This window comes from Microcystis aeruginosa NIES-2549 (assembly GCF_000981785.2).
Classification (GTDB): Bacteria; Cyanobacteriota; Cyanobacteriia; order Cyanobacteriales; family Microcystaceae; genus Microcystis; species Microcystis aeruginosa_C.
The window spans coordinates 117,844-348,529 of the sequence record NZ_CP011304.1; the positions used below are offsets into that span (position 1 = coordinate 117,844).

Annotated in this window: 223 protein-coding genes, 2 tRNA genes and 10 pseudogenes (2 of these 235 running past the window's edge); 116 read left to right on the plus strand and 119 right to left on the minus strand. The window is 43.5% G+C overall.

Translation table 11 applies throughout. The features are described from left to right. The 5 genes from hcp to myaer_RS00555 all read left to right on the plus strand — a co-directional run. Positions 1–866, plus strand: the 3' portion of a protein-coding gene (gene hcp, locus myaer_RS00535) for a hydroxylamine reductase (RefSeq protein ID WP_046660526.1). 763 nt of this gene lie to the left of the window's left edge; only the last 866 of its 1,629 coding nucleotides appear in the window; its start codon lies beyond the left edge, outside the window; it ends in the stop codon at positions 864–866. Positions 867–951: 85 nt separating this feature from the next. Then, positions 952–1,668, plus strand: a complete 717-nt coding sequence (hoxU, locus tag myaer_RS00540; protein ID WP_002794250.1) for a bidirectional hydrogenase complex protein HoxU — start codon at positions 952–954, stop codon at positions 1,666–1,668. Between the two features lie 6 nt (positions 1,669–1,674). Next, positions 1,675–2,073 (plus strand): hypothetical protein, encoded by a 399-nt coding sequence (locus myaer_RS00545; protein WP_046660527.1) that lies wholly within the window; start codon positions 1,675–1,677, stop codon positions 2,071–2,073. A gap of 4 nt (positions 2,074–2,077) precedes the next feature. Next, positions 2,078–2,542: a hypothetical protein gene (locus myaer_RS00550; RefSeq protein ID WP_235614786.1), complete on the plus strand. Its 465-nt coding sequence runs from the start codon at positions 2,078–2,080 to the stop codon at positions 2,540–2,542. Positions 2,543–2,728: 186 nt separating this feature from the next. After that, entirely contained in the window at positions 2,729–3,277 is a 549-nt protein-coding gene (locus tag myaer_RS00555) for an oxidoreductase (protein ID WP_002740992.1), read from the plus strand. 405 nt (positions 3,278–3,682) lie between these two features. On the opposite strand, the gene recG is transcribed toward myaer_RS00555, so the two are convergent. Next, a complete protein-coding gene (gene recG / locus myaer_RS00560) occupies positions 3,683–6,151 on the minus strand; it encodes an ATP-dependent DNA helicase RecG (RefSeq protein ID WP_046660529.1) in 2,469 nt (822 codons plus the stop codon). Positions 6,152–6,218: 67 nt separating this feature from the next. Then, complete coding sequence (locus tag myaer_RS00565; protein WP_046660531.1) at positions 6,219–7,106, minus strand: hypothetical protein; 888 nt, start codon at positions 7,104–7,106, stop codon at positions 6,219–6,221. Between the two features lie 323 nt (positions 7,107–7,429). Here myaer_RS00565 and hypE point away from each other — a divergent pair, with 323 nt between their 5' ends. The 5 genes and pseudogenes from hypE to myaer_RS21815 all read left to right on the plus strand — a co-directional run bounded on the left by hypE (position 7,430) and on the right by myaer_RS21815 (position 10,376). After that, a complete protein-coding gene (gene hypE / locus myaer_RS00570; protein WP_046660533.1) occupies positions 7,430–8,500 on the plus strand; it encodes a hydrogenase expression/formation protein HypE in 1,071 nt (356 codons plus the stop codon). 145 nt (positions 8,501–8,645) lie between these two features. Continuing rightward, positions 8,646–8,990 (plus strand): hydrogenase maturation nickel metallochaperone HypA, encoded by a 345-nt coding sequence (gene hypA / locus myaer_RS00575; RefSeq protein ID WP_046660534.1) that lies wholly within the window; start codon positions 8,646–8,648, stop codon positions 8,988–8,990. Then, a complete protein-coding gene (hypB, locus tag myaer_RS00580) occupies positions 8,981–9,793 on the plus strand; it encodes a hydrogenase nickel incorporation protein HypB (RefSeq protein WP_046660536.1) in 813 nt (270 codons plus the stop codon). The genes hypA and hypB overlap by 10 nt, the downstream gene beginning before the upstream one ends. A gap of 17 nt (positions 9,794–9,810) precedes the next feature. Continuing rightward, a pseudogene (locus tag myaer_RS00585) lies at positions 9,811–10,116 on the plus strand (helix-turn-helix domain-containing protein); the annotation flags it as partial. Positions 10,117–10,133: 17 nt separating this feature from the next. After that, positions 10,134–10,376: a hypothetical protein gene (locus tag myaer_RS21815; protein ID WP_046660537.1), complete on the plus strand. Its 243-nt coding sequence runs from the start codon at positions 10,134–10,136 to the stop codon at positions 10,374–10,376. A gap of 100 nt (positions 10,377–10,476) precedes the next feature. On the opposite strand, the gene myaer_RS00595 is transcribed toward myaer_RS21815, so the two are convergent. Further along, positions 10,477–11,481: a sulfate/molybdate ABC transporter ATP-binding protein gene (locus myaer_RS00595; protein WP_046660538.1), complete on the minus strand. Its 1,005-nt coding sequence runs from the start codon at positions 11,479–11,481 to the stop codon at positions 10,477–10,479. Between the two features lie 285 nt (positions 11,482–11,766). Between myaer_RS00595 and myaer_RS00600 the strand changes: the two genes are divergently transcribed. Next, positions 11,767–12,564 carry a sulfite exporter TauE/SafE family protein gene (locus myaer_RS00600; protein ID WP_046660539.1) on the plus strand — a complete coding sequence of 266 codons (798 nt, stop codon included), beginning with the start codon at positions 11,767–11,769 and terminating at the stop codon, positions 12,562–12,564. Between the two features lie 10 nt (positions 12,565–12,574). Here the strand turns inward: myaer_RS00600 and myaer_RS00605 are convergent, their stop codons facing one another. Both myaer_RS00605 and myaer_RS00610 read right to left on the minus strand, forming a co-directional pair. Then, positions 12,575–13,009 (minus strand): YidH family protein, encoded by a 435-nt coding sequence (locus tag myaer_RS00605; protein ID WP_046660540.1) that lies wholly within the window; start codon positions 13,007–13,009, stop codon positions 12,575–12,577. A gap of 132 nt (positions 13,010–13,141) precedes the next feature. Continuing rightward, on the minus strand, positions 13,142–13,825 hold the full coding sequence (locus myaer_RS00610) for a cadmium resistance transporter (protein WP_046663555.1): 684 nt from the start codon (positions 13,823–13,825) through the stop codon (positions 13,142–13,144). Positions 13,826–13,972: 147 nt separating this feature from the next. Here myaer_RS00610 and myaer_RS00615 point away from each other — a divergent pair, with 147 nt between their 5' ends. After that, complete coding sequence (locus tag myaer_RS00615; RefSeq protein WP_046660541.1) at positions 13,973–14,893, plus strand: LysR substrate-binding domain-containing protein; 921 nt, start codon at positions 13,973–13,975, stop codon at positions 14,891–14,893. 137 nt (positions 14,894–15,030) lie between these two features. On the opposite strand, the gene myaer_RS00620 is transcribed toward myaer_RS00615, so the two are convergent. Together myaer_RS00620 and myaer_RS00630 are read right to left on the minus strand one after the other, a co-directional pair. Beyond that, the gene (locus myaer_RS00620) at positions 15,031–15,372 is read right to left on the minus strand and encodes a type II toxin-antitoxin system HicB family antitoxin (RefSeq protein ID WP_002767352.1); all 342 of its coding nucleotides are present in this window, start codon (positions 15,370–15,372) and stop codon (positions 15,031–15,033) included. 253 nt (positions 15,373–15,625) lie between these two features. After that, the gene (locus tag myaer_RS00630; RefSeq protein ID WP_046660542.1) at positions 15,626–19,618 is read right to left on the minus strand and encodes an Eco57I restriction-modification methylase domain-containing protein; all 3,993 of its coding nucleotides are present in this window, start codon (positions 19,616–19,618) and stop codon (positions 15,626–15,628) included. 218 nt (positions 19,619–19,836) lie between these two features. Between myaer_RS00630 and myaer_RS00640 the strand changes: the two genes are divergently transcribed. After that, on the plus strand, positions 19,837–20,103 hold the full coding sequence (locus tag myaer_RS00640; RefSeq protein ID WP_002747571.1) for a hypothetical protein: 267 nt from the start codon (positions 19,837–19,839) through the stop codon (positions 20,101–20,103). A 200-nt stretch (positions 20,104–20,303) separates the two neighbouring features. On the opposite strand, the gene myaer_RS00645 is transcribed toward myaer_RS00640, so the two are convergent. Further along, complete coding sequence (locus tag myaer_RS00645) at positions 20,304–20,660, minus strand: iron-sulfur cluster assembly accessory protein (protein WP_002747572.1); 357 nt, start codon at positions 20,658–20,660, stop codon at positions 20,304–20,306. A gap of 324 nt (positions 20,661–20,984) precedes the next feature. Here myaer_RS00645 and myaer_RS00650 point away from each other — a divergent pair, with 324 nt between their 5' ends. Further along, positions 20,985–22,199: an RNA-guided endonuclease InsQ/TnpB family protein gene (locus tag myaer_RS00650; RefSeq protein WP_046660543.1), complete on the plus strand. Its 1,215-nt coding sequence runs from the start codon at positions 20,985–20,987 to the stop codon at positions 22,197–22,199. Between the two features lie 110 nt (positions 22,200–22,309). Here myaer_RS00650 and myaer_RS00660 read toward each other — a convergent pair whose 3' ends face one another. Next, positions 22,310–22,699, minus strand: coding sequence for a hypothetical protein (locus tag myaer_RS00660; RefSeq protein ID WP_046660544.1), 390 nt, complete (start codon positions 22,697–22,699; stop codon positions 22,310–22,312). A gap of 211 nt (positions 22,700–22,910) precedes the next feature. Here myaer_RS00660 and myaer_RS00665 point away from each other — a divergent pair, with 211 nt between their 5' ends. The 3 genes from myaer_RS00665 to myaer_RS00675 all read left to right on the plus strand — a co-directional run bounded on the left by myaer_RS00665 (position 22,911) and on the right by myaer_RS00675 (position 25,937). Further along, positions 22,911–23,252 (plus strand): phage holin family protein, encoded by a 342-nt coding sequence (locus tag myaer_RS00665; protein WP_046663556.1) that lies wholly within the window; start codon positions 22,911–22,913, stop codon positions 23,250–23,252. A gap of 450 nt (positions 23,253–23,702) precedes the next feature. Beyond that, the gene (locus myaer_RS00670; RefSeq protein ID WP_046660545.1) at positions 23,703–24,785 is read left to right on the plus strand and encodes a roadblock/LC7 domain-containing protein; all 1,083 of its coding nucleotides are present in this window, start codon (positions 23,703–23,705) and stop codon (positions 24,783–24,785) included. A 225-nt stretch (positions 24,786–25,010) separates the two neighbouring features. Then, positions 25,011–25,937 (plus strand): RluA family pseudouridine synthase, encoded by a 927-nt coding sequence (locus myaer_RS00675; protein ID WP_046660546.1) that lies wholly within the window; start codon positions 25,011–25,013, stop codon positions 25,935–25,937. Here the strand turns inward: myaer_RS00675 and bioU are convergent. Beyond that, entirely contained in the window at positions 25,934–26,935 is a 1,002-nt protein-coding gene (gene bioU / locus myaer_RS00680) for a (S)-8-amino-7-oxononanoate synthase BioU (protein ID WP_046660547.1), read from the minus strand. The genes myaer_RS00675 and bioU overlap by 4 nt on opposite strands. Positions 26,936–27,245: 310 nt before the next feature. Here bioU and myaer_RS00685 point away from each other — a divergent pair, with 310 nt between their 5' ends. The 6 genes from myaer_RS00685 (at position 27,246) to myaer_RS00710 (ending at position 30,091) form a co-directional block, all read left to right on the plus strand. After that, complete coding sequence (locus myaer_RS00685; RefSeq protein ID WP_002752708.1) at positions 27,246–27,461, plus strand: DUF2997 domain-containing protein; 216 nt, start codon at positions 27,246–27,248, stop codon at positions 27,459–27,461. A gap of 44 nt (positions 27,462–27,505) precedes the next feature. After that, a complete protein-coding gene (locus tag myaer_RS00690; protein WP_002762644.1) occupies positions 27,506–27,892 on the plus strand; it encodes a DUF1257 domain-containing protein in 387 nt (128 codons plus the stop codon). Then, positions 27,892–28,299 (plus strand): ferredoxin, encoded by a 408-nt coding sequence (locus tag myaer_RS00695; RefSeq protein WP_046660548.1) that lies wholly within the window; start codon positions 27,892–27,894, stop codon positions 28,297–28,299. Before myaer_RS00690 ends, myaer_RS00695 begins: the two co-directional genes overlap by 1 nt. 115 nt (positions 28,300–28,414) lie before the next feature. Continuing rightward, complete coding sequence (locus tag myaer_RS00700) at positions 28,415–28,717, plus strand: hypothetical protein (protein ID WP_046660549.1); 303 nt, start codon at positions 28,415–28,417, stop codon at positions 28,715–28,717. A 57-nt stretch (positions 28,718–28,774) separates the two neighbouring features. Next, the gene (locus myaer_RS00705) at positions 28,775–29,107 is read left to right on the plus strand and encodes a toxin-antitoxin system TumE family protein (RefSeq protein WP_223212368.1); all 333 of its coding nucleotides are present in this window, start codon (positions 28,775–28,777) and stop codon (positions 29,105–29,107) included. 267 nt (positions 29,108–29,374) lie between these two features. Then, positions 29,375–30,091 carry a potassium channel family protein gene (locus tag myaer_RS00710; protein WP_046660550.1) on the plus strand — a complete coding sequence of 239 codons (717 nt, stop codon included), beginning with the start codon at positions 29,375–29,377 and terminating at the stop codon, positions 30,089–30,091. Here myaer_RS00710 and myaer_RS00715 read toward each other — a convergent pair. After that, complete coding sequence (locus tag myaer_RS00715) at positions 30,048–31,676, minus strand: cation:proton antiporter (protein WP_080949693.1); 1,629 nt, start codon at positions 31,674–31,676, stop codon at positions 30,048–30,050. The two genes, myaer_RS00710 and myaer_RS00715, sit on opposite strands and share 44 nt — an antisense overlap. A 319-nt stretch (positions 31,677–31,995) precedes the next feature. Between myaer_RS00715 and myaer_RS00720 the strand changes: the two genes are divergently transcribed. Both myaer_RS00720 and myaer_RS00725 read left to right on the plus strand, forming a co-directional pair. Beyond that, positions 31,996–32,202, plus strand: a complete 207-nt coding sequence (locus tag myaer_RS00720; protein WP_046660551.1) for a hypothetical protein — start codon at positions 31,996–31,998, stop codon at positions 32,200–32,202. A gap of 202 nt (positions 32,203–32,404) precedes the next feature. Continuing rightward, the gene (locus myaer_RS00725) at positions 32,405–32,773 is read left to right on the plus strand and encodes a hypothetical protein (protein ID WP_046660552.1); all 369 of its coding nucleotides are present in this window, start codon (positions 32,405–32,407) and stop codon (positions 32,771–32,773) included. A 368-nt stretch (positions 32,774–33,141) separates the two neighbouring features. On the opposite strand, the gene myaer_RS00730 is transcribed toward myaer_RS00725, so the two are convergent. Both myaer_RS00730 and myaer_RS00735 read right to left on the minus strand, forming a co-directional pair. Then, a complete protein-coding gene (locus myaer_RS00730; protein ID WP_002752714.1) occupies positions 33,142–33,873 on the minus strand; it encodes a sugar transferase in 732 nt (243 codons plus the stop codon). Positions 33,874–34,672: 799 nt separating this feature from the next. Next, a complete protein-coding gene (locus myaer_RS00735) occupies positions 34,673–35,464 on the minus strand; it encodes an HpsJ family protein (protein WP_046660553.1) in 792 nt (263 codons plus the stop codon). A 591-nt stretch (positions 35,465–36,055) separates the two neighbouring features. Here myaer_RS00735 and pgl point away from each other — a divergent pair. The 3 genes from pgl to myaer_RS00750 all read left to right on the plus strand — a co-directional run bounded on the left by pgl (position 36,056) and on the right by myaer_RS00750 (position 38,943). Continuing rightward, entirely contained in the window at positions 36,056–36,778 is a 723-nt protein-coding gene (gene pgl / locus myaer_RS00740) for a 6-phosphogluconolactonase (protein ID WP_046660554.1), read from the plus strand. Positions 36,779–36,918: 140 nt separating this feature from the next. Beyond that, positions 36,919–37,572 carry an FHA domain-containing protein gene (locus myaer_RS00745; protein ID WP_046660555.1) on the plus strand — a complete coding sequence of 218 codons (654 nt, stop codon included), beginning with the start codon at positions 36,919–36,921 and terminating at the stop codon, positions 37,570–37,572. Positions 37,573–37,695: 123 nt separating this feature from the next. Continuing rightward, positions 37,696–38,943 (plus strand): site-2 protease family protein, encoded by a 1,248-nt coding sequence (locus tag myaer_RS00750; protein ID WP_046660556.1) that lies wholly within the window; start codon positions 37,696–37,698, stop codon positions 38,941–38,943. On the opposite strand, the gene myaer_RS00755 is transcribed toward myaer_RS00750, so the two are convergent. Then, positions 38,862–39,626 (minus strand): metallophosphoesterase family protein, encoded by a 765-nt coding sequence (locus myaer_RS00755; RefSeq protein ID WP_046663558.1) that lies wholly within the window; start codon positions 39,624–39,626, stop codon positions 38,862–38,864. The genes myaer_RS00750 and myaer_RS00755 overlap by 82 nt on opposite strands. Positions 39,627–39,783: 157 nt before the next feature. Here myaer_RS00755 and tpiA point away from each other — a divergent pair, with 157 nt between their 5' ends. Next, complete coding sequence (tpiA, locus tag myaer_RS00760; protein WP_071846391.1) at positions 39,784–40,509, plus strand: triose-phosphate isomerase; 726 nt, start codon at positions 39,784–39,786, stop codon at positions 40,507–40,509. On the opposite strand, the gene myaer_RS00765 is transcribed toward tpiA, so the two are convergent. Then, a complete protein-coding gene (locus tag myaer_RS00765; RefSeq protein ID WP_046663559.1) occupies positions 40,496–41,287 on the minus strand; it encodes a fumarylacetoacetate hydrolase family protein in 792 nt (263 codons plus the stop codon). The two genes, tpiA and myaer_RS00765, sit on opposite strands and share 14 nt — an antisense overlap. A 145-nt stretch (positions 41,288–41,432) precedes the next feature. On the opposite strand from myaer_RS00765, the gene rpsF reads away from it, so the two are divergent. After that, a complete protein-coding gene (rpsF, locus tag myaer_RS00770) occupies positions 41,433–41,822 on the plus strand; it encodes a 30S ribosomal protein S6 (protein WP_002733521.1) in 390 nt (129 codons plus the stop codon). 6 nt (positions 41,823–41,828) lie between these two features. Here rpsF and myaer_RS00775 read toward each other — a convergent pair whose 3' ends face one another. Beyond that, on the minus strand, positions 41,829–42,569 hold the full coding sequence (locus tag myaer_RS00775) for a Uma2 family endonuclease (RefSeq protein WP_046660558.1): 741 nt from the start codon (positions 42,567–42,569) through the stop codon (positions 41,829–41,831). 488 nt (positions 42,570–43,057) lie between these two features. Between myaer_RS00775 and myaer_RS00780 the strand changes: the two genes are divergently transcribed. Together myaer_RS00780 and myaer_RS22605 are read left to right on the plus strand one after the other, a co-directional pair. Further along, positions 43,058–43,768, plus strand: a complete 711-nt coding sequence (locus myaer_RS00780) for a PEP-CTERM sorting domain-containing protein (RefSeq protein WP_046660559.1) — start codon at positions 43,058–43,060, stop codon at positions 43,766–43,768. Between the two features lie 180 nt (positions 43,769–43,948). Then, positions 43,949–44,143 (plus strand): annotated as a pseudogene (locus tag myaer_RS22605) (30S ribosomal protein S6); the annotation flags it as partial. A gap of 6 nt (positions 44,144–44,149) precedes the next feature. On the opposite strand, the gene myaer_RS00790 reads toward myaer_RS22605, so the two are convergent. From myaer_RS00790 to queD, 6 genes and pseudogenes are all read right to left on the minus strand, one after another. Next, positions 44,150–44,827 carry a Uma2 family endonuclease gene (locus myaer_RS00790; RefSeq protein ID WP_046660560.1) on the minus strand — a complete coding sequence of 226 codons (678 nt, stop codon included), beginning with the start codon at positions 44,825–44,827 and terminating at the stop codon, positions 44,150–44,152. 549 nt (positions 44,828–45,376) lie between these two features. Then, entirely contained in the window at positions 45,377–46,090 is a 714-nt protein-coding gene (locus tag myaer_RS00800; protein ID WP_046660562.1) for a PEP-CTERM sorting domain-containing protein, read from the minus strand. 52 nt (positions 46,091–46,142) lie between these two features. Further along, a pseudogene (locus myaer_RS00805) lies at positions 46,143–46,916 on the minus strand (IS30 family transposase); the annotation flags it as partial. Positions 46,917–47,010: 94 nt separating this feature from the next. Beyond that, positions 47,011–47,193, minus strand: a pseudogene (locus myaer_RS00810) (helix-turn-helix domain-containing protein); the annotation flags it as partial. A gap of 445 nt (positions 47,194–47,638) precedes the next feature. Then, a pseudogene (locus tag myaer_RS00815) lies at positions 47,639–48,019 on the minus strand (DUF29 domain-containing protein); the annotation flags it as partial. Between the two features lie 170 nt (positions 48,020–48,189). After that, the gene (gene queD, locus myaer_RS00820; RefSeq protein WP_044000032.1) at positions 48,190–48,564 is read right to left on the minus strand and encodes a 6-carboxytetrahydropterin synthase QueD; all 375 of its coding nucleotides are present in this window, start codon (positions 48,562–48,564) and stop codon (positions 48,190–48,192) included. 451 nt (positions 48,565–49,015) lie between these two features. On the opposite strand from queD, the gene myaer_RS00825 reads away from it, so the two are divergent. The 4 genes from myaer_RS00825 (at position 49,016) to myaer_RS00840 (ending at position 53,284) form a co-directional block, all read left to right on the plus strand. Continuing rightward, positions 49,016–49,699, plus strand: coding sequence for a PHP domain-containing protein (locus myaer_RS00825; protein WP_046660567.1), 684 nt, complete (start codon positions 49,016–49,018; stop codon positions 49,697–49,699). A gap of 215 nt (positions 49,700–49,914) precedes the next feature. Then, positions 49,915–51,813: an NAD(P)H-quinone oxidoreductase subunit F gene (locus myaer_RS00830; RefSeq protein ID WP_046660568.1), complete on the plus strand. Its 1,899-nt coding sequence runs from the start codon at positions 49,915–49,917 to the stop codon at positions 51,811–51,813. Between the two features lie 152 nt (positions 51,814–51,965). Beyond that, positions 51,966–52,037 (plus strand) — tRNA-Thr (locus tag myaer_RS00835). Between the two features lie 359 nt (positions 52,038–52,396). Beyond that, complete coding sequence (locus myaer_RS00840; protein WP_046660569.1) at positions 52,397–53,284, plus strand: lipid kinase; 888 nt, start codon at positions 52,397–52,399, stop codon at positions 53,282–53,284. Between the two features lie 2 nt (positions 53,285–53,286). Here myaer_RS00840 and myaer_RS00845 read toward each other — a convergent pair whose 3' ends face one another. Then, positions 53,287–54,342, minus strand: a complete 1,056-nt coding sequence (locus myaer_RS00845; protein WP_046660570.1) for an amino acid ABC transporter substrate-binding protein — start codon at positions 54,340–54,342, stop codon at positions 53,287–53,289. A 24-nt stretch (positions 54,343–54,366) separates the two neighbouring features. Continuing rightward, entirely contained in the window at positions 54,367–55,107 is a 741-nt protein-coding gene (locus tag myaer_RS00850) for a TIGR00297 family protein (protein WP_046660571.1), read from the minus strand. A gap of 45 nt (positions 55,108–55,152) precedes the next feature. Between myaer_RS00850 and myaer_RS00855 the strand changes: the two genes are divergently transcribed. After that, the gene (locus myaer_RS00855; RefSeq protein WP_046660572.1) at positions 55,153–55,857 is read left to right on the plus strand and encodes a cytochrome b/b6 domain-containing protein; all 705 of its coding nucleotides are present in this window, start codon (positions 55,153–55,155) and stop codon (positions 55,855–55,857) included. Between the two features lie 101 nt (positions 55,858–55,958). On the opposite strand, the gene myaer_RS00860 is transcribed toward myaer_RS00855, so the two are convergent. The 4 genes from myaer_RS00860 to myaer_RS00875 form a co-directional block, all read right to left on the minus strand. Further along, complete coding sequence (locus tag myaer_RS00860) at positions 55,959–56,576, minus strand: class I SAM-dependent methyltransferase (protein WP_046660573.1); 618 nt, start codon at positions 56,574–56,576, stop codon at positions 55,959–55,961. A 287-nt stretch (positions 56,577–56,863) separates the two neighbouring features. Further along, entirely contained in the window at positions 56,864–57,103 is a 240-nt protein-coding gene (locus tag myaer_RS00865; RefSeq protein WP_002775208.1) for a 2Fe-2S iron-sulfur cluster-binding protein, read from the minus strand. A gap of 9 nt (positions 57,104–57,112) precedes the next feature. Continuing rightward, positions 57,113–58,588: a cobyric acid synthase CobQ gene (cobQ, locus tag myaer_RS00870; protein WP_046660574.1), complete on the minus strand. Its 1,476-nt coding sequence runs from the start codon at positions 58,586–58,588 to the stop codon at positions 57,113–57,115. 177 nt (positions 58,589–58,765) lie between these two features. Continuing rightward, complete coding sequence (locus myaer_RS00875) at positions 58,766–59,167, minus strand: Npun_F0494 family protein (RefSeq protein WP_046660576.1); 402 nt, start codon at positions 59,165–59,167, stop codon at positions 58,766–58,768. 115 nt (positions 59,168–59,282) lie between these two features. Between myaer_RS00875 and myaer_RS00880 the strand changes: the two genes are divergently transcribed. The 3 genes from myaer_RS00880 to myaer_RS00890 all read left to right on the plus strand — a co-directional run bounded on the left by myaer_RS00880 (position 59,283) and on the right by myaer_RS00890 (position 60,875). Continuing rightward, positions 59,283–59,585 (plus strand): hypothetical protein, encoded by a 303-nt coding sequence (locus myaer_RS00880; RefSeq protein WP_046660577.1) that lies wholly within the window; start codon positions 59,283–59,285, stop codon positions 59,583–59,585. A gap of 55 nt (positions 59,586–59,640) precedes the next feature. After that, positions 59,641–60,096 (plus strand): (2Fe-2S) ferredoxin domain-containing protein, encoded by a 456-nt coding sequence (locus tag myaer_RS00885; protein WP_046660578.1) that lies wholly within the window; start codon positions 59,641–59,643, stop codon positions 60,094–60,096. A 98-nt stretch (positions 60,097–60,194) separates the two neighbouring features. Further along, a complete protein-coding gene (locus myaer_RS00890) occupies positions 60,195–60,875 on the plus strand; it encodes a response regulator transcription factor (protein WP_046660579.1) in 681 nt (226 codons plus the stop codon). A 92-nt stretch (positions 60,876–60,967) separates the two neighbouring features. Here the strand turns inward: myaer_RS00890 and myaer_RS00895 are convergent, their stop codons facing one another. The 6 genes from myaer_RS00895 to efp all read right to left on the minus strand — a co-directional run bounded on the left by myaer_RS00895 (position 60,968) and on the right by efp (position 65,156). After that, positions 60,968–61,372 carry a DUF1622 domain-containing protein gene (locus myaer_RS00895; protein ID WP_046660580.1) on the minus strand — a complete coding sequence of 135 codons (405 nt, stop codon included), beginning with the start codon at positions 61,370–61,372 and terminating at the stop codon, positions 60,968–60,970. 112 nt (positions 61,373–61,484) lie between these two features. Beyond that, a complete protein-coding gene (locus myaer_RS00900; RefSeq protein ID WP_002734165.1) occupies positions 61,485–62,084 on the minus strand; it encodes an ATP-dependent Clp protease proteolytic subunit in 600 nt (199 codons plus the stop codon). Between the two features lie 35 nt (positions 62,085–62,119). Continuing rightward, on the minus strand, positions 62,120–62,806 hold the full coding sequence (locus myaer_RS00905) for an ATP-dependent Clp protease proteolytic subunit (RefSeq protein WP_002746650.1): 687 nt from the start codon (positions 62,804–62,806) through the stop codon (positions 62,120–62,122). Positions 62,807–62,945: 139 nt separating this feature from the next. Continuing rightward, positions 62,946–63,932, minus strand: a complete 987-nt coding sequence (locus myaer_RS00910) for a zinc-dependent alcohol dehydrogenase family protein (RefSeq protein ID WP_046660581.1) — start codon at positions 63,930–63,932, stop codon at positions 62,946–62,948. Positions 63,933–63,937: 5 nt separating this feature from the next. Then, positions 63,938–64,432 carry an acetyl-CoA carboxylase biotin carboxyl carrier protein gene (gene accB / locus myaer_RS00915; protein WP_046663561.1) on the minus strand — a complete coding sequence of 165 codons (495 nt, stop codon included), beginning with the start codon at positions 64,430–64,432 and terminating at the stop codon, positions 63,938–63,940. Positions 64,433–64,598: 166 nt separating this feature from the next. Then, positions 64,599–65,156, minus strand: coding sequence for an elongation factor P (gene efp / locus myaer_RS00920; RefSeq protein WP_046660582.1), 558 nt, complete (start codon positions 65,154–65,156; stop codon positions 64,599–64,601). A gap of 176 nt (positions 65,157–65,332) precedes the next feature. Between efp and myaer_RS00925 the strand changes: the two genes are divergently transcribed. Beyond that, a complete protein-coding gene (locus myaer_RS00925) occupies positions 65,333–65,650 on the plus strand; it encodes a DUF3067 family protein (protein ID WP_046660583.1) in 318 nt (105 codons plus the stop codon). A gap of 56 nt (positions 65,651–65,706) precedes the next feature. On the opposite strand, the gene myaer_RS00930 is transcribed toward myaer_RS00925, so the two are convergent. The 3 genes from myaer_RS00930 to glmS are packed head-to-tail and all read right to left on the minus strand — an operon-like array spanning position 65,707 to position 68,205. Then, complete coding sequence (locus myaer_RS00930) at positions 65,707–65,955, minus strand: DUF2283 domain-containing protein (protein ID WP_046660584.1); 249 nt, start codon at positions 65,953–65,955, stop codon at positions 65,707–65,709. Next, positions 65,946–66,248 carry a hypothetical protein gene (locus myaer_RS00935; protein ID WP_046660585.1) on the minus strand — a complete coding sequence of 101 codons (303 nt, stop codon included), beginning with the start codon at positions 66,246–66,248 and terminating at the stop codon, positions 65,946–65,948. Before myaer_RS00935 ends, myaer_RS00930 begins: the two co-directional genes overlap by 10 nt. A gap of 55 nt (positions 66,249–66,303) precedes the next feature. Then, positions 66,304–68,205 carry a glutamine--fructose-6-phosphate transaminase (isomerizing) gene (gene glmS / locus myaer_RS00940; RefSeq protein ID WP_046660586.1) on the minus strand — a complete coding sequence of 634 codons (1,902 nt, stop codon included), beginning with the start codon at positions 68,203–68,205 and terminating at the stop codon, positions 66,304–66,306. 752 nt (positions 68,206–68,957) lie between these two features. Here glmS and myaer_RS00950 point away from each other — a divergent pair. Next, complete coding sequence (locus tag myaer_RS00950) at positions 68,958–71,183, plus strand: DNA methyltransferase (RefSeq protein WP_046660587.1); 2,226 nt, start codon at positions 68,958–68,960, stop codon at positions 71,181–71,183. 415 nt (positions 71,184–71,598) lie between these two features. Here the strand turns inward: myaer_RS00950 and myaer_RS00960 are convergent, their stop codons facing one another. From myaer_RS00960 to myaer_RS01065, 22 genes are all read right to left on the minus strand, one after another. Further along, positions 71,599–72,165, minus strand: coding sequence for an adenylate kinase (locus tag myaer_RS00960; RefSeq protein ID WP_046660588.1), 567 nt, complete (start codon positions 72,163–72,165; stop codon positions 71,599–71,601). A 71-nt stretch (positions 72,166–72,236) separates the two neighbouring features. Further along, the gene (gene secY, locus myaer_RS00965) at positions 72,237–73,556 is read right to left on the minus strand and encodes a preprotein translocase subunit SecY (RefSeq protein ID WP_046660589.1); all 1,320 of its coding nucleotides are present in this window, start codon (positions 73,554–73,556) and stop codon (positions 72,237–72,239) included. A gap of 260 nt (positions 73,557–73,816) precedes the next feature. Next, a complete protein-coding gene (rplO, locus tag myaer_RS00970) occupies positions 73,817–74,260 on the minus strand; it encodes a 50S ribosomal protein L15 (protein ID WP_002753896.1) in 444 nt (147 codons plus the stop codon). Positions 74,261–74,270: 10 nt separating this feature from the next. Further along, the gene (gene rpsE, locus myaer_RS00975; protein ID WP_002757584.1) at positions 74,271–74,792 is read right to left on the minus strand and encodes a 30S ribosomal protein S5; all 522 of its coding nucleotides are present in this window, start codon (positions 74,790–74,792) and stop codon (positions 74,271–74,273) included. A 26-nt stretch (positions 74,793–74,818) separates the two neighbouring features. Next, complete coding sequence (rplR, locus tag myaer_RS00980) at positions 74,819–75,181, minus strand: 50S ribosomal protein L18 (RefSeq protein ID WP_002746610.1); 363 nt, start codon at positions 75,179–75,181, stop codon at positions 74,819–74,821. 3 nt (positions 75,182–75,184) lie between these two features. Further along, entirely contained in the window at positions 75,185–75,754 is a 570-nt protein-coding gene (rplF, locus tag myaer_RS00985) for a 50S ribosomal protein L6 (RefSeq protein ID WP_046660590.1), read from the minus strand. Positions 75,755–75,858: 104 nt separating this feature from the next. Beyond that, positions 75,859–76,260, minus strand: a complete 402-nt coding sequence (gene rpsH / locus myaer_RS00990) for a 30S ribosomal protein S8 (RefSeq protein ID WP_002734721.1) — start codon at positions 76,258–76,260, stop codon at positions 75,859–75,861. Between the two features lie 209 nt (positions 76,261–76,469). Next, positions 76,470–77,009, minus strand: a complete 540-nt coding sequence (gene rplE, locus myaer_RS00995) for a 50S ribosomal protein L5 (protein ID WP_002780091.1) — start codon at positions 77,007–77,009, stop codon at positions 76,470–76,472. Between the two features lie 54 nt (positions 77,010–77,063). Beyond that, positions 77,064–77,417, minus strand: coding sequence for a 50S ribosomal protein L24 (gene rplX / locus myaer_RS01000; RefSeq protein WP_002733835.1), 354 nt, complete (start codon positions 77,415–77,417; stop codon positions 77,064–77,066). Positions 77,418–77,489: 72 nt separating this feature from the next. Beyond that, complete coding sequence (gene rplN / locus myaer_RS01005; protein ID WP_002732358.1) at positions 77,490–77,858, minus strand: 50S ribosomal protein L14; 369 nt, start codon at positions 77,856–77,858, stop codon at positions 77,490–77,492. Positions 77,859–77,878: 20 nt separating this feature from the next. Further along, entirely contained in the window at positions 77,879–78,121 is a 243-nt protein-coding gene (gene rpsQ, locus myaer_RS01010; protein WP_046660592.1) for a 30S ribosomal protein S17, read from the minus strand. Positions 78,122–78,127: 6 nt separating this feature from the next. Next, complete coding sequence (gene rpmC / locus myaer_RS01015; protein ID WP_002771048.1) at positions 78,128–78,346, minus strand: 50S ribosomal protein L29; 219 nt, start codon at positions 78,344–78,346, stop codon at positions 78,128–78,130. Then, a complete protein-coding gene (rplP, locus tag myaer_RS01020) occupies positions 78,346–78,765 on the minus strand; it encodes a 50S ribosomal protein L16 (RefSeq protein ID WP_002734310.1) in 420 nt (139 codons plus the stop codon). The genes rpmC and rplP overlap by 1 nt, the downstream gene beginning before the upstream one ends. Before the next feature lie 30 nt (positions 78,766–78,795). Further along, complete coding sequence (gene rpsC / locus myaer_RS01025) at positions 78,796–79,524, minus strand: 30S ribosomal protein S3 (protein ID WP_002733683.1); 729 nt, start codon at positions 79,522–79,524, stop codon at positions 78,796–78,798. Positions 79,525–79,547: 23 nt separating this feature from the next. Continuing rightward, a complete protein-coding gene (gene rplV / locus myaer_RS01030) occupies positions 79,548–79,907 on the minus strand; it encodes a 50S ribosomal protein L22 (protein WP_002746605.1) in 360 nt (119 codons plus the stop codon). A 167-nt stretch (positions 79,908–80,074) separates the two neighbouring features. Continuing rightward, positions 80,075–80,356, minus strand: a complete 282-nt coding sequence (gene rpsS, locus myaer_RS01035; RefSeq protein ID WP_002753908.1) for a 30S ribosomal protein S19 — start codon at positions 80,354–80,356, stop codon at positions 80,075–80,077. Positions 80,357–80,386: 30 nt separating this feature from the next. Continuing rightward, a complete protein-coding gene (gene rplB / locus myaer_RS01040) occupies positions 80,387–81,220 on the minus strand; it encodes a 50S ribosomal protein L2 (RefSeq protein ID WP_046660593.1) in 834 nt (277 codons plus the stop codon). 33 nt (positions 81,221–81,253) lie between these two features. Continuing rightward, entirely contained in the window at positions 81,254–81,559 is a 306-nt protein-coding gene (locus tag myaer_RS01045; protein WP_002771034.1) for a 50S ribosomal protein L23, read from the minus strand. After that, positions 81,549–82,181 carry a 50S ribosomal protein L4 gene (gene rplD / locus myaer_RS01050; protein ID WP_046660594.1) on the minus strand — a complete coding sequence of 211 codons (633 nt, stop codon included), beginning with the start codon at positions 82,179–82,181 and terminating at the stop codon, positions 81,549–81,551. The genes myaer_RS01045 and rplD overlap by 11 nt, the downstream gene beginning before the upstream one ends. Positions 82,182–82,201: 20 nt before the next feature. Continuing rightward, positions 82,202–82,840, minus strand: a complete 639-nt coding sequence (gene rplC, locus myaer_RS01055) for a 50S ribosomal protein L3 (protein WP_002746597.1) — start codon at positions 82,838–82,840, stop codon at positions 82,202–82,204. A 608-nt stretch (positions 82,841–83,448) separates the two neighbouring features. Next, positions 83,449–83,787, minus strand: a complete 339-nt coding sequence (locus tag myaer_RS01060; RefSeq protein WP_002787863.1) for a P-II family nitrogen regulator — start codon at positions 83,785–83,787, stop codon at positions 83,449–83,451. Between the two features lie 184 nt (positions 83,788–83,971). Further along, positions 83,972–84,457 carry a DUF4079 domain-containing protein gene (locus myaer_RS01065; protein ID WP_046660595.1) on the minus strand — a complete coding sequence of 162 codons (486 nt, stop codon included), beginning with the start codon at positions 84,455–84,457 and terminating at the stop codon, positions 83,972–83,974. Positions 84,458–84,655: 198 nt separating this feature from the next. Between myaer_RS01065 and myaer_RS01070 the strand changes: the two genes are divergently transcribed. Further along, a complete protein-coding gene (locus tag myaer_RS01070) occupies positions 84,656–85,315 on the plus strand; it encodes a phosphoribosyltransferase (protein WP_046660596.1) in 660 nt (219 codons plus the stop codon). Between the two features lie 120 nt (positions 85,316–85,435). On the opposite strand, the gene myaer_RS01075 is transcribed toward myaer_RS01070, so the two are convergent. Beyond that, the gene (locus myaer_RS01075; protein WP_046660597.1) at positions 85,436–85,732 is read right to left on the minus strand and encodes a YkvA family protein; all 297 of its coding nucleotides are present in this window, start codon (positions 85,730–85,732) and stop codon (positions 85,436–85,438) included. A 228-nt stretch (positions 85,733–85,960) separates the two neighbouring features. Beyond that, positions 85,961–86,959: an NADAR family protein gene (locus myaer_RS01080; RefSeq protein WP_235614789.1), complete on the minus strand. Its 999-nt coding sequence runs from the start codon at positions 86,957–86,959 to the stop codon at positions 85,961–85,963. 428 nt (positions 86,960–87,387) lie between these two features. Here myaer_RS01080 and myaer_RS01090 point away from each other — a divergent pair, with 428 nt between their 5' ends. From myaer_RS01090 to accD, 3 genes are all read left to right on the plus strand, one after another. Beyond that, the gene (locus myaer_RS01090) at positions 87,388–88,197 is read left to right on the plus strand and encodes a prepilin peptidase (protein ID WP_046660598.1); all 810 of its coding nucleotides are present in this window, start codon (positions 87,388–87,390) and stop codon (positions 88,195–88,197) included. A gap of 101 nt (positions 88,198–88,298) precedes the next feature. Continuing rightward, positions 88,299–88,448 (plus strand): hypothetical protein, encoded by a 150-nt coding sequence (locus myaer_RS21470; RefSeq protein WP_174236407.1) that lies wholly within the window; start codon positions 88,299–88,301, stop codon positions 88,446–88,448. A gap of 19 nt (positions 88,449–88,467) precedes the next feature. Next, positions 88,468–89,418 carry an acetyl-CoA carboxylase, carboxyltransferase subunit beta gene (accD, locus tag myaer_RS01095; protein ID WP_046660599.1) on the plus strand — a complete coding sequence of 317 codons (951 nt, stop codon included), beginning with the start codon at positions 88,468–88,470 and terminating at the stop codon, positions 89,416–89,418. A 139-nt stretch (positions 89,419–89,557) separates the two neighbouring features. Here accD and myaer_RS01100 read toward each other — a convergent pair whose 3' ends face one another. Then, positions 89,558–89,941, minus strand: coding sequence for a Fur family transcriptional regulator (locus myaer_RS01100; protein WP_046660600.1), 384 nt, complete (start codon positions 89,939–89,941; stop codon positions 89,558–89,560). Positions 89,942–89,972: 31 nt separating this feature from the next. Between myaer_RS01100 and purS the strand changes: the two genes are divergently transcribed. From purS to myaer_RS22610, 11 genes and pseudogenes are all read left to right on the plus strand, one after another. Next, a complete protein-coding gene (gene purS, locus myaer_RS01105) occupies positions 89,973–90,230 on the plus strand; it encodes a phosphoribosylformylglycinamidine synthase subunit PurS (protein ID WP_046660601.1) in 258 nt (85 codons plus the stop codon). 92 nt (positions 90,231–90,322) lie between these two features. Beyond that, positions 90,323–91,006, plus strand: a complete 684-nt coding sequence (gene purQ / locus myaer_RS01110; protein ID WP_046660602.1) for a phosphoribosylformylglycinamidine synthase subunit PurQ — start codon at positions 90,323–90,325, stop codon at positions 91,004–91,006. Between the two features lie 245 nt (positions 91,007–91,251). After that, positions 91,252–92,178: a cation diffusion facilitator family transporter gene (locus myaer_RS01115; protein WP_046660603.1), complete on the plus strand. Its 927-nt coding sequence runs from the start codon at positions 91,252–91,254 to the stop codon at positions 92,176–92,178. A 46-nt stretch (positions 92,179–92,224) separates the two neighbouring features. Beyond that, entirely contained in the window at positions 92,225–93,301 is a 1,077-nt protein-coding gene (rfbB, locus tag myaer_RS01120; RefSeq protein ID WP_046660604.1) for a dTDP-glucose 4,6-dehydratase, read from the plus strand. Between the two features lie 348 nt (positions 93,302–93,649). Then, positions 93,650–95,044, plus strand: coding sequence for a transglutaminase domain-containing protein (locus tag myaer_RS01125; RefSeq protein ID WP_046660605.1), 1,395 nt, complete (start codon positions 93,650–93,652; stop codon positions 95,042–95,044). Positions 95,045–95,074: 30 nt separating this feature from the next. Further along, positions 95,075–95,635: a KGK domain-containing protein gene (locus myaer_RS01130; RefSeq protein WP_046660606.1), complete on the plus strand. Its 561-nt coding sequence runs from the start codon at positions 95,075–95,077 to the stop codon at positions 95,633–95,635. 70 nt (positions 95,636–95,705) lie between these two features. Beyond that, positions 95,706–95,906, plus strand: coding sequence for an HNH endonuclease (locus tag myaer_RS01135; RefSeq protein ID WP_071846395.1), 201 nt, complete (start codon positions 95,706–95,708; stop codon positions 95,904–95,906). A gap of 30 nt (positions 95,907–95,936) precedes the next feature. Then, complete coding sequence (locus myaer_RS01140) at positions 95,937–96,299, plus strand: helix-turn-helix domain-containing protein (RefSeq protein ID WP_002759746.1); 363 nt, start codon at positions 95,937–95,939, stop codon at positions 96,297–96,299. 19 nt (positions 96,300–96,318) lie between these two features. Continuing rightward, a complete protein-coding gene (locus myaer_RS01145; RefSeq protein WP_080949696.1) occupies positions 96,319–96,729 on the plus strand; it encodes a transposase in 411 nt (136 codons plus the stop codon). Between the two features lie 103 nt (positions 96,730–96,832). Beyond that, positions 96,833–98,059 (plus strand): ISL3 family transposase, encoded by a 1,227-nt coding sequence (locus myaer_RS01150; protein WP_046660607.1) that lies wholly within the window; start codon positions 96,833–96,835, stop codon positions 98,057–98,059. A 41-nt stretch (positions 98,060–98,100) separates the two neighbouring features. Further along, a pseudogene (locus tag myaer_RS22610) lies at positions 98,101–98,194 on the plus strand (transposase); the annotation flags it as partial. 154 nt (positions 98,195–98,348) lie between these two features. Here the strand turns inward: myaer_RS22610 and myaer_RS01160 are convergent. The 5 genes from myaer_RS01160 to myaer_RS01180 all read right to left on the minus strand — a co-directional run bounded on the left by myaer_RS01160 (position 98,349) and on the right by myaer_RS01180 (position 104,126). Further along, positions 98,349–99,104, minus strand: a complete 756-nt coding sequence (locus tag myaer_RS01160; RefSeq protein WP_201262007.1) for an N-6 DNA methylase — start codon at positions 99,102–99,104, stop codon at positions 98,349–98,351. A 120-nt stretch (positions 99,105–99,224) separates the two neighbouring features. After that, positions 99,225–100,640, minus strand: coding sequence for a cation:proton antiporter (locus myaer_RS01165; RefSeq protein ID WP_046660609.1), 1,416 nt, complete (start codon positions 100,638–100,640; stop codon positions 99,225–99,227). Positions 100,641–100,766: 126 nt separating this feature from the next. Next, positions 100,767–101,105 carry a P-II family nitrogen regulator gene (locus myaer_RS01170; protein ID WP_002778928.1) on the minus strand — a complete coding sequence of 113 codons (339 nt, stop codon included), beginning with the start codon at positions 101,103–101,105 and terminating at the stop codon, positions 100,767–100,769. Between the two features lie 76 nt (positions 101,106–101,181). Further along, positions 101,182–102,303: a sodium-dependent bicarbonate transport family permease gene (locus myaer_RS01175; protein WP_002751603.1), complete on the minus strand. Its 1,122-nt coding sequence runs from the start codon at positions 102,301–102,303 to the stop codon at positions 101,182–101,184. Positions 102,304–102,425: 122 nt separating this feature from the next. Next, positions 102,426–104,126 (minus strand): SulP family inorganic anion transporter, encoded by a 1,701-nt coding sequence (locus myaer_RS01180; protein ID WP_046660610.1) that lies wholly within the window; start codon positions 104,124–104,126, stop codon positions 102,426–102,428. 303 nt (positions 104,127–104,429) lie between these two features. On the opposite strand from myaer_RS01180, the gene myaer_RS01185 reads away from it, so the two are divergent. After that, positions 104,430–105,326: a LysR family transcriptional regulator gene (locus tag myaer_RS01185; RefSeq protein ID WP_046660611.1), complete on the plus strand. Its 897-nt coding sequence runs from the start codon at positions 104,430–104,432 to the stop codon at positions 105,324–105,326. Positions 105,327–105,702: 376 nt separating this feature from the next. On the opposite strand, the gene myaer_RS01190 is transcribed toward myaer_RS01185, so the two are convergent. The 4 genes from myaer_RS01190 to myaer_RS22235 all read right to left on the minus strand — a co-directional run bounded on the left by myaer_RS01190 (position 105,703) and on the right by myaer_RS22235 (position 107,382). Continuing rightward, positions 105,703–106,320, minus strand: coding sequence for a CP12 domain-containing protein (locus tag myaer_RS01190; RefSeq protein WP_046660612.1), 618 nt, complete (start codon positions 106,318–106,320; stop codon positions 105,703–105,705). A 53-nt stretch (positions 106,321–106,373) separates the two neighbouring features. Then, positions 106,374–106,700, minus strand: a complete 327-nt coding sequence (locus myaer_RS01195) for a hypothetical protein (RefSeq protein WP_066029439.1) — start codon at positions 106,698–106,700, stop codon at positions 106,374–106,376. Positions 106,701–106,768: 68 nt separating this feature from the next. Then, entirely contained in the window at positions 106,769–107,092 is a 324-nt protein-coding gene (gene trxA, locus myaer_RS01200; RefSeq protein ID WP_002778933.1) for a thioredoxin, read from the minus strand. Positions 107,093–107,250: 158 nt separating this feature from the next. After that, positions 107,251–107,382 (minus strand): hypothetical protein, encoded by a 132-nt coding sequence (locus tag myaer_RS22235; RefSeq protein ID WP_268807298.1) that lies wholly within the window; start codon positions 107,380–107,382, stop codon positions 107,251–107,253. Between the two features lie 47 nt (positions 107,383–107,429). Between myaer_RS22235 and myaer_RS01205 the strand changes: the two genes are divergently transcribed. From myaer_RS01205 to myaer_RS01215, 3 genes are all read left to right on the plus strand, one after another. Next, the gene (locus myaer_RS01205; protein ID WP_046660613.1) at positions 107,430–107,870 is read left to right on the plus strand and encodes a recombinase family protein; all 441 of its coding nucleotides are present in this window, start codon (positions 107,430–107,432) and stop codon (positions 107,868–107,870) included. A gap of 238 nt (positions 107,871–108,108) precedes the next feature. After that, positions 108,109–109,281: a CBS domain-containing protein gene (locus myaer_RS01210; protein WP_046660614.1), complete on the plus strand. Its 1,173-nt coding sequence runs from the start codon at positions 108,109–108,111 to the stop codon at positions 109,279–109,281. A 468-nt stretch (positions 109,282–109,749) separates the two neighbouring features. Then, positions 109,750–112,137 carry an SUMF1/EgtB/PvdO family nonheme iron enzyme gene (locus tag myaer_RS01215; protein WP_080949697.1) on the plus strand — a complete coding sequence of 796 codons (2,388 nt, stop codon included), beginning with the start codon at positions 109,750–109,752 and terminating at the stop codon, positions 112,135–112,137. A gap of 571 nt (positions 112,138–112,708) precedes the next feature. On the opposite strand, the gene myaer_RS01220 is transcribed toward myaer_RS01215, so the two are convergent. Beyond that, a complete protein-coding gene (locus myaer_RS01220; protein WP_235614792.1) occupies positions 112,709–112,921 on the minus strand; it encodes a tyrosine-type recombinase/integrase in 213 nt (70 codons plus the stop codon). A 104-nt stretch (positions 112,922–113,025) separates the two neighbouring features. On the opposite strand from myaer_RS01220, the gene myaer_RS01225 reads away from it, so the two are divergent. Then, positions 113,026–114,408 carry a Rieske 2Fe-2S domain-containing protein gene (locus myaer_RS01225; RefSeq protein WP_046660616.1) on the plus strand — a complete coding sequence of 461 codons (1,383 nt, stop codon included), beginning with the start codon at positions 113,026–113,028 and terminating at the stop codon, positions 114,406–114,408. A gap of 22 nt (positions 114,409–114,430) precedes the next feature. On the opposite strand, the gene myaer_RS01230 is transcribed toward myaer_RS01225, so the two are convergent. Next, positions 114,431–116,554 (minus strand): serine/threonine-protein kinase, encoded by a 2,124-nt coding sequence (locus myaer_RS01230; protein ID WP_046660617.1) that lies wholly within the window; start codon positions 116,552–116,554, stop codon positions 114,431–114,433. A gap of 208 nt (positions 116,555–116,762) precedes the next feature. Here myaer_RS01230 and myaer_RS01235 point away from each other — a divergent pair, with 208 nt between their 5' ends. Further along, positions 116,763–117,431, plus strand: a complete 669-nt coding sequence (locus tag myaer_RS01235) for a hypothetical protein (RefSeq protein ID WP_046660618.1) — start codon at positions 116,763–116,765, stop codon at positions 117,429–117,431. Between the two features lie 130 nt (positions 117,432–117,561). Continuing rightward, on the plus strand, positions 117,562–118,731 hold the full coding sequence (locus myaer_RS01240) for an HhoA/HhoB/HtrA family serine endopeptidase (protein ID WP_046660619.1): 1,170 nt from the start codon (positions 117,562–117,564) through the stop codon (positions 118,729–118,731). 339 nt (positions 118,732–119,070) lie between these two features. On the opposite strand, the pseudogene myaer_RS01245 reads toward myaer_RS01240, so the two are convergent. Next, a pseudogene (locus tag myaer_RS01245) lies at positions 119,071–120,258 on the minus strand (RNA-guided endonuclease InsQ/TnpB family protein). Positions 120,259–120,377: 119 nt separating this feature from the next. Between myaer_RS01245 and myaer_RS01250 the strand changes: the two are divergent. Beyond that, on the plus strand, positions 120,378–120,989 hold the full coding sequence (locus tag myaer_RS01250; protein WP_046660621.1) for a DUF3318 domain-containing protein: 612 nt from the start codon (positions 120,378–120,380) through the stop codon (positions 120,987–120,989). Positions 120,990–121,097: 108 nt separating this feature from the next. Further along, on the plus strand, positions 121,098–123,203 hold the full coding sequence (gene recQ / locus myaer_RS01255; protein WP_046660622.1) for a DNA helicase RecQ: 2,106 nt from the start codon (positions 121,098–121,100) through the stop codon (positions 123,201–123,203). A gap of 151 nt (positions 123,204–123,354) precedes the next feature. Here the strand turns inward: recQ and myaer_RS01260 are convergent, their stop codons facing one another. Beyond that, positions 123,355–123,597 carry a hypothetical protein gene (locus tag myaer_RS01260; RefSeq protein WP_002740130.1) on the minus strand — a complete coding sequence of 81 codons (243 nt, stop codon included), beginning with the start codon at positions 123,595–123,597 and terminating at the stop codon, positions 123,355–123,357. A 60-nt stretch (positions 123,598–123,657) separates the two neighbouring features. Then, complete coding sequence (gene lnt / locus myaer_RS01265; RefSeq protein WP_046660623.1) at positions 123,658–125,184, minus strand: apolipoprotein N-acyltransferase; 1,527 nt, start codon at positions 125,182–125,184, stop codon at positions 123,658–123,660. A gap of 238 nt (positions 125,185–125,422) precedes the next feature. On the opposite strand from lnt, the gene myaer_RS01270 reads away from it, so the two are divergent. Beyond that, the gene (locus myaer_RS01270) at positions 125,423–126,181 is read left to right on the plus strand and encodes a GAF domain-containing protein (protein ID WP_046660624.1); all 759 of its coding nucleotides are present in this window, start codon (positions 125,423–125,425) and stop codon (positions 126,179–126,181) included. An 81-nt stretch (positions 126,182–126,262) separates the two neighbouring features. Here the strand turns inward: myaer_RS01270 and myaer_RS01275 are convergent, their stop codons facing one another. Beyond that, positions 126,263–126,649: a hypothetical protein gene (locus myaer_RS01275; RefSeq protein WP_002739650.1), complete on the minus strand. Its 387-nt coding sequence runs from the start codon at positions 126,647–126,649 to the stop codon at positions 126,263–126,265. Between the two features lie 79 nt (positions 126,650–126,728). Here myaer_RS01275 and hpsP point away from each other — a divergent pair, with 79 nt between their 5' ends. From hpsP to myaer_RS01295, 4 genes are all read left to right on the plus strand, one after another. Then, positions 126,729–127,889, plus strand: a complete 1,161-nt coding sequence (gene hpsP / locus myaer_RS01280) for a hormogonium polysaccharide biosynthesis glycosyltransferase HpsP (RefSeq protein WP_046660625.1) — start codon at positions 126,729–126,731, stop codon at positions 127,887–127,889. A 563-nt stretch (positions 127,890–128,452) separates the two neighbouring features. Then, complete coding sequence (locus myaer_RS01285; protein ID WP_046660626.1) at positions 128,453–129,019, plus strand: glyoxalase-like domain protein; 567 nt, start codon at positions 128,453–128,455, stop codon at positions 129,017–129,019. Between the two features lie 49 nt (positions 129,020–129,068). Further along, positions 129,069–129,410 (plus strand): hypothetical protein, encoded by a 342-nt coding sequence (locus myaer_RS01290; RefSeq protein WP_046660627.1) that lies wholly within the window; start codon positions 129,069–129,071, stop codon positions 129,408–129,410. A 28-nt stretch (positions 129,411–129,438) separates the two neighbouring features. After that, positions 129,439–130,776: a flotillin family protein gene (locus tag myaer_RS01295; RefSeq protein ID WP_046660628.1), complete on the plus strand. Its 1,338-nt coding sequence runs from the start codon at positions 129,439–129,441 to the stop codon at positions 130,774–130,776. A 176-nt stretch (positions 130,777–130,952) separates the two neighbouring features. On the opposite strand, the gene hemL is transcribed toward myaer_RS01295, so the two are convergent. Further along, complete coding sequence (gene hemL / locus myaer_RS01300; protein ID WP_046660629.1) at positions 130,953–132,254, minus strand: glutamate-1-semialdehyde 2,1-aminomutase; 1,302 nt, start codon at positions 132,252–132,254, stop codon at positions 130,953–130,955. A 422-nt stretch (positions 132,255–132,676) separates the two neighbouring features. Here hemL and dnaN point away from each other — a divergent pair, with 422 nt between their 5' ends. After that, positions 132,677–133,825: a DNA polymerase III subunit beta gene (dnaN, locus tag myaer_RS01305; RefSeq protein WP_046660630.1), complete on the plus strand. Its 1,149-nt coding sequence runs from the start codon at positions 132,677–132,679 to the stop codon at positions 133,823–133,825. Between the two features lie 159 nt (positions 133,826–133,984). Here the strand turns inward: dnaN and myaer_RS01310 are convergent, their stop codons facing one another. The 4 genes from myaer_RS01310 to myaer_RS01330 form a co-directional block, all read right to left on the minus strand. Continuing rightward, positions 133,985–136,036 carry an FAD-dependent oxidoreductase gene (locus tag myaer_RS01310; protein ID WP_046660631.1) on the minus strand — a complete coding sequence of 684 codons (2,052 nt, stop codon included), beginning with the start codon at positions 136,034–136,036 and terminating at the stop codon, positions 133,985–133,987. Between the two features lie 244 nt (positions 136,037–136,280). After that, a complete protein-coding gene (locus myaer_RS01320) occupies positions 136,281–136,844 on the minus strand; it encodes a Uma2 family endonuclease (protein WP_046660632.1) in 564 nt (187 codons plus the stop codon). A gap of 163 nt (positions 136,845–137,007) precedes the next feature. Then, complete coding sequence (locus tag myaer_RS01325) at positions 137,008–137,571, minus strand: Uma2 family endonuclease (protein ID WP_046660633.1); 564 nt, start codon at positions 137,569–137,571, stop codon at positions 137,008–137,010. A 57-nt stretch (positions 137,572–137,628) separates the two neighbouring features. Beyond that, positions 137,629–139,155: an AAA family ATPase gene (locus tag myaer_RS01330; RefSeq protein WP_046660634.1), complete on the minus strand. Its 1,527-nt coding sequence runs from the start codon at positions 139,153–139,155 to the stop codon at positions 137,629–137,631. A gap of 489 nt (positions 139,156–139,644) precedes the next feature. Here myaer_RS01330 and myaer_RS21475 point away from each other — a divergent pair, with 489 nt between their 5' ends. The 3 genes from myaer_RS21475 to myaer_RS01345 all read left to right on the plus strand — a co-directional run bounded on the left by myaer_RS21475 (position 139,645) and on the right by myaer_RS01345 (position 143,096). After that, a complete protein-coding gene (locus myaer_RS21475; RefSeq protein WP_080949698.1) occupies positions 139,645–139,914 on the plus strand; it encodes an EAL domain-containing protein in 270 nt (89 codons plus the stop codon). A gap of 76 nt (positions 139,915–139,990) precedes the next feature. Continuing rightward, positions 139,991–141,835, plus strand: a complete 1,845-nt coding sequence (locus tag myaer_RS01340) for an EAL domain-containing protein (RefSeq protein WP_046660636.1) — start codon at positions 139,991–139,993, stop codon at positions 141,833–141,835. Between the two features lie 259 nt (positions 141,836–142,094). Then, positions 142,095–143,096 carry a phosphoribulokinase gene (locus myaer_RS01345; RefSeq protein WP_046660637.1) on the plus strand — a complete coding sequence of 334 codons (1,002 nt, stop codon included), beginning with the start codon at positions 142,095–142,097 and terminating at the stop codon, positions 143,094–143,096. Positions 143,097–143,146: 50 nt separating this feature from the next. On the opposite strand, the gene myaer_RS01350 is transcribed toward myaer_RS01345, so the two are convergent. From myaer_RS01350 to myaer_RS22615, 3 genes and pseudogenes are all read right to left on the minus strand, one after another. Next, positions 143,147–143,860, minus strand: a complete 714-nt coding sequence (locus myaer_RS01350; protein WP_046663568.1) for a response regulator — start codon at positions 143,858–143,860, stop codon at positions 143,147–143,149. A gap of 656 nt (positions 143,861–144,516) precedes the next feature. Beyond that, on the minus strand, positions 144,517–145,578 hold the full coding sequence (gene mtnA, locus myaer_RS01355; protein ID WP_046660638.1) for an S-methyl-5-thioribose-1-phosphate isomerase: 1,062 nt from the start codon (positions 145,576–145,578) through the stop codon (positions 144,517–144,519). A 63-nt stretch (positions 145,579–145,641) separates the two neighbouring features. Further along, positions 145,642–145,716, minus strand: a pseudogene (locus myaer_RS22615) (IS200/IS605 family transposase); the annotation flags it as partial. Between the two features lie 176 nt (positions 145,717–145,892). On the opposite strand from myaer_RS22615, the gene myaer_RS01360 reads away from it, so the two are divergent. Further along, positions 145,893–146,186 carry a hypothetical protein gene (locus tag myaer_RS01360; protein ID WP_149039018.1) on the plus strand — a complete coding sequence of 98 codons (294 nt, stop codon included), beginning with the start codon at positions 145,893–145,895 and terminating at the stop codon, positions 146,184–146,186. A gap of 508 nt (positions 146,187–146,694) precedes the next feature. On the opposite strand, the gene myaer_RS01370 is transcribed toward myaer_RS01360, so the two are convergent. Next, positions 146,695–147,942 carry a hypothetical protein gene (locus myaer_RS01370; RefSeq protein WP_046660640.1) on the minus strand — a complete coding sequence of 416 codons (1,248 nt, stop codon included), beginning with the start codon at positions 147,940–147,942 and terminating at the stop codon, positions 146,695–146,697. Positions 147,943–147,997: 55 nt separating this feature from the next. Here myaer_RS01370 and myaer_RS01375 point away from each other — a divergent pair, with 55 nt between their 5' ends. The 3 genes from myaer_RS01375 (at position 147,998) to myaer_RS01385 (ending at position 152,152) form a co-directional block, all read left to right on the plus strand. Continuing rightward, positions 147,998–148,705: a Crp/Fnr family transcriptional regulator gene (locus myaer_RS01375; RefSeq protein WP_046660641.1), complete on the plus strand. Its 708-nt coding sequence runs from the start codon at positions 147,998–148,000 to the stop codon at positions 148,703–148,705. 228 nt (positions 148,706–148,933) lie between these two features. Then, a complete protein-coding gene (gene cutA, locus myaer_RS01380; protein ID WP_046660642.1) occupies positions 148,934–149,272 on the plus strand; it encodes a divalent-cation tolerance protein CutA in 339 nt (112 codons plus the stop codon). A 174-nt stretch (positions 149,273–149,446) separates the two neighbouring features. Next, on the plus strand, positions 149,447–152,152 hold the full coding sequence (locus myaer_RS01385) for a phycobilisome rod-core linker polypeptide (RefSeq protein WP_046660643.1): 2,706 nt from the start codon (positions 149,447–149,449) through the stop codon (positions 152,150–152,152). A 69-nt stretch (positions 152,153–152,221) separates the two neighbouring features. On the opposite strand, the gene myaer_RS01390 is transcribed toward myaer_RS01385, so the two are convergent. The 7 genes from myaer_RS01390 to myaer_RS01420 all read right to left on the minus strand — a co-directional run bounded on the left by myaer_RS01390 (position 152,222) and on the right by myaer_RS01420 (position 159,913). Beyond that, positions 152,222–152,434, minus strand: a complete 213-nt coding sequence (locus myaer_RS01390; protein WP_174236440.1) for a gamma-glutamyltransferase — start codon at positions 152,432–152,434, stop codon at positions 152,222–152,224. Then, positions 152,427–152,750, minus strand: a complete 324-nt coding sequence (locus tag myaer_RS01395; protein WP_235614793.1) for a gamma-glutamyltransferase — start codon at positions 152,748–152,750, stop codon at positions 152,427–152,429. Before myaer_RS01395 ends, myaer_RS01390 begins: the two co-directional genes overlap by 8 nt. A 48-nt stretch (positions 152,751–152,798) precedes the next feature. Next, positions 152,799–154,286 carry an HsdM family class I SAM-dependent methyltransferase gene (locus myaer_RS01400; RefSeq protein ID WP_046660646.1) on the minus strand — a complete coding sequence of 496 codons (1,488 nt, stop codon included), beginning with the start codon at positions 154,284–154,286 and terminating at the stop codon, positions 152,799–152,801. A gap of 368 nt (positions 154,287–154,654) precedes the next feature. Then, the gene (locus myaer_RS01405; RefSeq protein ID WP_046660647.1) at positions 154,655–155,053 is read right to left on the minus strand and encodes a GxxExxY protein; all 399 of its coding nucleotides are present in this window, start codon (positions 155,051–155,053) and stop codon (positions 154,655–154,657) included. A 392-nt stretch (positions 155,054–155,445) separates the two neighbouring features. Further along, on the minus strand, positions 155,446–156,957 hold the full coding sequence (locus myaer_RS01410; protein ID WP_046660648.1) for a restriction endonuclease subunit S: 1,512 nt from the start codon (positions 156,955–156,957) through the stop codon (positions 155,446–155,448). A gap of 9 nt (positions 156,958–156,966) precedes the next feature. Beyond that, positions 156,967–157,137: a type II toxin-antitoxin system HicB family antitoxin gene (locus myaer_RS01415; protein WP_071846397.1), complete on the minus strand. Its 171-nt coding sequence runs from the start codon at positions 157,135–157,137 to the stop codon at positions 156,967–156,969. A gap of 28 nt (positions 157,138–157,165) precedes the next feature. Continuing rightward, on the minus strand, positions 157,166–159,913 hold the full coding sequence (locus myaer_RS01420; RefSeq protein ID WP_046660649.1) for a type I restriction-modification enzyme R subunit C-terminal domain-containing protein: 2,748 nt from the start codon (positions 159,911–159,913) through the stop codon (positions 157,166–157,168). A 957-nt stretch (positions 159,914–160,870) separates the two neighbouring features. Here myaer_RS01420 and myaer_RS01425 point away from each other — a divergent pair. After that, a complete protein-coding gene (locus myaer_RS01425; protein ID WP_046660650.1) occupies positions 160,871–161,251 on the plus strand; it encodes a DUF1830 domain-containing protein in 381 nt (126 codons plus the stop codon). Between the two features lie 8 nt (positions 161,252–161,259). Here the strand turns inward: myaer_RS01425 and myaer_RS01430 are convergent, their stop codons facing one another. After that, a complete protein-coding gene (locus myaer_RS01430; protein ID WP_046660651.1) occupies positions 161,260–163,887 on the minus strand; it encodes a chloride channel protein in 2,628 nt (875 codons plus the stop codon). A gap of 327 nt (positions 163,888–164,214) precedes the next feature. On the opposite strand from myaer_RS01430, the gene myaer_RS01435 reads away from it, so the two are divergent. After that, a complete protein-coding gene (locus myaer_RS01435; protein ID WP_046660652.1) occupies positions 164,215–164,718 on the plus strand; it encodes a DUF3122 domain-containing protein in 504 nt (167 codons plus the stop codon). A 135-nt stretch (positions 164,719–164,853) separates the two neighbouring features. Here myaer_RS01435 and myaer_RS01440 read toward each other — a convergent pair whose 3' ends face one another. Continuing rightward, complete coding sequence (locus myaer_RS01440) at positions 164,854–165,240, minus strand: DUF4359 domain-containing protein (RefSeq protein WP_046660653.1); 387 nt, start codon at positions 165,238–165,240, stop codon at positions 164,854–164,856. Between the two features lie 102 nt (positions 165,241–165,342). Here myaer_RS01440 and myaer_RS01445 point away from each other — a divergent pair. From myaer_RS01445 to prmC, 4 genes are all read left to right on the plus strand, one after another. Further along, a tRNA-His gene (locus tag myaer_RS01445) sits at positions 165,343–165,415 on the plus strand. A gap of 272 nt (positions 165,416–165,687) precedes the next feature. After that, positions 165,688–166,122, plus strand: coding sequence for a hypothetical protein (locus tag myaer_RS01450; RefSeq protein ID WP_046660654.1), 435 nt, complete (start codon positions 165,688–165,690; stop codon positions 166,120–166,122). Between the two features lie 387 nt (positions 166,123–166,509). After that, the gene (locus myaer_RS01455) at positions 166,510–167,307 is read left to right on the plus strand and encodes a Tic22 family protein (RefSeq protein WP_046660655.1); all 798 of its coding nucleotides are present in this window, start codon (positions 166,510–166,512) and stop codon (positions 167,305–167,307) included. Between the two features lie 5 nt (positions 167,308–167,312). Next, positions 167,313–168,197: a peptide chain release factor N(5)-glutamine methyltransferase gene (gene prmC, locus myaer_RS01460; RefSeq protein ID WP_046660656.1), complete on the plus strand. Its 885-nt coding sequence runs from the start codon at positions 167,313–167,315 to the stop codon at positions 168,195–168,197. On the opposite strand, the gene myaer_RS01465 is transcribed toward prmC, so the two are convergent. The 4 genes from myaer_RS01465 to myaer_RS01485 form a co-directional block, all read right to left on the minus strand. Then, entirely contained in the window at positions 168,194–168,730 is a 537-nt protein-coding gene (locus tag myaer_RS01465) for a hypothetical protein (protein ID WP_046660657.1), read from the minus strand. The two genes, prmC and myaer_RS01465, sit on opposite strands and share 4 nt — an antisense overlap. Then, the gene (gene pyrF / locus myaer_RS01470; RefSeq protein ID WP_046660658.1) at positions 168,694–169,395 is read right to left on the minus strand and encodes an orotidine-5'-phosphate decarboxylase; all 702 of its coding nucleotides are present in this window, start codon (positions 169,393–169,395) and stop codon (positions 168,694–168,696) included. The genes myaer_RS01465 and pyrF overlap by 37 nt, the downstream gene beginning before the upstream one ends. Before the next feature lie 128 nt (positions 169,396–169,523). After that, positions 169,524–169,988, minus strand: a complete 465-nt coding sequence (locus myaer_RS01480) for an MEKHLA domain-containing protein (RefSeq protein WP_046660659.1) — start codon at positions 169,986–169,988, stop codon at positions 169,524–169,526. Between the two features lie 22 nt (positions 169,989–170,010). Beyond that, positions 170,011–171,192 (minus strand): M20 family metallopeptidase, encoded by a 1,182-nt coding sequence (locus myaer_RS01485; protein WP_046660660.1) that lies wholly within the window; start codon positions 171,190–171,192, stop codon positions 170,011–170,013. 227 nt (positions 171,193–171,419) lie between these two features. On the opposite strand from myaer_RS01485, the gene queF reads away from it, so the two are divergent. Next, on the plus strand, positions 171,420–171,815 hold the full coding sequence (gene queF / locus myaer_RS01490; RefSeq protein WP_002740916.1) for a preQ(1) synthase: 396 nt from the start codon (positions 171,420–171,422) through the stop codon (positions 171,813–171,815). Positions 171,816–171,947: 132 nt separating this feature from the next. Here queF and myaer_RS22620 read toward each other — a convergent pair whose 3' ends face one another. Continuing rightward, complete coding sequence (locus myaer_RS22620; RefSeq protein ID WP_080949700.1) at positions 171,948–172,112, minus strand: putative toxin-antitoxin system toxin component, PIN family; 165 nt, start codon at positions 172,110–172,112, stop codon at positions 171,948–171,950. Positions 172,113–172,438: 326 nt separating this feature from the next. On the opposite strand from myaer_RS22620, the gene myaer_RS21480 reads away from it, so the two are divergent. The 5 genes from myaer_RS21480 (at position 172,439) to myaer_RS01515 (ending at position 177,301) form a co-directional block, all read left to right on the plus strand. Continuing rightward, on the plus strand, positions 172,439–172,615 hold the full coding sequence (locus myaer_RS21480) for a hypothetical protein (protein ID WP_008196917.1): 177 nt from the start codon (positions 172,439–172,441) through the stop codon (positions 172,613–172,615). Further along, positions 172,612–173,670, plus strand: a complete 1,059-nt coding sequence (locus tag myaer_RS01500) for a DUF3326 domain-containing protein (protein WP_046660661.1) — start codon at positions 172,612–172,614, stop codon at positions 173,668–173,670. The genes myaer_RS21480 and myaer_RS01500 overlap by 4 nt, the downstream gene beginning before the upstream one ends. After that, positions 173,667–174,248, plus strand: a complete 582-nt coding sequence (locus myaer_RS01505; protein WP_046660662.1) for a CPBP family intramembrane glutamic endopeptidase — start codon at positions 173,667–173,669, stop codon at positions 174,246–174,248. The genes myaer_RS01500 and myaer_RS01505 overlap by 4 nt, the downstream gene beginning before the upstream one ends. Before the next feature lie 110 nt (positions 174,249–174,358). Next, positions 174,359–174,802 (plus strand): DUF3531 family protein, encoded by a 444-nt coding sequence (locus tag myaer_RS01510; protein ID WP_046660663.1) that lies wholly within the window; start codon positions 174,359–174,361, stop codon positions 174,800–174,802. 144 nt (positions 174,803–174,946) lie between these two features. Further along, positions 174,947–177,301, plus strand: a complete 2,355-nt coding sequence (locus myaer_RS01515) for a GH116 family glycosyl hydrolase (protein ID WP_046660664.1) — start codon at positions 174,947–174,949, stop codon at positions 177,299–177,301. 161 nt (positions 177,302–177,462) lie between these two features. On the opposite strand, the gene myaer_RS01520 is transcribed toward myaer_RS01515, so the two are convergent. From myaer_RS01520 to myaer_RS01545, 6 genes are all read right to left on the minus strand, one after another. After that, a complete protein-coding gene (locus myaer_RS01520) occupies positions 177,463–177,870 on the minus strand; it encodes a helix-turn-helix domain-containing protein (protein WP_046660665.1) in 408 nt (135 codons plus the stop codon). A 52-nt stretch (positions 177,871–177,922) separates the two neighbouring features. Then, on the minus strand, positions 177,923–179,869 hold the full coding sequence (locus myaer_RS01525) for a pentapeptide repeat-containing protein (protein WP_046660666.1): 1,947 nt from the start codon (positions 179,867–179,869) through the stop codon (positions 177,923–177,925). A gap of 5 nt (positions 179,870–179,874) precedes the next feature. After that, positions 179,875–180,159: a DUF2103 domain-containing protein gene (locus myaer_RS01530; RefSeq protein ID WP_002732155.1), complete on the minus strand. Its 285-nt coding sequence runs from the start codon at positions 180,157–180,159 to the stop codon at positions 179,875–179,877. Between the two features lie 2 nt (positions 180,160–180,161). Further along, on the minus strand, positions 180,162–180,455 hold the full coding sequence (gene clpS / locus myaer_RS01535; RefSeq protein WP_046660668.1) for an ATP-dependent Clp protease adapter ClpS: 294 nt from the start codon (positions 180,453–180,455) through the stop codon (positions 180,162–180,164). A gap of 55 nt (positions 180,456–180,510) precedes the next feature. Continuing rightward, positions 180,511–181,644, minus strand: a complete 1,134-nt coding sequence (locus myaer_RS01540) for a glycosyltransferase family 4 protein (RefSeq protein ID WP_002775633.1) — start codon at positions 181,642–181,644, stop codon at positions 180,511–180,513. Between the two features lie 95 nt (positions 181,645–181,739). Beyond that, positions 181,740–182,402, minus strand: coding sequence for a 4'-phosphopantetheinyl transferase family protein (locus tag myaer_RS01545; RefSeq protein WP_046660671.1), 663 nt, complete (start codon positions 182,400–182,402; stop codon positions 181,740–181,742). Between the two features lie 110 nt (positions 182,403–182,512). On the opposite strand from myaer_RS01545, the gene myaer_RS01550 reads away from it, so the two are divergent. The 4 genes from myaer_RS01550 (at position 182,513) to myaer_RS01565 (ending at position 186,547) form a co-directional block, all read left to right on the plus strand. Further along, complete coding sequence (locus myaer_RS01550; protein WP_046660672.1) at positions 182,513–183,454, plus strand: serine hydrolase; 942 nt, start codon at positions 182,513–182,515, stop codon at positions 183,452–183,454. Between the two features lie 240 nt (positions 183,455–183,694). Further along, entirely contained in the window at positions 183,695–185,044 is a 1,350-nt protein-coding gene (locus myaer_RS01555) for a ParA family protein (protein ID WP_046660674.1), read from the plus strand. Continuing rightward, positions 185,045–185,728 carry a hypothetical protein gene (locus myaer_RS01560; protein WP_046660675.1) on the plus strand — a complete coding sequence of 228 codons (684 nt, stop codon included), beginning with the start codon at positions 185,045–185,047 and terminating at the stop codon, positions 185,726–185,728. It begins immediately after the preceding gene. Positions 185,729–185,854: 126 nt separating this feature from the next. Further along, positions 185,855–186,547, plus strand: coding sequence for a Uma2 family endonuclease (locus tag myaer_RS01565; protein WP_174236438.1), 693 nt, complete (start codon positions 185,855–185,857; stop codon positions 186,545–186,547). A gap of 288 nt (positions 186,548–186,835) precedes the next feature. On the opposite strand, the gene cobA is transcribed toward myaer_RS01565, so the two are convergent. From cobA to cbiT, 3 genes are read right to left on the minus strand one after another with little or no spacing between them, the layout of a single operon-like run. Further along, a complete protein-coding gene (gene cobA / locus myaer_RS01570; protein ID WP_046660677.1) occupies positions 186,836–188,353 on the minus strand; it encodes a uroporphyrinogen-III C-methyltransferase in 1,518 nt (505 codons plus the stop codon). 53 nt (positions 188,354–188,406) lie between these two features. Then, positions 188,407–189,324 carry a phosphatidate cytidylyltransferase gene (locus tag myaer_RS01575; RefSeq protein ID WP_046660679.1) on the minus strand — a complete coding sequence of 306 codons (918 nt, stop codon included), beginning with the start codon at positions 189,322–189,324 and terminating at the stop codon, positions 188,407–188,409. A gap of 42 nt (positions 189,325–189,366) precedes the next feature. Then, a complete protein-coding gene (cbiT, locus tag myaer_RS01580; protein ID WP_002732225.1) occupies positions 189,367–189,957 on the minus strand; it encodes a precorrin-6Y C5,15-methyltransferase subunit CbiT in 591 nt (196 codons plus the stop codon). 506 nt (positions 189,958–190,463) lie between these two features. Between cbiT and myaer_RS01585 the strand changes: the two genes are divergently transcribed. The 6 genes and pseudogenes from myaer_RS01585 (at position 190,464) to myaer_RS01615 (ending at position 195,608) form a co-directional block, all read left to right on the plus strand. Beyond that, positions 190,464–191,228 carry a PD-(D/E)XK nuclease family protein gene (locus tag myaer_RS01585; protein WP_046660682.1) on the plus strand — a complete coding sequence of 255 codons (765 nt, stop codon included), beginning with the start codon at positions 190,464–190,466 and terminating at the stop codon, positions 191,226–191,228. A 631-nt stretch (positions 191,229–191,859) separates the two neighbouring features. Continuing rightward, on the plus strand, positions 191,860–192,549 hold the full coding sequence (locus tag myaer_RS01595; RefSeq protein ID WP_046660683.1) for a J domain-containing protein: 690 nt from the start codon (positions 191,860–191,862) through the stop codon (positions 192,547–192,549). A gap of 74 nt (positions 192,550–192,623) precedes the next feature. Then, positions 192,624–193,235, plus strand: coding sequence for a DUF3611 family protein (locus myaer_RS01600; protein ID WP_002800798.1), 612 nt, complete (start codon positions 192,624–192,626; stop codon positions 193,233–193,235). 2 nt (positions 193,236–193,237) lie between these two features. Then, positions 193,238–193,579, plus strand: coding sequence for a DUF565 domain-containing protein (locus myaer_RS01605; protein WP_002794165.1), 342 nt, complete (start codon positions 193,238–193,240; stop codon positions 193,577–193,579). A 136-nt stretch (positions 193,580–193,715) separates the two neighbouring features. Further along, positions 193,716–194,054 (plus strand): annotated as a pseudogene (locus myaer_RS01610) (zinc ribbon domain-containing protein); the annotation flags it as partial. A 6-nt stretch (positions 194,055–194,060) separates the two neighbouring features. Then, complete coding sequence (locus myaer_RS01615; protein ID WP_046660684.1) at positions 194,061–195,608, plus strand: mercuric reductase; 1,548 nt, start codon at positions 194,061–194,063, stop codon at positions 195,606–195,608. Between the two features lie 607 nt (positions 195,609–196,215). On the opposite strand, the gene myaer_RS21825 is transcribed toward myaer_RS01615, so the two are convergent. Further along, complete coding sequence (locus myaer_RS21825) at positions 196,216–196,410, minus strand: hypothetical protein (protein WP_071839409.1); 195 nt, start codon at positions 196,408–196,410, stop codon at positions 196,216–196,218. A gap of 50 nt (positions 196,411–196,460) precedes the next feature. On the opposite strand from myaer_RS21825, the gene myaer_RS01625 reads away from it, so the two are divergent. From myaer_RS01625 to myaer_RS21270, 5 genes are all read left to right on the plus strand, one after another. Beyond that, the gene (locus myaer_RS01625) at positions 196,461–197,795 is read left to right on the plus strand and encodes an AAA-like domain-containing protein (protein WP_046660685.1); all 1,335 of its coding nucleotides are present in this window, start codon (positions 196,461–196,463) and stop codon (positions 197,793–197,795) included. A gap of 103 nt (positions 197,796–197,898) precedes the next feature. Continuing rightward, on the plus strand, positions 197,899–199,731 hold the full coding sequence (locus myaer_RS01630; protein ID WP_046660686.1) for a carotenoid oxygenase family protein: 1,833 nt from the start codon (positions 197,899–197,901) through the stop codon (positions 199,729–199,731). Further along, the gene (locus myaer_RS01635; protein WP_046660687.1) at positions 199,728–205,880 is read left to right on the plus strand and encodes an AAA family ATPase; all 6,153 of its coding nucleotides are present in this window, start codon (positions 199,728–199,730) and stop codon (positions 205,878–205,880) included. The genes myaer_RS01630 and myaer_RS01635 overlap by 4 nt, the downstream gene beginning before the upstream one ends. A 175-nt stretch (positions 205,881–206,055) precedes the next feature. Beyond that, positions 206,056–207,735: an ArnT family glycosyltransferase gene (locus myaer_RS01640; protein ID WP_046660688.1), complete on the plus strand. Its 1,680-nt coding sequence runs from the start codon at positions 206,056–206,058 to the stop codon at positions 207,733–207,735. Beyond that, positions 207,725–207,871 carry a hypothetical protein gene (locus myaer_RS21270; protein ID WP_158524788.1) on the plus strand — a complete coding sequence of 49 codons (147 nt, stop codon included), beginning with the start codon at positions 207,725–207,727 and terminating at the stop codon, positions 207,869–207,871. Before myaer_RS01640 ends, myaer_RS21270 begins: the two co-directional genes overlap by 11 nt. A 123-nt stretch (positions 207,872–207,994) precedes the next feature. Here the strand turns inward: myaer_RS21270 and myaer_RS01645 are convergent, their stop codons facing one another. Continuing rightward, complete coding sequence (locus myaer_RS01645) at positions 207,995–210,073, minus strand: thioredoxin domain-containing protein (protein ID WP_046660689.1); 2,079 nt, start codon at positions 210,071–210,073, stop codon at positions 207,995–207,997. A 77-nt stretch (positions 210,074–210,150) separates the two neighbouring features. On the opposite strand from myaer_RS01645, the gene myaer_RS01650 reads away from it, so the two are divergent. Further along, a complete protein-coding gene (locus myaer_RS01650; RefSeq protein WP_046660690.1) occupies positions 210,151–210,759 on the plus strand; it encodes a chromophore lyase CpcT/CpeT in 609 nt (202 codons plus the stop codon). Here the strand turns inward: myaer_RS01650 and hemB are convergent. The 3 genes from hemB to myaer_RS01665 form a co-directional block, all read right to left on the minus strand. Further along, positions 210,756–211,736: a porphobilinogen synthase gene (gene hemB, locus myaer_RS01655; protein ID WP_046660691.1), complete on the minus strand. Its 981-nt coding sequence runs from the start codon at positions 211,734–211,736 to the stop codon at positions 210,756–210,758. The two genes, myaer_RS01650 and hemB, sit on opposite strands and share 4 nt — an antisense overlap. A gap of 116 nt (positions 211,737–211,852) precedes the next feature. Then, positions 211,853–212,509 carry a GTP cyclohydrolase I FolE gene (folE, locus tag myaer_RS01660; protein ID WP_046660692.1) on the minus strand — a complete coding sequence of 219 codons (657 nt, stop codon included), beginning with the start codon at positions 212,507–212,509 and terminating at the stop codon, positions 211,853–211,855. Between the two features lie 409 nt (positions 212,510–212,918). Further along, positions 212,919–213,824, minus strand: coding sequence for a metal ABC transporter permease (locus myaer_RS01665; protein ID WP_046660693.1), 906 nt, complete (start codon positions 213,822–213,824; stop codon positions 212,919–212,921). Positions 213,825–213,959: 135 nt separating this feature from the next. Here myaer_RS01665 and myaer_RS01670 point away from each other — a divergent pair, with 135 nt between their 5' ends. The 3 genes from myaer_RS01670 to myaer_RS01680 are packed head-to-tail and all read left to right on the plus strand — an operon-like array spanning position 213,960 to position 215,544. Then, positions 213,960–214,478: a cofactor assembly of complex C subunit B gene (locus myaer_RS01670; protein ID WP_002801877.1), complete on the plus strand. Its 519-nt coding sequence runs from the start codon at positions 213,960–213,962 to the stop codon at positions 214,476–214,478. Positions 214,479–214,485: 7 nt separating this feature from the next. Beyond that, positions 214,486–214,902 carry an acyl-CoA thioesterase gene (locus myaer_RS01675; protein ID WP_046660696.1) on the plus strand — a complete coding sequence of 139 codons (417 nt, stop codon included), beginning with the start codon at positions 214,486–214,488 and terminating at the stop codon, positions 214,900–214,902. 3 nt (positions 214,903–214,905) lie between these two features. After that, the gene (locus myaer_RS01680; protein ID WP_046660697.1) at positions 214,906–215,544 is read left to right on the plus strand and encodes a DUF1361 domain-containing protein; all 639 of its coding nucleotides are present in this window, start codon (positions 214,906–214,908) and stop codon (positions 215,542–215,544) included. Between the two features lie 8 nt (positions 215,545–215,552). Here the strand turns inward: myaer_RS01680 and myaer_RS01685 are convergent, their stop codons facing one another. From myaer_RS01685 to myaer_RS01695, 3 genes are all read right to left on the minus strand, one after another. After that, positions 215,553–216,017, minus strand: a complete 465-nt coding sequence (locus myaer_RS01685) for a DNA phosphorothioation-associated protein 4 (protein ID WP_002801872.1) — start codon at positions 216,015–216,017, stop codon at positions 215,553–215,555. A 100-nt stretch (positions 216,018–216,117) separates the two neighbouring features. After that, entirely contained in the window at positions 216,118–217,710 is a 1,593-nt protein-coding gene (locus myaer_RS01690; protein ID WP_046660698.1) for an ArnT family glycosyltransferase, read from the minus strand. Positions 217,711–218,287: 577 nt separating this feature from the next. Beyond that, the gene (locus tag myaer_RS01695; RefSeq protein ID WP_046660699.1) at positions 218,288–219,406 is read right to left on the minus strand and encodes a peptidylprolyl isomerase; all 1,119 of its coding nucleotides are present in this window, start codon (positions 219,404–219,406) and stop codon (positions 218,288–218,290) included. A gap of 202 nt (positions 219,407–219,608) precedes the next feature. Here myaer_RS01695 and myaer_RS01700 point away from each other — a divergent pair. From myaer_RS01700 to myaer_RS21830, 6 genes and pseudogenes are all read left to right on the plus strand, one after another. Then, positions 219,609–219,827 (plus strand): annotated as a pseudogene (locus myaer_RS01700) (hypothetical protein); the annotation flags it as partial. A 271-nt stretch (positions 219,828–220,098) separates the two neighbouring features. Next, a complete protein-coding gene (locus tag myaer_RS01710; protein WP_046660701.1) occupies positions 220,099–223,161 on the plus strand; it encodes an FkbM family methyltransferase in 3,063 nt (1,020 codons plus the stop codon). A 24-nt stretch (positions 223,162–223,185) separates the two neighbouring features. Further along, positions 223,186–224,574, plus strand: coding sequence for an FkbM family methyltransferase (locus myaer_RS01715; protein ID WP_046660702.1), 1,389 nt, complete (start codon positions 223,186–223,188; stop codon positions 224,572–224,574). Positions 224,575–224,628: 54 nt separating this feature from the next. Then, the gene (locus tag myaer_RS01720; protein WP_235614794.1) at positions 224,629–226,128 is read left to right on the plus strand and encodes a glycosyltransferase family 39 protein; all 1,500 of its coding nucleotides are present in this window, start codon (positions 224,629–224,631) and stop codon (positions 226,126–226,128) included. Positions 226,129–226,149: 21 nt separating this feature from the next. Continuing rightward, positions 226,150–226,896 (plus strand): FkbM family methyltransferase, encoded by a 747-nt coding sequence (locus myaer_RS01725; RefSeq protein ID WP_046660704.1) that lies wholly within the window; start codon positions 226,150–226,152, stop codon positions 226,894–226,896. A 385-nt stretch (positions 226,897–227,281) separates the two neighbouring features. After that, entirely contained in the window at positions 227,282–229,822 is a 2,541-nt protein-coding gene (locus myaer_RS21830) for a beta strand repeat-containing protein (protein WP_052734151.1), read from the plus strand. 236 nt (positions 229,823–230,058) lie between these two features. Here myaer_RS21830 and myaer_RS01735 read toward each other — a convergent pair whose 3' ends face one another. Further along, positions 230,059–230,322, minus strand: coding sequence for a hypothetical protein (locus myaer_RS01735; RefSeq protein WP_046660705.1), 264 nt, complete (start codon positions 230,320–230,322; stop codon positions 230,059–230,061). An 87-nt stretch (positions 230,323–230,409) separates the two neighbouring features. Further along, positions 230,410–230,686: the 3' portion of a hypothetical protein gene (locus myaer_RS01740; RefSeq protein ID WP_046660706.1), read on the minus strand. It continues 23 nt past the right edge of the window; only the last 277 of its 300 coding nucleotides appear in the window; its start codon lies beyond the right edge, outside the window; its stop codon occupies positions 230,410–230,412.

The window sequence follows — 230,686 nt, forward strand, 5'->3', positions numbered from 1 at the left end:
TAACAGTCTACACCCACGGAGAATTATTACCCGCCCACGGTTATCCAAAACTCAAAGAAAAATATCCCCATCTCTACGGTCATTATGGCACCGCCTGGCAAAACCAAACTAAAGAATTTGCTAAGTTTCCGGGGGCAATAGTTTTAACTACTAATTGTCTCATGCCCCCCCACGAAAACTATGAAAGTAAACTTTTTACCCTCGGACCTGTGGGTTATGCCCATATTAACCGCTTAGAAACAGTGGACGGTGCGATCGATTTTAGTCGCGTGATTGCTAAAGCGCAATCATTGCCCGGATTTACTGAAATAAGCGAACCTCGGCAGGTAATGGTGGGATTTGCCCACAATACCGTTCTCAGTGTCGCTGATACGGTGGTTGATGCTCTTAAACAGGGTAAAATCCGTCACTTCTTCCTAGTTGGCGGCTGCGATGGCGCAAAACCCGATCGCAATTACTACACCGAATTTGTGGAACAAGTACCCGAAGATTGCATCGTTTTAACCCTTGCCTGTGGAAAATTCCGCTTTTTCGACAAACAATTGGGTAGCATCGAAGGATTACCCCGGCTGATGGACGTGGGACAATGTAACGATGCCTATAGTGCCATTAAAATCGCCCTAGGATTAGCCAACGCTTTTAACGTTAGCGTCAATGAGATTCCCCTCTCCCTAATTATCTCTTGGTACGAACAAAAAGCAATCGCTGTACTGCTCACCCTGCTACATCTAGGTATTCAAAATATCCGTCTGGGACCAACTTTACCGGCATTTATCTCCCCTAACGTCCTGAAATTCCTCTCCGATACCTATCACCTGCAGCCGATTACTACCCCAGCAAAAGACTTAGCCGATTGTCTAAGTTAAAACTTTCTGTAAAAATCCCACAATAGGCCACAAATTGTGGCCTATGGGAAGGAGAGGGATATTATCCTCAAGGAGAATAATTTTTATGTCCGTAATCACTTTAAGTATTGATGGCAAAGATGTAGCGATCGAAGCGGGTTCGAGAGTTCTGGCGGCAGCTAGTCAGGTAGGAATAAAAATTCCCGCTCTCTGTCATCTCGATGGGGTTTCCGAAGTGGCCGCCTGTCGCTTATGTTTAGTAGAAATTGAAGGTATTAATAAATTATTACCCGCCTGTGTAACGGAGGTGGCGGAAGGAATGGTGGTCCATACCGATACCCCAAAACTGAAAGAATATCGCCGCATGACAGTGGAATTATTATTCGCTGAAGGTAATCACGTTTGTGCAGTTTGTGTGGCTAATGGTAACTGTGAATTACAAGATTTAGCCATCGAAGTGGGTATGGATCATAGTCGTTTTCCCTACCGTTTTCCCAAGCGAGAAGTGGATATTTCCCATCATCTTTTTGGTATCGATCATAATCGTTGTGTTCTCTGTACCCGTTGTGTGCGAGTCTGTGATGAAATTGAAGGGGCGCACGTTTGGGATCTGGCTTATCGCGGCGAAAAAGATAAAATTATTGCGGGAATGGATCAGCCTTGGGGCAGCGTTTCTGCCTGTACTTCCTGCGGCAAATGTGTTGCCGCTTGTCCAACCGGGGCAATATTCCGCAAGGGTTCCGCCGTTTCTGAAAAAGAGGAAGATCGCTCGAAGTTGGAATTTTTAGTTAATGCTAGGACTCAACACCAATGGACGCGTTAGCGAAAAATGGTAGATTCTCAAAACGCTCGTTGGGGACATCTAGGTATTTATGCCAAGTATCTGCGGGCGGAAATGGCTCTGTATGACGAGATTATGGGGATGAATGAAGATATTCGCTTGATTTCCGATTACTGCGGTATTTCTGCTCAGGAAACTCAACGAGCAAAGGACTACGCTTTCGGTAGCGGTGTCAGTCAGCATGAATTTTGGCCTAGTATTGATATGGCAAAGGCGTGGTTGCGGATGGCGCGAGGACAGGGAACGGCGATTGATCGTGTCTTTTTAGAACACGAAATCTTAGAATCGGATTTAGTGATCAATCAGGGTATGAATCAGCCTTCTGCTCACGAAATCGCTCAAGCTCAATATGGTTGGTCTGTCCTACTGCGTCAAGGGAATCAATAATGTTATGAATGATACAAATCTTGAACAGATCTTTCTGCAAGCCTTGAATCGCTGTCTATCCCTGCTGGATTATCAATCTCAACCAACCAATTTAGCTTGGTCCGCGATCGAACTTTTCGCCGAAGTTGGGCGATTTCCCCAGATGCTTCGCCAATTCTGTGATCAATACCGAGAGCTTGTGGCGGCGGCAGATCGGGCGATCGAGGATTACGCCAGTAGTGTGGATAATTGGACAGTCAAGGGGACTATTTTCGGGGCGCAGGATCAATGTAATATCTTGCATTTTTTTCTCAATGTCCACACGAAAAATTTTAAGTTTTTTAGAGGTGAAAATTGGACACCACAGCTAATCTGTGAATTTTTGCAAGAATGGAAGGGGATCGATCTTTTTTCTTTAATTGCAGATAATCAGGAACTTGTCGAGACAGGCAAAAACCCGCCCCTCGGTAAACAGCCGCTTTTCTATTAAGTAGGTAGGTGTTAAAAATTGTCAGATACCCCCCTTATTAAGGGGGATCCCCCCGCCTATCGGCACCCCCCTTATCAAGGGGGGCAGGGGGGGATCGAAGGCAAAATCTATCTTCTATTTAATTAGAACCACTTACTTAGCTAGTAATCACTATTGCCCAAACCTAACAATTAAGGAATTAAAATTATGTCTAAAATTCGCTTCGCTACTGTCTGGTTAGCTGGTTGTTCGGGATGCCATATGTCCTTCCTCGATTTGGATGAATGGCTGTTAGAATTAGCCGAAAAAGTTGACGTGGTGTATAGTCCCGTCGGCTGCGATCTGAAAACCTATCCGGAAAATGTCGATGTCTGTTTAGTGGAAGGAGCGATCGCTAATCAGGATAATTTAGAACTAATTCATCTAGTCCGCCAAAATACCAAAACCGTCGTTTCTTTTGGTGATTGCGCCGTGACTGCTAACGTTCCCGCTATGCGGAATATGTTAGGAACTGCCGATCCCGTGCTAAAAAGAGCTTATTTAGAGTTAGGAGATAACACACCTCAACTACCAGAAGAACCCGGTATCGTTCCCGAATTATTAGATCAAGTGCTGCCCGTCCATCAAGTCATTCCCATCGATATTTTTATGCCGGGATGTCCCCCCGATGCGGACAGAATTCGCGAGACATTGATTCCGATTTTAAAAGGGGAATTACCCGTGATGGCAGGACGAGAAATGATTAAATTTGGTTAATTGAATCAGTTATCAGTTATCAGATTTGAGTTTTAAGTTTTGAGTGAGCAGTATGTATTAAGTGAGCCTCATCAAATGCCAGTTTGCTGCTGTCTTTTCGCTGATTACTGATTACTGTTTACTGATTACTGATTGGGTGCATCTCACATTTATAGAAATACCGACAATCAGCAATTATCAGTGACTCCTAAATTATTACAGATGTGTCAGAGGCTGCGTGTAAGCATCCCACCGAAAAACTAATGCGCTCCGGGGTTTGGGGGGTTCTACCCCCCAAAAGCTTGGATTGAGTGATAAAATCGGAAGTAATACGGCCATCCGTTGAGTATGGGCTATGCAAAACGGAGAATAAATAATCAGTTTTTAATAACTGGATTTAGTATTACTGATCACTGAACATCTAAATCAAGTTAAAATATCCGCTCCTAACATCCGTTGATATTTGGCTTCTAAAGCTTGTTTCAAATTGGGCAAAGTGATTAAATGGGGATCATCTAACATAATTTTTTCGGCGGCATCTCTTGCCAAAACTAACACCTCTTGATCCTCGACTAAACTAGCGAGGGCAAAATCTGGTAAACCCGATTGTCGTTGTCCTAAAACTTCCCCTGGACCGCGGAATCGCATATCCATTTCCGAGATAAAAAAGCCGTCTTGGGATTGTTCCAAAACCGTCAATCTTTGACGAGAATTAGCACTATTAGTGCCACTTAAAAGTAAACAATAGGATTGATGGGAACCTCTGCCGACGCGCCCCCGTAATTGATGTAATTGTGAAAGGCCAAAACGTTCGGCATTTTCAATTAACATCACCGTAGCATTGGGAACATCTACCCCCACTTCAATAACCGTAGTTGAGACAATAATTTGTAGAATATTATCGCGAAAAGCTGTTAAGATTTCCTCTTTTTCGGCGGAACTCATGCGACCATGGAGTAAACCGATATTAAAATTGGGAAAAATCTTTTCTGATAAATTTTGATATTCTTCCACCGCAGCCCTTACATCTAATTTTTCCGATTCTTCAATCAAGGGAAAAATCACATAAGCTTGTCTGCCTTGGGCAATTTCACGGCGAATTAAATCATAGGCAGCCCTTCTTTGATTGCCATTTAAAGCGGTGGTTTGAATCGGTTGTCTGCCGGGGGGTAATTCGTCAATTTGACTCACATCTAAATCCCCATGGAGGGTTAAAGCTAAAGTACGGGGAATCGGTGTTGCTGTCATGGTTAAAACGTGGGGAGACTCTCCTTTGCTTAATAATCTTGCCCTTTGTTGTACCCCAAAGCGATGCTGTTCATCAATAACAACTAACCCCAATTTGCGGAAATTAACTGCATCTTGAATTAGGGCATGAGTTCCCACTAAAAGTGGTAATTCTCCTGTCTCCAATTGGGCGTGAATTTCTCGTCGTTTAGCGGTTTTTGTGGAACCAGTTAATAATTCTACGGGTAAATGTAAGAGATTAAACCAGCTAACTAACTTACGATAATGTTGTTCTGCTAAAACTTCCGTGGGAGCCATTAATGCCGCTTGATAACCAGATTGTAGGGCTGCTAAAATAGCATAAACTCCCACAATTGTTTTGCCAGAACCCACATCCCCCTGCACGAGACGATTCATCGGGGTGCTAGAATCTAAATCCTCTAAAATTTCCTCAATAACTCGTTTTTGAGCATTGGTTAATTGAAAGGGAATTATCTGATTAAATTGATCGATTAATTGACCCCTAGCACTAAAAACGGCACTTTTCTGTGTCTGACGATACTGTTGCCGCCGCCGCAGAAAACCCAATTGTAAAAAGAAGAATTCATCAAAGACTAATCGCCGTCGCGCTTGACTGAGGCTCTCGGCATTATTGGGGAAATGAATGTTAGTAATTGCTGTTTTTAAATCGATTAATCCGTATTGTTTTCTTAGACCGAAAGGTAGGGGATCTTTTATCGCCTCTACTGCCCCAAAAGCGGCGATTACAGCCTTTCTAATTAGGTCGGCGGGTACTCCATCGCTGAGGGGATAAACCGGCAGAATACGCCCGATTTTTAAGGACTCAATACTTGCTCCAGAACTGTCTAATAATTCAAATTCAGGATTTTCTAAAGTTACCCCATATTTTCCCGCTTTGACTAAACCACTAACCGCCACCACTGAACCGACGGTATAGAGTTTTTTTTGTCCTTCCTGCCAAGCACGATTAGTATAGCGAGTTCCCGCATAAAAACGGTTTAATTTTATCTGTCCAGTGCGATCCTGTAAGAGCAATTCAAAGATAGCTAACTTGGTATTTTTGGGGCTAGTAAAACAATTACAGCGCTTGACATTCCCCACTAAAGTTACCGTTTCCCCCTCGGTTAAATTAGCGATATTGACTTGACGACTGTAATCAATATGATCCCGGGGATAATAATATAATAAATCTTCAACTTTGTGGAGGTTTAATCTTTCTAAAAGACCAGCTTTTCTCTCTCCCACTTCCGCTAGATATTTCAAGGGTTGTTCGAGGGTAACTTGCCGTGGAGAATTAGCCTTTGCCGTGATGGGAGTGGTATTAATAATTTTCGCCGCAGCTGCTTCTTTTGGTGCGGGGGTTGCTTCTAAAGTTTGCCGTAATTGTTGCAAAAAATTGCGAGTTTCGGCGACTAATTGTTGTCTTTGTTGAGGATTAAATTGGGGATATTGGGCAAATTTTTGGGCTAATTCTCGCCAGCGATTTCTCTCACTGGTGGCAATTCCCACGGGAGGATTATCCCCGAAACTAAGACAGAAAAACTCGCTAAAACGGTATTGATTTCCCTGAAGATCTGGATAACCTTTTTCCGCTTCTACAGATAAGGCTTTTTGTAATCTCACCCAGTCGGGTATTTCCCCTTTCATAATTGCCTCTTGACTCCAAATTTCCTAGTATTATGTTTCCCTAATACCTCTGTTTAATTATAACTGATTAATCATACCAACTACTGCGCCACGCCGCTTCCGCTTGAGCGATAGTATATTCTTTGCGAATACGATGATATTGTTCTCCTAGACGATTTAATTTTTCCCAAAGGGAGCGAATTTGATTTCTTTCGACACTTAAGCGCGTATCAGCAAATTCCAGTTCAGCCATTCGTAGATGAATCGCCGTTACTTTAGTAACTTTGCCGCTTGAAAAATCCTTATCATCCCCATCATCTTGATCTTTTTCTTCCTCTAGTTCAGGGTTTTTAGCCTCCACTAGAATGTTTAACATATTATTTCCTCCACCTAGAGACTGTCCTTCTTCTCCCGCTTCAATTGCCATATCGATAATTTGACTGGGTAGATGAGGGGGAAGAATATAAGCTTTTTGTAGTTGCTGATTAATTTGTTTAGAGAGATGATTGAGAATCTCGATACAGTTTTTTTCCAGCACTCGACAACAATGGAGTAAAATATCGGGGTTATTAATCTCTCCAGTTGCGGCTAGATTTTCCGGTTTGTTTAGAAAAAGTTTCCAGAAATCTGGGGTGTTAACTGTCTCTGCTGGACTTTTTGGCAATCCTACCCCTGAAAATGCCCCTCGATCGAAGCTCTGCTCGCCCAATTGCTGTAAACTAGCCTTAGCCTCTTGTCCTAGAGTTTTGATCTCCTCTTGCAGTTTCTGACGATTGCTGTGGGAGAGAGCCAGAAATTCCCCCCCATAGTAACGGGTACAGATATAATACACTGCCCCGATCGCCTGTTTATAGAGAGATTCTCCGAGTAAATCAAGATAAATTCGGTATTTTTCTCGCATTCTTTCGGCTAAATTTGCCACTTCCGTTTCTATGTTCTTTAAATCTTGTTGTAGCTTGTTCAGTCTTCCAGTCATAGAAATTTTACCGAGGGAGAAGTTAGCGATCGGCGAATTCTATTATAGCGACTCACTGTCAGCTATAGCGCCCTGACATGGGGGAGATGCTCAGACGAAAAGAAGGTAAACTGGAATCTATGCCGCGTTGATCGTCTTTAAATTTCACTGTAGAACAAATTGCTCAAGCCTTGGACTTAACTGTAGAAAAAGTGCGAGAAATACCAGAAACCCATTAAGCTAATCTAGCAGTAAGCTATGACAGCGTTTCTGATTAAGATAAAGTTTAACCTAATTTGCTATCGACCACCGACTCCTCAAAACGATAACTTCCTACCTCACCTATGACTAGCACTCCTTCAGCTTCTTTAAAATTTAAAAAAACAAAAATTACTGACACAAATATCACTCTTTCCCATGGCAGTGGTGGCAAAGCAATGCGGGATTTAATTAACGAGATATTCGTTAATAACTTTGATAATAACCTACTGGCACCCCTTGAAGATCAAGCACGATTTGAGATTAAAGATTTAGCTAAAATGGGTGATCGCTTGGCATTTACCACCGATTCCTATGTGGTTTCTCCCCTCTTCTTTCCGGGGGGTGATATTGGCAGTTTAGCAGTCAATGGAACCGTTAATGATTTGGCTGTCGGTGGCGCAATTCCTCTCTATCTCAGTTGTAGTTTTATCCTCGAAGAAGGTTTATCTATCGACACCCTAAAAACCATCGTTACCAGCATGAAAATAGCCGCCGAAAAAGCAGCGGTAAAAATCGTTACCGGTGATACAAAAGTCGTTCCCAGGGGACAAGGGGATCAAATATTTATTAATACCTCTGGAGTCGGAGTAATTCCGGCCCGAATCAATTCCGGGGCGAATAATTTACAAGTTGGCGATCGCATTTTGCTGAACGGTTTTCTGGGGGATCACGGCGCCGCCATTCTGATTGCTAGGGGCGAATTAGACCTACAATGCACAATCGAAAGCGATTGTCAAGCCCTGAATTCTTTAATTTCTGCAATTCTGGCCGTTTGCCCGGAAGTTAAAGCGATGCGGGATGCCACTAGGGGCGGATTAGCCACAGTTTTAAACGAATTCGCCCAAAGTTCAGGGGTGGGAATACAGGTACAGGAAACGGCGATCCCCATCCGGGAAGAAGTGCGAGGAATGTGCGAATTATTGGGCTTAGAACCGCTTTATCTGGCAAATGAGGGCAAATTAGTCCTTGTCGTGCCACCAGAGGCGGAAAATCGCGTTTTAGCAGTGATGCGCTCCCATCCTGACGGTAAAAATGCCGCTTCTATCGGGGAAGTCGTCGCTTCTTCCCCCAATTTAGTTTACTTAAAAACCCCTTTCGGCACGAAAAGGATTCTCGATATGTTAGTCGGTGAACAATTACCGAGAATATGTTAATTAGACAGGAGACAGTTTTAAAGGAAAAAGTGAAAACTAAAAAAACAGATAGTTGGGGTTTTGGGGTTTTAGTTGAAATTTCCCTGCTCTCTTCTCCCTGATAACTGATAACTGATAACTGATAACTGATAACTGATAACTGAAAATGCACGAACTAGGAATCACCCAAAATATTATCGAACTTGCCTTAGAACATTCCCGAGGAATGAAAGTTAAGCGCGTGGTGTTAGAGATTGGTAAACTAACGGCAATTATGCCAGAATCGATCGCTTTTTGTTTTGATACCTGTTGTCAAGGTACTAATATAGAGGGGGCAATGTTAGAGATTATGGAAATTTCTGGTTTAGGACAGTGCCAAGATTGCGGAAATGAGCTAGAACTAGAATATCCCTACGGAATCTGCGATCGATGTGGTAGTCGTAATATAATCATTTTACAGGGTCAAGAATTAAATCTCAAATCCTTGGAGACAGAATCCTTATGTGTGTAACCTGTGGTTGTTCTGATAACTCGGAAGTAACGTTAACTAATCCGCAAACGGGAACCCATGAACATATTTTAGCCGATGGTACTGTTATTAGTCATAGCCATCACGATCACGATCATGAGCATCCCCATCATCCTGCGGAAATTCACGCTCAAATTCATGGTAACATTCTCCAAGTTGAGCAAAATCTGCTGGCAAAAAATAATCTGTTAGCGGCACAAAATCGCGGTTGGTTGAAGGGTAGAAAAACTGTTGCCCTTAATCTGGTTTCTTCCCCTGGTTCGGGAAAAACTACCCTGTTAACTCGCACAATTGCCGATTTAAAAACCACTATTCCTATCAGTGTCATTGAGGGAGATCAAGCAACAGCTAATGATGCCCAAAAAATTAGTGAAACCGGTTGTCAGGTTATCCAAATTAATACTGGAACCGGTTGTCATTTAGAAGCATCAATGGTAGAGAGAGGATTAATCGAACTCGATCCACCGATGAATTCTTTAGTGATGATCGAAAATGTCGGTAATCTAGTTTGTCCTGCTTTATTTGATTTGGGAGAAAATGCCAAAGTTGTCATTCTTTCCGTCACAGAAGGAGAAGATAAACCGATTAAATATCCCTATATGTTCCACGCTTCTCAAGTCATGATCTTGACAAAAATAGACCTACTACCCTACGTTAATTTTAACCTCGATCGCTGTTTAGATTACGCCTATCAAGTTAATCCCAATCTGAAAGTTTTTCAAGTTTCTGCTACCACTGGAGAAGGTTTAGATGCTTGGTACAGCTGGTTAAAATCACTGGTTTAAGTTAAGCAGTAACAGCGCGTCATCTTCTCCTTAATCTAATTAGTAAACAGGAGCGACTACCAGAAGAAACCGCGATGGTTAAATTAATGGCGACAATTATTAAGGATTTTGATGCCAAACAACCTCAACCCGAACCAGCTTCACCGAGGGAAGTATTATTACACTTAATGTCAGCTAACAACATGAAACAAGCTGATTTAGTTGGTAAAATTGGTTCTAAGGGTGTGGTTTCAGAAATTGTTAAAGGCAAGCGATCAATTAGTAAAGCTCAAGGGAAAATTTTAGGAGAGACTTTCAATGTTTCCCCCAGTGTATTCATTTAATTCTTTATTAGTTGTTAATGAAAACAACCGTCATTGTTCCCCCGATTAAATGTCAAGGTATCAAAACTAAACTGGTATCATCGATTAAAAGTTTAGCGGATCAGCAAAACTTTGATCGCTGGATAGAAACCTTTTGTGGCCTGGAGTTGGTAGCTTTTAATTTATACGAAATCCAGTTATTAAAAACTGATTATTTATTGCCTCTCCTGATATGTAGCCTATACTCAACGGATTTAGTATTATTTGTAGAAGACTACTAGGGGTGTGTAGGGACATGATGCGAAGCTACCAGCAGCCTTGTGCATTCATGACCCTACACCTATTGGGACCTTCGTCAGGCACTAACAATAAGGCTGACTTTTAGGCAAAAACGCGAGCATCCCGAGGACGAACATAAACTTGTTCCCCGACTTTGAGGTGCAGTTGATCCAGTTGTTCTCGATTCAGATGGGCAATCAGGAGAGAGCGATCGGGTAGAATTAATTCCACATCGATGGCCCAACCCAGATGGATAATGCGCTCGACTTTTGCCGCAATACTAGACCCATTGGGAGAAGAGAGAATTTCTAGGTCGTGGGGACGAATGAAAATCTTGACTCCGTTAGTACCCCCCCCAAGCTGATCGAACAGTGCAGCCGAGGTTGGTGGTACAACATTCACCCGGCCGATAAAACTCATCACAAAAGCAGAGGCAGGATGATCGTACACCTGATCGGGAGTTCCCACCTGTTCGATTTTACCCTCATTGAAAATTACGATCTCGTCGGCCACTTCCATGGCTTCCTCTTGGTCGTGGGTGACAAAAACACTGGTGACATGGACCTCCTCGTGTAACTGCCGCAACCAAACCCGCAGCTCTTTTCTAACTTTGGCATCCAGGGCCCCAAAAGGCTCATCTAATAATAATACTTCCGGTTCCACCGCTAAGGCCCGGGCCAAGGCAACCCGTTGACGTTGACCCCCGGATAGTTGGGCCGGATAGCGATCGCCTAATCCCTGCAATTGAATTAAACTCAAGAGACTGTCCACTCGTTTTTGAATGTAGTCGGGGGCAGCTTTGCGAATATTTAAACCGAAAGCGATATTCTGACGCACCGTCAGGTGTTTAAAAAGCGCATAATGCTGAAAAACAAAGCCAATATTCCTTTTTCTGACATTTAAATGGGTTGTGTCTTTGCCGTTGATGATAATTTTGCCTGTGTCGGGGGGTTCTAATCCTGCGATCGCTCTCAGGAGAGTGGTTTTTCCCGAACCGGACGGCCCCAGCAGTGCCACCAGACGATTCGATTTGATCTCTAGGTTGATCTGGTCTAAAGCGGTAAAGGTGCCGAATTTTTTCGATACTTGCTCGATGATGATACTCACGGTAGCTAATCCTCTGGCAAAAAAATGTATAGGGTTTGACCGTATTTTAACTATGATTTAATCTCAATCGTATTAAAATACAATTACATTTTACAAGATAGCAAAAAAATTAAGTTTCGATTCGGGAGATTACTGGTTATAAACAGAGACTAAAAAGATTAAACAGCGATAAAAGCTTACTATTACTGTTTTTTACTCTTTTAGTCGGTTCTAAAGGCTTAATTAACTAATTTTGTCTCTTAACCACCAGAAACACACCGGAGAAAAGAGACGACTGAGGCAAAAATGGACTATTCTTTATTGACAATATTTAGCTTTTTTATCGGAATTATCGTGGGATTAACGGGAATTGGCGGTTCATCCCTGATTACACCCCTATTGATCTTTGTATTTCAGGTTCCCGCTACCACCGCAGTGGGTTCCGATGTGGTCGCAGCCGGGTTGATGAAAGTGGTCGGCACTGTTCGTCACTGGCAACAGCAAACGATCGAATTAGAAGTGGTAAAATGGCTAGTAATTGGCAGTGTACCCGGTTCTCTGTTAGGATTAGTCGGTTTTCGCTATTTTCAGCAGAATAGCTCCCTCAATCTCGATCAATGGTTGCCTCCTATCATCGGTCTTGTCTTGATGATCGTGACTGTCCTAGCGGCCCTAGAACTACTAATCTCCTTATTTTTTCCCGATTTGTCCCCTTGGTCCTGGCCAAAATTAGATTTAACCACTCGCTCTGGTCAGATAAAAACAACGATATTAGGAGCAGTTTTAGGCTATTTGGTCGGTTTAACCAGTATTTCCAGTGGTTCCTTATTTGCATTGGTCTTGATGACCTTTTTTCACCTTGATTCTCGCAAATTAGTCGGTACAGATCTATCGCAAGCGTCCATCCTCTTAACCTGTACTTCCATTGGTCATCTGGGATTAGGAACGGTAGATTGGAATCTGGTACTTCCTATCTGGTTGGGTGGAATACCGGGGGTAGTAGTGGGAGCAAGATTATCGGAATATTTCCCCAAAAATGCCCTAAAAATACTGCTTTATACGGTTCTAGTCACGGTCAGTTGGCGCTTACTCCAATCGACCTAATCCCCAGAGTTCACTCGAAGGTCATCATACTACCCATCAACAGATCGGGACTGGTGGCGACAAAATAGATAATTCCCGCACCGAGAATAACGATCGCTAAACTAAATAGTAGCACCCATCGATCGGCTGGTTCGTAGGTATCTTCATCTATATCTCGTCTGACTGTAAAATAATGGGCTGTGGTCAAAAATACGGTCAATAAACCCACTAAAGCAAACATTAAGCCTAATTTCCAACCATAACCGGGCCGGGGAACCAGAGGAGGATGAAAGGCCCGTAAGCGCAGGATAACCATACCAAAACCCATTAATGCGATCGCCGTTCGCATCCAAGACAGATAGGTGCGTTCATTGGCCAGATGATCGCGGACTCGATTGGGATTGACTTTTTTCGGTGTAATGCTGGTCTTGCTTTCCGTCACTGGCGATTTGAGAAAAAATAACATGATCGAGATGGCTAGGGGTCAGTTTCAAGGGGAGCGCTTGATAAGATGATGTTATTCTATGGCACTTGAGTTATAGATGGTATGGAAAAAATCTAAAATCTCTTTTTAGATGTATTTGTATTGAATCAAAAATCAAATAGATTCTGCTTGCTGCTGGAAAAGCGCCCATCCATAGCTTAAGGATAGGGCCAAGACAGCCAGGGGAAGACTTTCCTTGATTATAAATACACCCAAACCGATCAACACACAGGGGACAAAGTGGCTGCCGTGACTGGTAATTAAATTAGCGATCGCTGGTAATTTAGTCAACTGATGAGCAGTAAAACACCAAACACCCACCAAGATCAGAAAAACGCTGACGATAGTGACTAAATTTTGCCAAGTATTACTAGCAAACAGCGGCAGATAAATCCCTATATTATCACTGCCATTGGCGATGGTAATTGCCGCCACAGCGCAGGTTTGAGGGGAAAACCAGGCCAGCAAAGGAGAAGACGGTGCCGATCCTACAGCCATCTCCAGAGGATTATCCGTCTCGGTTTCTTCTCGCTGCCAGAGACTCCGAATCCCGAAAATCACCGGTAACAGACCGAGAAAACGAATCCACTGAGCCGGAATCAAGAAACTCCCGAAAAAGCCAGTTAAACTCGCCAAAATCAGCAGGATAAAGCCTAAATACTGACCGATAACGATATGACGACGGCGAAAAAGTTTATTGACCTGGGCGAAAAGAATCGTCAAAATCAGGATGTCATCGAGATTAGTGGCAATAAAGGCCGCTATTGCTGTGGATATGGCAGTAATCATGGTAGTCATAGGATTTTTTTCCTTAATCGGGTCTTCTGATCTCGATCGCCCTACTTCTACTCTAGAAAGAGCCATTAATAAAATCAAATATTCTTTCTTGTTGATTTAATAAATTAAAATGATGGAAAGACCAATAGAGACGGAAAACCCATTGCCATGGCCAGAATGACCCTAGATCAACTGGAAATCTTTCTAGCGACTGCTGAACATCTCCACTTCACCAAAGCAGCAGAAGCTTTATATATCACCCAACCGGCCGTCAGTGCCGCCATTGCCTCCCTAGAAAATGAATACGGGGTGAAATTATTCCACCGCGTCGGTCGTCACATCGAGATCACGGAAACAGGACGTTTACTGCAATTAGAAGCGCAACGCATTCTCACCCAGGTAACTTTGACAGAAAGGGGATTGGCGGAATTCAACGACTTGCAACGGGGAGAACTACAATTAGGATCGAGTTTGACTATTGGTAACTATTGGCTGCCGGCAAAAATTAGCGATTTTCAGGAGCGCTATCCAGCAATTAAGATCAATTGCACCCTAGCTAATACGGAAGAAATCTGTCTGGGTACGGCTAACGGACGTTTTGACCTAGCATTAATCGAGGGAGAAGTCAAGAGTGATTTAACACATTGTTTAGAACAGGAGATCGTCGGCAGCGATCGCCTATTAATCATTGTCGGACGTTCTCATCCCTGGTATAAAAGAGAGGCGATCGAATTGCCGGAATTAGTGGAAACCCCTTGGGTAATGCGAGAATCAGGATCGGGAACTCAACAAAGATTCGAGGAAGCACTACGGAATTGGGGCATCGATTTACGCACATTAAAGGTGACTTTGCTGTTAAATACGGGAGAAATGGTGAAAGCAATCATCGAGAATAGTTCGGCAGCTGCCGGCATTTCCGAATTAATGGTTCAAAAGGAATTAGAATTAGGCACATTGCGATCGATTCGAGTCATCGATACTTCCGGTTTATACCCTCGTTATCTCGAATTTATGCGCCCTTTTTTAAAAATAAAACACCGTCAGCGCTTTCAACCCCGCGTCTGTCAAGTTTTCGAGCAGATGTTGTAATCTGATAGCAATCACCGAAAATTAACTAGAGCAAAAATAAAGATATGTAGGGGAAATTATTTTTGGCAAAAGAGATGGGGAACGAGGTAATATAAATCTCTCCTTTTAACTCTCAAAAATTGTCATCTATAATATTTTTAGCCGACAAGTTCTTGGGCTTTCTGAGAAAGAACCTCATCCATCCAAGCATTGATACTTTTACCTTTTTTAGTTGCTGCTAAATAGATTTTACGATGAATTTCGGGGGTTGTTTGATAAGGTAGCTTTCCTGAAAAAGGTTGATCGGGTTCTTCTCCTAATTCTTGGCAAAATTCTAGATAGTCATCAACAGATTCATGAAAACACTGTACAGCTTCTTCAATAGTTTTGCCGTGAAAAGTAATCACATCTTTAATGTCAATGACGATTCCAGAGATCAGATTATCGTCAAAGTCAATTTCAAATTTACCTGTATATCCTTTATAAGTTGTGGTGTACATAGTTTTTGTTTCTCTCAATAAATAATCAATAATTGAGGCAATTAAATGATATTAGCATTTTCTAAAAAGAGGCGTATATCCTTGTCTGAATTGCATTCAGAACTCGCTGTTGCTTTTTGTTCATTGAGTAAGGTTCAGTAACTTTTTTTCGTATTATATCAGTATTTTTAGAAAAAGGAAGACTCTCCACGGTATTATTTAATCTATTAATAGGATTGGTTTGAACCCTTTACTTGTAATGCTGATTCTTTTTTCACTCTCTCCCTTCAATAATTTTAATTTCTTCCTCGCTTAATCCATAGAGTTTATAAACAATTATATCGATTAATTCATCGGTGGCGCTTAATTGTTGTTTTAGGGGCAACAGTTTATCTAGACTGGTTTGATATTCTTTTTCTAGGGTTTCCTGTATTTGACGATCTAGCAAGTTAACGCTAATTTTCTTTTTGTTCTTTTTCAGTATCTCCCACAGTTGATCGCAGCTAAGATGAGGTTCGCTTTTTTGGTAGTCACCGAGATAGTTTTGGATTTTTGATTTGTTGGTTAAATTATCGATCGCACTGCCGATTATTCTCTCTAAATATCTTAAAAAGCTTTTGATTTCTTTTTGTTTTTCCCGATTTATCTCGATCATCTGTTCTGCTAAGTAGGCCAGAATATCATGGACTATATCGGTTTCCTCTCTCCTAATATGTTCCTCGATTTCTTTTAATATCTCTTGCTTTTCTTGATAACTTTTGATAAGTTTCTCTAAACTCTGTTGACGGTGATCGCTATTAGTGCTAAAAGATATTTTTCGGATGGGGATATTCTCCATGTATTGACCAAAAAATCTTAATCTACCTTGCTTCTCTGTATCCCCCAATACAGCACTGTTTTGAGACATATAAAAGAAAATTAAGCTGGAATTTAAAAGAGCTAGTAAATAATAACTTTGGCTAGGAATTAAATAGGTAGTATTGATTGAGTAAAAGCCATTATTATCTAAAGTAAAGCGCGATTCTTTAGCAATATCTGGATATATAATTTTAGGTTTTTCAAAAATATCGTAATAAGTGCAAGGTCTTAATTCCCACCAAAACTGTCCTTGATCACATCGTTTTCTAGCTTTTTCTGCAAAACCCTCAAGATGTTTAGTAAGAGAAGGGTATAATGAAGAAAGATAATTCCAAGCTAATTTTTCCTGATCTGTATCTATTTTTTGTTTTGTCCATCCCCAGGGAATCAATAATAAATATAAGTCCCGATTCTTGATTTCATATTTCCTTAAATCATCTCCTACTATTAAAGACTTGATAAATTGTTGATTGTTTGGGTCGGTTTTTACTAAATATTCTTTGATATTTTTGTCAATCACAAATGCTTCGTTACATCCTGTTTTAATTCCCAGATAAATCTGATTGTTTACATATTCACTCAGAAAAACAGCTTTTTTTTGTAATTTTTCGACAATTGTAGCAATCTGATTTTTAGCTAAAGACCAACCTTCCACAGACAAGCTATTTTCACATACATAATATGACAGATCATTAATCACATCAATTAAACTATTGAATTTGAGAGACTTAATCTTTGATACTAAAACATTTTGTTGACCTACAATATTATTTTCAATCAGTAGAATAGATGGAAAAGTTGCCGCTTCCGAAAAAACAGGCAATTCTCCAAAATCGATAATTTCTTTTATAGTTGTTTGCTGGGTTAGAAATTGTCTTAATTTCGTTCCATAATTAGCACGCATAAATTTATTTGATATAATCAAACCCAAGTGACCTCCTTGCTGTAAGGATAGTAACCCCATTTCGACAAAATAAACGTATAAATCGGCAACTCCATGAAAAGATTGATAATTTTCTTTTAGAAAGGGTTTAATATCTTTTAATCCTTCTTGTCGAACATAAGGAGGATTACCGATTACTGCATCAAAACCGGGGTTATCCTTCCAAGAAGCGGAATCAAGATCGATAAAAACTTCGGGAAATTCCAGATCCCAATGAAAAAAGCGCTTACTTTTATATAAACTAGCTGCCTGGTCTAAAATTCCTTGATCTGATCGGGGTAACTTATCCCAATTAATTGCCGATATATTACCACCGTAGCGCTGCAGAAACTCGATAGCAGTTTTAACCCCAAAAAAGCGAGAAAGGAAAACATCTAATAAACGCTTGTAGGGTTTAGCTTGACTATCAAAATCACGGAATAACTGTTCACTTGCTTCCACTTCGGCAAAAGTCGCATCGCTGAGGGTACTAATTCCCCGCATAATTTCTGCTGCCCGAAGCAACCCAACAAAAGGGCCCGTTAAAAGAGTTAATTGACCACCTTCCTCCTCAATCATAGCGGCTTCTGCATCCTTGGCGGTAGTTCCGATCAGAGAATTACCACAACGTAAATGATGATCCAAAAAACTCAAAGGTGCGCCCACTGTGAAAGAATGTAACCAGAGACTAACCTTGGCCAATTCTACGGCCATCGGATTGATATCCACCCCATAAATACAGCGCTTCATCACCACTCTCTGTAATAATTGCGTTGGTTCAAGGGTGGGAGAATCGAGAATAATTCCCTGTTGTCGGAGATTGTCGATAATGTTTTGTCGGGTGGTTTCCAACATGGTTAAAACGGGATTATCTTCGGGATAAAGATTGAGAATCTGGATTAACTCATCGGTGAGATAGTCCACTGCTTCTACTAAAAAATGTCCGCTTCCCATGGCGGGGTCACAGAGTTTAAGATCAAGTAAGGTGGTGATCGCTTTTTTTTCTAAGCGTTGTAGCTCTTTTTCTAATCCCTGCTGACTGAGATTTCCTAAACGTCTATCGCTGCTTTCTTGTCTTCGGGTGGCGATTTCTGTCATCACATCCCCGAACTGTCGCGCTCTTTGCTCTAAAATTGGTTTGAGGGTATGACTGACAATATATTTAACAATATAATCGGGAGTGTAATAGGAACCGGTGGCTTTTCTTTCTCCCCGATCATTTTCCAGATGCACCGATTCCCCCTCAATCACGATGCGATATTCCAGTAATCCCTCGTAAATTGATCCTAACTGTCGCACACCTAAAAAACTATAGTCGATCGGCTGTCCCTCAAAACGTGCTAACTTGTCTAGGATGGGCGCTAAAACCGCATCGGATAACTTATATTGACCGAGAAAACAATTCACCCGGCCTTCTTCCATGTCAAATAAACCCCCGTTGTAACGAGGTACGGCTAAATTAGCATCCCCTCGATCGACAATGCGAAATAAACTGAGGAGAGCATCATATATTCCCGTCGAGGTGCCACTAAAGACCTGCTGACGATCGATTTTAACGGCAATTTCTCGCGTCTTTTGCAATAAGCTGTAATCGCGATAGTCTCCCCTCACCGGCAGCAAGTCCCGCGCTTCTGCGTAGAGCAGAAATAATAATTTATACAGCAGGGATAAACTCGCCTCATACAATAAATCTGGCTGTATGTCTGTATTTAATGATACAAAACCTTGAGAAATATCGGGAAAAATGCGATCGAAGACTAACTCTTTTAACTCGTTACCCACTCTGGTGGCATAGGTGGTACTCCCCTCCCGGACCCGTTCAAGGAAATTCTGACCGTGAATATCCTTAATAAAAGCCTCTTGACGGAAAAATAACCAGAAATACGGAAATTTTTGCCGGTCTCCCCCTTCTAATAGTTCCATCAAGTCCACTAGATAAAATTCCGTGGCTGTGGAGGACGCTTGACGGTAATATAAGCGCCATTCTCGACCATTAGTGAGAATACCCCAATCTACTCCCGTCCCCGTCAGATAATTGGTGATCTGAAAGGAAGGATTACTATTTTTCCAGATATCTCGCTGATCATTCTTAGAAACGTCACTAAGAGAACGTTGCCAGTATTTGGCCTCAGCGATCGCTAAAACTTGACTATAAAAGGCTCTTTCATTATTCTGGAGAGCATAGGCTTGATAACGGTCATTTTCTGTGGCAAATAGGGCATAATCTGGCCTTTCTGACCTTCCTTTTCCCCTACTGCTTACTTGTGGTATATAACTAAAACCGAGAATTTCTAGAATCGGTTGTATTAATTCTGCTTCCGTTTGCGCTTCGTTAAGAGTCGGCAAAATCGCCTTTTTTTGTTGATAAAGACTCTCTAAGCGGGAAAATGCCACCGATACATCCTCTTGCCATTCCCCAGAATCCGGCAGCCGATGCTCAAGATAGTGTTGAGAAAAAAGTGGTTTATTGCTTGCTTGTCCTGACATGGGCAATTATCCTAACATTGAGGGTATCTAGCCTAAAAATGAAGGGTTCGCAGGCAGGCACGGATTCCCATTATACAAAAAGTATATGTCAAGTCTCCGATTTTGTCAAGGGTTTTGGCCAAAAAAATCGCCAAGACTTACCACAGCCGTAGGTATAATAATGGGGATAAAAATTAAAATCCTTGGTAGTCACCGATGACTGATAACTGGTAACTGAAATGACCCCCCAAGCAATCCCTAAACTCAATCACTTGCCCTCTGCCCTAGCCAGAGAGGGAGCCGTCTGCCTAGAATTAGAAGATGGAGTTGCTATATTTCGAGCCTCCACTGCCGTTCAGACTCGGATTGAAGAATTACTCCAACTAGAGAAAGAATCAGCAATTACCCCCGCACAAAAGCAAGAACTCGATGCCTACGAAGAAATTGACGACTACCTCAGCTTTGTCAATCGTACCTTGCGGAATCTCAGTCAAAACCCCTCTTAATGTCTAAAAAGTTTTCCTCAGATTATTATCGTCTCTGATTCAGAGCAGGCTATCTAGCCTAAAAATGAAGGGTTCGCAGGCAGGCACGGATTCCCATTATATAAAAAGTATATGTCAAGTCTCCGATTTTGTCAAGGGTTTTGGCCAAAAAAAATCGCCTCTGGGAGGCGGGGGTGAAAGGTATCACCCCAGAGAAATAATTAAACGCCAAAAGACTTACCACAGCCACAGGTTTGACTGGCGTTGGGATTAGTGAATTGGAAACCACCGCCGATCATCGCGTTGCTGTAATCTAACATGAGACCGTAGAGATAGAGCAGACTTTTTTTATCAGAGACAATTTTAAAGCCATCGTAATCGAAAACCTCATCTTGGGGGCCAATATTGCTAGGATGCTCAAAATCCATCATATAGGACATTCCCGAACAACCCCCCTGACGCACACCCACGCGCAGACATAAATCCTTGCCCTGTTGCTCTTTGAGCATGGTAAGGTGTTTGAGGGCAGCCTCACTGAGTAAAATTCCTTTTCCTTGAATCTGAGTAGCTTGTGTCATCTTTAGCAGGAACTCCTAAACGCAGTTGAAGGGGACATATAAAACTTTACCTTCTCCTATCCATCTTAACGATAGTTGAGGGCTGATGACTGGATTACTTCTTACTTTTCCCAGTCTCGCAGGAGTTATAGGGCAAAAAAAGCAAAAAACTGGGATTATTAATTAAATAGCGTTGCCAGGGACGACTAGATTCTTGAAACAAACCCTAGAGCCATTCTCAGCCGATTTTCATCGGAAATTTTGGGTCTGAAACCCCGTCGTTCTACGACGGCTTTACTGTTAAATATGAGCATCGTTTACGAAATATATGCTAAAATATAAGACATGGAAAAAGCCTATTCTTACCGATTTTACCCAACACCCGAACAAGAGTCGCTATTGCGGCGCACTTTGGGATGTGTAAGATTGGTTTACAATAAAGCTCTCCACGAACGAACACAAGCTTGGTACGAAAGACAAGAAAGAGTAGGCTACGCTCAAACTTCTTCAATGTTGACCGATTGGAAAAAACAAGAAGAATTAGACTTTTTAAACGAAGTTAGCTGTGTACCTTTACAACAAGGGTTAAGACACCTACAAACAGCTTTTAACAATTTCTTTTCTGGTCGTACTAAGTATCCTAACTTTAAGAAAAAACATCAGGGAGGAAGTGCCGAATTTACCAAATCTGCTTTTAAATTTAAAGACAGACAAATCTATTTAGCTAAATGCACAGAACCTTTACCTATTCGATGGTCAAGACAAATACCAGACGGATGTGAACCAAGCACAGTAACAGTCAGATTACATCCTTCTGGACGTTGGCATATCTCAATAAGATTTGATGACCCAACAATTAAGCCATTACCAGTAACAGATAAAGCCATTGGAATTGACTTAGGAATTAGTAGCATTGTGATTACCAGCGACGGCGATAAAGTATCTAATTCTAAGCATTTTAAGAAACATTATCAGAGGTTGCGAAGAGCATCGAAAAATCTTTCTCGAAAACAGAAAGGGTCAAAAAATCGGGAAAAAGCAAGAATCAAAGTAGCCAAGATTCACGCTCAAATCACCGATAGCAGAAAAGACCATTTACATAAGCTAACCACTCAATTAGTTCGTGAAAATCAAACGATTGTGGTTGAGAATTTAGCTATCAAGAATATGGTCAAAAACCCGAAATTATCTCAGGCAATATCTGATGTAAGCTGGGGAGAAATAACCCGACAATTAGCCTATAAATGCCGTTGGTATGGGAGAAATTACATCGAAATAGATAGATGGTTTCCTAGCTCTAAAAGGTGTAGTAATTGCGGGTATATTGCTGAGAAAATGCCGTTAAATGTTCGAGAGTGGGACTGTCCAATCTGTGGGACTCACCATGACCGAGATATTAACGCCAGTAAAAACATTTTGGCCGCAGGGCTTGCGGTATCAGTCTGTAGAGCGACCATAAGACCAGAACAGAGTAAATCTGTTAAGGCAGGTGCGGAACCCCGCAAGGCTTCCGCCGTGAGCGTCAGCCGAACGGGAAAGAAGCAGAAACCTAAATCGTGAGGTTTGGGAATCACCGTCCGTTTACGGCGGTGAGGATGTCAACACCCAACGGACAGGACAGCGCTGCTTTGAGGATGCCGAAAAAGCAGCCAGAAAATATCCAAAGAAATTCACTTTTCTAAGCGGAGATTAGTGCCGCTGCTATCGGTGCGATAAACCCAGGTTTTTTGGTTATCAGTCAGAATAATTCGCCATCCTTGCACCAGTGCTTGAGTACAGAATTCTCCCGGTTTAGCTAATCCTAAACAACCATCGGGCCAGGTTTGTGGTTGTGCTGCTTGAATTTGCAAGCGATTAACCGATATCTTGGTTTTCCGACTCAAATCTTGACGGGTGGCGGCGATAACCGAATTAGGTGGCTCAGGAGATGCTAAACTAGGTGGCGCTAAGAGGAGAGAAAGCAGACTCATTAGCATTAGAGTGCCAGTTGCTCCCTGAATAATTCTCGTTTTACCGATTTCTACTTGCTGGCTCTGGCTAAAATTTTTTCTAGATATCATCTTTAGTCTTGCCTCTTTCCTGGGAGTGATAGTCTGAGCAAATTTTCCTGTTTATCATCAGTGTAACCGATACTATGTTCCCGCTCTGGTTTTCGAGCAGCGGCAGCAGTCAATGTCGGTTTTCGCTGCCATCTCCCGAAAACTGTCGCCCCTTTAAGTGGCGATGGCGATTAAAATAGATGAGGATGAACTATCTTAGATGGATGGGCTTATGTTATCTTTTTTCCTCCGTTGGTTGATTACCGCTGTCTCTTTATTGATTACAGCGCAAATAGTACCCGGTATAGAAATTAAAAATTTTACCGTGGCTTTGATAGCCGCTGTCGTCTTGGGTTTAATTAATGCTATTGTTAGACCCCTGTTGATTCTTTTTACCCTGCCTTTAACTATTTTGACCCTAGGGTTATTTATTTTTGTGGTTAATGCCATTTCCTTTTCTTTAGCCTCCTATTTTATCAGTGGTTTTGAGGTAAAATCATTTTTTGCTGCTTTATTCGGTTCGATCGTGGTTTCGATCATTTCAGGAGTTTTAAATGGCATTTTCGTTGACTAAAGTGGTCAATAATTCGGTTGTTTAAAACAGCCTGGCTTACTCTGATTGATTAATTTCTGATCTAGAGACGTTGATTATAACAACGTCTCCCTAGTTTTTGGGTAATGGTGATAGTTTTTATACAGTTCTCAGTATCGGTCAAAGAGGAGAAGGAAAAAAGTTTTCCTAGCGGCATCTTATCGGATTCAAAAATTAAGCAACTTCGGGAAATCAGGCTAATATTGTCTTCAGACCCCAAGGGGAAGAAAGCGAAGAAGATATTTAAAAATTCCCAATTATGTTGCTAAAATAGGTCGGTATACTACCGCCACTTTAAAAATAGGTAACTTTGTTTTTAGTTTACAGCGACAATTGGCCGGTGAGATATACTAGGATAAAAACTGGGAACAAGATACAATTGTGTTAAAATCATTGATAAAAGCACGCTGGAGTAATTAAACCTTACAGATCATGTCTTGGATCGTTGAACAACTGATTTATAGAAGTTTCTCACAACTGGGATTTAAATATATCGCTAGTGCTAATGTCCCCCCAGGGATTCAACAGGTTTTTTATCAACATATAGTCTCTCAGTTATGGGACACCTATAATCCTCCACACAGGAACTTTAAAGGAGTCTATATCTATCAAATTGACTCCCATAACACCCTCTTTGGTTGGTTAATTAACGATGGGAAGGATGAATTTGGTCCTGGGGACATCCCCTACTTTCATTGTTATTATTTACGCGAACTACTCGACTCGAAAAAACTGGTTAAAATCCTTGCCTGTCTAGAGGCAGGTCCCCTAAAACGTCTTGGCCGAGATGAGGCTAAAATCTCCCTTGATCCCGTAATTTTAGCCGACAATTATCAGGCAAATGCCTTTGAATTAGGGATTAAACTTTCTAAAGATATTCGTCTGTTTAGCCACCGACAACTGCGGGAAGAAAAACCCCTGCAATGGTTTATATCTTTGGAAGAAACCAAAGAACGACCACATCCCACCGATAATAACTATGATAACTCTAAAGATACCTTCCTTAGGGAACCAAATTACCAGGCAGAAATTGCCAAAATTATGGAAGAATTAGCCGAAAAACCGATCGCTATTGAGGGAATCATGCTTGTTTCTCCCCAGGGTCAACCTTTGACTGATTCCATCGGTATGCCACACAATAGTGCCTTAATCTTAGCAGGAACAATGATCTATCTTGCCAATAACACAAAAGAGGAATTAAGCTGGTCTGATGTGGAACAAATTGCTATTCGCAGTCCCCAGGGTCATCTGATCTTAACCCCTTGCAGTGACCAAGCTTTTCTTTTAGTGAAAACTGGCAAAACGATCACGGGATTGTTAGAGGGAGAAATCCAAAAAACTCGCTCAAAATTAGCAAAAATTCTCGCTATTTCCAATCCCACCCCCCACCCCCCCCTGTTAAATCCCACAGTTAATCCCTTCCTTGATTCCGTTGTAGAAGAATTCGAGATCGTCCTCGAAACCGAAGATGATAACAGTACAGATATTCGTTACCCGGGTAGAACCTTACAGTGATCAGTAATCAGTAATCAGTAATCAGTAATCAGTGATCAGGAGATTATTTTTATTTATTCTCCCCTCTCCCTTCCCCCTAATTCATAATTCATAATTCATACTAAATTCGGTTATTAAAAACTGATTATTTATTCTCCCCTCTCCCCTCTCCCCACTTCCCACTCCCTTCTCCCTTCTCCCTTCTCCCCTTTCCCCCACACCCTACACCCTGATCACTAAAAACCGATGAACCAATTAAACTTAGAAGTTGCGGGAAAAAAAGAACGTTTAGATGCTTGGATGGGGTCACAATTGCCCGATTTATCGAGATCGAGGCTGCAAAAATTGATAGAACAGGGATATATACAGTTAAACGGTCAAATTTGCACCAATAAAAATACTAAAGTTGCCCAAGGCGATCGCTTAAAGATTACCATTCCCGACAGTCAACCCCTGCAATTAAGCGCCGAGGCGATCGATCTTGATATTCTTTACGAAGACGAATATCTGATTATTATCAATAAACCGGCCGATTTAGTGGTTCATCCGGCCCCCGGCCACGAATCGGGAACCTTGGTCAACGCTTTACTGCATCACTGCCCAAATTTAGCCGGAATCGGTGGAATTCAACGCCCCGGCATAGTTCACCGCTTAGATAAGGATACCACGGGCGCGATCGTTATTGCCAAAACCGACCAGGCCCATCAACACCTACAGGCACAATTAAAAACCAAAACTGCCCGTCGGGAATACATGGCCCTCGTCCACGGTGTCCCCAAAAGCGAAACAGGTACAATTGATCTGTCGATCGGTCGTCACCGCAGCGAGCGCCAAAAGATGGCTATTATTACCGTGGAAAAAGGCGGTAGAAATGCCGTCACCCACTGGCAAGTCAAGGAAAGACTAGGCAACTACACCTTAATGGAATTTCGCCTAGAAACTGGCAGAACTCATCAAATTCGCGTTCATAGCAGCCACATTGGTCATCCGATTCTTGGGGATCCCCTTTATAGTTCCGGTCGTTCCATCGGGATTAATCTACCCGGGCAGTTACTCCACGCCCATCGTTTAATCTTAATACATCCGGTCACGGGAGAGAGCCTAGAAGCGATCGCTCCCTTACCCGCTATTTTCCCGAAAGTTTTAGCTATTTTACGCCAGAGAAACCCCTAGCGCACAAATTGCGGCATAATCTCCGCTGCGGTCCATAATCCGTAGATACCGCGACGATGCAGGGAAACCCCCGCTTTCAGATAACCGAAAGCCGGCCCGCAGACATTAGCCGCCATACTGGTTTCATCGCCTAAAGTGAAGGTATGGGTGGAAATTTTGCCTTCAAAAGTCCGCCCCGTGACTTTAACATTGGTACTTAAGGGCTTTTTCGGGTTGCGCGTATCCACCACACCCCCGACGGAAACGCGATCACGTCCACAAATTCCGGCTAATTCCAGCATAATATCGTCCGCGTGTTCCATATTTTCGAGGCTGAGAATGCCATTGGTTTTATTTAACAGCATTTCCACTTCTGCGTCACTCATCTGGTGGGCTGTTTCTGGGTTGTAACCGGGTAAATGGGCGATATCTTCGCGAATAGTGGCACGATAAGCCTCCCAGTTGGCAATTCCCACGCCAAAGGTAATTTTAACGCTATGAATCTCTGCATAACTCTGGGCAGCTAGGGCAGCGGCCGCAGTTAACAGTCCGGGGGTAGCGCCGCAGCCGGTCATGTAGGTGATGCCGGCGGCTTCTAGGTCTGTTTGTAGTGCTAAGATTTGTTCCATGGCGCTGGTACGTTTGAGAGCATCGACTAAAACCCCGCGCCAACCTAAGCGAATGAAGGTTTTAGCGATATCGGCCATGAAATTGTTGGGTAAATTCGGCAAGGCGAGAAAATAGCCTTCTACGTCGGCAGTTTTGATTAATTCCTCGATACTGTTCTGGCTGAGACTGCCGTAATTTTCCAGATAACCGATCGAACCCTGGTCATGATAAATTTTGTTACAGGTATTGACATCTAGACCGTCTTTGTGGTAAGCAAAACCGGCTTTATCGGCGGCGGCAGTCCAAAGCATTTCCTGTTTGGGGGCGAGAATTCTAGCGGCAGCCTGTCCCAAACCACCAAAACCTAAAACACCGATCCGAAGGCGATCGCCTGCTATTTGTTTATTCATATTTGTTCTCATTCCTATAGACAAAATTCTATGATCTCGGCGGTCGTGGTTCGCCGTTGCATCTCCTTTATTTTCAATTTATCGCTTCAGGTCGTCTTTTTTGTGTAGTTTTGTTAAATTATGCCCTCCAGGGACAGGTTCGCCCTTGACGGTAAAGAAAAGTTACGCGAAACTGACAAAAAATGAAAGTGGTTGGCCGAGATAATATAAAGTTTTGCTAAAATTTTAACCAGATTGCTACGATTAGCAAACTATCGTAAATTAAAACGATAGGGAGCTTTGCAAACCCCAGATCACGCCGAGAAGACCTATGAGCATGGAAAGCCTAGAGTTTATCATCTATCCCGATGGTCGCGTCATGGAAAAGGTGACAGGCATAGTCGGTTCATCTTGTCAAGAGGTGACGGCGGCGATCGAGGCACAACTCGGGCAGCTGATGTCTCAAGAGAAAACCTCGGATTATTACCATCAAACCGTCAGCCAGTCAGAGAAAGTCAGCAACGCAGCCACTTTTAGCGACTGGTAATTTTTCATCTTTCCCGATCCCTTTATTTAAGCCACTGAAAAACCATGTCACACTTTAGCAATATCAAAACCAAAATCCGCGATCTATCCTACCTAAAAGCCGCCCTGAGCGATATGGGGATGGAATGGAAAGAGGGTTCCCACCCCGTCAAAGGTTATCAAGGTCAAACTTTAACCGCAGAGGTGGTAATCGAGCAAGATAACAATTACGATATCGGTTTTCGCTGGAATGGTAACGAGTACGAGTTGGTTGCCGATTTGCAATACTGGCAACAACCCCTAACCGTAGAAGGATTTTTAAGAAAAGTAAATCAAGGTTATGCCTACCACACCATTCTGGCAGAAACTGCTAAACAGGGTTTTCAGGTGGCAGCACAGGAAAAAAATACTGATGGTTCTATTCGTCTAGTGGTACAACGTTGGAGTGCCTAATGGCTGATTTTTCTCCCGAACGCTCTGGTTTTGAACCAGAGTTAGGGGGATTCCTGAGAGATTCCCCCGATCGCACTGGTTTTGAGCCTGAATTGGGTGGTTTACTGCGCCAGAAAGCGGTTTACGTCGATGAGGTCACTTGTATTGGTTGTAAACACTGCGCCCACGTTGCCCCCAATACCTTTTTTATTGAAGGCGAATACGGTCGCTCTCGCGTCTATAATCAGGACGGTGACGAAGAAGAAATTATTCAAGAAGCGATCGAGACTTGTCCGGTTAACTGTATTCACTGGGTTAATTATAATCAGTTGTCATCCCTTGAGGAAGAACGCAAACATCAAGTGATTAAACAGTTAGGTTTTCCTCAGATTCACAAGAAATTTAGCCCCGCAGATTTAGATCTCTAGGGTGGATAGGTGCAGCCTCATCCACCTATTATTTCCGAGCAGTCATGGCAGCGGTTCTCGATCGAATCTGCTACAGTTCTCAGGGGAAATAATCCTATCTCGGATTTTAACGACAATGAACACCCAACTGATTGATTCTCTCGCGCGAATTATTCTCTCTCTCTCCGAGGAAGAAAGAGAGTTACTGAATCGTAAAATTGAGAGCGAACAACGGGAAAATTTGCAGATTAACGCTCAAATTTTGGATTTAGAAACCCGTGTCAAGCAATACGAAAATCAATATCGCATGAGTTCGGAAGAATTCTATCCTAAATTTCGTTCTGGTGAGCTAGGGGACGCTATGGATTATTTCGAGTGGAATGTTTATTATGAAATGCTATTGGCAGCTAGAAAAGAGATAAGTTTACGATCAAATTAGATGGAGATAGCCGATTATATTCGCAAGGTTAAACGGAAATTATCTGAGAGTTCGATTGTGAACTCTTTCACGATTGTCGATGAAAGAATTTTATTCGATCGAGGCTATTTCCGAGCGAGAGTCCTTTTAACGAACGGAGATTTTTTAGAAATTGCGGAGGCTTTTACCTCGATCGATCAACGCATCGTTACGATAAGCTATCGCTATCAATGGATGGACGCAAGCAAACAGAAGTTAAGAAAACGCTGGGATAACGTGGAACATTTTCCCGATTTACCGAATTTTCCCGATCATGTCCATGTAGGAGATGAGTTAAACGTTCAACCTGGCGAATCTAGAAATATTTTACAAATTATCACCGTAATCGAGCGCGAGATCGAGATTTTGTAAACATAACGCGTCCTAGAGCGAAACAAACTCCTATAACTCGCCAAATCCTGATCAAGTTGCGAGAATTATCCGATTGGAGGATAAATACCTGACTATTTCCCGAAATATTGATCGATTGAGAATCAAGAGAGTTGTTTTTTCCTGTATTTGAATTGATAAAAATAAAATTGTTTGATGTTGTCTGGGGAGATTTTTGGGGTAAGTAGCTGGTTATAATTAAATTGAAACCACTTACTTAGGCAGTATTTTGTTAAGTAAAGAGCCGCTATGTACGTTTTAATTGGTGGGGCGGGAATGATGGGGCTAGGTTTAGCCCAACAACTTTTAGACTTGGGACACACCGTCGCCATCGTTGATGTGGATCCTTTAGCTTGTCGGTTTGCCCGGGAAAAAATTGGTGTCATGGCCTTTGAGGGGAGTGCTGTCAGTACGAAAGTTCTGCTAGAGGCGGGGATTCGACAAGCTAAAGCGGTTGTTGCCGCCCTGAGAGACGATGCCATGAATCTAGCCCTAGTCACCCTGTCTAGAAGTTATGGCATTTCCCATATTGTGGTGAGAATGTGCGATCGCGAATTTCTTGAAGCCTATCGTCTTGCTGGAGCTAGTCACATCATCAGCACGATTGATTTAGCCGTTGCCACCATGGCCAATGCGATCGAATACCCTGAAGTAGAATCGATGATGCACTTTGAACAGGGACAAGTGGAGGTGCTAAAGCTGCCCGTCCCCAAGGATTGTTATGTAGCTGGGCGTACCGTTGCCCAAATCGCTCAAGATGCCAACTTTCCGACCGGTTCGCTGATTATTGGCTATCAGTGTCACACTTCCGCCAGTTTAGAGATTCCCAACGGCAATACCGTCCTAGAAGCAGGCTCAACTATTCTGGTGGTCACTCGTCCGGAATTCGTCAAACCCATGATCGATTACCTCGGCATTCAAACTAATCATCGTCCAAGGATAGAAGTTTCTCATCCAAACCTTTAACGTAGGATTGTACCAAATCTTCCGGTACAATACGTTTGCGAAGTGCATCCCCCAGGGCGGCTTTCTCGGCCAGGAACAATCGTCGTCGAATTGCATCTAACTGACCGTATTTAGGCTCCATTTGCCCCGATCGAGACTGATTATAAGCATCCCGCAGCACCCGTTCCGATACCGCCACTTTTGCCTGATAAGATGCCCACAGTTCTTCGTACACTGCTTTCGGTAAAACGCCCGATTTCAATAAATTGGCTAACTCATCTTGTGCCGCTTTCGACGCGATCAACTGCAGCTGCAACTGGCCAATCTCCCGTGTTACTGCCGAAACCTGACTAATATCGAGCTTTTTAATTAGCCAGGGTAAGGCTAATCCTTGGATGACCAGAGAAAATAACACAGCCCCAAAGACTAGCTCGATGATCAATTCCCGCCCTGTTAGAGTCAAAGGAATGGCAACCGCTAGGGCCATGGAGAGGGAACCCTTGATGTTGCCCAAAATCAGAATATGTTGCCAGCGCAAGGGGATCGGTCGATCGATCCGGCGAAGCACCCATAGTAAAGAATACACTGACAGAATACGCCCCAATTGATAAGCCAAAATGACTAGCACAATCGATGGCAAGGTTTGCCATAGGGTCAAGGGGTTGATTTCAATGCCAATGAGCAGAAAAATAAAGGTATTGACGATAAAACCGGCATATTCCCAAAAACTGATCAGGGTAATGCGATCGGATGCAGAGGCGCTGCGAGGCAGCCCCAAGTTACCAAAGACAAGTCCAGCAATAACTACTGCCACCGCTCCCGATACACCCAAAAACTGCCCGAGTTGAAAAGCTCCCAAGGCAAGTGCAACCGTAAGCAAAAGGCTACTCAGCGGATCCCGTAAGCGCACATAGATGGGCAGACACAGGTAGCCTAGGACAGCGCCCACTAATCCCCCGCCCAGAGCAACGATCAACACTTCCTTGATGACTTGTGTGGTGCTGATGGTTCCAGTGGCGTAAATCACCAAGAGCAAATTAAAGGTGACGAGTGCGGCTGCATCATTAAATAGTGTTTCCCCTTCCACAATAGTCGAGAGTCTAGAGGGAACCCGAATTTCTTTAAAGACGGCAATCATCGAGACAGTATCCGTGTTTGCTAGAATCACTCCCACCAGTAAGGCGGGAATCCAATCTAGACCCAGCCCAAATTTTACCAGAACTGCAATAATCGCCGCAGAAAAAACCGAGCCTGGTCCTGCGAGCAGTGCGATCGGTTTAAAGGTACTGCGAAGACGGCTGATATCGGTATTAATCGCCGCTTCAAAAATCAGAATCGGCAGAAAAAGGTTAAGCACTAAAAACGGATCTAACCCAATACGACGAGATAACAGATCAGTAATCGGTAATCCTGCTAACACTAAACCTGCCACATAGGAAATGCGTAATCGCTGGGTTATTAGGGCAACGGCAGTGGCAATCAGTAGCAGCAGGATCAAGATAAGAACCAGTTCAGGAATGTCTCCCACCGTTTGGCTGTTCACAGCAGAACTGCTATCCAAGGATTTTTGTTGTGCTGCCCAGGCTACTAATAATTCTCCCCTCATAAGACGATATTCTCGGTAAGACCGAGAATTAAGAACTTGGCTATTTTTATAATATAAGGGAGGTTATGGCAGTTACAGCCTTTCTCAGATAGATGAGGTTAGTTATTGTTGCTAAAATACTTGATGAGTAAGGATTAGTCTGTGCTTCATCTTTAGGAGAAAGAATGAGAAATTTTCTACTTACCCGGTGATTGTTGTGGGGAGGGAAAAGTTAGAGGCAATCGGCGCAAACTGATAAGTATTTTATATGCAAATACCTTCAATACTTAAAAATATTTAAATTTACAATTGGTAATATTTATTTTTACTCAGGAATTTATTGAGAATAATTTCTATTTATTTACGAGGTGGCAATACTTCCAGCGATTCTGGTATAATTTTGCATTATGCTATGGTGGATTTTTACTGTCTTTTTTGGACTTTTAAAGGTCTAGCTTGCCTTGAAACCATTGCTAAATCTAGACTTTCCCTTTTAGCCAAACCAAACACTTTCGCCAATTATCCCTTTTTTCCCGAACAACGTTGATCTAATTTTTGTGTAGTTTTGTTGCAAAGTCAATTTTTTTTTGACAAAATGCCTAAATTGTGGTATAGACGAAATGAGGGGATTTAGCATCATTTCTAGTTCCAGTGTTTCCTAAAATCAGAGACTTCCTACCTCACCCTTAAGATAACAGCTAAGTAATAGGACAAAATTAAGTTCTTAGTTAGGATAGTCACCCAACTATTTGCCCTTTCTTGCTCATTTAAATCTGAATAAAATCAATTGGCAAGAATATCCAATACCAGGAGATAAGTCAAAATATATAACTATTGAAATCGGCAATCAAAAAGGGAAAGGTTCTTACCAGACTATTCAGATTAGAGACTTGCTAAAAGCTCAAGGATATAGGTGGAATTCCCATCAACATCGACAAATTTGGTATCGTAATGATTTAAGAGCTAGTTTCACCACGGTGGATGATTTCTTCAATCAGTCTTCTTGGTATGCTATTGCTGATGGAGTTGAGGTGTGTTTTTATGACGATTTTCGCAATTTATACCAAATCTGGTTATTAAAGACTGATTATTTATTCCTCCTTTTGCCTCTTGCATGAGTGCCTGTTCTGATATGTAGCTTATACTCAACGGATTTAGTATTATTATGTGTTTGTCACGTTAACAATGGACAGCATGATTATCTGAAAGCACCGAATATTGAGTTATATTCTCAGAGGATTTAGATCGGTAAAATTACATAGTTAGGAATCTTGAGTGAGTCCCTATTGATATTGATAATTAACAATTATTGTCTATGTTCATAAGTAGCATGACGCTGAACCGATTTAATATTACTTAATTACTGTCATAATATTTCTTCTCAAAAAAAGAGGAGAAAAAAGCAAGTTCTGCCTTTCTCTCCTCCAGTCTAGCGATTAATTACATTGAAACAGTAGTAAGTAATCTTGAATTACTATTCACCGATTTAGTAAGCACCGTTATTTTTGGGAAAAACCACAACACCGATAGTTCTAAAGATTACCCATATATCGGTTAACCAGTTGCGCGAATTAACGTAATACACATCCATCTGCACCCGCATGGGATAGGGGATGTCATTACGTCCAGAAACTTGCCATAAACCAGTTAAACCGGGGCGAATAGTTAAAACTTTGTCGATGCGATTGCCATATTTCTGCAATTCTTCGGGAACTAAAGGCCGCGGACCGACGACGCTCATATCTCCCCGCAGGACGTTCCAGAACTGGGGAAACTCGTCTAAACTGGTTAAGCGGAGAAACTTGCCAATCCAAGTTATGCGGGGATCATCCTTCAGCTTGAAATTATCCTCGAATTCCGCCCGCAGTTGGGGAGAGTCTTCCATCAGTCTCTCTAATACCTTATCCGCGTCCATTACCATAGTACGGAACTTGATACAGTTGAAATGCTGGAAGTTTTGACCGACGCGCTTCTGCATATAGAAGACAGGACCGGGGGAACTAATCGCGATCAGTAAGGCTAAGATTAAATAAAGCGGCGAAAAGAAAATTAGAACCGATAGGGAGAAAACGATATCGAATAATCGTTTTGAGGTATCGCCGTCCAAAGCTATTAACCAAGATTTTTGATGCCGTCTACCAGAGACCGAAGGTTTGAACCCTCGCTTCATCAAAGCTTGTAGAGCCTTGACGGAGATAAGTTGGCTATTAGCAGTCATCTTACTCCTTCACATCACACACACCACACAGTACCCATGATAAAGCCACAAGACTGAAAAAACAAGTCTTTGGGTCAATAACTGGCACTGGTCATTTTAGAGCCTTTGTACTGAAAAATCTCTAATTAGGGTTGGCTGAAAAAGTTTGTTGCTGGGGTTAGGAGTCAGTAGTCAGTGGTCAGCAGTCAGGTTTGAATCAGTTAAGTAGTCGTGCAAAATAAATTTCCTAGTGAAGATAGGCAATAGGCAATAGGCAATAGGCAAAAGCTTTATCGAAATGTGTAATTAATTTTGCTTAGGTACTTATCAGATGTGAGTGTTCAGTTCACTGCTTACTGTTTACTGATTACTGTTCACAGCAGAAAACTCTCCGCTCTCCTATACCTTTTAAACAGGATTTATACTAAATTCGGTTATTAAAAACTGATTATTTATTCCCCCTTTTGCCTCTTGCCTTCTGCCTCTTGCCTCTCCTGATATGTAGCATATACTCAACGGATTTAGTATTAGTATTATAGGAAGGTTTTGAACCAGCAAAAATTAATTATGCAAGAAGTTTAATAAAAAAAAGAGCATCAGCAAATGATGCCCTTGGTGACTGAATATTTAAGTAGTTACAGCTTTGATCCTAAGAATGAAGTATGCTCTTGTCTGCACTCGTCGCCGAAGTCCGTTCGGCGGTTCGGACTTCGGCGTGAGACTGATCTCGCCGAACGTCCGAAGTCTCAGGGCCGAAGCCTGAATTTTGGCTCCCGAAAACGAAAACTTTATACTTCATCATTTAAGATAAATGCCACACTTAGGCGGTGCGTTTTTTCATACTACCTAGTTCTCGAATGCCTAACCAACCGATCAAACTATAGCAAATCGATAGCAACATACTTTGAATACCAATTCTTAACCACTGTTTCAAAGCCTCCAAGTTGGCTTGGCTTTCTGCCTGTTTTCGCCGCTCTTGCAGCTGAGTTTGTAGCTGATTTTTGATCTCATCCAATTTCTGTTTAAATTCCTTCGGTTTTTTGGATAAATCGCGTAAATTAGTTAATTGTTCTCTTTGTTGACGGAGGGTCTGTAACTGTTCCGCGTTGATCGGTTGTCCTTGGAAACGACCAGTTTCAATCACTTCATTTCTCTGAGAGATCTGCTGTTCTAATAATTGGGGATTTTGCGATAGAGTATTTAACTGGGCTAAGAAAGCCTGAATTTGCCCCTCTCCTTGGTCAACACCCTGTTCAATTTGAGTCAAAGCGTTGTTTTTAATCTGGTTGGTATTATTGATATGAACTGGAATCATCAACAGAAAAACTAACCCTAACACTGTGGAAAAAACAAAGAGCGGCCAACGCAATTCAAAGCGGGATTTCCTAGGAATGATATCTTTATTGTTAGCGTCAATCCAGTAAGCGATTAAAACGAGAATGATACCGAGGAGAGGAACAATGCCTCGATCCACAAAGGTGGTGACGAACCCTACCTGCCATTGGGATTGACTGAATTGATAGGGCAGCGGCAGGATAAACCCATCCAAAAGGAAGGAAATAATGAAAACCAATCCCGTTAATTTCAGGGACAAAGAAGTAAAACTGTTCATCGCTGTTTCTGTAATGGTATGTCAATGAATAGATTCATTAGTCTGTTTAAAAGTTCTCGCTGGGGATTCCCAGAAGGATTTTGCCGACAGAGGCAATCTGACAAACTGCAATTTCTAATTAACTCTCGCTCAACCTCCTGCCCAACACTATGGTTAAATCGTTCTGCTTGTCAACCCCTTTCGAGAATCGACTCTAGAAATATTACCTCAATATGGTATCGGTAAACTTATCCTTGTCAAAGAATAGATCTCCTGCAAAAATCACAAATCTGACCTTAGCTGAGGATACGGTCGATAGGAGACGGGCGAAAGGAAGATAAAAAAGACAATAGACAACTATAATATCCATAAAACCTAAGATTATGGCAAATTTATCCATTTTTTTAGATATTTTGACCCGATAGCACCTCGATAACTTACTTTTGCAGCAGGTCTAATCAAATTTTCCCCAGCTCTCAGACTGGGTTTTCCCCCCAGATATCTTACCTAAGACAGAGGCCGTCAAAGAATAAAATTTTCCCAAGCTCTCAGACGAGTCCTGAATGGTTAGCCTATAGTAAAGACAGCCCTCCTGAGTCGATAACAAAACCCATGCAGAAATTGGTGGAAGTTTTAGCCGATAAACAAGCTCTGATCGAAAAATCTCTGGCGCTGGTTCTGGAAAAAATCACAACCAGCCTCGAACAACAGGACTATTTTACCATCGCTCTTTCCGGCGGTAGCACCCCGAAACCTCTCTACGAAGCTTTATCCTCTCAACCCCTCGATTGGTCAAAAATTCACGTTTTCTGGGGGGATGAACGCTACGTTAGTCCCGAACATCCTGACAGTAATCAACGCATGGCCCGGTTAGCATGGCTCGATCGCATACCGATCCCGGCCGCTAATATTCATCATGTTCCCACGGATGACCCCGATCCCCACCGGGCTGCCCAAAAATACGATGATCATCTCCGCCAATGGTTTGGGGTCAATTCTCCCGATTTTCCCGTTTTTGACCTGATTTTATTGGGAATGGGCGATGATGGTCACACCGCCTCCCTCTTCCCCCACACGGCAGCTTTAACGGTCAGCGATCGCTGTATCACCGTCGGCGAGAAAGACGGCAATCCCCGCTTAACTTTTACCGTTCCCCTGATCAATCAGGCCCGTTGTGTGATCTTTATCGCTGCCGGCGAAAGTAAACGCCCCGCTTTACATGAGATTTTCTCTGCCCATGGCGACTCTTTCTCCTATCCTTCCCGTCTCATCCACCCTCCGGCCGGGGAATTATATTGGTTACTCGATGCGGCCGCCGGTTCCTCGTTTGTCTAGAGAATAGGGTAATGGGAGAATAGGGTAATGGGGGAATAGGGGTAATGGGGGAGTGGGGAAATTCAACTAAAACCCTAACACCCTAACACCCAACCCCTAATCTGCTTTTTTACTTTTTCCTTTTTACTTTTTCCTTAAAAATGATCGTTTGTCCTAATTGCGAACATACTAACCCCGATGAGGCCAGTCAATGCGAGGCCTGTTACACTCCCTTGCCGCGGATGTCTTCCTGTCCTAATTGTGGGGCAACCATCCAAACTGATGCCACCTTTTGCGGTCAGTGTGGCTACAATTTACAGCCTAATTCCGTTCCCATCGTGGCAGCCGAGGCCGCATCGGAACCTGAACCCGTCTCACCAGTCCTTACACCCACCGTTGCCTCGATCGCACCTCCTCCTGTTGCCGAACCGATCAGTACGCCGGCTATTGCTCCTCCACCGGTTCCGGCCGCCACCCGCTTACAGACGGAAATGGCTAGTCTCCAGCACCTACAAACCGATAGCAAAATTGAATTACCCCTACATCTATCGGTAATTCATGTCGGCAAACCTAACGATCGCATTCCCCCCGATATCGATGTTTCTGGTTTTCCCGATTCTGATATCGTCTCCCGGGTTCATGCCGATATCCGTGTCGAAGGAGGCATCTATTACCTCGAAGACAGCGGCAGCGCTAACGGAACCTATGTTAATCACTCTCCCCTACCCCCCGGCAATCGTCATCGTCTCCGGGCGGGCGATCGCATTTCCCTCGGTAAAGGGGACAAAATGACTTTTATTTTCCAAATGTCTTAAGTAGTCTGGCAAAATTAATTTCCTGGTGGAGACTCCCAGAAGGTTGACAGCTTTTTTCCTTTTTAATTTTTCCTTGATCACTATCCATCTTCTTTTTTACTTCTCACTTTTTACTTGGTCAATATGCGTACAAATTGGCGAATCGGCTCTTTATTGGGCATTCCTCTCTATATTAATTCCTCCTGGTTTTTGATTTTGGCTTTTGTAACCTTGATCAATGCCACCGATGCAGAAATTCAGTCTCAGGCTGGCCAAAGTTCTGTTTTAGCGTGGTTACTTGGTTTAATCATCGCTTTATTGCTGTTTATCTCGGTTTTACTCCACGAATTAGGTCATAGTTTCATAGCCCGATGCCAAGGCATCGAGGTCAATTCTATTACCCTGTTTCTCTTTGGGGGTATGGCCTCGATCGAGCGAGAATCTCGGACTCCTCCCCAGGCCCTGCAAGTAGCGATCGCTGGACCGGTCGTCAGTTTTCTCCTGTTTTGTCTCTTATCCCTGGCCAGTCACTTACCCCATTTAAACGCCAATTTAACCTATATATGCGGGCATTTGGCGATAATTAACCTGTTTTTAGCTCTATTTAATCTTATCCCCGGTTTACCCCTCGATGGCGGTCAAATTTTCAAAGCAATCGTCTGGCAAGCGACAGGCGATCGCTGGAAGGGTTTACATTGGGCTGCGATCAGTGGTCAATTCATCGGTTGGTTGGGGATTATTTTAGGGATTTTCTTGGTTCTCTTGACGGCAGATGTGGGGGGTGCTTGGTTAGGATTAATGGGCTGGTTTATCCTCAGAAATGCCAGCGCCTACGATAATTTAACTAATTTACAGGAAAGTCTCCTCAATTTCACAGCGGGAGAGGTGATGAGCAGAAATTGGCGGGTTTTAAACGCCCATCAAACCCTACAGGAATTCGCCCAAGAATACGTTTTAGAGCAAGCAGCGGCTAATACTGCTTATTTTGCCGCGTCCGAGGGACGTTATCGGGGATTAATTCGGGTGGAAGATTTACAGGCGATCGAGCGGAGTTTCTGGTCAGAAAAACAACTGCTTGATATTGCCCATCCCCTCGGCGAAATTGCCACTGTTGAGGAAAAAACCCCCTTAGTGACGGTGGTGCAGAAATTGGAAACCATCCCGGACCGCATGATCACGGTGTTAACACCAGCCTCCGCCGTAGCGGGAGTGATCGATCGCGGTGCTATCCTCAAAGCAATTGCGATTAAATGCCAAATTCCCCTAGAGGAAGCGGATATTGAACGCGCTCGCGAGGGAGTTTATCCCAGTTATTTGCCCTTAAATGTTATTGCTGCCGCTCTCGACAAAAGTGAACCGCCAAAAATCGGCGAACCTTCCTTAATGTCCTGACCTAGAGAGGATGGACGATAATAATCTTGAATATGGCTAATGCGAAAATTTCCTCGCTGGTTAACCTGCCACAATTTCCCCGCTTCCACATCTAAACAACTTAACCAGCCTTTACCGTAGGCCCAAGTATCGATACAAATGGCATGGCCGAGATTAACTGGTTTACCGCTTTTTTGGCTGGTATGGCCGCAAATCATGGTTTTTCCCGAAGTATGGGCGGCGGGATATTGAAATTTCTCCCAAAAGAGTTTGTATTCTGGTTGTCTGGCTAGGGGTAGATTGGGATCGAGACCAGCGTGAACAAATAAATGATTTGCAGTTTCGTAGCTATTTATACAGACTTTTCCTAAAAAATCCCAGTGGGATTCGGGAATTTTAATCAGTTGGCCTTCGCTATAGGATTTTAGAGTAGCTTTACCGCCTTTTTCTAACCAGAGACGCTGTTTGAGGGGGTTGTTACGCGCTTGCAGCATGATAATCTCGTGATTACCCTTGAGGGGAATCAAATTTCCCTGTTTATGTAGGGAAATCAGGCGCTCGATCACCCCTTTCGAGTCTCTGCCCTTATTAACGTAATCACCGAGGGTGATTAAAGTATCTTGCGGTTTGGGATTGACGATCTCTAGCAAGTGATCTAGAGCTTTCGAGCAACCATGAATATCGCCGATCGCTAAGGTTCGCATGAGGATTTGGTAGGGGATTAGGGCATAGGTAGAGGTAAAAGTATTCAAGAAATCTGTTCACGACAAACAGCGATTATCGGTGATCTTGCTTAGGGTAACAAAAAGGCTTACAGTAAAATGTACCATAAATTATCAAATCTACTAAATTAATTAAGCTGTGCCGAAAGTTGTTATTGCAGGTAACTGGAAAATGCACAAAACCCAGAGAGAAGCTCTGGAGTTTTTGCAAGATTTTAAATCCCATCTAGAGGAAACCCCGGACGACCGAGAAGTAGTTCTTTGTGCGCCTTTCACAGCTTTAGCTGTCCTCTCTAAAACCCTCCACGGTGGTCGTATTCGCTTAGGGGCGCAAAATGTCCACTGGGAAAAATCGGGGGCTTATACGGGCGAAATTTCGGCGGATATGTTAACCGAAATCGGGGTTCACTATGTGGTTATCGGTCACAGTGAACGCCGGCAATATTTTGGCGAAACCGATGAAACCGTCAATTTAAGGGTCATATCTGCCCAAAAACAAGGTTTAACCCCAATTATCTGCGTGGGAGAAAGTAAAGCCCAAAGAGATGCCGGAGAAACGGAAAAGGTAATTATCAAGCAAATTCAAGCAGGTTTAGTCAATGTTGACCAAAAAAACCTCGTTATCGCCTACGAACCCATCTGGGCGATTGGCACCGGGGAAACCTGCGAAAGCGAGGAAGCTAACCGCGTTATCGGTTTGATTCGGCAACAATTAGACAATCCCGAAGTAACCATTCAGTACGGTGGTTCGGTAAAACCGGATAATATCGATGAAATTATGGCTCAATCGCAGATAAACGGGGCTTTAGTCGGTGGGGCGAGTCTAGACCCCGCCGTATTCGCCAGGATTGTTAATTATCGTTAATTGATGCTGCTGCCATGACGCTATTTTCCAAAACCCCGATGCCTTCTATTTCCACCCGAACCTTGTCCCCCACCTGCAGCGGTCCGATTCCTTCGGGAGTTCCCGTTAGAATCACATCCCCCGGCAGCAGGGTCATCACTTGGGAGATATAAGCCACCAAGACATCGGGGGGAAAGACCATATCACTCAGATAACTGCTTTGTTTCGGTTCGCTGCCATCATTGAGAAAAGTGGTTAATTGCGCCCCGATACTCAGTTCCCGGACAATCCAGGGGCCGAGGGGACAAAAACTGTCAAATCCTTTCGCCCGCGTCCATTGGCTATCTTTTTTCTGTAGATCCCTAGCGGTGACATCGTTAGCAATAGTATAACCCCAGATTTTGCTTCTGGCTTGGGCTGTGGTGCAGTTTTTGGCGGTTTCTCCGATAATTAGGGCTAATTCTCCCTCATAATCTACTCTTTCCGATTGGGGCGGATAAAAAATCGTTTCACCATCGGCGATAATTGTCGTCGGTGGCTTGAGAAATAAAAGCGGTTCTTCTGGTACAGGTGTTCCCATCTCGGCGGCGTGGGCGCGGTAGTTTTTGCCCACGGCAATAATTTTCGACGGGAAACAGGGGGCTAATAGTTGGTAGCTATCAGGTTCTAATTCTAGTTTGGTTAGTTGCCCTCCTTGCCAGGGAGGGGCATCAAAGACGGCAACGCTACGGTTTAGCTGTAACAGTCCGTAGAAGATTTGTCCTTGACGATGTTTCACTCGTACATAGCGTTGCGCCATATTTTTCTGGGAATGACTAGCGATCGACTCTCGGATAGTAGTATGATCATATATCCTTGCTTCTTTATTAAAAGCTAGAGAGTTATTAAAATCAATTGACTCCTGGCCTTGACAAAGAAGCCTTCTAGTCCATAAGGATTCTGACATGAGCAATAACTACGAAACTCTTTACATTCTCCGTCCCGATTTAGGGGAAGAAGTCGTTCAGCAACAAGTGGAACGTTATCGGACTCTGATTACCGAACACAGCGCCACAGACATTGAAGTTAAGGTGTGGGGTAAAAAACGTCTGGCCTATCCCATCAAAAAACTCAATGATGGTGTCTATGTGCAGATGAATTATCAGGCCAGCGGCAAACAAGTCGCTCCCATGGAACGGGCCATGCGTTTAAGTGATGAGGTTATTCGTTATTTAACCCTAAAACTCGATCGCGTGATGCCCCCCCCTGCCGATTTATCTCCCTTAACGGAAATTCCCCCCTCTCCTATCACCGAAGCGGTGGTGGAAGAGGACGGCATCTCCGCGGAAGATTAATTATAGTCACAACTGTGTCGGATCAATGCCCAATTCGCGTAATCGGGCAAAAGCGCGATCGCGTTCTTGTTGTGCTTGGTTGCGTTCTTGTTGTGCTTGGTTGCGTTCTTGTTGTGCTTGGTTGCGTTCTTGTTGTGCTTGGTTGCGTTCTTGTTGTGCTTGGTTGCGCTCCTCAAAGAGGGTTTCAGGGTCTTTAAATCGTTCCCCATTGGGATAAAAGACCTCTAAACCCTCTTCAAACATCTCAAACCGAATCCCTAGGATTGGGGAAGTCCAGGGAAAATTCAAGGCCGTTACTGGGAAAAAATCCTCTTGCTGATTGGCCCGTACCAATCCCCAGAAATCATGGGAGTCTGGGTCATAGAAAAACATCTCTAATACCCCATACTCCCGATAGAAAGACTGCTTTTTGAGCATTTCCCTGGCACTATTGCTCGGAGAGAGGATTTCAAACACTACCTGGGGAGCAATATTGTCTTCTTCCCATTGTTTATAGCTGCCGCGCTCACCCGGTGGACGGCCGAAAACTACCATGGCATCGGGAGCTTGACGGGGAGCGGGGGGTACAGTTACCTGCTGGGGATACCAGAGCAAATCTCCGGCAACAAAGACGGTTTGCTCTTTAAATAAATACTTGAGATTGGCAACCAAGCGAACAATCCAGCGATATTGAACTGTGTTGTCGGCCATAGGTTTACCGTCGGAATCAGGATAGAAAAGTTGGGGTTCGATGGGTGCTTGAACCATGCTTTATCTCTTGCGATCGCATTTTTGCCTAACTTTATTGTATCATCGCAAATCCTCGGATTGAAACCCTGTCCTTTTAGGACGGCTCGGCCTTAGACCTCTTGTCAAAGTTGTATAAGTAGGGTCTGCTGAAAAAGTTTGTTGGTGGGGGCAGGGTGTGGGGTGTGGGGTGTGGGGTGTAGGGTTTTACCGATTTTGAGGTAGTCAGTTACCTAATTTTCAGGGAAAAAGTACCTGAATTTTACCCCCGATCCCTCCAATGGTCGGCACTTTTTGAGGTCAAAAAAGTCTAAAAGCCTTATCCAACAAGGTTTTTAGATTTATTCAGCAAGCCCTAAGTAGGGCGTGTTACGCTGTCGCTAATACACCTTTATAAGCAACTTAGAGTATTTTTAAGATTTCATGAATTTAACGGCAAGGGCTTGACATATATAAACAAAAATGCTAGCATAGCGACGGCGAAGCCATCTTTTAGGAGGCATTTGGTTATGGTATTAGCAAAACTAATTGATTTTCGGGTTGTCGGTAAGAATAGGCTATCAAAAATAGCGAGCGCTTCCTCTGCCATTGCTTTTAGCACTCTAGCAATATCACCAGTTCAAGCTGCTCAGCTAATTATTCCCAACACAACTGTTTTCGGGAATAATGTTTTGTTGGGGCCAAGTTTCACGGTTTCTCAAAACTTTTCCCCGTTAGACACCTTAAGTGTTAATGTTTCTGGAACAGTATATCTCGCTCCTGGAACATTGGCTATGAATGCTGCGGGTATTATTACCCAAACAACAGATCCAGAAAATGTGGGACAAACTATCACCTCATTTACCGGGTTAACACCAATACTTCCAGGTAAACCCTTTGGTTCTCTACTCATTGGTAATAACACACTGGGATTTTTTCCTCTATTCTCAGCCAATGCAGCCAATGGTTTCGGTAGTTCCACTCCACCAACAAATTTATCATTGTCTGGTGTGGCTTTATCCAGTATCTTTACAAATGTAGGCTTTACGGGTATTACTGCTGGCACTGTTCTTGAGTTTCGTGTTAATGATGGGACTGATGCTTGGGAAGATAATAGCGGTCAATTTTTCATTACCTCAACCCCTGAACCTAGCACAATTTTAGGCTTAGGTGTATTGGGATTTGGTGCTTTCTGCCAGCGCAGACTATCTCAAGAAAAGAAGTCAAAACAGGACAATTGAGTTGAGAACTGTAGGATTTATCCCCCCTTGATACCCCCTTAATATTCCCTTAATAAGGGGGGTATCTGACAGTTTTTAACACCTACCTATAGTCATTTCAATTAAGATTGAGAATATCAATCCGAGATTTCATAAGGGTTTTGTCGGCCTAGACTGTATCAGACTTATCTGAAATGACTATATCAGGCCAGCGGCAAACAAGTCGCCCCCATGGAACGGGCCATGGGTTTAAGTGATGAGGTTATTCGTTATTTAACCCTAAAACTCGATCGCGTGATGCCCCCCCCTGCCGATTTATCTCCCTTAACGGAAATTCCGCCCTCTCCTATCACCGAAGCGGTGGTGGAAGATGACGGTATCTCCGCTGAAGATTAATTATAGTCACAACTGTGTCGGATCAATGCCCAATTCGCGTAATCGGGCAAAAGCGAGGTCACGTTCTTGTTGTGCTTGGTTGCGCTCTTGTTGTGCTTGGTTGCGTTCCTCAAAGAGGGTTTCAGGGTCTTTAAATCGTTCCCCATCGGGATAAAAGACCTCTAAACCCTCTTCAAACATCTCAAACCGAATCCCTAGGATTGGGGAAGTCCAGGGAAAATTCAAGGCCGTTACTGGGAAAAAATCCTCTTGCTGATTGGCCCGTACCAATCCCCAGAAATCATGGGAGTCCGGGTCATAGAAAAACATCTCTAATACCCCATACTCCCGATAGAAAGACTGCTTTTTGAGCATTTCCCTGGCACTATTGCTCGGAGAGAGGATTTCAAACACTACCTGGGGAGCAATATTGTCTTCTTCCCATTGTTTATAGCTGCCGCGCTCACCCGGTGGACGGCCGAAAACTACCATGGCATCGGGAGCTTGACGGGGAGCGGGGGGTACAGTTACCTGCTGGGGATACCAGAGCAAATCTCCGGCAACAAAGACGGTTTGCCCTTTAAATAAATACTTGAGATTGGCAACCAAGCGAACAATCCAGCGATATTGAACTGTGTTGTCGGCCATGGGTTTACCGTCGGAGTCAGGATAGAAAAGTTGGGGTTCGATGGGTGCTTGAACCATGCTTTATCTCTTGCGATCGCATTTTTGCCTAACTTTATTGTATCATCGCAAATCCTCGGTTTAAAACCCCGTCCTTTTAGGACGGCTTTAAGCTACAATGGAAAAAGCGATAACCAAGCTAAAAACTGAACCTTGACCACAGATAGTAGGGGGTTTCGTTCAGAAAAGAATTCAAATTCGGCCTTGAACGAGTAAAACTTTCTAGGAAATAAGGTTGAACAGGAAATTTTTTCGACTTGTTCAAAGTGGCCGTCCGGCATTCGGACAATCAAAACGGACGGGTCGGAAAGCGTAAGACTACCGCTAAGGTAGCAGTATCCTGTGAAGCGTCAACCGTTCGGCTGCGCTCACGGCCGAAGCCCCATTCAACGACCATCCTAAAAAGGTGGCGTGGTGAGGAATCACCGCTCGTTTACGTCGGTGAGGATGTCAATGGATATTTTAATACAAATGCTCAGACTCCCCACTCCCGTCTCTAGACAAGAAAAAATGCGTTAAGTTTGACTTTAACGCTTATTTTTTCCATTATTTTTGCTCTAATGGCAGTGACTAGCTCTTGCGGCGAGCAAAAGCGCCAATACCAGCAACAGCTAAGATACCCAAGATAGCAGAAGGTTCGGGAACACTTGTTGATGCAAAAGCGGGAGGTGTACCGAAGGTGAAAACACTACTACCTTGACCCACACCAGAAGAAGCAATCGATAGACTGACTGTGGCAGCAGAAGTTGAGAAGGTGCCGCCACTATCTGCGAAAGTTCCCAAAAAAGCAATATTTAAACCAGTGTCATTCTGGCTGGTGATTGTACCAGAACTAGCAGTGAAAGTGTAGCGGTTTTCAGGGCTTGTACCAGCAGCGAAGCTCGTGGAAGCGAAGATAAGGTTGACGCCTTCAGTGGTATTACCCACACCAGCGCCACTGAAATCTAGAACCGGACCACCGCCGGTAAATGTCACGAAGAACCCCGCCCCCTCAACAAAAGTAGTTCCAGCCGGACCAGTGTTGAAGTCGTTAGCAGCGAGGGTGCCGCCGAAAGGGGTATAGGTATTGGGAACGCTAGTCACGAATCCTGTTAACGCGTTAAAGCTGATGGAGGTAGCTGTACTGAGATTACCAGTGAACGTTACACCGCCCATCGTGTTACCACCAAAGGTGGCATTAGGAGCAGTCTGAGCCTGAGCGATACCGCCGAAGCCGAAAGCTGCAACGCTGCCAGCGATGGCAAGAACGCCCGTGGTTAATTGTCTAGAGATGTTTGTGATCATTTTGATTTCTAGTTAGTAATAGGGCAGAAGTTGAAAAACAGAGATGGCCGATTCAAGTCTGAATTGCATCACTGTCTGATCTACCCTCATAGAATACCTCATTGGGGGTAGGATAGTCAAGACATTTTCGAGGACGATTGTTAATCAAGTTTACGGCTTTTTCCACCTGCTCTGGCTTAACAATTTTAAAATTCGTTCCCTTGGGGAAAAATTGTCTCAATAGTCCATTGGTATGCTCGTTTAATCCCCTCTCCCACGAATGATAAGGAGTAGCAAAATAAAAATCTGCTCCTAGTTTCTGACTCAACTCTTGATGTCCACAAAATTCTTTGCCGTTGTCACAAGTAAAGGTTTTTCTTTTGTCAGGGTGAATCTCTTGAAAAAGTTTTTCGGTGACAAGGGTTGATTTCCGATGCGGTTTTGTTTTTGGCTAATCCTGCTACTAAAAATTTCGAGGCTTTCTCCATATATGTAACGAGAACTCCTAGATGATTGCCTCCAATCATTGTGTCACTTTCCCAATGACCGATTTCGGTTTTCTGGTCAGCAATTGCTGGTCGCTCGCTGATATCTACACGCCCTGGAATCACTCCACGCTTACTTTTTGCTCCATTTCGACTCTTTCTTTTTCCTCGTCCAGCCGCGTAGGTATTCTTGATATTTTCCACAGTCAAGGGTAGTTTTGTTGTTCGGGACTATGATAATCTTTTAATCATTTTTTCACAAACTCTAAGGCCGACTCACTGACATTTTTAAAGGGTTGTTTGGCATTTTTTCGCCTTGTCTCGCTTTCAGCTTGTGCTGTGTCAGGTAGATAAGGACCTAAGCAAAATTAATTACACATATCTAACCACCTCTTGCCTCTTGCCCCTTGCCTCTTGCCTATCTTCACTAGGAAATTAATTTTGCACGACTACTTAGCAGCCGAGGGAACTTTGATTCCTTCTTAATTCTCGTGATATCGTGCTTTGATGACATCCGAGCCAGACGGCCATTTGCCGTTGAGATAAATTTCTCTCCTGACTAAGTTGGTAGAGCAAGTTTCTTTGTTCTATGTTAAGATGTTTTCGGCTCGTTTTTGGGTCTGATTTGTTTTTGTTAATGATAAGACAGTACCTGATGAGCCTTTCTTTGTCAACTCTTGAGGTTGATGCGTTTCATTTTTGAATTGGCGAGAGATTGCACACTAACGGACTTAAAAAAATTGCTCGTAAAATATCACTATTGCAATTAGCCTTGACGAATTTGAATACAGTATTAGGAGCAGGAAGCAATCGCAACAATGTCATTTACTTCGACCATAATAAGTACCTATCTAAAGACTTATGTGATTTCATTCGGTCAAGGAAGTGTTTATGCTCACAGGTAAACTGTGAGCTAGATCATTAAACCTCGACCTAATAAGTTAAGCTGCCCACGCATTTAAATTACTTGTTGATAAGTAGCTGGTTATAATTAAATTAAAAATGAATTTTGCCTTTAATCCCCCCTTGATCCCCCCTTAATAAGGGTGGTGTCTGACAACTTTTAACGCCTACCTACTTAGTATTAATCTGGTAGATATTCAGGATCGAGGATATCAGTTTTGGCAAAAGGACAGACATCAGGAAAAGTTTTTTTATCTAACCCTGTTTCTCTAGCGGCAAGTAGGCAAGCATTTCGATAACACTTATCAAAAACTTCCTCAAAATATACCTTGAGACTGGGGCTATCTTCAAAAACGTCCAACAATCTCAAACATTGTTCGGTGATAGAATACTGCCAACTATGAGAACGTTTAGAGGGTTGATACTTCCATTTAAGCAGGTGAAGCAATAGCTTTTCTAAATTACTTTTCAAAGCCTTTTTATCACTCCTACCCATTGCCTCAATTTCCTCAATCAGATTTTCTAAATCGAGGTACTCCCACTTACCTTCTTTAAGTAGGTTAAGTAGGTAGGCACAATTATTTGTAGGATGGGTTAGCGGTAGCGTAACATAATCGGGCGTTGGGTTTCATGCTTCAACCCAACCTACGTTCTGAGAGGATTGTGACTGGGAATCTTATAATTTTCGTGGGATAGGTTTGCCATCCATCCTAGCTAATGATAGTTTGCCGATTAGGGATAATAGGTGCATCCAGAGGTACAGGTTTCGCAGATTTCGACGGCATGAAGGTTGGGTAAACCAGCTTTTGCCAATTTTTCATAGATCCAGCGCGATAATTCTTCACTGGTGGGATTTTCTAAACCAGTGGTTTCATTGAGATAATGATGGTCGAGAAAATTATCGAGTAACGGCTGTAAATATTGTTTAATTTCGCCAAAATCCATCACCATTCCCTGTTGTGAGCCTTGGGACTGTAAATGATTACTTTTCACATAGACGCGCCCCAGCCAACTATGACCGTGGAGACGGCGGCATTTACCTTCATAATGGGGTAAATGATGGGCTGCTTCAAAGCGAAATTCTTTGTAAATAATCCATTCTGCCATGGTTAATCGGTCGATACTATCGGTTAGATCTGGTTTATTTATTTCGCCACCGATAGTTATCCATAATATGGACGAATTAAGGGTTTTAGGGTCTTGTTTCGGGAAACAGGTGCAAGATTTTGAGTCCTGTAGGGGTGAAGTATTCAGGCATAACCTATCGCTGAGACCGTAGATTTCCTATCCGAATGCTTCGCCCCTAACTTTTCAGCATACCCTACATAGCTTAAAAATTCTCGGTGACTCAATTGGCTTTGAGCTAAATCTGCTTGTAGGGGCAGCGATAACCGATAATCAGCGCGGAGACTGAAGAAGGCTCCGATTCCCGCTTAATAATCATTGACGAACAGTCTCTAAAGGTGTTAGCGGTAACAGCAGCTACCCAATTTTTTCTGGTATTTGCTATGCTGATTGTTAACAATTTGTAATCTTTGGGAAATTTCCTTAATACTGCATGGTCGTTTCTGCTACAATTCCACCCCTAGCTCAAGATACCCTCGCCCTGAAAGCGGTGTGGGCAAATATTGGCTATGATAGTTGTCCCCACCATTACAATTTCCATCTTCACACCCATTGTTCCGATGGTCAAATGAGTCCCCAGAACTTGATGACACAAGCGTTAGATATCGGACTAAAAGGATTAGCAATTACCGATCATCACTCGATCGAAGGTTATCGACAAGCCCAAATTTGGCTGGAAAATCAGCATTTAAAGAGTTCTCTACCCCATCTCTGGACAGGGGTAGAAATTACGGCGAATCTCTTAGAGACAGAAGTGCATATTCTTGGCTATGGTTTCGATCCCGCTCATGCCGTCTTGACTCCCTATCTGCAAAGAACCAAACCAGAAGGAGATCTGGCTTTAGCCTCTAGAGTCATTAACAGTTTACAGCAAGCGGGGGCCTTAGTGGTTCTGGCCCATCCCTTTCGTTACCATCGCCCCGCGGCCGATTTAGTGGCGGCGGCGGTAGAATTGGGTATTGATGGTATTGAGGCTTTTTATGCCTACGGCAATCCCAAACCCTGGCTACCCAGTCAACGGGAAACAGAACAAGCTCTCGCGCTTAGTCGTCAATATCAATTATTCGCCACCTGTAGCACCGATTCCCACGGTAAATCTTTATTACAGCGCATTTAGCCTGATCGCGGGATTAACTGTAAAATACTTAAATTGACTAAACTCGATCCTTTCTCGATCGAGTGTTGGTTTTTTATGGCCGTTGATCAGTGATCAGTAATCAGTAACCAGTGAAAGAGCCTAAATTTGTTGAAAATTGAAAACCTAAACCTGATAACTTAAAACTTAAACCTGATCACTGATAACTGATAACTGATAACTGAATAACCCCCTGAATGAAAGATTTATTCCTTTACACTTGCTGGTTAATTCCCATTTATGGCTTAATTGGTTCGATTTTAACCCTACCTTGGTCTTTAGGTATTATTAGTCGCACCGGTCCGCGGCCGGCGGCTTATATTAACCTATTGATGACCGTCTTAGGGTTAATACACGGATCGATCGCTTTTAATCAAATTTGGCATCGAGAGACAATTAAACTGGCTTTTGAATGGGTAAAAGTGGCCGATCTTAGTTTATCTCTTTCGATCGAACTTTCTCCCGTCAGTTTGGGGACGTTGGAACTGATTACCCTCATCAGTCTCTTGGCCCAAATCTATGCCCTTGGCTACATGGAAAAGGATTGGTCTTTGGCGAGATTTTATGGCTTAATGGGCTTTTTTGAGGCAGCTTTAGGGGGAATTGCCCTTAGTGACTCCCTACTATTCAGTTACGCTTTCCTAGAGATGTTAACGGTCTCTACCTATCTCCTCGTCGGTTTTTGGTATGCTCAACCTTTGGTCGTAACTGCGGCCCGAGATGCCTTTTTAACCAAGCGCGTCGGCGATATTATTTTATTGATGGGTTTGGTGGCTCTGTCCAGTTACGGAGAGGGATTGAGTTTTTCTCAGTTAGAAAATTGGGCGGTAAATAACCCTGTACCGCCTCTGACGGCGACTTTGTTAGGATTAGCCCTTATTGCTGGTCCAACGGGTAAATGCGCCCAATTTCCCCTGAATTTGTGGCTAGATGAGGCGATGGAGGGACCAAATCCAGCCGGAATCATGCGGAATTCGATCGTGGTTTCGGCGGGGGCCTATGTTTTAATTAAGCTGCAGCCGGTGTTTACCCTATCTCCGATCGCTGCCAATGTTTTAATAGTGTTGGGGACAATGACGGCCATTGGTACTTCTTTGATGGCCTTGTCCCAAATTGATATTAAACGCGCTTTATCCCACTCCACCAGTGCCTATCTCGGTTTGGTCTTTGTGGCGGTGGGATTAGGTCATGTGGATATCGCTTTACTAATTTTATTCTCCCATGCGGTGGCAAAAGCCTTATTGTTTATGAGCGCAGGAGCGTTAATTCTCACCACCAGTAACCAAAATATCACGGAAATGGGGGGAATTTGGGCAAGAATGCCGGCTACAACCATGGCTTTTTTAGGAGGTTCCGCAGGGATGACGGTGTTAATGCCCCTAGGGATGTTTTGGACGTTAAAACGGTGGTTAAGTGGCGAATGGGCGATTCCTTGGTGGTTATTAGCGGTTTTAATCTTTGTTAATTGTCTTAGCATCATCAATCTTACTCGGGTCTTTCGTTTAGTCTTTTTGGGACAAACCCAAAGTAAAACCCATCGCACCCCGGAAGTGGCTTGGCCAATGGCTTTGCCGATGGTAGCATTGATTTTAATCGTTTTATTGGCCCCGATTATTCCCCTACGTTGGGATTTTTGGCTATCTTTCACCAATCCCCTCCTTAATAACCGGAGTTTCACTATTGTCTGGGGTTTTCCCTTACTGATGGCCTCTGGGGTAATTGGCCTAGTTATCGGGTTAATGGTAGAGTTAAGACGAGCTTGGGCGAGACCAACTGGGTTAATCCTGCGATTCCTGCAAGATTTGTTTGCTTATGACTTCTATCTCGATCGCATCTATCAGTTTACCGTGGTTTTAGCGGTGGGCAGCTTGTCAAAAATTACCACTTGGCTCGATCGTTATATTGTTGATGGTCTGGTTAATTTAGTCAGTTTAGCGACGATTTTTAGCGGCAGTGCCTTAAAATATAATGTTTCCGGTCAATCGCAATTTTATGTCTTGACTATTCTCTTCGGAATAGGGGGATTAATCTGGCTCTTATTAAACGGTCAATGGTCACTGATAACTAATTATTGGTCATCCCTTTTGACTCATTGAACCTCTGTGTATCGCTCCCTAGTCTTCCGGTCGCGGACTAGGGAAGAGGAAAGCAGCCTGGTGAATAGGCTCGACGGGGAAAAAATCTCCACACTTCGACAAGGCTCAGTGACCACTTGGTCTATTTGTGTTATAATGGGTTGGTAAAAAATGCTGGTGTAGCTCAGTGGTAGAGCAGCTGATTTGTAATCAGCCGGTCGCGGGTTCAAATCCCATCACCAGCTTGTGGGAAAACCAACTGTTTTCAGTCCCTACAAGGCTTTGGTGGATCGGGTTGCGGCAAAGTCTATATAGGGTTTGCTGAATAATGGTAAAACCCTTTTAAAATAAGGCTTTTGACCTGTTAAAATCCGATGTTAGTGCTGCGAAAATCGGATTGGGGCCCTCAAAAACCTTGCATTATCCTCTTTATAGTACACAAACCAGTACAAAAAAAGCAGGGCAACAAAGCCTGAAACTCCTGACTCCTGACTCCTGACTCCTAACCCCACCAATACACTTTTTCAGCAAAGTCTATATACAATCTCTCAAAAAGCTGGTGTTGGTCTATCTTCAGATATTGATGCTACTGAGAAACTTACCTATGACTAAAAGAGCTTTACTACTAATTAATCGTCACTCGCGCAAGGGTAAAGAAAACTTTGCTCAAACTGTCGAGCTGCTCAATCATTGGGATTTTGAAATTATCAGCGTCCCTTTGAAAAAGGTAGAAGATATACCTTTTTTGATGGAAAAATATCGCTATGATATTGATTTAGTTATCGTCGGCGGTGGTGATGGGACTCTCAATGCTATGGCGGATATGTTGGTAGAAACTCAACTGCCCCTAGGCATTATACCTCTGGGAACGGCTAATGATTTGGCCCGGACTTTAGGGATACCGAATTCTATTGCCGAAGCCTGTCGAATTATTGCGGAAGGTAATTTAAAATATATCGATCTAGGTTGGGTAAATAATAAATACTTTTTCAACGTAGCTAGTTTAGGATTAAGTGTGAAAATTACCCAAAAACTGAACAAGGGTTTAAAGCGACGTTTGGGGATTTTTGCCTACGCTTGGACAGCCTTACAGGTATTAAGTAAAACCCGTCCTTTTACCGCTATGATCCGTGTTGATGGCCAAAATATCAAAGTTAAAACCCTACAAATAGCGATCGGAAATGGTCGTTATTATGGGGGAGGAATGCCGATCGCTCATGATGCCCAAATCGACGATCAAAGGTTAGATTTATATAGCCTAGAAATTGAACACTGGTGGCAAATTTTCCCGCTTTTATGGACATTACCACGAGGACAACAGGGTTTATTATCTTGGGTGAGAACTCTTAAAGGGAAAGAAATTCAAATTCAGACTCGTAAACCCCATAGTATCAACACCGATGGCGAAATTACTAGCACTACTCCCGCCATGTTTCGGGTTATTCCGGCGGTTTTAGGGGTCTATATTCCCCGTCAGGAAACACAATCTTAAAATTAACGAAAAGGAGGAGAATACAATAAACCCCCCTTTGTCCAAAGATTATTTAAACCTCGATCGAGTTGCAGGGGTTTACCGATTTCACGATCATAAATTTCACCGTAATTACCCACCTGTTTTAAGACTCTTTGGGCAAAATCATTGGGTAAACCCATATCTTCGCCTAACTTCTCATCAATACCCAAAAAGCGCCGAATACTGGGGTCTTTGCTATCGGCAAAAGTGGCAATATTTTGGGAGTTAATCCCGAATTCTTCCCCTTGAATTAAACTAAAAACGATCGAGCGGACGGCATTCGACCAAGGGGGATCACCATCGGCCACGGCCGGGGCCAAGGGTTCCTTTGATATTACCACTTCTAATAATTGATGATCCTGTGGTCGGGGAAAAACCGAGCGCCGGGCCACCAATTGGGAGCGATCGGAGGTGACAGCCTGACAGCGCCCCGCCTGATAAGCTGTATATAAAGCCTCCACATCATCGGAAACGATCGGTTTATAACCTTGCACTGCCGCTTTTGCCATGGCATCGGCCAGATTTTGTTCCGTGGTGGTTCCCGATAGCACACAAATGGACTTTCCGCTTAAATCTTCTAATTTCTTAATATTACTGGCTTTTGTGGCCATAATTCCCTGACCATCATAGAAAACCGGGGTGATAAACTCCATCCCCAGGGCGGTATCCCGGTTAACCGTCCAGGTGGTGTTGCGACTGAGGATATCCACTTCTCCCGTCTGTACGGCAGTAAATCTCTCTTGAGGGCTAAGTTTACGATATTCGACTTTGGAGGGATCATTAAAGAGAGCCGCCGCAATAGCTCGGCAAATTTGCACATCTAAGCCCGAATATTCGCCTTTTTCATTAACAAAGCTAAACCCCGGCACTTCTCCGTTAATGCCACAAATTAACTTACCGCGATTTTTCACCGTTTGCAAGCGGCCCGCATCGGGACTATTGGCAGTGGTAGAACTAGAATTGGGTTGATTTTCTGTCCCACAGGCAGTAATTAGCAGTAACAGCAGGGACAATGCACAAAAACGCCACTTTAGCATAGATATTTCTTTAGTCACTTAATTTTAGCTGAAAGACCAGAACAAGCTTAACAGTATAGCCACGATCGCACCGATAACCGTATTGATCACATTGACCAATTCATTAGTTAACCACAGAAAGCGAGTTTGTAGGGTAGCACCGATGAGACTTTCGATATTGGTGGCGATAAATGCCGCAATTACGCACCATAACACACCAAGAAGATCGATCGCACCAATACCCCATGCTAACAGGGAAATAGCCGTGGCTGCCAGCAAACCGGCGAACGTTCCCTCTAAACTAACAGCCCCTTCTGTTCCCCGGGGGACGGATTTAAAATTAGTGATTAGATAAGTAGTTTTACCGTAAGCTTTGCCCACCTCACTGGCAGTAGTATCGGCTAATTTGGTGCTAAAACTAGCCACATAAGCGAGTCTTAAGAGGTAATCCCAGGGAGAAGCGGCAAAAAGACTGAGGATAGCGCAAATTGCCCCCGCTAAAGCGGAACCCCAGACATTTTCAGGACCGCGCACCCCCGCTCTTTTTTCGGCAATTCCCTCTGCTTCCTTGCGAGCTAACCCGATGCGGGTGACAGTAGAACCGACGAGGAAATAGAATAAAACAATTAGATAACCGCGCCATCCCAAGCTTCCCCAGACAATCACCCCTAAAAACCAAGCATGGAGATAACCCATCGGAGTTAAGAGCTTTTTTGGGGCAATTGCAGCGATTCCGAGCAGCACGGTATTGAGAAGAATAGCGACGAGCCAAGGATTAGTTAACATAGTATCTGGGCAAAGTTTACCTCCCCTATTGTATCGATCGAGTCGATGAAAACTAATCAACCTTATCAACCTCTTTTACTGCGAATTCTGCACGGATTAACAGGAATTGCTCTCATTGCCGCCATGGTTACGGCCTATTGGACCTATGATACTTTTGACGGTCGTTGGTTAAAACTGCCTTTACCAGAATATCGAGAAATTGAAAGTATTCATGGCACTTTTGGCCTCTATACTCTGATTATCTTTCCCGTTTTTGCTATCTATGCTTTTCGTCGGGGCAACAAAAGATTAATTCAAAGTGATTCTCTTAACAAATTAACCCAATTTGGTAAGCCGATTTGGTGGTATAGTCTCCATCGTTTAGTCAATACTTTGATTCTTTTTGCCCTAACTTTTGCCTTGTATAGTGGTCGGATGATGGATTCCGAATGGCTACCAGAAGGGGAATTAAATCACTTTTGGTATTATGCCCATTTGCTCAGTTGGTTAATTATGGCAGTAAGTCTGATCCTGCACCTGCTCATGACTGCTAAAGTGGGAGGGATTCCCCTGTTATTATCTATTCTTAAATGGCGTTTTCGTGAACAAGATAATCCGAAATTATGGTTATCTCAATTACGTCAATGGCGGTTAAATTTGCGTCTAGCTAATACTTTGCAGTGGCTACAATCTCTTAACTTATATAAAATCTTAGAAATTGTTGTTTTATTGGGTATTATAGCGGCTTGGATTGTTCCCAAGTTTGACTAAGCTGTACTGTATTTAAACTGCGTATTGGGAATTTTAGTACAAATGCTCGAATTCCCTGCTATCCTCCTCTCCTATACCTTTTAAACAGGATTTATTATGATTTATTGACCCCGACGAGCGAGAATAATCATCGTCTTTGCTAAGGGAGCAATACGACCAATACGATAGATTTTCTCTACCGATAAATTAGCTTCTGTTAACAGTTTTGTGATAGTTTTGACAGACCAGAATTTAATATGTCCGTGATCCCAAAGAGCGGTAAAATGATCGTCCATCTTACCCGTAGCCGCTAGGGCTAAATTTTTGAGATAACTATGATAGGGAGTGGAGATCAGCGCATATCCCCCCGGTTGCAGCAGATTATAAACGGTCTTAGCGTAATTGCGCGGGGCATAGACGTGTTCTACCACCTCCAAACTAATTAGCAGCGGAAAAGTGCCAAATTTACTAGCCAGATCATCATAGGCGGAGCCAACGTATAGATCAAGTTCAGGATAGGCTTTTTTTGCCTCTGCTATCCCCGATTCGGAAGGATCGCAGCCACTGACTTGAAATCCTTTTTCTGATAACCAATTAGCGATCGAACCGTTGCCACAACCGAGATCAAAAATACGCTTTTCAGGAGGAGCAAGATCGGCAAAAATCTGACTCAGAGAGGGTAGCAAATAAGCGTGGGCAGTCCCACAGCAAGAATTTTGATAATGATAATAATCTGACATATTTTAAAATAGTTAATATGTAAGTATTTTTCGTGGTATAACCACTATCGCAGGGTAATACAAAAAGTAACTTTTGTCAAGGGTTTGGTGAAATTTATTCTTACAGCCCATTGATACGAACTGTTATACTATTTTATCAATATATTGCATATACTATTATCCATGGACATCTTGCAAAAATTAAAAACCTTCTCCTAGGCGAGAAGTCTCCGAGCCATTATTCTCCTAGTTAGAAGTCGTAAACTTAACAGTAATACCCGAATTCTGTTATCAGAAAACTTTAACAACTACCAGAGGGGATCGGAGTATAAATGAACGGTTAAAGAATCTCGATCGCCGGGGATACCGGTAATACAACTACAAATTTGAGTGCCATCATCTAATTCTACCTCGCAAGCGTGACAGGAACCCATTAAACAGCCGGTAGGAATGTCAATTCCTGCTTTTTTGGCCACGTCTAATAATAGTTCTCCCGTTTCCGCTTCTATGATAATATCATCGGGTAAAAAACGCACTGCAATAGTCATAATTTCTCCTTACAAATGAGCAAAAATAGGGTTAAGATTTAAATGTTCTTCCAATAAATTAGCCATATTATCTAGGGTTATTTCTCTTTGTTCACTATAGTTAGCAATTCCCGTAGGCAAAGACAATAAACCGCGACGCTGACGTAGATGATTTAACCAAGTTCTTCGCCAAGAACCATTATCAAAGATACCATGTAAATAACAGCCCCAAATTGACAGAGAATCATTGACAATTCCTAGACTAGCATCTTCCTCGAACATTTTTTGATAACCTGATTCACTTTCCCATTGGCTTATTCCCTGGTGAATTTCGTATCCCATTACTGGTAAACCTGCTTGGGGATAATTAGATAAAACTTGTCGTTGACGGGTAATTTTTTCGGCAGTAATTACCGTTTTTAACGGCAGTAAATTTAAGCCAGCTGCCTCACTGTCGGAACCTTCTCGATGATCAGGATCCAGGATTAATCGCCCTAACATTTGCAAACCACCACAGATGCCAAAGATAATACCTCCCCTTTGGTGATAGGCTTGTAATTGATTAGCCATACCACTTTGATTAAGAGCAATTAAATCAGCAACAGTGGTTTTAGAGCCGGGGATAATTACCCCATCGGGATCACCTAAAGATTCCTGTAATTCTAGATAACGGACATTAACCGTTGCTTCGCCACAGAGAGGGTCAAAATCAGTAAAATTAGCGATATGAGGCAGACGAATGACACTGATATTTAGTTCAGCTTTGGGTTTTTGGGCGGGTCGATCGAGTAAACTAAGAGAATCCTCGGCACTTAAAAAGATATCACTATAGGGAAGAACTCCTAAGACGGGAATTTTTGTATAATCTTCTAGCCAAGTAATCCCCGAATCTAAGAGGGATTTTTGTCCGCGAAATTTATTGATCACAATACCTTTAATTAAAGCTCTTTCCTCCGGTTCTAATAATTCTAACGTACCGACGACGTGAGCAAAAGCCCCCCCGCGATCAATATCCACCACTAAAATAGTAGCGGCATCGAGATATTTAGCCACCCGCATATTAGTTAAATCGCGATGTTTGAGATTTATTTCCGCCGGACTTCCCGCACCTTCACAGACAACTAGATCAAATTCTGTTGATAATTTAGCTAAAGATTCTTTAATTGCTTGCCAACCTTGCTCAAAATAATTCTGATAATAATCCACTGCCGTGGTGACACCCACAGCCTTGCCTTTAATAATCACCTGAGAGGTCATATTTCCCTGGGGTTTTAATAAAATTGGGTTCATTTCTACCCGGGGAATTGTCCCCGCGGCCCATGCTTGCACCGCCTGAGCGTGACCCATTTCTCCCCCTCCGGCGGTAACATAGGCATTAAGGGCCATATTCTGACCTTTAAAGGGTGTTACCTGCCAACCTTTCCGGTTGAATAAACGACATAAAGCCGCAGTTAAAAAAGATTTACCCGCGTGGGAGGTTGTCCCCACTACCATAATTGCTTTCATCTAGTTTTTTTATTGAGTATTTTCAGTGAACAGTAATCGGTAAACAGTAATCAGTTGATACTAAATCCGTTGAGTATATGCTACTTATAAGGACAGGCACTCATGCAAGAGGCTAATAACTGAAAACTCACATCTGATAACTGATAACTGATAACTGACTCCCGACTCCTGACACCATTAAAAAGAAAACCAACGTTGCAGAGCATTTAAAAATCTTTGCCAGAAAGTGGGTTGAGGGAAAAGGTCCCCTTGGGGTTGCCATTTTTCTATTAATTTCCTCCCCAAAGGAGTGAGACGAAAACTATCGGTTATCCCCTGTCCATCTACTTCTCGCCGCAAAATTCCCACTTTAATCAACCAGAGAAGATAGCTTTCCGCTGCTGCTTCCGTCAGCAGTCTGGAAGTATAACCTTTTTCTAAACCTCCAGCACCCGGAATGCTTAAAAGTGATACACTTCGCTCCAGCATAGCCGCAAATAAGGTGACACGGAAAGGAGAACAACAGAGGGCGCGTTGGGCCCTAGTGATGGTAGCATCAGGATAATTGATGGCGGTAACGGTGGGAGTCGATAGGCTCATAGATTCCAGTCGTTTAGCTATTGATAAACTCATTGTTACATTAATTCTGTCTCAACCCCTGTCAACCCCAATCATCGATAGAATAGGGATGAAGTGTTAAGTAGCTTGAGTGTTTATGCAGTCTCCCGAACCGTTCGATACTAAATATACCCCAGAGGAAGTGGAAGTGGAAATCGAAACCGACGATTTTTCCCCCGTTGATACCCCGGTTAGTTTCGCTGCCACCCTCGAAAAAGTGAAAACTTGGTACGGCAGCCTGTCCACACCGGCACAGGTAGTCGTAGCAGTGGCGGGGGTTTTTGTGGCTCTTTCGATTTTAACGGCGATTTTACGGCTAGTTAGCGCAGTTTTAAGCGCTTTAATCCTCGCTGCTATCGTTTATCTCATCTATCGTTACATCCTCAAACCGAAAGTTTAGTCGGCTATGCACATTTTCTGTTCAATGTCAAGAGTTTAATTGATAAAAAAAATTTATGGAAGAAGCGGACACCAGAGATATCTTAGGGGAAAATGTGGCTAAGTTGGGATTGGCCCAGATTCAGCGTCATCTATTTCTCTGCTGCGATCAGACTAAGCCAAAATGCTGTGACAAGCAAGAAGGGTTAGAAGTGTGGGATTATTTAAAGAAGCGGTTAAGTGAATTACAACTCGATCGCCCTAGCGCCGACCGTCCGGGTTGTGTTTTTCGCACTAAAGCCAACTGTTTGCGGGTTTGTAGCCAGGGACCGATTTTATTAGTGTACCCGGAAGGGGTCTGGTATGGAAGGGTAAACAAGGAAGCGATCGAAAGAATTATCCAAGAACACCTAATCGGTAATCAAATCGTCACCGAATATGCCTTCCTTCGCCACGATTTACCGGCAATTTCTCTGAACTGTCCAGAAGAAGAACCCGAAACAATAGAGGAAAACAGCGTTAAAACTAACTGAAACACAATTAACTACACATATCTAACTACCTGTTGCCTCTTGCCTATCGATCCTTTGTCCGTCTCCATTCCCCCAACCCTGCAGCGTGGAAAATAGCGATGAAAGAGATCAACAAAGACAACAAACAACTTTTACTCATCGACGATGACCCAAATTTAATACTTTTGGTGAAGGATTATCTAGAGTTTCGTGGTTATAGGGTGACAACCGCAGAAAACGGTCCCGAGGCCCTAGAAATCCTCGAACGCGGGGCAAATACTGCCAAAGCAAGGGAAATCCCCGATATGATTATCTGTGATCTGATCATGCCGGAAATGGACGGTTATGCCTTCCTCGAAAAAATTCGTCAGGACAGTCGTTTTAGTGGCATTCCCGTGATCTTTCTCTCCCCTGAGGGGGACAGTCAGGACAAGGTAACAGGTGTAACCGCCGAGGCCGATTTTTATATGGTCAACCCCTTTGAACCAGAAGAATTAGTGGCCCGGGTGGAGTCTTTCCTCAAACAAGCAGGCCGGTTGCCGAAACGCACCTCCCGCCACCATTCCTCGGATGTCACCCCTGTTCAAGTCCAGGGTAATGTGGAATTAACCCCAACGGAGTTAAAAGTAGTACAATTGGTCGCCCAGGGCCTGGCTAATCGGGAAATCGCCGCAAAATTCAATGTTAGTCAACGGACAATCGAAAGTCATGTGTCGAATATGCTTCATAAAACCGGTCTTCATAATCGCACGGAATTGACCCAATGGGCGATCGAAAGTAATAAGCTGTTCACTATCTAGAGCTTGCTGAAAAACTTTTTTAGCATACCCTCAATAGTCAACAGCTTATCAGGGGTTAGGTCAGGTGATTGTCAACTCACCTTTTTTTGGCATTAAAAATCCCTGAGATTGTCCTGGGCTGCTAGTTGCGATCGCTCTTTTTCCATGGACAATTCCGTTTCCAATTCTTTGCTGAGGAAATAGTTGAGGAAAGTTCGGATAATAGCGATGAGGGCGAGTTGTGCCAAGGCTTCTATAGTAGGTGTGACGGTGGTAGCCACGATGTCTCCACCTAACTGAAACTCTAGGGCTAAAGATAGCCAAGTACCGAAACGAATGCGAATTTGATTGAAGGAAAAAGGGGGAAGACTGCGACGGTGACGATGAGACTGCCAAGCTAATTGTAGGGTTTTAATTAATCCGATCACCACACAAGCGATCGAAATACTTTCTAGGCAAAACTTGATGATTGCCACCGCAGAGATCAAGCCTGTTTCTAACGTTGCTAAAAATTCCATACCCAACAGATATCCTCTTATGGGATTATCCGATAAACCGACCTACCATCTAAGGAAGTTTCTCCAATGGCAGTTAGAACAGGTTTCTCGCCTGTTCTAACCTCTGACTGACTTAAGCCGGTCTTCCCTCCACCACCTTATCGATTAAACCGTAGGCGACAGCTTCCTCGGCGGAGAGGAAATAATCGCGGTCCGTGTCTTTTTCGATGCGTTCGATGGTTTGTCCGGTGCGATTAGCCATAATTTCGTTTAATTGCTGGCGAATACGCAGGATTTCCTTAGCTTCAATGTCGATATCCGTCGCTTGCCGGCGCCCAGTTCCGCCCATGGGTTGGTGAATCATAATCCGCGCATGGGGAAGGGCGAGACGCTTACCCGGACTACCGGAAGCCAGTAAAAATGCCCCCATGGAGGCCGCTAATCCCACACAGATAGTCACCACTTCCGCTTTGATGTACTGCATGGTGTCGTAGATGGCCATACCGGCGGTAACGGAACCCCCCGGCGAGTTGATATAGAGATAGATGGGTTTAGTGGGATCTTCCGAGTCGAGATAAAGCATTTGGGCCACAAGGGCATTGGCTAACCCGTCGGTGACTTCTTGCCCCAGAAAAAGAATGCGTTCCACCGAAAGACGGCTGTAAATGCTAATCCACTGTTCGTATTGGCTACCCGGCAGACGGTAGGGAACTTTTGGCACACCGATAGGCATAATTGGTAACAACTCCTGCTAATTTGTAATAAATCTTAACTAACTTGGGCGAGGGGTTTTGGTAGTTCCTTGCGACTTTCGAGAACGCGATCGATTAATCCGTAGTCTTTCGCCTGTTGTGGGGTGAGATAGAAGGTGCGATCCATATCTTTCGCCAGTTTTTCGGTGGTTTGACCCGTATTTTTCGAGAAAATTTCCAACATCGTCTGTTTGTTGGCGATTACCTCCTTGGCACGAATCTGGATATCGGTGGCTTGTCCCTGGGCCCCGGTGCGATTTTGGTTGAGAACAATGGTAGCGTGGGGTAAGGAGGCGCGAAAACCCTTGGTTCCTGCGGAAAGAATCATCGCGGCAGTTCCCATGGCCTGTCCGATACAGATAGTATGAACGGGAGGTTTAATGTAGTTGAGGGTGTCACAGATGGCGAAAGCTTCGGTTTCGTAGCCGATCGCGTCGCCAGTGTACCAGGATGTGCCGGTAGAGTTGATATAGAAGAAAATCGGTTTTTCGGGATCGTCAAATTGCAGGTAGAGCAGTTGGGCGATAATTAATTCCGTCACGTCCACCCCGACATTGCGCTTGACATCATCGGAGGAAAATAAAGGCAACCCCAGATAGACAATTCTCTCTTTGAGCAGGAGAGATTCTAAGTCTGGTGGTGGTGTCCGATAGGCTGCATCCCCATAATAGGCAGTTTGTACCGCTTTAATCACTGAGTTCATCGAGTTTTTCCGTCATACACAGTATCCTGCTTTTGATTTTAACGTAATCAGGTTGACCGATCGGCAAAAGTGTAGCGGTGGTTTGCCTTCTCCCTGCTTTAACAACTTCTGCTGTTCACCAGTAGTAACAAGCAGATTTCTAGTCGATAATTAGGGCAATTTTCCCCGTCACCGAACCAGTTTCTAGCAATTGATGGGCGCTGATAGCTGCCGCTAAAGGGAAGGTTTGGGAGAGATGAATGGTTAACTTTTTCTCGTCAATTAAACGCGCCCCTTGTCTGAGAATTTCTGTTTGATATTTTTGCGCTTCTGGCAGTCCCATCAAAGCCGGGGTTAACATTAATTCTAAACTAATCCGCAAATTGCGATCGCGGGCTTCCTTCCAGCTGCCCGTAGGTTCCAAAATCGTCACCATATCGCCGTACACTCGCACCGCTCGGCAAGTTTGCCTAAAAGTTTCCCCTCCCACCGTATCAAAAGCGATATCTACTCCTTTCCCTGCGGTTTCTTGAAGTATCGCCGCGACAAAATCGGTTTGTTTGTATAAAATCGGGTAATCTGCCCCTAATTGCCGCACTAAACGCTCTTTATCGCTATTTCCCACCGTTGTATAAACTTTAGCCCCTTTCAGTTTCGCCAATTGAATCGCAACATGACCAACACCCCCGGCCCCGCCATGGATAAGTACGCTTTGTCCCGACTGAAGACGGGCGCGATCGTAGAGTGCTTCCCAAGCGGTGATTAAAACCAAAGGTACAGCGGCCGCCTCAGCAAAAGAAAGAGATTTCGGCTTGTGAGCCAGATAATCCGCCTCGATTAGGGCATATTCAGCATAATTTCCCGTGCCAGCCCTGCCCAGTCCGCCGCTACAAAAGTACACTTCATCCCCGGGGCGAAAATCCTGCACCGCCGACCCAACGGCCTCGACAATTCCCGCCCCGTCACAGCCCAAAATGGCTGGCATTTGCTCGGGGTAAAAAGTGCCGCGTTTACGAATTTTTGTATCAATAGGGTTGACACCAGCCGCTTTTAATGCTACTAAAACCTGATGCGGTTGACTAATTTTCGGGGTGGGGACTTGCTGAAGTTGCAGCACATCCACGGCGGTCATGAGGATAGCTTTCATTCTATCTATTCGGGATTAACCCACATTAACGTCTGGCCAAATTCTACCGGTTCACCGTTAGCGACGGCGATTTCGACGATTTGCCCGGCCACTTCCGCTTCGATTTCGTTCATCAACTTCATCGCTTCGATGATACAGACCGTTTGTCCGACCCGGACTCGATCGTTTTTTTCCACGAAAGAGGGTTCATCGGGAGCGGGAGCGCGATAAAAAGTGCCGACCATGGGAGAGGTAATCGCCAGCCATTTTTTATCAATAGCGGCGGCCGCGGGTTCGGGAGTGGGGGTTTCTGGGGCCGGGGTGGGACTGGCGGCTACCACTGGAGGGGCGACCGGGGCCGTCACCACCGGCAAGGGAGCGGGGAGAGGCCCAAGGGCAGTATTAACGGTTTCTTTGCGGATATTTAGCTCCAAATCTGCACTTTTTAGGCTAAATTCACTGATATCCGTTGCTGCCAATGTTTTGATCAGTTCTCGAATTTCGTTGTAATCAATAGTCACCGCTCTGAAATCCCCTCGCAAATAAAAAGCAACAAATCCAAATTCGCACCCACCAAACCGCCGATTTTTCCCATCTAGCGGCTAAGTTTTGGGAAACAGGCTCAGAAACACTGGCTTTAGTCCTAAACCCGTCCCTAAGCCCTCATTTCTGGGCTTCTCATCACAATTATTCCCGTCCCAGATAGGAACCATCCCTGGTATCCACTTTAATCCTTTCACCGATGGAAATAAACAGGGGAACCATCACCTGCGCTCCCGTTTCTACGATCGCCGGTTTCGTGCCACCGGTGGCCGTATCTCCCTTGACTCCCGGATCCGTATCGGTGATTTCCAAGATTACCGAGGTGGGCAATTCCACATCTAACACTTGCTCATTCCAAAAGAGAATATTAACTTCCATTCCCTCTTTCAGATACTTGGCTTGATCGCCCATCTGTGCCGGGGTGAGAGTTGCTTCCTCAAAAGTCTCCATGTCCATAAAGACAAACTGATCGCCTTCTTTGTAGGTGTGCTGCATGGTGCGCTTTTCGATCGTGGCTGAGGGCAAGGTTTCCCCCGCCCGGAACGTCCGTTCTACCACGTTGCCGGTCTGGACATTTTTTAACTTGGTTCGCACGAAGGCCGATCCCTTACCCGGTTTGACGTGCAGGAATTCCACCACCCGCCAGACAGAGCCATCGATCTGGATGGTTGTGCCACTCCGAAAGTCGTTACTCGAAATCATGAAATGCTGTTTAGGCCAAGAAAGATCAACATTCCATTTTACATACTCGCCGTACCGAAAAAAACTTTTTTATGGGAATTTGTCTGAATTGAAGCGCGGTGGACTAACCTAGGGGCAGCAGCTAAAAGTAAGTTAGAATTAATTGACTGACTGACATCTGAGAAGCGATATCAACCATGACGGGTGTGGACTTACAGCAATTATTACTAGAAAAATGGGGTCGTTCCTACGATATCCAGCTACGACGCATCAAAGATAAGGTTCATGTCCAGGTAATGTGGAAATATCTCGAACAAGCTTCTTTTCCCCTCTCCGAGTCTGAATATCTGGAACATCTCAATGCGATCGCTAATTATCTCCACGAATGGGGTGGTGTTAGTCAATTTCAAGCTTTTATCCGCGAAACCCGCGAGCGTCCCCGTCTCGGTAAAGCGGTTAGTCTGCCCCTAGACCTAGGTGAAAGGGCATCGGAATGGCTGCTCAGTGATCAGTGATCAGTTATTACAATTACATCATCGAAATTTGTGGGTATTATTCAAATATACTAGCATTACTGGGATGATTGGATTTTACTAACATTGAGAATACTTAAACCAATGATCTTATCCGCTTGATAACGAATAATCACATCATTATCTGTTAATTCGCTATCATCCGCAGGTAAAGATGGTTGATAAAAATTAATATACAAAATATCTGCTTTTGCATCATAAGCTGTCCAAAAATCTTGCTGAGGCAGAGCGTGAATCATCTTGGCGAAGTTAAGATAAGATTGAATATTAATGCTAGTTATGGCCATATTTGTTTCCTCTTGGTTAATTCACAAAGAAGACGGGTTAAATAAGCAGTAATAATAAATCCCTCATCTAATAATTCTCGATAAACAACGATTAGATATTTTCCAGAAACTATTTGTTTAACTGCCAACAATTCCTGCTGGTTTCCTACTAGGATTTTCTCAGGATAGCGGATGGTTTCCAATATCTCCGCTTGATACGATACTAATTCACTATGTCCACTGATAATGTGTTTCCATCTCTCCTCTGTCAGACGAATTAAAACCCCATTCTGAGAAGTTGTATGGAGATTCATAGGTTCCGATTTAGTGCAAATAGACCTTTAAACCACACTTTCAACCTGATGAACCTTATTCCACCGTGACACTTTTGGCTAAATTGCGCGGCTGATCCACGTCTAAACCGCGACGAGCCGCGATATGATAGGAGAGCAATTGTAGGGGAATTACCGTTAAAATTGGCGATAATAATTCCTCAACTTCTGGCACATACAACAAATCATTAAAGACTTTTGGTGCTTCCGTATCGCTATCGGCAACTACTCCCAATAATCGCGCATCCCTTGCTTTTGCTTCCTGTGCATTGGAGAGAACTTTATCATAAACTACCCCCGGCATCGCAATCGCTACTACGGGAACTTTTGCATCTAAAAGCGCGATTGGTCCGTGTTTCATTTCTCCGGCTGGATAGCCTTCGGCATGAATATAACTGATTTCTTTGAGTTTTAAGGCCCCTTCTAAGGCAATGGGGAAATTAATCCCCCGTCCCAAGAAAATAAAGTCTTGGGTGTCATTAAATTCATGGGCCAATTCTTCGATCGCTTTTTCCTGTTTTTCTAAGACAGTTTCGATCAACCTTGGCAGCGATCGCATTTGATTAATAATTTGCTCGATTCTCTCTAAAGACAAAGTTTGACGACGATAGGATAAATCCAAAGCTAAGAGATAAAAACCCAATAACTGGGCGGTAAAACTCTTAGTTGCGGCCACCCCGATTTCGATCCCCGCTTGGGTATTAATAATCTGATCGACCATTTGTGCTAGGGTACTTTCGGGGCGATTAGTAATCCCGATAATCCGGGCCTGATATTTTTTTCCTAATCCTAAACGACGCTGTTTTTCTGTTTCCAACGCCGCTAAAGTGTCGGCTGTTTCCCCCGATTGCGTCACCCCGATGGTTAAAGTATTGGGCATCAGGGGGGTGGGTGCATAGCGAAATTCCGAGGCGTACTGTACTCTTGTGGGAATACCTGCCAACTGCTCAATCAAGTATTTACCGACTAAACTGGCGTGCCAACTGGTTCCACAGGCTAAAATCTGAATATGTTCTAAATTATCGTAAATTTCTTCAGAAAAATTAATATTTATCGGGTTGACATTATCCCCATTTTGTGCTGTCCAATGGGGATGCAGATAGGTCCCTAAACAGTCGCGCACCACTCCTGGTTGTTCGTAGATTTCCTTGAGCATGAAGTGACGATAACCCTGTTTTTCTACGGTGGTCGGACTCCAATCGAGGACTCTGGGGCTTTTACGGACTCTTTTTCCCTCAAAATTATAAATTTCTACTCCCAAGGGTGTTAAGCGAGCGATTTCGCCATTATCCAAGGACAGCACCGCCCGGGTATGGGGAACCAAAGCACTGACATCGGAGGCACAGAAAAACTCCCCCTGACCAAAACCGATGATTAAAGGGGCGTGTTGCCGCACGACAATCAATTCATCGGGATAATCGGGACTAATTACCGCTAGGGCAAAAGCACCCTCTAAACGTTCAATTGCCTTTAAAACTGCCTTGAGGAAAGGACTCACCCCCAAGTCTTCTTCATCGCTAGGTTTGGGTAAATAACTGGCGATTAGATGGGGAATAACTTCTGTGTCGGTTTCTGAGTCAAATATACAGCCTTTTTCCTTTAATTCTGTTCTTAATGCCTGAAAGTTTTCGATAATGCCATTCTGTACCACTGCCACCCGTTGACTGTTATCGGTGTGGGGATGGGCATTACTTTCTACGGGTTTGCCGTGGGTTGCCCAACGGGTGTGACCGATGCCAATTTGGGAGGGATTAACTTCCTGTTCTAATTTTTCCCGCAGATTGTAGAGTTTTCCCTGGGCGCGGACTCGATGTAATTCACCTTCGAGAATTGTGGCAATCCCTGCCGAATCATAACCCCGATATTCCAAACGTTCCAAACCAGCTAGGAGAATATCGATCGCTGTTTGGGTTCCGATATAGCCAACAATTCCGCACATTCTTTCGCTCACCCCATTTAGGCTAAGTCCGATCTATTCTATCGCAAGCGTGGCGCTTGTTTGCTTAGAGCCTAAAGACGCAGGGGTAAGGGTAAAGTTTCCCCTATAGGAGAGTGGGGTGTGGGGAGAATAAATAAAAGCAATATAGATCACTCAGCAGCACACTTTGTTCTTTTTGTCAAAAAAACTTTCTCTTTGCAACAAAACTACACAATTAATTGATCAACGGGTTGGCTTAAAAAAGGCTCTTTAACTGCCATTTATTGCTGTTGCTGAATAGGTGAGTGTAGATTTAGCAAGGGTTTTCAGGATCACCAGACAGCTAAAAACCCTAAAAAGCACAGAAAAACCCATCATTTCATACCGCGAAATTATACCATAATCGCTGGAAGTATTGCAACCTCGTAAACAAATGAGAATTATTTTCAATAAATTCTTAAGAAAAGGTAAATATTGCGAAATGTAAATTCAAATATTCTCAACTATTAACGCTTGTTTGATATAAAAAACTTATAAAAGATAATTAAGTAGGTGGGTGGAATTAAATATAAGATGAACGTAGAACGTAGGTTGGGTTGAAGCATGAAACCCAACCCCCGCACGGGTTACGCTACCGCTAACCCATCCTACAAATAATTGTGCCTACCTACCCAACTTCACGGCAGGTTAATGGTAAGTATTCAAAGTTAATCGGTCTGATTTTCCCCTGAGTAAGGAAGATTTATCGAAACTATCACAAACAGTGCTAACCCATGAATCATATTTTTTCTGCTATTGATTTTCAGGCAATTAAAAATCACCCTAACTTTAAGGAAGACAGCGTTAGAGAAGTGATTATTTTACCTCTTTTAACAAGTTTGGGCTACCAAGAGGATAATATCGAAAGAAGTAAAACCCTACGGCATCCCTTTTTAAAGGTTGGCAGTAAAAAACGTCCGATAAATTTAATTCCTGACTATGTTCTCAAAGTTAATCAAAGTTATGCTTGGGTATTAGAGGCTAAAAAACCAACGGAAAATATCTACGAAGGTGATTCAGTAGAACAGGTCTATAGTTATGCCACTCATCCTGAAATCAGAAGTAATTATTTTGCTCTTTGTAATGGCCTAGAATTTAGTTTATTTAAGACCCTCGATACCAGTACACCTATCTTATATTTTTCTCTTGATGCAATTGCCGATAGTTGGCAAGAGTTGACCCAGTATTTAGCCCCAGATAGATTTCAAGTGGGGAAAAGTTTTAGTTATCAAAGCCATTCCCCAATCAGTCGCAAAACTTTTGACTACTCAAGTCGTCCCTTATTAGAACCAATTGAGGTAAAAAAACAACAAGCTAAAAGACATTTTGGTGTTCATGGATATTTTACTAAACAAGCATGGAATGTGGTGGCAGAATATATTAAAAACTTTAGTCAACCGGGAGATGTCATTCTTGATCCTTTTGGCGGTAGTGGAGTGACGGCAATTGAAGCTTTAATGAATAACCGCAAAGCGATTAGTATTGATATTAACCCTCTGGCTATTTTTCTTGTTAATTCTTTAATTAGTCCCGTTGATTTTGATGATTTAAGTCAGGCTTTTGAACGAGTTAAATTAGCCTACCAAGAGCGAGAACCGCAAACCAAAGAGGAAATAACAAAGATTCTCAATACCTATCCTTATCCCCAAGGTTTGAAACTGCCTAAAGGTTCTGATGTGGCTACTGTTGAACAGTTATTTAGTAACAAACAATTAGCTCAACTAAGTTTATTAAAACATTTGATTAAACAAGAACTAAACGAGAATGTTAGAGAGTCTTTATTGTTAGTTTTTTCCAGTACAATCAATAAGTATAATTTGACTTTTCATTACACAAGAAGTGCGGCGGGGGGTGATAGTTCTGTATTTAGATATTATCGCTATAGAATTGCTCATGAACCTGGAGAAATGCCCTTAATAAAAATTTATGAAACTAAATTTAAAAAACTTGTTGCAGCTAAACAAGAAATGGAGTTTTATGTTAATAAAAACACCATCAACTATGCCAAAATTGTTAAAGGAACAGCGACAGACTTAAATTTTATTGAAAATGAAAGCGTTGATTATATTTATACCGATCCTCCCTACGGAAAGAAAATTCCCTACTTAGATTTATCAATAATGTGGAATGCTTGGTTAGATTTAGAAGTGACGGAAAAGGACTATCAATTAGAAGCTATTGAAGGTGGAACAATCCAAAAAAGTAAACAGGAATATAATCAATTAATTGCCCAAAGTATTCGAGAAATGTATCGGGTTTTAAAATTTGAGCGATGGTTATCCTTTGTCTTTGCTCACAAAGATCCTGAGTTTTGGCATTTAATTTTAGATACGGCAGAAAGTTGCGGATTTGAGTATGTGGGAGCAGTGCCACAAAAAAATGGACAAACGAGCTTTAAAAAGCGGCAAAATCCCTTTACAGTTTTATCAGGACAGTTAATTATTAATTTTCGGAAAGTTCCCACTCCCAAAGCGGTAATGAAAGCTAACTTAGGCATGGATATCACCGAGATTGTCATGCAAACTGTTGAAGGAATTATTGCTAAAAATGATGGGGCAACCCTAGAACAAATTAACGATGAATTGATTATTAAAGGTTTGGAATTAGGGTTTTTAGATTTACTAGCCAAGGAGTATTCAGACTTGACTCCAATTTTGTTAGATAATTTTGATTATGAGGAAAAGACTGAATTATATACCATCAAAAAAGATAGTAAGTTTAAGTCAAAAATCGATGTTAAATTGAGAATTAAATACTATTTGATTAGCTATTTGAGAAGGATGGAAAGAGATAATAAAAGCTCTAGTTTTGATGATATTGTTTTTAATATATTACCTCTGTTAAAAAATGGCACAACTCCCGAAAATCAGACGATTCTAAGCGTCCTCGAAGATATTGCCCAGAGAGTTGGTGATGATAACTGGCGCTTAAAACAAGAAGGACAATTGAGTTTATTTTAAATCCAGTGGCAGCACACTTTTTTCTTTTTGTCAAAAAAACTTTCTCTTTGCAACAAAACTACACAATTAATTGATCAACGGGTTGGCTTAAAAAAGGCTCTTTAACTGCCAGTTGTTGCTGTTGCTGAATAGGTGAGTGTAGATTTAGCAAGGGTTTTCAGGATCACCAGACAGCTAAAAAGCCAAAAAAGCACAGAACATACCATCACTTCATACTGCGAAATTATACCATAATCGCTGGAAGTATTGCAACCTCGTAAACAAATGAGAATTATTTTCAATAAATTCTTAAGACAAAGATAAATATTGCGAAATGTAAATTTAAATATGCTCAACTATTAACGCTTGTTTGATATAAAAAACTTATAAAAAGTGGTAATTTTTACTGACTGATAACTGATTACTGAGACAAACTTTACACAGGAATGACAACTGCTGTTAAAGCGGCAGTAACCGCGTCCATCGGTTGATTACCGTCGATATGGTTAAGAGTCCCCTTTTGACCGTAATAATCTAAAACGGGGGCAGTTTGGTCGATATAAACCTGTAGGCGACGGGCGATGGTTTCTTTAGTATCATCTTGACGACCCCGTTGCATGAGACGCTCAATTAAGACCGTATCTGGTACAGCCAAATTAACCACAAATGTGTAACTATCGGCCAATTCTTCCAGTAATGCGTCTAAAAAGCTCGCCTGTGCCACCGTGCGGGGAAACCCATCAAGAATCCAACCCTTAGCACTGTCAGGCTGTTTTAAACGTTCCTGAATTAAACCTAATAACAACTCATCGGGGACTAATTCGCCCTTTTCCACATAAGCTTGTGCTTGTTGACCAAGTTCTGTCTTCTCTGTAATTGCTTGACGTAAAATTTCACCGGTAGAAATATGGGGAATCGTCAGAGATTCCGCTAATTTTGCCGCTTGGGTACCTTTTCCCGATCCGGGCGGTCCCAAAAATATCACACCGATCCGTTTGCTCATGGGATTAAATATAGGGTTTTAAGGGAAAAAATAACCAGTAACCGCTAAAAGGTCACTGGCTAACTATCTAACTACTGTTTAATCATGCCCTCATAGCGTTGAGAGATGACATAGGTTTGAATTTGTTTCGCCGTATCGATCGCCACCCCCACCAGAATTAACAGGGAAGTTGCCCCCAAACCGCGAAAAGTGGTGACACCGGTGGCGCTTTCTACTACAGTCGGCACAGTAGCCACCAAACTTAAAAAGAGAGCGCCCAAAAGGGTGAGACGATTCAGCACCCCTTCCAGATAATTAGTAGTAGCGGTCCCCGGTCGAATCCCCGGAATACTGGTCCCCATTTTTTTCAGGTTTTGGGACATATCCTTGGGGTTAACGATCAGGGAAGCGTAGAAGAAACTAAAACCGAGAATTAGTAAGCTATAAAAAGCCACATAACCCCAACTATCGGGACGCAGGGCATTAACCAACTGAACTAAAACCTGACCGACCGGGTTATCCGTGGGTAAAGCTTGCACCAATTGGAAAGGTAAGACCAACACTGCCGAGGCGAAAATAATCGGCATCACGCCCCCTTGATTGAGTCGTAGGGGTAGATAACTGGTTCTTTCCCGATAGAGACGACGACCCACCTGACGACGGGCAGAAACAATAGGAATCCGACGGGTTCCTTCCTGAACAAAAACAATGCCGATAATCATCACCAAGAAAACCAGCAAGAGAATCACCACTTGAGCGATCGCTTGTCGGCCACCCTGTTGGGCAAAAGTAATTGTATCACCGAGGGTTTTTGGTAAAACAGCGACAATGTTGACAAAAATCAGCAAAGATGCTCCATTTCCCAGACCGCGTTCTGTGATCAGTTCCGAAATCCACATCACGAACATAGAACCCGCCACTAAAGCGAGAACCGTAGCAGCGATCGAGGGTAAAGTTCCGGCCACAACGCCGTTAGCCACCAATAAACCGAGAGTAATACCGATACTTTGAATAATTGACCAACCAAAGGCAATATAACGGGTAATTTGGGCAATTTTTCGCCGTCCTGCCTCTCCTTCATTTTTCTGTAAATCTTCCAAAGAAGGAAGGGCAGCGGTGAGCAGTTGCACGATAATTGAGGCGTTGATATAGGGAAGAATGCCGAGGGCAAAAATCCCTAACGTCGATAATCCTCCCCCGGTGAACAGGTCAAGGATTCCCAAAGCGGCGTTACTTTGAATAATTTCTGCTAATCTTGCCCGATCCAAACCGGGTATCGGTACAAACATCCCAAAACGGAGCAGAATCAGTAAACCCAATGTAATCAACAAGCGACCGCGTAAACCGGCCGCCTGTGCCATTTGCATAAACGTTTCCTGTGCCGTGGGAGCCTTATCACGACTAACGACCATTAACAGTTACCTCTAGTGCAGTTTTTTTATGGGAAAAAGTAATCGAGGGGGAAAACTTTCTCGATTTTTTTAAGATTTCCCCTGTGTTTATTATGATATAGCAATCCGGTCTTGGGGATTGGGTGTTAGGGGTTGGGTGTAGGGTGTAGGGTGTGGGGTGTAGGGTGTGGGGTGTAGGGTGTGGGGAGAACAAAGCTGCCCTTTACCTTTTGCCTTTTGCCTTTTGCCTTTTGCCTTTTGCCTTTTATCTCCTGTCTCCGTTAAATTTCTTCCCAAGTACCTTGAGCGGCGGTAATTTTCTCTTTAGCACTATTGCTAAAAGCGGCGGCCTTCACCTTGAGGGGAACGGTAATTTCACCATCACCCAAAACTTTTAAAGGACCGTCGTTGCTGGTGAGAATGTTAGCTTTTAGCAGACTTTCTAGGGTAACTTCCGTATTAGCGGGTAAAGAAGCTAATTTTTTCAGATTAACAATCGTGTATTGACGGGGGTTAACCAAAGGAAAATGCTTTAATTTGGGAACCCGACGATAGAGGGGCATTTGTCCCCCCTCAAAACCGGGACGAGTCCCCGTCCCAGAGCGAGATTTTTGTCCGCGCATTCCCAGACCGCAACTAGCGCCCTGGCCGGCCGAGACACCCCGTCCCACACGACGACGGCGTTTAGTGGACCCCGGTTGGGGGGCGATTTCGTGGAGTTTCATGGTGATTTCTTTATGTGTACAAATGTTCTACAGATACGCCTCGATCCTTGGCCACTTCCGAGAAAGTGCGGAGAGTTTCCAGGGCGTTAACGGCGGCTCTAGCGTTATTGAGGGGGTTATCGCTACCGAGTTGTTTAGCGAGGATATTTTTCACCCCAGCTAATTCTAAAACGGTACGGACAGCACCCCCGGCAATAACCCCAGTCCCCGGAGCCGCCGGACGCATAAGCACCTGAGCGCCACCGGAAGCGCCCCGGGTGAGGTGAGTGATGGAACTAGCCTTAGTTAAGGAGACTTCAATTAGTTGTTTTTTACCATCGGCCACGCCTTTACGGACGGCCCCGATAACGTCTCCTGCTTTGCCGACTCCCACTCCCACCTGGCCGTTTTCATTACCGACCACGACGATGGCCCGGAAGCTGAGTTTTTTACCACCCTTAACCACTTTACTAACCCGGCGGATCTGGATGACCCGCTCTTGCCAAGTGGTTTCTTTTTCTTTTTCGCGGTTGCCTTTGCGACGTTTTGCCATAGTTTTATCAGTGTTGAAAGGATATTTTAGAAGTTTAAGCCGGCTGACCGAGCCGCTTCTGCTAAGGCTTTGACGCGACCGTGATAGAGATTGCCACCGCGATCAAAAACCACTTGTTCGATGCCTCTTTCTAGGGCCCGTTGGGCCACCAGTTTACCCACGGCAGCCGAGGCTTCTTGGGTAGCGGTGGATTCCAATTCCCCGCGCAAGGTGGCCTCTAGGGTAGAAGCGGCCGCGAGGGTGTGTTGGGCTACGTCGTCGATAATTTGGGCGTAGATGTGGTTATTAGAACGAAATACGGATAAACGCGGCCGTTCAGCAGTGCCATTAATTTTGCGACGCACACGCTGGTGACGACGACGGACTGATTCTTTGCGACTAAGTTTCATGGTTTATTTTTTACCTCCTTTACCGCCTTTAGCGCCTTTACCGCCAGCTTTACCAACTTTGCGACGGACAACTTCACCAAGATAGCGAATCCCTTTTCCTTTATAAGGTTCGGGGGGACGAACTTCGCGGATTTTAGCGGCAATGTTACCGACGGCTTCTTTGTCGATGCCACTGACGATAACTTGGGTGTTGTTTTCTACGGCGACGGAAACACCATCGGGCATCTCCATTTCCACCTGTTTACTGTAACCAACAGTAAGAACTAATTTACTACCCTGCGCTTGGGCGCGGTAGCCCACCCCTTGGATATCGAGGCGTTTTTGAAAGCCAGTCGCGACTCCTTCTACCATGTTGGCCACTAGAGTTCTACAGAGTCCGTGGCGTTCTCTGGCAGTACGCGAATCGTCTTGACGGGTAACGAGCAGGGTTTCGCCATCTTTATCGATGGCGACGGCGGTGGGTAGGGTTCTCTGGAGAGTTCCTTTAGGCCCCTTCACCGTCACGGTAGCACCATCGATATCGACGGTGACTTTATTGGGAATAGGGATCGGGCGTTTGCCAATACGAGACATAACAGTTATCAGTTATCAGTTATCAGTTATCAGGGAAGAGTTATCAGTGGGTCAGCTATCGGGTTTAAACTTGGAAAGGCTGACGGCTGATAGCTTATCCTTGTTTACCAGATGTAGCAAAGGACTTCGCCGCCAACGTTTTGTTTACGGGCCTCGCGATCGGTCATAATGCCTTTAGAGGTGGAAACAATGGCGATGCCAATGCCACCGAGGACGCGAGGTAAGTCTTTACTATTGGAATAAACTCGCAGGCCCGGTTTACTGACTCTGGTGAGGGTAGTAATGATCGGTTGACGGTTTTTGCCTTTATATTTGAGGGAAAGCACTAATTGAGATTTAATCCCCTCACCCACTTCCTCAAAGTCAGCAATAAAGCCTTCGTCTTTGAGAACTTGGGCAATACTGCGCGTCATCCGCGTGGTGGGGATTTGAGTAGTGGTCTGCCGAACCGCGCAAGCGTTACGGATGCGGGTCAGCATATCCGAGATGGTATCGTTAGCAGACATGAATTACCTGTTTTTCTCCTAAATTGGGATCAACATCAGTGGTCAGTTATCAGTTATCAGTGGGTCAGTTATCAGATTTGAGTATTAAGTGAGTAGTATTAAATAGCAGGTTCCTGCTGTCTTTTCACTCAATCACTGTTTACTGTTTACTGTTGACTGTTCACTGTTCACTTATTTACCGGTCACTGTTTACTTTTCTCTTGATTGATTTATCTAAAGGGCATTCCCATCTCTTTGAGGAGGGCGCGTCCTTCTTCGTCGTTTTTAGCGGTGGTGATGATTGAGATGTCCATCCCGCGAATTTGATCGATTTTGTCGTATTCAATTTCAGGGAAGATCAACTGTTCACGAATGCCTAAACTGTAGTTACCACGACCATCAAAACTGTTACCACTGATACCGCGAAAGTCGCGAATGCGTGGTAAGGCCAGATTAATGAGACGGTCTAAAAAAGCGTACATTCGATCGCCGCGCAATGTCACCATGACACCCACGGGCATTCCTTCGCGAATTTTGAAGCCAGCGATCGCTTTTTTAGCTCTAGTCACTACCGGTTGTTGTCCGGTGATGGTGGACAGTTCTTCCTTGGAAGACTCCAAAGCTTTGGCATTTTGTGAAGCTTCCCCAAGACCGCGGTTAACAGTAATTTTGATAACTTTAGGTACTTGGTGGATATTGGTATAACCAAATTGTTCTTTCAGTTTCGGAACAATGGTTTCTTGATAGGTGGTTTTTAGTCTTTGGCTCATAGTTTTGCTGCTTACTTTTCCTGGGCTTGGTCAGGAACTAGAATTGATGGGAAACTAATCGATAATTTCGCCAGTTTTCTTCAGTATCCGCACTTTCCGACCGTCTTCGGTAAAGGTATAACCCACCCGACTGGCGATTTTTTTCTTCTCGGAATAGAGCATCACTTTGGAACTGTGAATCGGTGCTTCGTAGGTAACGATTTGACCCGATTCCCCTTCCTGTTGGGGTTTAGTATGTTTGGTGCGGATATTAACTCCCTTGACCACCACGGTGCTTTCTTGGGGTAGGGCCCGTAAAATTTCGCCCACTTTGCCCTTATCGGAACCAGCGATTACCTGAACCACATCCCCTTTTTTAACGTGCATTTTTTGCCTTTGGGGCGGGGTTTGAATGTTTTTCTTACTCATTTTTTTTGACCTCAAAGTGTGAAAAGTTTTAGACTAGCCATCAGCCAATTGCCTTGGTTCTTTTCACTTTGATCAGAGAACTTCTGGGGCTAAGGAAACAATTTTGGTGTAATTTTTATCGCGCAATTCCCGAGCGACCGGACCAAAAACCCGCGTACCTTTGGGATTACCGTCATTATTAATAATCACGGCGGCGTTATCATCAAAACGGATGCTCATACCGCTATCGCGACGGACAGTTTGACGGGTCCGCACGATCACCGCAGTGACCACATCGGATTTTTTCACGGGCATATTGGGGATAGCGTCCTTAACCACGGCGATAATTTTGTCACCGATGCCACCGTAGGTACAGTTACCTGTTCCCAGAACCCGCAGACACATCAGTTTCCGCGCCCCGCTATTGTCAGCGACATTTAAGTAGGTTTGTTGTTGAATCACGGTTTTTACCTAGGTGAAATTTAATTATCGGTTAATATTTCCGCCACTTGCCAACGTTTGGTTTTACTGAGGGGGCGGGTTTCACGAATACGAACTCGATCGCCTTGTTTGGCTTGATTTTCTGGGTCGTGAGCCTTAAATTTCTGGGTTTTCACGACGATTTTGCCGTATTTAGGGTGAGGAGAGCGGTTTTCAATGGCTACCACTACGGTTTTATCCATTTTGTCGCTGACTACTACCCCAACTCTTTCTTTAACTGCCATAGCGGGTTATGCCTCCGGGGTGGACTGGGCTAGTTGGCGCTCCCGTTCTACGGTCAATAATTGGCCGAGACGGTGGCGGGTGTGTTTAAATTCGTGGGTTTTTTCCAAGCGGCGGGTGGCCTGCTGCAAACGCAATTCAAACAGTTTCTTTTTGGCATTGAGGATAGCATCGGCGATTTCCTCATCGCTCATCTTCCTGACTTCGGCGATTTTTGGTAGAGCCATTAGACAAAATCCTCCTCGCGAGTGATAAATTTGGTCTTAATTGGTAATTTTTGAGCCGCTAGGCGCATTGCTTCCCGGGCTACCGGTTCGGCTACCCCGGCAATTTCAAACATAATGAACCCCGGTTTAACCACGGCTACCCAGAATTCGGGGGAACCTTTCCCTGAACCCATCCGAGTTTCTGCAGCCCTTTGGGTGACGGGTTTATCGGGAAAAACGCGAATCCAGATTTTGCCACCCCGACGGATATAACGAGTCATTGCCCGTCTGGCGGCTTCGATTTGACGGGAAGTAATCCAACAGGGTTCGGTGGCTTGCAGGGCGAAATCGCCGAAATTAATCGTATTTCCGCCAGTGGCCAGCCCGCGCATCCGTCCGCGCTGTTGTTTGCGGAATTTTGTTCTTTTGGGACTTAACATGAGCTATTTAGCGATGATAAATATGAGGGATCAGCCTTCGCTGGAGCGATCTTCAAACTGTTGACGGCGACGCTGTTGACGGCGCGGTGCTTGAGCGGGAACGGCGGCGGCAATTTCTTCTTGGCCGGGGATAATTTCGCCCTTAAAGATCCAAACTTTCACGCCTAGAATCCCGTAGATGGTGCTGGCGGTTTTGTAGGAGTAATCGATATCGGCCCGCAGGGTATGCAGGGGAACTCGTCCTTCCCGCACCCATTCAGTCCGAGCGATTTCTGCCCCGTTGAGACGGCCGCTAACTTGAATTTTGATCCCTTTGACTTCGGCCCTTTGCGCCCGTTGGATGGCCTGGCGGACCACACGACGGAAGGAAACCCGTCTTTCTAGTTGTTGGGCGATGTATTCGGCGATCAGGTTGGCATCGGCATCAACGCGAGCCACTTCGATGACGTTAATGCGAATTTGACGCTGGCCACCGAGGGCTTTTTGTAAACCTAGGCGCAGCTGTTCGATTCCCGTGCCACCACGACCGACGACGACCCCGGGGCGAGCGGTGTGGATGGAAATATCTACTTGATCGGCCTTGCGTTCGATGCGAATATCGGCGATACCGGCATTAGCGAGGTTTTTTTCGACGTATTCACGAATGCGGCGATCTTCTTGCACTAATTCGGGGTAACGTTTCGCGTCGGCATACCAGCAAGATTTATGATCTTTGATAACGCCGAGACGAAAACCGAGGGGATGGATTTTTTGTCCCATTGTGGTTTTTTTAGTTAAGGTGATTAGTCTTTGTTGCTAGGAGCGACGGCGACGGTGATATGACAGGTGGGTTTGCGAATTTGGTAGGCGCGGCCTTGGGCCCGGGGTCGAAAACGTTTTAGGGTCGGTCCGCCATCGGCAAAGGCTTGGCTAACCACCAAAGTGGCGGGATCGAGTCCTTCGTTATTTTCGGCGTTGGCAACGGCGGAACGCAGGACCTTCAGGATCGGGTCACAGGCCCGGTAGGGCATGAATTCGAGAATAATTAGGGCTTCCCGATAGGAGCGACCGCGGATCTGATCGAGTACCCGTCTGACTTTCAGGGGTGACATCCGAATATAGCGGGCGATCGCTTTGACTTCGTTAGAGGTATCGATGGTCATTTCAGTTATCAGTTATCAGTTATCAGTTATCAGTTAGGTAGGGTGGGTTAGGCGACGACAACTTATAAGACTTAGTTATTAATTTATCTAGTCGCCGTAACCCACCATCTCATGGTTATCTGAACGCTGACCGGGGGCTGACGGTTTTAAGATAACCGCCCACCGATCTATTTCCGTCCTGCTTTTTTATCGCTCTTGGCGTGGCCGCGGAAGGTGCGGGTGGGAGCGAATTCACCGAGTTTATGACCGACCATCTGCTCGGAAACGTAGACGGGAACGTGCTGTTTGCCGTTGTGAACGGCGATCGTGTGACCGACCATATCGGGAATGATTGTCGAGGCCCGGGACCAAGTTTTAATCACTTGTTTACTGCCCTGGGCGTTGAGTTTTTCGATTTTTTCCATCAGGTGGCCAGCGACAAATGGCCCCTTTTTCAGTGAACGACCCATAATTTTCAGTCAAAAGTAAAGTAATAATTTCTAACCCTGGTTACGACGGCGCACGATCAGATCGCTACTGCGTTTTTTCTTGTTGCGAGTTTTGCGACCGAGGGCGGGTTTACCCCAGGGAGTCATCGGGCCGGAACGTCCGATGGGAGCGCGACCCTCTCCACCTCCATGCGGGTGATCCACTGGGTTCATGACGCTACCCCGAACATGAGGCCGTTGACCGCGGTGACGGGTACGGCCGGCTTTACCGAGACTGATGTTTCTCGCTTCGGCGTTACCGACTTTTCCGATGGTGGCGTAGCATTCACGCCGGATCATGCGGACTTCTTTGGAGGGGAGGCGGATGGTAACATAATCGCCTTCTTTGGCTACCACTTGGGCGAAACCACCAGCGGCCCGCACCATTTGACCACCGCGACCGGGGACGAGTTCGATGTTATGAACTTCTGTCCCTAGGGGGATGCGACTTAAAGGGAGGGCATTACCCACCTCGAAAGGAGCGTTTTCTCCGGCGATGACGGTATCACCAACGCCTAAACCGGCGGGGGCGATGATGTAGCGTTTTTCCCCGTCTTTGTAGAAAAGCAGGGCAATGCGGGCGTTACGGTTAGGATCGTACTCGATCGCCGCTACTGTGGCGGGAATATCCCGTTTATCGCGACGAAAATCGATCATCCGGTAGAGGCGCTTATGGCCGCCGCCCCGGTGACGACTGGTGACGACACCGCGATTATTACGCCCCTGTTGACTGTGTTTGTGGTAAGTTAGGGACTTTTCCGGTTCGGTTTTGGTGATCTCTTTAAAGTCGGAGATGGCCGCCTGCCTTGTCCCGGGGGTTAAAGGTCTAAAAGAACGAATACCCATAGTTTAGTTTTCCGTTATCGGGTTTCTTGGTGGTTATACGTCGGGATAGAGAGCGATCGAGTCGCCTGCTGCCAGGGTGACGATCGCGCGTTTGTATTGGGGTTTGTAACCGAGGAAACGGCCGACGCGTTTTTTCTGACGAGAGGGGCGGCTGGTGTTCACTTTCGTTACTTTCACGTCAAACAGCAGTTCGATCGCCGCTTGAATTTCCGGCTTGGTCGCTTTCAAGGCGACATCGAAGACGTATTTATTTTGTTCTAGGAGCAGGGTGGCTTTCTCGGTCACGATCGGCTTTAGGATCAGATCGGCGAGTTGCCTGGCTTCAGTTTTAAGCACCATAGACCTCCTCAATTTTGGCTAGGGCTGCGGCGGTGGCGATAACTCGATCGGCTAGGATGACATCATAGACGTTGAGACTATCGGCGCGAATAATTTTGAGATTGCAGATATTACGTCCCGATAAATAGACATTTTCGGGAATTTCCGTCAGAATCAGCAGAATTTTTTCCTCTGGACTGGCTCCCCAGCGAGCTAAGGCAGCGGTGAGTTCTTTGGTTTTGGGTTGGGAGAATTGTTCGGCGAAGCTTTCCACCACAATAAAGTTATCGGCCTGGCCGATCAAAGCGGTTCTCAGGGCTAATCTTTTCTCCTTGCGGTTGACCTTAACTTCAAAATCTCTGGGTTTTGGTCCGAAGATGACACCGCCACCACGCCAGAGGGGAGAACGGATCGAACCAGCCCGGGCCCGACCGGTGCCTTTTTGCCGCCAGGGTTTGCGACCACCGCCGCGCACTTCCGAGCGGGTTTTGGTGGAGGCGTTACCTTGACGGGCCGCCGCTAGATGGCTGATGACGACGCGGTGAATTAGGTGTTTGGCGGTTTCGGGTTTAGCGGTTTTCAGTTCCAGTGTGCCTGTTCCCGCTTCTTCCCCTTGCCAATTTTTGACTGTGTAGTTAACCATGGCTTTAATCTTTCCTTGCCCTATTTACCAAACTTCTTGGCGGGGGTGATGTTTAACAGGGTTCCTGGTTTACCCGGGACGGCTCCTTTGATCAGGATCAGGTTGCGTTCGCTATCGATTTTGACCACGGACAATTTGCGGATGGTCACTTGGGTGGATCCGTATTGTCCAGCCATTCTCTTACCCGGGAAAACCCGGCCAGGGGTAGTACCGGCACCGGTGGAACCGGGGAGACGGTGGTTTTTGGAACCGTGGGTCATGTTACCGCGTTTGAAGTTATGACGTTTTTGATAGCCGGAGAAACCTCGTCCGATGGTGGTTCCAGCCACATCGACCAAATCGCCTTCCTGGAAGATGGCGGCGGTAATTTCTTGGCCTAAAGTGTAAGCGGATGCGTCCTCAAGGCGGTATTCGATTAAATGCCGCAGGGGGGAGACTCCAGCTTTGGCTAAATGACCGAGCAGCGGTTTATTGAGGGCTTTTTCTTTGACGGTTTTGTATCCCACTTGGATGGATTCATAACCGTCGGTTTTTTTAGTTTTGACTTGGGTGACGGGACAGGGACCGGCCTGAACGACGGTGACGGGAATGGCGACTCCCGTTTTGTTGTCGAAGATTTGGGTCATGCCCAGTTTTGTACCGAGGATACCGATAGACACGGATTGTTCTCTTTATCTTTACTAGACGACAATCAAAAATAACGTGGCCGTGGCTATAGGAGCGGAAAATATTTTTCCCGCTTTATCAGCCTGCCCAACTTGAATGACTTTTTTGGAGTTATTTAAGCTGGCATCCCGTTAAATTCGTAAGTAAGACTAGACAGGGTTGCTGGTTCTGCCTAGATTGTTGCTGGTCTTTGTTTCTTGAGGACTTAAAGGGTTTATCTTCAGTATCCCGGCGAAGACCGATTGACCAAGGCGGTTCTGCTGGGCAGTGCCTTCAGCACCACCTAAAACCGATTTTGGCCACAATCAAACATCATATAATATTTATGACTTTTTAGGCAAGAGGTTTTTTCAGTCACCAGAAATGATAATATCTAGTCTGGTCAAATTACCTGTGAGCGGTCTTCCGCAGCGATGGGGGCAGACCGAGCCAAGAGCCAATAGGTTTAATTATGGTGATTATCTTAATGGTGAGGTAGAAAGTTTTGGTTTTGGGGAATCGGTCGTTGGTGGTCGATAGCAAATTAGGTTACGCTTATTGAGGGGAAATACCGTCAATGGGGGGGGATGACAGCAGGGTACTATCATCCCTTGTTTGGAGGTTAAATCGCTTCGAGATCTTTTTCTCCGGTACGGATGCGGACGATCTGTTCCACGGGGGAGATGAAGATTTTACCGTCTCCGATTTCACCGGTACGGGCTGCCGAAATCAGCTTATCGACGACCATATCGACTTGCTTATCTTCGACGACGATCTCGATCTTGAGTTTTTGGAGAAATTCGACGGTATACTCGGAACCGCGATAACGTTCCGATTGACCTTTCTGACGACCGAAACCTCTAACTTCGGAGACAGTCATGCCGACAATGCCCGCGTTAACTAGGGCGATTTTCACCTCTTCCAGTTTAAAGGGTCGGATAATCGCTTCTACTTTCTTCAAAATATCTATCTCCTCGTTGCGTGACGATACCTTCTTGGTGAATTAACTGTTAATTCTAAACGCAGAATCCCGACAATAGCGCTTAAAGTCATGATTTCTTCAATTATTGGCCTTGGCCAAAGTCTTCCGTCATGAAAAATCTCCAGGGTGGGAATTAGCCCACCCGAAGCCATAAATAAACCAACTAGAGAGATAATCCTAACTGAAGACCGAAAACACCGTGAACTAGCAGTAAAATCAGGGCAATACTGCCGATATAGGCGTGAATAGTCCGGAAAAGTTCTTTTTTACCGCCAGCGAAGCCCGTGAGGGACAATAATCCATTGAAAGCTAATAAACCAATCGCGATCGATCCTGTCCAGAAATGGCTGCTTTCGAGGATCGGATGTTTCTGCATGACTAGGGATAAAATACCGCCGGTGTAACCGAGAGCGATAAATAAAAACAGCCAAGGGGCGAGTTTGCGGTGATCAGCCCGATTTTTGTCCACTACTTCCCCATCTTGGCTTAAACGGCTTTGCCAACCGGCATAGGCAGTATAACTACCCATAACTAAAACCACGATCCCCATCATGACTGGATGTCCCCAATGAACGATTGGTTCGGGAGTTCCGAGACTGCGAAAGGCAGCGGCGATCGGCTCTAGCGCATCACTTAAACTTTGATTCATCTTTGTTACCTAACTTTACAAAACCCTTTTGCCTAAGATTTTAGCCGATCTCCGACCCGGAAAAACTGCGGTTAGCCGAAAAAATGTCAAGCCTTTGCTAAATTTCTTAACATTTCAGCTAGAGATGAGCCGAGAAATATAGAATAAAGGCAGGGGAAACTAGGGATCCCCACGGGGATTAACCCCTAGGAGGGCATTATGACTTATCTGCTCAAAGATCGACGATCGGCTGGGAGACTATTAGCTAGTTACTTGACAGAATATACCAATAGTGCTAGGGCGCTAGTGTTGGCTTTGCCCCGGGGCGGGGTTCCGATCGCCTTTGAAATTGCCCAAAGGTTACATTTACCCCTAGATCTGTGTTTAGTGCGAAAATTAGGTGTACCTGGGCAAAAAGAGTTAGCTTTTGGCGCGATCGGTCAGAATGGTGTGCGGGTAATCAATGAAGGTATCGTTGAAGACTTGCACCTATCGCAGGCGATGATGGAACGGGTAGCAAAGGAAGAAAAGATCGAATTAGAGCGACGCAATCGCTTGTATCGAGGGGAGCGGCCCTTTCCTGGCTTGACGGGAAAAACGATTATTCTAGTAGATGATGGTATCGCTACGGGAGCAACGATTAAAGCGGCGATTCTGACCCTTAAAGCTAGAAATCCCGCTGCTATTATTATTGCTGTTCCTATTGCCCCAGTGGAAGTCTGTGATCAATTAGAAAAATTAGTCGATCGAGTAATTTGCCTACATAAACCCTACGAATTGAGATCGATTTCTCTGTGGTACGAGGACTTTTCCCAAACCAGTGATGAGGAAGTGCAAACACTTTTGGCCAGCGTCGATAGTTCTTTGATTCCAGTTTAGGGAAGAGGGGAGAGGGAATCATGAATTATGAATTATGAATTAGGAAGTGGGGAAAAGGGAGACCACTTCGTGCGCGTTGCGGGGGGAGAATAAATAAAAGTAATCTCCTAAATTCTGAATTCATAATTCCACAGCATCGGTATCAACGGTATTGGTTGGGGAAGAAACTTCGGTTTGATTATTTACTTTCCCGGGACGGCGATTGCGATAATCAAGAACTAATCGTGATAATTCCGTGGTTAAAAGGGTGAGGACAATACCATCATCAATCCAACCAATAATCGGGAAAACGTCGGGAGAAATATCGAGGGGACTAAAAAGATAAACCATAGTTCCCAGAATGATAATCCAACGATATTGGGGGTGAGTGATTTTGCTGCTGTACCAGTTGTAAAAAGATTCAACAATCGGTTTCATTAATTTTTCCTCGTTGACTGGGATAATTTAATTTTGTCAGGTTCTCCTTGGGGCTGATAGTGGGGTTTTACCCCCCATTATGTAGGGTTATCCCCGCTAATTAATCAAAAAAAATGCCCCGAAGAAAATTCACCTTTAGGGATGAGCCTGAAGTATTATTACTGGATGATTAAGAAGGGAGATAGGGGCATCTTTTCCCGTCCAGGCGTTGGTTAGCTCGCCAGTCATCTACTGGCCGCTGGAAAAATTGTAACGTATTCGTTCACGGGTTTCCATTAATAGCTGACCGAGCATATTCAATCCAGTTCCATCTCCACCATCACCCCAGTATCTATCATTTTTTGTATGCTCAATCAGCGTTAGATCACCGGTTGAAAGTATCTTTTCAGTTAAGTCAGGATGTTGTGTAAATTTGGCATATAGAGCCTCTCGCATCACATCATCTTTTATGATTTCCCAATCTCGACGCAGTGGTCTGCGACGATCCCGTCCCATCTCGGCCGCTTCTCGTGCTGTTTTGGCTTGTCGAATTTCTTCTTCATGAGGAGTATTAACAAACTTCTGAGCCTGAAAGTAATGTTCTGAGGTAGGCCATATTCTATCTTTTAGATGGATTGGGTATGGTGCAAAGTTCGAGAAAAACCCGTAAGGCTTATTTAAATGGTAAAACTTAATAGGCTCACTCAGAGCGTCGCTTGTATAGTCGATAGCATACTTCGCTAGAGTTGTTTGGATAAGTGTATTAATTTCCCGAGGAAGTGTTGCAATACCTCCGCCAATTGCATAACCTGGTATTGAGCTTTGATTTTGCCATCCTAAAACATCCCATCCCTGATCAAGCAGAAACTTTATATATTCCAAGTCAGATTCAACAACTTGTTGGTGAGTACGTCCGCCATAATCACTGTAAGTCATTGTAGTAATGGGAGCAATTTGCAAACGCCTTTGTAATGTGGAGTATTTACCTCCCATCAGAGACTCCATCGCTTGCATGACCGCTGCTTGATTGGCTCCTGATGTATTAGTATTCCAATGACCGGATTCATAGGTCTGGTGAATTGTGACAGTTTGAGCATAGTTAGCCGAGTAGGTGATAGCAACACCAGGGGATCCTATACTGATCAGCTTTTGTGCTTCAGCAATAATAGCGAGAGCTTGATCAAATGCGGAAAGATTGTTTCCGCTTTCGTCTTTGTAAGGCAAGTAAAAATTGAATAAACTTCCCATGATAAGCACTTTGATTGAACTGACAAGCGATCAAACAGAGATGAATGCCGATTATGGCGGTCTTCATATTTATAAACTAAAGGATGCGGGAAACTGGTAATTATTGGGACCACGAATGTATGGAAACGTATCAATCAGGCGAAAGTTCAACCATAGGTTTTTAAGCTCCACAAGAAGATATAGTGAGTGGCTAAGATAAGCTGTAAAGAATGGAACAGTCAAACTAGAGGCCGCGAGAGGTGAAAGTCTAACCCACGGGTCTGAATGGGAGGGGATGAAGGCGACATTCCCGACCCGTAATAGATGAAGTGTAACTTAATTTGGTATCGAGGACTGACTCCCCAAAAGGAAAACTTCCTATCTCACTATTAAGATAACTGCTATAACTGGGTATTCTAGGAAAGTGATCGGATTTCAGCCTTGAATCTATGGAAACCCTCTTTCATCTAGTTACTTTTGCCTTTGTCTTCGCTTTTGGTGCCTCGGTGGGCAGTTTTTTAAACGTGGTCATCTATAGATTACCGAAAGGGATATCTCTAGTTTATCCCCCTTCCCACTGTCCGAAATGTCACCACAGGTTAGGTAAAAGCGAGAATATACCCGTTTTAGGCTGGTTATGGCTAGGGGGTCGCTGTCGCTGGTGCAAAACCCCGATTTCTGTCCGTTATCCAGCGGTCGAAACTTTTACCGGTTTATTATTTTGTCTGGTTTTAGGAGATTTTAGCTTTTCTTGGCAGACCCTCGGCCATTGGATTCTGCTAAGTTGGTTATTAGCTTTAGCTTTGATCGATTTTGACACGATGACGCTTCCTAACTCCCTCACCCAATCGGGATTAGTTTTAGGGATAGTTTTTCAGACTCTCTTGGGTTGGCAAAATAATCAAACTGTTATCTATCTCTTTTCAGCGATCGCTAGTGCGGTTTTAGGAGTCTGGTTATTTGATCTGACGCGGTGGGGGGGAAGTTTTGCCCTCAGACAGCAGGCCATGGGGGGAGGAGACGCGAAATTAGCGGCCATGATCGGTGCTTGGTTAGGATGGCAAGCATTATTAGTCACCGCTTTTCTGGCCTGTGCTATCGGGGCGGTGATCGGTATGACGGGCATTTTTCTCGGTAAAATGGGAAAAAGACAAGCTATACCCTTCGGGCCATTTCTTGCCCTCGGCGCTCTGATGAGTGTCTTTTGGAGTGATAAGATCATCTCAGCCTATCAAACCATTTTTTTGCCTTTGTTGTAAAAAAGCTATCTTGTAATTAAATCTTGATACAATAGTCTTCTGTGTCTTGGATCACCATTAGAACAACCCCCAGTCTAGGGTAAGCCGATTGGCTACAGGAAATGCTCAAAGCTCAGGACATCCCCAGTCACGTTATCGCTATTGGCCTTGGTATTTATTGCGGCCAGGGGCATCAGGCCGCCCTACAAGTGCGTCCCCAAGATCGCTGGACAGCACTTTTGTTATTAAGTCCTCTAGAGGAAAGTCTATAAATTGTCTTTATTTTAAACTATGTCTCTATTTGATTGGTTTGCAAATCGCCAAAAAACAGAACCCAAGGTTCAACAACAACAGGAACGAGAAATAGCCGATGGTTTGTGGACAAAATGCCCAAATTGCGGCGTTTTGGCCTATACGAAGGATTTATTAGCTAATCAATTGGTTTGTCTCGATTGCGGTCATCATAATCGGGTGGAAAGTGAAGAAAGAATTCGCCAGTTAGTGGATGCTAATACTTGGACTTGCCTCGATGAACAGATTCGACCGACGGATCCGCTCAAATTTCGCGATCGGAAAAGTTATAGCGATCGCCTGCGGGAAACCCAAGAAAAAACGGGTCTGACGGATGCTGTCCGAACGGGAACGGGGACAATCGATGGTTTACCCGTAGCTTTAGGGGTGATGGACTTCCGTTTTATGGGGGGTAGCATGGGATCGGTGGTGGGAGAAAAACTCTGTCGTTTGACGGAACACGCTACCGATGAACGTTTACCCCTCGTGATCATCTGCGCTTCCGGTGGGGCGAGAATGCAGGAAGGAATGTTAAGTTTAATGCAGATGGCCAAGATTTCTGGCGCTCTTAACCGGCATCGGGAAGCAAAATTACTCTATATTCCTGTCTTGACTAATCCCACCACGGGGGGAGTCACGGCCAGTTTTGCCATGTTGGGAGATATTATTATCGCTGAACCGAAGGCTACTATCGGTTTTGCTGGTAAACGGGTAATTGAACAGACTTTGCGCGAGAAATTGCCGGAAGGTTTCCAAACATCGGAATATTTGTTAAAACATGGGTTTGTCGATGCGATCATTCCTCGTCCCCATCTCAAGAAAACCCTGGCCCAATTAATTAGTTTACATCAGCCCTTTTTCCCCTTGTTATCCCCCCTCAACAGTCATCATCACTACAGTCAGCCGGAGTTAATCCCTGTGAAAACAGCCCAAGGTCAAACAACAGTTTAATCTTTGTAGGACGGCGCTGGAGTTGGCAGGGCTGGAGTTGAGAGTCTGAGCATTTGTACTAAATTGACTCAATAGACAGTTTAAATGTAGTGCATCCCACACCCCACACCAAGGCAAAGCTTTTTGCCGCCAACCCTACTTAACCGGGTTGACAGCGATCGCAAAGTCCAAAAAATTCGAGAGTATGGTAATAAACCTTGAATTGGTGGGATTTTTCGAGTTTTTCTTCCAATTCATGAACGGGACACTCATTAAAGACGATAGACCGGCCGCAATGAATACAGGTAAGATGGTGTTGGTCCTGCTGAACGGAACTGTAGAGGGATTCTCCTGTGGCTAGGGTTCTCACCTGCACCGCACCCTGTAGCTTTAGGGATTCTAGGGCGCGGTAAACAGTGGCTAACCCCATATTTTGGTCACGCTGACGGAGTTCCACAAACAATTCTTGAGCGGATACTGCCCGATTTAAGGTTTTGAGTAAGTGGATAATGCGCTCTTGCGATCGGGTGCGTTGGGATTTCATATCAAAAAGGTCAGCGATCAAATTTAATTCTATGCCAAAAAATTATCAGTGCTTTATTTATGTTACCCTGCGCCCTTCGGTTCTCGATCCGGCGGGTACGGCGGTAGAGTCGGGATTAAAGCAATTAGGTTATGATACTGTAGCCGGGGTGCGAATTGGTAAGTATATTGAGCTTACCGTGGCAGCAGAGGATGAAACCAGCGCCCGCGCACAATTGGATCAAATGTGCGATCAACTATTGGCTAATCCTGTAATTGAAAATTATCGCTTTGATTTGCATTGTCAGTAGACAGAAGTCAGGAGTCAGGAGACGGGAGGTAGGGCAAATAATTAAAATTTGCCTGTCACCTTCTGCTAAAAAACTTAATTAAGTTAAAAATTATGAAGTTTGGGATTATTGTTTTCCCCGGATCGAATTGCGATCGAGATGTGGCAACGGTGACGGAGGGGATTTTTCAGCAACCTACCCGCTATGTTTGGCATCAAGAGACGGATCTAGGGGATGTGGATGTGATTGTGGTGCCGGGGGGATTTAGTTACGGCGATTATTTGCGCTGTGGTGCGATCGCTCGATTTTCACCAGCAATGAAAACTGTCCGAGAAGAAGCCGAAAAAGGTAAATTAGTTTTAGGCATCTGTAACGGTTTTCAGGTATTAACGGAAATTGGACTGCTACCCGGTGCGTTAATTCGCAATCGGGATTTACATTTTATCTGCGATCGAGTGCCAGTAAAAGTGGAAAATAATCAATCTGTCTGGACGCGAGGCTATCAACCACAACAGGTGCTTAATTTGCCCATTGCTCACGGGGAAGGGCGTTATTATGCCGCAGAAGATACGTTAAAATCTCTGGAGGATAACGGTCAAATTCTCTTTCGTTACTGCACTCCCACAGGAGAGGTAAATGAGTCAGGAAATCCCAACGGATCGTTAAATAATATTGCGGGAATTACCAATAAAGCAGGAAATGTGCTAGGAATGATGCCTCATCCCGAACGGGCCGCCGATCCGCTGCTCAATTTGACCGATGGTAGTCTATTATTTCGGGAGTTGATCAATTGTTGATGACCAGACCTCTTGCAAAAATCAAAAATTGTTGTTAGGGTCAGGAGTCAGTAGCCAGTAGTCAGTAGTCAGGAGAATTAAAAATGAATAATAATCAATTAAATGGTCTATTTACAGATTTTATGCAATTTAATCCTTATTTTTGCCGTTTTTAAACCCTCAAATAGTTGGGTTTTTTGGGGTTTTAGTTAAAATTTCCCTGATAACTGATAACTGATAACTGATAACTGATAACTGATAATCCTGTGGCTGTTTTAAGAGATAATCGGGCTACCGTCCAAAAGGTTCTTTGGATCACCCTGCTGCTGAACATTTTGGTTATGGCGATCAAAGCGGGGTTGGGTTTGAGGATTGGTGCTTTAAGTCTGCAAGCGGATGCTCTCCATAGTGTCACCGATAGTGCGAATAATGTCTTGGGATTGGTAGCGATGCGGTTTTCTTCTCCCTATCCCGATCGAGATCATCCCTACGGACATCTGAAATACGAAGCGATCGGAGCTTTAGCGATCGCCGCCTTTTTGGGGATTGCCTGTTTTGAAATCTTGCAAGGGGCGGTCATGCGTATTATCAAAGGAGGAAAACCCGTCGAGATTGCCGGTCCTGAGTTATGGCTATTAATTATCGTTTTAGGGGTGAATATTTTTGTCACCTATTATGAAAGATCCGTGGGGCAGCGTGTCGGTAGTGCGATTTTGATTGCCGATGCTCGTCATACCATGAGTGATGTGTGGGTGACAATTACGGTTTTATTGGGTTTAGTCGGGGTTTGGGTGGGCAATACGGCTAATATTCCCCAATTACAATGGTTAGATGTGATTTTGTCCTTTCCCGTCGCTTTTTTGGTGTTTAGCAGTGGTTGGAAAGTCCTGATGGAGAATTTACCTTTGTTAGTGGATGAAATGGCGATCGCTCCTGAAGTGATTCATCAAATTGTCATGGGGGTGCCGGGGGTGCTTAATTGTCATGCGATCGCATCTCGGGGAGTGGTGGGAAGACAGGTATTTATAGAAATGCACCTAGTTGTCTCCGCTCAAGATGTGGAAACTGCTCACAGGATCACGGAAGCGGTAGAAGCAAGATTAACCCAACAATTTAGCCCTGTGAGAATTTTAATTCACGTTGAACCGCCGGATTATCGCTCCGATCAGATCACTTTCGAGCAGGAATTGTAAGGCAAAAAGGCCTAGAATAAGTAGCGAACTTTTGCTAGAGGTGGCCATGGCGACAGAAAATCAAGCTAGAAACATAGTAATTACTGGTGGAGCAGGATTTATCGGCTCGAATTTTGTTCATCATTGGTGCGAGAATTATCCCGAGGATCGTGTCATTGTTCTCGATGCTCTTACCTACGCAGGCAATTTGAATAATTTAGCGACACTGAAAGATAGAAAGAATTTCCGTTTTCTGCAAGGGGATATCTGCGATCGAGCGTTAGTTGATCAATTATTTGCCGGTGAAAATATCGATACAGTTGCCCATTTTGCCGCCGAATCCCATGTGGATCGATCGATTCTCGGTCCTGGGGCTTTTGTGCAGACTAATGTGGTGGGAACTTTTACTCTATTAGAAAGTTTTCGGCAACATTGGTTAAGTAATCATCAACCGGATAACTATCGTTTTCTGCACGTTTCCACCGATGAGGTTTATGGCAGTTTAGGAGTAGATGATCCGGCTTTTACCGAAACTACTCCCTATGCTCCTAATAGTCCCTATTCTGCCTCAAAAGCGGGGAGTGATCATCTAGCGAGAGCTTATTTTCACACCTACGGAATGCCGACAATTATTACTAATTGCTCTAATAATTATGGTTCCTATCATTTTCCCGAAAAGTTAATTCCTTTGATGTGTATTAATATTCTTTTGGGGAAACCTTTACCCGTTTATGGTGATGGTCAAAATGTTCGAGATTGGTTATATGTGCGTGATCATTGTCAAGCTTTAGATACAGTTATTCACAAGGGAAAAGTGGGAGAAACCTATAATATTGGCGGCAATAACGAGGTAAAAAATATCGATTTAGTCAGGATGTTATGTGAGTTAATGGATGAATTGGCCCCCGATTTACCCGTGCAACCCGCTCAGAATTTAATTACTTTTGTTAAGGATCGTCCCGGACATGATCGCCGGTATGCTATTGATGCCACTAAAATTCGCACCGAATTAGGTTGGCAACCTCAAGAAACCGTAGAGGGGGGATTAAGAAAAACCATTCAATGGTATCTCGATCATCGGGATTGGTGGCAACCTTTGTTATCCAAAGAATATCAAGAGTATTATGGGAAAGTTTACGGTTAGAGAGGGGTAAAAACTTTAATCTTAATTTTGGGTGTGTTAGTTTTTGCTAACACACTTATTACTTTAGCTAGATTAATATTTGGCTCTCCCAGGTTTGGTGGGTAAAATGTATTCTAAGATACAGTCTTGCGGGCGAGGGAGTGGAACGAACCACTCCAGACAGAAAGGACACAAAGATTGATCGCTACTATATAAGTTAAACTTATGACACAAAGAATAAGAGAGCCAATATTTTAATTGTCAGTAATTAAGATCACAGGAAAATCTCAAAAAAATAGTTAGCGTTGAGAGATAATAGGAGCAGAGCAGACTAAGACTGGCAATCTTTACTTTTTATTAGCAGCAACTATGGCTTATAAAAGAAATTATCGCCGCCGCAAGAATCGGCAATCGGGAAGGACAATTCCAGGGATTTTCATCTTTTTAGTTTTAATCTCCTTTGGGATGGCATTTAAAAACCAAAGTTCTCAACTGCTCAGGAATTTTCAATCATTTAAACCGGCAAATGACTTAATTTATAATACTAATAATCTGCAACTTTCTCAGCCAATTATTCCGGGGAATGATCCCCAAGTTAGACAGGGAAATTATCAAAACATTGATCCTCTAGCTCGCAGCATCAATTATTCAGGGAATTCTCTATCAGAATTAGCAACAATTCTATCTAAATATGCCAAAACAGAAGCAGAAAAAGCCCGCATTATTTACGTTTGGATAACCCATAATATTACCTACGATGTGGCAAGTTTTTTCAGGGGTAATTACGGTGATGCTAGTGCTTATACTGTCCTCAAAAATCGTTTAGCTGTCTGTTCAGGTTATGCCAATCTTTATCAAGCTTTAGCAGAAAAAATGGGATTAAAATCAGCAGTTGTTATCGGTTATGCAAAAGGATTAGGCTATCTAGTGGGCAATGGTAGTGATGCTAACCATGCTTGGAATACTGTCAGAATTAATAATGCTTGGTATCTAATTGATGCAACTTGGGGTGCGGGAGTAGTCAATAACAATCAATTTCAACGGCAATTTAATCCTCATTATTTTGCTACTCCACCCGCACAATTAATTTATAGTCATTTTCCCGAACAAACCCAGTGGCAATTATTACCGAAAGTTTATAGAAAACAACAATTTGATTCTTGGCCGATTGTGACATCACAATTTTTTCGAGATGGGATAAAATTAGTCAATTACAAGAGTTATAATATCCAGTCTTCAGGGATGACAGAAGTTATTTTACAAGTTCCTACTCACACCCAGATTTCTGCTCAATTGCAGCAAAATAATTTACCTATCAATGGCCATTTACCCTTAATTCAAAGAGTCAATGGACAAGCAATAATTAAAGTTTCCTTTCCCCAAACTGGTACTTATGATTTGATGGTTTTCTCTAAAAATAAATCCGATCAAAACCACTTTAATCATGCTTTATCTTATCGAATTACCAGCAATGCTAGGGGTGTCCCTATCCCGAAAACCTTTGCTACTTTTGAAGAAAATAATACCTATCTTTATAGTCCCACAATAGCCAAATTAACTAAGAATCAATTGGCAAATTTTAAAATAGAAGTACCTAATGCTTTAGCTGTGGTTATCATCGATCAATCATCGGGTAACTGGACTCCTTTAACTAAGTCAGGTAATTTATTTTTCGGTAATGTTAAAGTTGGTTCAGGAAAGATAACTATCGCTGGCAAGTTTACCGACGGTAATAACTACGCTAGTTTAGTTGAGTACGAGTAATTTGTCTTTGAGTCATTAAGGAGCAAAAGAATTAATATTAATACTTTTAACAACTCTCGGAAAATCATTATCGAAGATGATAATATTGTATTGATGTTTGAAAAAGAAAAAGTTATTTTAGTGAGAAAATTTAAAGAAAAAATCCAAGCAGATTTTTTGAAGTATATCGCCAACTTTACTTCCTATGGAAGACTAAGAAAAGATCTGCAAGATATATATTCTATCTTTGGTCAAATTAGTAAAATTGAATGGGTTCATTATCCGATTGAGAAGGATTGTAAATTATTAATACTGGGTGATAAAGACTGGAGAACAGGAAAAGTTAAAACTTATGGAGAATGTACTTTTTCTAATGTTTTAGAAAAACTTTCAAACAGGTCAAGCAGTACTTTGAGTGATATTCAAAATGAAATTTTCTGGAAAGAAATGACAAATCAAGGCTTTAAGGATTTCGATGAAATTCGTCAAATAAAAATTACTCTAGAATTTATTCCCGAAGAAAGCACAATTGAGCAAGAACCAGAATCACCTCTAGAGGAAATTCGGCAAATGTTGCGAGAAAATCCAGAAAAAACTAACTTCAATTCCTGAAAACCTAATTAGGTAATGAGGAAAATAAATTAAAGCAATCACCTCTATCCTGTCGCCTGCTGTAATTATCATGGCAAAAACTCCGAGAATACCGATTCCGATCGAAGTGAGAAAATATGTTTATCAAAGGGATAATTATCAATGTCAGAGTTGCGGTAAACCCGAAAACTTTACCCAACTTTCCATAGATCATATAATTCCCTTAGCTTTAGGTGGCAGTAACGATATAGCGGTATGCACTTGCATGAGGTACAATAGAAGAGGACAATAAATTATAGACCTAGGCAGGAGCCACGACCCGATGAAGCCCTATTCTTTAGACTTGCGACAAAAGATCATCGAGACCTACGAGGAGAATAACCTCTCACAACGTGAGTTAGCCAAAAGATTTAGAGTAGCTTTAAGCTTTATCCAGAAACTAATCAAGCAGTGGCGTGAAACAGGAAATCTAAATCCCCGACCGCATGGTGGAGGACAAAAACTCAAGCTTAAGAGCGACGAAATTATCTTGCTGGGCGATTTAGTCCAAGAAAAGAAAGATGCCACCTTAGACGAGTTAAGAAAACAAATTGAGGAAAAAACACAGACGGTGGTGAGTAACTCAACAATCAGTAGAATTTTAAAACGGCTAAATTTAACTCAAAAAAAAAAGCTTACACGCTAGGGAAAGAGACACGGAAAGAGTGCAAAAATTAAGAGAAGAATATTGGGAGAAAATCCGAGATGTTAGAGCGGAAGATTTGGTTTTCGTTGACGAGTCTGGCTCTAATCTAGGGATGACAAGACTTTATGGCAGGGCTGAAAAAGGTCAGAGAGTGTATGATTCAGTTCCGTTAAACCGAGGAAAAAACGTCACGATAATTGGAGCGATAGCGCTCAAAGGCTTGCTGGCTTTTATCAATGTATTTGGAGCCGCAAATGGTTTAATATTTGAAGCATTTATTGCTACATTATTAGTTCCAAACTTGTGGAAAGGAGCTTGTGTATTAATGGATAATGCTTCGATTCATCAAAAAGAAACCCTCGAACCAATGGCTCTTCCGAACTTGTCATGTAAAATTAAAAAAAAACAGACAATTATTGCTGACCAATAAAACAATAATTTATCTTTAAAAGCTGACTATGCTTGCAATACAGCAATTTATTGTTTAAAATATAGACAGCCAAGACCAGCAATTTTAGACACAAGCTATACTTATGCCATCAAATCCACAATTAAAGTTAATGACCGAGCTACTTCACCTAGAAGGAGTTGTCGTTACCAATTATCAAATTATTACCGATATAGGAATTGTTTTACATTTAGAAAATATGTCAAGAGAAAGCCAGTGCATTCATTGTGGAAGTAAAACGGAAAAAGTTCATCAAAACAATGAATTAACAATCCGAGATTTACCCTTTGGAGAACAGGCATTATATCTGAGAATCAATCGTCGTCAGATGAGATGCGAGAAATGTGGGAAAAAATTCACAGAAGAACTAAATTATTTGCCGAAGAAAAGAACCTACACAGACAGATTTAGAAAAAAAATAGTGGCCGAAGTCCTGAATAGTGATCTCAAAAATACGGCAGAAAGAAATGGAGTAAGCGAACAAGAAATAGAGACGATGCTCAAAGACTTAGGAGAAGAGTTAATAACCGCAAAACCTCAAGGGCTAAAAAAACTAGGAATAGATGAAATAGCCATGATAAAGGGAAAAGGAAATTACTATGCTGTGTTAGTAAATATAGACACAGGAAAAATTATAGGCTTAGGGGAAAAAAGAACAGAAGAAGCATTAACAGAATATCTGAAACACTGGGGAGAAGAGGTTTTGAGCCAAATAGAGGAAGTAAGTATAAACCTGTGGATAGGGTATAAAAATGTGGCAGAAAAACTAATGCCTCAAGCTCAAATAGTAGGGGATAGATTCCATGTAATGAAACAAGTAAATAACGAGCTAGATGAAGCAAGAAAGGAGGTAAAAAGAGAGGCAGCTAAGATAAAAAACAAGAAAAATAAAGAAAATATCTTAGCAGGAATAGCCAAGAGCAAATATGCCTTATTAAAGAATGAAGGAGACTTAGTAGAGAAAGAAAGGAAAAAATTGGAAGAAATATATAAAGTGTCTCCAAAACTTGGGGAAATGCACAAATTAAAAGAGGAATTTAGAGAAGTATTTGAGAAAAATACGGAGGGGAATGAGGGATTATTTGCCTTGAGTGATTGGCTCAAAAAGGCGATGGCTTACTTTCCTAAAAGCTGCCAGACAATTCGGCGGTGGATTGACGAAATAACTGCCTATTTTGATAACCGAACAACCCAGGGAACAGTTGAAGGAATTAATAATAAACTGAAGGTGATTAAAAGGAGAGGCTATGGATTTAGAAACTTTAAAAACTTTAGTCTTAGATGTTTATTAAATTGGCATTTTGCTAGTTGATTTTACATGGTAAGTTCGGAAGAACCGAACCAATTCTTCAAGAAGTCGGTGCTAGACTGGAGTTTTTACCTCCCTATTCTCCCGATTTTTCTCCCATTGAAAACTGTTGGTCGAAAGTGAAAATACTGATTCGTTCTATGTCACCTCGTACCTATGCTGATCTAGAAAAAGCGATCGTTCAAGCCTTTAGTCAGATTACATTGCGAGACATCCATCACTGGTTTACCCATTGTTGCTATTGCGATACCCCTTTTAAAGAGCCTACCTAGTCATCCATGCTGTACCTCATTCAACTGAAACCCGCTATATAGGCTAAAGCCTTTTTCTCCTTGCCGAAAAAAGTCCTCGTCTGTAGCGTTTCTAGCTCTTTCGTACTCAGATCGGCCTTACTGTGGCGTAAATACTCGTAGGCCTCGCAGAGAAACCCCGCCGAACCGCAGGCCCCGTCATAAATCGTCTCCCCTAATTGCGGTTTAATCACTTGAATCATCGCCCGGATCAGGGGCCGCGGGGTGTAATATTCGCCCCCGTTTCGCCCCGCATTGCCCATATTTTTGATCCGGGTTTCGTAGAGATCCGAAAGCTCGTGTTTCTGCTGTTGTGTGCGAAACTGAAGCCGGTCGATACTTTCGAGAACTTCCCGCAGGTTGTACCCGCTCTGAAACTTATTCCGCACCCCCGCAAAAATTTCCCCGATCTTAGCCCCGAACGTCCCCGGTTCTGCGTATTGCTTGAATCCCTGAAAGTAGGGAAATAGCTCGCTATTGACGAACTCGATCAGATCGTCCCCTACCTTGGCGGTTTTCAGCAGTTCACCCCTTGCGTCCTTGGGGTAGGCCCAATTCGACCAGCGATAGGGTTCGTCTAGTAACGGATCGTAGTCTTCCCCCGTCAATAATGCCCGATTCTGGCGATCGACTGACCGATCGTCGAGATATTTCAAAAAGAGAATCCAGGAGATCTGTTCTGCGTAATCCAACTCCGTGGCGCATCCCGCCTCTTTTCGGAGAATATCGTCGATATTCTTAAATGTCTGCTCGAACATAGGAAAAAGATTAGATACTCTCAAATCTTACCTCGATCGCTCCCTTATCCTGAGCATAGATTTGTAAAAAGGCTGAAAATGCTTCAGCCTCGTCTAAAAAATCAGATTTTACCCGCAAAATTAAGTAATAGGATTAGCTGGTTCCTTGCTTTCTAGGGTTTCGGGAACAGCTTCCGTCTTACCAAAAGCAATTCTGAGGAAGGGAGGTGCGAGGAAAGTGGTCAGGATTACCATAATAATAATCGACACCTCCAAAGGCTTATCCAAAATTCCGCTGGCCGAACCAATCCCAGCAAAAACTAGACCCACCTCACCCCGGGGAATCATACCCACACCGATGGCGAGACGATTGATTCCGGATATGCCAAAAACTGCCCAGCCCGTCACCAGTTTACCGATAATCGCCACAACCATCAAAAAGACAGCGATCAAAAGTCCGGCCCGATTCTCCGGTACCGTTGGGTTTAAAACACCGAGATCGGCACGCGCTCCCACCGTCACAAAGAAAATCGGTACAAGCAAATCGGCGATCGGTTTAATTAACTCATCCAACTCGTTGCGGGTATCGGTTTCATCAAGAACCAAACCGGCGGCAAAGGCCCCTAAAATCGCTTCAAGATGAATAGCATTGCCTAAAAATGCCATAAAGAAAGCGAAGACAAATGCGGGAATAACAATATTTCCACGAGTTTTCAGCCGCTCCACGATCGCCACAAAACTTTTGTTAAAAACACCTCCCAACAAAATTGATCCGATCAAAAAGGCCGTAGCGCTGACGATCAAATAAATAACATTGACCACATCGATCTCACCGGTTTTGGCTAAACTAGCGACCACAGCCAGAACAATAATACCGAGGACATCATCGATCACCGCTGCACCGACAATAATTTGCCCTTCTTTGGATTTGAGTTGACCTAACTCGGACAACACCTTCGAGGTAATACCGATACTGGTTGCTGTCAAGGCAGCCCCTGCAAAAATCGCCGGGATAGCCGCCACATGAAAGACGAGCATTAACCCGGCCGTACCTGCCGCAAAAGGTGCCGCAACCCCCACACAGGCCACAACCGTGGCTTGAATTCCCACTTCCTTGAGTTGCCGCAGGTCGGATTCTAGGCCAATTTCAAACAGCAGAATAATCACACCGATTTCAGCTAGAACCGAAATCACTTCACTTTGGGACTCAAAGATCCGGTCCACGGCAGCCGGGGCCAATTGATTCAATCCTTGCAGTACCGTCATAATCAGCGAATCGGAGGCCGATAGTCCCCCTTCGGGAAAGATGAGCAGATGCAAGGCCGAAACGCCGACAATCACACCGGCCACCAGTTCTCCCAGTACGGGAGGAAAATCTAATCGTCTGGCGGCCTCTGCGCCGAGCTTGCTGGCCAGATAAATCACCACCAGTGTCAGCAATACGCCAGAGAGAATAATCGGTGAATCCTCGGCCACAACGGTGGCGAGCAAGGGGAGCGGAGCCATGGGGGCTGCTATCTCCCCGATCGAAGGAGGCAGAATAGGGGACAAAATCATGAGTTTAAAGGGATGAGGGTTAAAGGTTTTAGGAGGTCATAAAACTGGGGGATAGGAAAAAGGTCCACCGCTCAAGGACAGTCAGGCTGCAGATGGGGTTGCCCAGATCAAGACAAGCTTAGTTGTCTAGATTTCACAGCCCTCTGGTCCACAGAAACTCTGTCCGTACAGAACCTCCGCATCACAGATATAGATCATGCCCGCAAAATTGAGGAAAAACTGATCGGCAACCTGCTTGGCAATATTTTGGGCCATAATTCGATCGGGGGTGAGTACCTCGAACTTGACATTCGTGTCGGTTTCGGAAACGTGGGGTTGTCCCGAAGAGCGCACGTTGCGGCTGCCCTTACCGCCAGTATCCATCACCGTGTAACCGGTCGCCCCGCATTCTTCGATGATCTTGGCGACTTTTTTCAGCAAAATCTTTTCTGTGACGATGACGAGCTTTTTGGCTGGTTTGGCCATGTTGATTATCTCCTTAAAATATGTACATTTATTTGCTTGGTCGGCCCCGTCAAGGGAGCGCCCACAGACCACAATCCTAGCCGCCGCTGAGGGCCTGGGCAAGACCAAGGAAGAACGGGATACATAAGCCGATCGCTACGGGCGTACCGATGGCCGTGGACGCGCCTATATAGGCGGAGGGATTAGCCGAGGGGATACCGGCCCGCAACGTGGGCGGCCCAGAGATGTCGGAACTAGAGGAAGCGATGACGGCCAGAACCACGACACCGCCCCAGCTGAACCCGGTGGCGTAGTGGGCAACCATGCCGAGACCGAAGGCGATTAGACCATGCACAAAGGGTGCTAGGACGCTATAGACGACATACCACTGGGCCACCTTACGCAGTTCACCCACCCTTGACCAAGCCTCCATCCCCATGACTAGCATCAAGATCGAAAGCAAGCCACGAAAGAGGGGATCGTAGAAGCTTTTATAGACAGTTTCCGGCTGGGTGAATATGCCCAAAGCCAAACCTAATAACATGGCCGATAGGGCCGGTCCGCGCAGGCTTTCTTCAATGATCGGCCAGATCTTGACCCGATTATCCGCTGGCTGCTGTAGGCTGAGATATTCCTGCCGACTGCTGGGATAATCCTGCTGATCGGAATAATCCCCGGCCGCCACCGGCTGCTTGCTAAAAGACTCGTGGTCGTGGGCCGCTTCTTTCTGCTTCTTCTTGTTAAGATAAATGTTAGCCACCACGATCGCCGTTACCAGCGCCGGGATATCCATAAAAGGATAGAGTGCGCCGGCCCAAGCCTCGTAGGGGATCTTTTGTTCTTCGAGTACCGTCAGACCGGCGGCCATAGTCGAGCCACTCACGGCTCCAAATAATCCCCCAGTAGCGATCGCATCTACCACTTTCACCTTGGGCAGATTGGCTAAGGTATAGCGGGCGACGAAGACCACAATAATCCCTACTATGACGGCAAAGATCATTGGTAATACCATTTCCGTCAGGTTGGAATTGCGGATGGCAATCCCGCCGGTCAGACCGATTTTGGTCAGCAGCATGAAGACGATGATCGTACAAATCGACTCTGGAATGACCAATTCACTCCCGAGAGCAGCAATGATCATCCCACCAATCAAAAAGGCCAGCGTTGGCGACTGCAACTGCTGGATAAAGTCCATGACAAACAATGAGAAAAAATCCACGAATACCTCCTTACGCCTCCCCTGATGAGGAGTATTAATACAAATGAACTTTCAAGAGTTAAAGAAAATAAGGGTCAGGTGATTCACCCCAACAGCAGGCGTACTTCCCAATGCGGTTAAATTTATGTCGGGTAAACCCCTTGATTAACCTCAAAATCCTCCGGTTCTTGGTGAGGATGGGTCTTGACAAAAGTTACCGCTTGTTGTAGGGCGATGGTTCTGTCCATTAGCACATGATCGGGGGGGATTTGGGCTAAAATGCCAAGACGTTCCAAACGATGCTGGATTTTGCTGGTGGCACCAACGATGAAGACTTGTAAACCTTTATCGATCGCATCTTTAATCGCATTTTCGATCGCTAAAGAAGCTGTCACCCCTAACAAAGGCACATCACTCAAGTCCAAGATTAAAACATCCGCTTCCTTCATGGCTGTGTGTTCTCTGGCGATCGCTTTCGAGACTCCAAAGATCATCGGACCACTGAGATAAAATAGGATGATGCGACCGTTAGCTTGGTTGAGTAACCGTTTTTCTTCTGGACTTAGGAGAATCTCGTCATCGTTATCGGTGATCGTTTTCACTTCCTGCGCTTGCAGTTCACTGAGGCGATCGATGGTGAGAATATTAGCAATAAAGACCCCCACACCCACAGCAACGATCAGATCGACGAATACTGTTAATAACAGTACACCGTACATGATTAGCGTCCCTTTCAGAGAAATCTTGTGAGAGCGTTTCAGGAAACTCCAGTCGAGAATATCGATCCCCACTTTTAGGGCAATCCCCGCTAATACCGCCATGGGGATACTCTTAGTTAAACCTGCGGCCCAGAGAACGACGACTAATAAAATTAAAGCGCGAGTAATGCCAGAAAGAGCAGTGGTCGCACCGGTTTGAATATTGACGACAGTTCCCATCGTGGCCCCGGCACCGGGTAAACCGCCACAGATTCCTGATACTAAGTTACCAATACCTTGACCGATCAATTCTTTATTCGATTTGTGTTCGGTACGGGTCAAACTATCGGCAATTACCGCCGTTAATAGGGTATCAATACAACCCAACATCCCTAAAACTGCCCCATCCACCAACATTGTGATCATTTGGGCAGCACTAAAGGTGGGCATTTGCAAGGTGGGTAAACCCACGGGAATATCCCCAATCCGGCGAATTTCAACACCTTGGAAGAAAAACAGCGAAATCAGAGTTCCTATCACCAAAGCTAATAACTGAGGGGGGACAAAACGCTTGAATTTCGAGGGCATCAGGAAGATGATCGCCAAGGTGATCGCCCCCAGAATGGCTTCAGGGGGATTGATATTAGAGAGTAGTTCTGGGATTTTCTGCACTGTGCCTAAAACCCCTCCTTTGGGAGCGGCTTGCCCTAAAAAGGGCGGAATTTGCAGAATAATCAGGATTACCCCGATCCCAGACATAAAGCCGGAAATAACGCTATAGGGCATCAGGGTAATGTATTTACCCATTTTGAAGATACCGAACAGAATCTGGAAAATGCCCGCTAACATGACTACCGTAAAGGCCATGGGTAGGCCTAATTCGGGATTTCTGGCGGTTAAACTGGCCACGATCGCCGTCATTACTACCGTCATCGGCCCCGTCGGTTCCGAAATTAACGTGGGGGTGCCACCAAAAAGGGCAGCAAAAAAACCCACACAGACAGCACCGTACAAACCAGAGATCGCACCAGCCCCAGAAGCTACCCCGAAAGCGAGAGCTAGAGGGAGAGAAACGATGGCAGCTGTTAGACCACCGAAGATATCACCCCGCAAATTGTCAAAATGAATACGATTGGTTATTTCCATGAGAATCCAACTGAGCAAAGGGTTTTTTGCCACAACAAAGCCGGCGGTTGAGAGACCAGCCTTGATAGACAAAAGTTTATGGTTTTTAAAGATCGATTGTTATAAATCTATACTAGAACGGATATCTTGACAAGCAAATTTTTATAAATTGAGTTTAAATCGATATATCTTTACAAAAGTATTGATTTAAACCTATGATATAAGCGGGGTGGGGAGGTTTTCACTCGTTCCCCTCCATTCCTGCTTCTGTTTAGCAAAGCTCCTCAAGGCAGTAACAGAAGTGTAGCTCTCTAGAGGCCTCTCTTGATTCACGCCACTTTACATCAACTGATTGTCTTTGAAGCGACCGCTCGTCATGGCAGTTTCACCAGGGCTGCTGAAGAACTATCGATCACCCAACCCACCGTTTCCACCCAGATGAAACAACTGACTAAAGCAGTGGGTTTACCCTTATTTGAACAGATAGGCAAACGTTTGTATTTAACCGAGGCCGGACGCAGTTTATTAGTAACCTGTCAGGCAGTCCTCAAGGATCTTGATAACTTTGAGATGGCGATCGCTGATATCAAGGGCATTAAACAGGGTAAACTGCGTTTAGCGGCGGTATCCACAGCCCAATATTTAATCCCTCAGATCCTAGGTCCTTTTTGTCAACAGTACCAAGGGGTGGATGTGTCCCTAGAATTGACCAATCACCAAGACCTAGAAGCAAGGATCATCAATAATGTTGATGACCTATATATTTTAAGCGAACCTCCCGAAGATCTAAACCTGGAGATTCAACCGTTTCTGGAAAATCCCCTTGTGGTCATTGCACGCAAAGATCACCCCCTAGCGGGACAGAAAAAAATTCCGATTAAACGGCTGCAAGGGGAACCTTTTATTATGCGGGAAATGGGATCGGGAATTAGACGGGCAGTACAGCAAATTTTTCTCGACCACGGCATCACTTTATCTCTGCGTTTGGAAATCGGCAATAATGAAGCCATTAAACAAGCAGTCGCCGGTGGTTTAGGAATCTCGGTTCTGTCTCAGCACGTCTTAAATTTAGATCCTCCCAATGGGGAATTTACCATCCTTGACGTGGAAGACTTTCCCATCCAACGCCATTGGTATGTGGTTTATCCCAAGGATAAAAAACTATCCGTGATCGCCAAGACTTTTCTTGATTATCTCCTCTCAGGGGAATTAGGGGCATAAGTAGGGTCTGCTGAAAAAGTTTTTCGTGGGGGCAGGGTGTGGGGTGTGGGGTGTGGGGTGTAGGGTTTTACCCATTTTCAGAGGGTCAATTACCTAATTTTCAGGGAAAAAGTGCCTAAATTTCCCCCCCGATCCCCCCAATGTCTGGCACTTTTTGATGGGAAAAAAGTCTAAAATTCTTATCCAACAAGGTTTTTAGATTTATTCAGCAGACTCTAAGTACCCACAGACCCCCGATCAAGTCGAATTCGGTAAGCGCAAGCGATCGATCTATCTCCGATCCGAAAAGGTGGAGAATGTTCGAGAACTCGATCGCCTGGGGAAATCGATCGGCAATATCCTCAAGGCGATCGATTCTCCCAAAACCCGCCAGGATTTAATCCTCATAAATGCGGCACTCTAAGGCATCGGGATTGGCTTCGCAGTAGGACTGAAGTGAGTTAGTCCCCTGTTTTTTAGCCCGTTGATGGGAGGCTTCGGCTTGGAGTTCCTCCACCACATCCCAGGCTGCGGCGCAATCGGGAGAGGTTTCACCCTTGGCCGCACAAATTGCCCGTGCGTCTTCCCGGGCTGCTTCAATTTCATCTTCAATGAACAACCGCTTGGGCTTTTCAACAAAATCGCTCTTGAAGAGAATATCACTCACAGAAATAATGCCCAGCAAAGTTTTGCCCTGAATCACTGGTGCGCGGCGAATGCGGGTTTGAGCAAATAACCGGGCCACATATTCCACCCCCAGTTCGGGATTGACAACCACACAGGGCTTGGCCATAATTTCATAGACCCGCATAGTTTTAGGATCGTGGCCAAAGGCCGCCACTTTGTAAACGATGTCAGTTTCGGTGACAATTCCATAGGGGTCCTGTTCATGGCGCGGTTCGACAATCAATCCCCGCAGTTGTTTTTCTTTCATCAATTTCACGGCATCGGCAACCGTTGCCGAACCACGAATGGTGACAACGTTTTGGGTCATAATTTCTTGAGCTTGCAGCATAGGAGTTGGATGGTGTTGTTAAATTAAAGAACTGGTATAAATGCAAAAGTTGACTAGGGTTGGCCCGATAGCAATTTCCTAGACTCTTGTGGGCTGAGTGCCACTTTGAACACAGATGACAAGGGCCAATGAGCGATCGCTGGTTGGGCTTGGGGCGGCACGGCCGCAGCTGTGTTCCTCTGAGTGCCTGGAGCATAGGCCTCCAGCACAGCGCCATTTTGCCAACACATGGCGATGAAATAATCACACACTGGGCATTCCGTCTGAGCAACTTGCCGGGCCGGACACTTATATCCTGCGGGCAGGCGATCGCTCAAGAGTCTTTGAGCTACGCTGCCACAGTTGGGACACCGGATTTCTATAAGCTTGTTCATCGCCATACCTCAAAATTGAATAGTGATGTGAGAAGGAAAGGGTCAACGTCGGACGTTTGCCCAGAGTGGAAGACTTATAATTGTCGTTCTACCGCAGCCGTAAATTCTTCATAGGGTTTAACCCCAACTAATGTTTCTATCAATTTCCCCTGTTTAAATACCATGACAGCCGGAATACTTTTAATTCCAAAGCGTTTGGCTACGGGTTTGTTACTGTCCAGGTCAAGTTTGAAGACTTTGGCGCGATCGCGATAGTCATCGGCCAATCGATCGATCAACGGTGCCACCAGTTTGCAAGGTCCACACCAGGTTGCTGTGCAATCTACCACCAACAGTGATTCACTCTTTAAGAGGGAATCGAATTCAGTTTCATCTTGAATAAATGTAGCCGTACCCATGTTTATATCTCCAGATTGATTTTGTGTAACTTAGTACAAATTCTCTGATCGCTGCGTTTTACAATAGAAATCCAGCCTTGACCCGCTCCTCATCTAAAAATGCCCAACCCTGGCCCCGAAACTTTCTCCCAAAAAGGGAAAGGGGTTGACGCTGAGGGCTATGAGTAAAGCAAAAAGGCATAAGTCAAGATCCACCTCCCGGGGGTATCGTCTATAGTTTGGTCGTCCCAGACATCGATGGTGACATCTAGTCCCTGCTCATGCACGGGTTTTACTTTGTAAGTCGTCATCGGCTGCTCCCAATCAAAACAAATTTGCGACGTTAAGTTACGGTAATATGGTTTTGCAAGTTATTGCATTGACATCCCCTATGACAGCGACCCCTTCAAACGATTTATCTGCCTGGGAGCGGCTAGAACAAGGTAGACAAGCAAAAGCAAGCAACGGTGGTTATGCGGGCTACGGCTCCCCTGCCTTTGGACAACGATCGATCGATGGGGAATTAGTGGATGATCCGGAAGAGTGCCGGGTCATTGAACTGATTCGCCGTCATCACAAATCGGGGAAATCCTTGCAGAAGATCGCCGATTGGCTTAATGAACAAGGCTACACCACCAAACGTGGTCAACCATGGCAGCGTATTTCCGTAAAGCGGGTGCTGGATCGACTTTATGGAAAGGTGTCCAGAATTTCCGGAGTAACCCTTCAGGCCGACCAGAACCCGGAAGTACTCACCCCAGCGTCTCGTGATGCCGCTCCTGAAACCATTAGAGGCTGAATAACCCCTAAATAAAAAGTTTCAGGCTTTAACCTGTTACATCCCTCTATGATACACCGAAGTGGGTCTAAAATCTTTACGAGTTTAATAAAAATTGTAACAAAACGTTACATCTTTTAGGAAAAAGTTAAATGACGCTACACTTTGAGATAGTTTTAGAACGGGTTTTGGCAACTCTGAGAGTCTGGGTTCTTTGCCCAGTGGCTGTTCTGTCTATCTTGGCCTTTGCGATTGCAGGATGGCGCTGATGTCCTTTGATACACCTCTGAGTTGGGCCCCCGATCTGGAAAAGGCGATCAATCGCCAACCCTTGACGGTGCCGCCAACCACTTCTCTGGCAGATGCGATCGCCATGATCGGTCAGGCCCATAGCCGTCTGTGTTTACTCACCGATGACCTATACCCTCTAGCTGCTCCGGCCGGAGAAGCGCGTGTTAGCTGTCTGCTGGTGGTGCAAGGACAAGAGTTATTAGGAATTTTGACAGAACGCGATGTGGTGCGACTCACCGCCCAAGGAATTAACCTGACCGAGACAACCGTTGCCGATGTGATGGTGCATCCCCTGATCACCTTACCCCAGCAATCTGCTCAAGACATTTTTGCTGCCCTGTTTTTGTTTCGTCGCTACCGCATTCGCCATTTGCCGATTGTGGATGACCAAGGACACTTAATCGGGGTGATTTCCCATGAAAGTATTCGCCAGATATTGCGTCCGGCCAATCTGTTGCGGTTTCGTCGCGTATCGGATGTGATGACCAGTCAAGTGGTACAGGCCCCACTCACCGCCACAGTCTTGCAATTGGCCCAGTTAATGGCGGAACATCGTGTCAGTTGTGTGGTGATCACCCAACGAGATTCAGAGGACAATGACTGCCCGGTGGGTATTGTGACAGAGCGAGATCTTGTTCAGTTTCAAGCAGTTCAAATTGATCTGCACAAAACTAGGGCCCAGACGGTGATGAGTACGCCCTTATTTCTCCTCAGCCCCGAGGATTCCCTGTGGACGGCCCATCAGGAAATGCAAAAACGGCGGGTGGGGCGTTTGGTGGTTTCTTGGAACTGGGGTCGGGGGTTGGGCATTGTTACACAAACCAGTCTGTTAAGGGTTTTTGACCCGATGGAAATGTATGGGGTGATTGAAAATTTACAACAAACCATTCAACAGCTAGAGTCCGAGCGATCGCCCTCCCTTCCTTCCCCACCAGCGGACTTATTACCCCAACGGACCCGCACCCCATCAGAAAAAGAGAGCGCTGGCGATCGCGAATTATTACTGGCCTTGCTGGATAATGCCTACAAAGACGTAAAGTATATGTTGGCTAACTTAGATATTGTCGTCGAGCAGCGGCGATCTTTGCTTCAATCTGTTCTAGATAAGCTTGAGTACCTCGGCCGTGAAATTAGCTCTTAGTAAGCTGTTCGGATCTCTTAGGTTTGGTGGGTAAAATGTATTCTAAGATACATTCCTCCTAGCGAGGGAGTGGAAGGAACCACAAAGACACAAAGAACACAAAGATTGATCGATCATAGAGTAAGTTAAACTTATCACACAGAACCTAGAAGCTCCTTAGATTGAGTGATAAAACCGAAAGTAACGCCCAATTTTAGGAGAAAGTTTCCCATGAAAAATTCCAAATTAGTAGATTTACAAAAATGAGATGCACCCAATCAAAGGCACAATCTATCTTATACTTTAATAAGTACCTAAGTAGGTAGGTGTTAAAAGTTTTCATATCCTCCCGCCTATCGGCGCCCCCTTATCAAGGGGGGATCAAGGGGGGATCAAAGGCACAATCTATCTTCAATTTAATAATTATAACCACCCACTTAATAGGATAGTTACACAACGTAAAAATTGGCTAATTCAGGAGTTATTATTATGCTAGACCAAATGATGAAGATGTTGGAAGGGCAACAAATAGGCCCCTATCGTCTTAATAAGTTTCTCGGTGCCGGTGGTTTTGGGGGTGTATTTCATGCTAGTGAAATGGTCAGAAATACATCGGTCCAAGAAGTTGCTATTAAAGTTATTCCCGAAAGTAGCGATGATAAATTAATTGAATTAACAAATGCCAGAAAGTTAGAACATTCTAATTTAATTAAGGCTTATTCAGTGGGGGAATTTACTTTTCTCAATACGGAGATGCTTTATTTAGTGATGGAATTGGCACAGGGTAGCCTAGAAAATCACATCGCTAAAGGCGGTTTGTCAGCGGATGAGATTAAAAATATTACTGCTCAAGTCGCCCAAGGTTTAAATTATCTTCATGGACAAAATAAAGTCCATCGAGATTTAAAACCGGGTAATATCCTCAAGGTTAATCAACAATACAAGTTAGCAGATTTTGGCTTAATTAGAACCTTAAATAACAAAAGTCACACTCAAACAGTCCACAATAGCGGTACAATTATTTATATGCCTCCCGAAGCCTTTAGGGGGGATATTTCCTCAGCCTGGGATCTGTGGTCATTGGGTATTATGTTAATCGAAATGACCACTAATCAACTTCCCTATAAGTTTAATAATGATATTCACCAGTTAATGGCGAAGGTGATGAATTGTGAGCTACAAATCCCTAGTTTACCGAAAGAGTTTAAACAGATTATTGAAGGGTGTTTGCAAAAAGATAGAAAACAAAGATGGACAGCACAACAGGTTTTAAATGCCTTACAACCTCTGGGATGGACTTCTCCCCCGTCACCTCCACCAGCACCGGCAGCAGTCAAAAAGCCTGTTTCACCAATACCCCTAATTGCTTCACCTACTCCATTTACCGAAAAACTACCCAACGGAGTAACACTAGAGATGGTGAGCTTACCAGCAGGTAAATTTCTCATGGGATCTCCTGACAGTGATTCTGATGCTTGGGATTCTGAAAAGCCTCCACACCAAGTTAAAGTCAACAGTTTTGCGATTGGGAAATATCCAGTGACTCAGGCACAATATGAAGCGGTAATGGGAACCAATCCCTCTCGGTTTAAAAACAATCCGCAAAATCCGGTAGAAAGGGTTAGTTGGAACAATGCTCAAGCTTTTTGTCAAAAATTGAGTCAAATAACAGGGAAAACCTATCGCCTACCGACGGAAGCGGAATGGGAATATGCTTGTCGTGCGGGGACCACTACTCGCTATTATTTCGGTGATGATGCTAGTCAGTTAGGAGATTACGCTTGGTATAGCGCAAATTCTCAGAGTAAAACTCATCCTGTGGGACAGAAAAAACCCAATGCTTGGGGACTGTATGACATGATTGGCAATGTTTGGGAGTGGTGCGAAGACGATTGGCACGATAACTATATCGGAGCGCCAAAGGATGGATCGGCGTGGCTTATCAAGAACGATAATCGTTCTCAGTCTCTTAAGTGTCTGCGGGGCGGTTCTTGGTACGACTACCCTAATCTCTGTCGTTCTGCCAACCGCAGCGGGGGCAACCCCCTCGGCGACTACATCAACTACGGTTTTCGGGTAGTGTGCGGTGCTGGGGGGAAAAGTATCGCTACTGTAACATCTACACCCCTACCTAAAGAATCGCCAACTCCACTGACAAACTTTACCGAAAAACTACCCAACGGAGTAACACTAGAGATGGTGAGCTTACCAGCAGGTAAATTTCTCATGGGATCTCCTGACAGTGATTCTGATGCTTGGGATTCTGAAAAGCCTCCACACCAAGTTAAAGTCAACAGTTTTGCGATTGGGAAATATCCAGTGACTCAGGCACAATATGAAGCGGTAATGGGAACCAATCCCTCTCGGTTTAAAAACAATCCGCAAAATCCGGTAGAAAGGGTTAGTTGGAACAATGCTCAAGCTTTTTGTCAAAAATTGAGTCAAATAACAGGGAAAACCTATCGCCTACCGACGGAAGCGGAATGGGAATATGCTTGTCGTGCGGGGACCACTACTCGCTATTATTTCGGTGATGATGCTAATCAGTTAGGAGATTACGCTTGGTATAAAGGAAATTCTCGGTATAAGACTCATCCTGTTGGTGAGAAAAAGCCCAATGCTTGGGGACTCTATGACATGAGCGGCAATGTTTTCGAGTGGTGCGAGGACGATTGGCATAATAGCTATGAGAATGCGCCAAAGGATGGCAGTGCTTGGCTGACAAATGATACTGATTATCAAATAGTGCGGGGCGGTTCTTGGTCTTTTAATCCCAATGACTGCCGTTCCGCTTACCGCAGCAGTAACGACCGCCGCGACTACATCGACCTCACCATCGGTTTTCGGGTGGTGTGCGGTGCTGGGAGGACTCTGTAACCCTTTTTCTCTTTTTTACCCTTTTTCTCTTTTTCTCTTTTTCCCGCCGCTAGGCGGGTCGATTTTTTTTTTGAGATTTTTAATGGCTTCCATTACTGTTAATATCTCAGATGAACAGTTGAAGACTTAATTAGGGTTTGCATAGAAGATTCGATTTTCAATTTCTGTCGATGGCGTTTGGAACAAGGGGTTAAGGCTTGTGTTCGATGCCATCAAATCACTACAGATATGCCAATAATCCCAGATGATAGAGAATAGATATTTCCGAAAATTAAATATGCGTAACCTGAAACACTTGGTAGGGACAATTCATGAATTGTCCCTACATTTTTGGAGTATAAATCATGAATTGTCCCTACATTTTTGGAGTATAAATCATGAATTGTCCCTACATTTTTGGAGTATAAATCATGAATTGTCCCTACATTTTTGGAGTATAAATCATGAATTGTCCCTACATTTTCGGAGTACAATTCATAAATTGTTCCTACGTTTTCGGAGATGTCTAATGATGATACAGCTAGTCTCTCTGCTATAGTACAAAAGTAGTTTAGCATGATACCCCACTCAATTAACTAAAAATCTTTTCAAGCGCGTTTTTTGTGCGATCGGGATCTAATTCAATATAGCGCTGTAAATTCGCGATCGAAGCGTGTCCGCTCACCGCTTGAATTGTTTTAAGGTCGGTTCCCCGGCGTGACAATTCGGTGATACAAGAACGGCGGCCGCAGTGAGTGACAATTTTTTTGTCATCCAGTCCGACTTTACACGCGGATTTTTTCAAATAGCTCTGGTGTTTGTTTCCCCAGCATATACCGGCATCTGTCCCCTTTTGTGGATTAAATTTGTTAGATTTTGTAGTAGAAATGTTAACTTATCTTAAAATTTATGCTGACCAGCACTGCTACCCATCCCGTCGGGGGAACAGCTATCGATCGCTTTGATTGTCGTCAAGTTTGGTATCCTATCTACTACGTCAAAGATTTAGACAAAAAGCAGCCCCAACGCTTTACCCTACTAGAAGAGGATTTAGTGATTTGGTGGGACAAAAATCAGCAAGAATGGCGAGTTTTTGAGGATAAATGTCCCCATCGCTTGGCTCCTCTCTCAGAAGGTCGTCTTAACGAAAGCGGACATCTAGAATGTCCCTATCACGGTTGGTCTTTTTCCGGAGGGGGAGACTGTGAATTTATTCCCCAACAACCAGAAAACAGTCAAGCTAACACCTCTCGACGCGCTTGTGTGCGGTCTTTTCCCACGGCTATCCGTCAGGGATTATTATTCGTTTATGCGGGTAATCCCGAAAATGCTCCCCTGACTGCGATTCCAATTATTGAACCCATGGAGGAGGATGCCGATGCTTGGATTTGTTTGGATACCTTCCGAGATCTACCCTACTCGGCCGTCACTTTAATCGAAAATATTATCGATTCTAGTCATGTTCCCTATACCCATCATCTCACCATCGGTAATCGGGCCAATGCCGCTCCTATGGAGTTAGAAATTATCGAGTCCAATCGTCAGGGATTTAAGGGAATTTGGCCCGAAGGACCGCGTAAAGGTCAATTAGGTCAGCAATACAGCAATTTTATCGCCCCCGGATTAATTTACCACGATCTCACCTCGGAAAAGTTCGGACGGACTTTAACAGCAGTCTATGCAACCCCCATCCGTCAGGGAGAATGTCGTCTCTTTGCTCGTTTTCCCTTTAAATTTAACTCTAAGCTGCCGAAATTCTTCATTAAGCTTACTCCCACTTGGTATTCCCACATCAATCAAAACGCTATTCTCGAAGATGATCAGATTTTTCTCTACTATCAAGAGCGTTATCTGCAAGCTCGGGGGGATAGTCGGAATTTTAGTCAAGCTTGTTATCTCCCCACGAAAGCGGATTTATTCGTGTTCGAGTATCGCAATTGGGTTAATCAATACCAAGCTGATCCTTTTGCCGGTCAACCTTTCCCCCCCCTACAATCAAAAGAGATTCTCCTCGAACGCTATCACTCCCATACCAAAAATTGTGCTGTTTGTCAAGGGGCTTTAAAAAATATTAATCGTCTCCGGGGGTTAACATTAGCGATCGCTATTATTCTTGGTCTATCTTTACCACTTTTAGCCCTAATTTTCGCTCAATCGGCCCTTGTTCCCGTGACAGTGCTGACAGCATTAACTGTCATTATGGTGGCAGTTTATTGGCGCTTGGGAGAACTGATAAAACAGTTTTATCAAGGACGGGAACTATTGCCGAGAAATACTGGTAAAAAGCGCTAAAGCTACAGGAAAAGAGCGGAAGTTAGGGAACAGGTTCCTCATTATCCATTTTCGGGGTTTGGTTTTGGAGAGATTGCTGAAGTTCTTGCCAGCGAGTTTCTGCCAGTTGTTTTTGTGTTTGCACTTCTCGGTCATTGGAACGATAACGAAGTGATTCTTGATAAGCTTGAATCGCTCGCTCGTATTGACCGAGTTTAAAGCAACTATTGCCTAAACTTTTCCAGGTTTCTGGGTTATCTTTTTGTCTTTGAATCGCCTGTTGATAGGCGATTATGGCTTGAGAATAGTCGCCTAAACGATACCAAGCGTTACCGATACCGATAAAAACTTCGGCTTTTCGGGAAGAAATACGGCGAGCTTTTTCGTAGGATGATATCGCTTCTTGAAATCTTTCCAGTTGATGAAGTAATGCCCCTTGATTTAACCAAGCTTGATAATAATTAGAATTGGCCTCAGTTGCTTGCGTAAATGCCTGCAAAGCTTCTGAGTTGCGGCCTAATTTTTGCAAAATAATCCCTTGACTATAGTGAGCTTGGGAAAATTGGGGATTAAATTGTCCGGCTTTGCTATAACTTTCTAAGGCATCATTAATTTTATTTAATTGATAGAAACTATTACCTTTTTGATACCAAATTAAGGCATTATCTGACTCGATCGCTAGAGCCTGATCGTAGGCTTTAACTGCCCCTTCATAATCCTCAAGATTTTGTAATGCCCAGCCTTTTTTATACCATATTTTGGCATCATTTTTTTGAAAAGTTAACAATTTTTCCAGAGCTTTTTGGGCGGCGGAATATTGTTGCAGTTCTAGATAGATATCGGCTTTACCTTGCCAAGCTTGACTAGCAGCAGCATTAATAGATAAGACCCGCTCAAAACTTTCTAAAGCCTCCTGATTTTTATCTAATTTATCTAAAGCTTCTCCGCGACCGAGCCAAGCTTGCCAAGCGGAATCCGGGTTAATTTGAATAGCTTTTTCGTAGGTATTTAAAGCTTCCGAGTATCTTTTTAAAGCTAATAAAGCATCGGCTTGTCCTTGCAATGCCTCAAGATAATCGGGATTAATTTTTAAGGCTTTACCATAGGAATTAATGGCATCAGTATAGCGTTTAAGTTGATAAAAAGTCTGACCTTGTTGATAGTAACTAAGAGAATTACGAGAATTTTGCCAATAGTCAAAACCCAGATAAGCACCAGCTATTAAGCCAATTGTCCCAAAGACAAACAAGATTTTTGTTAGCCAAGATTTCCCTTGACGAGCAACTCGACCTTGGGGTTTCACCGCCTGGGTAGTTTTCGGATCGAGATGATGAATTTTACCTAATTTTCTCAGAGCGATTAATGCTTCACTGGCACTGGTATAACGCTGACGAAAATCATAGCGGATCATCCGATCAATAATATAGCTAAACTCGGCGCTAGTCATGGCCAAATGTTGCCAGAGAATTTCCCCCGTGCGAGCATCCAATGGAATATCTTCGGGAGCTTTACCGGTTAAAGCTTGTAATCCAATCATACCAGTGGCATAGATATCGCTACTAAAACGGGGATAACCCTGGGCCTGTTCACTGGGGAAATAACCGGGGGTTCCGATAGCGACTGTAGAAACGGTTTTACCTTCTTTAACTACTTGAGTGCTAATTTGTTTGACAGCACCAAAATCAATTAAAACCAATTGATCATCTTGACGGCGACGAATAAGATTGAAGGGATTAACATCGCGATGGATCACCTGTTTGTGATGGACAAATTCCAGAATTGAGAGAATTTCTGTTAATAAAACTACTACTTTCTCTTCATTTTGCCTATAGACACCGGCAGTAATTTCTGTGGCTAAATCTTCCCCCTCAATGTATTCTTGCACGAGGAAAAATTGACCATTTTCCTCAAAATAAGCAAATAAACGGGGAATATGACGATTAATGCCCAATTCTTGCAGGATTTTCGCCTCGGTTTCAAAGAGTCGTCTAGCGATGGCTACAGTTTCCGCATCCCGGCACTGGGGTTGAAATTGTTTGATCACACAGCGATTTTGATTGGGTAACTGGCGATCGCAGGCCAAGAAAGTCTGTCCGAATCCCCCTTTTCCCAATTGACGGATAATTTGGTAGCGATGACTAAGGATTTTTCCGGCAGCGAGTTCCATAGACGATGGCAATCCGAGGTTTTTTACTATTCTAGGCTTTTCGGCTCTCCTTTGCGGTCGATGGACAAAATGGGTAAATTCTGCCATTCTACTTTTTTCCCTATAGAGAGGGAAAAAATTCCCTGTTGAGGGGACTGACATGACAGGCAGAAGAAAATAATCTAGAAATAGAGAAAGTTCACTGTTGTTTTTTGAGAGGATAACCGCTATGTCTATCAATCCTGTTACTAGAGCCAGCACAGCTTTACTGATTACCCTGCTGATGGGGTCGATGTCCGGCACTTTTCCCGTCCTCGCTCAAAGTAATATTAATCGGCCACGTCTCATCGCTCAACAAATCTCGATTCCGGCAGGAACAGTTATCCCTTTGAATTACGAGAAAGCCGATAAAATTTTAGTTTCTAAAAGTGATGTTATTCCTCTGACTTTAACCGTAGCCAGAGATATTCGTAACCGGAATGGGAGTGTGGTGATTGCGGCAGGAAGTGAAGTCAAGGGTACTTTACAAGCGGTGGGCCAAGGTGTGCGCTTTATTGCCAATGAAATTGCCCTCGATGGGGGTAATCGTACTATTCCCCTCAATGGCACTTCGCGATTAATTACTACCACTGAAACCGTGCGTAAAGGGGCAAAAACTCAAGATATCTTAGCGGGAACCGTCGCCGGTGCGGGGGCAGCCACAGCGATTGCTGCTCTTACGGGCGATCGCAAGATCGAAGTTCTCGACGTTTTAGCGGGGGCAGCCGTGGGAACCCTTGCAGGATGGGGTTTACCGACGGCGGGAATAGTCGGTGGTAGTTCCGTGCAGTTATACTCTGTTAACCCCGATCGAGATTTAAATATTACCCTGCAATCGCCCCTAGTGATCAGAGATTAGTTAGGGTCTGCTGGCGGATTTGGTGTCAACCATCGATTTAAACGGAGCGATCGATTTGTTAGATTTTTAATAGTCCGTCTGTCAACCAATAGACAGAAACAGTCAAAACATCAGAATCAGAGATCAAAGTATGAAACTTCCTACAGGGTTACGGCGAACTATTACCCACGCTTTGGCAACTTTTCTGGGAGTTATGCTCGGTTTTAGCAGTTTAGCGGCGGTAAATGCTCAAAATCTGCCCAGCACTGCCGCCGATCTGGTCAGAATCCCCCCGGAGATGACGGCGGAAAGTTTTGTCGCTAAGGCAGTGGCCCGCACGGGTGCGGCAGTGGTGCGAATTGACACCGAAGCGATCATTACTCGTCCCAATAGCCCCTTTTTTGATGATCCTTTTTTTCAGGAGTTTTTTGGGGAACAGTTTCGTGTTCCCACCCAGCAGCGAGTGGCGGGCCAGGGATCGGGTTTTATTATCGATGGCAGTGGTTTAATCTTAACTAATGCCCATGTGGTCGATAATGCCGATAAGGTAACGGTAACTTTAAAAGATGGTCGTAGCTTCAAGGGAGAAGTACGCGGTACTGATGAGATCACTGATTTAGCCGTAGTCAAAATTAATCCCCAAGGGGAAAATTTACCTGTAGCCGTCCTGGGCAATTCCTCATCCATACAAGTGGGGGACTGGGCGATCGCTGTAGGCAATCCCGTCGGTCTAGATAATACGGTAACTTTAGGAATTATTAGCACGATCGGGCGCTCGGCGGCTAAGGCGGGTATTCCCGATAAACGCATTGATTTTATCCAAACTGATGCCGCTATTAACCCGGGTAATTCCGGCGGTCCTTTACTCAACGCCCAAGGGGAAGTCATCGGCATCAATACGGCGATTCGTGCTGATGCCATGGGCATCGGTTTTGCCATTCCCATCGACCGGGCCAAGCAGTTACAAGCGACCCTAGAATCAGGTCAAAAGGTGGCCCATCCCTATATCGGTGTGCAGATGATTAATCTAACTCCCGATTTAGCCCGGGCTAATAATCAAAACCCCAATTCTGCCATGATCGTGCCGGAAGTGTCGGGAATTTTGGTGGTGAAAGTTCTACCCAATACCCCCGCCGAAAAAGCCGGGATCCGTCGCGGGGATGTGATTGTCAAAGCTAATAATCAACCGGTTAGCGATGGCGCTCAGTTACAGGAAATGGTGGAAAAAACTGGGATCGGTCAATCTTTACCCCTAAGAATCAGAAGGGGTGAAAGGGCGCTCGATCTCACCGTAATCACCGCCCAAATGTCAAATCAGTAATCAGTTATCAGTTATCAGATGTAAGTTTTCAGTTTAACGCCAGTTCGGTTTAAGGGAATTTTGCCATAGCTTCCACGAAAGAATAGGAGTTTCAGGCTACGGTAGCATCAGGGTTTTAGCTTATCCCGAACTGAGGTTAATTCCTTCTTTCAAAACTATACCTATTAATCGTTTCCCTTTTTTTTAAGTTTCTTCTCTTTTTGTTAAGAAAGATCCGACTAATGGATAGCCTTGATAAGGGGGGTGTCTGATAATTTTTAACGCCTACCTACTTAACTCAGAAAGCGATTATACTCATTGACATCCTCACCGCCGTAAACGGACGGTGATTCCCAAACCTCACGATTTAGGCTTCTGCTTCTTTTCCGAAGGATTTTTCGCACCTGCCTTAACAGATTTACTCTGTTCTGGTCATCAGGTCGCTCTACAGACTGACACCGCAAGCCCTGCGGCCAAAATGTTTTTACTGGCGTTAATATCTCGGTCATGGTGAGTCCCACAGTCTGGACAGTCCCATTCTCGAACATTTAACGGCATTTTCTCAGCAATATACCCGCAATTACTACACCTTTTAGAGCTAGGAAACCATCTATCTATTTCGATGTAATTTCTCCCATACCAACGGCATTTATAGGCTAATTGTCTAGTGATTTCACCCCAGCTTACATCAGATATTGCCTGAGATAACTTGGGGTTTTTGACCATATTCTTGACGGCTAAATTCTCAACCACAATCGTTTGGTTTTCACGAACTAATTGAGTCGTTAGCTTATGTAAATGGTCTTTTCTGTTATCAGTAATTTGAGCGTGAATTCTGGCTACTTTGATTCTTGCTTTTTCTCGATTCTTTGAGCCTTTCTGTTTTCGAGAAAGGCTTTTTTGTGCCTTTCGCAGTCTCCGATAATGCTTTTTAAAATGCTTGGGATTAGATACTTTATCGCCGTCGCTGGTAATTACTAGGCTACTAATTCCTAAGTCAATTCCAATGGCTTTATCTGTTACTGGTAATGGCTTAATTGTTGGGTCATCAAATCTAATTGAAATATGCCAACGTCCAGAAGGATGTAATCTGACTGTTACTGTACTTGGTTCACAGCTTTCTGGTATTTGTCTTGACCATCGAATAGGTAAAGGTTCTGTGCATTTGGCTAAATAGATTTGTCTGTCTTTAAATTTAAAAGCAGATTTGGTAAATTCGGCACTTCCTCCCTGATGTTTTTTCTTAAAGTTAGGATACTTAGTACGACCAGCCAAGAAATTAGTAAAAGCTGTTTGTAGGTGTCTTAACCCTTGTTGTAAGGGTACACAGCTTACCTCATTGAGAAAGTCTAATTCTTCTTGCTTTTTCCACTCGGTTAGCATTGAAGAAGTTTGAACGTAGCCTACTCTTTCTTGTCTTTCGTACCATGCTTGTGTTCGTTCGTGGAGAGCTTTGTTGTAAACTAATCTTACACAGCCCAAAGTGCGTCGCAATAGCGACTCTTGTTCGGGTGTGGGGTAAAATCGAAACGAATAGGCTTTTTCCATACCTCACATTTTAGCATATATTTCGTAAATGTGCTAATATTTAACAGTAAAGCCGTCGTAGAACGACGGGGTTTCAGACCCAAAATTTTCGATGATTAAAGACTATTGGCTGGTGATCGATGAACCAAGACAACGAGATTAGTCATTTACTAGACCTCATGCCCGCTTCGGGAAGGATGATGACGCGCATTGTCAGCAAACCCGAAAGCCCCAAGGTAATCGAAACTAATTTTCCCCTGCCCTGGCAAAGAGGAGTCAGACCGATTCCAATTAATTTTGACCTCTGGCGGCAATTATCAAGATCCCAACGGGATTTAGTCTTGTTAAGGGCTGTCTCTGTTTTAACGGCAGTAAAATGGTTTAAACCCGATATCGATCGAGCAATTGCTCTGGCTGGTATGATCGGTTTAACCGTGGAAACTCTGCAAACCGATGCTGTCGGTATGGCAGTGGCTGGGGGTTTAACTGCCTTGGCAATTAACCGGATTTGGCGGGAAAAACGCAGCCCCCAACGGGAATTAGACGCGGATGAAGCGGCCCTAAAAGTGGCCGTTAGACGCGGTTACACGGAAACCGAGGCCGCCAAAAGTTTATTATCAGCTATTGAGACTATAGCCGAAATTGAGGGGCGATCGAGTCTCAATTTTAACGAGTTATTGCGCTGTCAAAATCTGAAAAAATTAGCCAATCTCTCCTTTGTTGGTGTTCCCGATCAGGTGAGACAATCTTAAAGTCAGTTGTTTTGGCTATCAGCTTTCTTTTTACCGATTACCGATCACTGATCACTTAAATCCCTAACCCTAAAATAACTACTATAAAAATATTTTCCCCCTTGCTCAATGGCTGCAATTGACTCTTTAGAAAAAGCCTTAAAATATTACTTTGGCTACGATCAATTTCGACCGAATCAACGCCAAATAATTGAGGCTGCTTTAAATAATCAGGATTTATTAGTAATTATGCCCACCGGAGGCGGTAAATCTCTCTGTTTTCAGCTACCTGCTTTGATCAAAAAAGGGGTGACGGTGGTGGTTTCTCCCTTAATTGCTTTAATGCAGGATCAAGTAACTGCTTTAGCTGATAATGGTATCGGGGCAACATTTCTCAATAGCACTTTAAACGCTAAACAAGTTAGAGACAGAGAATCTTTAATCCTGCAAGGAAAAATTAAACTGTTATATGTTGCGCCAGAAAGATTATTATCGCCTAGTTTTTTAGACTTTTTAGCTGTTATTGATAATTACCTCGGTTTAGCCTGTTTAGCAGTGGATGAGGCACACTGTGTCTCCGATTGGGGTCATGATTTCCGCCCTGAATATCGACAAATTAAACAAGTCCGTCAACGCTTTCCCTCCGTGCCAATTCTGGCTTTAACTGCCACCGCAACTCAACAGGTTAGGGAAGATATTATCCAACAATTAGGATTGCGAGATACTTCCACTCATATTGCTAGTTTTAATCGTCCTAATCTTTATTATGAAGTTCAACCTAAAACCAGTAAATCTTATCAGCAATTGTATCAATATATTAAAGGACAAAAAGGGTCTGGTATTGTTTATTGTATCAGCCGCAAAACCGTCGATCAAGTTGCCGAACAGTTACAAAAAGATGGTATTAATGCCCTACCCTATCATGCGGGTATGGACGATCGGGAAAGAAGCGAGAATCAAACCCGTTTTATTCGGGATGATGTGCAGATTATGGTGGCGACAATTGCCTTCGGTATGGGGATTAATAAACCGGATGTGCGCTTTGTCGTTCATTACGATTTACCCCGCAATTTAGAGGGATATTATCAAGAATCGGGCCGCGCCGGTAGGGACGGAGAACCGGCTAAATGTACCCTCTTTTTTAGCTTTGCAGATGCCAGAAAAATTGAGTATTTTATTAACCAAAAAACTGAGCAAAATGAACAACAGAAAGCTCGTCAACAATTGCGACAGGTGTTAGATTATGCCGAGGGGACTGAATGTAGAAGATCTAGTGTACTAGGCTACTTTGGAGAAAGTTTTGCGGGTAACTGTGGTAACTGTGATAACTGTCGGAATGGAACAAATAACCAGGATTGGACGATCGAAGCACAAAAATTTTTATCCTGTGTGGCGCGGACGGGACAGAAATTCGGTATGATGCACATAATCAACGTACTCAGGGGAGGAAAAGGTGAAAGAATCACCCAATATCAACATCATTTATTATCCACTTATGGCATCGGTAAAGATAAAACTGTGGGGGAGTGGAAACGTTTAAGTCGTTCCCTTGTCCAGCAAAATCTACTGGTAGAAACAGAAGACAATTTTAGAATCTTGAAACTTAATCAACACAGTTGGGAAGTGATGCGGAAACAACGTTCCGTCTTTATTGCCGTCCCCCAAAAAGCTAACGGTCCAATCTTGGGAGACGACAATCCCAATATGGTGGAAAGTGATTTATTATTCGAGCGCTTGCGGCAACTGCGGAAAAAAATTGCCGATAGTCAAGGGGTTCCTCCCTACGTTATTTTCCATGATTCTAGTCTGCGTTTGATGGCCCAATCAAAACCCCGGAGTTTAGGGGAGTTTCGTCAAATTTCTGGAGTAGTACACAGCAAAGTCCAACAGTATGGGGATATATTTATAGCGGCAATTAATGATTTTTGTCAGGATAGTCTTCCCTCTACTCAATTCCTGACTCTCCAATACTATCAAGATGGTTTGAATGTGGAAGAAATCGCTCGCAAAAGAAGCTTAAAAGTCTCAACAATCTATGAACATTTAGCTAAATTGCTGGAAGCTGGTTACAAAATTGATATTAATCAGTTAGTTTCTAAGAATAAACAGGAATATATTCGTTTAGCGATTAAAAAAGTGGGCGATCAATCCCTAAAAACTCTCAAAGAAAATCTGGGAGATAATTATAGTTATGAGGAAATTAAATTAGTTGTTGCTTGGCAAAGACGACTTTAAAAACTATAGGAGGGGGGGAATTATAAATTATAAATTATGAATTATTAAGTGGGGAAGTGGGGAAGTAGGGAAGTTTTTTCAGTAAACAGTGAACTGATAACTGATAACTGATAACTGATAACTGATAACTGATAACTGAATTCAGCAGACCCTATTTAGGGGACAAGCGTTCTTGAATTTTATTAATCGCCCAGCTTAAAATCGCCCCCGCAATTAAAATACTAATAGCAGGATTGAATAGGGGCAGCCAAAGACGCTGAAAAAGTTTAAATCCTAGGGGAATTCCCGTGGATTCACCGATAACAGCCACGGCAAACCAGAGAAAACCCGCTATCACTAAAAACACATCAAATATTAAGATTCTATTCAACCACTTGACAAATTGCTCTTTCATTGCATCAAAAACTTAGGTTATTTATACAGTTTATTCACGAAAAAGTATAGCACTGTCACCTTAATCCCAAGCTCTCCAGAGCCAAGCTAGTCCGGCAGTAATGATTAAAACTTTGGTTAACCAATCTCCCCAGCGCACATATAAAGTCCTCGTATCTCGTCGATAAATTGTTTCGCTATGGATTTGATATTTATCTAAATCCGATAGCCAAAGGTGATTACCGTGGGGATCGACAAAAGCAGAATAACCTGTATTGGTGGCCCGGGCCATCCATCGATCGGTTTCGATCGCTCGCATGGTATCCTGAGCATGGTGTTGAGCGGGCATGGCGTGGCTATAATGGGCGTTATTAGAAGCAGTAATAATAAATTCGCCTCCCCTAGCAGTTTGACGGCGAAAATGTTCGGAAAAAGCCGACTCGTAACAAATGCCCACAATTATTTTACCGAAAGGACTGTCAATAATTTGATCGGGATCTCCCTGGATTAAATGCGCTTGCAAGGGAGAAAGGCGATCAACAATTCCGCCTAAAATTTCCTGAAAAGGAACGTATTCGCCTAAAGGCACGAGAATTACTTTATCATAGCGACTAATCACCTGTCCCTCGCCATCAATGGTCAAGAGACTATTGTTATAACCCTTGTCCACCTTGCCAAATGCACCCAACCAGATCGGCGTTTTTTTGGCTAAAATTGCCGAATAAATCGAGCTATTATTGACTAAGTTCTCCCAATAATAGGGTAAGGCGGTTTCAGGAGTTAAGACGGCATCTACTCCTTGATCGGCGAGAATTTGATAACCAGAGGTGTAACCTTCGAGTGCCTTTTGAAATCCCCGGGGTGAAAGTTTAATCGTGTTGGGAATATTGCCCTGAATTACGCCAATTTTTATCCCTAAATCCCTTGACTTTTCGATCGGTTTATGGTATGTGTTCCATCCCCAGAGATGGAGGCTAAAACAAATGAGGAGGGGTAAAGAGAGAAAAGCGAGATTTTGCCGCGATTGACGGATTAGGAGCAAGCTTTCGGCGATTAAACCGTTAATTGCGACAATTGCCGCCGTTACCGTCGTAAAACCCGATAATTTGCCCAATTGCAGAATCAATAAATTATGGGGACTTTGACTATAAGCAAGGGTAGTCCACCAGAGAGGGGATTGACTCCAGAGAGATTCTAACCCACACCAGAGGGCAGTACCGATGAAAACCCGCAGGAGAGCATCCCCAAAAGATGACTGATTAACACTTTTGTTGACATAAAACATAACTAACGTCCAAGTTAGCACGATCGCCGTTCCCCAAAAAGTAATAAACAACCAACAAAACAGAGCAATTAACAAACTCGCTAACCAGGGGACACCCATCCACGTCATCGGGTGAATTCCCGTGATCCAGAATAAAGCGAGACCATGGTAGGCAAAACCCCAGCCAAAACCGTATAAAAGCTGTTTTTTTAGGGATTTTTCCGCTAATCTCACAACCATCCACAGGGGGACGAGAGAAATCCAAGCGAGTAACCACCAAGAAACCGGCGCTACTGTTATCCCCATCCCCACACCAGCCAAAATTGCCCAGAGAAAACGCACCATCTTTCATTCCAGTCAGGTTAAACTTGTCTGAACCACTAGATCAGAGTAGCTAGAGGGAAGACAAAAAACAAGAGACAGACAGAAGTTTTTCAGCACATCTACAATAGAGCAGTTAACGAGTAAAAAAAGCCCTTCCATGAGATGCTATGGCAAGCTATAGACTCAGACAAACAAGGAGATGGGGAATGTCACCCTCACCCTGAAAGTCTAAACTCGGACTGAATAAGTGATTGAATACATGAATAATTTTAACCCCAAATTGACTACTCTGGCTCTTGTCTTGAATGTTGAGGAAAATCTCGAAGATATTTTTCAGAAAATAGCTAGTATGAGCGCTCATCAATTGCGAGCGCGGCACTGTTCAATCCTGTTAAGCTCTCCACAGGAATTAAAAGGGGAAATTACCGATTATCTAGAAGTTTTTGCCCATTATGATGCTCTATCACCTTTGGCTGATCAAGAAATAATTAGACTTGATCAAGCTATTGCCAGCACTGTAGCAGCGACAGGGAAACCTTTACTAATTAAGGATATAACTAGATCGCCATTTGCCAGTGCAGCCAGTTATCCCAAAAGAGCAAATAATAATAGTTTTATATCCGTACCGATTATTCTGAATCAGCAGGTAATCGGAGTAATTAATCTCAGTTTTCCCCTAGACAAAAAACATTTTGAACCATTAGATTTAGAAATCTTGCAGTTATTCGCTCAACAGGCTGCCCAATCCCTGCAAATTTTTCATTTGCAAGGGATGTTAAAATCTCGTTTTGTGGCTATGGCAGTGACTAGAGAAATAGCAGAAATTCAGTCCGAACATTCGATCGCTGTCCATCCTTATCCCCCGAAATTAGCCAAAATTGTTGCTAAGGCTTTTTTTAAAGAATTAACTCAGGCCGGTTTTGGAACCCATGAAGTTATTGAGATTGCCAATGAGGTTTTGAATTTACTACAAAAGACTCTTAATAAACATAAAAATCGTCTGGAAGGAAAAGATTGAGCGCTAGTCAGGGGTTAAAATCTACTAACTTGCCCCTCCCGTGCAGTCCCAAGTAATAATTGAGATGGTTAACAGCTTAATTTACTGATTGCCACTGCCGTCCTGCCGTCCTAATTCATAGACACCGGAGGCAACACAAGCGAGAATACCGACACTAATCGGCCAACTTTTTCCCAAACTAATCTCAATTAACCAATCGGAGAAACCACCGAGAATGAGAAAGGGAATAATACTAAAGATAGAGGCATAAAAAGCATTTTGGGATTCTCTGGCGACGCGAGTTTTTTCAAACTCCTCTAGGGAAGTATAGAGGAAACGCTCGGCAAAATTAAACCAGCGATAGAAAATTTCTATAAACCAATTTCGCACCCCAGCTAACCCCAAATATAATGCTAAAGACCAGAGACAACTACCGGCAATAAAAGCCGGGGAAATATTGATAGTGAAGGGCAGAAAGTCGATTACCATAAATGAGAGCCACAGAAGTGGTAAATTTGAGCGAACGGCTTGATCGATCTTAACAAGTCTTGACCCTTGCACCAAAAAGATGAAAATTCTTCAGATTGTTCCTTCGATTTCCCTTGTTTACGGGGGTCCTAGTCAAATGGTACTCGGTTTGTCAGCGGCCTTGGCACAACTAGGCCAAGAGGTGACTATTATTACCACCGATTCCAATGGTGACACGGGACAAGCACCCCTAGATGTGCCTTTGGGGGTCCCTGTTAGTCAAAATGGCTATCAAATCTATTATTTTCCCTGTTCTCCCTTTCGGCGCTATAAATTTTCCCTTGATCTGTTTACTTGGTTGGCAAATAGGGCAAAAGATTACGATATCGCCCATATTCATGCTTTATTCTCCCCGGTAAGCAGTATATCGGCTTTGATCGCTCGTTACCGTCAACTGCCCTATATTCTCCGTCCCCTAGGCACCCTCGATCCAGCAGATTTGCAAAAAAAACGGCAACTTAAACAAATATACGCCAATTTTCTGGAAAAACCCAATTTAGCGGCGGCGGCGGCAGTTCATTTCACCAGTCAGCAGGAGTGCCAAATCGCCGAAAGATTTAATATAAAAACTAAGGATATTGTCATCCCCCTAGGGGTAGATTTTTTTAACCCACAAGCTTTACCAGTAAAGGGTTTTGATCTTCCCGAAAATAAACCGATCATTCTCTATATGTCCCGTCTTGACCCGAAAAAAGGTCTAGATTTATTGCTGCCCAGTTTAGAAAGGTTGTTAGAAAAAGGCCTAGATTTTCATTTTGTCTTAGCAGGAGGTAATCCCCAAGACCGGGAGTACGAAAATCGGATTAAAAATCAGATCGAGCGGTCAATATTGGGCAAAAATACGACAATTACCGGATTTGTCACCGGAGAAGTAAAAAATAGCCTCCTCGCTAGGGCCGATTTATTTGTTTTACCTTCCTACTATGAAAATTTTGGCATCGCGGTTGCCGAAGCTATGGCTGCCGGAATTCCTGTGGTCATCTCGGACCGGGTGGATCTGCATCCTGCGGTGGCAGCAGCGGCCGCGGGATGGGTGACAGCTTGTCAGCTTGAGGATTTAACTAATACTTTAGAAGCGGCTATCACTAATCCTGAAATTCGCCAACAAAAAGGGAAAAATGCCAGAGATTTAGTCTTAAATCAATACAGTTGGTCAGCGATCGCCGAACAGCTGTTAACCGTCTATCAAAATCTGGTCTGAGCTATCGATCGTCCCCTGCTCGCTCGAAGTCACAGACAGATTAAGATTTAGGCCATCAGGATAACCAGCACTAAAAATGCCAGTAGGGTTAAACCTGATTGCAGAAAGACGGGGAGTGCAAAAGAATTCATAACAGTAGCTCACTTTTCCAGGGATGGCTCTACCCCCCAATATAGGCTTTCATCTCCGCCAATTCCTCATACTTCCCTCCGCAATGTCATCATCTCATCATTTAAGTAGGTAGGCGTTAAAAATTATCAGACACCACCCTTATCAAGGGGGGACTATAGGGTAGGGTTGATTCATGAATCAACCCTACTATGAATCAACCCTAGTACTAAGGGGGGATCGAACCTAAAATCCATTTTTAATTTAATTATAACCAGCTACTTATTCATCCCATAGGAGAATTTGAGGCAGATTGTACTGTATTTAAACTGGGTAGGGAGCATTTTAATACAAATGTACAGAACTCGGTAACTCCCCACCCTGTTCACTTAAGTTTCAGCGCCATGATTATAATTAGGGAATGATAGAAATTCTTAGGCAATAGGATCACATCAGTGTTGATAAATCATCTTTTCTTCGGCGCTTTCCTACCCCTTGATACTCTCCTGTCCACCCAGGGGATTATGGTTATGCTTCTGGCCGCTTATGCTTTAGCCATGTGGATGTTTCTAACTAGCGCCCCAAAAGTTCATACAATCATGGTGACAGATTTGGAGACAGCCCGACAATTTTATGAAGGACTTTTAAATTTGCCCACGGCCGATGTCCCCCTCCATTACTATTACAATTATGAGCAGACGATGGGCAATAATATGATTGACCCATTTTATATGTCTAGTAATCCGGCTGTGACTACTGCCAACCCTTCTTTGGGAGATCAACCCCAGGGTTTATGGTATCAGTTAAAGAAAAATACCCAACTGCACATCGTTGCTGGGGCAACTGCGGGTTATAAGGATCGTCATCGTCACGTTTGTTTTGATCACGATTGTTTAGAACAAATTCTGATGCGGGTGGAATCACGACGCTTAAAGTATAAAGTTCGTCGCAATAAACCTTTAAATTTTTTGGTCAAAGATCATGCTGATCGCGTGATTGAAATGGCCGAAGTCTCGAATTAGTTAACGTTAATTAGATTGGGGGCAACTATAACGGTAAATAACTAAACTTATGAATGCTCAACTGCTCACAATCGTTTTAATTTCTTTAGGGGTAGGTATTGGTTTAGCCATCCTACTCCTAATTTTAGTCAAGTTAAGACGCTTCAATCAACAGGTAAATAGTATTGTCGATTATCACTCTCTCATCGGTTTAATCGGAGTTGTTCAAATCCCCTTCGATAAAAATAGCAAGGGGAAAGTGCGAGTTAATGTCGGAGATAGTCTGATCGATATAGTCGCGATAACGGAAGGGGAAGAACAATTTAATATCGGTGATCAAGCATTTATTCTCAGTTGCCGAGACAATAAGGTTTTAGTCATTGCGGAAAAGTATATCAGAGGCGATTTTTAATTTTTTCTAAACCAAAGGGTAACTAACTATGAATAGTCAAAATAATTCCTATCTCATCCAAATCAATCCCAATCAATACGACGACAACAATAATAACAACAGTGCCGCCAATTTATTATTGAATAGTGTTCCCATTGCTTTATTGATATTTCTGGGTATCGGTGCGGTTTGGTTTATCAATTCTTTTCTGTGTATTTGTAAACCCAATGAAGTAGTAATCCTGAGTGGGATGAAACGCAAATCAAAAGATAGACAAGATGTGGGGTATCGAGTGATATCGGGGGGTCGGGCGATTCGTATTCCAATTTTAGAAACCGTTAAACGCATGGATGTCACCACAACCCCGATCAGAATTGAGATTAAAAATGCCTATTCTAAGGGCAATATTCCCCTGAATATAGTGGCAATTGCTAACGTGAAAGTTAGTTCTAAACCTGAAATAGTCGGCAATGCGATCGAACGTTTTTTAGATCGAGATCGAGAAGAAATTATTCGCGTAGCTAAAGAAACTTTAGAAGGAAACTTGCGGGGTGTAGTCGCAACAATGACCCCCGAACAAGTGAACGAAGATCGCCTAAAATTTGCCGAAAGTATTACCAGTAACGTCAGTCAAGACCTGTTTAAACTCGGTTTAGAAATTGATACTCTCAAAATTCAAAATGTTGCCGATGACGTGGATTATCTTAACTCCCTCGGACGGGAAAGAATCGCTTTAGTCATGCGTGATGCTGAAATTGCCGAATCAAATGCCCTCAATGAAGCTGAACAAATAGTCGCGGAATGTGAGGAACAAGCAACCGTAGCTAAAACCCGCGATCAAATTATCATTTTAGAGCAAGAAAATGAGTTGAGAAAGTTAAAGGCAAAACTGGAACAACAGGCAAAATCGGAAGAAGAAATAACTATCGCTGCCGCTAAGGAAAAACGTGCTATAGTTGAGGAAAAATTGCAACAGGTTAGGGCAGAATTGGAAAGATTACGTCTCCAAGCAGATCAAGTTTTACCCGCAGAAGCGCAGCAGGAAGCCGAAACTTTCCGCGCTAGAGGAGAAGCGGCAATTTTTGAAGAAAATGCTAAAGCTGAAGCCTTGGTTAACGAATTATTCGCGGAAGTCTGGCAAAACACCGGCAGCGAAGCAGAAGCAATTTTCTTGATTCAACAGTTAGAAACTATCCTAGAGGAGGCGATTAAAATTCCTAGACGCTTACACCTCGATCGAGTTAATATCGTTGATAATGGTGATGGTAAATCCCTGGCTACCCTGATCAAAGTCTATCCCGAAATCGTCAATCAATTCCTCGCCAGTGTCCATCAAACCCTCGGTATTGATGTAGTGGGAACTCTCACCAATAAAATTGAAAAATAGCAGTCAGAAAAGCTACTAGACAGGCCTTCTAAAATAGATTGTAACCGAGATCGAGCCAGGTTAAAACCGCACTCGATCTCACCGACAAGAATCCCCGTCTTTTACAAGCGGGGAGATGTCAACTCATCAATACTTGGGACTCTATCAATCAATTTTCCCGGCCGAAGCAGCATTGACTATAAACTTGCTAAAACCTCTTTAGCTGCGGCCAAAGTCCGTTCGATATCGGCCTCTGTGTGAGCTAAAGAAGTAAAACCGGCTTCAAACTGGGAAGGAGCTAGATAAACGCCTCTTTCCAACATTCCCCGGTGAAAACGACCAAATTTAGCCACATCGGCCTTTTTGGCATCTTCATAGTTATGCACGGGGGAGCCGGTGAAAAACATTCCGAACATGGCACTGATATGACCTCCAGAAACGCTATGACCAGCATCTCTGGCCACTTTCAGCAGCCCTTCAATTAAGGATTTGGTCACTTTATCGAGATATTCGTAGGTGCCGGGGCGCTGGAGTAACTCGAGGGTTTTAATTCCCGCCGTCATGGCCAAAGGGTTGCCGGATAAGGTTCCCGCTTGGTACATCGGGCCAGCCGGAGCCACCATCGCCATAATATCAGCCCGACCGCCGTAGGCCCCCACCGGCAGCCCACCGCCGATAACTTTGCCGAGGGTGGTTAAATCGGGGGTAATGCCGAATTTTTCCTGAGCGCCACCGTAGGCGATGCGGAATCCGGTCATTACCTCATCAAACATTAATAGGGACCCGTATTCCTTGGTTAATTCCCGCAATCCTTCTAAAAAGCCAGCATCCGGCACGATAAAGCCAGCATTACCCACCACTGGCTCTAAAATCACCCCGGCGATAGAGTCGGGATTCTCGACAAAGAGGGCTTTTACCGCTTCCAGGTCATTGTAGGGGGCGGTTAAAGTGTTGTTAGTGGTGGTTTTGGGAACCCCCGGCGAGTCGGGTAGGCCCAGGGTCGCTACACCAGAGCCAGCTTTAACGAGGAACATATCGGCGTGACCGTGGTAACAGCCCTCGAATTTGATGATTTTATCCCGGCCGGTAAAAGCCCGCATTAAGCGCAGGACGGACATACAGGCTTCGGTGCCGGAATTGACAAAACGCACCATTTCAATGCTGGGAACGGCATCAATCACCATTTCAGCGAGAATATTTTCCTGGACACAGGGAGCGCCGAAACTGGTTCCTTTATCTAGGGCCTCGTGCAGGGCGGCAATCACTTCGGGATGGGCATGACCACAGATAGCCGGCCCCCAAGTTCCCACATAGTCGATGTATTCGTTACCGTCCACGTCGCGAATATAGGCCCCTTTGACGCTTTCAAAAACGATGGGTTGACCACCGACGGATTTAAAGGCTCGCACGGGGGAACTTACACCCCCCGGCATTAATTTTTGAGCGGCTGTAAAGATTTCTTTCGATTTTGTTGTTTGATACGAAGATGTGCTAACCAATCCTGTCTCCTTGTCTACTTGAGTCTATCGATTCCGGGGGAGGCCCAGAGCTTTGTTTTGTTAAGTTCCTGCTGCTTGTTCCATTTTAAAGATCACTGGCCTACATTTGACGCAATTTTTCCCTAAGAAAAGCGCTGGTCGGCTAAAGTCTCGGCTCTTCTGGGTTCTGTGTGATAAGTTTAACTTACTATATGATCGATCAATCTTTGTGTCCTCTGTGTCTGGAGTGGTTCCTTCCACTTTGACAATTTTTCCACAATCTTTTCAGAATTGCTCAAAACATCCTAGCAATGGGCGAAGTTATTGCTATTGATAGATTTTAGCCCGGAAAGAGCGATCAAAAAAAGCTCAGGTTTTCCACAGATTTTCCACAGGGGAATTCTTGCTATTATTTTTTAGCGTACAAAAAAACTATTCCTGCTATGAAATTTACCAGTAGTCAAAGCGAACTCAACAGCAATTTATCCCTAGTTAGTCGGGCCGTTGCCAGTCGTCCTACCCATCCGGTGTTGGGAAATGTTCTCTTTTGTGCCGATGAGGAAAAGGGCGAAATTAGCCTGACTGCTTTTGATTTGAGTTTAGGGATTCGCACCAGTTTTCGGGCCGAAGTGGTGGAAGGGGGTAAAATTACCCTGCCGGCAAAATTGCTTAACGATATTGTCTCTCGTTTGGGAGAGGGGGAAATCACTATCTCTGTGGAAGAAAACGAGAATGATGAGGAGCATAGTCTCGCTTTCCTGAAAACCGCCTCGGCACAGTTTCAAATTCGCGGCATGAAGGCCGATGAGTTCCCAGAATTGCCCACGGTGGCCGATGGAGAAATTGTTAATTTACCTGTAGTTGCCTTGACAGAGGGACTAAAAGGTGCTTTGTTTGCCGCTAGTGGCGATGAAACTAAACAGGTGTTGACGGGGGTGCATTTAACTAAAACCGTCGATTGTCTAGAATTTGCCGCCACAGACGGTCATCGTTTAGCGGTGGTACAAACTCCCCTAGAGGAGGTGGAAAGTGCCTCTGGTGGCTTTAATGTCACCATTCCGGCCCGGGCCCTGCGAGAATTGGAAAGAATGATGGCAACAAAACAAAATATCGAGACTATTACTCTGCATGTGGATGATTCTCAAGTCATCTTTGAAATGGGGGAACAGAGGTTAACCAGTCGTAAGTTAGAAGGGGCCTATCCCACTTATAATCAGTTAATTCCTAAATCCTTCGAGCGTTCTTTGGTTTTAGACCGCAAACAATTAATCCGTTGTTTGGAATTAGTGGCGGTTTTATCGGACCAAAAGAATAATTTAGTCAAGTTTAGTCTCGATGGCGAGAATAGTCGTTTATCCCTAGCGGTGGAGTCTCCCGATTTAGGTAGCGCCAAAGAGTCCATGGCGGCGGAAATTCAGGGAGAAAGTGGCGATATTGCCTTTAATGTTAAATATTTAATGGACGGTTTGAAGGCTTTACCCAATAATGATATCCAAATGCAGTTAAATGCTAGTACCCAACCGGTTATTTTTACCCCCTTGGGAGGTTTAAAGATGACCTATTTGGTGATGCCGGTACAAATTCGTCAGTAATTTTTCTCTAGCAATTACCTCAAGGAGTGGGAGACTTTTCCGCTATCAGCTTTCAGCATTTGTTTGGCAATTGATTAGAAAGTTTTCTAGTTATTATCACAGTCCGAGTCCCTGACTGCTGAATGCTTAAAGACTCCTGACTCCCCCAATTCTGGTTAATTAATACCAATCATCCATCGACCGGAAAATTGAGGCATCGGGGAACACAGTGGGATTACCACTAGCGTCGATTTTTTGCCGTAATTCTCGCAATTGTTTATTGCCGATGAGAAAATCACTTTCTACTAATTGATAGGGCAGTACATTATTATCTAAAGCATACACTGCCGTGATGCCAGCAGCTACCCCAGAGGACCACTCGAAGGAATGGACACGATAGGCGGCCGCGGCAATATGACTGAGAGCGATACTTTTACCCGATATCAGTAAATTATCGATTTTTTGGGGAATTATAGCCCTTAAAGGAATCTCGAAGGGGTAAGCTTGGCCCTGTCCCTGTCTTTCTCCTGCTTTTTCTGTATTACCCGGTTTTTCGGGGGGATGTTCCGTCATGCAGGGATGAAAATCAATCGCATAGTGACCGATACCGACGGAATCGGGGTAAATGGTCGAGCGCTTGCGTTTAACGGCCTGATCGGGGGATAATGTGCCATCAAGTACGGAAAATCCCTCTAATCCTGCCAAGGTGGCAATTAAGCGCCGATATTCTGCTGGGGAAAGATTCTGACGATAGAAATCGCTTTGAAAATTTTGTCGGGAAATATCGATTTCCGTGACGGTAAAACCAGTGGGGAAAGTCAGGGAAGGACGACCGATAATCCGTCTTGCTTCCCGAATATAGGGGTATTTTGACAAACCGTGGGCAGTTCCCATGGGAGAATCAAAACCGGACAGATAACGGTTATTCAAATGGGGAACTTTTGCCCCGTCCCCTAACTGGGAATCGGTGGTTCCTTCTACTAGCCAATAATAGTAGGAAATGGCGTGTTCTTCGCCCCTTGCGAGGGTTTCTGTGCGTAATCCTCCCATCCATCCCCCGGGAGATAACTGTCCTAACTCTTGCAACTGTTCACGCGTGTAGATAAAGTTATCCTTCCCAGTCCCCGGACGATAATCATTTCCCCAGGTCCAATTCTGCATGGAAATATCCCCCGGGACGGGTTCGGTAAAAGTAATTCCCCCAAAGGTTTTTTCTTTACCCAGTTGTGGACTCCAGATACGACGATAGGTGAAAACTAGGTCAAAATCGGCTAATCGCGGCAATTCATAGCTAAAATAGGGGGCATAGCGTTCATAATAAACGGGTTTCTCGTGGGTTTGTGGTTTTTCTGTTTCCTCCATGGCGAAGGTATAGGTAAAGCCTTGGGTACAGTAGGGGTCGCCAGTGACGCTAGAGGAAGAAGGTTCGAGATAACTGCGCTTATCGACCCCTAAACGGTAGGGAATATCTGATAATCCGATGATTTCCCCGGTTTCGGTCGCTTCAATCACATACCAATCTGCTAATTGATTCGGTTGGGAGGATTTGGAGACAAAACGGAGGATTTTTTTATCAAAACGGGGAGAATTTTCGTAGCGATAGATATCCTCCATTTTTTGCGATAAAAACTCGGTATTTAGGGGAGGAGTACCTTTTGCGGGACTATGTTGAATGGCAATTACACTGGTAATCTGTTGACCGGTGCCGCGATTGGGTAAAGTTTCAATATTTAATTCTTTGACTACCGTGGAGGGAAACCATTTCAGGGTTCCTTTACCTTTTTTGGCAGCGTCTTCTAACTGTTGAAATAATAATTTATGTCCGTCAAAAGGGAAAAAACAAGACCCACTTACCCAACATTCCCCGGGGTTTTGTTTGCCGTAATGCTTTCTAATTCTTTCCCTAAATTCTAGATAACCTTTCGGGAAAAATAATTTTTCTCTTTGTGTCCGTCTTTCATCTAATGCGGAGGTTCCCTGAGAAGATATCTGTCCCCCCACCCAGTCGGTAATCTCGGTTAAACAGACGGTTTTTCCTAATAATAAGGCTTCGTAGGCCGCACCGGCACCGGCTAAACCACCACCCACCACCAGAATATCACAGCCGACGGTTTGATCCGGTTCTCGCGGGGGGGCTGCTAGGGTGAGGGGAGTGAAAGCTTGCAGGAGAAATAATCCCAGAGAGAGGGATTTAAGGGGAGTAAAGTGATGATTGAAAATTTTAGGGGACATTATTGACAAATATCAATGTTGTGGCTGAGAGTTTCCTCTTTCTTTGAAGAAGTAGCCAGAGCATCTGTTCCTGAAATCCTGATGGTTTTTTTTGGGCGATATTGAGAACTTTGTAGCTTGATGCTGGCTTTTGAGAGATTATACACCTTCAAGCTGACAATCGATCGCTTTTCCGGAAATGTTTTGACACAATAGAGATAGCCTGATTCTGTCTCATTCCCTTTGTTATTCCCTGTCATCCTTCTTAGGTTAAATGCAAAACAAATCCGGGTAAGACATCTTCCCCAGATAAAATCGCAGGTAAATTAATAATTTCCACACTGCCATTTAGTCGGTAGATTTCCACCTGCTGCTGTTGAGGATTAATCAACCAACCCAAACGTAAACCACTGGCTAAATATTCGCGCATCTTGTCGCGTAAAGAGGTTAAAGAATCGCTACGAGAACGTAATTCAATCACAAAATCGGGACACAAAGGTGGGAACTTTTCTCGCTCTTCTGCGCTCAAAGCTTCCCATCTCTCCCGTTTTATCCAAGCAACATCAGGAGAACGATATCCTCCCTTTGGTAAACGAAAAATTGTCGAAGAACTAAAGACTTTACCAGAATTACTTTGACGATTCCAAATCGTTACATCAGCAATTAAATCAGCTTCTCGATTACCGCTATTTCCACCCACGGGAGGCATAATTAATAATTCTCCTTTCTGATTACGTTCTAAATTCCATGTTTGATTGTCCTGACAGAGATGATAAAATTGTTCATCGGTCAGATTAACTGTCTCGATATTTAACACTACAGTTTCCATAATCACTTCTACTTTTTGCTACTTTATACACTATAACTCATAGCAGTTATCTTAATGGTGAGGTGGGAAGTCTCTGGTTTTAGGGAACGCCTGAACTGCTGTATCAGTTATCAGTTCAGGGAAAAATATGTGTAATTAATTCTGTCTGGGTACTCAATCCTTCTTAGGTTAAATGCAAAACAAATCCGGGTAAGACATCTTCCCCAGATAAAGTAGCAGGTAAATTAATAATTTCCACACTGCCATTTAGTCGGTAGATTTCCACCTGCTGCTGTTGAGGATTAATCAACCAACCCAAACGTAAACCACTGGCTAAATATTCGCGCATCTTGTCGCGTAAAGAGGTTAAAGAATCGCTACGAGAACGTAATTCAATCACAAAATCGGGACATAAAGGGGGGAACTTTTCTCGCTCTTCTGCGCTCAAAGCTTTCCATCTCTCCCGTTTTATCCAAGCAACATCAGGAAAACGATATCCTCCCTTTGGTAAACGAAAAATTGTCGAAGAACTAAACACCTCACCAAGTTGAGTTTGCTCGTTCCATACCCCCACTTTAACAATCAAATTAGCTTCTTGTTTACCAGTATTTCCACCCACGGGAGGCATAATTAATAATTCTCCTTTTTGATTACGTTCTAAATTCCATGTTTGATTGTCCTGACAGAGATGATAAAATTGTTCATCAGTCAGATTAACTGTCTCGAGATTTAACACTACAGTTTCCATAATCGCTTCTCCTTCTTGCTACTTTATAAGAATGGCTATATCGTGATTAATCTCAACCTATTTACCTAATTGACTCTCTAAAAATTCTGACCAATTGGGGTTAGTAGTGTCTAGGGAAATTAGATAGGGTTGTTCTTTTTCATTAAAAGGTTCTGTTTTCTCAATTTGGGCATTTAAAACCTCGATAGTAGCGTCAGAAATATCGCCTTTTCTAGCGGCAATCCGTTGTTTTAAAACTTCTATAGGTGCGTGACAATGGACAATATGAAAAGGAATCTGTAAATTTTTTGCATAGGTTAATAAGGGTTCTCGCCAAGCATATTTATCATAGCGTGCATCGAGAATAACTGGATAACCTAAAGCTATTAAAATTCGGGCTAATTCCTCCAGTCTAGCAAAGGTTTTTTGACTCATTTCGAGACTATATATATCTAGACTTCCTGTTTGATTTAAGTCAATTCCAGCCAAATGTTTACGAACTGCATCGGAACGAATCTGAATAGCATTAAGATTTTGAGCAATTACTTTCCCTATGGTACTCTTACCCGATGCAGAAAATCCCGACATCAGAATTAATCTCGGTTTCTGCGGTTGTGTGTACTGCCAAGCTAATTGATAATAATCCTGTGCATTGGCTTTAATTTTCTCGGAAAAACTGTCACCATCAAGCAAAAAACTATTGACTTTTGCCCTCACATACGCTTGTCTAGTCAGGTAGAGAGGCAAGACTTTTAAACCCTCCCAGTCGGCGGTTTGTTCTAGATAAGTATTGACAAATAAATTAGCGAAATCTTCTCTCCCTCTAGCGGTTAAATCCATGGCGGTAAAAGCAAGATCATACATGACATCAACGAAGCGAAAAGATTCATTAAATTCTATGCGATCAAATAATTGTATTTCTCCCTGCCACTGACAGATATTATTTAAATGTAAGTCGCCGTGACATTCACGAATCATCCCTTTTATTTGTCTTTCTTCTAACCAATCTCGATGTTCTGCGAAGAATTTATCTGTATAAGCTCTCGTTTCATCGTATTGTTTTTGGGTTTGGACAAAATTAATATATTTCTCGGTTTGTTGATAGTTTTCATCAAAAGCTTGTTTAATAATTTCTAAATTACCAAATTGACTAATATAGGAATTAGTCAGAGATTGCCGATGAAACTGTGCCACCTTTTCAGCCAAAGACTCTATCGCTTTTTCCGTTAGTTCTCCCCGTTCAAAAATTTTACTCAGTAAACATTCTTGGGGAAACTGATTCATTTTTAAAATGTATTCAATCGCCTTTCCTTTTCCATTTAAACTTATGCTACCCATTTCATCATTAATTGACAAAACTTCCAGATAGATACTGGCGGCAACTTTTTTATTTAACTCTAGTTCCTGTTCTAGATAATATTTCCTCTTTTCTAAAGTGGAGAAATCTAAAAAATTATAATTAACTGGTTTCTTGACTTTATAGGCATAATCTCCTGTCAAGAAGATCATTGAAGCATGGGTTTGGATAATTTCAACGGGAATTTTAACAGAATGAGGATAAAAGTCGGGATTTTTTAATTCTTCGGTTAATCGGTTGCTATCCATAGGGAGAACTCCTCGGTGGTACATCTCATTTTTGTCAATTTACTAAGTTGGGATTTTTAAAGGGAAAATCTCTGCTAAAATAGGACTTTGTTTCTGATTTTATCACTCAATCTGGGCCCTTGAGGGTTTCTACTCCCCAAACCTCGTTAGGGAGGACAGGACTTCGCGACCCACGCGCGTGGTTTTAGATGTCCGTGGAGAAAGTGCCTCCCCCAAAGGTCAGAAAGCATTAGCTTTGCAAATGGGATGCTTACACTCGGTTATCCGTACATTTGTATTAGTTTGTTGCTGATAGTCGGTATTTCTGCAAATCTGAGGTGCAGCAGGTCTAAATTAATGAAAACTGCATCATGCAGGATGAGAGCTTTGTCAACTAAGCTTTGAGCGACCTGCGGGAATTATGGGTACAGTTAGTTTTAGATAATTTTGCCACCGACTATTCCTCATTAAGTTATATTTATAAATACATCTTCGACACTTTGAAGATCGATCGATCAAACCTTTATCCAATCTTTACAATCAAAAACCAAGCATTTAGCCATGTTATCGACTATGATCGGCCTAGGACAGAATTTGAATTTACGAGTTATTGCCGTCGGGGGAGAAAGTTTACAACAGTTGGATATTTGCCAACGTCTCGATTGTGAAGAAGTACAAGGATTTTGGTTGACTCGGACTTTGAACCCAGAAGATGTGACACAATTACTGTTAAGTAACTGTTCCGAATTCCCCCAACACTTTATTGAGAAAATAAATTAACTTAAAGACGAATAAGCCATGGCTTTTGAGGGAGTATATTAACTTATATTTTTAGTTTTGTCGAGGTGCAGAAAAAATGATTAATGGTTCATCCAATACCCGTTATCTCCTCATTGTGGAAGATCCTCAGGGGAGAAGAACAATTACCCTAGAGGAAATGAAATATTCTCTCGGACGTAAGTCCGATAATCAAATTGTTCTTCGCTCCAAACACGCGTCTCGCTATCATGCGACTTTAATTAAAAAGAGTATTGATCGCCAAAAATTTTCCTATTGGATTCTTGATGGTGATTTAGAGGGAAATAAAAGTCATAATGGCATTTATGTCAATGGGTCTAAATGCTTAATTCATGAATTAAAAGATGGTGATTTAATTAACTTTGGCTGTGATATAAATGCCAGTTTTCATTTAATAGCCAGTCAAGCAAAAATAGAGCAAGCACCAGTTAAAAGTCTAGGACAGTTACAAGGGAACCTGACGGAAAATCAAACCCATTCTAGCCAGAATGACCTCCATGCAAAAAGTACCTTAATTATCCATCAATCCCCATCCGAAATCATTAGTTTTGATAGCCAGATTCAAGAGGAATATTCTTCTATTGTTTTCACGGATTTACCTAACCGTTCTCTCTTTAATGAATATCTCTCAAGTGCTATTAATAATGCCCAGAAAAATAATAAACTGATCGGGCTGTTATTATTGGACCTAGAGCGGCTAAGAAATGTCAACAATCAACTAGGTTATCGACTGAGAGATAAACTATTAAAAATCTTAATTGAACGTTTAATAAAAAGTTTGCGATCAGAAGATATAGTCGCCCATTGGAGAGGGTATGAATTTATTATCTTGCTGCCACAAATTAATGATGCTAATGATCTGGAAAAAGTTAGTCAAAGAATTATTAAAACCCTAGAAAGTAATTACGAAATCGAAAATCACTCCCTAGTCGTGCAATTAAGTTTAGGTTCAGTTATCTATCCCCCCGACGGCACAGACAGGAAAGTAATATTACAGAAACTGGAGGAAAATTTAGTAGCAGTCAAGAATAATACAAATAATAACCCCCAGATAGAGTCAGTTAATGTTCCCTCCAAAAATACTCGTAGTTCTAAAGTTGAATATTTTCTCTATCAGGCAATGAGAAATAATGAATTAGCTCTTTACTATCAACCGCAAGTTAATATCCCTCAGAGGCAAGTGGAAGGATTGGAGGTATTATTGCGCTGGTTACACCCTCAATTCGGATTAATCGCTCCCAATCGTTTTTTACCCTTAGTCGAAGAAAGCGAGTTAATCCTTGAGCTTAATCGTTGGGTGCTAAAAAATGCCTGTCAACAGGCACAAATATGGCAGCAGCGGGGATTATTATACACTCCCATCTCGATCAATCTGTCCCCACACCAATTGCGCGATCCCCAGTTGTTCACCACCCTAAAAGAAGTCTTGACTGAAACCAAAATCGGGACTTTCTTTCTGGAGATGGAAATAACCGAGACAAGTTTACTGGAAAATAGCCGCGAAACCAGTCGAATTCTTGGGGATTTGCAGAAATTGGGTATTAGTATTACCCTCGATGATTTTGGCAGCGGTTACGCTTCGATCGCCTATCTCGGTCAATTTCCCGTGAAAAAACTGAAAATAGAGCAATCTTTAACAAAAAAACTGACGATTACTCCCCAAGATACCCGTTTTATCTCGTCATTGCTGGCGATAGCGAAAAGTTTTAACTTAATAGTGATCGCCAAGGGAGTGGAAACCCAGCAACAACTAGAAATCCTGCAAGAATTAGGTTGTGAGAGAATCCAAGGCAATCGCATCAGTTGCCCCCTAGCAGTGGAGGAAATGACTAAATTTCTCCACATCCACCGCACGCTCTCAGTAATCAGTGATCAGTTACCAGTATCAGATGTGGGTTTTTAGTGAGGAGGGTTAAATAGCATTAACAGCGCTGTCCTTTCACTGATCACTGTTTACTGTTTACTGATCACTGATTTTGGTCACTGATTCCGGTATGATCTGAACAGAGAATCTAGTATTAAATACCTACTCATTCTAGCGTGAGGCTCTTGCCGAACCTGTCAGCAGCAGAAATTTGTGGCGGCGGGGTGCTGCTGGATCCAGAGTCTGGTTTAATTACATACTATGGGTTAACAATTAGTTGTGTATTTAGAGGGAAACTATGGCCAATAAGCCAGAGCGCGTGGTTCTAATCGGTGTAGCTGGGGACTCCGGTTGTGGGAAGTCTACTTTTTTACGTCGTTTGACGGATTTATTCGGGGCCGAGTTTATGACGGTGATCTGTTTAGATGACTACCATTGTCTCGATCGCAAACAGAGAAAAGAGGTGGGTGTCACCGCACTCAATCCGAAAGCGAATAACTTTGACCTGATGTATGAGCAGATTAAAGCTCTCAAGGAAGGTCAAGCCATTAATAAACCTATTTATAATCATGAAACGGGGATGATCGATCCCCCCGAAATCATCGAACCGAATAAGGTAATCGTGATCGAGGGACTACACCCCTTATATGATGAACGAGTGCGGGACCTATTAGATTTCAGCGTTTATCTCGATATTAGCGATGAAGTCAAAGTTAACTGGAAAATTCAACGGGATATGGCCGAGCGCGGTCACACCTATGATGATGTGATGGCGGCTATTAATTCTAGAAAACCGGATTTCAGTGCCTATATCGATCCCCAAAGACAGTACGCTGACGTGGTGATTCAAGTGCTGCCCACCCAATTACTTGAAGATCATGAAAGTAAATTACTACGGGTACGTTTAATTCAGAAAGAAGGGGTGGAAAACTTTGAACCCGCTTATCTGTTTGATGAAGGTTCCACCATTGATTGGCGGCCCTGTGGTCGTAAATTGACCTGCGCTTATCCCGGCATTAAACTCTACTATGGTCCAGATGGCTTCTTGGGGAATGAAGTGTCGATTCTGGAACTAGATGGTCAATTCGATAACCTGGAAGAAATGATCTACATCGAAAGCCATTTGAGCAAAACTGGCACTAAATACTACGGTGAAATGACCGAATTACTGCTCAAACACAAAGATTATCCCGGTTCTACCAATGGTACGGGTTTATTCCAAGTATTGGTCGGTCTCAAAATGCGTGAAACCTACGAAAAACTAATGGCCGCTGAAGCAAAAGTGGCAGCCCAAGTCTAGTTTCTAGTTTTGAGGGAGCCAGCATTCTACCCGGGTAGGATGCTGGTTTTTTAACCCACTAATCCCGATCGCAGGGCCAGCACTGCCGCTTGAGTCCGATCATCGACACAGAGTTTATTTAAGATATTGCGGACATGGGTTTTCACCGTGCCGATGGTGATATAGAGTCGGTCGGCAATGTCGGCGTTACTGCAACCGGCGACAATCAAATCCAGAATTTCTAGCTCTCGTTCCGTTAGGGGAGCATTTTCCAGTAATTGGCGACATTCCGGGTCAACCCCCTCAATTATCACTTTTTTGGCCTCGGCGGCTGCACCCACGGGAACATTTTGGCGCACTTGTTGCAGGACAATATTGGCGATTAAGGGATCGATCCAAGGATTGCCTTCCTGGGTGGAATGAATCGCCTCGACTAATTTATCGACGCTAATATCTTTCATACAGTAAGAATCAGCCCCAGCAGTAAAAGCCGCTAAAACCGGTTCTTGGGTTTTGTGCATGGTTAGCATGAGAATCTTCGTGGCCCGGCCGTCCTCGCCGCAATTTTGTTTGAAACGCCGCACTAACTCGATCCCGTCGATCGTCGGCAAACCTATATCGATGATCGCAACATCGGGTTTAGCCTCCTCTAGCAGCCTCAGTCCCTGTAATCCATTGGTGGCTTCTCCCACCACTTGAATACCTTCTCGATACTGGAGGGCTGCCACCAAGCCCATGCGTGTTAGATCGTGATCTTCTATAACGATAACCCGCACTTTATCCATGTTCTTTTCCCAGTTGATTTTATTTCCACTTACAGCGTTGCTCATAAAGATTTCTCATAAGGATGAAATATGAAGGAATTTGGCATCATCTCCAGACGACCAGCTACTGTGCGGCGTTGCCCGTTCCAAGGTCTCCTCAAACAAGAGACTTCGTACCTCACCATTAAGATAACTGCTATAGTAAAAGCCCTGCTGCCAACGATACTTAAGTTTCCCCTCAAATCTACACTTTACCACTCCGATTTTGGTCTTTACCACCCCATTATAACATCCTTTAAATCTCGATTAGGTAAAGATTTAACAAGAATACATCTTTGATCTACTTGGACTTTAATAGATATAGAATTGGGTTCTGGTTTAATCAATTTTTTAGCTTATCTTAACAAAAATCTCTTAAATAAACAAAAAAGCTAAATTTTGACCTTAATTAGCATTAATTAGCTCAATAATAGTATCTAAATGTAGATAATTTCTCAAAATTACTATCTTCCTTGATATTATCGCTCTAAGCTATTTTTGTCTATTTGTCAATACCGATCTGACCGATTTTAACCCCTTCCCCGTCACCTCCAATCTGATTGAGGCTGAATTTTTCCCCACTGTGCCAGTCGATATCAACAAATAAAAATGGTGTTAGTAGGGAAAAAGCTTACCCTCTAGGAGTCCTGTAAAAAAATTAATTCAGCAGGTGTTACCGATCCTTTTTCCGTGATGATTGCGGTGATTAAAGCGGCGGGAGTAACATCGAAAGCGGGGTTATAAAAGTTAACATCTCTAGGGGAAAGGGTAGTTGTCCCCACCTGATAAATTTCGGCACTATCGCGCTGTTCGATCGGTATACCCGTACCATCCTTAAGGGAAAAATCCACCGTCGATAGGGGTGCGGCCACATAAAAAGGCACATTATGAGCTTTTGCCAGCACCGCGAGGGAATAGGTGCCGATTTTGTTGGCCGTGTCCCCATTGGCCGCAATGCGATCGGCCCCAACGATCACCGCATCGATCAGTTTTTGCTGCATACAGTGGGCCGCCATGCTATCGGTGATCACGGTGACGGGGATTCCCTCCCGCACACATTCCCAGGCAGTTAATTTTGCCCCTTGCAGCCGTGGCCGGGTTTCATCTGCATACACTTGTATTAATCTACCAGCCGTCCAAGCGGAACGAATTACCCCTAAAGCAGTGCCATAACCAGCCGTGGCCAGGGAACCAGTATTACAGTGGGTTAGAATTGTCAGTTTTTCCGGCTGCTCCGGCAGCGCCAATAAACCATGGTGACCGATCGCCCGACAGGTTTCCACGTCTTCTTTTTGGATATTTTGGGCAGTTTCAAGGAGATTTTTGCTAATTATTGCCACTTCTGGTCCACTTTCCCTGGCCACTTTTAGCATTCGCTCGATCGCCCAGAATAAATTCACCGCCGTCGGCCGGGTTTGGGCTAATCGATCGGCTACTCTAGTTAAATCAGCCAGAAATTCCTCTGTCTGGTCGGTTTTAATTTCCTGCGCTCCTAAAACCATACCGTATGCAGCCGCTACCCCGATCGCCGGAGCGCCGCGGACAATCATCGTTTCGATCGCCCGGGCCATGGACTCACTGCTGGTGATCTCAACTTCCCCATACTCGTTCGGTAAACGGGTTTGATCGATCAGCCAGACTTTGTTATCTTGCCAACGTACCGGATATATCGAGTTACTCTCGGTATTGTTTGTGGTCATAAACATTTTTGATTCAGAATTAGCCAAATTTATCGAAAATCTGGGTTTAAACCCGTCGTAGAACGACGGGTTTTCTCGATCCCTAATATAGCACTTGAGAACTTCCAATGGCGCACCTCCCACAGAAGAAACAAAATACAGCCTTTCTCACAAATATGAAGTATAATGTTTTCGATAGCTAAATTGTCCCCCAAATCAAATCCTATCCAGTAGAGTTCCGTCAGAAAATCCTAGACTGTTATCATAACAAACCTATTTCTCTAAGGCAATTAGCGAAAAGATTCTACCTAGCCTTAAGTTTCGTACAAAAGCTTTTGAAAAAATCTCCAGAAACGGGAGATATTCGACCGAAGACTTATCGATGCTATCATTATTCAAAACTCACGCAAGAACAGATGATCACCCTTGATGAGTTAATTGAGGAAAATAATGATGCGACTCTAGCTGAATTATCGGAACTATTCCTGGAAAGAACTGGTATAGTGTTAATTGTGGCAACCGTGGCAAGAATAGCCGAACGATTGAGACTGACCCGCAAAAAAACTCAACACCCGATAGAAAAAGAGACAAAAAGAGTACAAAAACTTAGACAAGAATACAAAGGATAAAATTATAAACGTACAGGAAAAAAACCTTATCTCGCTTGACAAAGCTGGTTTAAACATATCTATAATCATAACCCAAGCTCCCTCGCTTAAAGGAACTAGATTACACAGAACTCAACCTATCAAAATTTCTGCCAATGTGGGATGCCACCAATGTGCTGTTACTTACACAGAATTTTTGGAGCAATATAAGACAGTAATTACGAGTAAACATCATCGATTAGGAGGAAAAAAACTGGTCAAAATTATCCTATTAAAAGACTTAATAATATCTTTCGACAAAGAATTTATCGGTTGCTGAGAGAAAGTCTATCTTTCTCTAAAAAAATGGAGAATCTCGTTGGGTAGCCCTTTGATATTTTATCCATGACTACAATGCTCAACCGGCAAAGCATTAAGCCTCCATCACTGCTACCGAATCACCAGCGTCGGGCTGAGTATTCGACCCAATTACCCTAAAAATTCTATTCACCCCTAAATTCTGACTTTTAACCGAGGCTGAGGTGGATTTTTAAGCATTATTTACATTCTGACCTCTAAGAGCCGAAAATAAACAGAGACGACCCAAACCCAAGATTGCTGGTGAGAAGGTTTCCTGGCTGGGGGCTTCTAGATTGCAGCCAGCAAATTCTTGCTGAATTTCTGTTAAGAAATAGGGCCAAATGGTCAAGAAAAAATTACCGCTAAAAATTATTTTATCGATATCCTCAAGACTTTTTTGCTGTTTTTCTAACAAATCATTAATTTTTTGTCTTAAATTATCTAGATATGGTGCAATCACCTTCTTATTTAAATCGGTGCGACTGACCGTCCAAGTATGACCAGCTAGAGAGGAGGTAAATTCGCTTTCTTCTTGGAGGATTAATTTGGTTAATCTAGCGGCTGCCAGTAAAGATTTTTTTAAGGGATTAGTATCGGTGAGATCCGAAAGCGAAAGCGGCAAAAAAGAACGCCAGACTTGCCCCCTTCGACTTAGCTCAGGGCAAGCTGAGCCAAGTCGAAGGAGAGGATAAATTAACTGAGAGACTATTGCCCGTTCATAGGTGTTTTCCCCGTAGTTAAAATGGCTTAGAGCGATTGCCGGACGGGATAAAGAGCAAGTTTGCCGTGGGACTTCCAGCAGCGCTAAAGTGGTAGTCTCTCGTTTACCTTCGACTACTAGTAGGGTTTGGGTTTGGGGTTGGTTGCTAGTGGGAATATAGGCCAGAGCAGTAGCGATCGCTGTTTCTAGACTAGATAGGCGATCGGGGGGTATTAGTTGCGCTCTGAGAAGGGCTTTTTTTAGGTCATCCGTGGGGGTTTCTCCGTCATCGGTAATAATGATAGCTTCTAATCGCTCTAAGGCTTCCCAGAGCCAAGAATCGGTGCTAAAATCCCGATTAGATAGCCAGCTAATTAGATATTCTTCCACCTGAGAGCAGGGTAAGAGATCGCTTGTTCCCGTTGCCAGACTCCAAGAAAGAGGATAAAAATCGATCAGTCCCTGGCTTTCCCGAAAAAAAACGATTTTCACCCCTGGTGGTTGTACCTCCATTCCCAGGGACCAACGGGCAACTTCAGGGGTTCGATCGGGCAACAATAAGGGAGAAAGAAGTTCTCTGGCCGATTCTAAATGTTGACGAGTGGCGATAATTGTCTCGCAACTAAATTCTTGCGGATTAACTAGAGACGAAATCACCTTGGCAAGAATCAGATCGATCTCGGTCAGTAGGGAGGAAAAATTCGGTTTATCGGTCACTAGATCACTAAAAATACCCACAACTGTCTATTGTAGAATCACCCACTTAAAACGAACAAAATTTAAATATTAAACCATGGAAGAAAAACGCTATCCCGCGGAAAAATCAGCAGAAATTCAAAAATTATTGGATACAGCCAGTTTACTGGTCGGTTTATCGCCTGAAACCCTCGATCAAGTTACTTCTCATGTTGTCACCCGCACTCATCCCGCTAATCGGGCAATTCTATTAGAAAATGATTGGGGTGGTTCGGTTTACTTTATTCTCGATGGTTGGGTGAAAATTCGTACTTACAATATGGATGGCAAAGAAGTCACCTTAAATATCATCGGTAAAGGGGAAATAGTCGGAGAAATGGCCGCTTTAGAAGAATCTCCCCGCTCCACTGATGCTATCACCTTAACCACGGCCACAATTAGCAGTATTCCCGCCCAAGATTTTGTTAATCTGCTCAAATCGGAGCCTTTAGCGGGAATTCGTCTTTCTCAGTTAATGGCCAAGCGTTTGCGTCAGCTTAACCGGCGTTTACGTTTGCGCGAGGCCGATAGTCTCTCCAGAGTCGCCGATACTTTACTCTTTTTAGCCGAAGGTCAAGGAGAAAAAAGCGGCCAGGGTGCGATAATTCCTAATTTACCTCACCGGGAATTGAGTAGTATTAGTGGACTGGCCCGGGAAACCGTGACCCGATCCTTGACCAAATTGGAGAAAAAAGGCCTGATCCAACGACAGCAGGAATCTCTCTGTATTCCCGATCTGGCCGCTTTAGAAAAAGCGATCACCTAAATTCAGTTATCAGTTATCAGTTATCAGTTATCAGTGATCAGTGATCAGTGATCAGTGATCAGTGATCAGTTATCAGTTATCAGTTATCAGTTATCAGTGATCAGTTATCAGTTATCAGTTATCATACTAAATCCAGTTATTAAAGACTGATTATCTATTCCTCCTTTTGCCTTTTGCCTTTTGCCTATTGCCTATCTTCACTAGGAAATTTATTTTGCACGACTACTTATGACTGAAAGATTAACTGGTTTTGGAGTGGTGCTGGTGACAACGGCCAGCGAAACGGAAGCGGAACACCTAGCGATCGCCTTACTTAACGATCGCCTGGCTGCTTGTGTCAGTATTTACCCGATTCGTTCCATTTATCGTTGGCAGGGACAGATTGAAAACGAGCGCGAATGGCAATTAGCGATCAAAACCGATTTAAAGCAGTTTGAGCAGTTATCGGCGAAGATACAGGAACTGCATAGCTATGCCGTCCCGGAAATCATCGCTTTACCTCTTGTTGCGGGTTCTCAGACCTATTTAGACTGGTTAGCCTCCCATACAGGTGGGGTGTCAGAATAGACCAATCGGCAACTTTAGCGAAAAAAATCTATATAATTCTTAATAAACTATCTCAGGAAGCGCAAAAAGTTTTAATCTAGATGCTGATTAAATTTTTAAACATCTGGTTTTAAGACCGATCGCCTCCACGATTGGAGAACTCAGCACATCGTCAAGGGAGATAGTTAAAATCCAATGAGTCTTAAGGCAAGCGGTGGCAGCTCCTTAGCGCGTCCCCAACTCTATCAAACCGTCCCAGTATCTGCCATTACCCAAGCAGAACAACAAGACCGCTTTCTCGATAAACCCGAACTCAATGAACTGATCGCCTACTTCCAATCGGGGAGCAAGCGCTTAGATATTGCCCAAACGCTCACCCGGAACTCCGATCTGATCGTCTCGCGGGCAGCTAACCGGATTTTTACCGGTGGTTCCCCCATGGCTTACCTAGAAAAACCCCCCGTGGAAGAAATGGCCCTGGTGGGTGCGGGTAAAGTTATCAACGTCCAGGAAGGGATGAAATTAGGAACCGTTACCTACGCTGAAAGCGGCTCTGGTGGCGGTGGTGGCTTCCTCGGTGGCTTAAAGGGGATTTTCGCCTCTAGCGGCCCGATTCCCCCCGGATTCCGACCGATTAACGTCTCTCGTTACGGTCCGAGCAATATGCAGAAGTCCCTCCGGGATTTATCCTGGTTCCTGCGTTACATTACATACGCGATCGTGGCCGGCGATACCAGTATCCTGATCGTTAATACCCGCGGTTTAAGGGAAGTTCTCGAAAATGCCTGTTCCGTCGATGCCACCATCGTGGCCCTACAGGAAATGCGGTCCGCTTCGATCGAGTATTTCCAAAGAGACAAGGATGCGGCCACTTTAATCAGTGACTATTTCAATATCCTACTGGGGGAATTAAAAGCCCCCACCCCCTCTAATAAACTGCGTCAGCGTCCCAGTAGTGACCAACAGGGTTTAAGTCTTCCCCAAAGCTACTACAACGCCGCCGAAAAACGGCAAAAGTTTGTCATGAAAACCGGTTTATCGGAGTCGGAAAAATCTTCGATTATCAAGGCCGCCTACAGACAAATTTTTGAACGGGACATCACCCGCGCCTACAGTCAGTCCATTTCTGACCTAGAATCGAAGGTGAAAAACGGCGACATCTCGATGAAAGAATTCGTCCGTCGTCTCGGTAAATCGCCTCTCTACCGCAAACAGTTCTTTGAACCTTTTATCAATAGTCGCGCCCTAGAATTGGCTTTCCGTCATTTCCTCGGTCGCGGTCCTTCCTCCCGGGAAGAAGTGCAGAAATACTTCTCGATCGTCTCTAGCGGGGGTTTAGCGGCGTTAATCGATGCTTTAGTCGATTCTCAGGAATATTCCGACTATTTCGGCGAAGAAACCGTTCCCTATCTCCGGGGTTTGGGTGCAGAAGCGCAGGAATGTCGTAACTGGGGGATGCAGATCGACCTGTTTAACTACAGCGCACCTTTCCGCAAAGTTCCCCAATTTATCACCACCTTTGCTAAATACGATCGCCCCTTACCAGATCAGCACGTTTACGGTTCCGGAAATGACCCCCTAGAAATCCAATTTGGGGCAATTTTCCCGAAAGAAACCCGCGAACCTAGTTCTAGTCCCGCTCCCTTCGGTAAAGATAGCAAACGTATCCTCATCCACCGCGGACCTGCCACTAATAACCAAAATAGCAACCCCGGCGCCCGAGGTGAATTCCCGGGTACTTTGGGACCGAAGGTTTTCCGTCTCAATAACGAGTTACCCGGTTCTAGCAATGGGGTGAGCGTTAAATTTGGTGAAAGTTCCACCCAAAGAGTGATTTTAGCGGCTTATCGTCAGGTTTTCGGTCGAATGCCCTACGAGGGTCAGCGTTTATCCGTGGCCGAGATTAAGCTAGAAAATGGCGATATTACTCTGCGCGAGTTTATCAAAACCCTAGCTAAATCCGAGGCTTTCCGGAAAATCTACTGGACTCCTCTCTATGTGGTGAAAGCGATCGAATATATTCACCGTCGTCTGCTCGGTCGTCCCACCTACGGTCGTCAGGAAATGAATCAATACTTCGATATCTGCTCGAAAAAAGGCTTCTATGCTTTAATCGATGCTCTGATCGATAGTCCTGAATATACGGAAGCTTTTGGCGAAGATACGGTTCCCTACGAGCGCTATCTAACTCCCCAAGGGATGCAGTTACGGATGGTGCGTTTGGGTAATCTCCGCGAAGATATCGGCCAAAGAGTTGATAAAGAGGAAACCCCGCGCTTTATTGAATTGGGTACACCTTCGGTCTCGATTCGCACTGAACCCGATATTCAATCTCGTGTCGGTCAAGGTGTCACGGTTCAACGGGAACAAACTAAGATCTTTAAACTGTTAACTAATCTCGATAAAGTTGCCGTACAAAATACTGTTCGCGCTGCCTATCGTCAGATTTTTGAACGGGATCTCGAACCCTATATCATCAATGCCGAATTTACCGCTTTAGAGAGTAAATTAAGCAATGCTGAGATCACGGTGAAAGAGTTTATTGAGGGTTTAGGTGGTTCGGATCTTTACCTGAAAGAATTCTATGCTCCCTATCCGAATACGAAAGTAATTGAATTGGGAACCAAGCACTTCTTAGGTCGCGCTCCCTTGAATCAAAAAGAAATCCAGAAATATAACCAAATTCTGGCAACTAAGGGGTTAAAAGCCTTTATCGGTGCCATGGTTAATAGCATGGAATACCTACAATTATTTGGTGAAGATACGGTTCCCTATCGTCGTTTCCCGACTCTACCGGCCGCTAATTTCCCCAATACGGAACGCTTATACAATAAGCTGACCAAACAGGATAGTGAACTGGTTGTCCCCAGTTTTAAACCAGTAGTTAAGGTCGGTGGCTAATTAGTCCTTGAAGTTAGTTAATTTAGCTCGTGTTCAACACGAGCTTTTTTTTAGTTTAGTATCCCAAAGCTAACCCATCGGACCGAGGTTCGCAATTTGCCGGATAATTTGACCCTTGCCAAAATGGGAGGAATCTGCGATCGCTACCTGATGGACTCTGGGGGTTAATCCGGGGAGTAATTCGGGGGCTGCACCCCTTTCTAAAAGTACGCTGTTTCCCCGTAAAAATCGCCATCTAGGGGCATCAAGGGCGGTTTGAGGATTGAAATGATGGTCAACCATGTTTACCGCCATTTATCGGGGGCTTTGGGGTTGCATCGGCGCACCCATCAAAATTACCATCATCCCAACGGAGAAAACTGGGGATAATCAGATGAAAAGGGCGTTTAGCGGGGTTAATGGGGTTAGGATGACCGAATTCGAGGCTAAAACCACTAGCACGGTTAGGCAGGGCGATTCCCGTCTGGGGGACTAAAATAGCAATGGCAAAACCATCAAAATTGGATTGAAACTTTACAATACCAGAAAATCTCGATCGCCCGTGGCCAGATAGACGGTTCCCTTCTGGGGTTTTTGATAGAATTAATGGTGCGAACAAGTGTATTAGTCTAGAATTTCTCACCTTCCCCGATGGAAGTTGGAAGCATTAAGTCTCGGTGACTTCTAAACTGTCCACAATTGTCCGAAAGCTTTCTAATCCAGCTTCGAGGTTTTCCATAATCTCCAAAGCCAGCACATCGGGGTCAGGCAGGTTGTCAAGGTCGGTTAAACTTTTATCTTTGAGCCAAAATATATCGAGGCTGGTTTTATCCCTGGCGATAATCTCATTATATGTGAATTTTCGCCAACGTCCTTCGGGATTCTGTTCTGAATAGGTTTCGCTGCGTTGATGACGATTTTGGGGATGATAGCAGGTGATGAAGTCCTGTAAATCGGCGGGTTTTAAGGGGTTTTTCTTGAGGGTAAAGTGAATATTGGTGCGAAAGTCATAAAACCAGATGGCTTTTGTCCAAGGGTCTTTAGCGGCGGGTTTATTATCAAAAAAGATGACGTTGGCTTTCACTCCCTGTTTATAAAATACGCCGGTGGGTAATCTGAGGATAGTATGCAGGTCGGTGGTTGATAATAGTTGTTTGCGGACGGTTTCCCCGGCGCCACCCTCGAAAAGGACGTTATCGGGGACAACGACGGCAGCTTGTCCTCTGCTTTTGAGCATGGAACGAATATGCTGGACGAAGTTGAGTTGTTTATTAGAAGTGGTTGCCCAAAAATCCTGACGATTATAGGTTAAGTCTTCTCGGTCCTGTTCCCCGTCTTCATTGGTAAAAGTTAGGCTGCTTTTTTTGCCGAAAGGGGGATTAGCAAGGACATAATCGACGCTAAGGGGAGAAGGAGCAATCAGAGCATCGGTGGAGGCGATAAAGCATTGCTCATCGTTAATATCGCCGATATTATGCAGAAACATATTCATCAATGCCAGGCGTCTTGTATTGGCGACGATTTCATTACCGTGAAAGGTGCTTTTTTTGAGAAATTCTTTCTGTTCTCGGTCTAAGGGATAATTTTTGACCAAAAAGTTATAGGCTGCCAGAAAAAAGCCGCCGGTTCCACAGGCAGGGTCAGCAATAGTTGCCATGGGTTGGGGACGCAAGCATTCTACCATGGCCCAAATCAAGGGCCGGGGGGTGAAGTATTGGCCGGCGCCGCTTTTGGTGTCTTCGGCGTTTTTTTCTAGAAGTCCTTCGTATATGTCGCCTTTGACATCCGTTTCCATCATCACCCAGTTTTCTTCATCTATCATGGTGATGATTTTGAGCAGTTTGGCAGGGTCTTGGATTTTGTTTTGAGCTTTGGTGAAGATTTGCCCTAATAAGCCTTTTTTTTGCGCCAATTCGCGTAATATGCCGAGGTAATGAGCTTCGAGGTCGGCCCCTCGTTTGCTGCGCAGACTTTGCCAGTCGTATTCAAAGGGGATGCCGATTTTGCGATTATAGGGCGGTTTGGCGTATTCATCAGCCATTTTCAGGAATAGGAGGTAGGTGAGTTGTTCAAGGTAGTCCCCATAACTGACCCCATCATCCCGCAGGGTGTTACAAAAACTCCAAACTTTTGACACAATTGAGGCGGTATTCATAACTATAATTTGTTTAATTTTTTGATGGATTATGATTAGATTCGGCTGCTAGTATCAGAATTTTTGATGATTCTATCATTTTATTCATTCTCTGTACTGTGATTTATGTGATTTTTTGATTGGCTATGATTAGACTTTACTACGGGTCACATAATTTTTCTAACCACCCGTACTGTGATTTGTGTGATTTTTTGATTGGCTATGATTAGACTTTACTACGGGTCACATAATTTTTCTAACCACCCGTACTGTGATTTATGTGATTTTTTGATTGGCTATGATTAGATTTTACTACAAGTATCAGATTTTTTGACCACTTTATCACCCCATCAATCCCTCAATCATAGTCCTCATTTAATCATTCCTAATCATAGTTTTGGTTTTGGTTTCATGACTCGTTTAAATTCTAAGCTTCTTGAGCCAAAGTTAATTAGTAAACCGATGGGAAGTCTATAAATTTCTATATAATTAATGGCTTGTGCGAGGTGAACATCTTCAAGTTTAATGACGGCTTTGATTTCTACCATTATCCTTCCTTCTACAAAAAAATCAACTCGTCTTGTGCCGATATGTGTTCCTTTATAAATGATATTCATTTCGTGTTCTTGACTAAAGGAAAGTCCTTGATATGTCATTTCTATGGCTAAGGCGCGTTGATAGATTTTTTCCTGAAAGCCGTTTCCTAGTATGCGGTGTACTTCCATGGCACAACCAATTATTTTACCCGTTAATTCGCTGTCTGGATATTGAGAAGAAACGTAACTCATGCTATTGACTTGATACGATTTTTTGATTGGCTATGATTAGATTTTACTACAAGTATCAGATTTTTTGACCACTTTATCACCCCATCAATCCGTACTGTGATTTATGTGATTTTTTGATTGGCTATGATTAGATTTTACTACGAATATCAAAAGTTTTTGAATTGAGCATCCCATCAATCCGTACTGTGATTTATGTGATTTTTTGATTGGCTATGATTAGATTTTACTACAAGTATCAGATTTTTTGACCACTTTATCACCCCATCAATCCGTACTGTGATTTATGTGATTTTTTGATTGGCTATGATTAGATTTTACTACGAATATCAAAAGTTTTTGAATTGAGCATCCCATCAATCCCTCAATCATAGTCCTCATTTAATCATTCCTAATCATAGTACGAGTTTCCCCTCAAAGGCCCGTTTTAAGATGCTTTGGCGCAATGCTTCTGCTTTGTCTAAGTTCTCGGTGAGTGTGGCTTCTAATTGGTCACATACTGATAATCTTGATTCGATTTCTTGCACGATTTGCGTTTGTTCTTGCATAGGAGCAATAGCAACAGTAATCAAGGAAAATTTATTCGCACTTAAATGGTTAATCCCTACACCAGATGCTACTTGGGAAAAAACACCATTACGATAATAGCTTAGAAAGAGATTAAGAAGATATTCACTTGATATACAAATAGGTCTGAGACGAATCACAGTGTTCTGAAAACAACAATTTTTAATTTGATTTTTCCACATTGCAGGTTTACCAACTTGTTCGGAACTTCCAGAAGCTTCAGACAAAATAATATCGCCATATTTTAATCTATATCTTTCCTGTTCTGATGGGGTAAATTCCATGTCCATAATATCATCTAGATTAAGACCTTTCTCTGTAATATTTGCAGCACGAATATACTTAGTTGGAAAGTCTTTTGAACGATTTTTAGGTGAACGTTGTCTTCCTAATTGTACCTCTCCAAGTTCTTCAACTTTCACCCACATCCAACCATTAGGTAAACTGGGTAAATTGCTTAATTCTTCTTTGGTGAGGGGAGGTAAATCTTTTGGCTGTTGGGGTTTGGTGGGTTTTTTGGTTTCCTTGCCGTTATTTTCCCATTCTTTAAGTGCTTGTTTCCAGTCCTCTAATTGTTGCTGATAATGGCGTTTTCTTTCAGCTTTAATCTGTTCTAATAGGGTATCGGCATCCTCTAGACTGTCTTGATGTGTGTTGCGCCATTTTTCGGTTAATTTGCCCTCAAATGCCCATTTTAACACTGCTTGACGGTAGGTTTTTAGTTGTTCTAGCGCTTTTTTAAGGTATGCAACCCCGTTATCTAATTCTGAGAATAATTCTTCAATTTTCTCGACAATTCGATGTTGTTCAGGTAGGGGAGCAATTGGAAATTGAATTTTAGCAAAGTTTTTCCTTGAAATTCTTTTTCTGGTAGAACCACTTTTATATTTATCGACCTCTAATCTAGTTTGAGGAGAATTTATCAAATATAGCAAGTATTGTGAATTAATTAAGTTGCTATTATTCCTAATAATACAAACATCTACAACTGTAACAAATTTTTTGATTCCACTTAAAGGGAAAATACAAGCACGTCCCAAAGGATCAGGAAGTCTTGCTACTAAAATATCTCCTTTTTGTAGATAAGTACAATTCAATTCAATAGATTTTTTAAAAGTTAAAAACCTATCTGATTGATCCTTAAAAAATCCATCTCCAATGTCAGCAAGCTGAATTAACCTTACTTCACCATTAGGATCCTGATCTTTTGACTCTACCCAATCACCATCACAGAATATACCATCATGACCGATCAATTCTTCAATAGCTGATTTAGTCCACCCCGGGGGTAAATCTGAATAATTTGAGTTGGCTAATTCCATCACATCTTGTAAGGTCATATTTACTCCTTAATTTGTAGGAAATAATTCCTCAATAACTGACAAATATTCAGTAATTGCGTCTTGAATGTTGCTTAACCCTTCTTTCTCTGTCTCTCCCTGGGACCAACAACCGGGCAACCCCCGACAACAGACGCTGCAGCTTTCTTCGGATTGATAGAGAATGATTTTATGTTTCATGATTTAGGAGTCCTTTTGATTTCGTATTTTATGCCACTAAAGCGGTGTTTAATTCCTCGATAATAGCCTCCATCTCATCGCCAAAAAGCTGATGGAGTTTACCGATTCCCCCCATACTATCAAAAGGGGTATAGTCCAAATCCTCTCGCTCTAAGGCAAAAGAACTGATAATATGTTCCTTGATTGCCCGTAGCCATTGCATCTGTTCTTGATTGAATTTTACTGATGCGCCCGCCTGTTTTTGAAAAACCCAAGTTTGAAAAGCTTTATCGATGCGTTTTTCATGGGGGGTTAAAACCTCATCTAAGCCAATAACACGCCGGATTAGGGCAATTAATGCCGTTAACTCACTGGTGGGATTGCTTGGCACCGCTTCTATCTGTTGATAGGCTGCCCATACTCTCACTGGCGCTAGGTTGGGGCGGTCTTTTTTGAGAATATCTAAGACCTCCTTGACCATTTTATAGGTGACGGGACGCTGTTGATAGGGCAGGTTATAGAGGATACGCAGGGCGGTGATTTCGTCCTTATTTGCCTCAATAAAGGCTTTAAAGTCATTTATTAGGGCTTGATTGTCTATCCGTTGCGCTTCACTCCATCCTGAGAATGTCACCCTATCCAGATTCTGAGTATCTATGTACTGTTCGTGTACTTTCCGCACATTCTCAAGGTAATGACTCAATTCCCCAGTCAAATAGCCGGCAGCTGCACGAGTAAGGGCTTTTTCCGCCGCTTTTAACTGTTCTGGGGTCGGATTTGTGGTTTGATAGGTTTCTTTAGCCCTATCCTCAATATTATCGGGGTCTGTGGCATTAAGCAGGGCTTTGGCCATATCTCCCAAAGTTGCCCCTCCGGTGATTTCTTTTATCTTTTCAGCTTCTTTTGGCGTGATTTGTCGTTCTAATCGCGCAAAACGACAGGCTAGGGAGATATAGGCATCGCTATCGTCTGTTCCCATCATAATGCCCATCATCAGGTCTTTTAAGGGGACACTGGATTTTCTTTCCAGGGGCCGGCTATCGGTTTTGGCTGATTGTTCCACACCGACAGCATCGATGATAATAAAGTGAGTTTTGGCAGAAAGGGCGGATTGAGAGACTTTTTTGAGACCATCATGGTCAAGGGTGCGTGTACCTCGTCCTTTCATCTGTTCGTAGTAGTTTCGAGATTTGACATCCCGCATAAAAATTAAACACTCAAGGGGTTGAATATCGGTTCCCGTGGCAATCATATCGACTGTAACGGTGATACGGGGATTAAAATAATTTCTGAACTGAGAAAGCACAGATTTCGGGTCTTCTGGCGATTTATAGGTAACTTTTTTGCAAAAATCGTTCCCTTCGCTAAATTCTTCCCGGACTATCTGAATAATATCGTCAGCATGGCTGTCATCCTTGGCAAAAATCAGGGTTTTCGGGACTTCTTGGCGATGGGGAAATAATTCTGGCAGTTTATCGCGAAAGGTGCGGATAATTTGGCGTATTTGGCTGGGATTGACCACATCTCGGTCAAGTTGCTTGCCGGTATAGACAATATCCTCATCCGGTTGTACCCAGCGTTTTTCACGGGTTAATTTTTCCCTTTTTTCGATGTATTCCCTGAGAATACGCCCGCCATTCTTGGTTATCTCCGTTTCAATAATATAGACTTGATAAACCACGTTTACGCCGTCCATTACCGCTTGTGTGTAGCTGTATTCACTAACCACATTTTCATGGAAAAAGGCAAATGTCCGCACGTCGGGAGTGGCGGTTAAACCAATCAGAAAAGCGTCGAAATATAATAAAACCTGTTGCCAAACGTTGTAAATCGAGCGATGACACTCATCGATGACGATAAAATCGAAGAATTCAAGAGGAACTTTCGGATTATAGACCACGGGGACGGGTTGTTTCCCTTGTACTAATTCATTCGGGTTGGTTTGTTCGGCAGCCTCATCGAGACTTTCGCCTTTAAGGATAGAATACAGTCTTTGAATGGTTGAGATGCAGACCTGAGCATCTTTGGCCAGATAACTGGAGGATAATCGCTGAACGTTGTAAAGTTCGGTAAATTTTCGGTTATCATCATTGGGAACAAAATTCCTAAACCCCCCTTCAGCTTGTTCTCCTAAGTTTTTGGTATCGACTAGAAATAACACCCGTTTGGCATCGGCAAACTTTAGGAGACGATAAATAGCGGTAATAGCGGTGAAGGTTTTGCCGCTTCCCGTGGCCATCTGCAGCAAGGCCCGGGGAAAATTTCGCTTAAAGGAGGCTTCTAAGTTGGTAATAGCTTTAATTTGACATTCTCTTAGTCCATTCGGGTCAAGGGGGGGAATATCTTGCAGTTTATCCCGCAAGCTTTTGGGTTTATCTTGCCATTCTTGCAGGGTTTCGGGTTGGTGAAAGGAAAAAACAAGACGGGAACGAGGTTTCGGGTCGCGGCGATTGGTAAAGCGCGTCAGCTTGCCTGTGCTTTCGTAAATAAAGTTAAGGGGCCGGTTATTGATATATTTCAGCCTACTATTAGCGTATTTGTTTGATTGTTCCTCCGCTACCGTTAAACAGAAGCCTTTTTCCTCTCGTTTGGCCTCAATAATACCGACGGGTTCTCTATCCACAAACAGGACATAATCAGCGAATCCGCCATCGGTTGGATATTCCCTGATAGCCACCCCTAAACTGGTATTGAAGTGGATTTCTTTTTTATCTTGGACAGACCATCCCGCTTGACGCAATTGTTCGTCAATCAGTTCACGCGATTGGTTTTCTGGGGTTTGATTGCTGGAAGGCATGGTTAGCAAATTTGGCGCGATAAGCTGACTAATTTAACAGCAAATGTCAATATTTATCTTTATCTAAGCAGATTTTAGAAAGTTTTTTTCTATCTTAATATTAATTATCAGTGGTCGGAGATAAGGTCTTAAGAAATGTCAATTATCGCTATTCTTACTGACCCTCAATAAATTAAAATCAGATCATAAATGCGATCGCTTGCTCAATTCTCGATGATTAATCTAGAGGCTAAAATCAGCAACTGAGACAATTAACCTTTTTCCAGCTACCGAGTTTAGGTGGTAAGCTGTTGACTATAGCATTTCTGATTCACACGAGGTACATTCTCGATCCTGAACAGCTTAATCAGCAAAGGTTTAACTGTGCCGCACAGATGCGAGAAACGCTATATCTAAATTACTCGTTAAGACTGTCTATGAGCAGGGAGCAGGGAGAGGCAGTTTGAGCATTTGTACTAAATTTTCAATACGCAGTTTAAATTCAGTGCAGCTTAGTCCGCTAAACGGTAGTGAACTTGACAATGTTGTTGATATTGTTACCGAACAGGGACTAAAAGATAGAATCAGAGAGCGCATACTTAGGGCTGGCTGAATAAATCTAAAAACCTTGTTGGGTAAGAATTTTAGACTTTTTGTCAATCAAAAAATACCAGATCTGGGAGTGAGCAGCGGGAAAATTCAGGTACTTTTTCCCTGAAAATTAGGATTGACCCTAAATAGCTGGGCAAAAAATCAAGAAAAACAGCAAAAAAGCGCAGTTACCCCCTTGACAAATAGCCAAAACTAGGCATTAGTTAAATTTAATTATTTTTTAATAAAAACCGCTTTCTATCACCAGAAAAAGCTATCGGTAGATTTTTATCAGAGTAATGTAATCATCTTTACAGCTATCGGGGATCAAAGGATGTTACGGTGAAGGAGCGATGACAAACCCACTTTAAGATCACCCCGATTGCTATGGCACAGATTCTCGATCCCCTCCCCAACGGCAAGAAAAATAGTATTCTTTGTTGCTATGTCAATGCGACCAATCATATTCAAATTGTTCGCATCACCAATATTGCTAACTGGTATTTTGAAAGGGTGGTTTTCCCCGGGCAGCGTTTAGTATTTGAGACCCTAGCGGATGCTTTCTTAGAGATTCATACCGGGATGATGGCCAGTGCCATCCTTTCCGATAATATCCCCTGTGAACGCCTTTATATCAGCGATGGGGATGACGATGACTCCGACGGTCAACTGGACAGGGAAGTATTTTATCCCCATTCCCTAGAGGAAAGTCAAGGGGCGAAAATTGACAATACCGTACCCTTCGGTTTAACTTTAGCTTCCGCCTAGCTAATAACCTACTCCGATAATTCCCCTCGCACGAGAATGACAGTGCAGTTAACGGCACGGGCAATCGTCGAGGGGATATTGCCATTTAAGAACTGATTGAGCAAACTTTCCCTAGATGCACCCAAAAGCACCAAAGAACAATCCTCCGATTCTACCAGATTAATTACCGCCTCGGCCGGAGAGGCCGAACGAATCGGTAAAGGCACAATCGGCTGTGCGATCGCTTTCTGTAAAGATGCTTGTAAAACTTCCAAAATAGACAGATCTGGCAGTAACTCCGTCGGAGAATAGATTTTACATAACCAAAGTTTGGGATGATCCGAAGACTCGGACAAAGACAGCAAACTAGGCAATAATGCTAAGGCGCGTTGAGCATTGGGACCGCCGGCAGTGGGAATCAGCCAAATCCTTTCCCGATTAGGATCGTTGGGAAAACAATCCTTTGTCCCCAATTTTACCAAGATGGTTTCACAGGGAGCCTCAGCGATCAAAGTATCGACTGAAAACCCAAAAATCGCCCCAGTAGTCGATCTTTCCCCCGTCCAACCCATAATTAATAAATTGCTGTGTCGTTCGCGAATCGTGGCTAAAATCCCGTCGGCGATATCCTGAGCCACCGAAATTTGTGTATGAACAGAGATATTCTGCTGTCGGGCTAATCTTTCTAGACGATGAAGTAATTTGCGTCCTTCCCGCGTATCTACCCTGACTTCCGCCGGAGAACTAAGACGAGGCACAGTAATCACATACAGACAATCTATCTCATAATTGCGTTCACGGGCGATTGCAACAGCAATTTTAAACAAAGCGGTAGCGGTGTCGGGATTGGCAATGGGTAATAAAATCCGGCCTATTCCCACAGCCGGGGAACGAGTTTGATAAACCACATAGGAAGGGGTACTGCGTTGGGGCAGTTGACAAACCCCCCCTAATTGATCAGCTTCCACCCGGATAATATCGGTGCGGGTGATGATCCCCACCAGTTTTTGACCGTCGGTAACGGGTAAACGGGAAAGCTGATAGCGATTTAACAGAAATAAAACATCGGTTAACGCTGCCTGGGGGGCCACCGTAATCGGATTGGGAGTCATGATCTCCCGCAGGACGGTTTGACTGTTTTTTGATCGCCATTTATCCAGATCACTTTGGGTAAAAATCCCCAATAGTCGCCCCTGTTCCACCACGGGAAAACCGCGATGATGGGAACGGGACATAATTTTCACCACTTCCCCCAGGGGTAAATCTGCCGCCAGAATTTCCACCTGCGATTGCATCACATCTATAGCCGACAGATGGGCCAGCACATCATTAGCAGGGGTTTCCTCGTTGAGAATAATACCACTAGCGGAAAGCAAATGCTGATAGAGGGAACCGGGTAGAATGCTTTCGGCAGTGATATAAGAAACGGCACAGGTCAACATCAGGGGCAGCACAACATTAAAATTGTGATGCAGTTCAAAGACAATCACGATCGCCGTTACTGGAACCCTGACTACTCCCGTAAAAAAAGCCCCCATACCCGCTAAAGCATAACTAGGTTCGCTGCCGAAACCCATAATTTTCGTCTCGATTCCCCCCACCAGAAACCCCAAACAGGATCCCAACACCAAAGCGGGGGCGAGGAGTCCTCCAGGGGCGCCGGAACTGTAGGAGATCATCGTCAGGAAAAAATAGACCACAAAAGCGAGGGCGGTATTCTGCCAACTTAATTCCCCTGCCAGCAAAAATTCGCGTAAACCCGTATTATCTCGGAAAAAGTCGGGTAAAAAAGCCACTACCGTTCCCGATAAGCCACTGACCAGACCGATGCGCCAAGCTAAAGATAACCGCCAACGCCGCTGCATCTGGCTACAAAAAAGGATGCCTTGATTGAATAAAGCCCCCAATAAGCCCGCTAAAGCCCCTAAAAGGCAATAAATGGGTATTTCTTGGGCAGAGAAGCTAATATTGGCATATTCAGTGATGATCGAGGGGGTATTCTGCAGCATCATCGAAACCACGGCCCCGGTAAAGGAAGCCACGATCGCCGTTTCTAGGGTCATACTGGAAACATCGCGCATTAATTCCTCGATCACAAAGAGGACCCCGGCGATGGGAGTAGTAAAACCGGCCGCTAACCCCGCAGCTGCCCCGGCTGCGATCATCTGACGACGGTGATCGGGACTGGTGGGCAGCCAGACGCTTAATTGGGCCGCCAGGGCTGCCCCGATGTGTACCGTGGGGGCCCGACGACCAAGGGTTAAACCACCGCCAAGGATCAGGATCGCCCCGATCATTTTTACGACGGCAACGCGCCAAGACAGGGGCAAAGGATATTTAGCTAGGGCCGCTTTTACTTGGGGAATACCACCCCCGGCGGCTGCGGGGGAGAAGTGTTCCACAATCCAGCCGGCGCTGTAACCAAGCAGAAAACCGCCGAGGGGCAAAACTAGGAAAGGAGAGGAATTGGCTACTAGATGCACCCGCCAACCACCTAACCAACCGATGCCCAATTTCAGGATAATAGCGGCAAGGGCGGAGAGAATTCCGATTAAACAGGCGACCAGTAAAGCATAGCGACTATCGGTCGCGCTACGTCCGAAGTGTTGGGATTTAAACCACTGACGGAGGTTTTGGTGACGGGCAAAAAGTCCCATAATTATCAGGGAGAATCAAGGCAATGGCGGAGCGAGGATTTATTTCGGGTTGGCTGAATAAATCTAAAAACCTTGTGGGATAAGACTTTTAGACCTTTTTGAAATCCAAAAGTGCCGAGACCGGGAGTACTCAGGGGGAAAATTCCGGGACTTTTCCCCTGAAAATTAGGTAATTGACTACCTGAAAATCGGTAAAACCCTACACCCTACACCCTACACCCTACACCCTGCTCCCACCAACAAACTTTTTCAGCAAACCCTAATTATATTAATTTAGCTCAAGGGCCGAAGCTCCTATCACATTTTTTAGCTAATGTCAATAAAGTTATGAAACGATTTCTATTATTATTTTGTGTTCTCGTCAGTTTTTTGCTATTTATTAGCCTTCAAATCGATTTTTCCTTGTCCGCACTAGCTCTAACTCGACAACAGCTAGAAGGACCGGGGCAGCTGTTATATCAATCCCGTCATAGTTTGCGCGATGATGTCGGTAGTCCTTGGCAGGTGGTGTTATTTAAACGAGTTAAAGATGGGGAAACGGTAGAAATTAGTTTGCGCTTGGTGGGATTTCCAGAGGGGATTGAGTTTCTTCACCCAGAAAGATTAACGATAACCACTGCTAAAGGGCAAATTTTAGCGGCTGAGGATGCTTTTGCCCAAGAATCACCCGCAGCTAACGTTGGTCAATACAAGATGCGGGATATCTTAGCACAGCTACCCGTTACCGAAGCGATCGAGCTTTCCCTACCCCTAGACAATCCCCGCTCTCTCAGTATCCCGATTCCTGTACTTTTGGAATGGCAAAGTCTGCTTTTTTCCGTAAATGTTTGACTTTTTGGGTTAGGGTGAAAAATTGAGAATCACCTTGGGGCTGTTTGGTACTTTATCTGACTACAATGCCCAATTAGCAAAAGTTTCAGCTATCACCACTACAATACAATCAGTACCAAAATTCTAATTGTCTGACTACAGTTCTAAAGCTTCGTAGATGTATAATTTGTTCAAAAAACCGACGGTGCTGAAGTGATAACTAGGTAAAGGGGGAGGGAACGATAATTCCGTTTGATAAACGCTGAAAATGAGAAAATTCTTTCTAGATGTGTTAGTGGCGATCGCTTCTTGTAAAAAAGGATGACCCGTATCCACCAACATTTTACAGTAACCCCGCAAGAGAGCCTGCACCTCGATGGAAGCTTGCGCCCGAGCGCAGACATTATCCTTAAGATAGCTAGTTAACGTCTGGGAGGCGTATTGTTCGTAATCTTGACGATTGGGGTTAGTTGTCAGCAATATCCCCGCAATTCCCCCTAAAACCACTCCTAACACCATTCCCCCTAACCGCGCCAATTTCATAAGCTCTCAAATCATCACTCACTTACCCTAACGATAGCCCGAATTAGGATAAAAAACCTCTTGTCAACCATTCGTCTTGTGCTATACTTGGAAAGGTGTACGGCGAGCGTAGCCAAGTGGTTAAGGCAGTGGATTGTGGTTCCACCACTCGGGGGTTCGAGTCCCCTCGTTCGCCCTCTTTTCAAGACCCTCGATTTCAGGGTAGGCTAAATTCGCACTACATCAACATCATTTTTGTGGTAGTTCTGAGCGTCGTTTCTGACAGCAAAATAATATCTGGGGAGTTTAGAATTAGCATCTAATGGATCAGATAGTGATGCCATTCAGACTTAAATTGACCTTTTAAATACAGAAATTTTTTCTAGAATGTAGTGATTAGGAAAAATTTAAGAATATCTGCTCACCTAGCCCGGTCTTTTATATTAACCGATTAAGAGGATAATTACCGTGAAAACAGCGAAATATCCCGAAAAAATTGCCGCTCTCTGGACAACATTCCTCTTGGGAACCCTATTTCACACGCAACTAGGGTTAATGCCACTCTTCCATGGTCAATCGATCATCGAGAGTAATCAAACCAGCAATCTCGATCCGATTTTCTGGGGAATGTTACTCTTTTTTTTGCTGCCAATGTTAGCGATTATCGGGGTCAATTTTAGTGAAAGTCGTTCCTTGAGAAAAACCCATTTCTGGCTAACAATTGTCTATTCTATCTTAAATTTAGCCCATCTGATCGCCGATCTTCTGGTCAGACCGATTGCCTGGTATCAAATCGCTCTCATGGCAATTTTATTGATCATTGGACTGATTTTAAATCTAGTTTCCTATCAATGGCTGCGTTTAGCGATCGCCCATCCGCGCCATCTCTCGGAAAATCATTAGCAGCGCCAAGATCAAAGGGTAGCCGGTTGACTAACTGATCCACACAAGAGGATGCCTTTTGATCTTAAGTTGGTGCTTATTAAGGCAAAAGCAAGCTTAAACCGTAGCTAAAGCGATTTTTTTGAAAATATAGCTTAAAAACTCTAATTAATTTTTATTATTCCCCAGATCAGCCCATAAATTGCCCCTATTTCCTGGCCGCTGCTGCGACCACATCTGACCAAGTATGGATCTTTTTAGCTATGATGGTTCAGAAGCAAGCCAATAAAGGGAACTTTCGCGGCTGGTTATTCATCAAAAAACTCCTGATCGGAGGAGTTAAGTAGACGATATAGTTCAGATTAACGGCAAATATTGGTTAATAGTAATAACGAGGTAATTATTTTGATGAAATCTCTCATTCGTTGGACGGCAACCCTTGGTTTAGTAGGAACGACAATGTTGACTTCGCTGCTGGGCAGCTACTCTAAAGCACTCGCTTTACCGGAAGAACAAATCGTCAAAACCTTGCAGTCTGTACCTGTCTTCGCTATTGCCGATGATCAAGGAGGTCCCCTAATTGTCGTAGAAAAAGAACAGAAATTCACGCCAGTTTTTATCAGTCAGCAGGACGCACAGAACTTTTTTGAACGACTGAAAAAAGAGAATCCTGAAGTAGCTAGTAAAGGTAAAGTTCAGCCTTTTTCCTTGGCAGATGTCTATAAAATGCAAGCCAGTCAAACCGAACAAAATCGTTTAATGATCTATTTTGTTCCCAAAGAGTCGGAAGTAGAATCGGCGAAAAAACTGCTCAGTGAAAGAGGTCAACAGTATCAAGGTGGTGTACCTTTATTTGTGCTGAAAGCGAGAAAAGAGGGTAGTTTTCTGATGATCAGGCCCGATAATCAGGATGTTATTCCTTTATTCTTTGAAAAAGCCACCGCTTTGCAAATGGTAGAACAATACAAAAAAGATAATCCCGCAGAAGCGGCCACGGTAAAAATTGATGTTGTTCCCCTAGAAACTGTCATCGCCAGCCTACAACAAAGCAACGATGAATTTTTTACTAAAATTATCCTCTTTCCTAGCCAAGAAATGCTTAATTTTATCCGAGCAAATATTAACCAAAATGCTCCCAACCAACCCCCGGCAAATCAGCCACGCCCTAATAATAATACCAATAATCCCCCCGCCCCCAATCGTTAAGCCTTGTGTCTGCTAGTATTTCCGGTCAAGAATTAAGTCAATGGCGCCAACAGGCGATCGCTGATTTAGCGCAAGCGCAAATATCGGCCAAGGAAGTGGATATCTTTCTGCAAGCAGTGACAGATTTAGATAATCTTTCCCTGCGCTTACAATCCTTTCGGGAACGAGAAAAAATCCCCTTGAGTTATTCTTGGTCGGAAATTACTGAACGCTGGCAAAAACGCCTGCAATCAAGGGTTCCCTTGCAGTATTTGCTCGAATCGGTGGTCTGGCGTAACTTTACCCTGAAAGTCTCCCCGGGGGTCTTAATTCCTCGTCCCGAAACCGAGTTATTAATCGATATCGTTGGAGAAACCGTCAGAGGAGACGAGGGGGGAATCTGGGTAGATCTGGGAACCGGTAGCGGTGCGATCGCTATTGGTTTAGCTAGTATCTTGACAAAAGCAGCAATATATGCTACTGATTACAGTCAAACGGCTTTAGCGATCGCCAAAGAGAATATCATCAAGACGGGTTTTGCCGACAGAATTATCTTAAAACAGGGTTCTTGGTGGACACCCCTAGAGAAGTGGAAGGGACAGATTAGCGGTATGCTGTCCAATCCTCCCTATATTCCCAGTGCAGAAATCCTCGACTTACAAATTGAAGTGCGGGAACATGAACCCCGTTTGGCCCTCGATGGAGGTGAAGACGGATTGACCGCGCTGCGCTATCTAGTGGCCACTGCTCCCGATTATCTGCGATCGGGAGGCCTTTGGCTAGTGGAAATGAGAGCCGGTCAAGGGGAAAAAGTAGCGCAAATGCTGGAAAATCAGGGCAATTATCGACAAATTCAGATTATTAACGACCTAGCAGGTTTCGATCGCTTTGTTTTGGCCGAGCGAATTTAGCGCAATGTCCCCGCTTCGCAGTCCCGCAGCCAGAGACGCACCGCTTGGCCGATGGTGCCTTGGCTGGTTTCTAGGGGAGGTAAGGGGACTTGAGCGGGTTCAAGGGCAGCTAATTGACTGTAAACCGTCACTAATCGCCATCCTTCCCCAGTTTTAGTTAAAAATAACCAGTGATAATTCTGGAGGCTGACAGAGCGATTTTTGCTATACTGACGCTCTAAAGTCGTAAAAAAAACCTGTTGAGTGTCATCGGCAATTTGACCGGAATATTGACTAGCAGTTAAAGGTAGGGGTGCAAATTCGGGACGACCGGCAATAATCACAAAAACCGGTGTAGATAATTTTTGGTCGATTTGGGAACGGGTAATAACTCGATTAGCATAACCGGGTAAATCTGACAAGAGGCGATCGACTAAAAGATTTAAATCCTCCGGACAGCTAGAAAGAGGACGACTAACTGCTGGGAAGTTAATCCCGAAAATAACCAGTAATACAGCTAAATGTCGGCTAATTCTTGACAAATTTTTGCCCATGCTACCTTTGGCTCCTCGGCACCGGTGATCGGTCGTCCAATTACTAGATAATCAGCCCCAGCTTTAATCGCTTGGGACGGAGTCATCACCCGACTTTGATCCCCTTTACTTGACCAGGAGGGACGAACTCCGGGACAAACTAAGAGAAAATCCTCTCCACAGACGCGCCGCAATTGCGCCACTTCTTGGGGAGAACAAACCGCCCCATCAATTCCCGATTCTTTGCCCAATAATGCCAGATTTAAGGCATATTCCGATAGTTCTAGGGGAATTTTGAGGTCGAGGGCTAATTCGCGGGCGTTAAGGCTGGTTAAAACGGTGATAGCGAGAAGTTTTGGCGGCGATAGCAGGTCAGAGATTGCCTCCTTAGCCGCCCTCAGCGCTTGCCGTCCGGCCGTAGCGTGGAGGGTGAGTAAATCCACTTGATAGCGACTGGCGGAACGACAGGCCCCGGCGACCGTATTGGGAATATCATGAAATTTTAGGTCGAGAAAGCTCTTTTTTTGTCTTTCTTGCAGAATCCCTAGAATTTCTGCACCGCTACTGACAAATAATTCTAGTCCCACTTTCCAAAAATTGACTTCCGGCAACAGATCGAGCAATGCGATCGCTGATTCTAAATCCGGCACATCGAGAGGAACAATAATTCGGTCTGAGTTGGTCATATTGGGGCGATACAGTGGGGGTGTGGGGTGTGGGGTGTGGGGTGTGGGGTGTGGGGAGAGGGAAGTGGGGAGAGGGAAGTGGGGAAGTGGGGAAGTGGGGACGGAGTTTAAAGGCAGTACAGCTTAAATCAGAGAAAAATCCAATCGGCAAAAGTGGCAGCCTGTCCGCAGTAAATGCCGTCACGATCGATGATATTCCAAACGATCGCTTTTTCAATGCGAAATAGTTGACCGTTTTTCGTGATCCTTACCCCGTGATAATCGTTGATATAGCCCTTTTTTTTGACTAAATCCAGCATTTTTTGGCGTTCTTGGGCGGGTTCCTCTCCCTGTACCGTTGCTCGCGAAGGAGTTGTTAATAATTCTGGCCAAGTTAAACCCCAGAGATCGAGGGCGCTGCGATTACCATAGTTAAAGATCGGATTAGTTTGTGTACCGTGGGAAACTAGGACAAAAGGGGCATAAAAGAGCATTTTACTCTGTTCTTTGCCAGTACCGATCCGGGGCAAAAGCGATCGCCCGATTAACTGTTCATAACTATCCAGCAGCAATTCTGTCCAAGCTATAATAGCTAAATCTTGCCAAATTTCCATAAAATTATCTTGAAAAACTGGTTTAATCTTCCCTTTGCCAATATTTATAGGCAGCGTAGGCTAAAGTAATCACTCCCGTCAGAATTGCCGACTCATCCACTAAAAATTCCGGATGGTGAAGGGGGGGATTGAGGAGGTTAGGAGAACCCACTCCCAGACGGAACATTGTCCCCGGGGCCTGTTGCAAATAAAGGGAAAAATCCTCGGCCCCCATGGAGGGTTCCGAGAGAATTAAAACCCGATCCCGTCCCCAAGCTTCTAAACCAGCTTCTTCCACCAAACGAGTTAAAAATTGGTCATTTTGTACCGATGGCACGCCCCGACGATATTTTACTTGACATTTAGCGTTATATGTGCTACAGACATTCGTGACCAAACTCTCGATCCATTCCGGGAGATGGGCGTGGGTTTCTGGGTGCAGCGATCGCACGGTTCCCGCCATGCGTACCTGATCGGCGATGACGTTGGGGGCGCGACCACCGCTAATCTGCCCGATGGTGAGGACAATGGGACGCAAAGGGTTTTGAGTCCGACTAATTGCCTGTTGCAAAGTGGTGATTACTTGGGAGGCGATCCAGATAGCATCGATGGCCTCGTGGGGCCGGGCCCCGTGGCCGGATTCCCCTTGGATAAAAATCTCCAGATCGTCGGCAGCCGCGGTTAAGGCCCCGTAACGAACTCCGATCGATCGGGCCGGAATCGAGGGGAAAACGTGCAGCCCGAAAACGGCGCTGACATCCCGCATCACCCCCTCCCGGATCATCCAACTGGCCCCCTGGGCGATTTCCTCTGCTGGTTGAAAGAGAAAGCGTATTTTTCCCCCCAAAGGTTCCGAAAGACGGGAAAGCACCATCGCCACCCCTAAACCGACGGTAGCATGAACATCGTGACCGCAGGCGTGCATAATCCCCGGTTTGCGGGAAGCAAAGTCTAAATCGGTTCTTTCTTGGATTGGTAGGGCATCCATATCGGCCCGGATGGCTAAAATCCTTCGATCACTGCCTTTTCCCGCCAATTCTCCCTTAACGCCGGTTTTTCCCACCGCTTCCTGCACCGATAGACCACAGGAAGACAAAACCCCGGCAATATAGGCGGCAGTTTGATATTCTTGCCCGCTTAACTCTGGATTCGCGTGAATGTGGCGGCGAATCTCCACTAATCGGGGCGCGAGACTCTCGGCTATGTTTTTAATCTCGGAGAGCATGAAACCAGTTTTACAGTATCTTTAGAGTTAATCATAGATCATTTTTTACCTGAAAATTGGGTTTGGCTGATTTTCAGTCTGCATTGTCTTCTCGGCATTCTTTCAACCCTGGACTAAGCTAATTTGTCAAGAGGATGCAGGAGTTACTATTCATCTCTTGACTCGGCAACGCCTCTTAAGAGAATATTCCAGCTATGATAGGAAACATTGTCTAGTTAGGAAAAAACATGGTTCAGTCTTCCGAAAAAATTGAGGTTAAGTACGGGGAAAGAGAAATTGCCGAAGGAACATTAATTACTTTTCCCAATCCACGCCCAGGCAGAAATTACGATATTCAGATCACTCTGCCGGAATATACCTGTAAGTGTCCCTTTTCCGGTTATCCCGATTTTGCCACTATTTATCTTAGCTACGTTCCCGATCAAAAGGTGATGGAATTAAAGGCGATTAAACTTTATATTAATAGTTATCGTGATCGTTATATTTCCCACGAAGAAGCAATTAACCAAATTTTAGATGATTTGGTGGCCGCTTGCGAACCCTTGCAGATGAAAGTTAAGGGGGATTTTCATCCCAGAGGTAACGTACATACCGTGGTGGAGGTGATGTATAAAAAAGAATAGCATAATTGTCTAGTTTGGGGATGGGTTAGCCCCCATCTCTAGCTGTTCTAGTTTTTGTTGTTCAAGTTTTTTGCTATCGTCGTCTTCAATACTCATTTTGAACTTGTCCTCTATACTTAATTTGACTTAGAGTTAATTCCTAAAGATTTCTAAAAATTGAGATACAGTAAAGACTTGAGTAACACCTAAGTTCGGTAGATACTGAAAATCCTGATCACCTGTAATCAAATAATCAGCACCAGAGGATATGGCACAAGCTAAAAATTTAGCGTCTTTTCTATCCCTAGGTAAGTCAATCTAACGATTGACATCAGCAGCAGTTGTAAAGAGTGTAAACATCCTCAAACATTTTGGTTTTTTCTGATCAGGAACTTTCAATTTTTTGCGGTTAAGCACATCTTTATATTCTGTTAGGATTTCAGAAGAAACTATCCATTGATAATCGCTCTTACTGGTAACTAGGCGGCTCTCTTATTCTTTGTGTGATCAGTTTAACTTATATAGTAGCGGTCAATCTTTGTGTCCTTTGTCTCTTTGTGGTTCCTGACCCAGAGGGCCGATAAGCCAGCGCAAGAGGGCAAAATCTTGATAAACTGAGGGGATAACTATCCTGGACTATTCCCATGACCACTCACTTTATTAGTGCCGAAATCGACCTACAGGAAACCCCGCAACAACTGGAGCAAGAAATCGAAAAAGAATTAGCCAAACGCGGTGAACCCTTGCGCTGGGCAATCACAGAAGTGGATACCGAGAATAATCAAGTCAAAGTCGAAGCGATTGTCACCACTGCCTCGTGAATTCCCGTCCCTATACCGCCGTACTAATTATTCCCACCGGCATCGGGGCAGCGATTGGCGGTTATGCTGGGGATGGCCTTCCCGTGGCCAGAGCGATCGCTCAAGTTTGCGATCGCCTAATTACCCATCCCAATGTCCTCAACGGCGCACAACTGTACTGGCCCCTGGCCAACACCCATTATGTGGAGGGTTACGCTTTAGATCGTTTTGCCCGGGGGGATTGGGGATTAAGTCCCGTCCATCAAAATCGCATCGGGTTACTATTCGATCGCGCCATTGAATTTGACCTCTTGCAAAGACACCTTCAGGCTGCCGATGCTGTCCGGGCTACCCTAGGCTTAGATCTGACCGATTACCTTGTCACCGATGCCCCCTTAAATGTGCAGTTGCGAGAGGCAGCCTCCGGGGCCAGTTGGGGAACAATTGGCAATCCCGACAGCTTGCTGCGGGGGGCAGAAAAACTGATTAAGCAAGGCCGAGCGGAAGCGATCGCCATTGTTGCCCGTTTTCCCGACGATCCCGATAGCATTGCCCTGGCTAATTATCGCCATGGTCAGGGGGTGGATCCCCTTGCCGGGGCCGAAGCGGTGATTTCCCATCTGGTGGTGCGACAATTCCAAATACCGGCGGCCCACGCTCCCGCTTTAAGTCCGCTGCCCCTCGATCCGCAACTTTCCCCCAAGGCCGCGGCCGAAGAAATCGGTTATACTTTTTTACCCTGCGTTTTGGTGGGTTTGAGTCGCGCCCCCCAATTGGTCAAGCGGCCCGGTCCCGATGCTATTTGGGGCCGGGAGGTGGACGCGCTGATCGTTCCCGCCAGTGCCTGTGGCTGTAGCACAGTTTTAAGTTTTTGTCAAGAAAAAACCGTACTGATTGCCGTACAGGAAAATAGTACAAGAATGAAGGTAGCCCCGGAACCCCTAGGGGTGAAAGCAATTAGGGTACACTCGTATATGGAGGCGATCGGTGCGATCGTTTGTCAACGGGCAGGGGTTAGCCTCGCATCTCTTCGCCCTAATTTAAACTCTTTACGCTGTTTATCCGAGAATCCGTGACTAATTCCCCTAATCCCGAATTTGATCCCCTGACACGCACACAAGTCCTCACCATTATGGCGGTAACGGCGATTGTCCTGCTGGTAGTCGCCAAAGTTTGGCAATATTTCGGTGCGATCGCTATTCCTGCCATTCGCTGGACTCTCCCAGATTTCCTGTTCGGATTAGCCTTAGCGGGGGCAATTAGTGGAATTAGTGGGCTTCTCTATCGTTTTTGGTCTAGTTATCGCCATAGTGCTAACGCTTACTTAGAATTAGTCATTAAACCTTTAGCATGGCCCGATTTAATTTGGATTGGATTACTGCCGGGGTTAAGTGAAGAATTATTATTTCGCGGGGTGATTTTGCCAGCTTTGGGCTTAAATATCTTTGGTTTAACCGTTTCTAGTCTAATTTTTGGGATCCTGCATTTTAGCGGTTCCCAACAATGGCCCTATGTTATCTGGGCAACTGTTGTCGGTTTTGCCCTCGGTTATACCGTCATCATCACCGGTAATTTATTAATCCCGATCCTCGCTCATATTATCACCAATCTCCTCGCTAGTTTTCTCTGGAAATTACAGCATAGTAATCAGTAATCAGTAATCAGTTATCAGTAATCAGTTATCAGTGGGGAAGTTATCAGTGGGGAAGTTATCAGTAATCAGTTATCAGTTATCAGTGACTACTCCTGTCTCCTATAAAAAAAATGGAAGTGCAATTTCGCGAATTTAATCCTTTTGATGTCTGGTTTTGGCTGGAATTTTCGACGGTTCCCTCGAATATAGAACAGCAATATGTAGAAGAAGTTTTTGCCTCTTGGTTTTATTTGGGTAAATTAGGGGCTTTCAATGCCGAAAACCTACAGGTACAAGAGGTAGGAGTCGATATTAGTTATATGGAATACGATCCAGATATGGCCGAAAATGCCTTTATGTCACCGATGCACAATATGACCGATTTTGAATACTTAGGTACTTGGGGACGTTGTTGGTTTGACCTTGGTACTAGCGATCTTATTGCTTTAGATATTTTAATCAATGCCTTGACCCAATTAAGTAAGGATTTTGTCGATATTAAACGTTTAATTATCGGTGGAGAAAATCAAGATTGGCCAATTAGCGATCGCAGCAATTATCTCTTTAGCGAATAATTAGGGTTTACTGAAAAAGTTTCTTGGTGGAGTCCGTATTCTCCGAGTCAGGAGTTTATTTTTATTTATTTATTCTCCCCACACCCCACACCCTACACCCCACACCCCACTTCCCCACACCCCACACCCCACTTAAAAACATCTATGCTTAATCTCGTCTCCCTTCCAGAAATTCCCGCCGCTGCTTGGAAACGTCCTCTGGGCAAAGGTTGGGAAAAACCCTACAGCGTCCGTTACGCCAGCAATTTAGATGATGGTCCTTGGCATGGGATGCCTCTGGGGGGATTTGGGGCCGGTTGCATCGGACGTTCCCCCAAAGGTGACTTTAACCTCTGGCATCTGGACGGCGGTGAACACAGTTTTAATAGCCTTGCCGCCTGTCAATTTAGCATTTTTGAACAAACAGAAGACGGAAGCGCCCAAGCCTACGCTATGGCGACGGAAAGCCCCACGGATGGAACATTATCGCGCTGGTCGTGGTATCCAGCCGAAAAGGGAACATATTCTGCCCTTTATCCCCGCAGTTGGTACGAGTACAAAAATGTTTTTCAGACTCAATTAATTTGTGAACAATTCTCACCGGTTTGGGCGCATAATTACCAAGAAAGTAGTTATCCTATAGCCCTATTTGAATGGACGGCTCATAATCCCACCGATAAACCGATTACTATTAGTATTATGCTGACTTGGCAAAATACAATCGGTTGGTTTACTAACGCGATTAAATCCCCAGTGGTTAAGGTGAGAGATGATGGTAGTCCCGTCTATGAATATCAATCAAAATGGGGGGAAAGTGAGGGTAATTATAATCAATGGATTGTCGATAATTTCCGCGTTGGCTGTCTAATGCGTCGAGATTACGAAAACCCCGGGGAAGGGGATGGACAGATGGCGATTGCCAGTATCACTAATCCGAGTCTAGAGGTATTTTATCTGGGTAAATGGAACCCTGCGGGCGATGGGGGCGAAGTTTGGGACTATTTCGCCATGAATGGCTCTTTACCAGATATTGAGGACGAAACCCCCGCCCAAAAAGGGGAACAAACGGCCACGGCCATGGCGATTCGTTTTACCATTCGTCCGGGGAAAACTCGCAAAATTCCTTTTATTTTAGCTTGGGATTTACCCGTCACGGAATTTGCCCAAGGAATTAACTATTATCGTCGTTATACGGACTTTTTCGGTCGCAATGGTCAAAATGCTTGGGCGATGGTACGCACGGCTTTAAAACACGGCGACACATGGCGAGAAAATATTATTAACTGGCAAAAACCGATCCTAGAACGCAGCGATCTGGCCGATTGGTTTAAAATGGCTTTATTTAACGAATTATACCTCCTAACTGACGGCGGTACTCTCTGGACGGCCGCCACGGAACGGGATGCCATCGGTCAATTTGGGGTCTTAGAATGTATTGATTATCGTTGGTATGAAAGTCTTGATGTGCGTCTCTATGGTTCCTTTGGGTTATTGATGTTATGGCCGCGCTTAGAAAAGGCCGTGATGGAAGCTTTTGCGAGGGCAATTCCCAGCAGTGACGACACTCCTCGGATTATTGGATATAACCAAGCTAGTGCCATTCGTAAGGCTAAAAATGCCACTCCCCACGATTTAGGCGCACCCAATGAACACCCTTGGCAAAAGAGCAATTACACCAGTTATCAAGATTGTAATCTCTGGAAAGACTTAGGCAGTGATTTTGTTTTATTAGTCTATCGGGATTATTTATTAACGGGGGCTAAAGATGAGGATTTTCTGCGGGAATGTTGGCCGTCAATTGTCCTGACTTTGCAATATTTAAAAACTTTTGACCTTGATAAGGATGGGATTCCCGAAAATTCCGGCGCACCAGACCAAACCTTTGATGATTGGCGTTTACAGGGAATTAGTGCCTATTGTGGTGGGTTGTGGATAGCGGCACTAGAAGCAACGATTAAAATTGGGGCAATTCTTGGGGAAGATACGGCAATTTTTGCCGGTTGGTTACAGCAATCTCGCGCTATTTATCATCAGACTCTCTGGAATGGAGAATATTATAATTTAGATAGTGGCAGTGGTTCCGATGTGGTGATGACTGATCAATTATGCGGTCAATTTTATGCCCGTTTATTGGCTTTACCGGATGTGGTAGAAAATCAATACACGCAATCAGCTTTAAGTAAGATTTATGAGGCTTGTTTTCTCAAGTTTCATGGGGGAAAATTTGGGGCGGCAAATGGTTTAAAACCCGATGGTACTCCCGAAAATCCCGAGGCAACTCATCCCTTGGAAGTTTGGGTAGGAATTAATTTTGGGTTGGTGGCTTTTTTACTACAAATGGGAATGGAAAAGCAAGGATGGCAAATTACAGAAGCGGTGGTGAAACAAGTCTATGAAAATGGCTTACAATTTCGCACCCCAGAAGCAATAACATCGGTGGGAACTTTTCGCGCCTGTCATTATTTACGCGCCATGGCTATCTGGGCTATCTATGGGGTTTTGACGGAATTTCAGGGATAAATTTTCTTGGAGATATCCCCCTTTTCTCAACTTCAATTTCCCTCCTTGAATATTGGCTAAAAAATGTGGGTGGTGTCTTTTCTTCGATCAGATTTGCTCATCACCACAACCTTAAAAGAGTCGAGTAATTTAGATAGTCAAGAGCTTAAGTAGGTAGGCGTTCAAAATAAACTTGAGTCAACGTGAAAAAACTGTCCTAACTTTATAGCTTGTTTTTCTGTTATTATTTGTTGGCCAATAAGAATATCAGAAACTATTGTTTTTGAACCTAGTATATCTGATAAATCTTTTTCTTGTAAGTTGTTAGCTTCCATGAATTCCCAGAGTATTGAATGGGGTTCTGATTCTTCAAGGGGATAATGATCTTGTTCGTACTTTTCGATTAAAGTCAAGAGTAAATTTAACAAGGTGGTTTCTTCTAGACTGCGATTTTCTCGATGAGATAAGGCCTCAGCTAGGTTAATAGCCTGTTCGTTTTCTGCCTCGTTTTCTATCACTTTTGGTAGATACTCGGCTAGTAACCTTCCGTAGGTATCACGGTTTAAAGTAAGGGTCATTTTTCCACTCATATTTCTGTTACCCAAAACGAAAAGATAACTGCTGTATTCAAATTTTTACAGTTTATTTTAAATAAATCAAGAGATTTAACCCCGGAATCGTGCGCGAGAGAGTCCAGATAAGGAGAGTAATATAAAAGATGCCGATACCCCATTGATACCAAACTAAAAAAGAAATGATAGCGGGTAATTCTCGATCGCGAACTCGCCAATCATTAAAGCCTAATTTTAGCAAATTATTGAGACTTAAATCGTAATAATTTAACCAATTCCAACGCTTTTGCCAAGGAATAGGAGTATAACGATCGCGAAAGAGGGGAAATTCGGGAACCACGGGTAAACGGGTGATTAATAAGCGTAATTGTCGCATACTACCATCTTGCAGGAAATAGGAACTATCCATTAAATCGTGATAGCGTCCCCGACGATAAAGTTCGATAATTAAAATTAGGGGTAAGGGGACAAGAATTAGGGCAATAGCTGTTAAAGTTAGTAGGGGACGACTGGCAGATTGCAGGATATTAAACACACCAGAAAGGGTGAGAATAATATAGCTAGTTACCATACAAAAGATTTCATAACGATTAGGAATTACTGGTTTAGGAGTGAGACGACGCACGCGATCAATTAACCAAAATAAACAGCCAAAATAGGCAAAAATTATGATTCCTGTCCCGAAAACTAAACTAAAATTTGTACCATCTTGACTTAAGAGTAATAGTAAAGCAAGGAAAGAAGTATGTAGAAAATCAGCTACCCAAGTGAGGTTAATTAGGCGAATAACTGAGATATTATTTAGCTTTTGTTTTAACTGTTGTAATCGCAATTTTTCGGTTTTGTATTCAATTTGATTAGCATCAGCAATTTGTTCTAGGGAGCGAAAATTACGAACTAAATTTCTTAAAACTGTCTCATTTCCTGTTAAAGTTGGTAAATAAATTGCTTGACCAATTACTCCTCTATCTCCCAGTATTTTCGCTTTATCGGAATCAAAAGCTAATCCCGATACACTCAAATAACTATTGTTAGTAAAAGTGGAATTACTAAAATCTACCTGATCTAAAAGTTTCACATCTTGAAAACTAACCACACCATTAAAATAACTAGACCGGAAAGCGCCCGATTTTTCAAAAGTGGCATTTCTAAAGGTTAATAAATTTAAAAATCTACTCTTAGAAAATAGCGGACGATCTCGCCATTGACTTTGGGAAAAATTAGCTTCTTTTTGCCAGAAAGTACGGGTAAAATCTGCGGGTTTATCGTATTTAGTTTGATCAAAATAAGCTTCGGCAGTAAAATGACTGCCATGGAAGTTAGTAATACTTTTAAAATGTGCGCTGCGAAAGATGGCTTTATTTAAAAATTGACTTTGACTAAAATTTACATCTCCCATAAAATTGGCTTTGGTAAATTTTGCCACCCTAGCAAAACGCGATTCTACCCAATTACTTTCACGACTAAATTTTGCTGCCATTGCTTCGACAATTTGCAGAAAAAAAGTCTTAGAAAAGTCCACTTCTCCCATAAATACGGTTCCCTGCAACTTCACCGGTCCACGAAATACTGTGACATTAAAAACCGGTTCATCGCTATCGAATAAAAAATTTTCGTCCTGTTGTAATAACTGTTCTTCCGTGGGTGATAACAAGGTAGCAAGGGCCACTTTTGTTAAAGGAGTCGGTAAACCCAGACGGGAAGCGATAAAATTGCCTTGAATTAAGGAATTACTAAAATCTAAACCTAGGGGTTGTTTAGCGCGATTAATTTGACCTTGAATCTGTTGATAAAATTGTTCTTGCAGTTCTTTATTTTCATCGCGGATATCGATAACTAAATTGGCTAAATCGATAGTAGTCATCCCTTCTTTAAGGACGGGTGCGCTTAAACGTTCCTGCAATAAAGTTACTGTTAAGGGAACCCTATCCACTACTGCCAAACTAGGGAGAGAATGTAAACAGAAAAACAGAAAAACAATGATTAGTAACCAGCAGCTTTTCAACAACGCACCCACGACAGTTATTTTCCTAAACAAGCTTGGATAGCCATTTCTAAATCCTCTTGGTTTAAATCGGTAATAACAAAGACTTCCTGAACACTTTTTCCTGTCCTCGCAATCAGCTTAAAACCACCACGAATCGGCACTGATATCCGCAATTGTAACCGCGGACAATGACCTTTTGAGCGAGAAAGTACCCCCGGGGTGACAGTGGTGATTCCCTGATAAGTAATTAACTTTTCTAATACCGCAATCAACCCCGGAATATGAGTAGAATGATTCCAAACTAAGCGACCATTATTCATAATTATGCGGCCTCTAGGGGAGCCATGGTTAATCCTTCCCGTCGCAATTGTTGGTGATAAAGTTCCGCTTGTTCTTGGGGACCTGTCCAGACAATTGCCTGTCCTTGGTAGTGAACTTGATTAGTTAATTCCCAAGCTTGCTCGGTAGTCATATCCGGGATATATTTAATTAAACAATTGGCCACATGATCGAAGGTGTTAAAGTCATCGTTGAGAACAATAACTTTATAGTTGGGATAAGTCTTTTTCACCCCTTGGGTGGACTTATCTAAGGTGGTACTGGGTGCGCTGGCCATAAAAGTTACAATAGGTCAAGGTTTTTGCGGTTAAATTCGAGCATTTTGACAACAATTAAGCGGCAAAAGCCACAGAATTATTATTCAAAACTTGGTGATAGTAATTTAATAACTGTTTGGTGGCCGCTTGCCATGCCCATTTTTCCGCTTCTAGACGCGCATTTCGTCGTAATTCCTCTCTTTCTGCCTTGGCGGTTAGTAATCTTTGGGTGGCACTAATTAAACCCTTTTCATCCCTAGGATCGAAGAGATGACCATTAACTCCATCGGTGACAATATCGGGAATTCCCCCCGAATTTGCCGCCACCACCGGACAACCGGCAGCCATGGATTCTAAGAGTACCAAACCGAGGGTTTCTGTGCGTGAGGGAAACAGAAAAGCATCTGCGGAAGCAAAAGCGGAGGCTAATTCTAACCCCTGTAAATAACCGACAAAATGGGTATTTGTGTCAGCAAAATGACTTGTTAAAGCTTCCCGATGGGGACCATCTCCCACAATGGCAAATCTTGCTTCGGGAATCGCTTCTAAGACTGGTTTAATGCGATCGATTTCTTTTTCGGCCGACACTCGACCAACGTATAATAAGAGAGGACTATCGGGGTTATTTTGGGATAATTTCAGTCTCATAGCTGGGGATTTTAAATGAGGTTGAAATAATTCCGTATCGACTCCCCTTTGCCAAAGCTCTACCTTTTCAATGCCACGACTAGATAATTCTTGCACCATAGCGGTGGAAGTACAGAGATTTAAACTTGCTTGATTGTGGGCCAATTTTAATAATTCCCAGAGTAATCCTTCTAGGGAACCTAATCCATAGTGTTGTAGGTATTGGGGGAGATGGGTATGATAGGAAGCGACGAGGGGAATGTTCATAGTTTTGGCAAAATAAATGCCTCCCACCCCTAAAACAGCCGGGTTAACCACATGAATAATATCAGGTTTAAACCTCTCTAAAGCTTGACCGACTGAAGGCCGGGGGAAAGCCATTTTTAATTCCGGATATAGGGGTAAGGGAATCCCTGTAACTCCATGAATTTTAGCACCTTTGTACTCCTTTAAACCGCCATCGGGAGAGAAAACTAATACCTGATGACCTAATCTTTGTAGGTGTTCTACGGTATGTTTAAGACGGGTGACAATGCCATCGATTTTCGGTAAGAAGGTTTCTGTAAAAAGAGCAATTCGCATAGAGAAAACAAGGTTAAGTAATAATTAAGGACAAGCTTTTTGAGATAGCTAGGAATAATTACTGAATTTCTCAAGGCAATTAACTCCCCAATTAATCATAGATCAGAAAGGCCAAAGGTTTTAATCACTCGATCGCTACCTTCGATAACCACCGTCGCTCGATAATTATCGCCGATTGCTGCCGTCCATAATTGCCATTCCCCCGCCACATTGTCTAATTTTAAGGGATTAAGGCCCACTTCCACTCGATCGAGTCCCCCGCTAATTCCCGTTCCCAGTGCCTTTAAATAAGCCTCTTTTGCCGTCCATAACTGAAAAAATAGCTTTTCCTTCTCTGGGGACTTTTCAACAAGCTCATGTTCCTTAGCACAAAAAAACCTTTTTGTCAAGCTATTTAAATCTTTCATCTGGCGCATTTTCTCTAAATCTACCCCGATGCGAGCGGTTAAAGTCAAGCCACAGATTGCCATCTCCTCGGAATGGGAGAGATTAAACTGCAATTGGTAGTTAATACTCGGTTTTCCCCGTTCACTGTAGATAAACTCGATTTTTTCGGGACTTATCGCCAAATATGACCCTAAAATCTCGCGTAAACACCCCCTAGCCGCCAAAAAACGCCGCTTGTGTTCGGGAAAATGGTAACGATTAGCTCTAATTATTTCATCTTCCGAGAGCAAAGAAGCCAGTTTTTCTAGTCTATCCCCAGAGGGATCAAGACTGATAAAATAGAGATGAACCTCATCGGTAGATATAAACATTAAACTCAGAAGCTCTCAAATAATTAATTATCGGTAAATTTTACCGTAAAATGAGAATTGCCGATTCAAGAATTTATCCACCTTCTAACTCTTGACTTTGCAGCACACCTATGAACTTTTTTCATACTGAAGACCATCTCCAACAGTTCGGTACAGATATTTTAGAAACAACTTGGCGAGAATTTCCCCAATTAGCTCAAGAACAAATTGCCCTAACTTGGATAGTATATGATCCTCCCGTTGTCGTCAACACGGGGGGAGCAATTTCTCACGAAGAATTCTGGAAATATTCCCCCCGCGGATTTAGTTATCGCGGACAAGAAAGAACCTATCCTGCCAGTTTAGTTAAATTATTTTATCTAGTAGCAATTCATGAGTGGTTAGAGGGGGGAATGATTCCCGAAAGCACCGAATTAAATCGCGCCATTCGTGACATGATTTTTGACTCTAGTAATGATGCTACCAGTTTAGTTGTAGATCTGGTTACAGGAACCACTAGCGGTCCAGAAATTGCCGCCAGTCCCTTTGAAACTTGGAAGCAACAACGCAACATAGTTAATCGTTATTTTCAATCCTTAAATTGGCCGGAATTAGCGACAATTAACGTTAATCAAAAAACTTGGTCTGACGGTCCCTATGGACGTGAACGCGCTTTTTTAGGGGAATTAATGGAGAATCGCAATATGTTAACTAGCAATGCAGTGGCGCGTTTAATTCATACTATTATCGGGGGGATTGCGGTTTCTTCCCAACGTTCCCAGATGATGATGTCTTTACTAAAACGAAGTCTTAATCCTGCTGATTGGACAAGTCAAGGAGATGATACACAAATCTTAGGATTTTTGGGGCAAGGATTACCAGAAAATAGTCAAATTTGGTCAAAAGCTGGTTGGACAAGTCAAGTACGTCACGATGCAGCCTATATTGAAATTCCCCATCATACTCCCTATCTCTTGGTGGTATTTACCGAGGGAAAAGATAACAGTCAAAATCGCTCAATTTTACCTTTTATTTCCCAGAAAGTAGCCGAGAAAATTATGCAGTTTAATTAATTTAAGCTGTAAGTAGGATGGTTTTCTCTGTCATTGTCAAAAGTGCTAGATAAACATCCTACTGCCATAAACCCTTAAATTTACTGATATTCATCTCAATATATAGCTTTTCTGGGATAGATGGGGTTTGTTCTTGCCGCTGAAATACTTGATTAAGTTTAGTCTGTGCTTTACCTTGACGGGAAGGGCTATCACCATTTAAACTAACAATAAGTTGTTTTTAAGTATTTCCTCAAATATGTGACTTTCAACCCTCACCATTGTCATAACGAAAGGGAAGTGGAGAGTAAATTAATTGTCCAGTATTTACTCCCCAAACTAGGCTACAATCCTGAACATTGGTATCAACAAGTTAGCTTCGGTAAAGTCCGCCTAGATTTCCTTGTTTCCGCTCAAAAACCTATCAACAAAAAGCAGTTTTTACCCTCTCACTGTCTAATCATCGAGGCTAAAAACCCCAGAGAAAAGCTCATCAATCATTGTCACCGCTTAGGTTATTATCTCAACTACTTTAAAGTGCAGTGGGGATTATTAACCAATGGTGATGAGATTCAACTTTATCGAAGAAAACCCGATAAAATTTATTTAGTTTTTAGATGTTCTGGGTTAGAAATTGCCTCTCACTTAGAACAGTTAAAATCTCTGATTGGCTACGAAACTTTATCCCTGGGTATTCCACCGCTTAATTCTCCAACAATCAACCACAAAAATCCCATGAAAACCATCGCAATTTATCATCATAAAGGTGGTGTTGGTAAAACCACCGTCGCTACCAATCTAGCGGCAGCCTTGAGTAAAAAAGGTAAGCGAGTTTTATTAATTGATATTGATGCTCAAGCTAACAGTACTTTTGCCGTTGGTTTAATTAAGTTTCAATTCGATGATGACGATGATTTAAAAGATAAAAATGTCTTTCATTTGCTAGATAACAGTAACCGCATTTTTATTGAGAATATCGTCAGAAAGTCTCAAGGATTCAATCATCCCGAAATTGATGTTATTCCCTCTCACATATCTTTAATTGCTAACCAAGCTAAAATTAAAGATAATGCAGCGGTATTTGCTAGATTGGCAAGAAAATTAGAGAAAGTAAATAATCAATACGATATTGTAATTATTGATGCACCTCCCGCACTTGATTTATATGCACGCATTGCTTTAATTGCAGCTGACTATCTAATAATTCCTTCAGATCTTAAACCATTTTCTAATCAAGGATTAGATAGCGTTAAAAACTTTGTTCAAGAGGAAATAAATGAAAGTCGTGGAGATTTGGGTAAACCAACCCTACAAATTTTAGGCGTTTTACCTTCCAAAATTTCCACCCACGCTCAATACTTAAAATATAATTTCCCCAAACAAAAACAAGTGATTCCAGACAAGTATGGTTTACCCTTGATGGAATCAATTATCTCGGAAAGAATGCCTTTATCTCGCTGTATAAATCAATACGTTACCGTGGGAGATTTAGAAATTCCTGCTCCCCAATCTATAATCGATTATGCGGAACATCAAGCTGATGCGGGAGTATCAGCAGCAGAATTTGAAGCCTTAGCACTGGAAGTTTTAGCTAAAATAGGAGTTAAATAAATGTGTAAATTTTTACGAGTCGATATTACTGATATTAATCCTTCTCTTCCCAGAGAAACCTTCTCTGAAACTGAATTGGAGAATTTAGCCAATCTTATTATTGAAATGGGTGGACTTATTCGCCCTGCTATTCTCAAAAAAGCTGATAATAAAAAAGTTGATGAACGTTATAATATTATCAGTGGAGATTTAGAATATTATGCTTCTGTCATCGCCAATCAGAAAGTTCCTGACATCGAGATGATTAACGCTTTTGTAGTTGATAAAGAAGCGGAGAATATCGCTTTAAAGCAAATAAAGTTATTATCTCCTTCTCCTGGGTTAATTACCACGCCTGAAAAAACAGATAATCCTCTAGAATTGAGGGTGAGTAATCTTGAAAAACGATTAGAAACCCAGTTACAAGCAATCCGAGAGGAGTACCAAAAAGAAATCAAAAGACTGGAAGAAAAAATTATTATTTCTCCTCCTCCTCCTGCTTCTCCTCCTTCTAAGTCGATTTTAGAGCTTTTGAATAGCTGTGATGCTAATCAACTTAAAAAAGCGGGAATAAATAAAACAGTTACTGGAAATTTTCTAAAGGAGAAGCCCTTTATTTCTCTTAATGATATCACTGATCGAGTAGATAAAATGGGAGAAAAAACTTTGATCAAATTAATGGATTATTTGCTGACTTCTAATTGATTTTTGTGGGTGTGTTGAGCTACTTTAACACACCCTACCGATGGATGTTATAATAATGGAAGATTAGGAAAAAATTCTGATCCGATAGTGGGCAAAAATTAACTAGAGGGTGAAAAGAGAAAACTTATGACAACTACCCCAGTAATAGCTGATTCTTTAACAATTCCTCCCCTAGAAAACGGCGATAAATTAACTCGATGGGAATTTGAACGACGTTATCAAGGGATGCCCCATCTCAAAAAAGCGGAATTAATTGAAGGAATTGTTTATATGGCATCTCCCTTGAGAATTACCCAACATGGTGAACCCCACGCGCATATTATGTTATGGTTGGGTTTTTATAAAGCTTTTACCCCCTATCTGCAATTAGGGGATAATTGCACCGTGAGATTAGATATTGATAACGAACCCCAACCGGATGCCCTATTAAGAATTGATAAGGGAGGACAATCGACAATTAGTCAAGATGATTATGTAGAAGGCGCGCCGGAATTAATTGTCGAAATTGCCGCTTCCAGTGCTTCCTACGATGTTCATCAAAAATTAAATGTTTACCGTCGCAATCAAGTCCAAGAATATCTAGTCTGGCGGTTTTATGAACAAGAAATTGATTGGTTTCGGCTACAGGCAGGAGAATATATTCAACTAGAACCCCATAGTGATGCCATAATGCGCTCCCAAATCTTCCCCGGTTTATGGCTGGATAAAAACGCTTTATTAATGGGCGACTTAGGAAAAGTTTTAGTTATTTTGCAGCGGGGGTTAGAGACAACAGAACATCGAGATTTTGTCAATAAATTAACTGCCAATCACAGCTAAATTTTAAAATTAGACAATTATTCTTGCTCCCCTCTCCTAAGTAGATAGGTGTTAAAAATTGTCACATCCCCCTTATTAAGGCGGGATTAAGGGGGCAGGGGAGGATCGAAACCAAAATCTATCTTCAATTTAATTGAAACCACTTACTTAATACCATGTATGACACACTTTTTGAAAAATGGTATAAGCCAACACAGATTTAGACATTTTAAACCAGTGAAAAGCCACCCTTGATAAGGGGCTTTGATCCTCCCAACCCCGGCTGCCGCAAATACGGCGGCGAGGATGTTAGGTCTTACTCCACTCGATTAAAGCGCTAGTCAATCCTTCTAGGGTGTATTCTTGCGCCTCGATATCAACACGACCAAATAACTCTTGACAGGTTTTTGAAGTTTGCGGACCAATAGAAGCCAGACAAACTTTTTCTAAGAGGGAATTAACCGATAATTCTGCCGTTTCTTGTCGCAATAACTGATAAAAATTCTGGACGGTTTTGGAACTGGCAAAGGTGACTATATCGACTTTCCCATCTCGAAACGCTTCCCAGATGCCACTATCCATGCGTGCCGGACATCCGGAATAATATGCGGCCACTTCCGTCACCTGACCGGCTTTGGCCGTTAATTCCTTAACTAATATCTCTCTGCCTCCCGTTTCCACGCGAGGAAAGAGGAATTTTTGCCCCCTAATCGGGTCGGGAAACTCGTTTACCAAGGCATCGGCGACAAAATCCCCCGGGATAAAATCCGCTTTTAATCCCCGTGAGTGCAAAACTTGGCTGGTTTTTTTGCCCACCACGGCGATTTTTACGGTCGCTAAAGCCCTAGCATCTTTTCCCCAAAATGTCAAGCGATCGAAGAAAAAATTAACAGCATTGGCAGAAGTTAAAATCAGCCAATCAAACTCTTTTAACTGAGCGATGGCATCGTCTAAACCTTGCCAACTGTCGGGGGGACGAATCTCTAAAGCGGGCATTTCCAGGACTTCTGCGCCTTGATTTTGCAAAATTTCGCTAAATTGACTCGTTTGCTCGGCGGCACGGGTAATAACAATAGTTTTACCGCCTAGGGGTGGGGGAGAAGACATAATCGCCAGATCCACAACTTGACCAATGACCATAATAGAGGGTGAGAGGGACACCCCGGCGGTTTGAGCGAGAATATTTTCTAAAGTGCCGCGCCAAATTTTTTGATCCTTGCGTCCCGCCTGACGGATAATAGCGATCGAGTCGTCAATATTCCGCCCATTTTGGTATAATTTCTCGATAATTTGCCCTAAAGACTGACCGGCCATCAATAGCACAAGTGTATCAATTTTAGCTAAGGCTGACCAATCGAGAGACTCGGTATCGTGAGCGCTCAAGACCGCAAAACAGCGACTAATATCCTTTTCGGTCAGGGGAATTCCGGCCAATAAAGGAGCGGCTAAAGCGGAGGAAATACCGGTTATCAGTTCAAAATCACAGCCAGCCTGCTTTAAGGCTAACATTTCAGGATATACTCGCCCAAAAACCCCCGGATCACCACTTTTAAGCCGAATAACTCGTTTTCCCTCTTGACAATAATTAACCAGTATCCGATTAATCTGATTCTGCTCGGCCCCGGGTTGTCCCCCCCGTTTGCCTACATCGACTAAAACACAGGTTTTTGGCACTAGGGAGAAGATTTGACTATCCACTAGGGCATCGTACAGCAAAACCTCGGCCGTGGCTAAAATTGCTCGCGCTTGCAGGGTGAGAAAACTGCTCTGACCGATTCCCGCACCGAGAAGATAAACTTTACCCCGGGGATGGACGACTGCTGACATAATCGCAAATTTGGGTTTAATCTTTAATCTAGCACTGGAGAAGATACAAATTACTAGCGCAACAAGGGCAGCAGTAAAGTGACGAAATAATATACTAGGGGAGCGGTGAACACATAACTATCAGTGCGATCGAGTATACCACCGTGACCGGGGATTAACTGCCCGGAATCCTTGACCCCGGCATCGCGTTTCATCATCGATTCGGTCAAATCGCCCAATAAACTGACAATACCAATTAATAAGCCTAAAATTAAGCCCGTCAGCTGCCAATAGGGCCAATCTAAATACCAAGCACCCAAATCGGCCACCGCTATACTGCCTAAAATGCCAAAAAAGGAACCTTCCACGGTTTTTTTGGGACTAATCAGCGATAAAATGGTTTTCCCTAACCATTTTCCCATGATATAGGCTCCGATATCGGCGGCCCAAATGCAACCGAAAGCTAGAAAAGTCACCGTCAAAGCGGCCGGGAATAATTTCGGTTCCATCCAGGATTCCGGCCAATATCCCATCAGGGGTAAGTTACTGGCCATAGCCACGGGACCACTTTCGGGAGAAAAACCGACGCGTAAACGAATCCAATAACTGGGTAAGTAACCACCGTAAAACAGACCGAGAATTGAGGTGGAAATATCGGCAATTGTCGCCATTTTTGGCTGAAAGAGCAGATAAAAACAAATTAACGCCCCAGCCAGGGGAAACATGGCATCGGTGAGGGGGGCTGCCATAGTTGCCGTCAGCAGTAATAATTGTGAAACTACAAGAGTGGTTTTAGCGGCCGGTTCAATGCCTTTAGCGCGAACTAAGCGAAAATACTCTAATTGTCCCAAAAAGACGATAACACCGATGCCGAGGGTGAAATACCAACCCCCAACGATAATAATTCCCAGTGCGAAGGCAATAGCAAAAATAGCGCTGACAATGCGTGGCCAAGGCATGGTTAATCCAGAGAAGTTAGGCGGCATTGTCATAATTATATAGATTAAGAAAACTTTATGGAAGGTTATCCACAATTAAAGTTTATCGCCGCTCAGGATAAACATGGGATCAACGGCGGCAAAAACTTGGTGAATACCCCTAGTTTCTAGGCGATTTACTGCCGCTTGGACAATCTCGATATTACGCGCCTGTAAATTAGAAAAGCCTTCGGAAAATTGATAGAGGGTTTCTAAATTATTGGCCGTAGCCACGATGCGGCCGTTGGGTTTCAGGTATTGCCACACTTCTTGCAGAACCGATTTAATCGGTTTGCCGCCCTCGATACAGACGCGATCGGGTGCGAGGGATATATTGGGCAGACAATCGGGTGCGCTGCCTTCAAAAACCGTAACATTTTTTACCCCAAAGCGATCGCAATTACGGCGGATTAAACTGGCCACTTCTTCATCCCTTTCAATAGCAATAATCGGACTATTGGGGCATAATAAGCCAATTTCAACGGGAATAGTGCCGGTTCCTGCGCCTATATCCCAGAAAACCCCCCCATCACCTAACCGCAAAGCGGAAATCATCAATAATCTCACCTCGCGTTTACTCAGGGGAATCCCGGGCAAACGTTCAAACAATTCATCGGGAATACCGGGGGTTTTATATAACCAAGTCATGGGGAATCAATTATCGAGAAGCTTCACTAGCAAGCATTATTATATAAGTCTGTCAAATTTTCTTTATTAAGTAAACAGGGACTTTTCTCGGCATAAAACCCTGATTATAGCTCTAAAAAGCTATTGTCTGTCAATAAGCTAAGACGTATTTTAACCCCCGATCCTTAGATTAGGTCAATCTCTCCCAATCCTTTTACTGTTGCAAGACTGCCACAGTCCCTCATCTCAACAAGCAATTTAAATAGGCGGGCAGCTGATCTTAATGATGAGATAGGAAGTTTTTGTTTTGGTGGGTCAGTCCTCCGTCGTCAACACCAAATTACGTTACACTTCATCTTTATGAGAAAGGCCGTCATGATCCTTTTTCTTAAGCATAGATTTTCCTAATCAATTTCTTTGGGTATTGTCTATCAAATGTTACTAAATACTCTGGCTATTCAACCTTCTTAGCATCTGTCAGCCAAAAACCATAGACTAACTCCTGTTTGAGCAACTATAACTCTATCATGTCTAATATCTATCGTCTTGCCCAGGGCCATTTAAACCTATTGGAAACCTGTCCACCGAGATTTCAAAAAGTCTATCTAGAGCAACTTAACACACCGGCTGACCCCGGGCAATTGCAGCGGCAAGAATGGGGCAGTCAGTTTCACCTATTATTACAGCAGCGGGAATTAGGGCTGCCGATCACGTCCCTATTACGCGAAAATGAACAGTTAGAACATTGTTTAACGGCCCTATTAAAGGCCGCCCCGGCAATTGCCCAAAATCCGGGAGAAGCTAATCGAGAAGCAGAACATTGTCGCAGTTTAACTGTGGGTAATTATTTATTAACGGTTATCTATGATTTAATTTTACTAGAGAGCGATCGAGCGGTAATTTTTGACTGGAAAACCTACTTAAAACCTATCGATGCCGACAAACTAGCCAAAAATTGGCAGACGAGACTTTATCTGTATGTTTTGGCAGAAACTTCTGCTTATCCTCTTGATAGTTTATCGATGACCTATTGGTTTGTGCAGTTACCCCGCAGCCCCGAACAAATTACTTTTAACTATAATCGCAAACTACACCAACGGACAGGACGGGATTTACGCCGTTTATTGAAGGATCTCGATCTCTATCTATCAGCATACCAAAATGATTTAGTCGATTTTCCCCATCGTCCCGATTGTCAGCTTCATTGTCCCTATTATCTTAGACAAGAGCGATCGGGCCAAATAGACTTACCCTCGATCGAGGATATCCCTGAAATCAATCCTTTTGTCTAATTATTGCCAATTTTGTCAGTATTCTCAATTCAGAATTCTGAAGATTATTTTTATTTATTCTCCCTTCTCCCCCTCTCCCCCTCCCTTCTCCCCAATTCATAATTCATACTTTGTGCTTTTTGTCAAAACAACTTTTTCTTTGTAATAAAACTAAACAAAAAAAAGATCATCGTTGTGGGTGAAATTGACTAATTTACCCGTCTTAATTAGGATTACCTTGTAGGTGTGGCAAGGGTTTCAACCCTTGCCACCCAAAAAAGCACAGAATAACCCACTATGAAATTCTATCAAATCGCTGTAACCATTGTAAAATCGTTGTTAAATAAAAATCTTTCTCAATTAATTCTTAAGAATTTATAAATATTGCGGAATGTTAATTTAAATATTCTCAAGTTTTTTGGGTCAATATATAACTTTTGCTTATCTTTGGCAAACATTGGGTTAGAAGTCAGAAGTCGGGAGTCAGAAGTCAGTATTCAGGAAACAGGAGATTATTTTTATGTATTCTTCCCACACCCCACACCCCACACCCCACACCCCACACCCCACTTTCCCACTCTCGACAATTCCCCTTCTCTGCCGCGTTAACCATGGTCGATAATAACAAAAGACAGATCGATCGCTTGCGCTCATGACCGGCAACCACTACCAAACCTTAGAAATTAGCCATAAATCGACCCCTGAGGAGATTAAACGGGCTTATCGGCGTTTAGCCAGACAATTCCATCCCGATAGTCAAAACGATAGTGCCAGTCACGATAAAATCGTCGCTATTAACGCCGCCTACGAGATTTTAAGCGATCCGAGACTAAGAAAGGACTACGATAACCAACTAATCGCCAATTCTCCCGAAAAACGCGCCCAACGCACCGCCACCGCCCAAGCAAATTATCATCGTTACAAAGAAACGGTCCAGGAAGACGAGGCCCTAGTCAAACAGTGGTATAACCAGACCTATAGCCCGATTAATCGCCTGATCGGTCAAATTATCCGGCCCCTCAAAGGTCAGATCGATCACCTATCCGCGGATCCCTTCGATGATCGGTTAATGGCTGTTTTTCAAGACTATCTAGAAACCTGTCGCCAAAATCTCGATCGAGCCAAAACCCTCTTTTCCCAACGGCCTAATCCTGCCAAAATGGCTAAAGTGGCCGCTTCTCTCTACTACTGTCTCAATCATCTCACTGACGGACTAGAAGAATTAGAAACCTTTACCCTTAACTACGATGATCGCTCTCTCCACACTGGTCAAGAAATGTTTCGTATGGCCCAGCGTTTACAGGTAGAAGCTAAACAGATAGCCAGTCAGTGCCAAAATTAAATCTCTAGCCATGGGCAAAAAAAAAGACGAAAATAGATCAGGACTAGATTTACCCAATCCCTAGCTTAACCCCGATGAGAGACAAACAATCAGAAATTACCAATATATCCACCCCTAGAGATTCTGATCTTTATTCCTTGCCTCCCGCCGTCCAACGGGCTGCTAATATCCTTTTACGTCAGGGAAGAATCGGTTTTTGGACGCAGATTGTCCTAGGCGTAATTTCAGGGGTTTTATTACTCATTGCTACCGCTAGTTTATTAGGGACGAGACAACGCACTTCCGGTATTGAAATCGGTGTTTTATGTGCCATTGGTGGGGCTGGTTTCTTGGTGGTTGCCATTTTCTTTTCCTCTCGTTACATGAAAATCGCCCGTCAAATGTTGAGGGGTGATCAAGATAGTCGCCCGAAAAAATCCGATACTATTCAATTAATCCGTCAGGGTTTAATCGCTAATATTATCGGGATGTTTTTAACGATTTTGGGAGCGCAAGCCTTGGCGGGAATCGTCTTAATTAAATCCCTCAATGTTCCCCAAGGTACTTTTAATGTTGCCTCTAACCCCAGTCAATTTGTTAATTCTGTTGACCTGTTAATTGTGCAGGCTAATACTAATACAATTCTCGCTCACTTTACTGGTATTGTTACCTCTTTGTGGCTTCTTAATCGTATTACTTCTAAATAAATATGACCATGCAACGCACCCGTTTAAGTACGCTGGCTAATGTCACCAGCAGTCGATTTAATAGCTTTTTTGGTAATCCTTGGCGGCGGATTTCCCTCCAGATAATTTGTGTTTTATTTGGAGTTTTTTCTGGTCAAGCAATTGTCACTACTGCTGGTCAAACTGCTCAATGGGATGTCACCGCTGCCGGTTTATTGCTGCTGTTTACGGAGGCGACTAGCCGGATTGTTTATCGAAAAAGTTCCCAGGCTAAACCAGCACCGATTCTGCGAGAATCTCTCAATTTACTAAAAATTGGTATCACCTATAGTTTATTTCTAGAAGCCTTTAAAATTGGCTCTTAAATCCCCAATTGAAAAATGAAACGCACAACTCCTTAAGAGTTGACAGAGAAAGTCTCATCAGGTTTTGTCCGATTAATACAACAACAACTAACATAGAACCAAGAAACTTGCTCTACCAACTTGGCCAAGAGGGAAATTTATTGACTATAAACTACAGAATAAAGGCGGTTTATTGATGGAGATTGATAGATTTTTCCCTAGCTCTAAAACCTGTTCTTATTGTCTCTATCAAATGTTTGATATGCCGTTAGAAGTTAGAAAATGGACTTGTCCAAGCTATGGTACACATCACGATAGAGACGAAAATGCAGCTAAAAAAATAAGAGCAGAAGGCATCAGACAATTATTGGTCTCAGGAACTCGGACCACTGCTCAAAGAGGAGAAGTAAGTCAAAAAGGTGGATGTAAATCTGTCTTGAGGCATTCCCCTGTAAATTCCGAAGTCTTGACAACTGCGCCTAGGGAGTCGAGGTAGTTCACTATGTTTCAAAATAGCTCTAGTAAAGTCAATATTCTCCCCATGGACGAACATAATCAAAAATTAGTTAATTATGTTCATCCCGCCGATTGGGTCAATCCACAACCCCAGGATTGTTATGATTTAGTCGTCATCGGTGCGGGTACTGCGGGTTTAGTCGTAGCGGCGGGGGCGGCGGGTTTAGATATAGGTTTAAAAGTGGCTTTAGTGGAAAAACACTTAATGGGGGGAGATTGCCTCAATTTCGGTTGTATTCCTTCTAAATGTCTGATTCGTTCCTCTAGAATTATCGGGGAAATTGAGAAAGCCAAAAAATTAGGAATTGATATTGGGGATACTAGGGTAGATTTTGCCAGAGTCATGACCAGAATGCGGCAAATTCGCGCCGATATTAGCCATAATGATTCGGTGCAACGTTTCCAAAAACTAGGTATCGATGTCTTCTTGGGTAGCGCTCGTTTTTTAGGACAAAATGCCGTGGCAGTGGCGGGAAAAACCCTCGCTTATAAAAAAGCCGTCATTGCCACTGGTACTAGGGCCCTTCATCCCGATATCCCCGGACTAAAAGAAGCGGGATTTTATACCAATGAAACAATTTTTTCCCTCACAGAATTACCTCCTCGATTAGCTATTATCGGTGGCGGGCCGATTGGTTGTGAATTAGCTCAAGCTTTTCAACGGTTAGGCACGCAAGTGACTTTATTTCATAATCATTCCCATCTGTTGAATAAAGAAGACCCAGAAGCAGCCGCAATTATTGAGCATACTTTCCTGCGGGAAGGAATGCAGTTGATTCTCTGCTGCCAAATTGAACGGGTGAGAAAAAATGAGCGGGGTAAAACCATTGAATATACTAGCAACGGTCAAGGAGCAACTATCACCGTTGATGAGATTTTAGTCGCTGCCGGCCGGGGGCCTAATCTGTCAGGATTAAATTTAGAAGCAGTGGCCGTGGAATACGATACTCGTCGGGGAGTCAAAGTTAATGATTATCTGCAAACTACTAACCCGAAAATTTATGCGGCCGGTGATATCTGTATGGATTGGAAATTTACCCATGCTGCCGATGCAGCCGCCCGTATTGTGATTAAAAATACCCTCTTTTCTCCCTTCGGTTTCGGACGCTATAAGCTCAGTAATTTAGTTATGCCTTGGGTCACTTATACTGACCCAGAAATCGCCCATGTGGGCATGGATGAAACCCAGGCACAAGCCCGGGGATTGGCCACTAATACTATTAAAATTCCTTTTAGTATAGTCGATCGAGCTATCGCTGATGGCGAAACGGACGGTTTTTTAAAAATTATTCACAAACAAGGTTCCGACCAAATTTTAGGAGCCACTATCGTCGCCACCCACGCCGGTGAGATGATTTCTGAAATTACCACCGCTATGGTTGCTAAAATCGGACTGAGTAAACTCTCTATTGTTATTCATCCCTACCCCACCCAAGCGGAAGCGATTAAAAAGGCCGCCGATGCCTATCGTCGAACTCTCTTGACTCCTAATAGTAAAAAATTCTTGGAATTGTTGACTAAATTATCCCGTTAAAATCAGTTATAAGTTATCAGTTATCAGTTATCAGATGTGAGTTATCAGTTTACAAGGGACGAATCTAAAACCTTTGACTCTTGCCTTCAGAAGCTGATTACTGTTTACTATCCACTGAAAAAACTTCCATCAACAGTGTCTCACTGATTACTGTTTACTGTTTACTGATTACTGGAAAAGCTTCCCAACTCCCACTCGGCAATAACTACTGGCAGCCAGAAATACGTTGGCTACATATCATACTTTATGCTTTTTGTCAAAAAAACTTTTTCTTTGCAATAAAACTACACAAAAAAAAGATCATCGTTGTGGGTGAAATTGACTGATTTACCCGTTTTAATTAGGATCATCTTGTAGGTGTGGCAAGGGTTTCAACCATTGCTGCTCAAAAAAGCACAGAATAACCCACTATGAAATTCTATCAAATCGCTGTAACTATTACAACATCGTTGTTAAATAAAAATCTTTCTCAATTAATTCTTAAGAATTTGTAAATATTGCGAAATGTTAATTTAAATATTCTCAAGTTTTTGGAGTCAATATATAATTTTTGCTTATCTTTTTTGAAAAATACAACTCCTGCAAAAATCCAACATCTACCATTGGGTTAGAATTCAGAAGTCAGGAGACAGAATTCAGGAGTCAGGAGATTATTTTTATGGTTCTTCGTTACTTGGTATGGTTTGATCGGGTGGCATAAATCGACTAAATCCTTATCTGGCAAGAGACTTAATTGATTAGTTCGTTCTAGATAGAAAACAATTGACAAAAATTGCATAGCACCAACCGAAGAACCATTCATAATTCATAATTCATAATTCATAATTCATAATTCATAATTCCCCACTTCTTATGAGAGATTCCATGTCGGGCTATCTAAGAGTACAACAACACTGCCTCAATCAAGTTAAATTAGCCGTGAAAAAGCAGGGCTTTAGCAGTCAACGTTCCTTAGCTAAAGAAGCTGAATTTAGTCTGGCTATTGTCAGTAACTTCCTGACTGGTAAACCAGTAGAACAAGCCACTTTTGCACAAATTTGTCGTCGATTATGCCTCGACTGGCAAGAAATAGCCGCCCTGAATTTTCAGCTAACAGCACCCCCTCAAGACAAAATTCCGGGTAATTCTGCATCCAAGAGCGAAAAATTGGACACATTACCCCCCTATCCCAATGGGGCAGTTCCCCTTGGTTCCCCATTTTATTTAGAACGTCTTCCCCTCGAAGAACAGATAAGGCAGGAAATCAAGAAACCGGGGGCTTTAGTGCGGATAAAAGCCCCGAAAGAAATGGGCAAAACTTCCCTACTTTTGAGAATGCTCGATTTTGCCAAACAGCAAGGCTACCGCACGGTGAGTTTGAACTTAGAACAGGTGGACCAGGCGATTTTGGCTGATTTAAACCAATTTTTGCGCTGGTTGTGTGCCAATGCCGCCCGTCAACTACAGTTAAAACCACAATTAGATGAGTATTGGGATGAGGATTTAGGCAGCAAGATTAGCTGTACGGTTTACATTCAAGACTATCTCCTGGAATCGATTACCGCCCCCATTGTCCTCGCTCTCGATGAACTTAATCAGATGTTTGAACATCCCCAAGTGGCCAAGGATTTTTTACCGCTGCTGCGTTCTTGGTACGAGGAAGCCAAAACCCTACCTATCTGGCAAAAACTCCGTCTTATCGTTGTCCATTCCACGGAAATTTATGTTCCCCTGCAGCTCAATCAATCCCCCTTTAACGTCGGATTTCCCGCACAGCTAAGTCATTTTAGTCTTGAGGAAGTATTGCAATTAGCCCAACGTTATCAACTCACCTGGGAAAATCAGGAAAAAGTCAAACAATTGATGGAGTTAGTGGGAGGACACCCAGCTTTGGTACAAACTGCCCTCTACTATCTCAGTCGGGAGGAAATAACCATGACGCAAATATTAACCAGTGCCACCTCCGTCACGGGGATTTATGCCCATCACCTGCGGCGCCATTGGGCGGTATTAGAACAACAGCCTGAACTAGCAAAAGCCCTCGATCGGGTGATGAGCGCCGTGGAACCCATACAATTAGACCCAATTCTCGCTTACAAACTCAGCAGTATGGGGCTACTCAAACAATCGGGAGATAAAGTAGTACCCGGCTATGAATTGTATCGACGCTATTTTTTAGAGGTGAAATCCTCTATCAGTTATCAGTAAACAGTTATCAGTTATCAGTGAGGGTGTGGGAAGTGGCGAGAACAAAGCTGCCTTCTGCATGAGTGCCTTTTGAACCTAGTAAATCAATTTTGTATGATTACTTATGAATAGGTCAATCAAAGATACTGTCCAAAATACTGTCAACGTTAGGAATTTTAGTCGCTCGCAACTAGGTCAACCGGATGAGAACAATTTATATCAAGCAGTAGCCACAGTTACCGAGGGACATTGGCCAGAAAATCTTTCGGGATACGTTTTTATCGTCTGTCCTTTTCATCGAAAAAATGACCGTCATTTGTTCTCTGGCGAGGGTGTAATTATTAGATGGGACTTGCAAGGGAAAAATAATCAAGTTAACGTTTACAGTAAAAAACTAAAAACTTGGGATAGTTTTTGGCGAAAAGTTTTACCAATATTTAATATTAGTCGAGCCAATTTTCCCGCCGTGATCAGCATTTTAGGTGCTTCGGAAATAGCGAATACTGCTATGGTTAAACTAGAAAAAGTTGCCGAAGATAAACAACTAGAAGAAACCAGATTAATTCTCACCGCCGATGCTGGACGTTACTGGGAAGTGGATCCCGTTTCCCTTGACACTATCACCCCGATTGGTTATTTTGACCAACATATTGTTTCGGTGCCTTTATCTTTTTTACCAGTCCTAGAAAATACCGCTCACCCCTTCTACGACAAAAAGACCCAAGAATTTATCACCTGTGAATTAAAGCTAAAACTTGTATCGGGTGGTATGTTAAAAGATTTAGATAAATCGGTGTATATTGTTCTTTGGGATCAACAAAAAAAACTTAAACCCTGGAAACTACAGGGAAGTATCCTCGATGGTAGCCCCCATTCGGTCATCGTCACCGAAGATTATATCATGATTCCCGATATGCCCTTTCAGATGGGAGTAGCCAAACTATTAGGTATCAGAATTAAGCCTGAAGAAACCTATCCGAAAACTCAAATTTATCTGGTTAACCGTCAAGATCTCAAGGAAGAAGAAACCACCGTTCCCTCGCGATTAATTACCTTCAATGGCGACAGTTATCACTTCCTTTGTAGTTACTATAGTACCAACGGTCAAATTCAGCTTGTGGCCATCCAAAATGCCACTATTAGTTTAACCGAAGCGATCGAAAAAGACGATATCCAACATTTTACTGGTCAGGGTTATCCCCCCGAATACCACGGCATTCCTTGGATGTTTTCCTTTGACCCCGGAGTGCTACGCAAAGTGGTTATCGAAGATGCCAGGGTGATGAGCGAACAAGCTTTCATCCATCCGGGTTGGTTCTGTACCAGTCTCTACACCGCCGACCCGAGGGAATCGGAACAGGGGTACAGTGCCATTTATCAAATTTATCTCGGTTATGTGCGCGAATTAATCTGTCGTCGTCAGTATATGGATTTTCGCGACCAGAGTAATCGCATCCTCAGGGATGCCGAACTTCCCTGTCATGACTTGCCCTCGGTATTAGCCAAGGTTCCCTTCGATAGAGATTGGAATCAGTTAAGTCAACAGATTAGCCAAGAAAAAAATGCCAGTGATACTCATGTATCACATTTAGGTCGGGGACTACTGGATTTTTATGTTTGTCCCGATGGCTATATTTTAGATAGCATTCAGTTTATTCCCCAAGAACAGGGCTATCTATTGACGACGGTTTTAACCCCGACCAAAGTATTAGAAGCTTGGTTATTTAACCCTGACAATCTCAAGGACGGACCGATTGCTAAACTGAGTTTGCCAGAAGATGTTCACTTTGGTTTTACCTTGCATTCCGAGTATTTCGAGCAGGTGCTGCCTTCTCCCCGTCCTTCCGTCTCACAGGTAAATCAAGTCCTGTCAGCCTTGCGGAGTCTTGTTTTAGTTCCCGTAGAATTTTTCTTGGGGAGACCCGCAGCCGTTTACAATCGCCGAGTAAAAAAATGATTGTTCTCAAAGGATACGACATTCTTACCCAGGTTTACGAAAGCGTTAACTCAGAAGTCTATCGGGCGATTCGCACCGCCGATAATCAACCGGTTATCCTCAAAATCCTCAAGCAAGAATATCCCACCGCCCAAGAACTAACCCACTACAAACAGGAGTATAAAACCATCTGCGGTCTGAACTTCGAGGGGGCGATTAAAGCCTATGGTTTAGAAACCTACCGCAGAACTCCCGTGATTATTTTGGAAGATTTCGGTGGTATATCCTTAAAAAAATGGCTAGGGGGCAAACCTCTGCCCTTAAGGGACTTTTTGAGCCTTACACTCCGAATAGTGGCTAATTTAGAGAAAATTCACAACGCCAAGGTTATTCACAAAGATATTAATCCTGCCAATATAGTTCTTAACCCCGAAACCGGACAGATTAAAATCATCGATTTTGGCATTGCCAGCGTCCTGCGGCGGGAAAATCCCGGGCTAAAAAATCCCAACGTCCTGGAGGGGACTTTAGCCTATATTTCTCCCGAACAAACCGGACGGATGAATCGCAGTCTCGATTACCGCACGGATTTTTATTCCTTGGGCGTTAGCTTCTACGAACTTCTCACCGGACAATTACCTTTTCGGGCTAACGATGCTTTGGAATTAGTTCACTGTCATCTGGCAAAACAACCTTTGGAGATTAATAGTCTCGTCAGGGAGGAAATTCCCCCAGTGGTGGAGGCAATCATCATGAAACTGATGGCTAAAACCCCCGAGGAACGATACCAAAGTGCCTACGGTATTCGGGCAGATTTAGAAGAATGTTTAAGACAACTAGAAAAAACGGCTAAAATTGATGATTTTGTTATCGCTAGGCAAGATCTAGCCAATCAGTTCCAAATTCCCCAAAAACTCTACGGCAGGGAGGCAGAAATCGCCACTCTTCTCACTGCTTTTCAACGGGTAGCCACGGCGAGTAAAAACTCCTCTCACACCGAACTGATGCTAGTTACGGGTTATTCTGGCATGGGTAAAACCACCTTGGTTAGGGAAATTTATCAGCCAATTACTGAAAAACGCGGCTTTTTTATCTCCGGTAAATTTGACCAGTTTCAGCGCGATATTCCCTATGCTGCCGTGATTAGCGCTTTGACTCATCTCGTCAAGCAACTTTTGGGGGAAAGTCTGCCACAACTGGAACTATGGCGACAAAAACTGCTCAAGTCTTTGGGGGCGAATGCACGGGTTATTATTGATGTGATTCCCCAACTAGAATTAATTATCGGTCCACAACCAGAGGTGTTACAATTAGGAGCGATCGCTACTCAAAATCGCTTTAATTTAGTCTTTAAAAATTTCATTCGGGTCTTTTGTTCCCCAGAACATCCCTTAGTCATCTTTCTCGATGATTTGCAATGGGCAGACTTGGCTAGTCTCAAGTTAATAGAATTAATTATGCTCGATGGCGATACGGACTATTTATTTTTAATTGGCTCCTATCGCAGTAATGAAATTAATTCCACCCATCCCCTAACCGCTACCCTCGATAAATTAGAGCAGGGGGGCATAATTATCAATCAAGTTATTTTAAAACCTCTGGGGCTTGAACAGGTTAATCAGTTGATTGCTGACACCTTAAACCATTCACTGGAATATGTGCAATCTTTGTCCACTTTAGTCTGGCAAAAAACCCACGGTAATCCTTTTTTTGTCAATGAATTTCTCAAAACTATCTACTGGGAAAATTTGCTATTTTTCCAACTGGAGCAGGAAACAACCACTAAAAGCGACAATAATAGGGGCTATTGGCAATGGCATCTCGGCCAAATTCAAAGGATTGGCAGTACCGATAATCTGATTCAATTCATGGTCGGTAAAATGCAGAAATTACCGCACGAAACCCAGGAGGTTTTAAGTTTAGCAGCTTGTTTTGGAGCAGAGTTTAATTTATATAGTCTGGCGGTTATCTCTGAAAAATTACCTCTAAAAATTTTACCAATTTTAACTTCTAGTAGCGAAGCTGGTTTAATTATTCCTCTCTCAGAATTAGATGAACAATTACTGATTAAAGAATATAAATTCGCTCATGACCGCATTCAACAAGGAGCTTACGCTCTCATCGAAGACAGCAAAAAATCTTTAATTCATTTAAAAATTGGTCGCCTACTTTGGCAGCATACTTCTGTCAACGAATTATCGGAAAAAATTTTTAAAATAGTCGATCATTTCAATCTTGGTTATCAACTAATTAGCGAGGAAAAAGAACGAGAGTTAGTGGCTAACTTGAATTTATTAGCAGCCCAAAAAGCCAAAGCCGCTAATGCCAAAACTGGAGCCTTAAAATACATTAAAATCGCTCAAAAACTTCTCAAAAAATCAAGCTGGAAAAATAACTATCAAATGACTTTAAATATTTATTCTGAAGCCACAGAAATTGCCTATTTAAGTGGGAATTTTGAGCAGATGCAGTGCTGGGCTAATCTCGTATTAAAACAGGCAAAAACCACCCTAGATAAAATCAAAGTTTATGAAGTAATCATCGAAGCTTATCACGCCCAAAATCAAGAAATAAAAGCGGTACAAATTGGCTTATCTGTCCTAAAAAGCTTAGATTTCGAGATTCCTGAATCCTTACAATCATCAGATATACAGGAAGAACTCACTAAAACTAGGCAAAAATTAGCGGGTAAAAATATCGAAGATTTAAGTAATTTGCCGCCGATAAATGAGGAAGAAAAATTAGCAATAATGAAGATAGCAAGTGCTATATTTTCTCCTATTTTTATTGCCGCTCCTCATCTTTTACCCATCCTAGTATCAAAACAGGTTAACTTATCAATTGAGTACGGCAATAGTTATCTAGCGGCTTTTACTTATGTTAATTATGGCTTAATTCTTTGTGGTCTTTTAGAAGATTGGGAAACGGGTTATCAATTTGGAAAATTGGCTTTAAACATTGCCGATAAATTTCATGCCAAAGCCCTGATGCCGAAAATAATTGCCGTCTTTTCCACCACTATTAGTATCTGGAAAGAACCGATTAAAAATTCCCTGTCCTTGTTAAAATCTTCCTATCAAACCGGTTTAGAAATGGGGGATCTCTACTACGGAACGATCTGCGCCTATCTTTACTGTTTTCATTCCGCTTTTATCGGACAGGAATTAACCGAATTAGCTGGAGAAATAGCTAACTATGATCTGGCTTTTGTTAAGCTCAAACAAGAAAACCCCCGCAACTATCTAAAAATCTACGGACAAACAGTTTTAAATCTGCTGGGACGCTCGGAAAATCCCGGTCTTTTAGAAGGACAATACTATCAAGAAACTGTTATGTTACCGTACCATCTAGAGGCTAATGATCTCTATGGTCTCTGTGCTTTATTTGTCAATAAATTATACCTTTGTTATCTATTTGGACAGTACAAACAAGCCATTGAAAATGCTAATCAAGCCCAAAATTATCTAGGAGGAGCTACCGCCACTTTCTTGATTTCTCTGCATAACTTTTATGATTCTCTCGCCCATTTAGCTATTTATAATCATCTGGACAATGACCAAAAACAGCAGGCCTTAGAACGAGTGACGAATAATCAGAAAAAGCAACAGGAATGGGCCAATCAAGCCCCCTCTAACTATCTCCATAAATTTTATTTAGTGCAAGCGGAAAAAGACCGGGTGCAGCAATCCTATCTAGAAGCCATAGAAAACTACGATCTAGCCATCGCTAAAGCCAAGGAAAATGAATACATTAATGAAGAGGCACTGGCTAACGAACTAGCGGCGAAATTCTATCTCGATTGGGGTAAAGTAAAAATTGCCAAAACCTACATCAATGAAGCTGCTTATCTCTATTCTCTTTGGGGAGCAACAGCTAAAGTCAAAGACATAGAAAGCCGCTATTCTCAGTTAATGGTCAATAATTATGGGTCCAATTCCCTGACCGAAACTAGGAGAACTACCACCAGAAAAAATTCAGTTAGTCATTCGGGAGAACTGTTAGATTTAGCCACGATTATGAAGGCATCCCAAGCCATTTCTAGCGAGATAGTTTTAGATCAATTACTCGCCACCCTGATGAAAATTCTCATCGAAAATGCGGGGGCGCAGCTGGGCTATCTTATCCTAGAAAGCGGCGGACAATTATCGATCGAGGCCTCCGGTTCAGTGCAGAAAGATGGGGTGACAGTCTTTAAATCTAATGCGATCAAAGAACATCTTCCCGTCTCAATTATTAACTATGTAGCCCGGAGCGGTCAAACCGTTCTTAATAACGATGCCGCCCATCAGGGCAGTTTCAGCAACGATCCCTATATTAAAACCCATCAAACCAAATCGCTGCTCTGTTCCCCCCTCCTCGACCAAGGACAACTGCGGGGAATTGTCTATCTAGAAAATAATCTCACCGTCGGGGCTTTTACCCAAGAAAGATTGGAAGTGCTGCAACTGCTCTCCAGCCAAGCAGCGATCGCAATTACTAACGCCAAACTCTACGCTGAAATCAAAGCCAAACAGAGACAACTAGCGCAATTTTTAGAAGCCATGCCGGTGGGGGTATTCGTCCTCGATGCTGGCAGTCAACCCTACTACGCCAATCAAACCGCCCAAGAGATTTTGGGAAAAGGGATAGTTAATATCACCACGGCTAATCAGTTGGGGGAAACCTATCAGTTATATCAAGCTGGAACCGATCGATTGTATCCCACCGAAAACCAGCCGATTGTCCGGGCCTTAAGGGGGGAAAAAAACACGGTGGATGATATAGAAGTTCACCAAGGAGAGAAGATTATTCCCCTAGGAGTGTATGCCACGCCCGTTTTTGACGAAAAAGGAGAAATTATCTATGCTATCGCCGCTTTTACCGATATTACCGAACGAAAACAGGCGGAAGCGGAACGGATTCGCTTTACCGAAGAATTGGCCGAGTATAGCCGCACCCTAGAACAGAAAGTGCAGGAGCGCACCCTGGAACTCAGCCAAACCCTAGAAATTCTCAAGGCCACCCAAGCAGAATTACTGTTTGAAAATGAACTGCTCAGAAGTACCGAAGAATCTAGCACCTTTGACTACCAAGTGGGGGGCAGTTTACCCATGGATGCCCCCACCTACGTGGTCCGCGCCGCCGACCGTTATCTCTATAAAGCCCTCAAACGCGGCGATTTTTGCTATGTCCTCAATCCCCGTCAAATGGGCAAGTCTAGTTTAATGGTACGCATGATCGATCACCTCCAACACGAGGGTATCTGTTGCGCTCCCATTGATTTAACCCGTATCGGCAGCGAAAATGTCACTCCTGACCAATGGTACAAGGGGATAGCCTTCGAGTTAGGACGACGTTTTGGCCTGCTCAAAAGGGTCAATCTCAAAGCTTGGTGGCAAGAACGGGAAGATGTCTCGGCAGTGCAGCGCTTGGGCGAATTTATCGAAGAGGTGTTATTGCTGGAAGTGGGGATAGTGGAAGGTTCTCCCCCGAAACCGATCATAATTTTTATCGATGAAATTGATAGCGTTTTGGGCTTAAATTTCGCGGTTAATGACTTTTTTGCCCTGATTCGTTCCTGCTATAACCAGCGTGGCTTTAACCCGCTCTATCGGCGTTTGACCTTCGCTTTCTTCGGTGTTGTCACCCCCTCCGATTTAATTACCGACCACCAAATCACTCCTTTTAATATCGGTCATTCGATTCAATTGGAGGGTTTTAAGGAACACGAAGCCCAGCCTTTACTGCGCGGATTGGCCGAGAAATTTAGTAACCCGCAAACTGTCTTAAAAGAAGTCTTTGCTTGGACAAACGGTCAACCTTTTCTAACCCAAAAACTCTGTCAGTTAATTCGCACCGCCACCTCGTCGATTCCCCCCAATGGTGAGGCCTCCTGGATTGAGGACTTGGTACAGAAGAAGATCATTGACAATTGGGAGGCTCAGGATGAACCGGAACATCTGCGGACTATTCGCGATCGGCTCCTCAACAGTCATCGCTCCCAGTTGCTCCTGAGACTCTATGAACGGATTTTAAGGGAAAAGGAGGTAATTGCCGAGGATAGCCCCCCAGAAAAAGAGTTACTTTTATCGGGGTTAGTGATCAAAGATCAAGGCCGGCTGCGGGTTCATAATCCCATCTATCGGGCAATCTTTCACCTCCATTGGCTGGGTTGCAGCTCAAATTTGTAGAAATATCCACTAAGGGGCAATTATTGGGACTTAAACGCTCAATAAAGATCAAATCGAGTATAATCGTTGCAGAGTCGGCACTTGACGTTGAGAGATCGGCGATGACAGAGACAACCCCGGCCGTATCATAGATAAATGAAGCTTGCTTCTATTTTCCTTTCGTAAGATTAGAGCCATGAACAAAACAGATGTAATAAGTTGGAGCTATTTTAGTCATCAAAAAAAAGCTGATATTGTCAATATTTTAATAATTATTGCGATATGGACTGTGATGGTAATTGTCGTCAATCCTTTGGGTAATTTTCCTCTTAATGATGACTGGGTTTATGGACTAGCCGTAAAATCGATTCTGGAGAAAGGTGATTTCAGCTTTCCCAGTCCAGCTCATGCTAACCTATTTTTTCAAGCCTTTTGGGGAGCCTTATTTTGCCTTCCTTTTGGATTTTCATTTACTGCATTACGCTTCTCAACTTTAACATTAGGATTAATCGGTGCGATTGGTACTTATGGACTGCTTAGAGAGGTTAATGCCAATCAGAAAATCTCTTTGTTGGGCGCTTTGCTGGTAGTGGTTAATCCTCTATACTTTGGATTAGCTAACAGCTTTATGACCGACGTTCCTTTTCTGGCTTTAAGTATCCTATCTTTCTATTTTCTGATCAGGGGATTGAAGCGGGAATCAATAAGTGAAGTTATTCTGGGTCTTTGCTTAGTTTATGTCAATATTTTGATTCGCCAGTACGCAATAGTGATTCTTTTATCATTTGCCCTGGCATACTCGTTTAAAAAAAGATTTAAAATAAAGTTTTTGTTTGCTAGTTTTGTCATATTTTCTTCAGGGATTTTACTGCATAGATTTTATCAAAACTGGCTTTATTCTACCGGTCGCACTCGCTTAATACCAGAGAATGTGTTAAGTACACGACAATTAGATTTTCGCAACCACATTATCATGATTTCACTGATATACATAGGTTGTTTTATTTTCCCTATTATAGCGATCTTTTTCGTAAAAAAATTAAAAGAAATATCTCGCCGACAGAAAACCATAACGATCTTGAGTATATCTAGCTTTTTTGTTGTCGTGATGGGTAGATTGATTTGGCGAGGCCAAACTATGCCATTGATTGGAAATGTCCTAGCTTATTTTGGCTTAGGTCCTTTCACACTTCGATATCCTGATCCCTTGAAGGTAAGTTATCCACCCTATTCCCTTGGTTTAAAAATATTTTGGTTGATAATCACGGCTATGGGTGTCCTTGGGGCGCTTTTATTGCTTTACTACTTATGTTTAGCAATCATTCAAACTTTTTCAGAATCGGAAAAATGGTTAAAAGTACTAATACTTTCAGCAATATTGATATATATTTTTCTTTTTGGAGTAAGTTATCCCATCGATCGTTACCTTTTGTTTCTTTTACCATTATTTATGGTGCTTTTAGTGATTTCAAATAATTATATTAACGAGCAAGATATTGGCCAAAAAATAACTGCTTTTGCCTTGACAATGACCTTTATTTGGGGCGGATTTACTATGGCGGCAACCCATGACTACTTAGCCTGGAATCGAACTCGGTGGCAGGCATTAAATGATTTGATGGAGCAGGGAGTTACTCCTGAATATATTAATGGTGGACACGAATTTAATAGCTGGTATTTAAACGATCCAAAATATCCGAGGAAGCGGGGTAAAAGTTACTGGTCGGTAAATCGTAATGACTACATGATTTCTTCTGGATTGCTCGAAGGTTATAAAGAAGTCAAACGCTATCCTTTTGCAAGATGGCTGCTTTTAAAGCAAGATAATGTTTTTGTTCTCCATAAGATTGCTGAAGATAAAACTAATGGGACTTGAACGCTCAATACAGATCAAATCGAGTATAATCGCTGCCGAGTCGGCACTTGACGTTGAGAGAGCGGCGATCAAAGAGACAACCCCGGCGGCGATGCCTCCTTGCTTTGACCGATGGTGTGGGCGTTTTGACAATTGAGAAGAAAATTATCTCCATTCCTGTCCATTTTGGTCAAAATAATCAATAATCCTGAATCTTGGTGATTAAAAAAGCGTTAATTGCTTTTTTATCACTTCTCTCTGCTTGAGAGAGAAAAAATCCCTAACCGAGTAGTATTGACGGACCGGCCATCACCCCGGCAATTTGTTGGTCCAACTGTTCTAAATTTTCCGCCGGTTCAAGGCAGCATAACCCTTGACAAATTAACCCAAATGTGCTAGGGGGCAAACTGTCATCGACTCGATACACCGCAGTGGGTAAATAGCGATTTAACAACGGCTCGATCGAGCTTTCCGGGGCGCGCAGACAGAAACCGTGAAGATAGTGATCGAGGGCAACAAATAAACTGGGGCAAGCGGTGGGGGACTCTTCTAGGATGATACTAAAAGATTGCAAGGCCTTTTCGGCCCGATCGAGATATTCTAGATTTTCCGTCAATCGCGACAGACGCAATAAATTAGCGATCGCAATTCCGTTGGCCGAAGGGGTGGCATTATCCGTATAACCTCGCTCTCGCACGATCAGATCGAGACTATGATCGGACGCAGTATTAAAATATCCCCCCTCATCCTCGGCCCAAAACCAGCGATCAAATTCCCCCTGTAGATCGATAGCCGCCTCTAACCAGCGAGTTTCTTGGGGTTTAGCGGTTTGCAAGTCCAGTAAAGCCTTAATAAAATAGGCAAAATCCTCCGATTGGGCCAAAACCGAGGCCTGACCCTGATAATTCAAGCGCTGAAAACGTCCATCTAACCACTGATGCTGGAGAATAAACTCGGCCGCGACCGTAGCCATTTGCCAGTACAAAGGTTCGCTAAAGACGGCAAAGGCCCGGGCTAAACCGGAAATCATCAAACTATTCCAAGCGACGATCATTTTCGTATCCGTTACCGCCGGAATGCGTCCCGGCCAAGAGACGGTTTTCGCCTCCTGATTGTCTCTGGCCGGGGGAAAAAGAGCTAATTGGGCTTGAGAACTGCCATAACGCCGAATAAATAACTTATCGAGCAGATTTTCTATCTCCTTCCCTAATTCTCCCCCTTGCCGACGTTGCAGCACATTACGACCCTCAAAATTACCCTCGGCAGTAACGGTAAAATTAGCCTGCAGCAGCCCCAATTCCTCGGTCGAGAGATAATCCCTTAACGACCGATCCGACCAGACATAAAAGGCCCCTTCCTCCGGCTCCCTATCCGTGGCCTTCTCAAAACTATCGGCATCTTGGGCCGCATAAAAATAACCTTCTGGGGCGGTCATTTCCCGTTTTAGCCAGTTAACCGTGCCTTTAATCCCTCTCTCAAAGGCCGCCTCTCGATTACCCGCACTCCACAAATTGGCTAAATATTCGACAATTTGCCCGTTATCGTAGAGCATTTTTTCAAAATGGGGAACTGTCCATGTCGAATCCACCGTATAACGATGGAATCCTCCCCCCACATGGTCATAGATTCCCCCTAGGGCCAGATCTTCCCCCCGTTGATAGGCCGCTTGCCGGAGGGAATCCTCAAAATCGTCACCAAAGCGACTGCCCTGCAAAGCCAGATGAGAATATGGAATCATCGGAAAACTGGGCCGACCGTAGTTATTGGGATTAACCCGAATCACTGCCGTATTTGTCTCGATTCCTGTGGCTAAAAGGGAAGGATCGGCTAAATTGGTCTCTGCTCGCGGTAAAATGGCCGATTGACGCAGTGCGCCCAGCATTTCGGCCGTGAATTTGCTTAATTTCTCCTTTTCCTCTTCATAATAGCGACGTACCGATTGCAACACTTGCAGAAAACCGGGCCGGTTAAAGCGCGGTTGCACGGGAAAATAGGTGCCACCATAGAAGGGAATTAAACTATCGGGTGTTAGGAAGACATTCAGCGGCCAACCCCCTTGACCGACCATCATCTGCAATGCTTGCATATAGATGCTATCGATGTCCGGTCTTTCCTCGCGATCAACTTTGATCGGCAAAAAATACTGATTGAGATAATCGGCAATGGCTCGATCGGAAAAAGCCTCTCCTTCCATAACCGTACACCAATGACAGCTAGAATAACCGATCGAGAGAAAGATCGGTTTATCTTCTCTCCTGGCAATTTCTAGGGCGCTGTCACACCAATACCACCAATCGATCGGGTTTTCGGCGTGTTTTCGCAGGTAAAGACTTTCAGATTCAGCCAGATGATTAGCCATGGGAAAAGGGGTATTTTTGCGCTTGCTGCTTATTAGTTTAAGCTAATTAGAGACTAACCGGAATCAAGCCTCTGCTTATGCTGAAAACTTCGATCGCCCTAGGATTTTTTCTCACTCAATCTTTGTCCCTTAACCCGCAAGTGCAGGGGGTGGCTAATCATTTAATTGGGGTTATGGATACGACGCAACAAGCGCAGACTAACCCCCGCATTGCTAAGGTGCAAATGACCACCTGTGCCGTGGATTTTTCCCCGAAACAGGATAGTATTTATCTTTATCAAGAACAGGCGATTATCGATCGCTTAAATCAACCCTATCGTCAAAGAATTTTAGTCATTCAACCTAGCGCTGATAATTCCACTGTGGAATCGAAAGCTTATAAGTTAAATAATGCCCCTAACTTTATTAATTTTTGTAACAAAGACTTGACAGAAAGAAAATTAAATGTATCAGATTTGGCCGAGTCGGTGTGTACTGTGTTTTTAAAACCGATAGCGGGGGGTTATCGGGGAGAAACTCCTCCCCAGGGTTGTCCCACTAATGCCAGAGGTGCGGTGAAAATAACTAATACAATTATTCTACATTCCCAGGGCATGGATACCAGCGATCGAGGTTATGATAGCAGCGGGCAGCAGGTATGGGGAGCGCAGGATAATTTCTATCAATTTCGCTGGCAAAAACCCTAAAATCGGCTTTCCTGTTTCATTAATGCCACATCGGCAGCAAAATAGGTCAAAATCAAATCGGCCCCCGCTCGTTTCATACTGGTTAAAGTTTCCAAAATCAGGCTTTTTTCGTCAATCCAGCCCTGTTTTGCCGCCGCTTTAATCATTGCGTATTCACCACTGACGTTGTAAGCGGCGACGGGAAGATGGCTACTATCGCGCAGACGACGGATAATATCGAGGTAGGCCAGAGCGGGCTTAACCATAATAATATCTGCCCCTTCTGTTATGTCTAAACTGGCTTCGCGTAACGCTTCCCGACTATTAGCCCCATCCATTTGATAGGTTTTCTTATCACCAAATTTTGGCGCTGATTCTAAAGCATCTCGGAAGGGACCATAATAAGCAGAGGCATATTTAGCCGTATAAGCGAGAATTCCCACATCTAAATAGCCAGCCGCATCTAAAGCTCGACGGATCGCCCCAACCCTACCATCCATCATATCGGAAGGGGCGACGAAATTAGCCCCGGCTGCCGCTTGTGAGAGCGACATTTTCACTAAAACTTCTAGGGTTTCATCGTTAAGAATTTTCCCGTCCTCCACAATACCATCATGACCATAAATCGAAAAAGGATCGAGGGCCACATCGGTGATAATAATTATTTCAGGGACTTCTTTTTTGATCGCTTTCACCGCCCTTGGCACTAAACCATCGGGATTATAACTTTCTCTACCGAAATTATCTTTTTTATCTTCGGCAATCAGGGGGAAAAGAGCGATGGCATTAATGCCTAAATTATAAGCATTAACCACTTCTTTGAGCAATAAATCGAGGGAATAACGATAACAATCGGGCATAGAAGAAATAGCCACCTTTTGATTTTCTCCCTCCATGATAAAGAGGGGATAAATCAAGTCATTAACGGTTAATTCGGTTTCACGAACAAGACGGCGAATCGCTGGAGTATAACGAAGACGACGGGGACGAATCAGCATGATAACAGCGCGTCAAAAATAAAAAGTAAACAGTAAATAGCTGGTTTTGCTCTAGTTTTTTGCTTAGGAAAAAACCGGGGATAGGACGATCAAATAATCCCGATCCCCCTGAGTAATTAGTGAAAATCGGGACTATGACGAATCAAACTCATAAACTCTTGACGAGTCTTAGCAGAATCGGCAAAAATACCGCGCACGGCACTCGTAGAAGTCCAAGAACCGGATTTTTCAACCCCGCGCATTACCATACACATATGAGTCGCTTCAATCACCACAGCCACCCCTTGAGGTTGCAGTAATCCCTGCAAAGCATCGGCAATTTGTGCGGTTAAACGTTCCTGTACTTGCAGTCGTCTGGCGTACATTTCACAGATGCGGGCAATTTTCGATAAACCGATCACTTTCCCATTAGGAATATAGGCAACATGAGCGCGGCCGATAATTGGTAAAATATGGTGTTCACAGGAGCTAAAAATATCGATGTCTCGGATTAAAACCATCTCGTTAGCCTCCTCATGAAAAACTGCCCCATTCAGCAATTCATCGAGGGATTGCTGATAACCAGAAGTGAGAAATTTTAGGGCTTTTACTACTCGTTTAGGAGTGTCTCGTAAACCTTCGCGATCGGGATCTTCTCCTAATCCTAACAGCAGTGTTCGTACCGCTTGCATCATCTCGGCTTCCGATACCGGCGATTTAGGTTCGGTAATCACTTCGGGAAAGTGATTGTAGTCATCATTGTCGAAAATTGCTTTGGACTTAGCTAAGGTCATAGATATTTTTACGGACTCCAATAGTTAATTAATCGGCCAAGTTTTCTGATTTTACCAATGTCAATAAATACCCCTTGCTAGAGTATTTATTTTTCTGGGCATCTAGACGATAACTAATGAAAGCTATCGGGTTATTACCTCGTCTTTGGGGTTATCTCCGGTGCGGAAATCTGGAAAAATTGATTTTCCTAGTCACCGAAAAAGTCTTGAGTATCTCCCTAGTTAATTGAGGGCAGAGTTCCAGCACACAATTAATTTATTTTGTCAAGTAGTTCATTTGTTTGCTAAAATAGCCTACCTAGAATGATAATCGTTATCATTCTAGCAAAAAATCTAGCAAAATATACCAGTTATCCTGGCCGTCGGCTTTTTTTGATCACTTGCCAAAAACCCCACCTTCTCCTGCAAACTAACGCCGTCTCAACAAATTTTTCATCTCTACCCAGATAGAAAGTTGACCACCTAGACTAGAGGGATGAGTGAAAATTCCTTGACGGGGACTGAATAAAAAGGCCAACATAAATAGGGTAAAAGCGACAAGCACGATCGCCGGTCCAGAGGGTAAATTCCAGTAATAACTTAAATACATCCCACTGATACTAGAAATAATACCCACACCCACACCTAAACCCATGACTTGATGAAGACGGGTAACTAAAAGATAGGCAGTGGCTGCGGGGGTAATCAAAAGGGACAAAACGAGGATTACTCCCACCGCTTGGAGACTAGCAACGATTGTCAGACCAATCAGGAGCATTAAGCCTAAATCTAATAAATTTACTGGTAAACCCGCCGCTTGCGCCCCGATTTTGTCGAAAGTGTAGAATAATAGTTCTTTATACAGGAGCAAAACGGTTAATAAAACGATAATGGCAATAATTAGGGTATCGCGAATGTCGGCAGCAGTAACACCGAGAATATTGCCGAAGAGAAAGTGATTAAGGTCAATTTTGTTGTTTTTTTGGATGAGAGTGATCAGGGTGATGCCAAGGGCAAAAAAAGCCGAGAAAACAATACCCATGGCCGCATCTTCTTTGATTGGGGAACGATTACGGATCAAGTTAATCAGTAGGGTACTGACCATTGAGGCTAGTAAAGCACCCAGGAGAAGATTAAAATTACCAATAAAAGCGATCGCTAGTCCGGGTAGGACCGAGTGACTGATGGCATCGCCCAAGAGGGCCAAACGTTGTACCATCAGGTAGGTTCCCACCACCGCACAGATGATCCCGACGATGATAGCTTCAATTAGGGATCTCTGCATGAAACTATACTGCAAGGGTTCGATTAATCCTGTTAATAGATTGTTGCCCATGAATCTGCCTTGGGGTTAAATTTTTCTGATTCTCGATCGAGGTTTTGCTCCTAGGGTCTATCTTCTAAATCGGGGGAGAAGATAGGTTAGGATAATTAGGATTAATTGTAAGTTTTTTCGCTCCTAACCGCCGCCATGGATACCCCCGTTCTTTCCTCAACTTTTTTTCTGACTCTCCTGCTCATGGTGGGATTATTCTTTTTTATTCGCGGTTCCGTCAAAGAGCGTATCGAACAGCGTGTCTATCTTACCAGTACCAGTGACGACCAACTATTAGAACAACTGCGAAATTATTTTGACCGACGTTCCTATCAAGTCAAGGCGATCGAACCCGAACAAAATATTGTCAGATTACAGGGTTTTGTGCCGCCTAGCCCCTTTCTAGCGATATTTTTGACAATTTTGGCGGCCTTGGGTTTATTTTGCTTCTCACTGGTGTTATCGGTGTTATTTCCCGATACTAATCCCTATATTTTTGCTCTTGTGGCTTTATCTCCCCTCGCCGGTGTTTTCTATTGGCAAAAAGTCGGCCGTTTAGAAGAAGTGGCTTTTAAAGTAGAAAGCAAATCTCAGCAAACGGAATTAACTGTCAAAGCCCATCGGGACGAGTTAAGACAACTACAAGATAGTTTAACCTTTCTGGAAAGACAATAAGCTTTTTATGCCCTATGAACGCCTAATTTATCTGGCCGATACCGATGCAGCTGGTGTGGTTTACTTTGCCCATCTTCTCTCGATCTGTCATGAAGCCTACGAGTTTTCTTTAGCACAATTTGGCATCAATATCAAGGATTTTTTTAAAGATTCTCCAGTTGCCCTACCGATTACTCAAGCGGAAATCCAGTTTTTTCGGCCTCTTTTTTGTGGTGATCGCATAGAGATTGATTTCACTGCCCGATCCCTGAGCGAAAACGAGTTTGAATTGCAGTATAAAATTTATTTGGCTGAAATCATGGTGGGAAAAGCGAAAACTCGCCATGTCTGCATCGCTCCCACCGCTAGACAAAGAATCCCTTTCCCGGAATCTTTAAAAAATTGGTTAGGATATTTATCAACCCTAGAGGAGACTGGTATTTAAGGAATGATTTTGGCAGATTTAACCATGATTTTAACTAGGGATTGGTGGCACAGTGCTTGGCAATTATTTAACCTTAGTACCGGGAGGATTGTCTGGAATTCTTTTCTGGCGTTTATCCCCTTTATCCTCAGCTTTTGGCTATTTCGGACCACCCTCGATCGTTCCCTAATCTGGTGGTTAATTCTCTTAGTTTTCCTGCTTTTTTTACCCAATGCTCCCTATATTCTCACCGATAGCATTCATTTAATCTCTTATATTCAGCAGGATTACGCCAAAAGTTTAATTTTTTTAGTTTTAATTCCCCAGTATAGTATCTTTATTTTTATTGGCTTTCAGCTATACGTTCTCTCCTTACTTAATTTAAAAAGTTATTGTCAGCAAAGTCAGCTAAATTCAGCAGTTTTACCCCTAGAAATAACTCTCCATTTTTTAAGTGCGATCGGTATCTATCTAGGGCGTTTTCTTCGACTGAATAGTTGGTATCTAGTCACTCAACCGCAGCAACTATTCTGGAGTTTGCAGAATTTACTGACTAAAAAACCTTTGATATTTATCTCTGTCTGTTTTTTAATTATTTGGCTACTATACGAGATCAATAAAAGGCTTTACAATCGATTTTTTGCTTCCTACGAGAATAACTAGAATTTATACTACAAAAATCTCCCTAAATCGAATTCGGTTGTGGCAGTAATTTCTCGAAAACGTTCTTGACTGATAATTAACAATAATCTTTCAGTATAATCCACCGCACCGCGCAATTCTCGTTCTAATCTTGCTAAACCGGCGTTGGCATATTCCTCGAAAATTGTCACTCGCAAAGCTTCCGAATCTACCCCGTGGGGAGAAAGAATTTTCGTGTCTTGGAATTCATTGACTGCCAATAATTTGATTAGGGTATCGTAGCCACGAGAAATAAAAATTTCCAGGTTAATAGGTGAGGGTTCCTTCGCTACATTTTCTATCGTCACCCTCTCTTGATATCTTACCCCTAAAGCCGCCGCAAAAGCGATGACATCAGCATAGGTTTGAAAGGGTCCAATTCCCTGATTAAAATTAACTAAGGACTGGACAAATTCCCCTTTATCTCTAGCAATACGCACTCGATGAATGGACATATTTATCAAGTAAAAAGTCAAAAAGGTTACAAAATTCGGGAGATAGGAATCAGGAGTATTTATGAACTAATTTTTCTATCCCCTACCCGCTATAACTGCTTTAAGGATAAGTTTTAATTAGTCCTTGAGCTTGGTAAACATGAAATTGTTCAATGGCGACACCACCGCGCTTGATGGGAATGACAGCTACTTTAGTTATATCTTGGAAATAGGGACGGTAGCGATCGATTATTTCTGGTCTTTCTAGGGAACTATTTGTAGTAATTAATAAACCATTTTTACCGATCCATTCTTGAGGATTAAACCAAATTTGATAACCCCTTTGATCGTTGTTAAAACAGGTGACGGGAATAGGAACTAGGGGATAAAGGGCCATATCTAGCCATGCTGTCACATAAAAACTATGGGTAAAAACGAAGCTAGAATCTTTTAATAGTGCTAATAATTCGGGCGAATTAGCAAAGCCTTGGCGCAGTTGATCGATATCGACAATTTCCCGAGAAGGGTCTTGTTCTGGGGCAATAATTCCCCCAAAGATTGCGTATTGACTAGGTTTTTGGAAAGTACCAAAAGTAACGTGAAGCATTGCTATAGATAAAACAGTAACGATAAAAATTCCCGATCCCCATAACCATCTTTTTACCCAGATTCGAGAAGATTGCTGCCAAGTAGCGGCCTTTTCTCCTAATAAAATCGTGCAGGACCAAAACCCGGGTAAAATCCAACTAGGGGCGAGATAATGGGAAGCACCCACATAAAGCATTCCCAGGATTAAAGGCAGAGAAACCGAGAGAATCAACCATTTTTTTAGGGATTCTTCTTCTCGATGAAAAAATCTTTTTTTCGAGAGAAAGCTAGGAATTTGTTCGCCAAAGCTTTTAAATGTCACCCACCACATCGGCAAACCAAAAGGAGGAAACATCGTGGCGATACTAATGCCAATAACCGAGAGAATACCGAGAATATTAAAGGTTTTGGGTTCTCCAGAAAAACGGTCTTCTAAATGAAAGCGGAAGGAAATCCAATCATGGTTAATATTCCAGTAGATAATCGGCAATAAAGTTATCAAAAAAAGAATAAATCCTAATCCCAACCAAGGGGATCTAAATACAGGCCAATAGCGGGGAGTAGTCAGACAAAATAAAACTAAACCAAAACCCAAAATAAAGCCGTGATATTTACTTAAAACCGCCAATCCTACGGCAAGTCCAATATAAGCGAGACGATAGCTAGGATGATAGTTTTTTTCCCGAATTGGCCAGAATTCTTGGGCAGCTAAATAGACTGTTAATGACCAAAAAAAGATTAAAGGACTATCTGGCTGCGAGAGAATCCCGAAGACAATCCCATAGATGGGGATGAGAGTTGCGATCGCTAAAGTCATTCTGGCGACCGGCAGACTGAACAATTTTAAAGCCGTCAGATATAGCAAGCAGAGGCTGCCAGTATAGAGAAGGAGAGTACCGAAGCGAATAGTAAATTGATTGACTAATCCCGTGATCCAAGTCCCAAAACCCGTGGAAATCGCTACTATTGGCGGATGATCGAAATAACTCCAATCCAGATTATGGCTGTAAACGTAATAATATGCCTCATCGTACCCCGGATAAAGCCCCAGGGCGATGATGATTCTAAACAGGAGTCCACCGATGAGCAGATAAACGGCAATGCGATCGCTAAGTATTTTCGTCAAAATTCTTACCTCATTTCATCGCTAAAACTGATGTTAGAGACGGGAGATTTTTGGGGTTGCCAGATTCGAGATTTGTGCATCTATGGCAAGGTTAGATTTAAATGTGATCTTTAGTTACTATATCACCAACTCTGTCATCTCTTAGACCTTGGCTATCAACCAATTCTCCCTAGGCGTTGCTGATTGGGGATATGAACGAGGATTAAGGGAAAGGGTAACTTAGATAAAAGTGATGTTAATTAAATAACTTTTGCCACCATCAAATCAATAATAATCAGGGCGATAAATTGCGGAATTAATAATCTTAAGTGGGTAGGTGTTAAAAGTTGTCAGGCACCCCCCTTATCAAGGGGGGATTAAGGGGGGATCAAGGGGGGATCAAGGGGGGATTAAGGGTAGGGTTGATTCATGAATCAACCCTACAAAGCACGACGTTTTGACAAATTTTCAGATATTTATTCCGATGAGAGAATGAAACGACCCTAGGAGTATCGGGGGAAGTACCCAGAATCCGAGCTGCTTCCCCTATCTCGACTAATCTCTGTGCCTTAACAAAACCCAGTTAAAAACCCCCAACCTAGCTAGGTTGGACGAGATTATTTAAGCCATAAACTACTTTAGCGGTGATAATCTTATCCTGATCGGTAAGTTCTTCTAACACCTCTTTTCCCTGGACTAAATAGCCAAAAACCGAATAACGACCATCCATGAGATTAAACCCCGGAGGAGTTAATTCATTATCGAATTTAAAGAAAAAGAATTGCGAGGAACCTCCGTTAGGATTAGTATCCGGACGCGCCAAGGCCAATGCACCAAAAGCGTTAAAAGGCAAGGCGAGACTGGGTAAGTAAATCCCTAATTCTTCGAGAGTGTTGCCATAAACTGGTTCTTCTTCCCCTTTAATCAAAATTTCTAAGGGAATAGAGCGATATTGTTTAGTTTTCGGGTCAATAAACCCCTCTTCTGCACCGACGGGATCCCCAGTTTGCACAACGAAATTATCTTCGCTGCGAATAAAGGGTAAACCGTCATAAAAACCCCGTTGGACTAAATCCACAAAGTTACCCCCATTAATCGGAGCGCTGTAACCATCCACAACGATGGTTAAATCTCCTTTGGTGGTCTGCATCTCTATGGTGGCACGTCCTCGCAATTGCGGCAAGTTAGCGTATTCCGGGGGAACGTTAAAGGGAAAACCCACCACCATTAATTCTTCTAAAGCGGTGATATTATTGAGCAATTCTCGTCTGGTTGACCAAACTGCCTCTTTATCCTTCGCTTCTACGGCCGTATCGAGGGCTGCCACTCCCGTTTTGAGTTTTTCGATTAATTCCTCTCCTTGGCTTTTACTTGCTTCGGGAACACTATCTAAGATAGCCTTGCTTTTGGTAGAAAGGGCATAATTGGCATCCTTGACATCTTTTTTAATCGGACTCCAACGCTTGGCCCGCAGATGTTTGGCAATATCTTCGATCGATTGTTGCACTTGACGAATTGGTTTATTATCTATGGGTAAGGCATTGCGTAAAATAGCGGTGGGATCCGTTACCGCATCACCCTGAGCAAGCACAGCTAAAGCAGGGGCAGTCCCCTTAACCGTGAACAGACTTAAGATTAAAAATAGTGCTAGGGCGATACTAGCACCGCTTTTTAAGAAAAATTTGCCCCATTCCCATAATCTTGTCTTTATTTTCATATTTTGGTCGGTTCCTCAATGGCCATACCTATCCAAAATACTTGTAGGCTTTTAGGGGAACCCTTGTCAATAGCTGAGAAAACCGAGTCAGGGATCGACAAGGATTATCTATCCCTAGACAGACCACCGGAGCGGTCAGAGGTGAAAATAGGTGTAAGATCAAAAAATTCTCCGATAACTGTTGCCCTATCCCCCGCGTGCCTACCTAGGGGCCTTAGAATCTTCTAGGGAAGGGATGAATCAATGGACGATAATCCAAGGGGTAGAAATGGGCAGACCCAGCACTATACAATTAAAGTTTCAGAAAAACAACCGGGCAATTACGGAAGTTTCTGTGGGTGGTGCATCAGTTCTAGTCTGCCAAGGCAAGATGATAATTGCCGATGGGGAAACAAAAAGCGATATAAAAAGGTCATTGTGAGAGTGGTGGCCGAAGTTGGTAAAAAGGAGATGAACAATGTTAAAACATTAAGACCTGCAAGGATCAATCTCGGTTTTGTGGGATGGATGACAATAAATTTGACAGGGTATATCGAAAAATATAAAATTTCTAGAGGGATAACCAAGAAAAAATACGGCAGTTATCTTAATGGCGAGGCAGTAAGCAAAACGAGGTTATGCTTGGTTTTTCTGAGAAAATCTGTCAGAGTCAATAGAATATCTATAGTTAGAGCCTATTAAAATTAATCATTATGCTCACCTCTTATCAGGAACTACAAAAAGAACTTAGTTTGTCGTTACAAGACTTAAATAGTTTTGCCGACAAATTCCAGGAAAGTTATGATATTATAGTGTCTGCAAACGAAATCAATGAGAATCATGGTGTCGGGGTTCTTTTAAAGAGAATTTTCCCTGATACCAGTGGGATAGTCTCCTTACGAACCACTAATCTCTACGGAGGGGAGCATCATTTTGGCGTTCAGAATTTTTGCCTAGATGTGCGCGGTTGTTCCTACGCAGAAATATTAGTAAAAATTCAAAAATTATTTGTTTATACAAAACCAAGAAGAGTTTTAGTAATCCCATATTTTACCGAGGATTTTTATGTAGGGGCGGCGATTAAATCTCTCTTTCAAGTCCCAGTTTGTACCTACTTGATGGATGATCAGAACGTCTATGTCAGGGCTGTGGCCGATGGCATTGTTAAGCAATTAATAGATAATAGTGATCTAGTTTTAGGTATTTCTAAGCCCCTGTGCCAAGCCTATAGTAAAAAATACGAAAGGAAAATTTGGTTTGTACCGCCTCTAGTAGAAAGTCATTTAATGCCACCAGAAATTACCGCCCCCGATTCTATGGCAAGAGGGATTTTGATCGGTAATATCTGGTCTCAGACTTGGCTAGAAAATCTCAGGCAATTATGTCGAGAATCCCAGATCAAATTAGATTGGTATGGCAATCCTAATCGTCAATGGTTGCAATTCCAAGAAGCAGAGTTAGAACAAGATGGTATCTTCTTTAAAGGTTACTGCAGCCAAGATGCTCTCATCTACTACTTACGTCAAGCACCTTTTGCAATCGTTCCCACCGCCAGTTCTGAAAACGAGCAAGATCGTCCCGAATTCGCCTGTTTGAGTTTGCCTTCCCGTATTCCCTTTATTACCGCCGTTGCTAATACTCCGATCATTATTGTTGGTCGTGAAGATAGTGCCGCCGCTCAGTTCGTCAAAGAATTCGACCTAGGAACTGTCTGTGATTATAAAGCTCAAAGCTTATTAACAGAAATAGAGAAACTGCGAATAGAAAGCAATCAACTGCGGCTCCGTTATTCCAGTCAAAAATTAGCCAAAAGCTTAAAAGCCGATCATTTTGATGATTGGCTCTGGAGATCGTTAGAACAGGGAAAACCCATCGATAATCGCTTTGAACAATTCGAGAAAAATAGCCTTAAGTGCAGTGTGATCGTCACCGCTAGTGAAGTCAATCAAAGTCACGGGACAGGAGCTTTGGTCAGAAGAATCTTTCCCGATGATAGCGAGATTATTTCCATCCGTTCCGATAATCACTATGGTGGTGAACAACAATTCGGGGTCTTAAGCTTCCACCTTGACCATAAGAAAATGTCGCGACCGGCGATATTTCAATCAATTCTCCAAACTCTCGGACACCATCAAGTCCAAAAAGTTTTTTGTGTCCCCTACTATGCCAGCGATATTCTGACATCGATCGCTATTAAGGAATTATTTAATGTTCCCCTTGCCACCTACATCATGGACGATCAGAATATCTGCGTTCAGGAGATATCTGATGCTTTGATGGGGGAGTTTTTAAGCAAATGTTCCGTTCGTTTTGCCACCCATCCCGAACTCCGCGACGCTTACGAGAATAAGTACGGCTACAAATTTTGGCTCCTACCGGCGATCGTTCCCCACCGTCTCATTAATAGTGAAGTTGCCGAAGTTTCTCCCCAACGCTGTCAAGAAAAATGGGGAGCTTTATTAGGGAGTATTTGGAGTCCCCAATGGTTCCAATCTCTTTTAGAGAGTATTCAAGGAGCAGGAATTAAACTAGATTGGTATGGCAATTCTAACTATTATTGGCTCAAAGAATCTGCCGCAGAATTAGAAAAATGGGGACTTTATAGCCAAGGACTTTATCCCGAAGAACAACTAGGACAACAACTACAAGCATATCCCTTTGTTATTGTTCCCACGGGGACCATGGACGAAAGAGATGATCGGACAGAATTGTCTCGCCTTAGTTTACCCGGCCGGATTATTTTTAACCTTGCCACCGCTAACACCCCGGTAATTCTTTTAGGCAGTAATAAAACCTCGGCGGCTAACTTTATTAATCGCTTTCAAATCGGGGTGGTTTGTGATTATACACCCGAAAGTTTGGCAGCAGCCGTGGACTACGTTCTTAACCCAGAAAATCAGCAAAGAATGCGAGAAAATGCCGTTAAAGTAGCGGCAAAATTCTCCGATCAAGATATTAACAATTGGGTGTGGCAGTCCCTAGAAAAAGAACAGGCGTCCGATGACAGATTTGAAGCGATTTTACCTCGATCGCCGATAGATGCCGTGCCTTTTATTGAGCCACCTGTCCCCAAAAAGATTTATAAAGATTATGTGCCAGTTTATCAAGTGATGCGTCGTCTGCAAGGCCAGGGTTATCAACCGGATTTCGTTATTGATGTCGGTGCCTCCCACGGCATCTGGTCTTTTACCGTTAGTCAATTATTCCCTGAAGCTCGTTATCTTCTCATCGATCCCTTGACTTCCCAATATGAGCAGTTCGCTAGAGATTATTTTATCGGCAATATCCCCGTGGCAGAATTGTTGGAAGTGGCGGTTTCCAATGAAGAAGGACGTTTAAATTTGCAAGTTTCTGCCGATTTTTACTGTAGTTCCCTGCTTAATCCCGCCGATTTGAGAGACTATCAGCCGTTGGAAGTGGTTGTCACTACTATTGATCGGATCGCCGCAGAGCAGCAGATTTCCGGGCGTGGCATTCTCAAAATAGATGTTCAATACGCCGAACATCTTGTCTTAGAAGGAGCGCAAGCATTTCTCCCCCAAGTAGATTTGATTATCGCCGAACTATCCGTGATCCGATACGATGAGAAATCTCTAGTTATTAGTGAAATGATTGATTGGTTAGACCGGTTGGGATTTCGCTATTATGACGAAACGGGAGAATGGCGATCGCCAATAGATGGAACTCTCTTGCAAAAGGAAATCGTCTTTATCCGTCAGGATCTATTAGTTCCCGAAACTAACCGAGAAATTAATCAATTTCCCTCTAAACCTTGATCCTCTATACCTAAAATATACCCCATGATGAAACAATTATTAGCCAAAAATAAAATAGTTCGGCGAGTTAAAGCAGTCAAAGATTTATTTTTAGAAAAACTTGATTTACTCAGTCATGTCCAACTTGAACAAATCCAAAAACTGGAAAAACTGGAGAAACTTAATCAGCTTGATCCCTTAGATTTTAAGGTTGAGCAACTCAATAACTCCACGGAGCAAATCCGACAAGAAAATGCAGAAACCAAGCGAAAGGCTGATTTATCACTGGAAAATCAAGCCTTTTTGCTCAAGTTTTCCGTCGATATAATTAAAAATATGCAAGTATTGACGGAAAAAATCCAGACAAATCACAGCCAATCTCAAAAACAGCACGAATCAACTCTGGACACTTTCCAAAAAATAGCCAGCGATGTGCGATTAGACTCCCAAAAAATAGCCAGCGATGTGCGACAAGACTCCCAAAAACATAGTGATTTAATTCTCGATTCTTTCCAGAGAATTTATGAAGCTTACCAACAGCAAAGCGATGCTATTTTTGGAACCGTACAGAAAATACAAGAAAATCTCCATCAAATCAGCGAAGATAACCGCCAAATCTTTGAAGATATTCACTCTCAAAAATATAAAGTCATTACCGATCAACAATATTTCCAAGATCTAGACATCGAATTAATGACTTATTTATATTCCTATCTTCCCCATCGTCTAGCATTAGATATTGGTGCTAATCGTGGCGATGTTTCTAGTCGTCTCCTACAAGCTGGTTATCAAGTTTATGCCTTTGAACCTTTTCCTCCCGTCATCGATAAGCTGAAAAATCGCCTCGGTGATCATCCTAACTTTCGGCTTTTTCCCTTTGCTCTCGGTTCCGAAAATCAAACCCAAGAACTGAATATAGCCACGGATGAAACCGCCGACAACACCTATCAAGATGCCAGCTTTTATAGCAGTCTAACCAAGCATTCTCTTTCCGAAGGTTTAGTATTTACCGATACTATTCCCGTCACCGTTAAAACCCTAGCCAGCCTCCACGATGGCGAGGAATTACCTAAAGATATTGGTTTAGTTAAAATTGACACAGAAGGCTTTGATTTAGAAGTAATCAAAGGTATGGGCAACTATCGTTATCCCGTGGTAGTTGCGGAATTTTGGGATAAAAATTTCCCCTTTGGTCGTTCGGGAGCGATGAATCAATTACCAGATTTAGTCAAGGCCATGAAAGAAAGAGATTATCATTGGCATCTAGTTATCTATCGTATTTGGGGAAGTTCCGACGTTAGTTATTACTGTAATTCTGCATATTCCCTCGATAATTCTTGGGGCAATGTTTTCTTTTTCAAAGATTATCAGGTCTTCCATCAAGCCTTACTTTGGTCTGCTTCTGTTATGCCAGCTACCTACTTTTCTGCTTAGAAAATTAGAAGTCAATTATTTTTCACAGAATAACTAACTAGGTGAGTAATGATTATGAAAAAAAATATATCCTTAAGCAGTGAAATTTTGATTCTCATCGGTTTGGGAATTGCTTTTTTGCTAGTAGGCATATTCTTTGGACCTAGATTACAACCCGTGTGGATAGATGAAGTAGCATTGACAGAACCAGCAGCCAATCTAGCTTTATACGACAGTTTTACCTCGGCTGCTTGGTGGCATCAAAATGCTCAAGAGTTCCATGTTGGCGTTTCTTTTCTTTATACATTTTTGCTGGCTTTATGGATAAAAGTTTTGGGATTTAGTATTGAAAAAGTTAGGCTTTTTAATTATGTGTTAATGCTTCTTAGCATCACTGTAATCTGGTTATTCATCAAGAACTTGCCTTTAATTAAGTTTTCTTGGCTAAGAATCATCCTAGTGGTTAGTTGTCTTTTGCCAGCAGGAATTACCTTTATTTATACATCGGGAAGGTACGACACTTCCTGCATTTTCTTATCAGCACTGGTTTTGGGAGCTTTTTTAATAAAAGATGCTAAAATCCGATGGCTTACTATGACAATTATTGGATTTTTCTTTCCCCTTTCCGGATTGTCAGCAGTGGCCTTTGCCATAATTTTTGGCGTTATCCTACTCCTTTTCAACTTTCAGCGATTTTTTCGGGAATTTGTCGCTCTAATTGGGGGATTTATTTTAGGAATGTTATTTCTTTATGCACTTTACTCAACCAATGGTGTTTGGGATGATTTTGTTGGTATGACTTTGGGTCAGATTGCTGACAATGCCAACCGCAACAGAAGTGTCATTGATATAATATTTTCCAAAGTGAGCAAACTTTTTGACCAGAAAGATTATGTGTGTCGTGGCTGCTCGGGAGATCTGTCTTTTCCCCCACTGTCAGTACTGCTGATGATCTTGATATTTTATGAACTATTGACCAAATCTTTCCAGTGGCGTTCTCCTTCCTTTTTTGCTTTGATCACCGTTATTACCATACCAACTACTATGTGTTTTCTGGGGAAATATCCACTTTATTATAGTTGGATGTCGATGTTTCCCTTGATAATTTGTATTTGCTGGAGTTTTAATAACATTTTAGAAAAAAATACTGGCAAAATTCAGACGACAATTATTAGTATAGCTTTTTTGGTTTTATTGTTTTATGCCAACTTACTAGGACTACCTTACCGAGCGCAAATTACCTTACAACAATGGGAAAATAATGACTATACTAAAGTACAAAACTTTCTTGACAACAAAATCAATCATGAGGAGCATATTTATGCTGATTTTCAAGCATTCTACGCCCTCAAGTCTCGGGGTAAACGAGTTTATTTCCCCCTTTATAATGGGCAGATGACACCAGAGGATAGGGATAATCTTTCATTAATTGTCATTGATCCTAGGGCCAGTGCTAGAGCGCCCTGGAATCCCGGATTAGCAGAAATTGTTGGCGACTCACTCCCCCAGTGGTACGATACAGGAGAACAGTTAGATACAGGCACTTATGGGATGAAATTGTACCGAAAAAGATAAACCCGAAGTAATTCCAAGGATATGAACTCTGAAAAACTGCAATTAAGGTCTGATTATCAAAAAATGCTTGATGACTTAGATCCTCAAGTCCTCCAGTTGGATCGACAGGTATTTAAACGGCTACAAAACCTAGGTTACACCCCAAGGGTGATCTTTGATGTGGGTGCCTCTAATAGTGGCTGGTCCTACTATATCAAACAGGTGCTGCAGGAAGCTGAATTTTATCTCTTTGAACCTCTTATCGAATACAGCAGCGACTATCGGGAATTAATCTCAGAAATTCTGCGAGTCTATCCCTCCTTTCATCTGTATAAATACGCCCTAGGTGAAACCTGCGGCGAGGTGACGATGAATGTTTCCACGGACGTGGTGAGCAGTAGCCTCTTGCAAACCGGTGATGAGAGTCAGCCCACCACCCCCATCTCGGTGCAAATGTTAACAATTGATGACGCAATTGCCCGACTTGGTTTACCCCATCCCCAAGTGATCAAAATTGATACCCAAGGCTCGGAGTTGTCTATACTTAAAGGAGCCGTCAAAACCCTAGCTAAAGTCGATGTTCTCTTTCTCGAATGCTGGCTCTATCGGGGCTATGGCCAAAAAACTCCCCTCTTAACCGAAATCGCCGATTGGTTATTATCCTTTAATTTTCGGCTTTGGGATGTGGCCGATGCCTATCGCGATCAAGGGGGAGTGCTAACCACATTAGATTGTATTTTTGTAAATACTCAAGCCAGTATTACCCCGATTTGGTACTATGAGAACTAGAGTGGCTTGACTTTCCTAACCCTTCTAGTCTTTGCCGTGCCAGGGAAAAGAAGAACAGTCTATTTTCTTCCCAGATATCCGATAGACCAAGTACCAAGTTGGAGAGCAAGGGACAGGATTAAACAGTCCTTAGATCACTATCTCGGTCAGGGAAAATTAAGCCATAGTTAAGAGGGCTTTTCCTAACCCCAGTTTTTCCTGCGGGAAAAACTTAGGGTCAAGCCTCCATTCAGACTATCCAAGGAATAACTTTTTTATGTCCACCGGATTTCTACTTGCCCAAACCAGAAAAATTTGTTATACTTTTATCCGAGTAGCCGTTAGGGTCCCCCGACCTCTGGACGGACTCAAATTATCATAACCGTGAGGAGTTGAGATTAAAAACATGGCAATCAGTACAGAAGTATACGCTTCGTTAAATATTCTTTATGCTTCCCAAGCTCCGTCAGCCTCTGACATTAGCTTGTGGCAGACTGACCCTAGCTTGACATCCCTGACTTGGGAAGAAACGGTTCTTGTTTTCGCCAATTCGGCCGCAGCCCAACAAACCTATCCCCTCTTGGCTGCCCCCGGAGCCGCCACCGATGCCACCAGACGGCAGTACGTTCTAGAGGTTTTTAACAATGCCTACGGCCTAGAAGAAGCCGATTTAAATGTCGACGAGATTAACTACTGGGTTGAATGGCTCAGTCTCACCAATCCCGATGGTACGCCCGCCGACAGCGATGGCAACGGCATCCCCAATATTTTAGATTTTCCCATCGTCCTTAACCAGTACCAGCCCGCTGCCATCCAACAGGCCCTGCTCAACCGGGCAGAAGTAGCCCTCGATTTCGCTGCCCAGTTCCAACTGGAAGGTATTTCTAACTTTACCGAGGAAGACTACAACACCTCTTGGAGCATCCTTGAAACCGTGACCGCAGAAGAGGCTAGTGTTACTGCGGCTAAGGCCGCTAACCTAGTGGCCGCCGCCGAAGCTGGTGGGGCTGGCAATAGCGAAGCCTTGACCGCTGGTCAGGACGATTTCACCGCTAACCTTTTCCTCGCCGCCCCCGTCAACAACTTCGGGCAGGTCAACCAAACCCTGAACAGTGGTGATAAACTAACCGGTTCCGGCACTAACCCCACTTTAACCGTCCTCTGGACTGGTGGTGCTGAAAGCGTCCTACCCATCTTCACCGATGTGGAGACCCTTAACGTTACTAACACGGGTCCTGTCGGTAATCTTTTGACCATTCTGGGAGCCAGTGTCACTGGTCTCAAGAATGTCAATGTTGCTGATAGTGTTTCTAGTATTGTTGGCGGTTTTATTTTCAGTAGCGATTTCTCATTGACCAACACTCAAACCGCAGTGGAAACGGTTTCTCTGAGCCGCACTAATGCTGATACCATCATCACCATCGCCAATGCCGCTCTTGCCGGTGACGAAGATGCGGTGACACTCACCTTGAATCAAGCTGGTACCGTCGCTGATAATGCTCAACTAACTCTTAATCCAGTATCTGGCACCGATGGCTACGAGCAACTAGCGATCGCGACCGAAGGGTTGGCCAGCACCGTTGATCTGACTGCCGTCGGTATTGAGGAAGTAACCATCACTGGGGATCAAGACCTAACCCTCACCAATGCCCTGGCCAACACCGCTACCAAGCTAGATGCCTCCGAGTTTGAGGGTGATTTATCCGTGATATCTGGTACCGGAACCATTGACTTTACAGGTGGTCTCGGTGATGATACTTTCACGGTCAACGGCTTTACCAGTGCGGATATCGTCGATGGTGGTGAAGGGACTAACACCCTAGAAGTGACCGCCGCTAATGCCGAAGGGATTACGGCCGAGAATGACAATATTACCAACATCCAAACCTTAGCCTTAATCAGTCCTGGTACTGCTGGCGCTACCCTACGGGCTGACCTTATCGGTGATGAAATCACTACGGTGGAGCTAGGAGGGGGGACTTTTGGTGCTTATACTATTCGCTTCAACGCGGGCAATAACACCTTAACCACTTTAGGCAACACTGGTGCTTTAGACGTTCAAGCGGAAGGCACTGCCACTACCGATGCCCTCACCCTGAATATCGATGGAGCAGAGGCAAACAATCTCACTTTGACCTCTTTGACGTTAAACAACGTCGATCGACCGAGCGAGCAACTTACCATCAACTCCACCGATGCTCCCGCTGGCCACACAATTGGGGCTGTCACCCTGCCTGATACCAACGGCGTAAATAACGCGATTACCATCACTGGTAACTCCACTTTGACTATTGGTGGTGCAGTGACGGCGGACGAAATCGACGCTTCTGGCATGACCGATGGTGCGGCACTGGTGATGAATGGCAATTCTGCCATTGCCATCTCCATCACTGGTTCGGAAGGCGATGACCGATTAGTTGGTAGTATTTTGCGAGACAGTATTAGCGGTGGGGGTGGTAATAATAATATTACTGGTGGTCTCGGTACAGACCAACTCACCGGTGGCGGCGGTATCGACACATTTGTCCAGGGGACTGCTGACAGTGCGGCTCGATCTGCGATTAGTGGTGCGGCGGCAGATACCTTTACTGCCAATGGAACTATTACCTTTGCACCAGTTGGTACCTCTGCTGTCCCCAACGTCGATATCATCCGAGGATTCGTGGGCGGTGCTAATGGTGACATACTGGACTTGAATTTTGCCGCGGCAGCAGTTACGGGTATTGGCGTAGCGAATAACAATCTGGCGGCTAACACCAACTACTTCTTGTCTGGTAACTTTACCCTTGGCACGGGCGTATTTACTATTACCTCCGATGGCGGTGGTGCCGACACCTTGATCATTCAAGGTAATGGTGGTGCTAACTTCTTTGGGGGCGCTAACGCTTCCTCGATCGTGTTACTTGGCCTTAACAGTAACAACTTAGTGGCTGCTAACATCATCTAGGTCTGAAGTGATTGACTTTAGATCTTGAATAGAACCCAATCCCTTTATCGGGATTGGGTTTTTAGTTTTTTCTAGTTCCAGGGTTCTACCTTTGCGTCCTGTGGGTAACGCACAGAAAACGGGTTTCTCCGAGAAACCCGTTTTCTACCTTTGCCCCTACTTTTTCAGCTTTTCTGGGGGAAGTAGTAGGGTTAATTCATGAATTAACCCTACCTTTGATAAGGGGGGTGATAGCTTCAATTTCCTCGCGACTTTTCTGGGGGAAATCGCTTTAAGAGTTGCTGCTTGGAATACTGTAGGAGTAAAGGGGTAAATTCTTCCGGGGACAATTGTAAAATCCGGCTGATAATAGCTTGCAGTGGTGGGTCTAACTCACCGAAGCGGACTCGGAGCAGGTTTTCCACCACCAGACGTTCCCCCTCTTGCAGACCCCGTTCTTCTCCTTCGGCCAGTGCCTCTTGATAGACTCTCGTTTGTTTTAAATCACTTAGTCCAAACATAGCTTCAATTTCCTCGCGACTTTTCTGGGGGAAGTAGTAGGGTTAATTCATGAATTAACCCTACCCTTGATAAGGGGGGTGATAGCTTCAATTTCCTTGCGACTTTTCTGGGGGAAATCGCTTTAAGAGTTCCTGCTTGGAACACTGTAGGAGTAAAGGAGTAAATTCTTCTGGGGACAATTGTAAAATCCGGCTGATAATAGCTTGCAGTGGTGGGTCTAACTCACCAAAGCGGACTCGGAGCAGGTTTTCCACCACCAGACGTTCCCCCTCTTGCAGACCCCGTTCTAAACCCCGTTCTAGACCCCGTTCTAGACCCCGTTCTTCTCCTTCGGCCAGTGCCTCTTGATAGACTCTCGTTTGT

Excerpts from the sequence above, each read along its gene's own strand:
- hoxU (WP_002794250.1), top strand. The coding sequence starts at position 952 with ATGTCCGTAATCACTTTAAGTATTGATGGCAAAGATGTAGCGATCGAA.
- myaer_RS00545 (WP_046660527.1), top strand. The coding sequence starts at position 1,675 with ATGGTAGATTCTCAAAACGCTCGTTGGGGACATCTAGGTATTTATGCC.
- myaer_RS00550 (WP_235614786.1), top strand. The coding sequence starts at position 2,078 with ATGAATGATACAAATCTTGAACAGATCTTTCTGCAAGCCTTGAATCGC.
- myaer_RS00555 (WP_002740992.1), top strand. The coding sequence starts at position 2,729 with ATGTCTAAAATTCGCTTCGCTACTGTCTGGTTAGCTGGTTGTTCGGGA.
- recG (WP_046660529.1), bottom strand. The coding sequence starts at position 6,151 with ATGAAAGGGGAAATACCCGACTGGGTGAGATTACAAAAAGCCTTATCT.
- myaer_RS00565 (WP_046660531.1), bottom strand. The coding sequence starts at position 7,106 with ATGACTGGAAGACTGAACAAGCTACAACAAGATTTAAAGAACATAGAA.
- hypE (WP_046660533.1), top strand. The coding sequence starts at position 7,430 with ATGACTAGCACTCCTTCAGCTTCTTTAAAATTTAAAAAAACAAAAATT.
- hypA (WP_046660534.1), top strand. The coding sequence starts at position 8,646 with ATGCACGAACTAGGAATCACCCAAAATATTATCGAACTTGCCTTAGAA.
- hypB (WP_046660536.1), top strand. The coding sequence starts at position 8,981 with ATGTGTGTAACCTGTGGTTGTTCTGATAACTCGGAAGTAACGTTAACT.
- myaer_RS21815 (WP_046660537.1), top strand. The coding sequence starts at position 10,134 with ATGAAAACAACCGTCATTGTTCCCCCGATTAAATGTCAAGGTATCAAA.
- myaer_RS00600 (WP_046660539.1), top strand. The coding sequence starts at position 11,767 with ATGGACTATTCTTTATTGACAATATTTAGCTTTTTTATCGGAATTATC.
- myaer_RS00605 (WP_046660540.1), bottom strand. The coding sequence starts at position 13,009 with ATGTTATTTTTTCTCAAATCGCCAGTGACGGAAAGCAAGACCAGCATT.
- myaer_RS00610 (WP_046663555.1), bottom strand. The coding sequence starts at position 13,825 with ATGACTACCATGATTACTGCCATATCCACAGCAATAGCGGCCTTTATT.
- myaer_RS00615 (WP_046660541.1), top strand. The coding sequence starts at position 13,973 with ATGGCCAGAATGACCCTAGATCAACTGGAAATCTTTCTAGCGACTGCT.
- myaer_RS00620 (WP_002767352.1), bottom strand. The coding sequence starts at position 15,372 with ATGTACACCACAACTTATAAAGGATATACAGGTAAATTTGAAATTGAC.
- myaer_RS00630 (WP_046660542.1), bottom strand. The coding sequence starts at position 19,618 with ATGTCAGGACAAGCAAGCAATAAACCACTTTTTTCTCAACACTATCTT.
- myaer_RS00640 (WP_002747571.1), top strand. The coding sequence starts at position 19,837 with ATGACCCCCCAAGCAATCCCTAAACTCAATCACTTGCCCTCTGCCCTA.
- myaer_RS00645 (WP_002747572.1), bottom strand. The coding sequence starts at position 20,660 with ATGACACAAGCTACTCAGATTCAAGGAAAAGGAATTTTACTCAGTGAG.
- myaer_RS00650 (WP_046660543.1), top strand. The coding sequence starts at position 20,985 with ATGGAAAAAGCCTATTCTTACCGATTTTACCCAACACCCGAACAAGAG.
- myaer_RS00660 (WP_046660544.1), bottom strand. The coding sequence starts at position 22,699 with ATGATATCTAGAAAAAATTTTAGCCAGAGCCAGCAAGTAGAAATCGGT.
- myaer_RS00665 (WP_046663556.1), top strand. The coding sequence starts at position 22,911 with ATGTTATCTTTTTTCCTCCGTTGGTTGATTACCGCTGTCTCTTTATTG.
- myaer_RS00670 (WP_046660545.1), top strand. The coding sequence starts at position 23,703 with ATGTCTTGGATCGTTGAACAACTGATTTATAGAAGTTTCTCACAACTG.
- myaer_RS00675 (WP_046660546.1), top strand. The coding sequence starts at position 25,011 with ATGAACCAATTAAACTTAGAAGTTGCGGGAAAAAAAGAACGTTTAGAT.
- bioU (WP_046660547.1), bottom strand. The coding sequence starts at position 26,935 with ATGAATAAACAAATAGCAGGCGATCGCCTTCGGATCGGTGTTTTAGGT.
- myaer_RS00685 (WP_002752708.1), top strand. The coding sequence starts at position 27,246 with ATGAGCATGGAAAGCCTAGAGTTTATCATCTATCCCGATGGTCGCGTC.
- myaer_RS00690 (WP_002762644.1), top strand. The coding sequence starts at position 27,506 with ATGTCACACTTTAGCAATATCAAAACCAAAATCCGCGATCTATCCTAC.
- myaer_RS00695 (WP_046660548.1), top strand. The coding sequence starts at position 27,892 with ATGGCTGATTTTTCTCCCGAACGCTCTGGTTTTGAACCAGAGTTAGGG.
- myaer_RS00700 (WP_046660549.1), top strand. The coding sequence starts at position 28,415 with ATGAACACCCAACTGATTGATTCTCTCGCGCGAATTATTCTCTCTCTC.
- myaer_RS00710 (WP_046660550.1), top strand. The coding sequence starts at position 29,375 with ATGTACGTTTTAATTGGTGGGGCGGGAATGATGGGGCTAGGTTTAGCC.
- myaer_RS00715 (WP_080949693.1), bottom strand. The coding sequence starts at position 31,676 with ATGAGGGGAGAATTATTAGTAGCCTGGGCAGCACAACAAAAATCCTTG.
- myaer_RS00730 (WP_002752714.1), bottom strand. The coding sequence starts at position 33,873 with ATGACTGCTAATAGCCAACTTATCTCCGTCAAGGCTCTACAAGCTTTG.
- myaer_RS00735 (WP_046660553.1), bottom strand. The coding sequence starts at position 35,464 with ATGAACAGTTTTACTTCTTTGTCCCTGAAATTAACGGGATTGGTTTTC.
- pgl (WP_046660554.1), top strand. The coding sequence starts at position 36,056 with ATGCAGAAATTGGTGGAAGTTTTAGCCGATAAACAAGCTCTGATCGAA.
- myaer_RS00745 (WP_046660555.1), top strand. The coding sequence starts at position 36,919 with ATGATCGTTTGTCCTAATTGCGAACATACTAACCCCGATGAGGCCAGT.
- myaer_RS00750 (WP_046660556.1), top strand. The coding sequence starts at position 37,696 with ATGCGTACAAATTGGCGAATCGGCTCTTTATTGGGCATTCCTCTCTAT.
- myaer_RS00755 (WP_046663558.1), bottom strand. The coding sequence starts at position 39,626 with ATGCGAACCTTAGCGATCGGCGATATTCATGGTTGCTCGAAAGCTCTA.
- myaer_RS00765 (WP_046663559.1), bottom strand. The coding sequence starts at position 41,287 with ATGGCGCAACGCTATGTACGAGTGAAACATCGTCAAGGACAAATCTTC.
- rpsF (WP_002733521.1), top strand. The coding sequence starts at position 41,433 with ATGAGCAATAACTACGAAACTCTTTACATTCTCCGTCCCGATTTAGGG.
- myaer_RS00775 (WP_046660558.1), bottom strand. The coding sequence starts at position 42,569 with ATGGTTCAAGCACCCATCGAACCCCAACTTTTCTATCCTGATTCCGAC.
- myaer_RS00780 (WP_046660559.1), top strand. The coding sequence starts at position 43,058 with ATGGTATTAGCAAAACTAATTGATTTTCGGGTTGTCGGTAAGAATAGG.
- myaer_RS00790 (WP_046660560.1), bottom strand. The coding sequence starts at position 44,827 with ATGGTTCAAGCACCCATCGAACCCCAACTTTTCTATCCTGACTCCGAC.
- myaer_RS00800 (WP_046660562.1), bottom strand. The coding sequence starts at position 46,090 with ATGATCACAAACATCTCTAGACAATTAACCACGGGCGTTCTTGCCATC.
- queD (WP_044000032.1), bottom strand. The coding sequence starts at position 48,564 with ATGGCAGAATGGATTATTTACAAAGAATTTCGCTTTGAAGCAGCCCAT.
- myaer_RS00825 (WP_046660567.1), top strand. The coding sequence starts at position 49,016 with ATGGTCGTTTCTGCTACAATTCCACCCCTAGCTCAAGATACCCTCGCC.
- myaer_RS00830 (WP_046660568.1), top strand. The coding sequence starts at position 49,915 with ATGAAAGATTTATTCCTTTACACTTGCTGGTTAATTCCCATTTATGGC.
- myaer_RS00840 (WP_046660569.1), top strand. The coding sequence starts at position 52,397 with ATGACTAAAAGAGCTTTACTACTAATTAATCGTCACTCGCGCAAGGGT.
- myaer_RS00845 (WP_046660570.1), bottom strand. The coding sequence starts at position 54,342 with ATGCTAAAGTGGCGTTTTTGTGCATTGTCCCTGCTGTTACTGCTAATT.
- myaer_RS00850 (WP_046660571.1), bottom strand. The coding sequence starts at position 55,107 with ATGTTAACTAATCCTTGGCTCGTCGCTATTCTTCTCAATACCGTGCTG.
- myaer_RS00855 (WP_046660572.1), top strand. The coding sequence starts at position 55,153 with ATGAAAACTAATCAACCTTATCAACCTCTTTTACTGCGAATTCTGCAC.
- myaer_RS00860 (WP_046660573.1), bottom strand. The coding sequence starts at position 56,576 with ATGTCAGATTATTATCATTATCAAAATTCTTGCTGTGGGACTGCCCAC.
- myaer_RS00865 (WP_002775208.1), bottom strand. The coding sequence starts at position 57,103 with ATGACTATTGCAGTGCGTTTTTTACCCGATGATATTATCATAGAAGCG.
- cobQ (WP_046660574.1), bottom strand. The coding sequence starts at position 58,588 with ATGAAAGCAATTATGGTAGTGGGGACAACCTCCCACGCGGGTAAATCT.
- myaer_RS00875 (WP_046660576.1), bottom strand. The coding sequence starts at position 59,167 with ATGAGCCTATCGACTCCCACCGTTACCGCCATCAATTATCCTGATGCT.
- myaer_RS00880 (WP_046660577.1), top strand. The coding sequence starts at position 59,283 with ATGCAGTCTCCCGAACCGTTCGATACTAAATATACCCCAGAGGAAGTG.
- myaer_RS00885 (WP_046660578.1), top strand. The coding sequence starts at position 59,641 with ATGGAAGAAGCGGACACCAGAGATATCTTAGGGGAAAATGTGGCTAAG.
- myaer_RS00890 (WP_046660579.1), top strand. The coding sequence starts at position 60,195 with ATGAAAGAGATCAACAAAGACAACAAACAACTTTTACTCATCGACGAT.
- myaer_RS00895 (WP_046660580.1), bottom strand. The coding sequence starts at position 61,372 with ATGGAATTTTTAGCAACGTTAGAAACAGGCTTGATCTCTGCGGTGGCA.
- myaer_RS00900 (WP_002734165.1), bottom strand. The coding sequence starts at position 62,084 with ATGCCTATCGGTGTGCCAAAAGTTCCCTACCGTCTGCCGGGTAGCCAA.
- myaer_RS00905 (WP_002746650.1), bottom strand. The coding sequence starts at position 62,806 with ATGAACTCAGTGATTAAAGCGGTACAAACTGCCTATTATGGGGATGCA.
- myaer_RS00910 (WP_046660581.1), bottom strand. The coding sequence starts at position 63,932 with ATGAAAGCTATCCTCATGACCGCCGTGGATGTGCTGCAACTTCAGCAA.
- efp (WP_046660582.1), bottom strand. The coding sequence starts at position 65,156 with ATGATTTCGAGTAACGACTTTCGGAGTGGCACAACCATCCAGATCGAT.
- myaer_RS00925 (WP_046660583.1), top strand. The coding sequence starts at position 65,333 with ATGACGGGTGTGGACTTACAGCAATTATTACTAGAAAAATGGGGTCGT.
- myaer_RS00930 (WP_046660584.1), bottom strand. The coding sequence starts at position 65,955 with ATGGCCATAACTAGCATTAATATTCAATCTTATCTTAACTTCGCCAAG.
- myaer_RS00935 (WP_046660585.1), bottom strand. The coding sequence starts at position 66,248 with ATGAATCTCCATACAACTTCTCAGAATGGGGTTTTAATTCGTCTGACA.
- glmS (WP_046660586.1), bottom strand. The coding sequence starts at position 68,205 with ATGTGCGGAATTGTTGGCTATATCGGAACCCAAACAGCGATCGATATT.
- myaer_RS00950 (WP_046660587.1), top strand. The coding sequence starts at position 68,958 with ATGAATCATATTTTTTCTGCTATTGATTTTCAGGCAATTAAAAATCAC.
- myaer_RS00960 (WP_046660588.1), bottom strand. The coding sequence starts at position 72,165 with ATGAGCAAACGGATCGGTGTGATATTTTTGGGACCGCCCGGATCGGGA.
- secY (WP_046660589.1), bottom strand. The coding sequence starts at position 73,556 with ATGGTCGTTAGTCGTGATAAGGCTCCCACGGCACAGGAAACGTTTATG.
- rplO (WP_002753896.1), bottom strand. The coding sequence starts at position 74,260 with ATGAAACTCCACGAAATCGCCCCCCAACCGGGGTCCACTAAACGCCGT.
- rpsE (WP_002757584.1), bottom strand. The coding sequence starts at position 74,792 with ATGGCAAAACGTCGCAAAGGCAACCGCGAAAAAGAAAAAGAAACCACT.
- rplR (WP_002746610.1), bottom strand. The coding sequence starts at position 75,181 with ATGAAACTTAGTCGCAAAGAATCAGTCCGTCGTCGTCACCAGCGTGTG.
- rplF (WP_046660590.1), bottom strand. The coding sequence starts at position 75,754 with ATGTCTCGTATTGGCAAACGCCCGATCCCTATTCCCAATAAAGTCACC.
- rpsH (WP_002734721.1), bottom strand. The coding sequence starts at position 76,260 with ATGTCTGCTAACGATACCATCTCGGATATGCTGACCCGCATCCGTAAC.
- rplE (WP_002780091.1), bottom strand. The coding sequence starts at position 77,009 with ATGAGCCAAAGACTAAAAACCACCTATCAAGAAACCATTGTTCCGAAA.
- rplX (WP_002733835.1), bottom strand. The coding sequence starts at position 77,417 with ATGAGTAAGAAAAACATTCAAACCCCGCCCCAAAGGCAAAAAATGCAC.
- rpsQ (WP_046660592.1), bottom strand. The coding sequence starts at position 78,121 with ATGGCAGTTAAAGAAAGAGTTGGGGTAGTAGTCAGCGACAAAATGGAT.
- rpmC (WP_002771048.1), bottom strand. The coding sequence starts at position 78,346 with ATGGCTCTACCAAAAATCGCCGAAGTCAGGAAGATGAGCGATGAGGAA.
- rplP (WP_002734310.1), bottom strand. The coding sequence starts at position 78,765 with ATGTTAAGTCCCAAAAGAACAAAATTCCGCAAACAACAGCGCGGACGG.
- rpsC (WP_002733683.1), bottom strand. The coding sequence starts at position 79,524 with ATGGGACAAAAAATCCATCCCCTCGGTTTTCGTCTCGGCGTTATCAAA.
- rplV (WP_002746605.1), bottom strand. The coding sequence starts at position 79,907 with ATGACCATCGATACCTCTAACGAAGTCAAAGCGATCGCCCGCTATATT.
- rpsS (WP_002753908.1), bottom strand. The coding sequence starts at position 80,356 with ATGGGTCGTTCACTGAAAAAGGGGCCATTTGTCGCTGGCCACCTGATG.
- rplB (WP_046660593.1), bottom strand. The coding sequence starts at position 81,220 with ATGGGTATTCGTTCTTTTAGACCTTTAACCCCCGGGACAAGGCAGGCG.
- myaer_RS01045 (WP_002771034.1), bottom strand. The coding sequence starts at position 81,559 with ATGGTGCTTAAAACTGAAGCCAGGCAACTCGCCGATCTGATCCTAAAG.
- rplD (WP_046660594.1), bottom strand. The coding sequence starts at position 82,181 with ATGGTTAACTACACAGTCAAAAATTGGCAAGGGGAAGAAGCGGGAACA.
- myaer_RS01065 (WP_046660595.1), bottom strand. The coding sequence starts at position 84,457 with ATGAATCAAAGTTTAAGTGATGCGCTAGAGCCGATCGCCGCTGCCTTT.
- myaer_RS01070 (WP_046660596.1), top strand. The coding sequence starts at position 84,656 with ATGACTTATCTGCTCAAAGATCGACGATCGGCTGGGAGACTATTAGCT.
- myaer_RS01075 (WP_046660597.1), bottom strand. The coding sequence starts at position 85,732 with ATGAAACCGATTGTTGAATCTTTTTACAACTGGTACAGCAGCAAAATC.
- myaer_RS01080 (WP_235614789.1), bottom strand. The coding sequence starts at position 86,959 with ATGGGAAGTTTATTCAATTTTTACTTGCCTTACAAAGACGAAAGCGGA.
- myaer_RS01090 (WP_046660598.1), top strand. The coding sequence starts at position 87,388 with ATGGAAACCCTCTTTCATCTAGTTACTTTTGCCTTTGTCTTCGCTTTT.
- myaer_RS21470 (WP_174236407.1), top strand. The coding sequence starts at position 88,299 with ATGCTCAAAGCTCAGGACATCCCCAGTCACGTTATCGCTATTGGCCTT.
- accD (WP_046660599.1), top strand. The coding sequence starts at position 88,468 with ATGTCTCTATTTGATTGGTTTGCAAATCGCCAAAAAACAGAACCCAAG.
- myaer_RS01100 (WP_046660600.1), bottom strand. The coding sequence starts at position 89,941 with ATGAAATCCCAACGCACCCGATCGCAAGAGCGCATTATCCACTTACTC.
- purS (WP_046660601.1), top strand. The coding sequence starts at position 89,973 with ATGCCAAAAAATTATCAGTGCTTTATTTATGTTACCCTGCGCCCTTCG.
- purQ (WP_046660602.1), top strand. The coding sequence starts at position 90,323 with ATGAAGTTTGGGATTATTGTTTTCCCCGGATCGAATTGCGATCGAGAT.
- rfbB (WP_046660604.1), top strand. The coding sequence starts at position 92,225 with ATGGCGACAGAAAATCAAGCTAGAAACATAGTAATTACTGGTGGAGCA.
- myaer_RS01125 (WP_046660605.1), top strand. The coding sequence starts at position 93,650 with ATGGCTTATAAAAGAAATTATCGCCGCCGCAAGAATCGGCAATCGGGA.
- myaer_RS01135 (WP_071846395.1), top strand. The coding sequence starts at position 95,706 with ATGGCAAAAACTCCGAGAATACCGATTCCGATCGAAGTGAGAAAATAT.
- myaer_RS01140 (WP_002759746.1), top strand. The coding sequence starts at position 95,937 with ATGAAGCCCTATTCTTTAGACTTGCGACAAAAGATCATCGAGACCTAC.
- myaer_RS01150 (WP_046660607.1), top strand. The coding sequence starts at position 96,833 with ATGCCATCAAATCCACAATTAAAGTTAATGACCGAGCTACTTCACCTA.
- myaer_RS01160 (WP_201262007.1), bottom strand. The coding sequence starts at position 99,104 with ATGTTCGAGCAGACATTTAAGAATATCGACGATATTCTCCGAAAAGAG.
- myaer_RS01165 (WP_046660609.1), bottom strand. The coding sequence starts at position 100,640 with ATGATTTTGTCCCCTATTCTGCCTCCTTCGATCGGGGAGATAGCAGCC.
- myaer_RS01170 (WP_002778928.1), bottom strand. The coding sequence starts at position 101,105 with ATGGCCAAACCAGCCAAAAAGCTCGTCATCGTCACAGAAAAGATTTTG.
- myaer_RS01180 (WP_046660610.1), bottom strand. The coding sequence starts at position 104,126 with ATGGAAATAACCAATCGTATTCATTTTGACAATTTGCGGGGTGATATC.
- myaer_RS01190 (WP_046660612.1), bottom strand. The coding sequence starts at position 106,320 with ATGCTGCAAGCTCAAGAAATTATGACCCAAAACGTTGTCACCATTCGT.
- myaer_RS01195 (WP_066029439.1), bottom strand. The coding sequence starts at position 106,700 with ATGGCGATGAACAAGCTTATAGAAATCCGGTGTCCCAACTGTGGCAGC.
- trxA (WP_002778933.1), bottom strand. The coding sequence starts at position 107,092 with ATGGGTACGGCTACATTTATTCAAGATGAAACTGAATTCGATTCCCTC.
- myaer_RS22235 (WP_268807298.1), bottom strand. The coding sequence starts at position 107,382 with ATGACGACTTACAAAGTAAAACCCGTGCATGAGCAGGGACTAGATGTC.
- myaer_RS01205 (WP_046660613.1), top strand. The coding sequence starts at position 107,430 with ATGGTTTTGCAAGTTATTGCATTGACATCCCCTATGACAGCGACCCCT.
- myaer_RS01210 (WP_046660614.1), top strand. The coding sequence starts at position 108,109 with ATGGCGCTGATGTCCTTTGATACACCTCTGAGTTGGGCCCCCGATCTG.
- myaer_RS01215 (WP_080949697.1), top strand. The coding sequence starts at position 109,750 with ATGCTAGACCAAATGATGAAGATGTTGGAAGGGCAACAAATAGGCCCC.
- myaer_RS01225 (WP_046660616.1), top strand. The coding sequence starts at position 113,026 with ATGCTGACCAGCACTGCTACCCATCCCGTCGGGGGAACAGCTATCGAT.
- myaer_RS01230 (WP_046660617.1), bottom strand. The coding sequence starts at position 116,554 with ATGGAACTCGCTGCCGGAAAAATCCTTAGTCATCGCTACCAAATTATC.
- myaer_RS01235 (WP_046660618.1), top strand. The coding sequence starts at position 116,763 with ATGTCTATCAATCCTGTTACTAGAGCCAGCACAGCTTTACTGATTACC.
- myaer_RS01240 (WP_046660619.1), top strand. The coding sequence starts at position 117,562 with ATGAAACTTCCTACAGGGTTACGGCGAACTATTACCCACGCTTTGGCA.
- myaer_RS01250 (WP_046660621.1), top strand. The coding sequence starts at position 120,378 with ATGAACCAAGACAACGAGATTAGTCATTTACTAGACCTCATGCCCGCT.
- recQ (WP_046660622.1), top strand. The coding sequence starts at position 121,098 with ATGGCTGCAATTGACTCTTTAGAAAAAGCCTTAAAATATTACTTTGGC.
- myaer_RS01260 (WP_002740130.1), bottom strand. The coding sequence starts at position 123,597 with ATGAAAGAGCAATTTGTCAAGTGGTTGAATAGAATCTTAATATTTGAT.
- lnt (WP_046660623.1), bottom strand. The coding sequence starts at position 125,184 with ATGGTGCGTTTTCTCTGGGCAATTTTGGCTGGTGTGGGGATGGGGATA.
- myaer_RS01270 (WP_046660624.1), top strand. The coding sequence starts at position 125,423 with ATGAATAATTTTAACCCCAAATTGACTACTCTGGCTCTTGTCTTGAAT.
- myaer_RS01275 (WP_002739650.1), bottom strand. The coding sequence starts at position 126,649 with ATGGTAATCGACTTTCTGCCCTTCACTATCAATATTTCCCCGGCTTTT.
- hpsP (WP_046660625.1), top strand. The coding sequence starts at position 126,729 with ATGAAAATTCTTCAGATTGTTCCTTCGATTTCCCTTGTTTACGGGGGT.
- myaer_RS01290 (WP_046660627.1), top strand. The coding sequence starts at position 129,069 with ATGAATGCTCAACTGCTCACAATCGTTTTAATTTCTTTAGGGGTAGGT.
- myaer_RS01295 (WP_046660628.1), top strand. The coding sequence starts at position 129,439 with ATGAATAGTCAAAATAATTCCTATCTCATCCAAATCAATCCCAATCAA.
- dnaN (WP_046660630.1), top strand. The coding sequence starts at position 132,677 with ATGAAATTTACCAGTAGTCAAAGCGAACTCAACAGCAATTTATCCCTA.
- myaer_RS01310 (WP_046660631.1), bottom strand. The coding sequence starts at position 136,036 with ATGTCCCCTAAAATTTTCAATCATCACTTTACTCCCCTTAAATCCCTC.
- myaer_RS01320 (WP_046660632.1), bottom strand. The coding sequence starts at position 136,844 with ATGGAAACTGTAGTGTTAAATATCGAGACAGTTAATCTGACCGATGAA.
- myaer_RS01325 (WP_046660633.1), bottom strand. The coding sequence starts at position 137,571 with ATGGAAACTGTAGTGTTAAATCTCGAGACAGTTAATCTGACTGATGAA.
- myaer_RS01330 (WP_046660634.1), bottom strand. The coding sequence starts at position 139,155 with ATGGATAGCAACCGATTAACCGAAGAATTAAAAAATCCCGACTTTTAT.
- myaer_RS01340 (WP_046660636.1), top strand. The coding sequence starts at position 139,991 with ATGATTAATGGTTCATCCAATACCCGTTATCTCCTCATTGTGGAAGAT.
- myaer_RS01345 (WP_046660637.1), top strand. The coding sequence starts at position 142,095 with ATGGCCAATAAGCCAGAGCGCGTGGTTCTAATCGGTGTAGCTGGGGAC.
- myaer_RS01350 (WP_046663568.1), bottom strand. The coding sequence starts at position 143,860 with ATGGATAAAGTGCGGGTTATCGTTATAGAAGATCACGATCTAACACGC.
- mtnA (WP_046660638.1), bottom strand. The coding sequence starts at position 145,578 with ATGACCACAAACAATACCGAGAGTAACTCGATATATCCGGTACGTTGG.
- myaer_RS01375 (WP_046660641.1), top strand. The coding sequence starts at position 147,998 with ATGGAAGAAAAACGCTATCCCGCGGAAAAATCAGCAGAAATTCAAAAA.
- cutA (WP_046660642.1), top strand. The coding sequence starts at position 148,934 with ATGACTGAAAGATTAACTGGTTTTGGAGTGGTGCTGGTGACAACGGCC.
- myaer_RS01385 (WP_046660643.1), top strand. The coding sequence starts at position 149,447 with ATGAGTCTTAAGGCAAGCGGTGGCAGCTCCTTAGCGCGTCCCCAACTC.
- myaer_RS01390 (WP_174236440.1), bottom strand. The coding sequence starts at position 152,434 with ATGGTTGACCATCATTTCAATCCTCAAACCGCCCTTGATGCCCCTAGA.
- myaer_RS01400 (WP_046660646.1), bottom strand. The coding sequence starts at position 154,286 with ATGAATACCGCCTCAATTGTGTCAAAAGTTTGGAGTTTTTGTAACACC.
- myaer_RS01405 (WP_046660647.1), bottom strand. The coding sequence starts at position 155,053 with ATGAGTTACGTTTCTTCTCAATATCCAGACAGCGAATTAACGGGTAAA.
- myaer_RS01410 (WP_046660648.1), bottom strand. The coding sequence starts at position 156,957 with ATGACCTTACAAGATGTGATGGAATTAGCCAACTCAAATTATTCAGAT.
- myaer_RS01415 (WP_071846397.1), bottom strand. The coding sequence starts at position 157,137 with ATGAAACATAAAATCATTCTCTATCAATCCGAAGAAAGCTGCAGCGTC.
- myaer_RS01420 (WP_046660649.1), bottom strand. The coding sequence starts at position 159,913 with ATGCCTTCCAGCAATCAAACCCCAGAAAACCAATCGCGTGAACTGATT.
- myaer_RS01425 (WP_046660650.1), top strand. The coding sequence starts at position 160,871 with ATGGCACAGATTCTCGATCCCCTCCCCAACGGCAAGAAAAATAGTATT.
- myaer_RS01430 (WP_046660651.1), bottom strand. The coding sequence starts at position 163,887 with ATGGGACTTTTTGCCCGTCACCAAAACCTCCGTCAGTGGTTTAAATCC.
- myaer_RS01435 (WP_046660652.1), top strand. The coding sequence starts at position 164,215 with ATGAAACGATTTCTATTATTATTTTGTGTTCTCGTCAGTTTTTTGCTA.
- myaer_RS01440 (WP_046660653.1), bottom strand. The coding sequence starts at position 165,240 with ATGAAATTGGCGCGGTTAGGGGGAATGGTGTTAGGAGTGGTTTTAGGG.
- myaer_RS01455 (WP_046660655.1), top strand. The coding sequence starts at position 166,510 with ATGAAATCTCTCATTCGTTGGACGGCAACCCTTGGTTTAGTAGGAACG.
- myaer_RS01465 (WP_046660657.1), bottom strand. The coding sequence starts at position 168,730 with ATGGGCAAAAATTTGTCAAGAATTAGCCGACATTTAGCTGTATTACTG.
- pyrF (WP_046660658.1), bottom strand. The coding sequence starts at position 169,395 with ATGACCAACTCAGACCGAATTATTGTTCCTCTCGATGTGCCGGATTTA.
- myaer_RS01480 (WP_046660659.1), bottom strand. The coding sequence starts at position 169,988 with ATGGAAATTTGGCAAGATTTAGCTATTATAGCTTGGACAGAATTGCTG.
- myaer_RS01485 (WP_046660660.1), bottom strand. The coding sequence starts at position 171,192 with ATGCTCTCCGAGATTAAAAACATAGCCGAGAGTCTCGCGCCCCGATTA.
- queF (WP_002740916.1), top strand. The coding sequence starts at position 171,420 with ATGGTTCAGTCTTCCGAAAAAATTGAGGTTAAGTACGGGGAAAGAGAA.
- myaer_RS21480 (WP_008196917.1), top strand. The coding sequence starts at position 172,439 with ATGACCACTCACTTTATTAGTGCCGAAATCGACCTACAGGAAACCCCG.
- myaer_RS01510 (WP_046660663.1), top strand. The coding sequence starts at position 174,359 with ATGGAAGTGCAATTTCGCGAATTTAATCCTTTTGATGTCTGGTTTTGG.
- myaer_RS01515 (WP_046660664.1), top strand. The coding sequence starts at position 174,947 with ATGCTTAATCTCGTCTCCCTTCCAGAAATTCCCGCCGCTGCTTGGAAA.
- myaer_RS01520 (WP_046660665.1), bottom strand. The coding sequence starts at position 177,870 with ATGAGTGGAAAAATGACCCTTACTTTAAACCGTGATACCTACGGAAGG.
- myaer_RS01530 (WP_002732155.1), bottom strand. The coding sequence starts at position 180,159 with ATGAATAATGGTCGCTTAGTTTGGAATCATTCTACTCATATTCCGGGG.
- clpS (WP_046660668.1), bottom strand. The coding sequence starts at position 180,455 with ATGGCCAGCGCACCCAGTACCACCTTAGATAAGTCCACCCAAGGGGTG.
- myaer_RS01540 (WP_002775633.1), bottom strand. The coding sequence starts at position 181,644 with ATGCGAATTGCTCTTTTTACAGAAACCTTCTTACCGAAAATCGATGGC.
- myaer_RS01545 (WP_046660671.1), bottom strand. The coding sequence starts at position 182,402 with ATGTTTATATCTACCGATGAGGTTCATCTCTATTTTATCAGTCTTGAT.
- myaer_RS01550 (WP_046660672.1), top strand. The coding sequence starts at position 182,513 with ATGAACTTTTTTCATACTGAAGACCATCTCCAACAGTTCGGTACAGAT.
- myaer_RS01560 (WP_046660675.1), top strand. The coding sequence starts at position 185,045 with ATGTGTAAATTTTTACGAGTCGATATTACTGATATTAATCCTTCTCTT.
- myaer_RS01565 (WP_174236438.1), top strand. The coding sequence starts at position 185,855 with ATGACAACTACCCCAGTAATAGCTGATTCTTTAACAATTCCTCCCCTA.
- cobA (WP_046660677.1), bottom strand. The coding sequence starts at position 188,353 with ATGTCAGCAGTCGTCCATCCCCGGGGTAAAGTTTATCTTCTCGGTGCG.
- myaer_RS01575 (WP_046660679.1), bottom strand. The coding sequence starts at position 189,324 with ATGACAATGCCGCCTAACTTCTCTGGATTAACCATGCCTTGGCCACGC.
- cbiT (WP_002732225.1), bottom strand. The coding sequence starts at position 189,957 with ATGACTTGGTTATATAAAACCCCCGGTATTCCCGATGAATTGTTTGAA.
- myaer_RS01585 (WP_046660682.1), top strand. The coding sequence starts at position 190,464 with ATGTCTAATATCTATCGTCTTGCCCAGGGCCATTTAAACCTATTGGAA.
- myaer_RS01595 (WP_046660683.1), top strand. The coding sequence starts at position 191,860 with ATGACCGGCAACCACTACCAAACCTTAGAAATTAGCCATAAATCGACC.
- myaer_RS01600 (WP_002800798.1), top strand. The coding sequence starts at position 192,624 with ATGAGAGACAAACAATCAGAAATTACCAATATATCCACCCCTAGAGAT.
- myaer_RS01605 (WP_002794165.1), top strand. The coding sequence starts at position 193,238 with ATGACCATGCAACGCACCCGTTTAAGTACGCTGGCTAATGTCACCAGC.
- myaer_RS01615 (WP_046660684.1), top strand. The coding sequence starts at position 194,061 with ATGTTTCAAAATAGCTCTAGTAAAGTCAATATTCTCCCCATGGACGAA.
- myaer_RS21825 (WP_071839409.1), bottom strand. The coding sequence starts at position 196,410 with ATGAATGGTTCTTCGGTTGGTGCTATGCAATTTTTGTCAATTGTTTTC.
- myaer_RS01625 (WP_046660685.1), top strand. The coding sequence starts at position 196,461 with ATGAGAGATTCCATGTCGGGCTATCTAAGAGTACAACAACACTGCCTC.
- myaer_RS01630 (WP_046660686.1), top strand. The coding sequence starts at position 197,899 with ATGAATAGGTCAATCAAAGATACTGTCCAAAATACTGTCAACGTTAGG.
- myaer_RS01635 (WP_046660687.1), top strand. The coding sequence starts at position 199,728 with ATGATTGTTCTCAAAGGATACGACATTCTTACCCAGGTTTACGAAAGC.
- myaer_RS01640 (WP_046660688.1), top strand. The coding sequence starts at position 206,056 with ATGAACAAAACAGATGTAATAAGTTGGAGCTATTTTAGTCATCAAAAA.
- myaer_RS21270 (WP_158524788.1), top strand. The coding sequence starts at position 207,725 with ATGGGACTTGAACGCTCAATACAGATCAAATCGAGTATAATCGCTGCC.
- myaer_RS01645 (WP_046660689.1), bottom strand. The coding sequence starts at position 210,073 with ATGGCTAATCATCTGGCTGAATCTGAAAGTCTTTACCTGCGAAAACAC.
- myaer_RS01650 (WP_046660690.1), top strand. The coding sequence starts at position 210,151 with ATGCTGAAAACTTCGATCGCCCTAGGATTTTTTCTCACTCAATCTTTG.
- hemB (WP_046660691.1), bottom strand. The coding sequence starts at position 211,736 with ATGCTGATTCGTCCCCGTCGTCTTCGTTATACTCCAGCGATTCGCCGT.
- folE (WP_046660692.1), bottom strand. The coding sequence starts at position 212,509 with ATGACCTTAGCTAAGTCCAAAGCAATTTTCGACAATGATGACTACAAT.
- myaer_RS01665 (WP_046660693.1), bottom strand. The coding sequence starts at position 213,824 with ATGGGCAACAATCTATTAACAGGATTAATCGAACCCTTGCAGTATAGT.
- myaer_RS01670 (WP_002801877.1), top strand. The coding sequence starts at position 213,960 with ATGGATACCCCCGTTCTTTCCTCAACTTTTTTTCTGACTCTCCTGCTC.
- myaer_RS01675 (WP_046660696.1), top strand. The coding sequence starts at position 214,486 with ATGCCCTATGAACGCCTAATTTATCTGGCCGATACCGATGCAGCTGGT.
- myaer_RS01680 (WP_046660697.1), top strand. The coding sequence starts at position 214,906 with ATGATTTTGGCAGATTTAACCATGATTTTAACTAGGGATTGGTGGCAC.
- myaer_RS01685 (WP_002801872.1), bottom strand. The coding sequence starts at position 216,017 with ATGTCCATTCATCGAGTGCGTATTGCTAGAGATAAAGGGGAATTTGTC.
- myaer_RS01695 (WP_046660699.1), bottom strand. The coding sequence starts at position 219,406 with ATGAAAATAAAGACAAGATTATGGGAATGGGGCAAATTTTTCTTAAAA.
- myaer_RS01710 (WP_046660701.1), top strand. The coding sequence starts at position 220,099 with ATGCTCACCTCTTATCAGGAACTACAAAAAGAACTTAGTTTGTCGTTA.
- myaer_RS01715 (WP_046660702.1), top strand. The coding sequence starts at position 223,186 with ATGATGAAACAATTATTAGCCAAAAATAAAATAGTTCGGCGAGTTAAA.
- myaer_RS01720 (WP_235614794.1), top strand. The coding sequence starts at position 224,629 with ATGAAAAAAAATATATCCTTAAGCAGTGAAATTTTGATTCTCATCGGT.
- myaer_RS01725 (WP_046660704.1), top strand. The coding sequence starts at position 226,150 with ATGAACTCTGAAAAACTGCAATTAAGGTCTGATTATCAAAAAATGCTT.
- myaer_RS21830 (WP_052734151.1), top strand. The coding sequence starts at position 227,282 with ATGGCAATCAGTACAGAAGTATACGCTTCGTTAAATATTCTTTATGCT.
- myaer_RS01735 (WP_046660705.1), bottom strand. The coding sequence starts at position 230,322 with ATGTTTGGACTAAGTGATTTAAAACAAACGAGAGTCTATCAAGAGGCA.